This is a genomic window from Pseudomonas sp. R28(2017) (assembly GCF_002112505.1).
In the GTDB taxonomy this organism is placed as follows: Bacteria; Pseudomonadota; Gammaproteobacteria; order Pseudomonadales; family Pseudomonadaceae; genus Aquipseudomonas.
The window spans coordinates 57,672-286,360 of record NZ_NEHW01000002.1; the positions used below are offsets into that span (position 1 = coordinate 57,672).

A 228,689-nucleotide genomic window follows, 5' to 3' on the forward strand; every position below is an offset into this window, starting at 1 on the left:
CGCGCAGCTTGCCGGTGAGCTTGAAGCCGATCACTTCCGGGATCAGCATCGACACCGGTTGGCCGAGCATGGCGGCTTCTGCCTCGATGCCACCCACGCCCCAGCCGAGTACGCCGAGGCCATTGATCATGGTGGTGTGCGAGTCGGTGCCGACCAGGGTGTCAGGGAAGGCGTAGGTGCGGCCATCGGCATCGCGGGTCCATACCGTGCGCCCCAGGTATTCCAGGTTGACCTGGTGGCAGATGCCGGTGCCCGGCGGTACCACGCGGAAGTTGTCGAAGGCGCTCTGGCCCCAGCGCAGGAAGGCGTAGCGCTCGCCGTTGCGCTGCATCTCGATGTCGACGTTCTCGTTGAAGGCCTCTGGCGTGGCGTAGCGGTCGACCATCACCGAGTGGTCGATCACCAGGTCCACCGGCGACAGCGGGTTGATCCGCTGCGGGTCGCCACCGGCCTTGGCCATGGCGGCGCGCATCGCGGCCAGGTCGACCACTGCCGGCACGCCGGTGAAATCCTGCATCAGTACGCGCGCCGGGCGGTACTGGATCTCGCGATCAGAACGGCGTTCCTGTAGCCAGCCGGCGAGGGCGCGCAGGTCATCGGTGCCGACGGTCTCGCCGTCTTCCCAGCGCAGCAGGTTTTCCAGCAGCACCTTGAGCGACATGGGCAGGTGTTGCAGGTCACCCAGCTGCCGGCCGGCTTCGGCGAGGCTGTAATAGTGGTAGGTGCGGTCAGCCACCTGGAGGGTCTTGAGGGTGTTCAGGCTATCGAGCGAGGGCATTGCCAACTCCTTGTGCGGCGGGGCCCGGCATTGCGGGTTGTGGCCGGTGCCACCGCGCTGTTTCGGCCCGCACGGCACGGACCTGGCTGAATGGTCAGGTTAGCTCCGATTGGCACCCCTGACTCTTTTCTGGACCGGCGGGGCATGTCGCAGGTTCCGATCTTCCTTTATCATCGCCGCCCTGCCGGCGCCCGTGGTGCGCCAGCCGTCGTGGAGTAAGAGATGAATACCCTGTTCATGCATTGCCGGCCCGGTTTCGAGGGTGAGGTCTGCGCCGAGATCAGCGAACATGCCGCCCGGCTGGGTGTGGCCGGTTATGCCAAGGGCAAGCCTCAGAGCGCTTGTGCCGAGTTTGTCTGTGCCGAGGCCGAAGGGGCCGAACGCCTGATGGCCCAGCTGCGCTTCGCGCAACTGATCTTCCCGCGTCAGTGGGCCCGCGGCGCGTATATCGAGCTGCCGGAGACTGACCGCATCAGCGTGCTGCTGGAGCATCTGGCCGGGCAACCGGTATTTGGCAGTCTGTGGCTGGAAGTGCTGGACAGCAACGAGGGCAAGGAGCTGTCGACCTTCTGCCGCAAGTTCGAGGTGCCGCTGCGCAAGGCGCTGGAAAAGGCCGGCCGGCTGGTCGACAACCCCAGCCTGCCGCGCCTGTTGCTGACCTTCATCAGCGGCCGTCGGGTATTTGTTGGCGTGGCCGAGGCGAACAACAGCGCGCTGTGGCCGATGGGCATCCCGCGCCTGAAGTTCCCGCGTGAGGCGCCGAGCCGTTCGACCCTCAAGCTGGAGGAGGCCTGGCACCAGTTCATTCCGCGTGATCAGTGGGAGCAGCGCCTGGGCGACGACATGACGGGGGTTGACCTGGGTGCGTCGCCGGGTGGCTGGACGTATCAGCTGGTGCGCCGTGGCATGCTGGTCACCGCGATCGACAACGGGCCGATGGCCGAGAGCCTGATGGACACTGGGCTGGTGCAACACCTGATGGCCGATGGTTTCACCTGGCAGCCGAAGCAGCCGGTGGACTGGATGGTCTGCGATATCGTCGAGAAGCCGGCGCGTACCACGTCGCTGATCGAGACTTGGCTGGGTGAGGGGTTGTGCCGTGAAGCGGTGGTCAACCTGAAGTTGCCGATGAAGCAGCGTTATGCCGAGGTGCGTCGCTTGCTGGACCGCATGGAGGCGACGTTCAAGGCGCGCAAGGTCAAGGTATCGATTGCCTGCAAACAGCTGTATCACGACCGAGAGGAAGTGACTTGCCACCTGCGCCGACTGGACCTCAAGCTGCGCTGAAATCGCTTGCTCTGCTCTGCTCTGCTCTGCTTTTGCTTCTAAGCGCGCGATAGTTCAGGCGACGCAGAGTGCGACTTCAGGAGGCCGAACGCAGGCGTCTGGAGGGCCAGGGTGCGTAGCACCCCTTCGGCGCAGCCGAAGGCGCGAGATGTAGACTTGCGCAGCAAGTCGTAGGCCGCGCGGGCCCGGAGGGCGCCGGAGTGAGGGGACCCCGGAGCGCAGCGCAGGGGCCGGATGATGGGAGCCGGGGTTTTTGGTCACTTTTTGCCCAGTCAAAAAGTGACCCGCCGTAAGGGCGGAAAGGTGACTGTGCGTCGCCATCGCAAATGAATGCACTCGGAATAATCAAAACCACAGCAGTCAAGCTTTTGGCTTTTGGCTTTTGGCTTTTGGAAGTGGGCTTTCAAATCAGGTTTACATTCAGTCGCCAGTGTGGCGCTGAATCACCTTTTCGCCTTTACGGCGACCTACTTTTTGACTGGGCAAAAAGTAGGCAAAAACCCCCGCTCCCATCATCCGGCCCCTGCGCTGCGCTCCGGGGTCCCCTCACTCCGGCGCCTTCCGGGCCCGCGCGGCCTACGACTTGCTGCGCAAGTCTACATCTCGCGCCTTCGGCTACGCCGAAGGGGTGCTACGCACCCTGGCCCTCCAGACGCCTGCGTTCGGCCTCCTGAAGTCGCACTCTGCGTCGCCTGAACTACCGCGCGCTTAGAAGCAAAAGCAAAAGCAAAAGCAAAAGCAAAAGCAAAGCAAAAGCAAATCAAAAGCGCTCGGGCATGGCCCTCATGAATGGCTATTGGTCCTCGCTGCGCGATGCGCCACAATAGCGATCATTTGCGGAGCCTCCCATGACTGACTTCACCCCCGATGCCATCCTCGACGCCACCGGCCTGAACTGCCCGGAGCCGGTGATGATGCTGCACCAGCACGTGCGCAACCTGGCGGCCGGTGGCCTGCTCAAGGTCATCGCCACCGACCCCTCGACCCGCCGTGACATCCCCAAGTTCTGCAACTTCCTCGGCCACGAACTGCTGCAGCAGCAGGAAGAGGCCGGCACCTACCTGTACTGGATCCGCAAGAAAGCCGACTGAACCGCGCTGGAACCCACCTCCCATAGCGCCTACACTGCGCTCCCCAGACAGGAGAGCGCCATGCTGATAGTTGCCGACGAGAATATCCCGCTGCTCGATGCCTTCTTCCAAGGCTTCGGCGAGATCCGCCGTTATCCCGGCCGCAGCCTCGACGCCGCCAGCGTCAAAGACGCCGACGTGCTGCTGGTGCGCTCGGTCACCAAGGTCGACCGGCAACTGCTCGAAGGCAGCAAGGTGCGCTTCGTCGGCACCTGCACCATCGGCACCGACCACCTGGACCTGGACTACTTCGCCGAAGCCGGTATCCACTGGAGCAGCGCGCCGGGTTGCAATGCCCGGGGCGTGGTCGATTACGTGCTGGGCAGCCTGCTGACCCTGGCCGACCTGGACGGCGTGGCACTGGCGCAACGCACCTACGGTGTGGTCGGTGCCGGTGAAGTCGGTGGTCGCCTGGTGCGTGTGCTGCACGGCCTGGGCTGGAAGGTGCTGGTCTGCGACCCACTGCGCCAGGCCGCCGAGGGCAGCGACTACGTCAGCCTCGCGACGATCCTTGAACAGTGCGACGTGATCAGCCTGCACACCCCGCTGCAGCGCGGCGGTGAGCATCCGACCTGGCACCTGCTCGGCGCAGCCCAGTTGGCGCAGCTACGCCCCGGTGTCTGGCTGATCAACGCCAGCCGCGGGCCGGTGGTGGACAACGCGGCGCTGCGCGAGCTGCTGCTGGACCGCGAAGACGTGCACGCCGTGCTCGATGTCTGGGAAGGCGAGCCGCAGGTCGACCTGCAACTGGCCGACCTGTGCACCCTGGCCACGCCGCATATCGCCGGTTACAGCCTGGATGGCCGCCAGCGCGGCACGGCGCAGATCTATCAGGCCCTGTGCCGCTACCTGGGCGAGGCGGAAAAGGTGCAGCTGGCCGACCTGCTGCCACCGCCACCGTTGGCGCACATCGAGCTGGACGGCACTGCAGAACCTGCCTGGGCCCTGGCAGCGCTGTGCCGGGCGGTGTATGACCCACGGCGTGACGATGCCGATTTCCGCCGCAGCCTGAGTGACGATGTGGCCGAGCAGCGGGCGGCATTCGACCAGTTGCGCAAGCAGTACCCACCGCGCCGGGAGATCGAAGGTTTGGCCGTGCGCGTGCGGGGCGAGGCGCCGCAGTTGGCACAGATGGTCAGTGCCCTGGGTGGCCTGCTGGCCTGATTGCAGGCACAAATAAAAAACCCGGCATAAAGCCGGGTTTCAAAGCATTCGTGCCTCAGCCGTGGCGTACTTTCTTCACGCGGCTGTCTTCCAGCTCCTTGCAGGCCTTCTGGATCATCTGCTCGGTGATCTCGATCTCGTGGCCCTGGGCGTCGATGATCGAACCACAGGCCTTGGGCTGTGGTTTGCTCTGCGGTTTCACGGTGTCGCTGCCATGTTGCAAGCTCATTGACTGTCTCCTCATCAGGTTCCGGCTCAGGTTAAACCTGCGCCATGACTGGCCTGTTACAAAAGTTATCGGGCACCAAGGCCTGCTCAGTCCAACAGAAAGTGCGGCAAAGCTCCAGAGGCCTGTTAGAACGATGGGCTATAGGCACTGCCGGCGTGGATGAATGGTAGTCTTCAGTCTTCCTGCTTTCCTGGTTCACGTCATGCCCGATTCGGCTTCCTCTCGCCAACGCCGCGCCCTGCAGCTGGCCTGGCAGTTCATGCGTCCTTACCGTCGTCAGGCCTTGCTGGCCCTGCTGGCGCTGGTCGTTACCGCAGGCATCACCCTATCCATGGGCCAGGGTATCCGCCTGCTGGTCGATCAAGGCTTCATGACCCGCTCGGCGCACCAGTTGAACCAGACCATCGGCCTGTTCCTGGTGCTGGTGCTGGCCCTGGCGGCAGGCACCTTCAGCCGCTTCTACCTGGTGTCATGGATCGGCGAGCGCTGCGTTGCCGACATCCGCCGCGCGGTCTTCGATCACCTGGTGGGCTTGCACCCCGGCTTCTTCGAAGACAACCGCAGTTCGGAGATCCAGTCACGGCTGACTGCCGACACGACACTGCTGCAGTCGGTGATCGGCTCGTCGCTGTCGATGTTCCTGCGCAATGCGCTGATGGTGATCGGTGGCGTGGTGCTGCTGTTCATCACCAACCCCAAGCTCACCAGCATCGTGGTGGTGGCGTTGCCACTGGTGCTGGCGCCGATCCTGCTGTTTGGCCGGCGGGTGCGCAGGCTGTCACGGCAGAGCCAGGACCGGGTGGCCGATGTCGGCAGTTATGTGGCCGAGATCCTGGGGCAGATCAAGACGGTGCAGGCCTACAACCACCAGGCACGCGACCGCGAGCTGTTCGCCGGTACGGTTGAGGCCGCCTTTGCCGTGGCTCGGCAACGTATCGCCCAGCGCGCCTGGCTGATCACCCTGGTGATCGTGCTGGTGCTGGGCGCGGTCGGGGTGATGCTGTGGGTAGGCGGCATGGACGTGATCGCCGGGCGCATTTCCGCAGGGGAACTGGCAGCGTTCGTGTTCTACAGCCTGATCGTCGGCAGTGCCTTCGGCACCCTCAGTGAAGTGATTGGCGAATTGCAGCGCGCTGCCGGGGCCGCCGAGCGCATAGCTGAACTGTTGGCAGCGCAAAGCACGATCCTGGCCCCTCAGGCGCCCGTGACGCTGGCACAGCAGCGCGCGACGGGACGTATCGAACTGCAGCAACTGACCTTTGCCTACCCCTCGCGGCCATCGGTGGCCGCCATCGACCACCTCAGCCTGACCATCGAACCCGGCCAGACCGTGGCGCTGGTAGGGCCGTCGGGGGCGGGCAAGTCGACCCTGTTCGATCTGCTCTTGCGCTTCTACGATCCGCAACAGGGGCGCATCCTGCTCGATGGCCAACCGATCACCCTGCTGGATCCGGACGACCTGCGCCGCCAGTTCGCCCTGGTGGCGCAGCAACCGTCACTGTTCCGCGGCACGGTCGAGGCCAATATCCGTTACGGTCGCCCCGAGGCGAGCCTGGCCGAGGTCGAGGCGGCAGCCCGTGGCGCCCATGCCGATGAATTCATCCGGCAACTGCCACAGGGGTATCAGACGCCGCTGGGCGAGGGCGGCGTTGGCCTTTCCGGTGGCCAGAAGCAGCGCCTGGCCATCGCCCGGGCGCTGCTGGTGGATGCGCCGGTTCTGCTGCTCGACGAAGCCACCAGCGCCCTCGATGCGCAAAGCGAGCACCTGATCCAGCAGGCGCTGCCGAGCCTGATGGCCGGGCGTACCACGCTGGTCATCGCGCACCGCCTGGCCACGGTGCAGCATGCCGACCGCATCGCGGTGATCGACAAGGGGCGGGTGGTCGCGGTCGGCACGCACCGGCAGCTGATCGAGGAAAGCCCGTTGTACGCGCGCCTGGCCGAGTTGCAGTTCACCACGGGCTAGATGCCGCGCAGTTGTAACATTTCTGTAGCAATTGCCTGAGAGTATTGATTTCAACTGTTGCGTAAGTGCTCGACCTGGCTGCTATCGATCGATGGCAGCTTTTTTTTGGCCTGCGAACGAGGACAAGGATGTCTGTCGCGGCGCTGCAACGGCGCGCCGTTTCCTAATTCCTTGTTCCCGAGATCCGCGATGTTGCGTAAATCACTCAGAGTGCAAATTCTCACCCTGCTCGGTGGCAGCCTGGCGGCGATGCTGCTGATCGCCCTGGTGTGCTTCCAGTTCCTGTCCTCCAGCGTGCGCGGCTACGCCGACCTGGTCAATGGGCCGCTGCAGGCCTCGCAATTGATCGACGAAGCCAACCTGCAGTTCAAGATCCAGGTGCAGGAATGGAAGAACGTGCTGCTGCGCGGCCGCCAGCCGGCCGAGCTGGACAAGTACTGGCAGCAGTTCCAGGCCCGCGAGCAGCAGGTTCAGCAACTGCTGGGGCAACTGATCGACAGCAGCGATGCCCCGCTCAAGGCGCCGTTGCAGCAACTGCGTGACAGCCATCGGCAGTTGGGCCAGGCCTATGAGCAGGGGCGCCAGGCGTTTCTTGCCGCCGGTGGCGATCCGGTAGCCGGCGATCAGGCAGTGAAGGGCGTGGACCGGGCTGCCAGCGAGCAGATGAGCGCGCTGGTCGAGCAACTGCGCGCCGACGCCCGTGGCCGCGCCGCCGCGATCAATGCCGGTGCCGAACGCACCGTTTGGCTGGGCGTGCTGGTGATGCTCGGTTCGGCGTTGCTGGTTGGCCTGCTCAGCCTGTGGCGGGTCAACCGCAGCCTGATCGAGCCGATCCGCCAACTGATCGAGTACGTTGCGCAGCTGAGCCAGGGCCACTTCGCCGCCCGCGTCGACAGCCGTCGCGAGGACGAACTGGGCCGCCTGGCGCGTGCTGCCAATACCCTGCGCGATTTCCTTGCCGAAACCGTTGGCCGCCTCAAGGACAACGCCCAGGAACTGGAAGGCGCCAGTGGCCAGTTGCGCACCATCGCCGGTGACATGGCCCGTGGCACCCATGACCAGTTCCAGCGTACCGACCAGGTGGCCACGGCCATGCACGAGATGTCCGCCACGGCCCAGGAAGTCGCCCGCCACGCCGCCGAGGCCGCACGCGCCGCCGATGATGCGGACCACAGTGCCCAGGCGGGCGAGCAGGTGATGCAGCAGACCATCGACATCATCGGGGCGGTCAACCGCGAGATCGCTGGCACGGCTGCGGTGATCCGCGACCTGGAACATGACAGCTCACGCATCGGCAAGGTGCTGGAAGTGATTCGCGGCATCGCCGAGCAGACCAACTTGCTGGCCCTCAATGCTGCCATCGAGGCCGCGCGCGCCGGTGAGGCCGGGCGTGGCTTTGCTGTGGTCGCCGACGAGGTACGCAGCCTGGCGCAGCGTACGGCGGCGTCGATTGCCGAAATTCACCAGATCATCGACGCCGTGCAGTCGGGTGCGGTAGAGGCGGTCAAGGCCATCGAGAGCGGCCAGCAGCGCAGCGAGGAGGGCGCTGAGCAGGTGCAGCAGGCCGGGCATATGCTGCAGCGCATCACCCTGGCGGTGGAGGCGATCCGCGACATGAACCGGCAGATCGCCACGGCGGCCGAAGAGCAGACCAGCGTGGCCGAGGACATTTCGCGCAACCTGATCGAAATCACCCGGATTGCCACGGCCAACCAGCAGGCCGTGCAGCATACCGAGCAGGCGGGGCAGCGCCTACACGGGCTGTCGGGGCAGTTGGGTGAGGTCACCTCGCGGCTTACTGCCTGATGGATTGCTGGGGGTGCGAAGCGCCCCCAAAGGGGGAAACCCGCCATCTGCCAGGATAAAACCGTTCCCACTGTGGCGGAATGTCGCCATGCGACGCGCTGCCACACCCGTATTCATTGGCCCAAACCCAGTTGGCACGCTCCCTGCTCTGTGCGGCGCGCGTGTACACAACAACTGGACAACATCAATGAAGAAATTCCTGCTGACGTTCCTCTGCCTGGGCGTCATCGGCTGCTCCAAACCCGAAACGCCCGAGAACACCGTCGATGTGCTGCTGATCGGTGGCGGCATCATGAGTGCCAGCCTGGGTACCTACCTCACCGAGCTGGAGCCGAACTGGAAGGTCGGCGTCTACGAGCGCATGGACCAGGTCGCCGAAGAAAGCTCCAATGCCTGGAACAACGCCGGTACCGGCCATTCGGCGTTCTGCGAGCTGAACTACACCAGCGTAGGCAAGGACGGCAGCATCGACATCAGCAAGGCCGTCGGGGTCAACGAGCAGTTCGAGGTCTCCAAGCAGTTCTGGGCCTACCAGGTCGAGCAGGGCGTGCTCAGCAACCCGAAGTCGTTCATCACCAACGTGCCGCACATGAGTTTCGTCTGGGGTGACGAGAACGTCGCCTTCCTGCACAAGCGCGTGGCCGCCTTGCAGCACAGCTCGCTGTTCCGTGGCATGGAAATCAGCGAAGACCACGAGCAGATCCGCAAGTGGGTGCCGCTGGTGATGGAGGGGCGTGACCCGCAGCAGAAGGTGGCCGCTACCCGCATGGCCATTGGCACCGACGTGAACTTCGGCGAAATCACCCGCCAGCTGTTTGCCTCGATGACCCGCAACCCCAACGTCAAGCTGCACCTGAACCATGAAGTGCGCGATATCGTGCGCAATGCAGATGGCACCTGGAAGGTGGTGGTGGCCGACCTTGCCCACGGTGGCAAGGAGGCCAGCGTCAATGCCCGGTTCGTGTTCATCGGCGCCGGTGGCGGCGCGCTGAAGTTGCTGCAGAAGTCGGGCATCCCTGAAGCGGACGGTTATGCCGGCTTCCCAGTCGGTGGCCAATTCCTGATGACCGACAATCCGGACATCGTCGCCCGGCACAAGGCCAAGCTGTATGGCAAGGCTTCGGTGGGTGCACCGCCGATGTCGGTACCGCACCTGGACACACGGGTGATCGATGGCCAGGAGGTGTTGCTGTTCGGCCCGTTCGCGACCTTCTCCACCAAGTACCTCAAGCACGGTTCGTTGCTGGACATGTTCGCCTCGCTGACCCACCACAACATCCTGCCGATGATGAAAGCCGGGATCGATAACCTCGACCTCAGCACTTACCTGATGGGGCAGCTGATGCTCAGCTTCGACGACCGCATGCAGGCCCTGCGCGAGTATTTCCCCAACGCCAGGAACGAAGACTGGAAGCTGCTGCAGGCTGGCCAGCGCGTGCAGGTGATCAAGAAGGACCCGGTGCTCGGTGGCATCTTGCAGTTCGGTACCGAAGTGGTGGCTGCTCAGGATGGCAGCATCGCCGCATTGCTGGGGGCTTCGCCGGGCGCCTCGACGGCCGCGCCGATCATGCTGACGGTGCTGGAAAAGACCTTCAAGGACCGCATCAAGACGCCAGAGTGGCAGGCGCGCCTGAAGGCGATCGTGCCCAGCTATGGGCAGAAGCTGAACAACGACATCGAACTGACCAACCGCACCCGTGAATGGAGCAGTTCGCGGCTGCAACTGCTGCATGTGCCGGTGCAGGCGGAGCAGGTGACCGTGGTCAACTAGTTTCCGGGCGCAACAAAAAGCCCGCGCAAGGCGGGCTTTTTGCTGAGGATCTGGTCGGAGAGACAGGATTCGAACCTGCGGCCTTCTCGTCCCGAACGAGACGCGCTACCTGGCTGCGCTACACTCCGATGAACAAAATCCTACTGCATAGATTTTTCGGGTGCAAGCCCTTGTTGTTTAAAGGGCTTATGCCAAAAACAGCACCCGGATCAGAGTTCCTTGACGGTGCGGATCTGGTCCTTGTTCAAGCGCGTGCGCTTGCCGTCGAGCTGTTCGAATTCGTAGAAACCGGAGTCCTCGTCATAGGAGGGGGTATCCACTGCCTGGATTTCGCGGCCGTCGTTCAGGGTGATCACGGTCGGCGATGCGCAGCCGGCAAGGGCGCCAAGGCCCACGGCGAGCAAGAAGGCGGGAAGGGTCCGTTGAATCATCGTCTTTCTCCAGTGCGATGGTGCAAGATGACTTTATGACGCAGGGCGTCCACGCAAGTTCCGTTCACATTCCAGCATAGCGCCAAGCTCGGGATATTGACCTGTGCCTGTCTGCACGGTCGCCTGTGATATAACTGCGGCCATCCCTTTCCCTGCGACGGACACCCATGAAAGCCAAGGCAGATACCCCCTTCGTGGCGCTGAACATTGCCGTGCTCACGGTCAGCGACACCCGTACCTTCGAAACCGACACCTCCGGGCAGACCTTCGTCGACCGCCTCACCGCCGCTGGCCACACGCTGGCCGCACGCGTGCTGCTCAAGGACGACCTGTACAAGATCCGCGCCCAGGTCGCCACCTGGATCGCCGACGACAGCGTGCAGGTGGTATTGATCACCGGTGGTACCGGCTTTACCGGCCGTGACAGCACGCCGGAAGCTGTCGCCTGCCTGCTGGACAAGCAGGTCGAGGGCTTCGGCGAACTGTTCCGGCAGATTTCCGTGGCCGATATCGGCACCTCCACCGTGCAATCGCGTGCCCTGGCCGGCCTGGCCAACGGCACCTTGGTGTGCTGCCTGCCGGGTTCGACCAATGCCGTGCGCACCGGCTGGGATGGCATCCTCGCCGAACAGCTGGATGCCCGCCATCGACCGTGCAACTTCGTTGCCCACCTGAAGCAGGCAGCGGCCTGTGACAGCCGTGGCTGAGGCGCCAGCTGCCCGGCCACTGATGCCGGTGGAAGAGGCCCTGGAGCGCCTGCTGGCGCTGGCCGAGGCGGCACCGATCAGGGAAACCGAACGGGTCTCGCTGGCCGAAGCCGAAGGCCGCGTACTGGCCACCGAATTGGTGGCCACGCTGGATCTGCCTCCGTGGCCGAACAGCGCCATGGACGGTTACGCCTTGCGCCTGGCCGACCTGCAGGGTGAGCCATTGCCGGTCAGCCAGCGGATTTTCGCCGGGCATGCTCCCGAGCCCCTGCAGCCCAGGACCTGTGCGCGGATCTTCACCGGTGCGCCGATGCCGGCAGGTGCCGACTGCGTCGAGATGCAGGAAAACACCGAAGTGCTGGAAGACGGCCGGGTACGCTTTCTCGAAGTGCTGACGCCAGACCAGAACGTACGCCCGCAAGGCCAGGAAACCCGCAAGGGCGAACAGGTGATGGTCGCAGGCACGCGGCTCGGGCCCATCGAGCTGGGCCTGGCGGCGACGCTGGGGCATGGGCATTTGCAAGTGGTGCGGCGGGTGCGGGTGGCGGTGCTGTCCACCGGTGATGAGCTGGTCGAGCCCGGCCTGCCCCTGGGCCCGGGGCAGATCTACAACAGCAACCGGCGCCTGCTGGTCAGCTGGCTGCAGCGGCTGGGTTGCGAAGTGCGTGACATGGGCATTCTCCCCGATGACCTGGCGCGTACCCGCGAGTGCCTGGGCAGCCTGGGTGATGTCGACCTGATCCTGTCCACCGGTGGCGTTTCCGTGGGCGAGGCCGACTACCTGGGCGCCGCACTGCGCGAAGCGGGCGAGCTGGCCTTGTGGAAGCTGGCGATCAAGCCTGGCAAGCCGCTGACGTTCGGGCATTACCGCGGCGTACCGGTGATTGGCCTGCCCGGCAACCCGGCGTCGACCCTGGTCACCTTCGGCCTGCTGACGCGGCCCTACCTGCTGCGCCGCCAGGGTGTGGCGGATGTCACGCCGTTACGCTTCGATGTACCGGCCGGGTTCGAGTGGACCAAGGCCGGCACCCGCCGCGAGTACCTGCGCGCGCGCATCGACAATGGCCAGGTGCGCATCTACAAGAACCAGAGCTCCGGCGTGCTGCGCAGCGCTGCCTGGGCCGAGGGGTTGGTGGAGGTGCGTGAAGGCAGCACGCCGCAGCCGGGTGACAGCGTGCCGTTCATACCGCTGAGCGAACTACTCGGCTGAACGCCGGAGCCAGGCGCCACGGCCTTGCGTGGCGTCGGCCGGTGCCGACTGGGTCAGGCGCATGTGCACTGTTTCCAGTTGCTGGGCGGCCACGCTCCAGTCGTGACGATGGCGGGCGAACTGGCGGCCCGCCTCGCTCAGCTGGCACATGCGCCACGGTTGGTTGAGCAGCTGTGTGATCAGCAGCGCCAACTGGTCGCCGTCATCACTGCCCAGGTAATGTTCGCCGTTGTTGGCGGCCAGGCCTGAAAGGCCTTTGTCGGTGCTGATCACAGGTAACCCGGCGGCCATGGCCTCGAGGATCTTCACCTTGGAGCCACCGGCATAGCGCAACGGGGCGAAGAACAGCGCGCAACGGCGCTGCAGGTCGCGCAGGTCGGGGCGATAGCCGACCCATTCGATGCGTGGGTCGTTCCAGCGCAGTTTCCAGCTGATCGGCAAGGCGTGCCCGGCGATGGCCAGGCGTACCGCCGGGTTGCTCATCCATACCTGGGGCAGGATGTCTTCCAGGGCCCACTCGATGGCCTCGACATTGGCGGCATACTCGAAGTTGCCCACGAACAGCAGACGCTGGCTGTGCAAGGCCGGCTGGACGTTCTGGTAGTAATCGCAATCGACGCCATTGACCACCACGTTGACCGGGCGGCCACTGACCTGGCTGATCAGCTCGGCATCGTGCGGGCTCACGGCCACCACTTCGGTGGGCTGGCGCAGCACGCGCTGTTCCCAGCGCCGATAACGCCAACGGTCGAAGGCGTTGAGCGGGCGCAGCCACAGCGGCAGGCGGTCGTGGCAGGCGGCACCGGTCACCGATTCCAGGTTGTGTTCACTGAGCATGTAGGGCAGCTCGCGTGCCTGCAGCGCCTTTTCGAAAGGCTGGAAGCTGTAGCTGTGTTCGATCTGGATAACGTCCCAGGGCTCGTCCAGCAACTGTTCGAACTGGTGCCGCAGCCCGGGAGCGAGGCCATTGATGATGGCCCGCATCGGGTAGTCGATGATCGGCGAGGCGAGCAGGTTGAGCGGGCTGTGCAGCGGGCGCCGGGGCAGCACGATCAGGCGTTCGACCAAGGGCTCGAGGGCTTCGCGGGCGGCATCGCACAAGGGGATCTTCGACTGCACCAGCAAGGTGATCCGGTGGCCCTGCTGCGCGAGGGCGCGCAGCAGGTGGTATTGCCGGGTCTTGCTGCCACTGGTGGTGGGCCAAGGCAGGTAGGGCAGTGTCCAGAGAATGCGCATGAACCGGAAACCTCGCTGAAGGCAGCGGACAAAAAACGCGCCCGCCAGCCCTCAGCCGATGGCTGCCGCCGGGACGCGTCCGTAGATATCAGTAAAGCGCACGATGTCGTCTTCGCCCAGGTACTCGCCGCTTTGTACTTCGATCATCACCAGGTCGATGACGCCGGGGTTGGTCAGGCGGTGGGTGCGGCCGGGTTTGATGAAGGTCGACTCGTTGGTGTCGAGCAGAAACTCCTCTTCGCCGTTGGTCACGCAGGCCATGCCGCTGACGATGATCCAGTGCTCGCTACGGTGGTGATGCATCTGCAGCGACAGCGATTCGCCGGGGCGTACCATGATCCGCTTGATCTTGAAGCGCGGGCCTTCCTCGAGCACGGTGTACATGCCCCAGGGCCGCGTGACCGTACGGTGCAGGCGATAGGCTTCATGGCCCTGGTGCTTGAGCTGCTGGGCAATGACCTTGACCTCTTGGCTGCGCGCGGCGTCGGCGATCAGCAGGGCGTCGGGGGTGTCGATGACGATCAGGTTGTCCAGGCCGACGGCACCGACCAGGCGCTTGGGCGAGTCGATGTAGCAGTTGGTCACGTCGTGCAGCACGGCCTCACCGTTGCAGTGGTTGCCGTCCTCGTCGGTGTGGCGCAGGTCGCGCACCGCCTCCCAGCTGCCAATGTCGCTCCAGCCCAGTTCGCAGGGCACCACGGCGACCTTGTCGGAGCGTTCCATCAGCGCGTAGTCGATGGAGATGTCCTCGGCCAGGGCGAAGCTGTCCGGGTCCAGTTCTACCTGCAGCGCCTTGTCGCCTTCCTTGGTGGTGCTCTGCTCCAGGCAGCAGGTCATGCAGGCGAGCAGTTCCGGGGCATGTACCTGCAGTTCAGCGAGCACGGTGCCCACGCGCAGGCAGAACATGCCGGCATTCCACAGGTGGCGGCCGCCTTCCAGGTACTCGCGGGCGGTCAGGGCATCGGGCTTCTCGACGAAGCTGCTCACCTGATGTGCATGCTGGCCGATGGCCTCGCCTTGCTCGATGTAACCGAAGCCGGTTTCGGCACGGCTGGGCAGCAGGCCGAAGGTGGCCAGCCAGCCTTCGCTGGCCAGTTGCCGGGCGCACTCGACGGCGCTGGCGAAGGCTTCGGCGTCCTCGATCAGGTGGTCGGCCGGCAGCACCAGCAGCACACTGTCGTGGCCGTAATGGCTGGCACAGTGCAGCGCGGCTGCGGCGATGGCGGGCGCTGTGTTGCGACCGTTGGTTTCCAGCAGGTAGTCGAGGGCGAGGTTGTCGCGGTTGACCTGGCGGTACTCATCCTGGGTGCGGAAGAACACTTCGCGGTTGGTCACCGTCAGCACCCGCTCGACGCCGGGCAGCGCCGCTGCGCGGGCGAAGGTTTTCTGCAGCAGGCTCTGGCCATCGGGCAAGCGCATGAAGGGTTTGGGCATGGCTTCGCGAGAAACCGGCCACAGGCGGGTGCCGGCACCGCCAGCGATGATGCAGGGGATCAGAACGCTCATTTCACAGCCTCGACTCTAGGCGCTGGTTACAGCGCAGTGAAGGGGAACTTCGCGACCTGTCACGGTTTTGGCGGAAAAGTCAAAAAACCGACTTTTCACTACAGCTTCGTCCATGAAGGCCAAATATTTGTCGATCATGCGCCCGATGAGAAAAGCTTTCAATGATATTTCTGTGAATCTGGCTGTTTTTTGCTCGACCCTGCTTCAGATCAATGCACGGCGTAGCGCAGATTTACCTGCGCCGTGCAGCATTCCGCCGATCTTTGTGGTCGAGATCTGGACTGTACGGTCCCAACGGAGAAGCACCATGCCACAGCGCAAGGCAATCTTGATCCTGCATGGCAAGCAGGCCATGAACGAAGCAGTGCGCCAGGCGGTGGGCGCCCTGCGCGAGCGTGGCTGGACGCTGGATGTGCGGGTGACCTGGGAAGGCGGGGATGCCCGGCGGCTGGTGGGCGAAGCGCTGGCGGCCGGCTATGGCCATGTGATCGCGGGCGGTGGGGACGGCACCTTGCGTGATGTCGCCGAAGCCATGGGGCAGGCTCGCAGCGAAGCCAGCCTGGCGCTGCTGCCCCTGGGAACGGCCAATGACTTCGCTCGGGCCGCCGGCATTTCGCTGGAACCTGCCGAGGCCCTGGCGTTGCTGGGGCTGCCACCGCGGCCGATCGACCTGGGCCAGGTGGGCGATCAATTGTTCCTGAACATGGCCACCGGCGGTTTCGGCAGCCAGGTTACCGCCAGTACGTCCGAAGACCTGAAGAAAATGCTCGGCGCCGCAGCCTACCTGTTCACCGGGCTGTCGCGCTTCAGCGAGTTGCAGGCCGCCTCGGTCCAGCTGTCAGGGCCGGGTTTCGACTGGCAGGGCGACCTGCTGGCGCTGGGGATCGGCAATGGCCGCCAGGCCGGAGGCGGGCAGGTGTTGTGCCCGGATGCGCAAGTCGATGATGGCCTGCTCGACATCGCCATCCTGCCGGCGCCCCAGGAAATGGTCGGTGCGCTGCGTGATATGCTGGCGGGTGAGGGGTTGTTCGTGCGGGCGCGGTTGCCGTGGGTCGAGATCACCTGTTCGCAGGGGCTGGACATCAACCTCGATGGCGAGCCGCTGCAGGCCGACAGCCTGCGCTTTGCCGCAGTGCCAGCGGCGCTGAAACTGCATCTGCCGCCGAATTCGCCGCTGATCAGTCGTCCAGGCTGATGATTTTCTCGCGCACGGCGAACAGCACCAGGCCGGCGACGTCGTAGATCTGCAGGCGTTTCATGATCTGTGAGCGGTGGGTTTCCACCGTCTTGATCGACAGCCCCAGGCCGGCGGCAATTTCGCGGGTGGATTTGCCGCGCACGATCAGGCGCAGGATCTCCAGTTGCCGTGCAGTGAGGTTGTGGCGGTCGCCGCCAGGTTGCTTGCCGTGCTGCGCGCGCATCAGTGCCTGGTTGATCACGGTATGGGCGATGGCCGGGCTGAGGTACCGTTCGCCATTGCGCAGGGCGGCCAGGGCCTGTTCCAGCTCGGTCGCCGTCGCATCCTTGAGCAGGTAGCCATGGGCGCCACTTTCCAGGGCCCGCATGATCAGGTCGGGGTCGGTATGCATGGACAGGATCAGCACCCTGCAGGTGTTGCCGGTGGCGCGCAACTGGGTAAGGGCGTCGAGGCCGCTGGTCGAGCGCATGGAGATGTCCAGCAGAACGATGTCCGGTGCGAGTTGGCGAACCTGCTCGAGCAGCTGATCGCCGTCATCGGCCTCGCCGATCACCGTATAACCGGGGATATCGGATACCAGGGCACGAACCCCGGCGCGGATCAGCGAGTGGTCGTCCACCAGCAGCAATCTACAGGTCATGATGAAGCGGTAGTCCTGGCGCGTTCATGGGTACGGGGTGGCCATGGGAACAGCACGTCGATCGTCGTGCCCAGGCCGAGCTGGCTGGTGATCGCCAGGCTGCCATTGAGGGCGGTGGCGCGTTCCTGCATGCCGGCCATGCCGCGCTGGCCGGCTTCGGCGGGGTTGGCGGCAGGGAGGAAGCCCTGGCCATCGTCCTGGATCGTCAGGGCAAGCCCGGCTGCGCTGCGCTGCAGGCGGATGGTCAGGTTGCGTGCGCGGGCATGGCGCAGCATGTTGGTGACCGCCTCCTGGGTGATGCGAAACGCGGCCATGGCGACTTCCTCGGAAATACCGCCCAGGCGCTGATGGCATTCCAGGCTCCAGTGCACGTCGGTGCTTGCCAGGGTGCGTACCAGGTGCGCCCGCAGGCTGGCTTCGAGGCCAAGGCTGGCCAGCTGCCGCGGGTTGAGGATGGCGGAAACGTCGCGCACCTTGCTCAGGGTGTCTTCGAGGGTGCTGCGCAAGCCGCCACAGTGCCCCTGCAAGTCGGTCGGCACTCGGCGTTGCAGCCATTCCAGCTGCATTTTGGCGGCCGTGAGCAACTGGCCAATGTCGTCATGCAGCTCGCGGCTCAGGTGCTGGCGCTCGCTTTCCTGGACCTTGAGCATGCGCCCGGCCAGTTCCGCCGGGCGCAGGCTGATCGACTTGGCACCGTGGCTCAGGTGCCAGCAGACGCCAAGCGTGGCCACCAGTTGCAGCAACAACAGGCTGGCTGGCATGCCGTGCCCGCCCGCAAACACGACCAGGTTGGCAAGCAGGGACATCACGCACAGCAATGCCGTCGCCCAGCGCAGCAAGGTGGCGCGTGAACGGCAGCGCAGAGATATCTTCAAGCGTGGGAACATAAAATTGAGAAGCCACTGAAGTCTTGCTGATGGGGGCCGTGCACAGGTCTCGGCAGAGGCTTTGGCGTCGTGCTTGCAACAAATGGCGAGCGTGGCTTGAAGCGATACATGAAGGGCCAGCCGGCATTTCTTTGCGCGCATCTTAACACTTCGGTTCGATTTGGTCGCGGCTGGGTAATGCTTTGAAACCTCAGTATTTCCGGGCTTGGTAGCGGGTGCGCGGCGGGTTGCGAGGGTGTCAAAGTGCCATTACTGAAGTCACGTGGCGGCGACCGCAAGTTCAACTAGCAAAAGACCGCTCAAGTGCAAGGGATTGAACTAGTGCAGTACGTCACAAGTTTGGTTTTGATTGCGGCTTGAACCCTGCGCTTAGTTGCTGTTGCCAGGCAAGTTAGTGGCGCTGCGCAGGCCAGTCGGCTGAAGGCCTGGCTGACGCTGCCGGATGCGGATGCACGCAGTTGCTGCCGTTGTCGTGGCAAGGCGCACACGTTTGCGGCAATGGCTGATTCAAGGCGGCCGCCAGTTCGCTCAGCAGCGTCACCTGCTCGCAGGTATCGAGGGCGAGCCGGCCCGTGTGCCTGTCGATCAGCTCCAGTTGCCAGGCCAGCAGGGTCAGGCAGGCATTCAGCGTGGGCAGGGCTTCGTGGCCCAGGCACTGCTGCTGGCAGGCAGGAGCAAGCAGTTGTTGCAGAACACTTGCGTAGTGGGCGACTTCGCGCAGGCCCAGGGCGCTGGCGCGTCGGGCCAGGGTCTCGAGGGCGTTGTTCAGGCATCGGCAAGCGTCCGGATCATTGGCGATCAGTTCCAGATGCTGCAGGCATTCCTGGGACTGGGTCAGCAAGACCTGGGCATCCAGCAGGAAGTCCTGCAGGGTATCGATGTGAGAGACGCTGCTGTCCATCATGGTACTCCGGCGCGTTGGGCTGGAGCAGGGGATGGCCACGCCATATCGATCGCTAGCAAAAGCCTGACTCCATTCATGCAGTGAGAATGGCGTCACATTAATGGCTAAAGGATATCGCGAACATCAGGTTGCACCTGATTGCTCCTAGGGGTTTCCCTGAGGGCGCCTAAGGTGCGACAAGTTGCCCCGGAATGGATCCAAGCGGGGCGTATCGCAGTAAAGCATGATGCTATTGTGATATCAATTACCCCGCCGGGCATTTTTGCGCGGGGGTCAAGATGCGTGGGAAAGCGCCGATATAGAACGGATCATTTCATCTTTTTCGACAACCCTGGGGGTTTTCCAATGGCTGGCATTCTCGACACGGTAGACCAACGCACGCAGCTGGTGGGTGAGAACCGCCTGGAAATCCTGATGTTCCGCCTGGCCGGGCGCCAGCTGTTCGCGATCAACGTATTCAAGGTGCAGGAAGTGCTGCAGCTGCCCAAGCTGACCCTGATGCCGCAGCGCCACGCGTTCGTCTGTGGGGTGGTGAACCTGCGCGGGCAGACCCTGCCGGTGATCGACCTGTCCCAGGCGATCGGCATGCGCCCGCTGCAGCCAGGGCCGGACAGCACCATCATCGTCACCGAGTACAACCGTTCGGTGCAGGCGTTTCTGGTAGGTGGCGTCGATCGCATCGTCAACATGAACTGGGAAGCCATCATGCCGCCGCCTTCCAGTGCCGGGCGCCAGCATTACCTGACCGCCATCACCAAAGTGGACGACAAGCTGGTCGAGGTGATCGATGTGGAGAAGGTGCTCGCCGAGATCGTGCCGTACAACGCCCGGGTCTCCGGCGACAAGCTGGCCGACCCGGTGCTGGCACGCGCACGTGGCCGCGAAGTGCTGCTGGTGGATGATTCCAGCGTGGCCCTGGCGCAGCTGCGCGATACCCTGTCGCAACTCGGCGTGAAGCTGCATGTGGCCAGTGACGGCCTGAAGGCCCTGCGCCTGCTCAAGGGCTGGGCCGATGCGGGGGAGGATGTCTGCGAAAAACTGCTGATGGTGTTCACCGATGCGGAAATGCCGGAGATGGACGGCTATCGGCTGACCACCGAGATTCGCAGTGATGCGCGCCTGCGCAGGCTCTACGTGGTGCTGCACACGTCCTTGTCGGGCAGCTTCAACGAATCGATGGTGAAGAAGGTCGGTTGTGACAACTTCCTCTCCAAGTTCCAGCCGGATCGCCTGGTCGATGTGGTCAAGCAGCGCCTGCTGCTGGATACCAGCAACGCGTGATCCTGCCGTCGGCCAGGTATAAGCTTGGCTTTTGACAAGGCATGAGGCGGGCAGGGATGTTTCTCAGTGAGTTGTATCGATACCCGGTGAAGTCGGGGCAGGCGCAGTGCCTGCAGGGTTCGCCGGTAGGCCTTCTGGGGTTGCAGGGCGATCGACGCTGGATGGTGGTCGAGGAAGAGAACGGACGCTTCCTCACCCAGCGTGCCTGGCCACAGTTGGGTCAGCTGAGGGCCAGCGAGGGCGAGGCTGGCGAGTTGCTGCTGGAGCTGCCGGGGCGCCCGCCACTGCGCGTGGCGGTGCCAGGTGCCGACGATGCGCTCCGTGGCGTGACCATCTGGCGCGATACCTTGCGCGCGCCGGACGCGGGCGACGAGGTGGCTGCCTGGTTGTCGCAGTGGCTCGGCAAGGCAGTGCGCCTGGTGCATTGCCCGGAACAGCGGGCGCGATACCTGCCCAGTGGTTATGGCCTGAACAGCGACCGTGCGGCGTTCCCTGATGGTTTTCCGTTATTGCTGGTTGGGCAAGGTTCGCTGGATGAGCTGAGCCGGCGGATTGGCCGGCCCATGGAAATGCTGCGCTTTCGGCCGAACCTGGTGGTGCAGGGGGCTGAACCGTTTGCCGAGGATGGCTGGAAGCGCATTCGCATTGGCGAGCTGGAGTTTCGTCTGCTCAAACCCAGTGTGCGCTGCATCTTCACCACGCTCGACCCGGCGACCGGTGAGCGCAGTGCCGACCGCGAGCCGTTGACCACCCTGAAGACCTTCCGTGAGCGGGAGGGGGACATTCTGTTCGGGCAGAACCTGGCCGTTGATGGCGCAGGTTGGCTTGAGGTGGGGATGGAAGTCGAAGTGCTCGAATAACCTGCACCGGCCTCTTCGCGGGCACGCCCGCTCCCACAGGGATCGCACAGTATCCGAAACCTGTGCAGACCCTGTGGGAGCGGGCGAGCCCGCGAAGGGGCCGGTACAGGCTCAGCAAAGATCACATGTCATCGAAATACCGCTCATGCCAGTCCACCAGTGGCTGCGGCACATTGAGCTTCTGCCCGTAGATCACCGAGTAAGACAGCACGTTCTGCACATACTGGCGCGTCTCGTCGAACGGGATCGATTCCACCCACACGTCGAAGCTCAGGTGCTTGGCGCCTTTGAGCCACTGCCGTACGCGCCCCGGGCCGGCGTTGTAGGCCGCAGAGGCCAGTACCCGGTTGCCGTTGAACTGACCGTGCACCTGGCTCAGGTAGGCCGCGCCGACCTGAATGTTCTTTTCCGGGTTGAACATCTGCTGCGGCGAGGCCAGCGGGATGCTGAACTTGCGTGCGGTCTCCTTGGCGGTGGCCGGCATCACCTGCATCAGGCCGCTGGCACCGACGCTGGAGCGGGCATCCTCCATGAAGGCGCTTTCCTGGCGGGTGATGGCAAACACCCAGCTCGAGTGCAGCCCGCGCACCTTGGCTTCGCGCACCAGGGTGTCGCGGTAGGCCATCGGGAAACGGATATCCAGGTCGTCCCAGTATTGCGCCTGGCTGATGGTGCGAATGGCCGGGAAGTACCAGCGCATGTCGTAGGCCAGGCGTGCCTGGGCGACCATTTCGTCACGGGTGAAGTGGCGGCTCACGTGGTACCACTCGCGGCGGCCTTCGACGACCTGGCCGCGGGCGTGAAACTCCAGGGCGCGCTGAATACCCGGGGTGTTGCGCACCTTGTTGACCAGTTGCGGGCTCAGTACCAGTGGCCTGTTGTTCAGCTGGTAAGCCGTTTTTGCCCGGTCAGCCGCGAGGAAACCGTAGAAGTCACGCTCGCGCGCCACGTTCTTGTACAGCAACGGGATCTGCGGGTTGTTCGGCTGGGCCAGTTCAAGGCTGCGGGCCTGCCAGTACTTCCAGCGGTTGCTGCTGGCCAGGTCCTGTGGCAGGCGCCTGGTCAGCTCGTAGGCGTCTTCCCAGCGGCCCAGGCGCAGCAACAGGCGCAGGCGCCATTCGCTGACCGTGTTGTCGCGCAGCTCCGGGTCGTAGCGGGTCATCAGGTCAAGGGCGCGCGGGTCGTAACGGCGGGCCAGGGTCAGGCCGATCTCGCGGGCGATGGCGACCTTTTCGTCACGGGAGAAGTGCATGCGCTGGGCGTAGTCGTCGAGCATCTGCATGGCCCGATCGGGATCCTGCCGCGCCAGGCGGCGCAGGCCGAGACTGACCACGTCGGACATGGCTTCGTTGGCCGGGGTGAAGCGCGAGGGCTGGTTCAGCAGCTCGGGCTTCTGCGCCACGTCGATCAGCAAGCGGCCCTGCGGCCCGAGTGTGGTCAGGCCCTGCACCATGGTGTTGGCCAGCGGGTAGTTGCGCGCCTGGGCCGCGAGCTTGGCGCGGTTCCAGCGCTTGGCCTCGGTCAGCTGGCCTTCTGCGGCCCACATGCCGAACAGGGTGTCGCAGGCAGCGGGTTGCGACTTGCCGACGTTCCACAGTTTTTCGGCCGTGGCGAAGCCTTCGGCGCGCAGGCCGTGGCTCAACTGGTACTGGCCATTGAGGCAGTCCAGTTCGGTGAAGTTGAGCTTGGGGTCGTAGTACTTGACGAAAGTATTCCACTCGCCGCGTTCGGCCAGCCAGCGCAGCCAGCGCAGTTTCATCCAGTTGGCCTGGGGCAGGTCGCCGTGCTTGGCCAGGAAACCTTCGATTTCTTCGTTGCTGGCAGTCTTCAGGCGCGCGGTCAGTTCGTCGTACGCCAGGTAGGGCGTGAGCGGGTAGTCGCGCAGTGCCTGGGCGTAACGCAGGTAAGGGCCTTTGTCGCCCTTGGCCAGCGCACGCTTGGCCTCGTCGTAGTACTGGCGTTGCTGGGAAAGGTCGATGGCCTGCGCCGCACTGGCGGTGGCGGCGGTGAGCAGCAGGCAGGAAGCAATCTGTAACAGGCGGCTGCGCATGATACGTCCGGGCAGTTGAACCATGGGGAAGTGACGGCGAAGCCAGCACTGTTGAAATCTGATTGCCTTAGCTTAGCCGTTTGCCGGCGGCGGGTGATAGCGCTGTGCTTGTAACCGGGCGTTAACGCCGACCGGGCGTCGCCAAGCCCCTGTGCGGCAGTCAACTTAATGCCGGAAAGTGCCAAGTCAGGTAGAATGCGCGCCCGCTTTCTGGAGACGAACATGACCCTGCTCAAATTCAGCGATGTGTCCCTCGCATTCGGCGCGATGCCGCTGCTGGACAAAGTGTCCTGGCAGATCGCCCGTGGCGAGCGGGTGTGCATCATCGGCCGCAACGGTACCGGCAAGTCGAGCATGCTGCGCCTGGTCAAGGGCGAGCAGAAGGGCGACGACGGCGAGATCTGGCGCGCCCCCGGCCTGAAGATCGGTGAGTTGCCGCAGGAGCTGCCGGTCGCCGACGAGCGCACCGTGTTCGACGTGGTCGCCGCTGGCCTGGATGGCGTTGGCGAGTTGCTCGCCGAGTTCCACCACCTGAGCCAGAACATCCAGGGCGATGACGATCTGGAAAAGCTCATGCACGTTCAGCACGAGCTCGAGGCCCGTGATGGCTGGCGCCTGCAGCAGGTGGTGGAAAGCACCCTGAGCCGCCTGCAGCTGCCTGCCGACAAGACCCTGGCCGAGCTCTCCGGTGGCTGGCGCCGCCGCGTGCTGCTGGCCCAGGCGCTGGTGTCGGAGCCTGATCTGCTGCTGCTTGACGAGCCGACCAACCACCTGGACATCGGTGCCATCGCCTGGCTCGAAGAAGCCCTGCGCGGCTTCAACGGCGCCGTGCTGTTCATCACCCACGACCGTTCGTTCCTGCAGAACCTCGCCACGCGCATCCTCGAACTGGACCGCGGCGGCCTGATCGACTGGAACGGCGACTACGCCAGCTTCCTGGTGCACAAGGAGGCCGCGCTGGCCGCCGAAGAGACTGCCAATGCGCTGTTCGACAAGCGCCTGGCCCAGGAAGAAGTGTGGATCCGCCAGGGCATCAAGGCCCGCCGTACCCGTAACGAAGGCCGCGTGCGTGCCCTCAAGGCCCTGCGTGTCGAGCGCAGTGAGCGTCGCGAGCGCCAGGGCAAGGCCAACATCCAGATCGAGGCGGCGGACAAATCCGGCAAGCAGGTGATGGTGCTGGAGAACGTCAGCTTCCACCACGCCGACGGCCCGCTGCTGGTCAAGGACTTCTCCATGGTCCTGCAGCGCCAGGACCGTATCGGCCTGCTGGGTGCCAACGGTACCGGCAAGACCACCCTGCTGAAGATGATGCTCGGTGACCTGCAGCCTACGGCCGGCAAGGTCGAGCGCGGTACCAAGCTGGAAGTGGCCTACTTCGACCAGATGCGCCACCAGCTCGACCTGGAAAAGACCGTCATCGACAACCTCGCCGAAGGCCGTGACTTCATCGAGATCGATGGCCAGAACCGCCATGTGCTGAGCTATCTCGGTGACTTCCTGTTCAGCCCGCAGCGTGCGCGCACGCCGGTCAAGGCGCTGTCCGGTGGCGAGCGTGCGCGGCTGCTGCTGGCCAAGTTGTTCAGCAAGCCGGCCAACCTGCTGGTGCTCGACGAACCGACCAACGACCTGGATGTGGAAACCCTCGAGCTGCTTGAAGAGGTGCTGTGCAACTACAAGGGTACCGTGCTGATGGTCAGCCACGACCGGGCCTTCCTCGACAACGTGGTCACCAGCACGCTGGTGTTCGAAGGCGAGGGCAAGGTGCGCGAGTACGTCGGTGGCTACGAGGACTGGATCCGCCAGGGTGGTTCGGCGAAGCTGCTCGGCGTGACCGAGAGCAAGGGTGGCAAGTCCGAACTCAACAGTGCCGTGGTCGAAAAACCGGTGGAAGTGGCAGCGCCTGCACCAGCAGCGCCGGTGGCGGATGCTTCGAAGAAGAAGCTCAGCTACAAGCTGCAGCGCGAGCTGGAAATGCTGCCGGGGCAGATCGACGAGGTCGAGCAGCGCATGGCCGAGGCGCAGGAAGAAGTGAACGCTGCCGGCTTCTATCAGCGGCCGATTGCCGAGACTTCGGCGGTGCTGGCCAGGATCGAGAAGCTGCAGGGTGAGCTGGATGCGCTGGTAGAGCGGTGGGCCGAGCTGGAAGGCTAAGTCTGCTGTGCTGGCCTCTTCGCGGGTTTACCCGCGAAGAGGCCGGCGCAGGCTAAATCATTCTTTTTTCTGCAAACGCACCGCCAGCACATCGCACGGCGCGCCGTGCAGCACGTCATTGGCGGTGGAGCCCAGCAGCAACGCCAGGCCATGCCGGCCATGGCTGCCGACCACGATCAGGTCGCACTTCTGGTCCTTGGCCAGTTGGTGGATTTCCTGGCGCGGCTGGCCGTAGGTCAGGTGCGAGTCGCCGCGGTTGATGTCGGGGTACTTGTTGAACAGGCGGTCCATGCGCTCCTTGGCCTGGTCGAACTGCTGCTGTTGCAGTTGCGACAGGTCCATCGGTACATCGCCGCCGAAGGCCATGGCCATCGGCTCGACGATATGCACCAGCGAGACCTTGGCATTCGAGGGTGCCGCCAGCGCCATGGCACGTTTGATCACCGGGTCGCATTCTTCGGTAAGGTCGACGGCGACCAGAAGATGTTCGTAGGACATGAGCTGTACTCCTGACAATCGCGATAGTAGAAGTATGGTCGCTTTCCGGCAGGTCATCCGTGAATACTGAGTAACCCGCTCATTTGCAACGCTTTATGGAATCTACAGATATGACGGTATGGCTAGTGGTGTCAATCCTTGCGCTGATTCTCAGTCCGCTCTCCTGGCTGCGGCTGTCACGCAAGCAGGGGCAGCAGATGAGCCTGCGCCTGGAGGCGCGGCGCATGGGCCTGGCCATGCAGCTGGCACCGCAGCAATGGCCGCATTGGCTGGAGAAAGAGCCGCCAAGCCCGTGCCCACAGTACCATCGGGGGCGTCGTCGGGGGCATGAAGACAGCTGGTGCTACTGGCAGGTCAGCCCCGGCGTCTGGTGGAACCAGTGGAAGGAAGTGTGCGAAGAGCCACGCCTGAAGGAGGTGTTCGCGCGCTTGCCGGAGACCGTGTACAAGGTCGAGGCCGACAAGCGCATGATCGCCCTGTACTGGAGCGAGCGCGGTGATGAATCTGTATTGCAGGATATTGCCCACGCCTTCGACACCCTCGCTTGATGGCCCACAACGACAAAGCGGCAACCCGGTAGCTACCAGGTTGCCGCTTTGTCGTTTCTGCAGGGCAGAAAAGGCCAGGCAGGCCGGGAAATTCTTGAATCCAGTCGCAGTGTAGCCATTCCCAGGGCGCTTGCATGAAAAAAATGCAGCGCCGGCCGTTTCCTTGTGGTCAATCGCTGACATGAATGATCGGCAATCACTGTCATCATGTTTTGCACCCCGGCGATACAAAATGACCGGAAAGTCGCGTTTTCACCCTCTTCGGGAGCATTTGACAACGCCGATCTTTTCGGAGAATGTGTGCATACCCAAATCAAACGGGCGTATGAATTGAGCGTTTGTATGTCATCTCGCTCATACAGAATCCCGACTAGCGTGCTGACGGGTGTGCCTGGGGCAGGGGCGGCAAGGCCAGCTCTTCCACCAGCGTTCGGCGCGTACAGTTCAGCTTCCATATCGTGGAGATCAGTTGATGATTTACGAAGGTAAAGCCATCACGGTTAAGGCTCTTGAAAGCGGCATCGTCGAACTGAAGTTCGACCTCAAGGGTGAGTCCGTCAACAAGTTCAATCGCCTGACCCTGGACGAGCTGCGCCAGGCTGTCGACGCCATCAAGGCCGACGCCTCGGTGAAAGGCGTGATCGTCAGCAGTGGCAAGGACGTGTTCATCGTCGGCGCCGACATCACCGAATTCGTCGACAACTTCAAGCTGCCCGAGGCCGAACTGGTTGCCGGCAACCTGGAAGCCAACCGCATCTTCAACGCCTTCGAAGACCTCGAAGTGCCGACCGTGGCGGCCATCAACGGCATCGCCCTGGGTGGCGGCCTGGAAATGTGCCTGGCAGCCGACTACCGGGTCATGTCGACCAGCGCCAAGATCGGCCTGCCGGAAGTCAAGCTGGGCATCTACCCAGGCTTCGGTGGCACCGTGCGCCTGCCGCGCCTGATCGGCTCGGACAACGCCATCGAATGGATCGCCGCCGGCAAGGAAAACCGCGCCGAAGACGCCCTGAAAGTCGGCGCCGTCGACGCCGTGGTGGCCCCTGAGCTGCTGCAGGCCGGCGCCCTGGACCTGATCAAGCGCGCCATCAGCGGCGAGCTGGACTACAAGGCCAAGCGCCAGCCCAAGCTGGAAAAGCTCAAGCTCAACGCCATCGAGCAGATGATGGCCTTCGAGACCGCCAAGGGCTTCGTCGCCGGCCAGGCCGGCCCGAACTACCCGGCACCGGTAGAGGCCATCAAGACCATCCAGAAGGCCGCCAACTTCGGCCGCGACAAGGCCCTGGAAGTCGAGGCCGCAGGCTTTGCCAAGCTGGCCAAGACCTCGGTAGCCGAAAGCCTGATCGGCCTGTTCCTGAATGACCAGGAACTCAAGCGCAAGGCCAAGGCCCATGACGAAATCGCCCACGACGTGAAGCAGGCCGCCGTGCTCGGCGCCGGTATCATGGGCGGCGGCATCGCCTACCAGTCGGCGGTCAAGGGCACCCCGATCCTGATGAAGGACATCCGCGAGGAAGCCATCCAGCTGGGCCTGAACGAGGCTTCCAAGCTGCTCGGCAACCGCGTCGAGAAAGGCCGCCTGACCCCGGCGAAAATGGCCGAGGCGCTCAACGCCATTCGCCCGACCCTGTCGTACGGCGACTTCGCCAACGTCGACATCGTCGTCGAGGCCGTGGTCGAGAATCCGAAGGTCAAGCAGGCCGTGCTGGCTGAAGTGGAAGGCCAGGTGAACGAGGATGCGATCCTTGCTTCCAACACCTCGACCATCTCCATCAACCTGCTGGCCAAGGCGCTCAAGCGCCCGGAAAACTTCGTCGGCATGCACTTCTTCAACCCGGTGCACATGATGCCGCTGGTGGAAGTGATCCGTGGCGAGAAGTCCAGTGAAGTGGCGGTCGCCACCACCGTGGCCTACGCCAAGAAGATGGGCAAGAACCCGATCGTGGTCAACGACTGCCCGGGCTTCCTGGTCAACCGCGTGCTGTTCCCGTACTTTGGCGGTTTCGCCAAGCTGGTCAGCGCCGGTGTCGACTTCGTGCGCATCGACAAGGTCATGGAGAAGTTCGGCTGGCCGATGGGCCCGGCCTACCTGATGGACGTGGTCGGCATCGACACTGGCCACCATGGCCGCGACGTGATGGCCGAAGGCTTCCCGGACCGCATGAAGGACGAGCGCCGTTCGGCCGTCGATGCCCTGTACGAGGCTAATCGCCTGGGCCAGAAGAACGGCAAGGGCTTCTACGCCTACGAGACCGACAAGCGCGGCAAACCGAAGAAAGTCTTCGATGCCACCGTGCTGGATGTGCTCAAGCCGATCGTCTTCGAGCAGCGTGAAGTGACCGACGAAGACATCATCAACTGGATGATGGTGCCGCTGTGCCTGGAGACCGTGCGCTGCCTGGAAGACGGCATCGTCGAAACCGCCGCCGAAGCCGACATGGGCCTGGTCTACGGCATTGGTTTCCCTCCCTTCCGGGGTGGTGCGCTGCGCTACATCGACTCGATCGGTGTGGCCGAATTCGTTGCCCTGGCCGATCAGTACGCCGACCTGGGGCCGCTGTACCACCCGACCGCGAAGCTGCGTGAAATGGCCAAGAACGGCCAGCGCTTCTTCAACTGAGTGGTCAACGAGCTAGAGCGAGAGATTTGATATGAGCCTGAATCCAAGAGACGTGGTGATTGTCGACTTCGGTCGCACCCCCATGGGCCGCTCCAAGGGTGGCATGCACCGCAACACCCGCGCCGAAGACATGTCCGCGCACCTGATCAGCAAGCTGCTGGAACGCAACGGCAAGGTCGACCCGAAAGAAGTCGAAGACGTGATCTGGGGCTGCGTCAACCAGACCCTGGAGCAGGGCTGGAACATCGCCCGCATGGCGTCGCTGATGACCCAGATTCCGCACACCTCGGCCGCCCAGACCGTCAGCCGCCTGTGCGGCTCGTCGATGAGCGCGCTGCACACCGCTGCCCAGGCGATCATGACCGGCAACGGTGACGTGTTCGTGGTCGGCGGCGTCGAGCACATGGGCCACGTCAGCATGATGCATGGCGTCGACCCTAACCCGCACCTGTCCCTGCATGCTGCCAAGGCCTCCGGGATGATGGGCCTGACTGCCGAAATGCTGGGCAAGATGCATGGCATCAGCCGTGAGCAGCAGGACCTGTTCGGCCTGCGTTCGCACCAGCTCGCCCACAAGGCGACGGTCGAAGGCAAGTTCAAGGACGAGATCATCCCGATGCAGGGCTATGACGAGAATGGTTTCCTGAAGGTCTTCGATTTCGACGAGACCATTCGCCCGGAAACCACCCTCGAGGGCCTGGCGTCGCTGAAGCCGGCGTTCAACCCGAAAGGCGGCACCGTGACGGCCGGTACGTCGTCGCAGATCACCGACGGCGCTTCGTGCATGATCGTCATGTCCGGCCAGCGCGCCATGGACCTGGGTATTCAGCCACTGGCGGTGATCCGCTCGATGGCGGTGGCCGGTGTCGACCCGGCAATCATGGGCTACGGCCCGGTGCCATCGACCCAGAAAGCGCTCAAGCGCGCCGGCCTGACCATGGCCGATATCGACTTCATCGAGCTCAACGAAGCCTTCGCCGCACAGGCCCTGCCCGTGCTCAAAGACTTGAAAGTGCTCGACAAGATGGATGAGAAGGTTAACCTGCACGGCGGCGCCATCGCTTTGGGCCACCCGTTCGGTTGCTCCGGTGCACGGATTTCCGGCACCCTGCTCAACGTCATGAAGCAGAATGGCGGCACCCTGGGGGTGGCGACCATGTGCGTCGGCCTTGGCCAAGGTATCACCACTGTCTTCGAACGCGTCTGATCGCGTTGCGGGACAGCAGCCGGGGCCTTGTGCCCCGGTTTTTGTTTTTTTACAGAATTTGTTTCAAGAGGAAGGGCGACATGCAGATACAACCAGGCGTATACCGGCATTACAAAGGGCCTGAGTACCGTGTCTTCAGTGTTGCACGGCACTCCGAGAACGAAGAGTGGATGGTCTTCTACCAATGCCTGTATGGTGATTACAGCTTCTGGGTGAGGCCGCTTGCGATGTTCCAGGAGTCCGTCGAGGTTGACGGCGAGCAGGTGCCGCGCTTTGCTTTGGTCAAGGCCGAAGCAGGGCTGCCTGAGCTGTCTGGCAAGTCGCAAGCGTGATCGACCACGCTTGACCTCACTCTTTTGCCACTATATATAGCGGTGCCGCGTCCGGCACCTGACGCGTTTTTCATCTTCAGATTCAGGAATACTCCGATCCATGGGCAAATCGCTGGTCATTGTGGAATCCCCGGCCAAGGCCAAGACCATCAACAAGTACCTGGGCAACCAGTACGTGGTGAAGTCGAGTATCGGCCATATCCGAGACCTCCCCACCAGCGGTTCGGCCAGCGCAAGCAAAGAGCCGGCCGCCAAGCGTGGCAAGGCCGCTGCGGGTGAGGCTCCGGCGCTGTCGCCGAAAGAGAAGGCCCGTCGCCAGCTGGTGGCGCGCATGGGCGTCGACCCCGAGCACGGCTGGAAGGCCAAGTACGAGATCCTTCCCGGCAAGGAAAAGGTGATCGAAGAACTGCGCCGCCTGGCCAAGGATGCCGACACCATCTACCTCGCAACCGACTTGGACCGCGAAGGGGAAGCCATTGCCTGGCACCTGCGCGAAGCCATCGGGGGTGACGACACCCGCTACAAGCGCGTGGTGTTCAACGAAATCACCAAGAAGGCGATCCAGGAAGCGTTCTCGCAGCCAGGCGAGCTGGACATCGACCGGGTCAACGCCCAGCAGGCGCGGCGTTTCCTCGACCGCGTGGTTGGCTACATGGTCTCGCCGCTGCTGTGGGCCAAGATCGCCCGTGGCCTGTCTGCCGGCCGCGTGCAGTCGGTAGCGGTGAAGCTGGTGGTCGAGCGTGAGCGCGAGATCCGCGCCTTCGTGCCGGAAGAATACTGGGAAGTGCACGCCGACCTCGGCACCGCCAAGAACGCCAAGGTGCGCTTCGAAGTGGCGCGCGAGAAAGGCGAAGCCTTCAAGCCGCTGAACGAAGCCCAGGCCATGGCTGCGCTGGAGAAGCTCAAGGCGTCCAGCTACAGCGTGATCAAGCGCGAAGACCGCCCGACCAGCAGCAAGCCGTCGGCCCCGTTCATCACCTCCACCCTGCAGCAGGCGGCGAGCAACCGCCTGGGCTTCGGGGTGAAGAAGACCATGATGATGGCCCAGCGTCTGTACGAAGCGGGTTACATCACCTACATGCGTACCGACTCGACCAACCTGTCGGCCGACGCCCTGGACATGGCGCGCAGCTACATCGAGCGCGAGTTCGGCAAGCAGTACCTGCCGGAAACCCCGCTGGTGTACGGCAGCAAGGAAGGTGCCCAGGAAGCGCACGAGGCGATTCGCCCGTCCGACGTCAACATGCACCCGACCAAGCTCAGTGGCATGGAGCGGGACGCGGAGCGCCTGTACGAGCTGATCTGGCGCCAGTTCCTGGCCTGCCAGATGCCGCCGGCGCAGTACCTGTCCACCAGCGTCACCGTGGCGGCTGGCGACTTCGAGCTGCGCGCCAAGGGCCGCATCCTCAAGTTCGACGGTTACACCCGCGTGCTGCCCCAGCAAAGCAAGCCCGGCGAAGACGATGTGTTGCCGGAAATGGCCCAGGGCGAAGCGCTCAAGCTGATTCAGCTCGACCCGAGCCAGCACTTCACCAAGCCGCCGGCGCGCTTCACCGAAGCCAGCCTGGTCAAGGAAATGGAAAAGCGCGGCATTGGCCGCCCGTCGACCTATGCGGCGATCATTTCCACCATCCAGGACCGTGGTTACGTCACCCTGCACAATCGCCGCTTCTACTCCGAGAAGATGGGCGACATCGTCACCGAGCGCTTGTCGGAAAGCTTCTCCAACCTGATGGACTATGGCTTCACGGCCGGCATGGAAGAGAACCTCGACGACGTGGCCCAGGGTGAGCGCGACTGGAAAAACGTACTCGACGAGTTCTACGGCGACTTCAGCAAGAAACTGCTGACCGCAGAGTCCGCCGAAAGCGGCATGCGTGCCAACCAGCCGACCATGACCAACATTCCATGCAAGGAATGCGGCCGTCCGATGATGATCCGCACTGCTTCCACCGGTGTGTTCCTCGGTTGCTCGGGCTACAGCCTGCCGCCGAAGGAGCGTTGCAAGGCCACCGTGAACCTGGTGCCGGGCGACGAGATTGCTGCGGACGACGAGGGTGAGTCGGAGTCGCGCGTGCTGCTGGGCAAGCACCGCTGCCCGATCTGCGCCACGGCAATGGACGCATACCTGCTGGACGAGAAGCACAAGCTGCACATCTGCGGTAACAATCCGGATTGCGCCGGTTACGAGATCGAGGAGGGCAGCTACCGCATCAAGGGCTACGAAGGGCCGAGCCTGGAGTGCGACAAGTGCGGCAGCGAAATGCAGCTCAAGACGGGCCGTTTCGGCAAGTTCTTCGGTTGTACCAACCCTGCGTGCAAGAACACCCGCAAACTGCTCAAGAGCGGTGAGGCAGCGCCACCGAAGATGGACAAGGTGGAGATGCCGGAGCTCAAGTGCGAGAAGGTCGACGACACCTATGTGCTGCGTGACGGCGCTTCGGGGCTGTTCCTGGCTGCCAGCCAGTTCCCGAAAAACCGCGAAACCCGTGCGCCGTTGGTGCTGGAGATCGTGCCGCACAAGCACGAGATCGATCCGAAGTACCACTTCCTGTGCGATGCACCGCAAAAGGACCCGGAAGGGCGCCCGGCGGTGATTCGTTACAGCCGCAAGACCAAGGAGCAGTACGTGCAGTCCGAGGTCGATGGCAAGCCGACTGGCTGGAAAGCGTTCTACGACGGTGGTGCTTGGAAGGTTGAAGACAAGCGCTGATTCTTCAACGCTGTGATTGGGGCCGCTTCGCGCCCCTTCGCGGGTAAACCCGCTCCCACAGTTAGGTGCAATGCTTGAGAGCGGCGCCGTATCTGTGGGAGCGGGCGTGCCCGCGAAGGGCCGCAAAGCGGCCCCAATCATTTATGATGCAGACATCCGCCTTGCAGCCATGGGAGGTCATTCAAAATGGCCCAGGAACTCTACACCCGCACCAACCAGAAAATCTTCTTCGCTGGCCTCGCCCTCGAATCCATGGCCAAGGCTGAACAAAGTCAGGCCATGAACGCCCAGGGCCTGGTCCAGGCCGAGCGTGAATCGGCGTTGTTCCACCTGTACGGCGCGCTGCTGGGGCTGTGTCATGAAATCGGTGGCTTCTACCGTTTGCCCGTGGTGGCTTCGGTCGAACAGGCCCTTGCCGACGATGCGCTGAACACCATAGCTATTCCTGAAGTTGCGGAAATGCTCGAACTGGTTCGCCAGCGTGAGACCTGGTTGGCGCAACTGCTCAGTGCTTATGCCGATTTGTTCCGACCACCGGTCGCGAAGAAAACGCCGAAAACCGACGTCACCCAACCACTGATTCAGGCGGTCAATCTCGATGAGCCTGAGCATCCTGCGTTGTCCAGGGCGGAGTTGGAAAGCTGGCGCAACAATCTTAAAGGCTTGGTGAGACGTTTCCGTGACGCGTTGAGTGAGTGCTGATAGCTGCAACGGCTGGTACACTAACGGCCTTTCGTGGAGAACTGCCCTATATGTCTACGTCGTTTCTGGAAATTGTCGAGTTGCCTGATGGCCGTATCGAGCTGCGTCGCGCCGAGGATGAAGGCTCCCTGGTAACCCTGGATTTCTCGGAAGACGCCAAGGCGTTCCTGCAGGGCCAGCATGTCGAGGTCGCCAAGGCTATGCTCAGTGTTGGCGTGCAGATGGCAGGTCGCCTGATGGATGGCGAGCTTGAGCGCGACGAAGGGCCGCGCGTACTGCACTAAAGCGTCTGCTCACATAGCATCACAGGCAAAGCCTGAACATCAGCCGAGGCGGATGTTCAGGCTTTGTGCATTTCCGGCACTGGCAGCGCGTAGAAGCTGTTGGCGAGCAGTGGCGTTGACGCTGCCGAGCCAACTGACCACGGTGTGGCTGCGGCCCAGGCGCAGCGCTTCGCAGGCCAGTTGCAGTGCGCTCTGATTGCCGCGAGGGTGCAACAGCAGGATCCGTTCGCGGTTGAGCCCGGCATCACGCAGCCAGGCCTGGGTCAGGCTGGCGGGCGGGGCGATCAGCGTCAGCCAGCGGGCTTCTTCCTCTTCGCTCAGCTCACGCAAGACCGGGGCCAGCAGGCTCTGGCAATGTTCAGGGGCGCCACGCAGGGACAGTTCGCTGAACAGCTCTGGATGGCTGCTCTTGCGTGCCTGCTCACTGGCCTTCAGGCCTGGCAGTACCGGCTGGGCGAGGAACGCTTCGAACAGCGGAAGCTGAACCTGCTGATGTGCTTGGATGGACTGCTGCATGACGCCTCCTGGATCAGCGGCGAATGACGCCGACACTCAAACCCTCGATCACCAGTTCCTGTTCTTTCAGGTCGACTTCGATGGGGGCGAACTCGGGGTTTTCAGCGATCAGCCAGACTTTGCTGCCTTCGCGCTTGAAACGCTTGACGGTCACTTCATCGCCGATGCGGGCGACGACGATCTGGCCATTACGGGCCTCACGGCAGGTGTGTACGGCCAGCAGGTCACCGTCGAAGATGCCGACGTCCTTCATGCTCATGCCGTGTACGCGCAACAAATAGTCGGCGCGGGGGTGGAAGAAGGTCGGGTTGATGTTGCACGATTGCTCGATGTGCTGCTCGGCGAGGATCGGTGCGCCAGCGGCGACCCGGCCTATGATCGGCAAGCCGTTTTCTTCGGCCTTGGCTTCAAGGCCCGGGATACGGATGCCGCGGGAAGCGCCCGGGGTCATTTCGATTGCGCCTTTGCGGGCGAGGGCCTTGAGGTGCTCCTCGGCGGCGTTCGGCGATTTGAAGCCCAGTTCCTGAGCGATTTCCGCACGCGTCGGTGGGAAGCCGTTGTCTTCGAGGCAGCGTTTGATGAAAGCCAGGATCTCGGCTTGGCGTGGCGTCAGTTTCAACATGGCAGGCGCTCTGTCTTTTTATACAGTGACTGGAATTATATACAGTACTGGATGCGCTGCAAGCACAATGCAGCAGGAAAAACGCAGGATGACGCTTGCAGCCTGCATCCTGGCGCTTTTAAATGGCGACCGCCCAGTCACCGAGCCTTGACAGATGCAGGCCTGAAACGTATGTTTCAAACACCTGTTTGTCTCTGTCTGGCGGAGTAGTAATGGCCCAATCTGAAACCGTTGAACGCATTCTCGATGCTGCCGAGCAGCTGTTCGCGGAAAGAGGCTTTGCGGAAACCTCGTTACGGCTGATTACCAGCAAGGCCGGGGTCAACCTCGCAGCGGTCAACTACCATTTCGGCTCGAAGAAGGCTCTGATCCAGGCGGTCTTCTCGCGCTTCCTCGGGCCGTTCTGCGCCAGCCTCGAGCGCGAGCTGGAGCGGCGTCAGGCCAAGCCAGAGCAGAAGCCCAGCCTTGAAGAGCTGCTGGAAATGCTGGTGGAACAGGCGCTGGCCGTGCAGCCGCGCAGCAACAACGACCTGTCGATCTTCATGCGCCTGCTGGGCCTGGCCTTCAGCCAGAGCCAGGGCCATCTGCGGCGCTATCTCGAGGACATGTACGGCAAGGTGTTTCGGCGCTACATGCTGCTGGTCAACGAAGCCGCACCGCGCATTCCGCCGCTTGAGCTGTTCTGGCGCGTGCACTTCATGCTGGGTGCCGCGGCGTTCAGCATGTCCGGGATCAAGGCGCTGCGCGCCATTGCCGAGACCGATTTCGGCATCAACACTTCGATCGAGCAGGTCATGCGCCTGATGGTGCCGTTCCTGGCTGCCGGCATGCGCGCCGACACGGGCGTCACCGACAACGCCATGGCCAGCGCCCAGCTGCGCCCGCGCAGCAAGACCGGCAGCGCCACCGTCAAGGCCTGAAGGCTGGGCGGGGCAGGGCGCTTCGGCTAAGCTAGCGCCCATGCCTGACCTCGATTTCCTGCACATCTCCCTCGCCGACCAGCGCCTCTACGGCTTTGCCCAAGGGCAGTTGCGCGTGCGCCTTGCGGTATCCACCGCGCGCAATGGCGCAGGCGAGCGCAACGGCTCGGGTTGCACGCCGCGCGGGCTGCACCAGGTGCGTGCGCGGATCGGCGCAGGCTTGCCGGTCAATGCCGTGCTGCAAGGCCGGCGCTGGGCGGGCGAGGTCTGGTCGCCGGCACTGCATGCGCAGCATCCCGGTCGTGACTGGATCCTGACCCGCATCCTGTGGCTGAGCGGCTGCGAGCCGGGCATCAACCGCCTGGGCAGCGTTGACACCTTCCGCCGCTACATCTATCTGCACGGCACGCCTGACACGGAACCCTTGGGCGTGCCGCTGTCCCATGGCTGCATACGTTTGCGCAACACCGACCTGCTTGGCCTGTTCGAGCGAGTACCGGCACATTGCCCGGTGCGCATCGACGAGGCCGCCTGCCCCCAGTGGGCTTCACTGAATCTGCAATGAAGGATTGCCTATGACCGCCAGCCTGCAAGGCTCCCTGATGGTGGATATCGCCGGTAAATGGCTGACTGCCGAGGATCGCCAGCTCCTGCGCCAGCCGGAAGTGGCCGGCCTGATCATCTTCGCCCGCAACATCGACAGCCCGCGCCAGGTGCGTGAGCTGTGCGCCTCGATCCGCGCCATCCGCCCCGACCTGATCCTGGCGGTCGACCAGGAAGGCGGGCGGGTGCAGCGCCTGCGCCAGGGCTTCGTACGCCTGCCGGCGATGCGCGCCATCGCCGACAATGCCAATGCCGAGTACCTGGCCGAACAGTGCGGCTGGCTGATGGCAACCGAAGTGCTGGCGGTCGGCCTGGACCTGAGCTTCGCCCCGGTGCTCGACCTCGATCACCAGCGCAGTGCGGTGGTTGGCAGCCGTGCCTTCGAAGGCGACCCGCAGCGCGCCACGCAGCTGGCCGGGGCCTTTATCCGCGGCATGAATGCAGCGGGCATGGCGGCCTGTGGCAAGCACTTCCCGGGGCATGGCTGGGCCGAGGCGGATTCGCACGTGGCGATTCCTACCGACGAGCGCAGCCTCGAGCAGCTGCGCCAGGCGGACCTGGTGCCGTTTTCCCGCCTCAGCGGGCAACTGGCGGCGGTGATGCCGGCGCATGTCATCTACCCACAGGTCGACAGCCAGCCGGCCGGGTTCTCGCGGCGCTGGCTGCAGGACATCCTGCGTGGCGAGCTGGGCTTCGATGGGGTGATCTTCAGTGACGACCTGTCGATGGCCGGTGCACATGTGGTGGGTGACGCGGCCAATCGTATCGAGGCGGCGCTGAGCGCCGGTTGCGACATGGGCCTGGTGTGCAATGACCGGGCGGCGGCGGAGCTGGCGTTGACTGCCGCGCAGCGTTTGAAGGTCAAGCCGTCACCGCGCATTGCGCAGATGCGCGGGCGTGGCTTTGCCCGTACCGATTATCGCCAGCAGCCGCGTTGGCTGGAGGCCCTGGGGGCCTTGAAGGAAGCCCAGCTGGTTGATTGACCTTACTGGCCTCTTCGCGGGCGCGCCCGCTCCCACAGGGATTGCGCTACGCTCAAGGCCGGCGCCATCTCTGTGGGAGCGGGCGTGCCCGCGAAGAGGCCAGTACAGGAAAAGCCGGTCTTAGCGGGCTCGCTTGCCAGGTAGCGGGGCAAACAGCGCGTCGATCTCGTCATCGCCAAGCCGCCACTGCCCGGCCTGCCCGCCATCGAGCAGGCTCGCCGCCAGCGCGGCCTTCTCCTGCTGCAGCGCCTGGATCTTCTCTTCCACCGTCCCGCGGGTAATCAGCTTGAACACGAACACCGGCTTGTCCTGGCCAATCCGGTAGGCGCGGTCGGTCGCCTGGTTCTCGCTGGCCGGGTTCCACCACGGGTCGAAGTGGATCACGGTGTCGGCCGCAGTCAGGTTCAGCCCCACACCCCCAGCCTTCAGGCTGATCAGGAACACTTCGCTGTCACCCTGCTGGAACTGCTGCACCGGCGTGCGCCGGTCGCGGGTGTCGCCGGTGAGCAGGCTGTAGCGGATCTTGCGCTTTTCCAGCTCCTGCTCGATCAGCGCCAGCATCGAGGTGAACTGCGAGAACAGCAGCACCCGGCGCCCCTCGCTGAGCAGCTCTTCAAGCATCTCCAGCAGTGCACCGAGCTTGCCTTTGTCGGCCTGGTTGCCTTTGGTCTCGACCCCTTTGACCAGGCGCAGGTCGCAGCACACCTGGCGCAACTTGAGCAGGGCGTCGAGGATCACGATCTGGCTGCGTGCCGCGCCATTGCGGGCGATTTCGTCGCGGACCTTCTTGTCCATGGCCACCCGCACCGCTTCGTAGGTGTCGCGCTGGGCATCGCTGAGTTCGACCCAGTGCACCATTTCGGTCTTGGCCGGCAGCTCGGTGGCCACCTGTTCCTTGGTGCGGCGCAGCAGGAACGGGCGCACCCGGCTGACCAGGTGGGCCAGGCGCTCGGCATCGGCGTGGCGCTCGATCGGGGTGCGGTAATCCTGGTTGAAGCGCTTCACGTCACCCAGCCAGCCGGGCATGAGGAAGTGGAAGATCGACCACAGCTCGCCCAGGTTGTTTTCCATCGGCGTGCCGGTCAGGCACAGGCGCTGGTTGGCCTGCAGCTCGCAGACGGCGAGGGCGGCCTTGCTGGTGCTGCTTTTGATGTTCTGCGCCTCGTCCAGCACCAGCACATGCCAGGCTTGCGCGCGCAGGTGCTCCAGGTCGCGCGGTACCAGGGCGTAGGTGCTGAGCACCAGGTCGTATTCGTGCAGCTTGGCAAAATGCTTGCTGCGGCCCGGGCCGTGCAGGGCCAGCACGCGCAGGCCGGGGGCAAAGCGTTGGGCTTCGTCGAGCCAGTTGGGCACCAGGCTGGTGGGCATCACCGCCAGTGCCGGGGCGCTCAGGCGGCCGGACTGTTTTTCCAGCAGCAGGTGGGCCAGGGCCTGCAGGGTCTTGCCCAGGCCCATGTCATCGCCAAGGATGCCGCCGGTGCCCATTTCGCGCAGCGCCTGCAGCCAGTTCAGGCCTTGCTGCTGGTAAGGGCGCAGGGTGGCGTTGAGCCCGCTCGGCACTTCGACCTGCAGGTCGCGGGCATCGCGCAGGCGCCGGCCAAGGTCGCGCACATGGGCACCGCCTTCCCAGTGCAGTGGCAAGTGCGCGATCTCGTTCAGGCGTGCAGCGTCGGCGCGGTCCATGCGCAGGCTCGGGCCGACCGCGTCCTCGTGCAGGTACAGCTCGCCGAGGGTACCCATCACCGCCTTGATGCGGCCATAGGGTAGGGCGACGCGCAGCGCCGGGCTGTCCAGGCGGCCACGGTTGAGGTCGATCAGCAGGTGCTCGTCGTCGCTGCGCCGTGCCAGCTCGCTGGGGCGCAGCAGCTCGGGGTTGCTGCGCAGCAGTTGCAGCACGATCGGCAGCAGGCTGTGGCGCTGGCCCTCGACCACGATGCCCAGCTCCAGGTCGAACCATTCATGCCCGGGTGCTTCGTCGATGCTGGCGTACCAGTCGTCCACCTCCTGCAGGTTGAAGGCGAAGTCACGGTGGATATCGATGTCCCACCCAGCCTCGCGCAAGCGCGGCAGGCCGTCGCGGGCGAAGCGCAGCCAGGCCTCGTCGTCAGGCAGCTGGAGCATCTCGCCAGCGCTGTCGGGCAGGGCCTTGCTCTGGCGGGTGGCGGGCTTGAAACCGAGGTCGCGCAGCACCTTGCGCAGCGCCTGTTCGGCCTGGGGCTGGCGGCGGATGCGCTGGCTGGTGGCGTCGATCAGGCGGGTCAGTGGTTTGTCGTCGCTGCCGCTGGCGCGCAGGCCGTCGTAGTCGAACGCCAGCGCGGCGCGGTGCTGCATCTGCCGCTGCATGCGCCCGGTCTTGGGCATGTAGGCACTGAATTCGAGGCTGCCGAGGGTAAGGTGCGGCCTGGGCTGCAGGTCGTCGATGAGTTGTTCGTCCAGCGTGGTCGGCGTAGGGAGCTGGTGGTTCAAGGCGTTGAGCTTGTGGCTGAGAGGCACGACGAGGTGTTCCGGAACGTCAGGAGCGATGGTCAGTTGCAGGGCAATGTGCGGATCGAGGCTGTGTTCGAGCTTGCCCACCACGCTGCGGGTGAAATCGAAGTAATAAAGTGGCAGCAGCGCAATCACGCAGTTCAGCGGCGTTTCGCCGTGATACCAGATGCCGCGATAGTGACCATTGTCCAGGCGCACCCAGCGGAATTCGGCTGTAAGCGCAGGGCCTTCGCGCAGCAGGGGCTTGCTTTCGTCGCAGAGCATGCGGCCGGTGTCCAGCGCGCGCTGGAACAGCTCGCCGCCTTCGCGGCCTTTGAGCGGGTAGCCGCGGTCCTGGCCACCGGCCTGATTCAATGCCGAAAGCAGGCGCAGGATGCGGATGTCCTCTTCCTGGACGAAGCGCGGGGGTTCGTAAAGGAATTCGTAGAGTGACTGCACGCGGCTATAGCGCAGGCCCTGCTCTTCGCGTATGCCTTTGCGAACCCGCAGTGCACAACCGGGTTCTTCAGTCAGCCTGAGCTGGTAGCAGACCATGCGCCCGCGTTTGTCGTGGGTTTCGGCGGGCTCCTGCACGGGTTGCTCGAGGCCTTTGAGCCAGCGCTGCAGGTCGGCCGGTAGTGCGTCACCGTCACTTTTCGCCGTTGCCTGCGGCTCGCTCAAGACGAACAGCGCGGCGGCGCAATGCTTGCAGTTGTGCCCCACCGGGCAGCTGCACTGGCCGCGTACGTGGCAGCGACCCGCCAGGGCGGTGAGGGTGATCTTCTGCCGATAAGGGCTGCCCTCGCTGCCGCGACAGCTGGCTTCGATGAGCGGGCCACTGCAGTGCTCGATCTCTACTCGGTCTTCTCGGGCGTAACGCTCGCCGCGCTGCAGGACCGGGCCGGTGAACGACTGGGTCCAGTTCGGGTATTCGCGCAGCAACTGGAGAGCGTCGCGGCTCATGGCATCACTGCTCCATCATCTCCGGGTCCATCACTGGCATCTTCGGTGTGCCCGGTGCCGTGACCTTCAGCAGCAGTGCCAGGTGGCCGCCATCGAGGAAGGTCAGCAGGCCGCTTTTCATGTTGCTGTTGCTCTGCTTGAACTGCTCGCTCTGCAGTACGTTGCCGTTGCTGTCGAGCTGGTTGACCCAGAAGTTGGCGGCTACGGCGATGAAGCGACCCTCGGTGATGCTCAGGTTGCCTTCGATCGGGAAGTGGCCGAACTGCTCTGCGCCTGAACCCAGGGCGATGCGGCTCGGCTCGCTGCCAACCGGTTGCTGCCAGGCTTTGTGCAGCAGCACGGTGTAGTCGGCGGTGGCCTCCAGCCGGGTGGCCTCGTCCTGCAGCGCCAACGGGCGTTCGGCGCCTTTGTCCAGGCGTGGGGCGCCCGCGCTCCAGTCTTCCGGGGCGAACGGGCTGGTGAAGGCGGGCACGCTGTTCTGCCGCACCAGAATCATTTCCACCTGATACATGCCTTCGGCGAAGGCGGCTGGCGCGAACAGCGCGATCAGCAGGGTCAGGCAACGGATGCTACGCATGGATCTTCCTTAGGCAGGCTGTGGGGTCAGGCGCTCGAACAGCGCCTCCAGGGTATTGAAGCGTTCTTCGGGGCGTTCCATCGGGACCAGGAAACGGAACTGCGTGGCGCCTTCGAACTTGTAGCGTTTGGGCTGGCCCTGGATCAGCTTGATCAGGGTCAGCGGGTCGACCGGGGTCTCGGCCTCGAATTCGAGCTTGCCGCCATTGGGGCCGGCGTCGACTTTCTTGATGCCGAGCGTTTCCGCCTGCAGCTTGAGCAAGGTCAGGCGCATCAGGTTCTTGGTCGGCTCGGGGAGCAGGCCGAAGCGGTCGATCATCTCCACTTGCAGGTCCTTGAGGCCGTCTTCGTCGGCCGCCGAGGCGATGCGCTTGTAGAGGATCAGGCGCGCATGCACGTCGGGCAGGTAGTCCTCGGGGATCAGTGCCGGCAGGCGCAGGTTGATTTCCGGGCCGCCGCCCAGCGGTTGCTCGAGGTTTGGCTGGGTACCTTTGCGGATGGCCTTGACCGCGCGTTCGAGCATTTCCATGTACAGGGTGAAGCCCACCGCCTGGATCTGCCCGCTCTGGCCTTCGCCCAGCAGTTCGCCGGCACCGCGGATTTCCAGGTCGTTGGTGGCCAGGACGAAGCCGGCACCCAGGTCCTGGGTGTTGGCGATGGCTTCCAGGCGTTTCTCGGCGTCGGCGCTGATCTTCTGCCGCTGTGGCGTCAGCAGGTAGGCGTAGGCCTGGTGGTGGCTGCGGCCGACACGGCCACGCAGCTGGTGCAACTGGGCCAGGCCGAACTTGTCGGCGCGCTCGATGACGATGGTGTTGGCGCTCGGCACGTCGATGCCGGTCTCGATGATGGTCGAGGCGATCAGCACGTTGAAGCGCTTGTGGTAGAAGTCGCTCATCACCTGTTCCAGTTCGCGCTCGCGCATCTGCCCGTGGCCGATGCCGATACGCGCTTCCGGGACCAGCTCGGCCAGTTCGGCGGCGCACTTCTCGATGGTTTTCACGTCGTTGTGCAGGTAGTACACCTGGCCGCCGCGCAACAGCTCACGCAGCAGCGCTTCCTTGACCGTGCTCTTGTTCTGCTCCATGACGAAGGTGCGCACCGACAGGCGCCGCGCCGGCGGGGTGGCGATGATCGACAGGTCGCGCATGCCCGCCACCGCCATGTTCAGCGTGCGCGGGATCGGTGTGGCGGTCAGGGTGAGGATGTCCACCTCGCTGCGCAGGGCCTTGAGCTGCTCCTTCTGGCGCACACCGAAGCGGTGCTCCTCGTCGATGATCGCCAGGCCCAGGTCCTTGAAGCGCACGTCATCCTGCAGCAGCTTGTGGGTGCCGATGAGGATGTCGATCTTGCCTTCGGCAAGGTCGGCGGCGGCGGCGGCCACTTCCTTGGCCGACTTGAAGCGGCTCATCACCTCGACCTTCACCGGCCATTCGGCGAAGCGGTCGCGGAAGCTGTTGTAGTGCTGCTGGGCGAGCAGGGTGGTCGGCACCAGCACCGCCACCTGGCGGCCGCTGTGCACGGCGATGAAGGCTGCGCGCATGGCCACTTCGGTCTTGCCGAAACCGACGTCGCCGCACACCAGGCGGTCCATCGGCTTGGGCGCCAGCATGTCGACCCGCACCGCCTCGATGGCCGCTTGCTGGTCGGGGGTTTCCTCGAACGGGAAGCCTGCGCTGAAAGTGGCGTAGTCGGCGGCCGGGTCGGCAAACGCATAGCCCTTGCGCGCGGCGCGGCGGGCGTAGATGTCGAGCAACTCGGCCGCCACGTCGCGAACCTGCTCGGCGGCCTTGCGCTTGGCTTTCTGCCAGGCTTCGGAGCCCAGCCGGTGCAGCGGCGCCAGGGCGTCATCGCTGCCGGTGTAGCGGGCGATCAGGTGCAGGTTGGCCACCGGCACGTACAGCTTGGCGCCCTCGGCGTATTCCAGGGTGAGGAATTCGGCGGCCTGGCCGTCGATTTCCAGGGTGGCCAGGCCCAGGTAGCGGCCCACGCCATGGTCGATGTGCACCACCGGCGCGCCTTCGCGCAGCTCGGTGAGGTTCTTGATCACCGCGTCGTTGGCGGCCTCGCCACGCTTTTCGCGGCGCCGGCGTTGCATCACGCGCTGGCCGAACAGCGGGCTCTCGGCAACCAGTGCGACGGCCGGGTCATCCAGTAGCAGGCCATCGTCCAGCGGGGCGATGGTGATTGCCAGGCGCTCGCGGCCGGTAATGAAGTCGGCCCAGCCGTCGACCGTCTGCGGGCGCAGCTTGAGGCGTTCGAGCAGCTCCAGCAGCACCTCGCGGCGGCCCGCCGATTCGGCGGTGAACAGCACGCGGCCGCTGAACTGGTCGAGGAATTCGGCCAGCGCCGCCAACGGCTGGTTGGCCTTGGCTTCGATGGCCAGGTTGGGCAGGGCGCGCGCGGGGAATCGCTCGCGGCCGGCGCCGGCTTCGATGTCGTCGGCGCTGACCACCACCCGTGGCCACTGCTTGAGCTGGGCGAAGCAGTCTTCCACGGGCAGGAACAGTTCGGCCGGCGGCAGCAGCGGGCGGGTCAGGTCGCCACGGCGCTCCTCATAGCGCCCGCGCACGTCGTTCCAGAAGTGCTCGGCGGCCTGCTCGACACCCGGCAGCGAGAACACCTGGGTGTCGGCGGGCAGGTAGTCGAACAGAGTCGCGGTTTCTTCGAAGAACAGTGGCAGGTAGTACTCGATGCCGGCAGGGATGATGCCGCTGGCCAGGTCCTGAAAGATCGCGCTGCGGCGGAAGTCGACATCGAAACGTTCGCGGAAACGCGCCTTGAAGCGGGTCACCTCTTCCTTCTGCATGGGGAACTCGCGCGCCGGCAGCAGGCGGATCGAGTCGACCTTGTCGATCGAGCGCTGGGTCTCCGGGTCGAAGGTGCGCAGGGTTTCGATCTCGTCATCGAACAGGTCGATGCGATAAGGCAGCTTGCTGCCCATCGGGAACAGGTCGATCAGTGCGCCACGCACGGCGAACTCACCATGCTCGTAGACCGTGTCGACGCAGCGGTAGCCGGTAGCCTCCAGGCGCGTGCGCATCTGCTCGACGTCGATGGTCTGGCCCACGTCCAGCACCAGGCTGCTGCCGAGCAGGAAACGGGTCGGTGCCAGGCGGTGCAGTGCGGTGGTGATCGGCACTACCAGAATGCCGTGGCTCAGCTCCGGCAGCCGGTAGAGGCTGGCGATGCGCTGGGAAATGATGTCCTGGTGCGGCGAGAACAGGTCGTAGGGCAGGGTTTCCCAATCGGGGAACGGCAGCACCGGCAGGTCCGGGGCAAAGAAGCGAAGCTCCTGTTCCAGACGATCGGCGGCCTGGCTGTCGGCGGTCAGCAGCAGCGTAAAGCGGCCCGCGCTGCTGGCGGCCTCGGCGATGGCCAGGCTGAGGGCGGCACCGGGCAGGTTGCCCCAGGTTTGTTTGCCGGCCGTGGCCGACATTTGCGGTAGGCGCAGAACTGACACGGGAGATTGCACTCCAAGCGTTGCGGCAAAGAGATCGATTGTACCGGTGACGGTGCCTGCTGTCAGGCTCGACAGGCCATGAACAGCGGGCTTTGCCATCGGCGACAGGCGCTCATTGCCGGTTACGCACAGGGGCGTCATAATGTAGCCCCTTTTTTCTGTCCCTACATGTGGAAGGTTCCCGTGACTCAGAAGCCCGACCAGTGTCTTGGTGAGTGGATCGATCGTGAAGCGTTGGCTGAAGCGATGATCCCGCTTATCGGTCAGCTCTACCGCAACAACAATGTGGTGAGCTCGATTTATGGCCGTAGCCTGATCAACCGTTCGGTTATCTCGATCCTCAAAGCCCACCGCTTTGCGCGTCACCGTCAGACCGACGAGACCGAACTGTCCGTACACGAGACATTCCCCCTGCTCAAGGCCATCAGCGAGCTGAAACTGGGCGCCGCTTCGGTCGACCTGGGCAAGCTGGCCAACAAGTTCAAGCAGGAAGGCAACGGCCGCACTGCCGAGCAGTTCGTCCGTGAAGAACTGGCCGACGTGGTTGGCCAGCAGAACGCTTCGGCCCGCAAGGGTACCGACGTCGTCCTGTACGGCTTCGGCCGCATCGGCCGCCTGCTGGCGCGCATCCTGATCGAAAAGACCGGTGGTGGCGACGGCCTGCGCCTGCGTGCCATCGTCGTGCGCAAAGGCGCCGAGAACGATCTGGTCAAGCGTGCCAGCCTGCTGCGCCGTGACTCGGTGCATGGCCCGTTCGATGGCACCATCACCATCGACGAAGCCAACAACACCCTCACCGCCAACGGCAACCTGATCCAGATCATCTACGCCAAGAGCCCGAGCGAAGTCGACTACACCCAGTACGGCATCGAAAACGCGCTGATCGTCGACAACACCGGCGTATGGCGTGACGCCGACGGCCTGGGCCAGCACCTGGCCTGCCCGGGCGCTGCCCGCGTGATCCTCACCGCACCTGGCAAGGGCGCGCTGAAGAACATCGTGCACGGCATCAACCACGGCGACATCACTGCCGATGACAAGATCATCTCGGCAGCGTCCTGCACCACCAACGCCATCGTGCCGGTGCTCAAGGCCATCAACGACCAGTACGGCATCGTCAACGGCCACGTCGAAACCGTTCACTCGTTCACCAACGACCAGAACCTGATCGACAACTTCCACAAGGGCAGCCGCCGTGGCCGTGCCGCGCCGCTGAACATGGTCATCACCGAAACCGGCGCCGCCACCGCTGCCGCCAAGGCACTGCCAGTGCTCAAGGGCAAGCTGACCGGCAACGCCATTCGCGTTCCGACGCCGAACGTTTCGATGGCCATTCTCAACCTGAACCTCGAGAAGCCGACCACCCGCGACGAGATCAACGAGTACCTGCGCCAGACCGCCATGCACTCGGAACTGCACAAGCAGATCGACTACGTCAGCTCGCAGGAAGTGGTTTCGACCGACTTCGTCGGTTCGCGCCACGCCGGTGTGGTGGATGCCGAGGCGACCATCGCCAACGACAACCGCGTTGTCCTGTACGTCTGGTACGACAACGAATTCGGTTACAGCTGCCAGGTGGTTCGCGTGATGGAAGAGATGTCGGGTGTGAACCCGCCAGCGTTTCCACGCTGATCCGCTTGTAAGCGCATGAAAAAACGGGAACCTTCGGGTTCCCGTTTTTTTTGCCTGACATTTGTTGTCGTTGTGCCGGCCTTTTCGCGGGCAAGCCCGCTCCCACAGGGATACCACTGGTTTCAAGGCTTGTGATATCCCTGTGGAAGCGGGCTTGCCCGCGAAAAGGCCGGTACAGACGATCGAGATCTCGATATTGCGTGCATTACTTTCAATCCTGCTGATGCTCCTGACCGCCTGCAATCAGGGCCCGACCCTGGAGCGCCTCGGCGGCCCGACCATGGGCAGCAGCTACAGCATCCAGTACGTCCGCGAGCCTGGCGGCCCGGCACCGGCCCAGGTCCAGGCGGCGGTCGAGGCCATCCTCAACGACATCGACCAGCATTATTCGACCTATCGCGGCGATTCCACCGTCAGCCAGTTCAACCTGCTGCCCGCCAACCAGTGCATGGCCTTGCCGCCCGACATGCTCGAACTGGTCGCCCTCGGCCAGCACCTGGCCGAACTGAGCGACGGCGCTTTCGACCTCACTGTCGAACCGCTGCTCGACCTCTGGGGTTTCGGCCCGCAGGCCCGCCATGAGCAGGTGCCCGACCCGCAGGCTCTGGCCCTGGCCCGTGAGCGCGTCGGCTACCGCCACTTGCGCATCGACGGCCAGGCACTGTGCAAGGATGCCCCGGTGCAGCTGGACTTCAACAGCATCGCCGCCGGCCACGCTGTCGACCTGATCGCCGAGCGCCTGCGCGCCATGGGTGTGACCCGTTTTGTCGCCGAAGTCACCGGCGAGCTCAAGGCCGCGGGCCGCAAGCCCGACGGCAGCCCCTGGCGCATCGCCCTGGAGTTGCCGCGCGAAGACCGCCAGATCGCCCGCCAGATCATCCCGGTCAATGGCCTGGGGGTGTCGACCTCGGGTGACTATCGCCACTATTTCGAGGAGAATGGCCGGCGCTATTCGCACACCTTCGATGCCCGCCTCGGGCGCCCGGTCGACCACGACCTGGCCGCGGTTACCGTGCTTGAACGCTCGACGCTGCAGGCCGATGGTTATTCGACCCTGCTGCTGATCCTGGGGCCGGAGCGCGGCTGGGATTTTGCCGTGGCCCATGATCTGGCCGCGGTTTTGGTGACTCGGGCCGAAGGTGGCTTCGTCTCCCGAGCTACCCCCGCGTTCGAGCAGGCGGTGAAAGGCGATTGAAAGCGTTGGCAGGGATGATCGCCGCCAGGGATCGGTGAATGACATGTAGTGCAGGCAAAATTGGCCTACGACGCGACCAAGGGTTAATGTGCGCGGCGTTCACGCTTGATTAGACTGCACCCGAATTTTCTCATGACGCCCCGGCGGCATGATCGAGTCCCGCGGGTAACCGTAACCCCGGGCCAGTTCTGAAGGAGTACGCATGGCTGTCTACAACTACGACGTAGTGGTGCTGGGTTCCGGCCCGGCCGGTGAAGGCGCGGCAATGAACGCCGCCAAAGCGGGGCGCAAGGTGGCAATGGTCGACAGCCGCCGTCAGGTCGGCGGCAACTGCACCCACCTGGGCACCATCCCGTCCAAGGCGCTGCGTCACTCGGTGCGGCAGATCATGCAGTTCAACACCAACCCGATGTTCCGTGCCATCGGTGAGCCGCGCTGGTTCTCGTTCCCTGACGTGCTCAAGAGCGCCGAGAAGGTCATCGCCAAGCAGGTCGCTTCGCGTACCGGCTACTACGCCCGCAACCGCGTCGATGTGTTCTTCGGCACCGGCAGCTTCGCCGACGAGCAGACCGTCGAAGTGGTCTGCCCCAACGGTGTGGTGGAAAAGCTCAACGCCAAGCACATCATCATCGCCACCGGCTCGCGCCCGTACCGCCCGGCCGACATCGACTTCCACCACCCACGCGTCTATGACAGCGATACCATCCTCAGCCTCAGCCACACCCCGCGCAAGCTGATCGTCTACGGCGCCGGCGTGATCGGTTGCGAGTACGCCTCGATCTTCAGTGGCCTGGGCGTGCTGGTGGAACTGGTCGACAACCGCGGCCAGTTGCTGAGCTTCCTGGACTCGGAAATTTCCCAGGCGCTGAGCTACCACTTCAGCAACAACAACATCACCGTACGCCACAACGAGGAGTACGAGCGGGTCGAGGGCCTGGACAACGGGGTGATCCTGCACCTGAAGTCGGGCAAGAAGATCAAGGCCGACGCCTTGCTGTGGTGCAACGGCCGTACCGGCAACACCGACAAGCTGGGCCTGGAAAACATCGGCATCAAGGTCAACAGCCGCGGCCAGATCGAGGTCGACGAGGCCTACCGCACCACCGTGCCGAACATCTACGGCGCCGGTGACGTGATCGGCTGGCCAAGCCTGGCCAGTGCTGCCCACGACCAGGGCCGTTCGGCCGCTGGCAGCATCGTCGACAACGGCAGCTGGCGCTTCGTCAACGACGTGCCGACCGGCATCTACACCATCCCGGAGATCAGCTCGATCGGCAAGAACGAGCAAGAGCTGACCCAGGCCAAGGTGCCTTACGAAGTGGGCAAGGCGTTCTTCAAGAGCATGGCGCGTGCGCAGATCGCCGGCGAGCCGCAAGGCATGCTGAAGATCCTGTTCCACCGCGAAACCCTGGAAATCCTCGGCGTGCACTGCTTCGGCTACCAGGCTTCGGAAATCGTTCACATCGGCCAGGCGATCATGAACCAGCCGGGCGAGCAGAACAATCTGAAGTACTTCGTCAACACCACGTTCAACTACCCGACCATGGCCGAAGCCTATCGGGTAGCTGCCTACGACGGCCTGAACCGGCTTTTTTAAGCGGCTCCGGCCGGTGGCCTGAGCCGGTCGGGGAGACCGATTTCAGCCCTACCCGAGGGTGGTCTTGGCCAAACCGGGAAAGTCTGTAATCAGGCTGTCCACGCCAAAATCAGCGAGCCGGCGCATCAGTGCCGGTTCGTTGACCGTCCATACCGACACATGCAAGCCCTGGCCTTGTGCTTTGAGCAGGCGTTCAGGGGTGCACAGTGTCCAGTTCAATGCCAGCAGCTCGCAGCCATAGTTCTGCGCGACCTTCAGCGGGTCGAGCCAGGCGTACTCGGCAACCAGCCCGCGCTTCACATCCGGTACCAGCTCCTGGGCTGCACCCAGCACTTCCCGTGAACTGGAGGTGATGGTCACCTTGTCCAGCAGGCCGTACTGCTGCGCCAGTTCGCGGATCGCCAGCACGGTGGTGGCGGCGCGGGTGCGCGAGGCGCTCTTGACCTCCAGCTGCCAGTGCTCGAAAGCGCATTTCTCGAACAGCTCTTCGAGCTTCGGAATAGGGCAGGGTTGAACGTGCCCGGGGCCGCCCTTGCGCGCATCGATGCGGACCAGTTCGGCGGCCGGGTGCTCGACCACCTTGCCGCGCCGGCCGGTGGTGCGCTTGAGGGTGGGGTCGTGGATCACCATCAGCTCGTTGTCGGCCGACAGGTGCAGGTCCAGTTCGCAGCGGTTGACGCCGTGGGACAGGCACTGCTGAAAACTCTTCAGGGTATTTTCGGGGGCTTCGCCCTTGGCGCCGCGGTGGCCGTAGATCAGGGTCACGTTCGTTCCTTCAAATCAGGGGGATAGGGCTCAGGAGGCGGGGCCGTCTTGTTCCAGCTGCTGGCGCCGTTGCTGCTGTTGGCGTTGCAGGATGTGGCGGGCCAGCAGTTGCCGTTGGGCATCGGTCATGTCGGTGAATTCCGTGCCGACCTCGAAATCGCCGTCCGGGCGCGGGTCGCAGTGGGTGACCTTGCCGCGCAGCAGCAGGCCTTGGGCGCGTGGCATCAGCACCATCTTCACCTTTACCCGGGTGCCGGGGGCGATCTGCCGGGGTTGCGCGAACTCGATGCCACCTTCGGAAATGATCACGCGCTGTGGCTCGCCGATTTCACCGAGCAGGGTTTGCGCGACCACTGCGCTGAGCAGGTCGAGGCGCTTGTTCTGCGCCCGCAGGAAGGCTGCCAGGGTGCGGTCCTTCTCGCTCAGCTGGCGCAGCAGGTGCTGCGACTCGAAGTCGGACAGGTGCAGCTCGCTGAGCAGGTTGAACAGCGGCGAATCATCCTGCAACAGTTCTGCCTCAAGGGCTTCGGCCGCGCTGAGGGGGCTGATTTCCAGTGCGATCCGATCTTCGATGCGGTAGTATTCGCGGCGATCTTCTTCGTCTAATGTCGTCATGGCGAACCCATGGTTGCGGCGGTGGTCCGAGTGTAAAGCCGCCGTAGGCGCCTCGCCACAAGGACGTTCCCTTTCATCCGAACAAGCCCCGACATGTTCAGACCTCTTTTCGCATTCATCGGTACGCGTTACACCCGTGCCAAGCGCCGTAACCACTTCGTCTCGTTCATTTCCCTGACCTCGATGATCGGCCTCGCCCTGGGCGTGGTGGTGATGATCGTGGTGCTCTCGGTCATGAACGGTTTCGACCACGAGATGCGTACCCGCGTGCTGGGCATGATCCCCCATGCCACGCTGGAGAGCGGCCAGCCGATCAACGACTGGTCTGCCCTTGCCCAACAAGTAAAGCAGAATCCGCAGGTGCTGGCGGTTGCCCCGTACACGCAGATGCAGGGCCTGCTGACCCATGACGGCAAGGTGCAGAAGGTGTTGCTCAACGGCATCGACCCGGCGCGCGAGCGCGAGGTGTCGATCATCGACAACTTCATCCAGCAAGGCAGCCTCGACCAGCTGGCGCCGGGCGAGTGGGGCATCATGATCGGCGACAAGGCCGCAGCCAAGCTGGGCGTGGCCATCGGCGACAAGCTGACCTTCGTCGCCCCCGAGGTCAGCGTGACCCCGGCCGGCATGTTCCCGCGCATGAAACGTTTCACCGTGGTCGGCACCTTCCACGTCGGTGCCGGCGAGATCGACGGTTACCTGGGCCTGACCAACATCACCGACCTGTCCCGCCTGCACCGCTGGAAGCCGGACCAGGTACAGGGCCTGCGCCTGAAGTTCGACGACCTGTTCCAGGCGCCGCGCGTGGCCTGGAGCATCGCCCAGCAGCTGGGCGACCAGGAATACTACAGCCGCGACTGGACCCGTACCCACGGCAACCTGTACCAGGCGATCCGCATGGAGAAGGCCATGATCGGCCTGCTGTTGCTGCTGATCGTGGCGGTGGCGGCGTTCAACATCATTTCCACCCTGGTGATGGTGGTCAACGACAAGCGCGGTGACATCGCCATCCTCCGTACCCTGGGCGCCACGCCCGGGCAGATCATGCTGATCTTCATGGTTCAGGGCACGGTGATCGGGGTGATCGGCACGCTGATCGGCGCCGTGGTCGGGATCGTCGCCGCGTTGAACGTGAGTGCAGCGATCGCCGGCATCGAGACGCTGATCGGGCACAAGTTCCTCAATGCCGACGTGTATTTCATCGATTACCTGCCGTCGCAGATCCAGGCCCAGGACGTCTACATGGTCTGCGGTGCGGCGCTGGTCCTGAGTTTCTTCGCCACCCTGTACCCGGCCTGGCGTGCGGCCCGCACCCAGCCTGCAGAGGCGCTACGTTATGAGTGAGTCGCGCATGAGTGATAAAGTCGTTCTGAGTTGCCGCAACCTGGGCAAGTCCTACGACGAGGGCCCGGAATCGGTGCAGGTGCTGTCCGGGCTCAACCTGGAGCTGCACGCCGGTGAACGCGTGGCCATCGTCGGTAGCTCCGGCTCCGGCAAGAGTACCTTGCTCAACCTGCTCGGCGGGCTCGACCGGCCGACCCAGGGCAGCGTGTGGCTGGCCGGCGAAGAGCTCTCGGCCCTCGGCGAGCGTGCCCGCGGCCTGTTGCGCAACCGCGAACTGGGCTTCGTCTACCAGTTCCACCACCTGTTGCCAGAGTTCACCGCCATGGAGAACGTGTGCATGCCGCTGCTGATTGGCCGTACCGCCATCCCGGAAGCCCGTGAGCGCGCCGAGGCGCTGCTCAAGCGGGTCGGCCTGGGCCATCGCCTGCACCACAAGCCGGCCGAACTGTCCGGTGGCGAGCGCCAGCGTGTGGCGATCGCCCGCGCCCTGGTCAACCGTCCGGGCCTGGTGATGCTCGACGAGCCGACCGGCAACCTCGACCACCACACCGCCCAGGGCATCCAGGAACTGATGCAGGAGTTGTCCAGTGCATCGCGCACCGCCTTCCTGGTGGTGACCCACGACCTCAACCTGGCGCGTCAGATGGACCGCGTACTGAAGCTCGACGACGGCCACCTGGTGGCGATCTGACCGAGTGCACGGGGTGGCAGCGCCGCCCCGTTTTCCCGTTTAATTTGGGTGTTTCCTACATGTTCAGACCCTTGCCCATCTTCATCGGCGCGCGCTATACCCGGGCCAAGCGCCGCAACCACTTCATCTCGTTCATTTCGATGACCTCGATGATCGGCCTGTCGCTGGGCGTGCTGGCGATGATCGTGGTGCTGTCGGTGATGAACGGCTTCCAGCGCGAGATGAGCTCGCGCATTCTCGGCCTGGTGCCGCATGCCTCGATCCTGGGCGTGCAGCCGCTGGACGACTGGCACAAGGCGGCCGACGCGGCGTTGCAGAACCCGGCGGTGATGGCCGCGGCGCCGATCACCGAGATGGAAGGCATGCTCTCGTACAAGGGCGCGATGCAGCCGATCCAGGTCAGCGGCATCGACCCGGCCGAGGAGAGCAAGGTTTCCATCGTCGGCCAGCACATCGTCCAGGGCCGCCTGCAAGACCTGCAGCCGGGTGAGTACGGCGTGGTCATCGGCGAACTGACCGCGCGGCGCTTTCGCCTCAACACCGGCGACAAGCTGACCCTGATCGTGCCGGAAATCAGCAAGGAACCCGGCGGCATCACCCCGCGCATGCAACGCCTGACCGTGGTCGGCATCTTCAAGGTCGGTGCCGAACTGGATGGCTCGCAGGCTTACATGCATGTGGCCGATGCCGGCGAAATGCAGCGCTGGGCGCCAGGCCAGGTACAGGGCGTGCGCCTGAAACTGCACGACCTGTATGCCGCGCCGCAGGTGTCCAAGGCCATCGCTGCCGGGTTGGGTGATAGCTACCGTGCCGATGACTGGTCGCACACCCAGGGCAGCCTGTTCAGTGCGATGAAGATGGAAAAGACCATGATCGGCCTGTTGCTGCTGATGATCATCGCGGTGGCGGCATTCAACATCATCGCCACCCTGGTGATGGTGGTGAACGACAAGGGGCCGGACATTGCCATCCTGCGTACCCTGGGCGCCACGCCGGCGCAGATCATGGGTACGTTCATGGTTCAGGGCAGCCTGATCGGCATTGTCGGCACCTTGATCGGTGGCGTGCTCGGGGTGATCGCCGCGCTCAATGTCAGCCAGATCGTCGGCTGGCTGGAGCGGGTGAGTGGGCAACACATCTTCACCTCGGATGTTTACTTCGTCAGCAGCTTGCCGTCCGAGCTGCAGGGCGGGGATGTGCTGATGATCTGTGCGGCCGGGCTGGTGATGAGCTTCCTGGCGACCATCTATCCCGCTTACCGGGCGTCGCAGGTGCAGCCGGCGATTGGCCTGGCGGTCTGAGTCCTCCTGTCAGGGCCCTTTCGCGGGCAAGCCCGCTCCCACAGGGGCAGCACAAGCCCTGAAGGCTGTGCAATACCTGTGGGAGCAACTGTGTTGCTCAATTTCTGGAATCTGGCGCGATCCCTGTGGGAGATTCCCCAGCCCTGTGGACTGCGCTGTGGCTAGAGAACTGAGTTCGCAAGCGGTCCGCATACCCTGTGGGAGCAACTGTCTTGCTCAAGTTCTAAAAGCTGGCGCGATCCCTGTGGGAGCGGGCTTGCCCGCGAAGGGCTGCGAAGCAGCCCCCATTTCACCGAACTTCAGGCAATTCGATCACGAAACGGGTCCAGCCATCCTGGCATTGCGCCCGAATGCTCCCGCCATGGGCCTGTACGATCGACCGGGTAATCGCCAACCCCAGCCCTGCATGCTCGCTGCTGCCTTCCCGCCGTGCCGGGTCGACCCGGTAGAAGCGATCGAACACGCGCGGTAACGCCGCCGCGTCAATGGCCACCCCGGTATTGGCCACGCAAATCCGCAGCCCCGGCTCCAGCGTCACCCGTATCTGCCCGCCTGGCGGGGTGAAGCGCAGGGCATTGTCGAGCAGGTTGGACAGCGCCCGTCGCAGCATAGGCCGGTCACCCTGCACGATCGCCTCGCCCTCGCGCAGCAATTGCACTTCGTTGTCCTCGGCCAGCGGCGCGTAGTACTCCAGCAGCGCATCCACGTCTTCGTGCAGGGCCAGCGCCGTCTGCCCTGGCACCAGCAGGCCGTGGTCAGCCTTGGCGAGGAACAGCATGTCGTTGATCATCTGCGCCATCCACTGCAGCTCCTCAAGGTTGCCATGCAGAGCCTCGCGATACTCCTCCAGGCTGCGCGGACGGGTGAGGGTCACCTGGGTGTGGGTCAGCAGGTTGGACAGCGGCGTGCGCAGTTCGTGGGCGATGTCGGCAGAGAACGCCGACAGGCGCTGGAAGGCGTCGTCCAGGCGTTGCAACATGGCGTTCACGGTAGTGGCCAGTTCGGCCAGCTCCTCGGGCATCTGCGCCACCGGCAGGCGCGTGGTCAGGGAGCGTGCCGACACGCTGGCGGCCACCTGGCCCATCTGGCGCAGGGGGCGCAGGCCACTGCGTGCGGCCCAGGCACCGAGCAGGGCAGTGGCCAGCGCAGACAACCCGACGGTGAGCCAGATCAGGCGCTGCATGCCTTGCAGGAAGTGCTGGTGATGGGTGATATCGAGATACAACGTCAGCTGTGCAGGCGTCTGCTCGTCCGCGGGTACCGTGAGGCTTCGGTAATCGACGCCTTCTGCGTGCAGGGTCGTCAGCGTGGGCGTCGACGGTGTGCCTGGCAGGCCGTCACGGCTGGCGAACCAGTTGGCACCGTCGGGGCCATCGATGCGCAGCGCAAGGTCGGCCTGGTGGCTGAGCTCGTTGCGCAGGGCTGGCAAGCGACCTTGCAGCTGGCCGGGGTGCTTCACGCCAGCGAGCTGGCTGCGAAACAGAGAAAGGCGCGACTCCAGCAGTTGCTGGTCCAGTTCGACGAAATGCTGCTCGCTGGCGCGGTTGAACAGCAGCCCGGCGCCCAGCGACACGGTGGCGGTGCAGGCGGCAAACAGCAGTGCCAGGCGCGTGCCGAGGGACAGCCTGCGCATCAGTCGTGGCGCTCTTCGAGCACGTAGCCCATGCCGCGCACGGTATGGATCAGCTTGTTCGGGTGCGGGTCGTCGATCTTCAGGCGCAGGCGGCGCACGGCCACTTCGATGACGTTGGTGTCGCTGTCGAAGTTCATGTCCCACACCTGCGAGGCGATCAGCGATTTGGGCAGCACCTCGCCCTGGCGGCGCAGCAGCAGTTCGAGCAGGGCAAATTCCTTGGCCGTCAGGTCGATGCGCGTGCCGGCCCGTTCGGCGCGGCGGCGGATCAGGTCCAGGCGCAGGTCGGCGAGGGTCAGGGTGGTGTCCTGGCTCGGGCTGGCACCGCGGCGCAGCAGGCTGCGTACCCGGGCCAGCAACTCGGAGAAGGCGAACGGCTTGACCAGGTAATCGTCGGCGCCCAGTTCCAGGCCGTGCACGCGGTCTTCGACGGCGTCGCGGGCGGTCAGGAACAGCACCGGGGTGTCCAGGCCAGCAGTGCGCACGGCCTGCAGGATCTGCCAGCCGTCACGCCCTGGCAGCATCACGTCGAGAATCAGCAAGTCGTGGTCGCCGGTCAGGGCCAGGTACTGGCCGGTCTCGCCGTCGGTGGCCAGTTCGGTGGCGAAGCCGGCTTCGCTCAGGCCCTGGCTCAGGTACTGGCCGGTGCGGGCCTGGTCTTCGACGATCAGCAGTTTCATGCTCAATCCACAATCAGAGGGTTGGCCCGCTCCCACAGGGATGAGGGGGTGGCTGAAATGATACGTGACTAACTCGAGCCTCGCCCAAGCTGACAAAGTTGTAATCTTGCTGTCAGCCAAGCGCCAGCCGCACCTTTCTAGAGTGGCCTCATCCCGCCGTGATCTTCGGAGTCATCATGAAACACCTGTTCATCGCCGCCGCCCTGGCCCTGGTCAGCCTGCCCACCCTGGCCGGCGAGGCAAAAACCTTCGCATTCGGCGAGCCAGCCCCGGCTGCCAAGGCCACCCGCACCGTCGAAGTGGTGCTGAAGGACATCGCCTTCGAGCCCAAGAGCCTGCACGTGAAAGCGGGCGAGACCGTCCGCTTCGTGGTGACCAACGAAGGCAAGCTGCCCCATGAGTTCAACCTGGGTGACAAGGCCATGCATGCCGAGCACCAGAAAGAAATGATCGCCATGCAGGGCAAGATGTACAACGCCGCCATGCAGCATGAGGGCATGGACCACTCGCAGATGGGCCACGCGCCCGCCCAACCGATGGACCACGGTGCCCATGGCCACGACAGCGGCAATACCGTGCTGGTGCAGCCTGGCCAGCGCGCCGAGCTGACCTGGACCTTCCGCAAGTCGGCGCCCATCGAGTTCGCCTGCAACGTACCGGGGCATTACCAGGCCGGCATGGTCGGGGTGCTGACCATCGAGTAACCGGGCCTGCAAGGCGGGGTGCAAAACCGGTAGACTAAGGGCAATTTCGAACCTTCAGGTCAGTTTCCATGCATCCCGCCGCCGAACATTCCCCGCTGGGCAAATCCAGCGAATACATCGCCACCTACACGCCTTCGCTGTTGTTCCCGATCCCGCGCACGGCCAAGTGGGCCGAGCTGGGTGTGACCGCCCAGACCCTGCCGTGGCAGGGCGTGGACTACTGGAACTGCTTCGAGCTGTCGTGGCTGCTGCCGTCGGGCAAGCCGGTGGTGGCCATCGGTGAGTTCGCCATTCCCGCCGATTCGCCGAACATCATCGAGTCGAAGTCGTTCAAGCTCTACCTCAACTCGCTTAACCAGACCCAGTTCGCCTCGATCAGCGATTTGCAGGCGTGCCTGGTGAATGATCTGTCGGCCGCCGCTGGCAAGCCGGTGGGCGTGCAAGTGCGTACCCTGGCGGAAGTGGAGGCACAGGGCGTGGTGGCCTTGCCTGGGCAGTGCATCGATGCGCTGGATGTGGCGATCGACAACTACGAGCAGCCGCAACCTGAACTGCTGAGCTGCAACCCTGAGCTGATTGTCGAAGAAACCGTGCACAGCCACCTGCTCAAATCCAACTGCCCGGTGACAGGCCAGCCGGACTGGGGCAGCGTGGTGGTCGAGTACAAGGGCAGGGCACTGGACCATGCCAGCCTGCTGACCTACCTGATCAGCTTCCGCCAGCATGCCGACTTCCACGAACAGTGCGTGGAGCGGATCTACCTGGACTTGAAGAACCTGCTGCAGCCCGAGCACCTGACCGTGTATGCGCGGTATGTGCGCCGCGGCGGCCTGGACATCAACCCGTACCGCAGCACCGGGACGATCAGCCCGGCTAACCTGCGACTGGTTCGCCAGTAAATTCTGTGTAGTTGGGGCTGCCTTGCAGCCATCGCAAGGCAAGCGCCGCACCCTGTGGGAGTTGCGCTTGCCGGCGATGGGCCGCAAAGCGGCCCCGGCTGTTTCAGATCCCCATGCTGTGCAGCGAGTTGGCAATGCTGCGCAGGGTGGCGGTCAAATCCGGGTGGTCGGCTTCGAAACGCTCGATCGCCAGGTTCACCCCGTCGACCACGTTGTTGTCCGGCGTGGCTTCCTCGAGCTTCAACTGCGCTTCGATCTGCCTGGCCTCTTCGTGCAGGGCGGCCAGTTCTTCATCCGAAAGCGGTACGTTGCGGTCCAGTTGCTCGCGCAGGCTGTTCAAGCGCTCTTGCAATTCGCGGGCAGGCATTGGCTGTTCTCCATCAATGGCTTGGCAAGGCATGGACCTCAGCGAAGCGGCAAAGGTTCTCGCCTGCTTCCTAGCGTAATCCACTCGCTGGCGCTTTGCATGATCCGTATCAATGGGGCTGTGTCAGGGTTTTTCACCCTTGCTGCAGCGCAGGGCGATGTCGGCAAGGCAGGTGTCCAGTTCTTCGAGGTGGTCGATCACCGAATGCACGCCCAGGCTGAACAGCGCCAGCGTCGCCTTGCCGCGGGCCTGTTCCTGCTCTTGCGGGGTCATCGCCTGCCACTGCGCGGAGGTGCTGGCGCACGAGGGGTTGCAAGCCGCCAGTCCCACTGTCCAGAGGCCGGCGTTGAGGCCAGATTGCAGCAGTTTTGGCTCACCGCTGACCAGCACGCAACCTTCCAGGCACTCGCTCTGCAGGCTCATCAAGGCTTGCCAGCAGGCATTCGGCGCCGGCCAGCGCACGCCGTTGACCGTGTGGCCCGGCAGCCAGTCTGGCAGCACGCTGGCCAGGCGCCTGCCCTGCAGGCTGCCCAGGTCGTCCAGCCAGATGCACGGCACCTGCGCGTGGCGCAGGCCGGCCAGCGTTTCGAGGGCGCCGGGGGCGGGCAGGGGGCTGCCGGCGGTGGCCTGGACCAGGCAGTCGCGCAGGCCGAACAGCACAGCGGTAATGGCGGGTGCAGCGAGCATGGTAACGTCCCTGAAATAGTTCGCAGGCTATTGGACGATTGTTACCGTGCTGTGACGGGCAACAGTTGTTCACAAATTATTGAGCAAAAATGTGTAAAGCTGTTTATCAGCGTGCAAGGCTCTATACTGCCGCCGTACAGCAGCGCACCCGTTGTGCTTGCGGCCGAGAATTTCGATGGAGAAACATCTATGCGTAGGATAGGTGCCGGTGTGATCGAGCGAGTCACCCAGGCCTGTGTCTGCGCCAGCTTGCTGCTGGCGCCCGTGGCAGCCACCCAGGCCGCCACCGAGGAAGATCCCTGGGAAGCGGTCAACCGCCCGATCTTCCGTTTCAACGATACGATCGACACCTATGGCCTCAAGCCATTGGCCAAGGGCTACCAGTGGGTCACCCCGCAGTTCTTGCAGGATGGCATCCACAACATGTTCAACAACGTCGGCGATGTCACCAACCTTGCCAACGATGTGCTGCAATTCAAACCGCATGCGGCGGGTGTGGATACGGCGCGGTTGATCGTCAACACCGTATTCGGCATTGGCGGCTTCTTCGATGTCGGCACCAAGATGGGCCTGCAGCGCAACGACGAAGACTTCGGCCAGACCCTCGGCCACTGGGGCGTGCCCAGCGGCCCGTACGTCGTGATCCCGCTGCTCGGCCCGAGCACCGTGCGTGACGGCCTGGCCAAGTACCCGGACAGCTACACCGAACCCTACCGTTACATCAACGACGTGCCGGTGCGTAACTCGATTTTCGCCCTGAACGTGGTTGACACCCGCGCCAGCCTGCTGTCGGCCGAGAAGCTGATTCAGGGTGACAAATACATCTTCATCCGCAACGCCTACCTGCAGAACCGCGAGTTCAAGGTCAAAGATGGTGAAGTCGAAGACGATTTCTGATCGTTTGCAGGCATGAAAACGGCGACCTTTGGGTCGCCGTTTTTGTTACAGCTCAATGCATGGCCAGGATGCGCAGGCCGAATTTCTGCTGGCCACCGGGCTGATCGGCGATCCACACCACCTCGGTACTGGCATGCAGGCCCTTGAGTGCCGGGTGATCGGAGTCGATGCGCACCTCCAGGTGGTCGCCGACCTTGAATTGCCGCGGCGCCTGCACCTGCATGCCGCCGCTGGAAAGGTCCAGGCACACCGCGGCGATCACCTGCCCCTCGTGCAGCAGGCTGACCTCGGCGTCGATGCGCATGCGGATGAAATCGCGTTTCTCACTGTGATTGGAGGGCGTATGAGGCATGCTGCATCCTTCCCAATAGGTTGTACTGGTTGGCGTTCTTATAACTCCCGGTGATTTGCCCTGTAAAGAGCAGCGAACTCGACCGACGTATGCTTGAAACGCCTGGCGGATGGGAGTACCGTCTGCGCCTTACGAGGTATCTCCGCAGGTTGCCTGGCCCGGGTTCTTGGCCTACAACTCAAGTAGAGCGTTACCACAGAGTATTCCAGCAGTTGGATGTCAGCCTTGCAGACGCCCCTGCACCAACCCAAATCGGCGCCGTTCGCCCACATGCAGAAAATCAGTGCAACGCTGCTGATCATCGATGATGACGACGTGGTCCGTGCGAGCCTCGCCGCCTATCTGGAAGACAGTGGCTTCAGCGTCCTCCAGGCCGGCAATGGCCAGCAGGGGCTCCAGGTCTTCGAAGAACACCAGCCCGACCTCGTGATCTGCGATCTGCGCATGCCGCAGATGGGCGGCCTCGAACTGATCCGCCAGATCAGCGAGCGCGCGCCGCAGTTGCCGGTGATCGTGGTGTCGGGTGCCGGCGTGATGAGCGACGCGGTCGAGGCCTTGCGCCTGGGTGCCGCCGACTACCTGATCAAGCCGCTGGAAGACCTGGCCGTGCTCGAACACTCGGTGCGCCGGGCGCTCGACCGTTCGCGCCTGGTGCTGGAAAACCAGCGCTACCGCGACAAGCTGGAAGCGGCCAACCGTGAGCTGGAGGCCAGCCTGCACCTGTTGCAGGAGGATCAGACCGCCGGTCGCCAGGTGCAGATGAACATGCTGCCGGAAAGCCCCTGGAAGCTCGGCGAGTTCACCTTCGAGCACCAGATCATCCCGTCGTTGTACCTGTCGGGCGACTTCGCCGATTACTTCCGCGTGGATGAGCGGCGCATTGCCTTCTACCTGGCCGATGTCTCCGGGCATGGCGCGTCGTCGGCGTTCGTCACGGTGTTGCTGAAGTTCATGACCACGCGGCTGTTGTTCGAATTCAAGCGCAGCAGCAAGCTGCGCGAATTCAAGCCCTCGGAAGTGCTCAGCCACATCAACCGCGGCCTGATCAACTGCAAGCTGGGCAAGCACGTGACCATGGTCGGTGGCGTGATCGACGAAGAAACCGGCCTGCTGACCTACGCCGTGGGTGGCCACCTGCCGCTGCCGGTGCTGTATACCCCGGGCGAGGCCCGTTACCTTGAGGGCCGGGGCCTGCCGGTAGGGTTGTTCGACGAAGCGACCTACCAGGACCTGGTGATCGAGTTGCCGCCGCAGTTCAGCCTGAGCCTGATGTCCGATGGCATTCTGGACCTTTTGCCAGGGCATACGCTCAAAGATAAAGAAGCTGCCTTGCCGGATATCGTCAAGGCGGCGGGTGGTAGCCTGGATGGGCTGCGCCAACGATTCGGATTGGCTACGCTTGGGGAGATGCCGGATGATATCGCCCTATTGGTGTTGAGCAGGAACCTTCAATGAGTACCGGTAGAATCCAGTTCGCCGAGCAGAGCGGTACCTTTGTACTGAAATTCGTCGGTGAAGTGCGCTTGACCCTGTGTTCGGCACTGGATGCGACGATCGAGAAGATTTTCACCGCGCTGAACTTCTCGGCCATTGTCATCGACCTGACCGAAACCGAAAGCATTGACAGTACCACGCTGGGCCTGCTGGCCAAGCTGTCGATCCTGTCGCGGCAGAAGGTGGGCCTGTTGCCGACCGTGGTCACCACCAACCCGGATATTTCGCGCCTGCTGCAATCCATGGGCTTCGATCAGGTGTTCAACATCGTCGACCGCCCGGTACCGCGCCCTGAGTGCCTGACCGACCTGCCGTCGCAGGATCAGAACGAGGATGTGGTGCGCTCCAAGGTGCTGGAGGCGCACAAGATTCTGATGGGCCTGAACGATTCCAATCGCGAAGCCTTCCATGACCTGGTGAATGCGCTGGAGCGGACCTGACCTGCAAGCCTGTACCGGCCTCTTCGCGGCTTCAGCCGCGAAGAGGCCAGCAAAGCCTCCACAACGCACCAGCCCAGTCACTCTCGCTGCGCAAACTCGGCCCCTTCGCTGCCATCCGCACTCAGCTGAAGCACCCGTGCCGGCCGCCCCTGCTCATCGAAGAACACCTGCCCCAACCCCGCGCCGTTCCAAAGCCGCTCCCCGGCCTTGCTGCGGCTGGGCGTGCGCGGCACCACCTCCATCTGCCGACGCTTGGTAAACCAGTTCAGCGGTGAGCGTGGCGAATACAACCAGCGGTTGAGCCGGTCCAGCACATCCAGCAAGCGCCGCGGGAACTCGTTCTTTATCCCGCTGCTGGTCACCTGCCAGAGATGCGGGCTGCGCTGGCGATGGCGGATCAGCACCTCGTAGACGAACGAATAGTGCACGTCACCCGACAGGATCACGTAATGCCCCGGCGTGCGCGAATGGCGGAAGATGTTCAGGATCACCTGTGCCGCGCCACGGTGGGCCATCCAGTTCTCGGCATCCACCAGCAACGGGTAACCCAGCCAGCTGAACACCCTCTGCACGGTTTCGATCAGCTTGACGCCAAAGATCGGCGCCGGCGACACGATGATCGCCGAGGGGTGGTCCAGCAGCGCCTGCTGCAGTTCGCACAGCGCTTCCCAGTCGAGCAGGCCGGACGGCTTGGCCAGGTCGCTTTCGCTGCGCCAGCGACGCGTGCGGGTGTCCAGCACCAGCAGCGGTGGCTCGCTGGGCACGCTGTACTGCCAGCCCTGAAAGCGCAGCAGTTCACCGATCAGCTGGTCCTGCTGGCGGGGCAGCGTTTGGCACTGCCCGACCAGGCCGTTGCAGGCATCCGGGTCATTGCCCCAGGCCTGGCACAGCAGGTAGCCCAGCAGTGCATTGCCGATGATCCGCCGCGAGAACGGGTGGCCGTAGGCGGTTTCTTCCCACTGCGCGGAGAGGTTCCAGTCATCGGTGATGTCGTGGTCGTCGAAAATCATCAGGCAGGGCAGGTGGGCCATCACCCGCGCCACCTGGCCCAGGTTGGCGGCGAAGGCCTCGATCAGCGGCAGTTCCTCGCGGTAGCGCTGCTGGTGCCGAGGGCTCAGGCCTGCGGGCATGCCCAGGTCGACCAGCCGCCAGGGCTGTGGCGACCACACCAGCAGGTACATGGCCATGACTTCGGCGAAGGTCACCAGGTGGTTGTCGGCATTGCTGGAAGAGAAGATCGGCTTGCGCTTGCCGCCAAAGAAGCGCTCACGCAGGGTTTCGTTGCGTGCCTGGGCTGGCAGCAGGTCGGCGCGATGGTAGTAGCTGGCCGGGTGGCAGTAGAGCGCCTGGCTGTCGCTGACCACCGCGCCATCCAGCGCTTCGTCGAACAGACCCAGGCGCCCGATCAGCGCATGAATGGCGCGCAGCATCGGGCCGGCGACATCATCGGCGTACACCTGGTCGCCGGTCATCAACAGCATGGCGGGGCGCTGCTGCGGGTGCTGACAGGCCAGCAGCAGGCGGTCGGCGCAGAGCAGGCCATCGGCGGCCGGGTGATGGGGTTTGCGGCAGGAACCATGCAACAGCTGGTCAAGGCGGTCGCGCAGTACCAGGGTGGGGCGTTGGCTGCCGGGGTAGAGCAGGTGCGGGGCCCAGCTGGCAATGCCCTGGCCGTTGATCAGCAGGTCGTACTCGACGGCGACGTTGCACGGCAGGGGCTCGGCGAAGTGGATGTCCAGCAGGTGAATGAAGGCGTGCTGGCCGACCGCAACGATCTGGCAGTCGACCTTGGCGATGCCGTCGAAGATGAATTCGGGTTGCAGAGGCTGGCTGCCGACCAGCCAGATGGCCAGCCTTTGCGGTTCGAGGCGGCGCAACACCGGGCCGGCGAGCACGAGGGGCAGTGGGGATGAGGTCATTGTGCCTTTGAGTTCAGAACGCGTTCATAGCCCGCTGAAACAAAACGGGCGGAAAATGCTGAACATTTCCCGCCCGCCTGGCAAACCTTAGATGTATCAGGCTTTTTCAGCCATCAACTTCTCGAGCTTTTCCTGATCCCGGGCAAACTGGCGAATACCCTCGGCCAGCTTCTCGGTGCCCATGGCGTCCTCGTTCATCGCCCAGCGGAACTGGCTTTCGTTCAGCACCTGCTTGGCCTCACCGGCATTGCCCGGTTTCAGGATGCGCGGCAGCTCGCCCTGGTCGCTACCCAGCTTGTCCAGCAGGTCCGGGCTGATGGTCAGGCGATCGCAGCCGGCCAGTTGTTCGATCTGGCCGATATTGCGGAAGCTGGCGCCCATGACCACGGTGTCGTAGCCATTGGCCTTGTAGTAGTTGTAGATACGGGTGACCGACTGCACACCCGGGTCTTCGGCGCCGACGTATTCCTGGCCGGTGCTCTTCTTGTACCAGTCGTAGATGCGGCCTACGAAGGGCGAGATCAGGAACACGCCGGCATCGGCGCAGGCCTGGGCCTGGGCGAAGGAGAACAGCAGCGTCAGGTTGGTCTGGATGCCTTCCTTTTCCAGCTTCTCGGCGGCGCGGATGCCTTCCCAGGTGGAGGCCAGCTTGATCAGCACGCGGTCTTTCGACACCCCTGCAGCTTCGTACAGGTCGATCAGTTGGCGTGCCTTGTTCAGCAGCGCCGGCTCATCGAACGACAGGCGTGCATCCACCTCGGTGGAGATGCGCCCCGGGATGACCTTGAGAATGCCCGCACCCAAGGCCACGGCGAACTTGTCGCAGGCCAGGTCGACATTGCCCTTGGCATCGGCTTTCACCTGCTTGAGCAGCTCGGCATAGCCCGGCATGGCAGCGGCCTTGAGCAGCAGCGACGGGTTGGTGGTGGCATCGACCGGCTTGAGACGGGTGATGGCATCCAGGTCCCCGGTGTCGGCGACTACAGTGGTGAACTGCTTGAGTTGTTCCAGCTTGGAGGTCATGGGCGTGCTCTGTCCTGTGCATTTACTCGACATTACCCGAGCCCCGACGGGCGCTCAAGAGGCCAGTGGGGCAGGGCAGAATTGCCGAAGGTGATGATTCGAGTCGGCAGCTGGCACGAGGTTCCCTGTGAGGTGTCTTGATCAATTCCCAGAATCTAGCGCGCCCCCTCTGGGAGCAACTGTCTTGCTCAATTTCTAGAATCTGGCGCGATCCCTGTGGGAGCGGGCTTGCCCGCGAACACGGGCGAAGCCCGTGCCATGCACCATGGTGTCGGCCTCGCGGGCAATCCCGCTCCCACAGCTATTGCGTTGTCTTGAGGTTCGGCTCGGTTCCGGCTGGAATCAACTTCACCGCCCCTGCATCAACTCCGCTGCCTGATCGAACACCTTCAGCGGCTCCGCCGCCTTGTGAATATCCGCCGACAGCAACTGCCGGAACCTCCGCGCCCCCGGGAACCCTTGGCCCAGCCCCAGAATATGCCGGGTGATGTGATGCATCGCGCCCCCGCTTTCCATGTGCGCCACGATATAAGGCCGCAGTTGCTCCAGCGCCTCGCTCCGGCTCACAACAGGCGCCTGGCTGCCAAACAGCTGCTGATCCACCTCGGCCAGCAGGTAAGGGTTGTGGTACGCCTCACGCCCCAACATCACCCCATCGAAGGTCTGAAGGTGCCCCTGGCACTCGGCCAAGGTCTTGATCCCGCCATTGAGCACGATCTCCAGGTCCGGGAAGTCCGCCTTCAACTGCGCCGCCACGTCATAGCGCAGCGGTGGAACCTCGCGGTTCTCCTTCGGCGACAGCCCTTCCAGAATCGCGATCCGCGCATGCACGGTAAAGCTCCGGCACCCGGCCTCACGCACCTGGCCGACGAAGTCGCACAGCTCGGCATAGCTGTCGCGGCCGTTGATGCCGATGCGGTGCTTCACCGTCACCGGGGTGGATACCGCATCCTGCATGGCCTTCACGCAATCGCCCACCAGCGCCGGGTGGGCCATCAGGCAGGCGCCGATCATGTTGTTCTGCACCCGGTCGCTCGGGCAGCCGACGTTGAGGTTGACCTCGTCGTAGCCGGCTTCCTCGGCCAGCTTGGCGCAGGCGGCCAGGTCGGCCGGCACGCTACCGCCCAGCTGCAGGGCGAGCGGGTGCTCGGAGACGTCGTGGCGCAGGAAACGGTGGGCGTCGTTGTGCAGCAGGGCGCCGGTGGTGACCATTTCGGTGTAGAGCAGGGTGTGCTTGGAGAGCAGGCGCAGGAAGAAGCGGCAGTGGCGGTCTGTCCAATCCATCATCGGCGCAACGCTGAAGCGGCGGGACGGCTCAGGGCGCGTGGTTTCTGGCTTTGCGCCTGATTTTGCAGTGATTTCGTTCAACGTGTTCTGTACCGATTTTTTTGGGGGGTGGGGCGTTTTTACCAAGCGCTTGGTGCAATGTACCAATCGAATCAGGACGTGTACCAATTCTCTTGGCAGCTATCAAACCCCGCAAGAAGGCCGACGGAACCATCAGCTACACAGCTCAGATCCGCATCAACCGCGACAAGGTGACAGTCTACCAAGAGAGCCAGACGTTCGCCCGCAAACAGGCCTCGGTGGCCTGGACGAAGCGACGAGAACCGAGTTGGCAGAGCCTGGTGCGATTGAGCGGGCGAGCAGGGTAGGGCACACGTGGATGCTGACCTCACCCAGCAGGTGCTGGTGGACTACGCGCTGTGGCGCATGAGTCCTTAAGGTGGAGGAATTAAACCGCAGACGGCCGGCAATGACCTGGCGCACCTGGGGTCGGTGCTGTCCCTGGCCAGGGCGGCGTGGGGTATGAGATTGACGCGCAAGCAATGCCAGATGCACGCCTCGTGCTGAAGAAGTTCGGCTATAACCTGAAGAGCCGAGAGCGGGATCGGCGTCCTACGCTGGATGAGATCGATAAGGTGATGGAGCACTTCTTCGAAATGTTGCAGCGGCTTCCGAGCGTCATCCACATGCCCAAAGTAGTAGCGTTCGCGATTTTTTCGACCCGTCGAATGGACGAGATCACACGCATACGGTGGGAAGATTTGGATGAGCACCGGCAGACAGTGAAGGTGCGGGACATGAAAAACCCAGGTCAGAAGATCGGCAACGATGTCTGGTGTTACTTGCCGGATGAGGCGTGGATCATCGTGCAGAGCATGCCCCAAGTGTCGCGAGATATTCCCGTCCAACACGGATTCAATCGGCACGGCCTGGTTAAAGGCATGCAAGATGAAAGGGATAGAGGATCTTCATTTCCACGACTTGCGTCACGAAGGGGTGAGTCGGTTGTTTGAAATGGACTGGGACATACCGAGGGTCTCAAGCGTATCCGGTCACCGTGACTGGAACTCGCTGCGGCGTTATACCCATTTGCGTGGGCGATGGGATGGGTATAAAGGTTGGAAGTGGCTGGATCAGATCATTCAGGCACCGGTTAAACTCGGCGCCCGGGCTGAGTAGGCGGGTGGGTAACGATGCTACCGCTATCAGCGCCTACTCGTGGTAGGCATACGCTTTGGTGCGAAAGCTGCCGGTATTGAAGGGCTGCTACCGAACCTTTGTAGCTGTTCGAGGTGTCCACGTAACGAAGGTCGATTCACTCTATACACACCCGCACTTCAGACAAGAAAAAAGGAATTGCATGACAGACGAAACTAATAGCAATGGCAAGGTCAATGCTGCAGATGCTATCTCAATCGGTTTTATCGAAAAAGCGTGGGAGTTCAAGTGGGGAATCCAGCTCGTTTACGTAGCGCTGTACGCTGATGCGATACTGGCCTGGTTTCTCCATAGAAACTTGTTATCTGTCACTTATAATAGTGCGCAGATCTGGGGAAGCGTGGGTGCCCTGCTCATCGCTGCCGCAGGATTCTGCCTCACCGTATCCTTGATCATTCCATTCTTCTATAGACTCCTGAGAGTGATCGTCATCCAGTATTCTCCCAGCTGGCTCATCAACGCTTTCAGCGAGCATACTGCACGTCCCAACGAGGTGTCACTCCATTACCTGCACACCGAAGCGTTGCGAACACGAGATGATTTCCTGATGTCCATCTACCGAGAGAAAAATCCATCTTGGGTACGCAGGTTTAGCGACCATCAGCAAGCAGGAACATTGATGTGCGGTCTGGCGTTGTTAATGATCGCAGATGCTTGGGCAGGCTACGCTTCCGGTACTCAGACGCTGCTCCTATGGCTAGCCGATGGTCATGAGGTGCCGTTCTACCTTTGCCTTGCACCAACGGTCATCATGATGCTGATCACGACGATCTTGAAACCCTACCCACGATCCGATGTTTATCATCCGCTTTTGCGCAAGCAGCAAGATCAAGAGCGTGATGCAATGTATGGTCGGGGTGGCAAGATGCCGTATAACTGAGCGCGCTCATGTCGACCGTCAGCTACGGGTCGATAGCGATCATTCGCGTCTGACCGGTATCCACCCATAGCTGCCTATCTTGGATGGAAGCTAACGGCCAAAATTGGAAATTTTTCTGACGTTGTTCATTAATGAGTCAAATTTTTGCTTCAATTTTCTTAACAATCTCGGAAATGCTCTCGCCTACGATTGAGTTGTCTCGCCTCCAGTCTCCCCCGTTCTTCGACTTCTGGACATAAAGGCTCCCATCATCATTGCAGATCCTAAACGAAATGTTGCCCCCAAGCGTTGGCTGTCCTGCGACTACTGACCAGTCAGGAATTTCTGACTTAATATTATTGAGATGCGCATGGAAAGCGGAGGCTGACAGATACCTCTTTGCGGGATCTATATGGGTAGCCTTCCTTATTGCTCTTTTTAGATTGTCAGGCACCCAAGAGGGAAGTGAGGCGATATTTACGATTTTTCCTTTTTTGATTTTGCCTTGAATGCAGGAGTCAATATAAATTGATTTATCGGCCCTGGATTCTTGGCGATTGTGCTCGAGCTTTTCAGCCTTACTCAGCCACGCCATTTCCTCATAAGGCAAATAACCTCCCAATAACTGGTAGAGGATGATCCCGCACTGGTATATATCCCCTCCAAACCCATAGGAGTTCGCATCAATCGATTCAGGCGGCCTATAGAGCACCGCATGGCTAGATGCGGGTATTGCGTTAAGATCTTCTGGTATGTACTTGATCGACCCAAAGTCACCGATTATTGATCTTCCGTCCTCGCCGACGTAGATATTAGACGGTTTCAGATCTCTGTGTAGATAGCGCCGTTGGTGCAAATTCGTTACGCCACACAATATTTGGCTGGTGCGCTCAACGGCCTGAAGATTGCCGTGCTCGGTTTTTTCAAGCACATCATCGAGATCACCATTTGGACAGCGAGGAGTCACGAAATACGCCCATTCCCCATCGAGTAGACCAGCATTTTTTACTTGAAGAATATTAGGCGCCTCAATTGCAGCTAAGGTGCTGGGTTCTGCATGGTATTTTGCATCACCTCCCCAGTAGTAGAATTTAACTGCGACCTCGTTTTTTAGAATCCTATTTTCACCGAAAAAAAGATAGCCGTTTCCACCCTTGGTTATTTCCCTCGTAAATTTTATATCCTTACTTAAAGCGTTGAGCTGCGCTTTTATGTTTGGAGGGGCGCTGACATTGGAGATCAATATTTCGCTCATGCATTCAACTTCCGAATGTATAGCGAGGCAGACTTAAATGAGTCTTCTTGGTATTTCTTAAGGTTCGGGGGCAGTCTGAACGGAACCTTTTTTTCGGCGGCAGCAATACCTTGGCCAGTTTCAAAACTAACCTCGGCAATTCCGTTCAGTTGAATGAGTGCCTCCATCTTGAAAGAAATTGCACCTCCTGCCATTTGCCCTTTTTGCGCACGCTTCTTAATAACTGCCATGCCAATATTATGCTCTCTGGCAAAGTTTTGAAACGTTTCAAAAAACGATTTTACGTGTCGGCTCGACTCATCGTCGCCGAGTTTTATTTTGCGAGGCTCAATATCAAGATGCTCATAATCAGCGCCATTTTTTTTCAACAGCACAATAATTGCTTCAGAACCCTTAAGCTCGACACCACAAATTTTGTCCATGAAATTCCCTTTATAGAGATCAGAATTGCGTTTCGATTCTGGTACAAGCTAAGCGGTAAAAAAGCTAGCACGTGGCCATCAAGGAGTCCATGCCACTTTTTGGCCGCCTTAAGGATCCTTGAGCGGCATCAATTGCCGACAGTCGCCCCCTCTGGCCGAGGTCTGGGACAGTGCCATCGAGCAGACCAAGGCCGAAGTGCTGCAGGCCCGCGCGCTGCAAGAAGACTACTTACTCGGCACATTGCCAGTGGGAGCGCTTGCGCTGACGGCCTCTGTCGACGTCCAGGCCAAGCGCCTGATCGACCACACCCGGCCGGTCAGCCGACACATGACGCCTTTCTCACACCTGCTGATCATCCAGCCCTTGGACCCGAAGCTGCAGCCGTACTACTTCAACCTCAACACCGCCGCTTTCGACGAGCTGACGCGCAAGACGGCGTTCCGCTGGGCGGGGCAGGAGCGCTTGACGCGTTCGATTGCCCAGCAGGCTGTAGGGCAGGGCGAGGATAAGCTGACGATCAAAGGCGCCATTTTCCCGCTGCACAAGGGGGGCATCGGCCAACTGGGTGAGTTGCGCAGCATTGGTCGGCGCCTGCAGCCGCTGACCCTGACCACCGGGTACGGCGAGGTGCTGGGTACCTGGTGCTTGCTGAGTGTGGATGAGGAACAGGGGGCGCTGTTGGCCGGCGGCATCCCTCGCAAGCAGGGCTTTAACCTGGAGTTTGTCAGCTATGGCAATGACCTGCAGAACGTCTGACGGTGACCTGCTCGACACGTTGTGCCATGCCTACTACGGCTCGCTGGTTGGCACCGTGGAGGCGGTGTTGCAGGCCAACCAAGGGCTGGCCGAGGAACCTCAGCCATACCGCGCTGGAGTGCTGATCAAGTTGCCCGATCTGCCAGTGTCCGAGGTCGAGGAGGTCACGTTATGGGATTGATCCCGCGTTAGGCATCACAAACCCCGCTCCGGCGGGGTTTTTCATATCTGGAGCAACCCCATGAAACCGACATATCAGATCGTCGCAGATGGCAAGGACATCACTGCGTTGATCAACGACCGCTTGCTGTTGTTGCGCACCTCGGACAAGCCCGGCATGGACTCGGATGACTTTGAACTGCAGATCGATGACCGCGATCAGGCTGTCACGCTGCCGTCTCGCGGCGCCAAGGTTGAGATCTTCCTGGGCTACGCCGGGCAGGCCTTGGCGCGGTTGGGTAGTTATACCGTGGACGAGATCGAGGTCACCGGCCCGCCGGACACCATCACGCTGCGCGGGAAAGCCAGCGACATGCGAAGTAGCGGCAAGACCACGCGCAGCGGCAGCTGGGAGGACGTGTCCTTGGCCAAGATCGTCAGCGACGTGGCCGCTCGCAATGGCTGGGAGCCAGGGTGCACGGTGGAGACGAAGGTGCCCCGTGTCGACCAGCGCGACGAGTCCGACTTCAACTTCATCACTCGTCTGGCCAAGCAATATGACTGCACGGCGAAGGTGGCCAGCGGCAAGTTGTTGGTGCTCCCGCGCCAGGGTGGCCAGAGCGCGAGCGGCAAGGCGCTGGCCATTGTCACCATCAGCCGCTCGGATGTGAGCCGCTACTCGTTCCGCCTGGGCGACCGCAATACGCAGAAGGCTGTGAAGACGCAGCACCAGGACAAAAAGACCGGCAAGTTGGTGGTGGTCCAGCTGGACAACGACGACGCCCCGGATGGCCTGCCGGGGGTGCACACCGACCGGCACATTTATCCCGACAAGACCGCTGCCCAGCAGGCCGCCAAGGCTCGCCTTGCCGCATTCAACCGCAGCACTGCTGGGGTGCGCCTGGAAATGGTCGGTCGCACTGATTTGTTCGCCGAACGAACCATCAACGCTCAAGGCTTCAAGAATGGGCTCGACGGCGAGTACCTGGTTGACAGCGTAGAGCAGGTCTTCAGCGCCGCCGGCTGGTCGACCACTGTGGAATGCAACGGCGGCAAGAAGGGCAAGGCGAAGGCCAAAGGCAAGAAGAAGAAAGCGGACAAGCCACTACGCACGGTGGAAGTATCCCCGACCTAACCCACGATCACTGGAGAAACCTATGCCTATCAGCGAAAAACAGTTGCAGCAGATCCTTCCGAACGCCGGCCGCAAAGCCGGCGTTTTTGTTCCCGGCCTGAACGCGACCATGGGCAAATACGCCATCATCTCGCGCCTGCGCATGGCCGCGTTTCTTGCCCAGGTCGGGCATGAGTCGGGCCAGTTGCAGTACGTGCGCGAGCTCGGCAATGACAAGTACCTGTCGAAGTACGACACCGGCAGCCTGGCGCAGCGCTTGGGTAACACGGCCGAGGCAGATGGCGACGGCCAGCTGTACCGGGGCCGTGGGCTTATTCAAGTGACCGGACGCTACAACTACGAGGCCTGCAGTGAGGCCTTGTTCGGCGACAGCCGGCTGCTCAACACCCCTGAACTGCTCGAGCAGCCGGTTTATGCCGCGATGTCCGCCGGCTGGTTCTGGCAGAAGGAAGGGTTGAATGGCTTGGCGGACAAGATCGTCCACCCAGGTGACACCGTGTTCGAGAAGCTCACCAAGCGCATCAACGGTGGCCTCAACGGTTTGAAGGAGCGCCAAGAGATCTATGCCCGGGCGCTTGAGGTGCTGCAGTGAGCAGCTGGGTCACTCGCCTGATCGCCCTGGCGGCCCTGGTGCTCGCGTGTGCGGTCGGCGCCCGGGCAGCTTGGGTATGGCAGGCCAACACCTATGAGAAGCAGCTCGCTGTCCAGGCCGATGACTACGGCAAACAGCTGGCGGAGATGGATCGCGTGTACGGCCTTGAGCGCGAAGAGGCCGCCGCAGCGGCGCTCAATCAACTGGCAGAGCAGCAGGATGCACATCGCGCCCTGGAGGCTCGCCTGCAGGATCAGACCAAAACGCACTGGAAGGAAATGAACGATGCTCAACAAGCTCAGGCTCGTCTGCGTGACCGGCTTGCTACTGCTGATCTGCGGCTGTCAGTCATGGTCGATGCCGGAACCTTTGCCGCCCAGGGTTGTGACGGTGGGTTGCGAGAAGCCGCCAGCGCCGGAGGCATGGTACATGGAGCCTTACACGCCCAACTTGATTCTGCGCATGCTCAACGAATTGTCGCCATCACCGACGAAGGCGACCGGGGGCTGATCGCGCTGCAGGCCTGTCAGGCCTACGTCCGCGCAGTCACCCAGTAGTAAAGAGGCGAGCCGGGACGGATGCGTCAACATCCAGCCCGGCCCACCGAACCCGCAGACCCTTCCTGCAAGTCCAGCCGTGGCCCCTGCCTTGTGCACAAAGCGCGGCGAGCCTAGCACCTGTTTATCCATACAGTAAAGACTTGCATACTTATGACCTCTCCAATCATCCCCTGGATGGGTGGCAAACGCCGCCTGGCCGACCGCTTGATCCCTCTCTTTCCCCCTCATGAATGTTATGTCGAAGTCTTCGCTGGCGGCGCCGCGTTGTTCTTCATGCGTCCCCAGCCCGCCCCGGTGGAGGTGCTGAATGATCTCAACGGTGACCTGGTCACCCTCTACCGCGTTGTGCAGAACCACCTGGAAGAGTTCGTGCGCCAGTTCAAGTGGGCGCTCAGCTCTCGCCAGATTTTCGAGTGGCAGAAAATGACACGCCCCGAAACCCTGACCGATATTCAGCGCGCTGCCCGGTTCTTCTACCTGCAGCAGCACGCGTTCGGCGGCAAGGTCACGGGGCAGACGTTTGGTACCGCCACCACTGGGCCGGCCATAAACTTGCTGCGCATTGAGGAAAACCTGTCTGCCGCGTGGCAGCGTCTCGCTGGCACCTATGTCGAAAACCTGTCCTGGCTCGCCTGCGCCGAGCGTTATGATCGAGCGCATACCTTCTTCTACATGGACCCGCCTTACTGGCAGACCGCCGGCTACGGCGTGGACTTCCCGTTTGAGGAGTACGAACGCATGGCCGACTTCATGCGCCGGTGCAAGGGCAAGGTGATGGTCAGCATCAATGACCACCCAAACATCCGGCGCGCTTTCGCAGGCTTCAACTTCGAGTGCCTAGATATCCGCTACAGCAACATGAACCAGCGGCAGTGCAAGGCGGAGGTGACCGGCGAACTGGTGATCACGAACTGGGAACCGGCATCATTGGGTGGCTTGTTCTGAGCCCGTTGGGCTGCCTGAAATAGCCGGATGGATCGCAGCTGCGCCTCATAGGCCGGCTCGACCATCCGCGCCGCATAACTGTGACTATACAACCTCGCATCAAGCCGCCCTTGAAGAGTACAAGGACTCTTGACCTGATGATGATAGGGCGGCCGTTTTGTAACACCGCCCTAATGGAGAACTAGTTGTCAGAGACGAGCTTGCCAAAGGGGAATGTTGCAGTCTTCTCCCATTTGATCGCAAGATACTTTGCGCCTTCCACAGTAAAGTGGGTTTCGTCTTGGAACAGACGATATCCGTCGACTGACGTTACGCAATTCTCTTGCTCATCGCCGCAGAAGAATTCCGTGGGGATGACGGCGTGCACTCTCTCCCTAGTGGAAGCGACGCTTCGGACCACGTTGTTGGTAAATTCCTGTCGCTGCAGAATGGTTGCCTTGTCCAAAGACTTACACCGCTCAATTATTTGGCGCTCGTTAAGGATGTACCTTGGAACGTTGTCGCAACCGTCAAGTGACTTTCCAATGTTCGGCGACTGTGCAAACACAATCACTTGCCCGGCGCTCTTCAGCGCCGCGTCTACCGTGCTACCTAGTTTTTCCGCGAAGACCTTTCTGGAGGCTTCGATAGATTTCACTGGGTTAGCGGTGTCCACAATGTATTGCTGTGGCACTTTATATGGGCCGTATTGGCTCGGTTCTACGGCCCACGCCCATCGTGAGGAAATGATCACGTAGTCATACTTGGTCGTCTTTAGGTGGTTCTCCCAAGCATTGTTTTGTATCCGGCAACCTTCCTCGCGCGGATCGGGCGCTGCAAAGATGTGCGTCGTACCGAACAGTGGGTTGCACCCTACGTAGTACCAGAGCGTCACCTTGATATTGTGCTTTTTGCCGATGTAGTCGAACGCTCCACGAATGTGTGCGGCGTGGCTGTCACCGATAATAAGCGCGGTCTTAGCATCTTGATTTCTCGATCCGACATCCTGGGAATTTGCGTAAGTCGATATGAGCGAGTTGTGCCAGTCATCGCGGCGCAGATCGATTGCCTGGGTTACCTCCGACGACGCCTGCTTGTCAGAGGCGATACGCCATTCCCATCCGTTCTGCGAGTAAACCGCCACGCCGAAAGCCACCAGCAAGCTTGCTGGCGCCGCAAGGTATACAGCAAACCGCTTGTTGCTCACTGTAGGGCTAGCGCCACCTCGCACGCGCGGTGGTACCTCAATGTAGCGATACTGGGCCTGGGCAGTCGCCAAGGTAATTACACCCATCAAGACAATGTCCAAGGCGCTTGGCTGGGTGAAGATGTAGTAGTTGTAGAAGACGATGACAGGCCAGTGTGTCAGGTAGAGGGAGTATGAGCGCTCGCCAACCCACGTCATTGCCCGGTTTCTCAGCAGCCACCCAAGTCGCTTGGCACCGCCCGAGTAGATGACCAAGGCAGCCGCAGCACAGGGAAAAAGGGCTGTATATGAGGGGAAAGGCGTATTCTCGGTGAATGTCGCCATGCACCACGCGATCACCCCAAGCCCGGCCGCGAGTAGGATCTCATTCACTTGGTTGGGCAGGCGGTTCGCCGGCGCCCACACCAGCAATGCTCCAATCGCAAACTCATAGATCCGGAATGGCATGAGGAAGAACGGAGACGTTGGATCGAGACGGATCCAGGCCCAAGCGAAGTAGAGGCTGATGCAGCCCGAGATGAACAGCATCGCGGGAGCAACCCAGCGGCTGCGCGCTGATAGCAGAAACACCAGAGCTGCCGGCCACACCATGTAGAACTGTTCCTCAACGCTAAGCGTCCAGGTATGCAGCAGGGGCTTGGTCAGCGCAGATGAATCAAAGTACCCGCTCTCAAGCCAGAACCATATGTTGGAGGCCGAGAAGAGCGCAGCCACTGAAGAAGCGGCAGAGCTCTTGAAATGCTCACCAGAGAGAAGCAGGAACGAGACGATGAACGAAACGATGATCGTGCAGGCTGCCGCAGGAATAAGTCGTCTTACGCGTCTGATGTAGAAATTAGCGAAGCTAAATTTTTCTCTTTCTATCGCATCACGTATAAGGCCGGTGATTAAGAATCCTGATATAACAAAGAATACGTCAACGCCAACGAAGCCGCCCGGTATAAATGGCAAGCTCAGGTGGAAAAGGATAACTCCAAGAACGGCAATGGTTCGGAGTCCATCAATGTCTGGTCTGTACTTCAAGGCGCTCACATCAGTTCCCCAAGCTTTATCTTTGCCGCTTCTATTCCTGAGGCAGCTGACTCGTTAAGTAGTTGTCTGGCTGCAACTGGATCTCTATTTGGGTTGCTGTCGTCCAAGAGGATTTCTGCTAGATAGAACTTAGAGATGGGCACTTGTGCAAGTACTGGGCTTGTCAGGATTGTCGTTGCTTTCTCATGATTCTTTTGTATGAACCGCCCCATCTTATATTCGAGGGCTGCGCGGTTGGCTAGGATTAGATCATTTTTAATAATAAATCCCTGCTCCGCGATAAGAACAGCTAGTTTTTTGCTTTCTTTGTCTTTGCCGGAGTAAATGAAAGCGTTTGTCAGCTTCTGGGAAAACCCAATGTCTCTTGTTTCAATGATCGATCGGGCTAAATTTGATAGCTGGGAGTCACTGAAGCCAGCTATCTCTGCTCTCAAGAAGTCCGCAGCAAGCTCTGGTTTCTCTGGCGCGTCTTGTGCCAGTTCGTCCCATATGTTTTTTTTGTTCAATCGCCACTCACCTAAGGCGACGACCAGTGCAATCGCCAGCCCGGCAACTGCGATGACAAATAGGTTACTTCGTTTGGTCACTCTGGCCATCCCTTATGAGCCTGAATTGGGCGGTGCGAAAAAAATTGCGGGAATGTATCAGATTGCCATCATCCATGCAAGGCGCGTACACGGGCCGAAAAGGTTTATTGCGCAGATTGTGCGCCCATGGCTGGCAGCGCAAGGCTGCGTAAGGTTGGCGTAAGTGACACCATCGCGTATTGTCCGCACACAACCATTGCGGGAGGTACCAGGACAGCCTCGTTTTGCTAGCCTCCTTCAAATATTGATCTATATGTACAGTTCCAAGAGGAAAGAATGAAGCTGTTGATCTGTGGAGTTATAGCGCTGTTAGGATCGACGAGCGTCTTAGCTGAAAACGAAACTGAGGCGTCCATGATTGGCGACTCAGTTTTCATCCGCTCTTCATTTGGCACCAACCGTTACCTTGTGAGAAAGGTCGATCTAAAGGACTCGACCTTAGGCAATGAAGTGGTCAACTACGGTGGGGCTCGGATAGTTCCTACGAACGGTCAATTACCGTTCTCCCGCGGATTTCTCGTTTCGGCCGAGCGCGACGAGGCTGTTCCGCTTAAATTTAATGGTACCTATATAGGCGCTAACCATGGTGCCTTTTTCGGTGTGGCTTTGCCGGTCAGCTCAGCGGTGCACATCGGCAGTGAGTGGACGGATCAAGAGGGCGTAGCGTTTAGGGTCGTGTCTCTCGAAAAGGGCATAGCAACATTTATATCCAGTGAACAGGGGGCGTCAGGGGGCTGGAAATTCAAAACCGTAATTGATGGAGACCTGACCGAGGCTGGGGTGGGCTCAAAACTCTCTTCCAAGGGGCAGAGCAGGACCCAGATCTATCCGTCTGTGCGACGGGTTTCAATATCTGTTCGCTCCGACAAGCTTCAGTCGTTGGTGGAAGATTTCCAAGCAGTGAGCAAGGTTTCGGTCGACGAGGTTTACGACGTTCTCAGCCCAACCGAAGACAGACAAGTGATGGCGAGGGTTTCTGTAGCTTATGTCTTTCAGGGGAACGGAACGACCATTCAGACAACGGTGAGAGCGGTGCAGGATCTGCATGGGTTCTCACTGGCAGGCGCGCAGATATACCCTTTGAATGCCAGCGGTACAGATTTGCTGCAGCGGATTGAGTCTGGAGAGCAGCTTTCGTTATGGACTGCCATGGGGAAGGCGGGCGTAGCATTGCGTATACCCACCAAGGAGCACAGCGCTTCGCAACGGATCGAGATGGGGTCTTTCCAGTTCGGTCACAGTGCGGTAGTTCGGGGCGCTGCCCTTAATGGGAAGCCGCTGCCCCTCGTTGAGCGAATCGACGTGTCTGCTGTTCATAAGCAGTATCTGATGGCGGTAGAAGGGGGGGCTGGTGGGTTCAGCGGTGATTTGCGAGCCGGGGACGTCGTGACAGTGTCGGCCTACCGATCGTACTGGACTGGAAAAGAGCCCCCGGAGAGCTCTCTTTAGTGCTTTTCGTCTGCAGGTGAATTGGTTTTGGCTATTGCTTCGATGGTACAAAATTGGTACTTGAGATCTTAGCCTCTCCTGTATCCCTTAAAAGGCATGACCTTCAAGAAAAGTGGCGCCAATCCATCATGGGGCCACGCTGAAGCGGCGGGACGGCTCAGGCCTTGTGGTGCTTGGGTTCGTGGTCTGTTCTGGGGACATTGGGGTCTGGGGCATGATCGGAACAAGGAAAAAGGCCGATGGCGCGGTCAGTGACCTCGCGGATCGGCCTTCAGGAAAAGTTGCCCTAGTTTACCAAGAGTGGCTGGCGCGTGCCTGCCCACTGCCAGGATGGCGACGCAATGTCGGTTTGCCTCAGCCCCGCAGCCAGCCCGCTTTGATCGGCACCGCCATCAGGCTGCGGTAGCACCGTTCCGCCGAGTCAGTGACTGGCCGACCGATACGTCGCCAGATTGGAGAGAACCCTAAATATACGAAGAACGAAACAATCACCGATCCCACCATATCGAGCGGAAAGTGCACCCCCAGAAACATCCGCGCCCAGGCCACGCTCAAACCGGTCAACAAAATGACCACTCCCCACCCAGAAAAACCATCCAGCAGCAAGGTCAAGCCCATGCAGGCAAACACGGTTATATGATCGATAGGAAATGACGAATCCGACGCATGCAACATCCAGTTATGCCCCAGCCCGATCATGAACGGCCGTGGGTGCGGCCAAGCCGCCCAGATGACCTGATTGACGACCAGCGCAATCACCGTAATCAAGGTCGCCTTGAGTAGCAGCCTGCGTCCCCCACGGTGCCTCACAGCCAGAACCCCAGCATCAACACGGGTAGGAGAAAGATCAGACCCTTGGCAATGCCGATGGCGAGCAGGACCAGCCACTGCGGCGTATCACCGCCGCCGTTGATCAGCAGGAAGAGGGAGCGGTTGAGTGTTTCGAGTTCGCCCATGATGTGTGTCCCCGCCGTGCGTTCAGGCGCTGTTTCAACTTCAATTAAAGCCGCTTGCGTGCGTTGCACAGCGGCCGACAAGCAAAAAAGCCGATGGCGCGATCAGAGATATCGCCATCGGCTTTCAGACGTTTGTATCCGTCCGCGAGCTACTTCTGGTCGTTGGCCGCCGTCTGTTGAACCTGCTCCGCCTTATCCTGCGGCAACAGGTCGAACTCATGCAGCCCATCCTTGCGGTACGGGTCGCCGATCCAGCGAGGTGCCGCGGCAAACTGTGCGTTCACCAGGCTCTTGGCCGGTTCGTACTTGTCGTAACTCAAGCCTGCCAGGTCCGACAGCGTGTGAATCAGGTGCGAGCTGCTGTAGGAGCGGTTGGCCATCGACTGCAGGTCCCGTGGGTGCTCGGCCTGCCAGCTGGGTGAAGTCCACAGCAGGAACGGTACGGTGTACATCGGCCGGGTCGGTGCACCTTCGTTGCGGCCCAGGCGGTCGTGGTTGCCGGAGCTGTACACGTCTTCGCCATGGTCGGACAGGTACAGCAGGAAGCCGTTGGGCGTGGACGCCGAGTACTGCTTGATCAGGCTCGAAACCACGAAGTCGTTGTAGCGCACGGCGTTGTCGTAGAAGTTGTAGGTTTTCACCTGGTCATCGGTCAGCGCGGCCGGCGCACCCTTGCGGTCGGTGAAGTGCTGGTAGGCATCCGGGTACCGGTAGCGGTAGTCCATGTGCGTGCCCAGCAGGTGGACGATGATGAACTTCTTAGGCGCCGGGTCCTTCAGGGCCTTCTCGAACGGTGGCAGCACCACTTCGTCGTACTGGCTGGCGTTCTGGTTGCGCTGGTTGTTCAGGTACACCTGCTCGTCCGTCTGCTGCGAGAAGGTGGTGAGCATGGTGTTGCGCTTGGTCATGGTCTGCTGGTTGGTGATCCAGAAGGTCTTGTAGCCCGCCTGTTTCATCAGGTTCATCAGCGACGGCTGGGTGAGGAAGCGGTCGGGGTGTTCTTCGTCGCCGAACGTCAGAATCTGCTGCATCACCTCGATGGTGTAGGGGCGCGGGGTGACCACGTTCTGGAACACGGTCAGGCTCTTGTCGGCGGCGGCCAGGGCGTCCAGGTTGGGGGTGGTGTCGCGGTTGTAGCCGTACAGGTGCATGTGCTCGCGGGTGGTCGACTCACCGAGCACCAGCACCAGGGTGCGCGGGGCTTCGCCGCTGCTGTCCTGGAGGTTCTGCAGGGGGGGCAGGGCGGCGTTCTGGGCCAGCAGGTTCTGCATGTTGTTCAGCTGTTGCAGGTACTGGCGGTAGCCGACCACCAGTTGCCAGGGCACGGCAGGTTCCATGCGTTGCTGCACCTTTTCTGCCGCATCGGCGAAGTTGCGTTCCTGGGTGACCATCTGCTTGTAGAACGGCAGCACCAGGTTGGCGAGCAGCAACAGCACCGCCACCGGGACACGGCTGCGCAGGCTGAGGGTGACCGGGCGGATGCGAGTCCACAGCAGTACCGCGCCCACGGTGTATGCCACCAGGCCGAGCATCAGGCCAATGCTGAAGTACTGGCTGAAATACTCGCCCGCTTCGGCGGTGTTCGACTCGAACATCACGAAGATGACGCTTTGCGAGAACTCCTGATGGTAGATGCCGAAGTAGCTTAAACCCACTAGCGAAGCCGCCCACAACACCACGCCGATGACGGCGGCGAGGGTGCGGGTGAGGCGTGGCAGCAGCAGCACCGGGACGAGCCACAGGGTGCTGAGGAACAGGGCGTCGCGGAAACCGGCGAAACCGGTGGTGCCACTGAACAGCAGAAGGGCCTGGGTGACGCCGGAGAAGTACCAGAAGAACAGCAGGAGCCAGCCCAGGCCGGCCCAGTCCACGCGCTTGGGCGCGGATGGGGATGCGGTGTTTGCCACGTGTGCCTCGTAGAACCATGGCGGCAGCCCAAAAAGGGGGATGCCGGAAAGGCTGAGACGCTAGAGGGCGGAACGTGAAAATTGCGTTAACGAATTATCTAAAAAGTCTTAACAAATCATTACGGTGGGGTGGTTCCTACAAATCAAGAAACAGATTTTTCCTCTGGCTTGTAGGACGCGTCTGAATCAGTCTTTGGGGCATTGCGGTGGGAAACTGAGCTCCCTAGGCTGGCAGTGCCGTTGCAAATTCAACGGCCGGGTCTGCAAGCCCGTCGATGCCTCAGAAAATACATGCTCACCGTGTTCAATGGTGGCTGCGTGCGGGTGACCTTATGGTCAGCCGGGTTTTCTCGAGGCTCCGGTCTTGCAGGCCCGTATGCAGCCGCCACCCATTTCTCTGCAAGTGATGGGCAGTGGTCTTCTCTCACAACGCCTTGAGATATAAACCATGCTCAAAATAGTTCCCGACCCACCCTTTACTCCCGATGCATCCCACTACCTCGAAGACACCCTGGTCGAGGCCACCGAATACCTGCTCTGCGGCCTGGCCGTGGCTCAGCAGGCCGTCACCACGCTGCCGAAGTCACCTGCCACCGTCATGACCCTGTCGATGATTCATGAGATGGAGGCCGTGCGCACGTTGCTGGAGTCGGCGATTGCGCAGGTGCAGTTGAAGCGGCCTCGGCAGGTGCACACGCTGCATTGAGGCGCTGGCCCATTCGGCCGATGGCTCGGATAGATGTGGTGCCTGGGCCATCGCATTTGCGGGTAAACCCGCTCCCACAGGGATCGCGCAAGGTCTGAATTCTCCGCAAGGCTCAGGTCCGACAGAGTAGTTGTGGGAGCGGGTTCACCCGCGAAGAGGCCATCAGCCCCAGCAAATAAAGAGGATTGTGAATGGACAAGGAATTTTCCGAAGCAACCAGCAAGCTTGGCGTCACCGTCGGCTCGGCCACCTGCCTGGAAGGCGTGGCCAAAGGCAAACGCCTGTTCCGCGTAGAACCCGGCAACTGCTGCGACCACGCCATGGCGCAGGCCTCGGTACTGATGGACTGCTCGCGCCGCGCCTCTTTCATTGGTGTGATGGACGACGAACCCGCGCTGGTCTGGGCCTCGCATTACCTGTGCGAGATGGCCAAGGCGTTGATGGACGATGCGCACTTGGGGCTGCTCAAGAACCACTGAAGCAACGTGATAGCGGCTTCGACATATTGTGCATAACCGTGAAAGCGACGGTTACATTGCAGCGCGCCGTCGCTCGATCAAAGCGCCCATAGTTCATCCGGTATTCCGGATTCACTTCACTGCTTGGCCGAGGTGCCGTTGGTCGCTTCGGATTACCTGAGGGTGGTATCGATCCGGGTTTTGTACGATGATTTTCGTATTGGCAGGGATGAGCGATGGAAATTGGCTTCAGGAAGGCCAGGCGGGCAGTGATTGCTGCTCTTGAATCAGGCAACTATCTGCATGTTTCCCGTGGTGATATCGAAGTGAAAAACCTGCTGGCATCAGGGGCCGTTTCTGCCAGTGAGGTTGCCGACATCATCCGTTCCTGCAAGGGGGCGCACTACAGCAGCAGCCCTCACCACAGCGTCGCCGCTATCGAAGTCCATGTGATCAAGCGGCTGGGGTGGTACATCAAGTTCTAATTCATCGAGCCAGACACCTGGTTCATCAGTGTTCACCAATGAGTAACCCGATCATGAAGATCCTGTTCGAAGGGGAGGCCGGCAAGGCACTTTGTGAGCATTGCCAGGCAGTGGTGCAAACCCACTACGCCCGCCGGGACGTACCGTTCAGTGATGGCCAGGGTGTCGCCAAGGATATTCTTGTGGGCGTATGCAACCAGTGCGATACCGTAGTGGCCATTCCCCCGCAGTCAACGCCTGCCATTCGGGAGGCCCGCAAGCAACAACTGAAATCCATCGAAGCGCGTTTGCCCGCCGTTTACCTCGATGTGCTGGATGCTGCCATGCATGCGGTCAGTTGCGAGGCTGGGGCAAATCTGCGCAAGCTGTTTCTCGCCCACTACTTCCAGCTGTTGGTGCAGAGCCACCAGAGTGACCAGTTGCAGCCTGCGCATGAAGCTTTCATCCAGAGTCTGGAGCAGCATTGGCGCGAACGTGGGTTGGCGCCTTCCACTTCGACCCGGCGTCTGTCGATGAAGGTTAACCCGTATATGGCAGAAGACTTCATGGCACTGCAGCAGCAGACCCACATGAATCAGACCGAGTTACTCAAGTCGGTCATCGCGCGGATTCAAGCGGATGTACTGGAGGTGAGAGATCAAAAGGTAATCCATACCTTGCAGCATTTGGCTCGGCTAGCGGTGTAGATGTTGGCTGGCGGACAGTGTTTCAGCAGCTTGCCTTGCTGGAGGCAGGCAACTCTCCCAAACCTTTTCGTCATCTCGTTGAACTTGAAGCACTTTCTGCCCTGGCACGGTTGCTGCTCCGTTCCCTGGACTTTCTCAAGTCCTGCCAAGGAGCCCCCCATGAGCCAGCAACCGATCAAATTCGCCTACTGGGTCCCCAACGTCAGTGGTGGCCTGGTGGTCAGCACCATCGAGCAGCGCACCAGCTGGGACATCGGCTACAACCGCAAGCTGGCGCAGATCGCCGAGCGGGCCGGTTTCGACTACGCCCTCTCGCAGATCCGCTTCACGGCCGGCTACGGTGCCGACAATCAGCACGAATCGGTCACCATCAGCCATGCGCTGCTGGCAGCCACCGAGAAGCTCAAGGTCATTGCCGCCATTCTGCCGGGCCCGTGGAACCCGGCGCTGGCGGCCAAGCAGCTGGCGAGCATCGACCAGTTCACTAATGGCCGTGTCGCCATCAACGTGGTCTCGGGCTGGTTCAAGGGCGAATTCCATGCCATTGGTGAGCCGTGGCTGGACCATGACGAACGCTATCGCCGCTCCGAAGAATTCATCCGGGCGCTGAAGGGCATCTGGACCGAAGACAACTTCACCTTCAACGGCGACTTCTATCGCTTTCGCAACTACAACCTCAAGCCCAAGCCGCTGCAGCAGCCGCACCCGGAAATCTTCCAGGGCGGCAGTTCGCGGGCGGCGCGGGACATGGCGGCGCGGGTGTCGGACTGGTACTTCACCAACGGCAATACGGTTGAAGGGATCAAGGCGCAGGTCGACGACATCCGCGCCAAGGCCGCTGCCAATGGGCATTCGGTGAAGATCGGGGTCAATGCCTTCATCATCGCTCGCGATACCGAGGAACAGGCCCGGGCGGTGTTGCAGGAGATCATCGACAAGGCCAACCCCGAGGCGGTGCGGGCTTTCGGGCATGAAGTGAAACATGCAGGCTCCGCCAGCCCGGAAGGCGAGGGCAACTGGGCCAAGTCCAGCTTCGAGGACCTGGTGCAGTACAACGACGGATTCAAGACCAACCTGATCGGCACGCCACGGCAGATTGCCGAGCGCATCGTGGCATTGAAGGCGGTGGGGGTGGACCTGATTCTGTCCGGGTTCCTGCATTTCCAGGAGGAGGTGGCGTACTTCGGCGAACAGGTGTTGCCATTGGTGAGGGCGCTGGAGGCAGAGACGGCAGAGCAGCAGGCTGTCGCCTGACCTGCTTCCTACTCTGGCGGACGTCGCCGGCAAGCCGGCGATGAGGCTGGTAGTAACATCACATTTCCAGCGACAAGAATGCTCACACCGTCAGTGTTGGCCCTGGCGGTGAAACCCGTTAAGGTGTCGCCCCCAGCAAGGAACGCCGCGACCCCAGGGAGTAGTTGATGTCGCTTTTCAATCGGGCCAGCCCGCCTTTCGGCCTGCGCAACGGCAGTACCTTCACACCTGCCCGAACGCTCGAACCATTGCTCGACGGTTACTCTGAACTCAAGCTGCCCGGCCCGGAAACGGTGTGGGCCTGCGGTGAGGTCGACCTCGGCCAGTCAGTACGCCTGTTGCGTTACTACCTGGACAACGAAGATTACTGGCTGCAAGTGCTGATGCACGGCAGCCAGCCGGGCGATACCGTGCTGTTCGGCTACCACAGCGCTATCGCCGTGCGCGACGAGGCGCACCGGCAGAGCCTGGTCGGCTGCCTGTCCAAGGTCGGCCTGCCGATCTATACCCATGAGGGCTGCCTCTATTCCCGCCAATGGGGCCAGGCCCAAGGCCAGGCTGAACTGGTCCAGTTCCACGAGCAGGTGGTCAACCCGCAGGCCCGCTATGGCGTCCAGCACCTGTCGATGCTTTATGCCCGCGGCACGGGCCTGCTCGACCGTCGCGAATTCCTGCTGTTTTCCCTCGAAGAAGATGAGCACGGCGCGCTCACCTTCACCACCTCGCTGGGCGTCACCCTGTTCCCCACGGACTTCAACGTAACCTGACAAGGACTCACCATGCTCGACGCGCTTCGCCTGTCACTCAATGCATCGGCAGTGACCGGTTTCATCCTCTATATCAGTGTGGCGCTGCTGCTGTTCTGGCTGTTCCAGTTCATCTATACGCGCATTACGCCCCACCGCGAGTTTTCGCTGATCCGCGAAAACAATCCGGCGGCCGCCATCGCCCTGGGTGGCTCGCTGATCGGGTTCTCGCTGCCGGCCAGCAACATTATCGCCTACAGCGTCAGCATTCTCGATTTCGTTGCCTGGGTGGTGATCGCGGCCGTGGTGCAGTTGCTCGCCTTCGGCCTCACCAGCCTGGTGCTGCGCGACCTGTCCAGGCGTATCGTCAAAGGCGAACTGGCTGCGGCCATATACGCCGCCAGCGTGGCAATCAGCGTGGGCTTCCTCAACTCGGCCTGCATGACCCCGGCGGCCTGAAGTGCAAGGAGCCCTTATGAAGCCCCCTATTCGACGCAGCTCCGTCAAGCTGGTGCTGGCCGGCTCGCTGCCGCTAGCGCTGACCGCTTGTGGCCCGCAGGAAGAGCTGTACACGGTCACCCAGCAGAGCAATTACGACAGCGTGGCGGCCTGCGTTGCCGACCAGGTGCCGGAACCCGCCTGCAACGATGCCTTCAAGCGGGCGCTGGCGGATTACCAGCGCAATGCACCGACGTTTTTCACCCAGGCGGAGTGCGAGGCGCAGTTTACCCCGGACGGTTGCCAGATCACCGTTGGTGGCCGCTACATGCCGCGCATGAGTGGCTTCGAACTGCAGACCAGCGCTGAGGTCACGCAGTCTCAGCTCGACGCGGGTTATGCCCAGGGCGGTGGCTATGGCCATGTGGCCACCGCCGCAGTCGCCGGCATGCTGCTTGCGCAGATGGGCAACAGCGCCGGCCGTCATTACAACGCGCAACCCTTGTATGCCTACCGCGACGGTGCAGGCCAGCGCCACGGTCTGCTTGGCCAGCGCTACGGTGCCGCAGGCGGCGGTATTCAGCGGGTGAGGCAGGACGAAGAGAGCAGCAGCGCTTCGAGTGGCGGCGGGGGAGGCGGGGGTGGCGGTAGCTACGGCGGCTCGAGCCGCAACGAGTCGCGTTCGGCGAGCTCGGCCTCGGTCACGCGCGGTGGCTTCGGTGGCCAGGCCACTGCGCGCAGCGGTTGGGGCGGCAGGTCCGGCAGTTTCTTCGGGGGGTAGGCATGCGCAAGGTCGAACTGGCGGAGCGCCCCGACTGGCGCACGACAGCCCTGCGCGAGGGCTTTGCCTTTCACACCATCGACGGTGAGCGTTACTGGGACGAACGTGGCTACTACCAGTTCAGCGAGGCCCAGGTGGTGCATGACCTGCACGGCCCGACCACGGAGCTGCACGCGATGTGCCTGGATGCGGTCGGGCGCATCGTCGAAAGCGAGGCCCTGATGGCGCGCCTGGCGATCCCGCCAGCCTTCTTCGATCTGGTGCGCCGCTCTTGGCAAGAGGGGCAGGCCCACCTCTACGGGCGCTTCGACTTCAGCTACGACGGCAACGGCCCGGCAAAGTTGATCGAGGCCAACTACGACACGCCCACCTCGCTCTACGAAGCGGCGGCGTTTCAGCTGATCTGGCTGGAGGAGCAGATCCAGCGCGGCGTTCTGCCCGCCGATGCCAGTCAGTTCAATACCCTGGCCGAGGACCTGGTGCAGGCATTTGCAGCGATGCCGGGGCATGGCGAGTTCCATTTTTCGACCATCTCCGGTTCGCTGGAGGACCGCGGCACCACCGACTTCCTGCGCAAGATGGCCGAGCACGCCGGTATCCGCACCCGGCATATCGACCTGGAGGACATCGGCCTGAACAGCGAGGGGCGCTTTGTCGACCTGCAGGGGCGGGCGATTACGCGGCTGTTCAAGCTGCATGCCTGGGAGCACATCTTCCACGAGGAGTTCGGCCAGGCGATTGCAGGTTGCGACACGCAGTTCGTCGAACCCCCCTGGAAGGCGTTGATTTCCAACAAAGGCATTCTGCCGTTGCTCTGGGAGTGGCATGAAGGCCATCCGAACCTGTTGCCAGCCTTTGTCGACCACAGCCCGCAGTCAGCGGTGCCCAAGGGCTGGGTACGCAAGCCGTATTTCTCGCGGGAAGGGGCCAATGTGGATATCCGCACAGCCGAGGGGGAGCGGGTTTTCGAAGACGGGCCATACGATGATGCGCCGTACATCCTGCAGGCGTTTGCGCCACTGCCGAAGTTTGCCGACAGCTATACCCTGATCGGGTCGTGGGTGGTGGGGGGCAGGGCTTCGGGGATTGGCATCCGCGAGGATGATTCGTTGATTACCAAGGACAGTTCGCGGTTCTTGCCCCATGTGGTGATCGGCTGAAGGGGTTCTTCGCGGTTTTGGCTGCGACCAGGCCAGCAAAACCGGCACAAACCCGCAGGTCGGTTTCAGGATGCGCCTGGTCGCTCGCATGCAACCCCCCGGCGCCACAAGTGCCATGCTTGTGGGATGCCCATGAGCCCAGTGCACGCAGATGCATGGCCATCGGCAAGGAGGCTCCCGTGCCCACGCCACCGTGACGTGGCCGGTGTGCCGCAGCAGAACACGCCGGATACCTGCCCCCCACAATAAATCAGGCAGGGTCCGTGATGCCGAGGTCCGCTGTATGCCTGATGAATTGCTTTACCTGCCCGCTATCCAGAGCATCCTGACCCGCGAGAAGGATACCCCCGGCGCGCTGTTGCCGATCCTTCACGCCATCCAGGACGCCGTCGGTTTCATCCCCGAAGCTGCCGTCCCGGAAATTGCCCATGCCCTGAACCTCAGCCTCGCCGAAGTGCGCGGGGTGATCAGCTTCTATCACGACTTCCGCACCACGCCGCCGGCCCGCCACACGCTGCGCCTGTGCCGAGCCGAGTCGTGCCAGAGCCGTGGCAGCGAAGCCTTGGCCGCGCAACTGCGCGAACAGCTGGCGCTGGATGATCACGGCACCAGCGCCGACGGCGCCATCAGCCTGCGCCCGGTGTACTGCCTGGGTGCCTGCGCCTGTTCGCCAGCGCTGGAACTGGATGGCCAGGTGCATGCCCGGCTCACCCCCGAGCGCCTGCGGGCGCTGGTGAACGGTTGCCTGGAGGGCGAAACATGCTGAAGTTGTTCATCCCCTGTGACTCGGTGGCGCGCGCGGTCGGCGCCGATCAGGTAGCCAGCGCCATTGAGGCGGAAGCCGAGCGGCGCCAGCTGCCGGTCGAGATCCTGCGCACCAGCTCACGCGGCCTGTACTGGCTGGAACCGCTGGTGGAATGTGAAAGCCCGCAAGGGCGCCAAGGCTTCGGCCCGGTCAGCCCGGCAGACGTGCCGTCGCTGCTCGACGCGCTGGCCGGCGAACCCGGTGGCCATTCACTGGCGCTGGGCCCGGTCGAAGAAATCCCGTACCTGAAAACCCAGCAGCGCTTGTTGTTCGCCCGCGCCGGCATCACCCGCCCATTATCGCTGGACGACTACCGGGCCCACGGCGGTTTCAAGGGCCTGGAGAAGGCCGTGGCGCTGGACGGCGCCGCCGTGGTGGCCACCGTGCTCGATTCCGGCTTGCGCGGCCGGGGCGGCGCGGCGTTCCCGGCCGGGATCAAGTGGCGCACCGTGCGTGAGGCCAGGCCCGCGCAGAAGTACGTGGTGTGCAATGCCGACGAAGGCGACTCCGGGACCTTCGCCGACCGCATGCTGATGGAGGGCGACCCCTTCCTGCTGATCGAAGGCATGATCATCGCCGGCCTCGCCGTCGGGGCCGACCAAGGCTACATCTATGTGCGCTCGGAATACCCGGACGCCATCCGCGTGCTCAACCAGGCGCTCGCCATCGCCCGCGATGCCGGTTACCTCGGCAGTGACGTGGCCGGCAGCGGCCAGGCCTTCGAGCTGCAGGTGCGGGTGGGTGCCGGTGCCTATATCTGCGGCGAGGAAACGGCGCTGCTCGAATCCATCGAAGGCAAGCGCGGCATCGTGCGCGCCAAGCCGCCGCTGCCCGCGCTCGAAGGCCTGTTCGGCCTGCCGACGCTGGTGCACAACGTGCTCACCCTGGCCTCGGTGCCAACCATCCTGGCCGAAGGCGCGGTGTTCTATCGCGATTTCGGCATGGGCCGCTCGCTGGGCACCATGCCGTTCCAGCTGGCCGGCAACATCCGCCACGGCGGCCTGGTGGAGCGCGCTTTCGGCCTGACCCTGCGCGAGCTGGTGGAAGGCTATGGCGGCGGCACCGCCAGCGGTCGCCCGCTCAAGGCCGCGCAGGTCGGCGGGCCGCTCGGCGCCTGGGTACCGCCCAGCCACTTCGATACCCCGCTGGACTACGAGGCCTTCGCCGCCATGGGCGCGATGCTCGGCCACGGCGGCGTGGTGGTGGCCGACGATACCCTGAACATGGCCAGCATGGCGCGTTTCGCGTTGCAGTTCTGCGCCGAAGAGTCCTGCGGCAAGTGCACCCCGTGCCGGATCGGCTCGACCCGCGGCATGGAGGTGGTCGACCGGCTGATCGCGACCCGCGACTTCAGCGAGCGGCATGACCAGGCCCTGCTGCTGCGCGACCTGTGCGACACCATGCAGTACGGCTCGCTGTGCGCCATGGGCGGCATGACCGCCTACCCGGTGGCCAGCGCCCTCAAGTATTTCCCCGCCGATTTCGGGCTGACCACCACGGAGGCCGCACAGTGATCAACTATTTCGATCCCGAGACCGACTTGGGCACGCCAGCCCGCGAAAGCGACGTGCAGGTCAGCCTGAACATCGACGGCCGCAGCATCAGCGTGCCGGCCGGCACCTCGGTGATGCGCGCCGCCGCCCTGCTTGGCACCAGCATCCCCAAGCTGTGCGCCACCGACAGCCTCGAAGCCTTCGGCTCGTGTCGCATGTGCATGGTGGAAATCGACGGCATGCGTGGCTACCCGGCCTCGTGTACCACGCCAGTCAGCGAAGGCATGGTGGTGCGTACGCAAACCCCGCGCCTGGCCGACCTGCGCCGCAACGTGATGGAGCTGTACATCTCCGACCACCCGCTGGACTGCCTGACCTGCTCGGCCAACGGCAACTGCGAGCTGCAGACCGTCGCCGGCCAGGTCGGCCTGCGCGAGGTGCGCTACGGCTATGATGGCGCCAACCACCTCACCGAGAAGAAGGACACCTCCAACCCGTATTTCGACTACGAACCCAGCAAGTGCATTGTCTGCAGCCGCTGCGTGCGTGCCTGCGAAGACATCCAGGGCACCTTCGCCCTGACCATCACCGGGCGCGGTTTCGAATCGCGGGTGGCAGCGGCCGGCGGCGACAATTTCCTCGCTTCCGAATGCGTGTCGTGCGGCGCCTGCGTGCAGGCCTGCCCGACGGCGACGCTCACCGAGAAGAGCCTGGTCCAGCTTGGCCAGCCCGAGCGGGCGGTGATCACCACCTGCGCCTACTGCGGCGTGGGTTGCTCGTTCCGCGCCGAGATGAAGGGCGACCAGCTGGTGCGCATGGTCCCGGACAAGAACGGCGGCGCCAACCATGGCCACGCCTGCGTCAAGGGCCGCTTCGCATGGGGTTACGCCACCCACCCCGACCGCATCACCAAACCGATGATCCGCAAGCACCTGGACGACCCGTGGCAGGAAGTCAGCTGGGACGAGGCGGTGACCTACGCCGCCAGCGAGTTCCGGCGCATCCAGCTCAAGTACGGGCGCGATTCCATCGGCGGCATCACCTCCAGCCGCTGTACCAACGAAGAAGCCTACCTGGTGCAAAAGCTGGTGCGCACGGCGTTCGGCAACAACAACGTCGACACCTGCGCGCGGGTTTGCCATTCGCCGACCGGCTATGGCCTGAAGCAGACCCTCGGTGAGTCAGCCGGCACCCAGAGTTTCGACTCGGTGATGCAGGCCGACGTGATCCTGGTGATCGGTGCCAACCCCACCGACGCCCACCCGGTGTTCGGCTCGCAGCTCAAGCGTCGCCTGCGCCAGGGTGCGCGGCTGATCGTCATCGACCCACGGCGCATCGACCTGGTCGACTCGCCCCACGCCCGGGCCGAACTGCACCTGCAGCTGCGCCCCGGTACCAACGTGGCCATGCTCAACGCCCTGGCCCACGTGATCGTCAGCGAGGGCCTGCTGGCCCAGCGCTTCATCGACGCCCGCTGCGAAACCGAAGACTTCGCCCGCTGGCGCGACTTCGTCAGCCTGCCGGAAAACGCCCCGGAGGCCCTGGGCCCGGTCTGTGGCGTGCCCGCCGAGCAGATCCGCGCCGCCGCCCGGCTGTATGCCACCGGCGGCAACGCGGCGATCTACTACGGCCTGGGTGTCACCGAGCACAGCCAGGGCAGTACGGCGGTGATGGGCATCGCCAACCTGGCCATGGCCACCGGCAACATTGGCCGCGAAGGGGTAGGGGTGAACCCGCTGCGTGGGCAGAACAACGTGCAGGGCTCCTGCGACATGGGGTCGTTCCCCCACGAGCTGCCCGGCTACCGGCATATCTCCAACGAAGGCGTGCGCGCCGAGTTCGAGCAGGCCTGGGGCGTGACCCTGCAGCCCGACCCGGGCCTGCGCATCCCCAACATGTTCGAGGCGGCGCTGGACGGCAGCTTCAAGGCGCTGTACTGCCAGGGCGAGGACATCGCCCAGAGTGACCCCAATACCCAGCACGTCACCGCCGCCCTGCGGGCGATGGAGTGCGTGGTGGTGCAGGACATCTTCCTCAACGAGACGGCCAAGTTCGCCCACGTGTTCCTGCCGGGCAGCTCGTTCCTCGAGAAGGACGGCACCTTTACCAACGCCGAGCGGCGCATTTCGCGGGTACGCAAGGTCATGGAACCGCTGGCCGGCAAGGCCGACTGGGAAGCCACCGTGGCCCTGGCCAACGCCCTGGGCTACCCGATGAACTACCGCCACCCGGCCGAGATCATGGACGAGATCGCCCGCCTGACGCCGAGCTTCCACCGCGTCAGCTATGCCGAGATCGACCGCCACGGCAGCCTGCAATGGCCGTGCAACGACGCCGCCCCGGACGGCACCCCGACCATGCATATCGACCAGTTCGTGCGCGGCAAGGGGCGCTTCATGCTGACCGGCTATGTGCCCACCGACGAGAAGGTCAACAGCCGCTACCCGCTGCTGCTGACCACCGGGCGCATTCTCAGCCAGTACAACGTCGGCGCCCAGACCCGGCGTACCAGCAACACCGCCTGGCACGACGCCGACCGCCTGGAAATCCACCCCAGCGACGCCGAAAGCCGTGGCATCCGTGACGGCGACTGGGTGGGTATCGGCAGCCGTGCGGGGCAGACCGTGCTGCGCGCCAAGGTCAGTGCACGGGTGGCGCCGGGGGTGGTGTACACCACCTTCCACTTCCCCGAGTCTGGCGCCAACGTGATCACCACCGACAACTCCGACTGGGCCACCAACTGCCCCGAATACAAGGTCACGGCAGTGGAGGTGGTGAAGGTGTTCCACCCGTCGGAATGGCAGAAGCGCTACCAGGACTTCAGTGACGAACAGCGGCGCCTGCTCAAGGAGCGCCGCACTGCGGAAAAAGCCGAGGTGCGCCGATGAGCAGTGACAACCTGGTCAAGATGGCCAACCAGATCGCCCACTACTTCGACAGCGAGCCGAACCGGCAGCTGGCGGTGCAGGGGGTGAGGCAGCATCTGAACAGCTTCTGGACACCGGCGATGCGCCGGCAGCTGGGGGAGTGGATTGCCGCCCATGGTCAGGAAGGGCTGGATGCCAAGGTGGTGGAGGCCTTGGCCTAGCGCTCGCCTGTGCCGGCCCTTTCGCGGGCGCGCCCGCTCCTACAGGAGTACCACTGGCCTGAGTGCAGTGGAGTACCTGTGGGAGCGGGCGTGCCCGCGAAAGGGCCGGTACAGGAAAAATGAAATGTCCGTCATTTATGCAAGACGAATCCCACCGCAATGCTACGCTCGCGGAAACACTCGTCACGGATATTCCCTATGGACATGAACTGGCACCAGGCCCTGCAAGAGAGCCTGAGCTGGCTTGCAATCGCCTCGTTCATCACCCTCATCGGCTTCACCGCCGCTGCCTCCCTGGCCGTGCGCTACACGCGCTGGGGCAGCCAGTTCTGGCAGCTGGCGGGGCCTTACTTCACCTTCCGGCGCAGCTGGCGCCCGCTGCTGGTGTTCGGCCTGCTGCTGGTGCTGACGCTGTTCTCGGTGCGCCTGAACGTGCTGTTCTCGTTCTGGTACAACGGCTTCTACAGCGCCCTGCAGGCGCTTGACCAGACCGCCTTCTGGTACCTGCTGGGGGTGTTTGCGGTGCTGGCCACCATCCACGTGCTGCGTTCGCTGTTCACCTTCTATGTGACCCAGGCGTTCAGCATCCAGTGGCGGGTGTGGCTGACCGAACGCCTGACGGGCGACTGGATGAAAGGCGATGCCTACTACCGCGGCCGCTTCCTCGCCGAGCCGGTGGACAACCCCGACCAGCGTATCGAGCTGGACGTCAACGCATTCGTCACCAATTCGGTGTCATTGGCCCTGGGCGCGGTCAGCGCGCTGGTCTCGCTGGTGGCCTTTACCGGCATCCTCTGGGGCCTGTCGGCGCCGCTGACGGTGGCAGGGTACGAGATCCCCCGGGCGATGGTGTTTGCGGTGTACGTCTATGTGCTGATCGCCACCTGGATTGCCTTCCGTCTCGGCCAACCGCTGATCCGCCTGAACTTCCTCAACGAAAAGCTCACGGCGAACTTCCGTTATGCGCTGATGCGCCTGCGCGAGAACGCCGAGAACATTGCCTTCTACCAAGGCGCGCCGGTAGAGCGGGCGACCTTGCTGGGCCGCTTTGGCGCGCTGATCGTCAACGTCTGGGCGCTGGTGTTCCGGAACCTCAAGTTCAGCGGCTTCAACCTCGGCGTCAGCCAGGTGGCGGTGGTGTTCCCGTTCATCCTCCAGGCGCCGCGTTTCTTCAGCGGGGCAATCAAGCTGGGTGACGTGATGCAGACCTCCCAGGCGTTCGGCCAGGTGCAGGATTCGCTGTCGTTCTTCCGTGAGTCCTACGACACCTTCGCCCAGTACCGCGCCACCCTCGACCGTTTGACCGGCTTCCTCGATGCCAACGACCAGGCCAGCGCACTGCCACGGGTGCTGACCAAAGACCAGCCACGGGCGCTGGATATCATCGGCCTGCAGGTGCTGCGCCCGGATGGGCATGCGCTGATCGCCGACCTCGACCTGCGCCTGCACGGTGGCCAGGCGCTGCTGATCAAAGGGCCGTCGGGCAGTGGCAAGACCACCTTGCTGCGTGCCCTGGCGGGCCTGTGGCCATATGCCGAGGGCGAAGTCCGGCGGCCGCTGGGTACCCAGGCGTTGTTCCTGTCCCAACGGCCTTACCTGCCGCTGGGCGACCTGCGCACCGCCATTGCCTACCCGGCCGACAGCCAGCCGGAGGATGAAGCACGCATGCAGCAGGCCCTGCGCGAGGTCAACCTGGCGCACCTGGCCGAGCGGCTGGCGGTCAGTTGCGACTGGTCGAACATTCTGTCGGTCGGTGAGCAGCAGCGCCTGGCGTTTGCCCGGGTGCTGTTCAACCGGCCGCAGGTGGTGTTCCTCGATGAGTCCACTTCGGCGATGGATGAAGGGCTGGAGCATGCGATGTACGCGCTGTTGCGCAAAGAGATGCCTGAGACCTTGCTGGTGAGCGTGGGGCATCGCAGTACCTTGGCCGACTTCCATACCCATCGGCTGGAAGTGGATGGGCAGGGCGGCTGGTCGCTGCGCCAGCAGGAGGTATTGGCTTAACCCGTGCCGGCCTCTTCGCGGGCATGCCCGCTCCCACAGGTACCGCACAGGCCTTGAGCTCCGTGCTGTATCTGTGGGAGCGGGCGTGCCCGCGAAGAGGCCGGCACTGGCAACAAGGATTCAGGGCTGATGCTCGGCATCGAGCATCACAATCAGCTCAGCCCCTTCATTCCGCACATTCCCCACTGCCTTGCCCACCGCAAACCATTCAAACGCCTCCACCGGCAAGCACTGCTCGCGCGCCAGGCGCTCGGCTTCCTCGGCAGGTACTTCAGGGTCGATCCATGCCCGGGCATGCTCTGGACTCAGCACCAAAGGCCGGCGGTCATGGATATCGACCATCCCCGCATCGCTGGCGGCGGTGATGATGACGAAGCCATCGCCCTCGTTCGGCGCCAGCCCCGCATGCACCTCGGCCAGCGCCGCCATGAACATTGGCGCCTGGCTTTTCAGGCGGATGAAATAGGGCTGTTTGCGCTTGGGGTCCTGCGGGTCGGCCACCCATTCGTACCAGCCGTCGGCCATCACCAGGGCCCGCCCTTGCGGCCACAGGGCCTTGAAGAACTTGCCGGTGGTCACCGTCTCGACCCGCGCGTTGATCGGTGCCGGCCGTTTGCCCGTGGCCCAGAACGGCGCCCACCCCCAGTGGCAAGGGTCGATGCGCAGGCCATCGGCGGCCTGGTGCAGGATGAGCACACGGCTGCCGGGGGCGACGTTGTAGCGGCCGATCGGCAGGTTGTCGTAGCCGCTGATCACGTCCTGTTCGGCGTCCAGTTCACGCAGGTAGTCGGCCAGGCCCTGGTACTGGGCGAAGCGTCCGCACATGGCATGTACCCCCACTTGTCGAAATATCCTACGGCGAAATTGACCGGATACTCGCAACGTCGTTTACTGTATATGCATACAGTTTATTATCAAGGCCGTCGCATGACTTCCATCCTGGGTCCCATCACCGGCGGCAGTGCTGCCGTGCCGCGCTATCTGTTCCGTGTCCCGGCGGGCTTTCCGTCGCCAGCCGCCGACCACATGGAGCAGCCCATCTCGCTGGACGAGCTGCTCAACCTGCGCGCACCGCACATCTATCTGGTCAGGATAGACGGCGACAGCATGCAGGGGGCCGGTATCTTCGATGGCGACCTGGTGCTGGTCGACCGCTCGATCGAGGCGCGCCATGGCCATATCGTGATTGCCGCCGTCAACGGCGAGCCATTGTGCAAGCGCCTGCAGCATGTTGCCGGGCAAGTGCTGCTGCGCTCGGAAAACCCCCGCTATGCGCCACGCTACATCATGGAGGGGGACGACTTCATGGTCTGGGGCGTGGTCACCTTCAGTGTACGCAGCCACGACCCGGCCGCCTGAACGGGCTCAGCGCAGCAGCATCACACCCAGCAGCGTGGCACCGGCAAAGCCCGCCCCGACCAGGAAGGTCGCCTGGAACCCGGCGCCATCCCACAGCAGCCCGGCCACCACGCTGGCGACCAGCAGCGCCACCCCGGTCAGCAGGTTGAACAGGCCGAATGCCGTGCCGCGCAGGTTGGCCGGCGCGCTGTCGGCGATCAGCGCGGCGAAGATGCCCTGGGTGAAGCCCAGGTGCAGGCCCCAGGCCGCCACGCCCAGTGCCAGCCCGGCCCAGCCGGGTAGCAGGGCCAGCAGCAGGTCGGCGGCGGCCAGCAGGCCCAGCCCAAACATCAGCACGCCACGGCGGCCCACGCGGTCCGACAGCGCACCGGCGGGGTAGGCCGACAGCGAATAGGCCAGGGCCATGAGCACCAGCACTGCTGGCGCCCACAACGGCGCCAGGCCCATATCCTGGGCGCGCAGCAGCAGGAACGCCTCGCTGAAACGGGCCAGGGTGAACACCATGGCCAGGCCGATCAGCCGCCAGTAGGCCGGGCCCAGGCGCACCAGTTCATCCAGCGCCAGCGGCGAGCGCAGCGGCCGCGCAGCGGGCGACGCCTCGGGTTCGCGCACGAAGGCGACGAGAATGTACACGGCGATGAACGCCGGGATCACCGCCACCCAGAACACCGTCTGGAACTGGCTCGCCGTCAGCCACATCAGCGCGATCGCCAGCAACGGGCCGAGGAAGGCGCCGACGGTGTCCAGCGCCTGGCGCAGGCCGAATGCCGCGCCACGCAGCTCGGGCGGCGTCACATCAGCCACCAGTGCATCGCGAGGGGCGCCGCGGATGCCCTTGCCGATACGGTCGACGAAGCGCGCCGCCGTCAGCCACTCCAGCCCGGAGGCCATGGGGAACACCGGCTTGGTCAGCGCCGCCAGGCCGTAACCCAGCACCGTCAGCAGCTTGCGCTTGCCCAGGCGGTCGCTGAGCGCGCCGGAGAACACCTTGGTGATCGAGGCCGTGGCCTCGGCGATGCCCTCGATGAAGCCGACGGCGACCACCGACGTACCGAGCACGGTGACCATGTACAGCGGCAGCAGGGCGTGGATCATCTCCGAGGAAATGTCCATGAACAGCGACACGAAGCCCAGCGCCCAGACGCTGCGGGGGATCTTCGGCAAGGCCTTGGCGGTGCTGCCTTGCTCGGTCTTTTCGGCGCTGCGCATCGGGAGCCTCGGCGGGGTTGTCACAGTTCGAAACTGTAGGAGTCCGTGGGCAGGATGCAAATCGGATGAGTGGCTGCAGGCTTCGGCAGGTTGCCGTGATTAACTGTATATAAATACAGTATTGCTGGTGCTGCCCGATGAAACCCACACCTGTTTTTGCCCTGATCGACTGCAACAGTTTCTACGCCAGCTGCGAGCGGGTGTTTCGCCCCGACCTGCAGCGCACGCCCATCGTCGTGCTCAGCAACAACGATGGCTGCATCGTCGCCCGCAGCGCCGAGGCCAAGCCGCTGGTGAAGATGGGCCAGCCGTACTTCCAGGTGAAAGACCTGCTGCGCCGTCACGGCGTGGTGGCGTTTTCCTCCAACTATGCGCTGTATGGCGACATGAGCCAGCGGGTGATGACGGTGATCGAAGGCATGGTCCCGGCGCTGGAGGTGTACTCCATCGACGAAGCCTTCGCCGACATGGCCGGCATGCCCGGCGACCTGGAGCGCCTTGGCCGCGACATCCGCGCCCGGGTGTTCAAGCACACCGGCATTCCGGTCGGGGTCGGTATCGCTGGCACCAAGACCCTGGCCAAGCTGGCCAACCACGCGGCCAAGCGCTGGTCGGTGCAGAGCGGTTGGGTAGTCGATCTGCGCGACCCGCTGCGTTGCGAGCGGGTGCTGAAGCGCTGTGATGTGTCCGAGGTCTGGGGCATCGGCAAACGCCTTACCGCACACCTGCAGGAGATGGGTATCCGCACCGCCTGGGACCTGTCCCGCGCCAACCCTGGCCTGCTGCGCAAGACCTTCAGCGTGGTGGTGGAAAAGACCGCCCGCGAACTGGCCGGCACGCCTTGCCTGCAACTGGAAGAGGTCGACCCGCCACGCCAGGAAATCTGCTGCAGCCGCATGTTCGGCCAGCGCCTGACCGAGCTTGCGCCACTCAAGGAAGCGGTGGCCACCTACGTGATGCGTGCGGCGGAAAAATTGCGCAAGCAGCGCTCGCTGGCGCAGCGCATGCGGGTGAGCATCCGCACCGGCATGTTCAACCCCGATGAGCCGCGCTATGCCAATGGCGTGGTGGTGCAGTTGCCGTACCCGACCGATGACGAGCGGCTGCTCACCCGCCTGGCGCTGGAGGCGGTGGAGCGGGTGTATCGCGAGGGGTTTCGCTACAGCAAGGCCGAGGTGCTGCTGATGGAGCTGTGCCAGCGCGACGAGGTGACGGGCGACCTGTTCGCGCCGGCGCAGAGCGTGAAGGCCGAGCGGGTCATGCAGGTGATCGACGGCGTCAACGGGCGCTGGGGGAGGGGGACACTGCGCAGCGCGGCGGTGCCGGCGGCGGCGCAGTGGGTGATGCGGCGGGAGTTGATGAGTGGAGGGTATACCACGATTTACGAGCAGCTTTGGACCATACCTGCACGGTGCTAGCTATCTCAATTATGGAGTGACTCAAGGCTGGATAGGGTGATGGCAAAACACTGGCTTTGCTGTTCCTATCTAAGCCACACGGATGCTGTGCATGAAATCGACATGAGTCCAAGTGTTGGTTCCGGCGCTCAAGCCGCATGGGATGTCAATTGATGAGGCTCTTTTTGATAATCACTCGGTAGGAGGGAGCTATTCAATTTGGCGAATATTTCAGACTTCAACTCTTTAATCGCCCAGGCGCAAAAGCACAATGTTCCGGTTTACGCCTTGACTGATGAGCAGATAGAGCAGGGTGGAAATATTTTGGACAATATGAAAGTTAGTCGCGATGAGTTCGCGAAGCCTTTTGAAGGCTTGGCTGACACGGTTAGAGCTTTGGATGTATAGGTTTTGCTTTTGGACGCTAAGCGGAGTGTAGTACTTCGTCTACACCTGAAGCTTGATAAGCTCCTAATATTTTGACACAGAGGCGGTTATTGCGTACCTTTCCGCGCCGCAGTAGAGTCCTGCGGCACGGGATTGGCGTCCCGTCACAGATCCGGGCACATCCACATCCAGTGGCGGTGCTCTGCATGGCTGCACCCGTTATGGGCGGGCCGTGTGTGGGAGCCTTCGGGCTCACCGGTTCTCTGTCCGGCACGCCAACCCGCACGGCTCCGTCCACCCATATTGGCGTATGGGCTCGGAGCGTCATTACAGAGAGCTGCAGGGAGTCGCACCATGCTCAAGAAGATCGTTCCCGATCCACCATCCAACTTGGATCACTCCGTCCCCTCGTCAATGCAACCTCGCTATTTTACGCGGCAGGAGGCATGCCAATGACTCAGGGTAACCCCGTTACGGCCAGCGCTCGTAAGCCTCGCGCCCTGACTGTCGAATCCCATTTCGGCACTTGTCACGATTCCCACAAACCGATGTTTACGGTACACGCTGGAGTCGATGGAGAAGACGCAATGGTCTGTGCCGTCGCAGCGCTGAAGGCCGCCTACGAGACCAATGCGCTGGCATTGGAAAAGGCGAAAGAGCCGATGCGCAGCTTGCTGATTGCAACGGAAAACTCGCTGGAGAAGGGCCTGGCATTGGCTGAGGCTGTGCTCCAAGGCCTAGAACTGGGATAGGTGATTGTTGATAGGGCCGCAGACGCGGCCCGTTCTGGTTTTGTAGGGGGTGGTGAGGCGAGGGACGAAAGCCAATTAACGGGCCTGAAGAACCTCTCGAAACACATCCGGGCGAGAAGCCGCAATGTGCAAAAGGGATCGGGCCGCCCCGGATGGCATGCGCCGGCCTTGCTCCCATTCTTGAAGCGTACGCACCGAGACGCCCAGTAGCTCCGCAAATTTGAGCTGGGAGAGTCCAGTTCTGCTTCGAGCTTTCGCTGCTTCGGTCACTTCCACTTGATGCACAGCGCCATAGCGACCAGCCTTCACATCGCGGATGGATTCCAGCAATTCCTCACCGATGTTGCGAGTAGCATCCCGAAGCATCAGTTCTTTTTCAGTCAGGGGCATGATTAAGCTCCTTCGCAATCTTGCGCAGCACGTGCGCGGGTATGTTCTCGGTGGCGCTCTTGCAGTAGATCAGCAGAGCAACCAAAGCGCCGTTGGCGAGCTGAGCGGTGTAGATGATACGGACGGCGCCTCGCTTGCCTTTGCCATCCAGGCTCCAGCGTACCTTGCGGCATCCGCCTGAGCCGGGAATCACTGCACCTGCGTCAGGGTCATTGGCGAGATAGGACATGAATGCCCCGTGCTCTTCCTCTGTCCAATAGTCGGGCCATTGCCTGGAGAATAGTGGCGCTTCAATGAACGTTAGCATACTGCATCCCTACGTCTTTGACGTAGATATTTTGCTCTGCTTGTCTGGGATCAAGAAGCGGGAGGTTGTATCGAGGGGTTGCTGAGAGGGTGGTTTGGTTCGAGATTTCCGGGCCGCGCAGCGGCCCCGGCGATCTCAAATGCTCAACCGCACAGCCAAGGTAACCAACAACACCGGCACCGTCGGCAACACACCAACCTTGACGTAATACCCCCAGCCAATCGTCACCCCCTTGGGCTGCCAGATGACCAGGGTCAGGGTGAGCAGGAAGCGAGGCTGGGAGCACGAGTTGGGGAATTCAGTGATTGTGTGAAGCGACTTGAAACATCCGTCGGTCGTACATGAAATCGTACATTTCAACTGCCGCAAAGCGCCCCCCAGTTTCCAGCCGGCATATCAGGTCGTCACCCTGGCAAAAGCTTCCCGAAAGCGCAGCATGTCCTGTTCATCGCCGACACTCACCCGCACCCAGTTCGGCCAGCTCGGCCACACCCGGCCTACCAGCACGCCCTGTTTGGCCAGCCGTTCCACCACCGGCTGGGCCGGCCCGCGCATGTCGATCATGAAGCAATTGGTCTGCGACGCTGTGCAGCGCCAGCCGCGCTCGCCCAGCCAGGCGATGGTGTGGTCGCGCAGGCGGGCGTTCTCAGCCTTGCGCCGGGGCACCAGCTGGCGATCGTTCAGGCTCGCCAACCCCGCCAGCAAGGTCGATGCAGCGGCAACGTTGTCGCCGTCATACACCTCCAGGCGCTTGAGCAATGGCGCCTGGCCGATGGCCAGGCCAAGGCGCGCCCCGGCCATGCCGTAGAGCTTGGAAAACGTCTGCAGCACCAGCAGTTGCGGGTGCTCCTTGACCAGGCTGATGCAGCTCTGGGCATCGCTGAAGTGGATGTAGGCCTCGTCCACCAGCACCACGCTGGCGGCCGGTGCGTGCTTGAGCAGGCGCTCGATATCGCGCCGCGGGGTGAGTGTGCCGGTGGGGTTGTTGGGGTTGCACAGGTAGATCAGCCCGGGGCTACTGTCGGCCGCCAGCATGGCGTCGATGTCATGGGCATGGCGCGCGTCCAGCGCTACTGCGTGCACGGTGCTGCCATGGCCTTTGGCGGCTTCGGCGGCCGCTTCATAGGAAGGTTCGGCAAGCACCAGGCTGCGCGGACCGGTGAAGGCCATCACGGCGTGCTGCAGGGCCAGTTTCGAGCCACAGAACACCTGTACCTGCGACGACGCCAGGCCATGCTCGGCAGCGAAGGTGTCGATCAGGCGGTACTGTGCCTTGTACGGGTAGCGCCCGCATTGCTCGATGCCCTCACGCATAGCCTGGCGGGCAGCGGGGCTCGGGCCCCAGGGGCTTTCGTTGTAGTTGATGCGTACCGGGCCCTGGCCGGCGCCTGGTGCAACGGGGGCCTCGCTGGCCCAGCCCGGTTGGCCAAGCAACGGCAGGGCCAGGCTCAGGCCCACCAACGAGCGACGTGTCATATCGGTCATGAAGCGACTTCCTTGTTGTCACTGGATACAGCAAGGAACGAGAACCGGTGCAGTCAATTAATGGTGGCAAAACGCCGAATAGCCCCCAAGGCAGGCGCTAATTCAGGACATTGCGCTGGTCGAGCCAGGCTTCGAAGCGGGTGAAGGTGTCGATGGCGGCCTGTACCGTGATGGCGTGCGACGGCGCTGCGGCCGATGCCTGGCCAAGCCGTTCGAGGAAGCTTCGCCAGTAGCTGCCGGTCAGCTCGCCGTACACGTCGAGGAAGGCAGCACCGCTGTCGTGGCCGATGCCCAGGCGCTCGGCCATCGCCCGCTTGAGCACCTGGCCACCCAGCGTCGAGCCTTCCAGCACGTACATCACGCCCAGGGCGCTGGCCTCGTCGTGGATGGCCGGCAGTGCCTGGCACTGTGGCAGGGCGCCGATGTCGGCTGCGCTCAGGTTCAGCGCCAGCAGGTCGCGGGCCAAGGTCGCGGTCTTGCGGCGTTCGGGCCCCTGATAATCGCTCAGGTGATGTTCCAGGGGGGTATGAAAACCGTAATAAGCTTGCAACAGGCGACGATAGGCCGCGCTATCGAAGCCAGGGCTGAAGAAGGGCAGGCGCGCCTCCAGCGCCTTGTGGCAATCACGGGTGCCTTCGCGCAGGGCGAACAGCAAGGGGCTGGGGGGTGTGGTGGACATCGGTCTGGCTCTGCTGGCAATTCGCCTGAGTTGGAGTGGTGATGCTAACCCGGCGCTCCGCCTTGGCGTGATTTTGTTTCAGAAAAATGGTTGCAGAAAAAAGGCGGCCGGCGTGTTAAACCAGTCGGCCCGACTCTTTAGTGAAGAACGCCCTGGTGAAAGCCGTACGCCTGACCTTGCTCTGCCATGCCCTGACCCAGGCCCAGAAAAACGGCCGCCTGGCGCACCCCGAGGACGGCGTCTTGCCCTTGGCCGTGGAGCGGTGGGCGATCGCCGCCGATACGCAGCTGCTGGCTGCGCCGGAGCGGCGTGCGGCACAGACAGCGGCGTGGCTCTCGTCGCAGGTGCAGATCGAGCCCGCGTTGGCTGATTGTGACCTCGGCCATTGGCAGGGCTTGCCGCTCAAGCAGTTGCAGGCCGAGCAGCCGCAGGCAGTGGCGCAATGGCTTGAGGATCCGTTCAGCGCGCCCCCAGGCGGCGAGCCGTTCGCGCACGTGTGCGAACGCGTTGGGGCCTGGTTGATGGCCTTCGACAGGCCGGGTGAATGGCTGGCGGTGACTCACCCGTGGGTGATTCGCGCTGCGCTGGTGACGGTGCTGGAGTGCCCGCTGGCTGTCGCGCAACGGATCGATGTGCTGCCGTTGTCGCGGGTGGAGTTGAGCTTTACCGGGCAATGGCGCTTGCGTGTGGGCTGAGCAAGCGCCGGTTGCCGGTTCAGAACGCCAGCTTGTAGCCGATCAGCAGCAACATGGTGGCCAGGCAAGGGCGCAGCACGCGGTCGGAGATGCGCCCGGTGAGGTGGCTGCCCAGGTAGATGCCTGGCAGCGAGCCCAGCAGCAGGTAGCCCAGCAGCGACCAGTCCATGTTGCCCATGCCGGCGTGGCCGATACCGGCGACCAGGGTCAGGGGCACGGCGTGGGCGATTTCGGTACCGACCAGGCGGCGGGTGGCCAGGAACGGGTAGAGCAGGAACAGCGCCACGGTGCCCAGGGCACCGGCACCGATGGAGGTCAGGGTGACCATGACGCCCAGTACCACGCCGGTCAGCACGGTGAGGGTGTTCAGGCTGCGGTCGCTGAGGTGGTAGTGGTCACCGGCGTGGCGACTGGCGAAGGCTTGCAGGCGCGACTTGAACAGGATCGCCAGCGCGGTGAGGATCAGCACCACCGCCAGGCCCTGCTTGATGATCGCGTTCAACGCCGTGGTGTCGGTGTGCAGGGTGCTGAGGAACCACAGGGTCAGCGCCGCCGCCGGCACGCTGCCGAGGCTGAGCAGGCCGGTGATCTTCCAGTCGATGTTCTTGTTGCGGGCATGTACCCAGACGCCACTGCCCTTGGTGATGGCGGCATACAGCAGGTCGGTGCCCACGGCAGTCGCCGGATTGATGCCGAACCACAGCAGGATCGGAGTCATCAGCGAGCCGCCGCCGACGCCGGTCATGCCGACGATGAAACCCACAACCAGTCCGGCAATGGTGAAACCGAAAGATCCTACATCCATACGCTACTCGACTGCCCAGCTTTGCCCGTTATCGGATGGGTGCCAGCATATAGGGAGTTTTTATAGCCAAATAGACTTGTTCGTTATTAGGTTATAACCGAGGTTGGGGTTGGGAGTGCCTGGCTGGAGGTTTCTGGCGCCTGTGAAATCGAGCGCCAACACAAACCCCCAGCCCTACACCCAGGCCTCAGATACGGAAACTGCCCACCAGCTGCTTCAAGCGCCCGGCCTGCTGAGCCAGGGCATCGCAATGCTGCAGGGTCTGGTTGAGGTTCTGCACCCCTTGCTGGTTCAGCGCGTTGATCTGGGTGATGTCCAGGTTCAGGCTCTCGACCACCGCCGTCTGCTCCTCGGTCGCCGTGGCCACCGACTGGTTCATGCCGTCGATCTCGCCGATGCGCTGGGTCACGCTGGCCAGGCGTTCGCCGGCCTGGTTGGCCACCTGCACGGTCTGCTCGCTCGAGACCTGGCTGGTGTTCATGGTGTGTACCGCCTCGCGCGAGCCCACCTGCAGGCTGGTGATCATGCGGTGGATCTCTTCGGCCGATTCCTGGGTCCGGTGGGCCAGGTTGCGCACCTCGTCGGCGACCACGGCAAAGCCGCGCCCGGCCTCACCGGCGCGGGCGGCCTCGATGGCGGCGTTGAGCGCCAGCAGGTTGGTCTGCTGGGAAATGCCCTTGATCACGTCGAGGATCTTGCCGATCTCGTCGGTGCTGGCATTGAGGGTTTCGATCTGTTCGCACGACTCGCTGATGCGCTGCGACAGCGCGGTCATGGCGCTGATCGCCTGCTCGACCACTTCACGGCCACCGTGGGCCTGCTCGCTGGCGCCGCTGGCGTGTTGCGAGGCATCGGCCGCATTGCGGGCGATCTCCTGCGTGGCGGCGCCCAGCTGGTTGATCGCCGCCGCCACGCTGTTGGTGCGCATGCTTTGCTCTTCGGAGCCGATGATCGAGGCATTGGACGCGTCGACCACTTTTTCCGACAGGTCGTGGACCAGGCGGGTGGCCGAGGACACTTCGCTGATCGAAGTGTGGATGCGTTCGACGAAGCGGTTGAACGAGCTGGCCAGTTCGCCGAATTCGTCCTTGTGCTGCACGTCGAGGCGGCGGGTCAGGTCACCTTCACCTTCGGCGATATCGCGCATGGCGCGGCCCATGGTGGTCAGCGGGCGCATCAGCACCGGGATCAGCAGGCCGAGCAGCACGGCGATGGCGGCCACGGCGATGAGCATGGCGATGATCGCCGAGGTGCGGAACTGGCTGAGGGCGGCGTAGGCCTTGGCCTTGTCGATCGACAGGCCGATGTACCACTGTGCCGAGGGCAGGCCGGCGACCGGGGCGAACGAGATCAACCGTTCCTCGCCGTTGAGGGTGACGTCCTGCATCCCGGCGGTCACGCGCAGGCCGCTGCCGGGGTAGATGTCCTTGAGGTTCTTCATCAGCTGGTCTTTGTCGGGGCTGACGATCACCTGGCCGCTGCTGTCGGCGAGGAAGGCGTGGCCGATGCCACCGAAATCGACCGAGTTGATGATCTCGACCAGGGTGTCGAGGGTCAGGTCGCCGCCGACCACGCCGATCAGCTCGCCGCTGTGCTTGCTTTTCACCGGTACCGCGATGGTCACCATCAGGCCACCGACTGCGCCCTGGTAGGGGGCGGTCAGCACGGTCTGGCCGGCGCTGGCTGCGCTGCTGTACCACGGGCGCTGGCGTGGGTCGTAACCGGCCGGCATCTGAGTATCAGGGCGCTGGGTGAACACGCCATTGGCCTGGCCCAGGTAGGTGAACAGGAAATTTCGCGTGTAGGAAGGCTGCTCGATCAGCCCGCCGAGGGTGCCTCCTGCCCCTTGTTCGGCAATGTCCTGCGCCAGGTTCTCCAGCACCAGAATGCGCCCGCTCATCCAGTTCTGCACGCTGCTGGCGGTCAGCGCACCGGCCTGCTGCACGGAAGATTCGATGTTCTGGCGAAGGGTGTTGCGTTGCAGATAATCGTTATAGAGCGTGAACAGCGCAAAGGCCAGCACCACGACACCGCAGGCGCTGAGGAGGATCTTGTGGCGAAATTTCAGGTTCATGTTTCGAGACCTTGAGCCATGGAGAGGGAGGGCGCCGCACGCTTGTGGCGCGATGGCGGGGCCTGTCCTCTGGGATATCGGCTCGGCCGGTAAAAGGTTGAAACACTTACCTATTTTCTTTGGCCAGGACGACGGACGGTGGGCTAGCCGGCGGCCAACAGGTCGATCAGCAGGCGTGCGCCCTGGCGCAGCGGTTGCTGCTTGCGCCAGAAGGCATGGATCGGCAGCTGCAGTTCGTTGCGGGTGTTGCGAAATTGCAGGCGCACCAGGCGCCCGGCCTCGACCAGCGGTGCCACGCGGGCCAGTGGCAGGTCACCCCAGCCAAGGCCGGCTTCGACCATCTGCAGGGCCAGGTCGAAACTGTCGGTGGACCAGTGCGTGGCACCAATTAGCGGGCGGGGGTCGAGCAGCGGCAGATCGCGGCTGCGGACCAGGATCTGGCGCACGTTGACCAGGTCTTCGAGGTAATGGATACGCCCCTCGAGCAAGGCCAAGTGGGCCGGCGACAAGGTGGCCACCAGCGACTCCATGCCGATGTGCTGGAAGCTGCGGCGGGCATCGACCTGCAGGCCGGCGAAGGCCACGCACAGGTCGGCGCGGCCGCTGTCGAGCAGGTGCAGGGCTTCTTCCTGGGGAGCGCTGAGCAGCTGGATGTCGAGCAGCGGGTAGCGTGCGCCGAGGCTGGCAATGGCCGCCAGCAGCGGGCGATGGTCGATATCGGGGACCACGGCCAGGGTCAGGTTGCTTTCCAGGCCTTGGGAAAGCTCCAGCGCGTGCACCTGCAGCATGCCCAGCTGTTCGGCGATCAGCCGCGCATGGGGTTCGAGGGCCAGGGCCTGGGCGGTGGCGCGAACTTCGCGTGGGCCGCGTTCGAACAGGGTGTAACCCAGTTCGGCCTCAAGGTTGCCGATGGCCATGCTGACCGCCGAGGGTACGCGCTGCAAGGCACGGGCGGCGGCGGAAAACGAGCCGCGGTCGAGCACAGCGAGAAACAGCTGGATATTGTCGCTGGAAAAATTCATGGCAGCCTCCTGTCAGTCAATCTGAAAGCTGCTGACTTTTTCTGTCAAGCGGATTGAAGCATCCTTGCGCCTCATTGCATTTCGAGACATGAGGTAACCCGTGCAGGGCGTCAAACGTAAACTGGTCTATGTGACCTTCTATGAACTGATCGACCTGTGCATGTCGACGATGGGGCTGGCCTACCTGTCGGACACCCAGGCATCGCACACCGGGCCGCTGGCGGTGATGATCACCACCATCGCGATGCTCTGGAACCTGATCTACAACAGCCTGTTCGAGTATTGGGAGAGCCGACAGGCCACGCGTGGGCGCAGCGTGGCACGGCGGGTGGCACATGCCGTCGGCTTCCAGCTGACCTTGGTGGTGTACTTGATTCCGCTGATCGCCTGGTGGCTGGGCATGACCCTGGTGGAGGCGTTTCTGGTGGACCTGGCGTTCATCATTCTGATCCCGTGCTACACCTTCGCCTACAACTGGGCGTTCGACCGGATCTTTGGCTTGCCGACTTCGGCCATGGCCGCTGCCTGAGGCAACCTGCCTTGGCCTCTTCGCGGGCAAGCCCGCTCCCACAGGATTTCCACTGCATCAAGGCCTGTGCAATACCTGTGGGAGCGGGCTTGCCCGCGAAGAGGCCAGGGCAGTCTGCTACGGCAGGCGTATCAGCAAAGGTTCCTGGGATACCGGTGCTTGCCGCTGCTGGGTCTGCTGCTGCTCGGAGGGCTGTGGTGCGGTGGCAAGCAGGCTGTCCTCGACCTGCCCCGATAGGTAGTACACCCCCGCAAGCGCGCCGCTCTGGCGGTTTTCCATCAGCTCCTGCCATTCCTGGTTGAGCGCGACATTGAGGATGACCCGCAACTGCTCGACCATCTCTGGCTGGTCACGGTTATGGGTCATGATCCCGTAGCCGGTCGCAGCGATCGAAATCATCGCCCCGGCGACCTTGCCCACCGCGCTGGCCACGGCGCTGGCGATACCACGTGGCGCCAGGGTAGCACCGAGTTTTTCGCTGGCATTGGTCGCCACGGACGACAAGCCCACGTCGGTTTTCCCGGGGCCTTTGCTGGCCTGCTTGTGCAGGTGCTCACGCAACGCCAGCCAGGCCGGCTGCTGCTCCAGCGACTTGGCCCGCAGCAATTGATACAGCGTGGCATTGCGGGCGGGCGGTGGCCCCAGGTGGATCGCCGGGATGCGATTCAGGCGCTGGCTGAATTCTTCGGGCGCGGCATTGTAGCGCTGGATGATGGCCGGCAATTGCTGCCCGAGCAGTTGCACATACAGCTCGCAGGCACGATCGCGGATGCCCTCGGGGTTGATCTGTTCGGCCACCGGTTCGATCACCCGCTCGTGGTACTGCTCCTGCAGGTACAGCGCCAGGCGTTTTTCCGCAGGCTCGCGGCCCTCGCCGCTGTCGAGCTTGTACCAGGCCACCTTCATGGTCAGCCATTGCTGGGTCCAGTAGCCGGTGAACCAGGGGATGAAGTCCTGTTCGGTGCGTTGCTGCACCTGCTCCTTCCACACCCGCATCGAGCGCCGCGCATAGTCGTTGGCCGAGCCGGCGGCGCCGACCGATGCCTCGATCAGCTCCTGGTCGATACGCTGCCAGGTGGCGGGATCGAGCACCGCAGCGGGGGGCGGGGCAGGCGGGCGTTTGCCGGCGCAGCCGGCAATGGCCAGCAACAGGCACAGCAGAACCAGCAATCGTCGGCTCACTCGGCTGCCTCCCGGGGGTAGAGGCTGGGTGGTCAACCGAGTATAGGGTGATGGGCCAGTGGCTGCTGTGCAGCCCATCGCCGGCAAGCGCGGCTCCCACAGCGAGTCATTCGAGGTCGAGCTTGTCTTCCAGGCGGTCGAGATGATCATGCATCAGTGTCAGCGCCGCCCCCGCATCACCGGCTTCAACGGCATCGATGATCGCCGCGTGTTCCTCCCAGGCGCAGTGGTCGCAGCAAGGCGATTCATAGCGGGCGATGATCAACGAGGTCATCGGCACCAGGCCGTTGAGAAAGCGCGCCAGCGGTGCGTTGGCCGCGACCTGGGCGAGCTTGAGGTGAAACTCGCCCCCCAGGCGGATGGCGGCGCAGCGTTCGCCGCGTTCGTGGTGCTGGCGCTCGCGCTCGACCAACTGGCGCAGCTGGCGGATCTGCGCCGGCCGGGCGCGCTGGGCGGCCAGGCTGATCAGGGTGGTTTCGGCCAGGCGCCGGGCGCTGAGCACCTGGCGCGCCTGCTCTGGGTCGGGGGCGGCCAGGTGGGCGGTGTGGCTGGGGCGCTGCACCACCACTTGCTGGTCCGACAGGCGCCCCAGCACCCGGCGGATCACCGTGCGGCTGACGCCGAAGGCATTGCCCAGGGCCTGTTCGGGCAACAGGCTGCCCGGCGGCAGGCGCTGCTCGAGGATCGCGTCGAACAGGCGCGGGTAGATCTGCTCGGCCGACAGGCGGGTCTCGCCGGCGGCGAGCAGGGCAGGCAGGCGGGGGGCGGCGTGGGCGCAGGCGGTCATGGTCGCTCTCCTGGGGTCATTGGCCGGGCTGGTCGTCCGGGATGTTGAGTTGAATGCCCATGCGCTGGCCCTCGGCGAGGATGTGCTGGCGCATCTGGGCGCTGGCCTGGGCGCTGTTGCGTTCGCGAATGGCGCGCACCACGGCTTCGTTTTCCTTGAGCCGTGCGGCCAGGTGTTCGGGCGAGTTGCGCAGCATGCTGGCGCTCTGCTTGAGCGCGTTGCCGGTCTGCTGCACCACGCTCTGGAAGATCGGGTTGGTGGTCAGGGCGAACAGTGCCTCGTGGAAGGCGATGTAGGCCTTGACCCCGGCTTCGCTGTCCTCGGCCTCCAAGGCCTCGCGCATGTCCATCAGGGTCAGGCGCAGCTGGCCGACGTCCTGGTTGTTGGCCGATTGCGCGACCAGGCCGACGATGAACGGTTCGAGGGTGTAGCGCAGCTCCAGCACGTCGGCCAGGCTGGCCGCTGCGGCGCTTTCGCTGGCCGGGTCCTGGGGCGCCATCTCGGCATCCAGCACCAGCACCCCCTTGCCTGGCAGCGCACGCACCAGGCCCAGGGTTTCCAGCACGGTCACGGCTTCGCGCAGGCTGGGGCGGCTGATGCCCAGTTGCTCGGCCAGTTCGCGCTGGCCGGGCAGCATGTCGCCGGAGCGCCATTGGCCACGGGCCAGGGCCTGGCGCAGTTTTTCCACCACTGAGTTGACGACGGTCGATGAGCTGATCACGGTTCGCTCCTGGAAGGGCCGGCGTCAGCGCCGGCCACATGGGCTCAGAATTCCTGTTGATGGGGGTTGGCTTGCTTGCGTGGCGCAGGGGCGAAGCCGGGTTTGCCATCGAGCACGTTCTGCGCACGTTCCAGGTCGATGTCCTTTTCCCAGCGGGCAATGGCCACGGTGGCCACGCAGTTGCCGATCAGGTTGGTCAGTGCCCGGCCAATGCCCATGAACCAGTCCACCGCCAGCACCAGCACCAGGCCCACCACCGGGATCGCCGGCACGGCGGTCAGGGTTGCGGCAAGGATCACCAGCGCCGAGCCTGGGATGCCGTGAGCGCCCTTGGAAGTCACCAGCGATACCAGCAGGATGGTCAGCAGGTCGGTCATTTCCAGTGGCGTGCCGGTGGCGTTGGCGATGAACACGATGGCCAGGGTCAGGTAGATGGAGAACCCGTCGAGGTTGAACGAGTAGCCAGTGGGGATCACCAGGCCGACGGTGGAGCTGCCGATGCCCAGGTGTTCCAGCTTGCGCATGATCTGCGGCAGCACGGCGTCGGATGAGGCGGTACCGAGCACGATGGTCAGCTCTTCACGCAGGTACTTGATGAACGGCAGCAGTTTCAGGCCCGACACGCGCATCACGGTGCCCAGCACGATCAGCACGAAGCCGGCGCAGGTCAGGTAGAACAGTGCCACCAGGCCACCCAGGTGCTGCAGCGACTCCAGGCCGTACTTGCTGGTGGTGAAGGCGATGGCACCGAACACACCGATCGGCGCCAGGCGCACGATCATGCCCATGATGCGGAAGATCACGTGGCTCAGCTCGTTGATCAGCCGCGAGATGCCGGCGGCCGATTCGCCCACCAGGTTCAGTGCGCTGCCGAACAGCACCGAGAACAGCAGCACCTGGAGGATGTTGTTGTCGGCGAAGGCACCGACCACCGAGGTGGGGATCAGGTCCATGAAGAACGCCGTGGCGCCGTGGATGTGCTGGCCGCGCTCGGCCAGGCTGCTGGCGTCGGCGCTGGACAGCTGGTCGAGGTGGATGTTGGCGCCATTGCCGATGCCACTGCTGAAGGCGAACACCAGGCCGATGACCAGGGCGATGGTGGTCAGCACTTCGAAGTAGATCACCGATTTCAGGCCGATGCGCCCGACCTTCTTCAGGTCGCCGGCGCCGGAAATGCCGCTGACCACCACGCAGAACACGATCAGGCCGATGAGCATCTTGATCAGCTTGATGAAGCCGTCGCCGAGGGGTTTGAGCTGCAGGGAAAGGTCGGGGAAGCTGAGGCCGCAGGCGATGCCGAGGGCAAGGCCAAGCACGACTTGCAGGAAGATCGAACGCGAGCACCATTTGAGCATGGGAGGGATCTCAGATCGGTGTCCTTGCTTCGGTGCCGCACGGGGCGAAAGAGCGCAGGACTTAATTATTGTGGTCTTACCGGTTTGTTCAGCGCCGGATCATAAAACCGCGAAAAATCCGACATTGCAAGGGTTTTTGGCCTTACCGGTCTGACCAGTTATGGAGCATCAAGAGCGCTTGGGCTCTAGTTCGGTGCATGCCGTCGATTCGCCAGCTTGTCGCATCAAGGGCCAGCGGGTTGGCTGCACCGCACCGGCAGGTTTACTTGCAAGCGGCCTGCCAAGCGTGGGGGCGTGTTCCGGGTCATGGGGTGCAGCCCGTGCCGGGCGCGGGCTGGCTCTGCCAGGTCATTCAGCGTGGGGGGTGAACGCCTGCGGGTTGGCTTCGCTGAGGGCGTGGGTCAATTGCTGCAACAACAACTGAAACGCTTCGTCACGGCTCTTTTTCAGCAGATCGGCGGCACGCTGGTAGAGGCCGCTGTCACCGGTCAGGTCAATGCGCTGCAGTACGCCTTGCTGGCGCCAGTGGATCTCGGCCAGCTCGCGCTCCAGCAGGAGGATGTAATGTTCAGGCACCGCCGGCCCGCTGTAGGCGCCCGCCGGTGTCGCTTCGTTCAGCGTATCGAAGTACTCCGCTGCACCTTCCCATTCCAGCTCGAAAGCCTGGAACGCTTGCGGGCGCAAGCGGCGCAGCCAGCGTGGCCAGAAGGACTGTGCAGCCAGCCATGGATCCAGCTGAGGGGCTGCACCTGCGGCCCACACGGCCTGTTCCAGGCGCTGCAGCGTGGCCTCGCTCAGGCGAGCGAGGTATTCGAACTGCATCCCGTCAGGTTGCGCCGGTAGGCGAAGCCGCTGCTGCAGGCGGATGCGGGCGTACAGCGCCATTTCCAGTTCGTCGAGCAGGAATTCGGGCTCGCTCAGCCGCGCATCGGCGAGGTCGTCGAGCGCTGAAAGGGCAGGGGCGGCCGCACGCTGGGCCGGGCTGTGGGCATTGGCCAGGGCTGTGCGCCTGGCCCTGCGGGCGTTGTACAGGTCGCCGATGTGGGCGTCGAGCAACTGCTGGCGATACACACCGGCCAAGGTTTCCAGCGCAGTCTGTTCGTCACTCGCATCAGCCGCCGCCAGGGACACCGACTGCCACAGGGTGACTTCGGTTTCCACCTGCTGGAACAGCAGGCTGGCCTGGTCGACGCATTGCGCGGCAGCGTCGTTCAGCAGGTCGTTGACCTGCTGCTGGAGTTCGGCGAAACCGTTACCTGCGGCCTGCTGGCCGGCACCCGTGACCAAGGTCTGCAACACCCGACGCATGCGCAAGTCCATCGCGGCCCTGTGGTGCTGATAGTCGGCCGTGCCGGGCAGGCGCTGGTAGAGGTCGAACAGCGGCTGCCAGTTTTCGTCCATCCACAATTGCGCCAGGTGGGCGCGCAACGCGCCAGGCCAGCCGGCAGACCAGTCCTCGTCATCGGAGTCGTTGAGCAATGCTGGCAGCCCGGCCTCTTCGAGCCGTTGCAGGGCCTGTTCGGAAAAGGGATTGTCATCGAAGGCATAGGTCAGTTCGCCGTGGCCTTCCCGTACACCCCGGGCAAAGGCCGTGTCGCGCAGCGGGGGAGCCTCGCTCAGTTCGTTGAGGCTCAGGTCGATGGCCCGCAGGTTCAGTGGTTGCTGATCCATCAGCGAGGTCAACCCCGCCGGCCAGTCGAAGATCGAGGTGCGCTCCAGGTCGAGTTGTTCGAGCGCTGTCCAGCCAGTAAGGTCGGGTGCCAGTTCCAGGGGGTTGTAGCGCAGCGACAGCATGCGCAGCCGGGCAAGGCCGGCCAGCGCGCTGCGGCTTGCTTCGCTCAGGGCGATCTCGTTGCAGCCCAGTTCGAGGTGGGTCAGGCTCGGCCAGCGTTGCAGCGCCAGGAAGTGTTCCGTGCCGAAGCTCAGGGTATTGAGGTCGGCCTGGAAGAAGCTCAGCCGTGGCAGGCTGGCCAGGCGCTCGAGGGTGTTGACAGGCAGCTGTTGCAGGCTACTGGACAGGTTCAGGCGCTGGAGCTGGGCCAGTCGCGCGAGGATATCCAGATCGGCCTGCCGGGACAGGTCGAGCTGGTTGTGAGACAGGTCGAGCGATTGCACTTCGCCAAGGTCGGCCAATGCCGGTGGCAAGGCCTGCAGGGTATTTTGTTCAAGGTCCAGGTGGCGAACCCGGGGGAACGCACGCAGAAAACCATCGAGCTGGGCATCGGCGTGCTCGGCCAGCCCGCTGATGCGCAAGTCGCGCACGTGCGGCAGCGTCACGCTCAGATTCGGCAGGGCGTGGACCTGCGCCGCGTCGATTTCGAGTATGACGAAGTCAACGGCACCTGTCGGGGCTTCGGGGCTTTCCCTGCGCCACGCACGGCGTATGCGCTGGGCCAGCTGGTCGCGCGCGGTACGATGTTCGGACCGGGCGCTGCCGACCCAGGCTTGAAGCTCCTGATCCAGCTGTCGGTATTCGACGCGCAGGCGTTCCAGCATGGCGTGGAAGCCCCCTGGCAACTGGCGTGCCTCGTGCTGCATGCGCTGGCGTAACAGTTGGCGTTCTTCAAGGTTGCCACCTGGATACAGCTGGTCGAACACTTCGTCGGCAGTCAGCCAGCCTTGGCCCCGGCCACTCAGGCGGTAGCCCAGGCGCTGACTGCCCGGTAGCCGCGCAGGAGGGTTGTATAGCCGGCGCAGCGGCGCCATGCCCAGGTCCCTGGCGGTTGCTTCGCGGTCCTTGCAGGCCAGCGCGAACAGCGCATCGCGCAGGCCTGACGCATCATGGATATTCAGCTTCAGGGCGTCGCGCTCGCTGTCGGGCAGGGCACGCAGCACCGTGGCCAGCAAATCGTCGCGATTGCCCAGTATTTCGCCGTTTGCATCGCTCGGCTCGTAGCCACTGGCGCTGCGCAGCACCCGTTTGGTGGTTGCGCCCTGCGCGTTGGCCAGCTCGGTCAGGCGACCGTCTTCGACCAGCTCCAGCCTTACGTCACCCGACCAGCCTGGCAGGCGCGGCAGGTTGGCGAAAACCAGCCGGTCGCGGTCGACATTCGCCGTCCCCAAGTGCAGGTCCCGCAGTGCACGATTCAGGCGTCCCTCGCGCAGATACAGGCGCGCCTGTTCTGCCAGGCGCAGTGGCAGGCGAGCGCTTTGCCTGAGCCTGGCAAGGTCCGGCGCCGATGCTGTCGCGAGGATTTCATGGCGCGCCCGTGGGCTCAGTGAAGGGAAGTCCCTGGCCAGCACGGCATTGTCAACAGTCGCGGCCGGGGCAATGGCGCTGGCGTCGAAGGCTTCCAGGTGGTCCAGTAGCAGAGCCGGCAGTGGACGGTGATCGTGCAGCAGCCGGCGCAGCGCGCCGTCATCGTAGCCGCTGCTGCGCAGCGCCTGGGCCAACGTGCTGTCGTCCAGGCCGGCGCTGGCCTGGCCAAGGCGTCGGGCCAGCACCGGGCTGCTCCAGGCCAGCGACCGCTCGTGCTCCAGCAGCCAGGTACCCTGGCCGTTGCCCAGCAGTTTGGGGTGATGGCGCATGCCCATGGCGGATGCCAGGCGCCAGCCTCCCTCGGGTTCGGCCTGCAACGCGAAGGCCTGGTCTTCTTGCAGCCACCAGTGGCGGCCCTGCCATGCATACAGGCCGCTGGCGCTGGGGCGCGTGTCTGCAGGCCATGGGCGCGGCCGGGCAAACGGGTGCAGGCCGCCATGCCACAGGCGCTCGTGGGTGCCATGGCCAATCCGCTGCCATTGGTGCAGGGCCCCAGGGGCTTCGACAAAATGCCCGGCCGCCCCCAGCGCTGCCAGCTGCGCCAGGTTTTCGAAGACCTCGAACAGGTGGGCGATGGCGGCGTCGGTTTCGCCTTCGTTGGCGGCCTCTACACCTTCGAGAAACTCATCGACCAGTTGCGCAGCGCCCACCACCAGCATCGCTTCAGCCAGGCCCGGGACAAAGAAGCTGGCAAGGTTGAGCAGGTTCAGCCCGGCCTGCAGCCAGCCTTCAAGGCTGTTCCACAGGGCTTGCGCATCGCGCTGTGCGGTGGGTACGACGATGCTGGCGGCATCCTGGCGCTTGCGCTCGAGTGCGGTGCGGGCCCGTTCGGCAAAGCAGTCCTGGCGCCAGGGAGTTGCGCTCCAGTTCAGCCGTGCATTTTTGTCGAGGGTTGCCTGCCAGAGCTGGCGGGGGCCGGGAAATACGCGGCTGAGCCAGCTGACATGCTGGCCTTTTTCCAGCTGCGGCGTGCCGGCTTCCAACGTGTCATAGGGAAAACGGGGCAGGAGGGTTTCGCGCAGGCGCCTGGCGAAATGCAGCTGCTGATCATGACTGACATAGCGCAGGAAAAACCGTCGTTGTTCGTCGTGCCAGAGCATCTGCGTCAGTGCCTGGCCCAGCGCCGCAAGGGAGGGGTACTGGCGTAGAGCCTTGCCGGGGTGCCCGGGCAGGTAAAGCAGGCAGGTCTCTTTGCTGGCCTGTGGCTGCAGGCGAATCACCAGGGGGCCGTTCAAGCGGCAATCGAACAGCGACAGGTAACTGCATTCCAAGGGGCGAGTAGGCGCCGGGCTATCCGCCAACGCCGCCTCACCCAGGGCCTCGCCGCGCTGGTCGAGACTGCCCTGCAGCCTCGCCAGGCTAAGTTCGGCGGCAAAGGCGGCGCGGTCCTGGTCCCGGTGCAGCACGCGGGCGGTGGCGGTATCGAGCAAGGCGGCCAGGTGATCCTGGTAGCGGCGGCCGAGGTCGAGGTTGCGGACCCCTTTGACGAAGTGCTCGGCATCGAGGTTGGTTGCTGCCGGTGCATCCTTGCTCAGGTACAGCTTCACCGGGTCGTTTTCGTCGAAATTCATCAGGGCGGCTTCCAGCCATGACATGTCGCGGCGCTGGCCAGCATGCCACAGCCAGCCCTGATCGACAGCGGGCAGTTCGCGGTCGGCAAACCAGTGGGCCAGGGCGTCTTCCAATGGCCCGCGGCAAAAAGCTTCGGGGGCTTGCAGCGTTGCCAGATGCTGGCGCAGCCGATGGGTGGCACGATGACTTTCGCGCAGGCGGCTCTCCAGTTGCTTGCGTTGTGCCGGGGGGCTCGCGGTCAGCCAGGCGGGCATGCGCTGCTGTATGAATGCCAGGTGGGGCGAGGGGGCGTGGGGCATGGCCGTTCTCCAGGTATGGGGAGCGGCGAGCCTAGGTGTGAAGCCTGCGCGGCAAGGGCTATCGGGCTACTGCCCGGTCTGCGGCGCCATGCATTTGATCGACGCCAGCTCGGGGTGAGCCACCAGCTTGTCGAGGTGCAGTGCGTCGTCGTTCATCCAGCTTTCGCTCAGCACCCGATAGTGCTCCATGTCGCGGCAGCGCAGGCGCAGGCTGTAGTCGAAGTGGCCGCTGATCAGCTGGCATTCGTAGACTTCCGGGCAGGCCAGCATGGTCGCTTCGAAGGCTTTTTGCGCGGCGCGCCCGCTCTGGTTGGACAGCGCCACCAGTACCAGCAACGACAGGCCGGGGGCGAGCTTCTGCAGGTCGATGATCGCGCCGTAGCCGCGAATCACGCCACGGCGCTCAAGCTTGCGCACGCGCTCCAGGCACGGGCGCGGTGTGAGGTGGACCAGGGTCGAGAGCTTTTCGAAGGTGATGCGGCCATCGTGGCGCAGCACCTCGATGATGGCCTCATCGATGCGGTCCAGAGGTTGGGCGTTGGCGTCCTTGGTGTCCATGCGCAGCGCTTCTTTCGAGAATGGGCATGGACAGGGTAGGCGTAAACCGGGGCCGCTGCGCGGCCCCCGGGTGCATCAGGCGCAGGCGGTATCTGCCTTGCGCATCGAGCGTACGCCAACCACGCGGGGTTGCAGCAGCGCATACAGGTCTTTGGGGTCGTCCAGCTTCGGCACCAGCGCGATGTCCTGGCCAATGCCCAGCATGCGCGCGGTGTCCAGCACATAACGCAAGGCCGAGTAGTCCTCCAGGGCAAAGCCGACCGAGTCGAACAGGGTGACTTGCCTTGCATTCTCGCGGCCTCGAACAAGCCCCGCGATCACCTGCCAGAATTCGACCACCGGCGACTCTTTGGCCAGTTGCTGGATCTCGCCCTCGACACGGCTTTGCGGCTCGTATTCGACGATCACCCGCGCCTGTTCGACGATGTCACGGTGCAGTTCGGTCTTGCCCGGGCAGTCGCCACCCACGGCGTTCAGGTGCATGCCCGGTTCGATCATTTCTGGCGTGAGGATGGTTGCATAGGCCTTGTCGGCCGTCACCGTGGTGACGATATCGGCGCCACGCACCGCTTCGGCCACGGAGCTGGCGACGATCAACTTCAGGCCGGGGCGGCCGGCCAGGTTGGCCACCAGCTTGGCCGTGGCGGCCGGGTCGATGTCGTATAGGCGGATCTCGTCGATGCCCATCAGGGTATTGAAGGCGATGGCCTGGAATTCGCTCTGCGAGCCGTTGCCGATCAGCGCCATGCTGCGGCTGTCCTCGCGTGCCAGGTAGCGGGCTGCCAGTGCCGAGGTGGCGGCTGTACGGATCGCCGTGGTCAGGGTCATCTCGCTGAGCAGCAGCGGGGTACCGGTGTCGACGTCGGCCAGGGTGCCGAAGGCCATCACCGTGGGCAGGTCATGCTGAGTGTTCTTCGGGTGGCCATTGACGTACTTGAAGGCATACAGACTGGCATCGGACACCGGCATCAGCTCGATGACCCCGCCGGGCGAGTGGTTGGCCACCCGTGCGCATTTCTCGAAGGCCTGCCAGCGCAGGTAGTCCTGGCGGATGTACTCGGCCATCTCCACCAGGCAGGTGGGCAGGCCTTTGCGGTTGACCAGGCGGGCGAGGTCGTGCACATCGATGTAGCGGGTCATGACGGGTCTCCTTGCGGCGACGCTTCCAGAGTGGGCTCTGGAGATATTGTCGGGCGCGGAGCATTGCGATGCTGGCTGAAGCGGGGGCTGGCGGCAGCGGTGGCGGCTGATTTCGCCCAGGCGACAGCCGAATCGGCTGTGGTCAGGTGCTGACGCCGTGGCAGGCGGCCAGGTCTTGCAGGCAAAAAAAACGGCACCTGCCAGAGGTGCCGCTTTCAGGTCACGCCATATTACTTGTGCAGCTCTTCGGCCGCATACAGCGTGTTTTCCAGCAGGCAGGCGCGGGTCATCGGCCCGACGCCACCTGGCACCGGCGTGATCCAGCCGGCGCGCGGCAGGGCGGTCTCGTACACCACATCACCCACCAGCTTGCCATCTTCCTGGCGGTTGATGCCGACGTCGATGACGATGGCGCCTTCCTTGATCCACTCACCCTTGACCAGGCCCGGCTTGCCGGCGGCCACGACCACCAGGTCGGCACGGCCGACGTGGCCGGCCAGGTCCTTGGTGAAGCGGTGGCAGACGGTCACGGTGCAACCGCCCAGCAGCAGCTCCATGGCCATCGGGCGGCCGACGATGTTGGAGGCGCCGACGATGACCGCGTTCATGCCGTACAGGTCCTGGCCGGTGCTTTCCAGCAGGGTCATGATGCCTTTGGGCGTGCACGGGCGCAGCAGTGGAATGCGCTGGGCCAGGCGGCCGATGTTGTACGGGTGGAAGCCGTCGACGTCTTTGTCGGGGCGGATGCGCTCGAGCAGCAGCGAGGCGTCCAGGTGTGCTGGCAGCGGCAGTTGCAGCAGGATGCCATCGACGGCCGGGTCGTCGTTGAGGCGGTCGATCAGCTCGGTCAGCGCTTGCTGCGTGGTCTCGCTGGGCAGGTCGAATGCCTGGGAGATGAAGCCGACCTCTTCGCAGTCCTTGCGCTTGTGCGAGACATAGACTTGGGAGGCGGGGTCGGTGCCGACCAGGATCACCGCCAGGCCCGGCGTGCGCAGGCCTTGCTGGCGACGCTCCTCGACACGTTGAGCGATCTGCTTGCGCAGGTTGGCGGCGATCGCCTTGCCATCGATTAGGTGTGCAGTCATAGACGCGTGATTAACCATCGAGAAAGGAACAATAAAGAGGGCGCATTCTCGCACGACATCGCCCAAGGGCAAAGGCGGGTGGTCGGGCAAATGCCCTAACCCCTTAAATAATTTAAATTTTTTGGAGAAAGGTGTTGACGACCTGGAGGCTCGCCTATAAGATTCGCCGCACTTGTCGGGCACAGCCTAGCACTGGTTGGCGAAGTCGGGCAGAATGAGTGGTTTAGCAGTTACCTGTTAAGGCCTCGTTCGGTTAGGCTTTAAGCTTAAGCGCCCGTAGCTCAGCTGGATAGAGCATCCGCCTTCTAAGCGGATGGTCGCAGGTTCGAGTCCTGCCGGGTGCGCCATTTAGGCAGCTTGGGCAAGCAAGTAAGGCTGTAATGCAATATGGTGGGCGTAGCTCAGTTGGTAGAGCGCTGGATTGTGATTCCAGTTGTCGTGGGTTCGATTCCCATCGTCCACCCCATATTCGACGAAGGCGCCTTTGATTGAATGATCTGGCGCCTTTGTTTTAAGCGTTACGCGGACGTGGTGAAATTGGTAGACACACTGGATTTAGGTTCCAGCGGCGCAAGCTGTAAGAGTTCGAGTCTCTTCGTCCGCACCATGCTTCTGTAAGGCTGTACCGCAACATTGCAACACCGCAATATGGTGGGCGTAGCTCAGTTGGTAGAGCGCTGGATTGTGATTCCAGTTGTCGTGGGTTCGATTCCCATCGTCCACCCCATATTTTTCGAAGGCGCCTTGATCGTGAGATCGGGCGCCTTTGTTGTTTCTGCTGGGGTCATGGCTTGGGTCATGTGTTGGCATTGAGATCGAGCGCCGCCCGCGCGGCGCATCGCGAGCTGCGCTCGCTCCTACGTTTGTTTCGGGCCAGTAATGCCTGTGACAGGCGCGCGCGACCGCCTGGTTTGTACGACGCGATATCGAGTCAGGCGCCAAGGCGTTCGCGCGCAAATCCCCCAGGAATAATTGGCCAGAAACAAACGTAGGGGCGAGCGCAGCTCGCGATGCGCCGCGCGGGCGGCGCTCGATCTGGCAGGCGCTCAAAGGCTCAAGCCAGAAACTTCGCAGCCACAACTCAATCCCCCCTTGCAATCCTCTGGTGGCACCCCAATAAAAGCTGTTAGATTTCAGCCGGTTGAAACACCGGCCCAGTTGGCCGGCAGAGGAACAGCCTGATGATTGCAAAAGAAGCCCGCCAGGCCCTGGCGCTGCAACGCTTCGCTGAGGCCAATCCGCAACTGCTCGAGGAGGTCCGCGAGCTGGATCCGCGTGAGCAGGCCCAGCAGATCGAGTGGGCATTCGAGGATGCCGCCGATGAGCAGGGGATTCAGCCTTGGGAGCTGGCGTTGCAGTTGATCGCCGAAAGCCCCGAGCAGCTGCAGGCCATGCGCCTGGAGACCCACCGCGAAGTGGCTGAAGCACTGGGCATGGAGTGGGAGGAGTACTGCCAGTTCAACGAAATTGACCCTGAATAAGACGGCGTCGCTTTCGTACCGGCAGTTGTTTGACAAGGTATTTCGGCTGCGTGCCGCCAGCGGGCGTTGCGCTGCCTTCTATATAAAGAAGCCTGGCACTTCACGGTGCGGGCATTGCAAGTTAATCGACCGGCGTGGTTTCCCGTCGTCCCGGGTGGGGTGACTTCTGGTGCGTGACTCACTAGAATGTTTGCCCTTGATTCTGGAGTCGGGCTATCGCCGGCTAACGTCTGTGCAACGAGGAATATCCATGCAAGTTTCTGTTGAAAACACTTCCGCTCTCGAGCGCCGCATGACCATCGCCGTTCCGGCCGAGCGCGTCGAGAACGAAGTCAACAAGCGTCTGCAACAGACTGCCAAGCGCGCCAAGGTCGCGGGCTTCCGCCCAGGCAAGGTGCCGATGAGCGTGATCCGTCAGCGTTTTGAAGCCGATGCCCGTCAAGAGGCTTTCGGTGACCTGGTCCAGGCTTCCTTCTACGAAGCCATCGTCGAGCAGAAGCTGAACCCGGCTGGTGCTCCGGCCGTTGAGCCGAAGTCCTTCGAGAAGGGCAAGGACCTGGAATTCGTCGCCATCTTCGAAGTGTTCCCAGAGTTCACCGTTGCCGGCTTCGACTCGATCAATGTCGAGCGCCTGAGCGCCGAAGTGGCCGACGCCGACCTGGACAACATGCTGGAAGTCCTGCGCAAGCAGAACACCCGTTTCGAGGCCGTCGAGCGCGCTGCGCAGAACGACGACCAGGTCAACATCGACTTCGTCGGCAAGGTCGACGGTGAAGTGTTCGCTGGCGGTTCCGCCAAGGGCACCCAGCTGGTACTGGGTTCCGGCCGCATGATCCCTGGCTTCGAAGACGGCCTGGTTGGCGCCAAGGCGGGTGAAGAGCGCGTTGTCAACGTGACCTTCCCAGAGGACTACCAGAACCTGGACCTGGCAGGCAAAGCCGCCGAGTTCACCATCACCGTCAACAGCGTTTCCGCACCTGTGCTGCCAGAGCTGAACGAAGAGTTCTTCGCCCAGTTCGGCATCAAAGAGTCGACCCTGGAAGGCTTCCGCACCGAAGTTCGCAAGAACATGGAGCGTGAACTGCGCCAGGCGATCAAGACCAAGGTCAAGAACCAGGTCATGGACGGTCTGCTGGCCGCCAACCCGATCGAAGTGCCGAAGGCGCTGCTGGAAAACGAAGTCAACCGTCTGCGCGTGCAGGCTGTTCAGCAGTTCGGTGGCAACATCAAGCCTGAGCAGCTGCCGGCCGAACTGTTCGAAGAGCAAGCCAAGCGCCGTGTGGTCCTGGGCCTGATCGTCGCCGAAGTGGTCAAGCAGTTCGAACTGAAGCCGGACGAAGGCAAGGTTCGCGAAATGATCGAAGAAATGGCCTCGGCTTACCAAGAGCCTGAGCAGGTCATCTCCTGGTACTACAAGAACGACCAGCAACTGAACGAAGTCCGTTCGGTTGTGCTGGAAGAACAAGTTGTAGATACTGTTCTGCAGAAAGCGACTGTGACCGACAAGTCGGTCTCGTACGAAGATGCCGTTAAGCCAGCACAGGCTCCTGCCGCCGCTGAGTAACAGGCTTCTCTCGTAGGAAACCCCCACAAGCCAGCCTTCGAGCTGGCTTGTGCGTTATCAAGCCATGACTATTTGGGAGTGAGCGCAGGACATGTCCCGCAATTCTTATATTCAGCAGAGCTCTGACATCCAGGCCGCAGGCGGCCTGGTCCCGATGGTTATCGAGCAGTCCGCCCGTGGCGAACGTGCCTACGACATCTACTCGCGCCTGTTGAAGGAGCGAGTGATCTTCCTGGTTGGCCCGGTAGAGGATTACATGGCCAACCTGGTAGTGGCGCAGCTGCTGTTCCTTGAGGCGGAAAACCCGGACAAGGATATCCATCTGTACATCAACTCCCCGGGCGGTTCGGTGACTGCAGGCATGTCGATCTACGACACCATGCAATTCATCAAGCCGGACGTCTCGACCATCTGCATCGGCCAGGCCTGCAGCATGGGCGCGTTCCTGTTGGCCGCAGGTGCCAAAGGCAAGCGTCACTGCCTGCCGAACTCGCGCGTGATGATCCACCAGCCACTGGGCGGTTTCCAGGGGCAGGCCACCGATATCGAGATCCACGCCCAGGAAATCCTCAATATCAAGGCGCGCCTGAACGAGCTGCTGGCCTACCACACCGGCCAGGACCTCGAGACCATCAAGCGTGACACTGAGCGTGACAATTTCATGAGCGCCTCGCGCGCGGCCGAGTACGGCCTGATCGACTCGGTGTACGACAAGCGGCAACTGGCCTCCTGAACCCAGGTGCCAGAGCAGGTAGGTGCCGAAAGCGCCTACCTGCGGACTTGAAAAAGCCCGCAATTGCCTTCATCTTGTGTTGCAAGCCTACCGGATTGGATCGATCGAATGACTGACACCCGTAACGGCGAGGACAGCGGCAAATTGCTTTATTGCTCCTTCTGCGGCAAAAGCCAGCACGAAGTGCGCAAACTGATTGCCGGGCCCTCGGTATTTATCTGCGACGAGTGCGTCGACCTGTGCAACGACATCATCCGTGAGGAGGTGCAGGAAGCCCAGGCCGAGAGCAGCGCGCACAAATTGCCTTCGCCGAAAGAAATCAGCGGCATCCTGGACCAGTACGTCATCGGTCAGGAACGCGCGAAGAAGGTGCTGTCGGTGGCGGTGTACAACCACTACAAGCGCCTGAACCAGCGTGACAAGAAGGGCGACGAAGTCGAACTCGGCAAGAGCAACATCCTGCTCATCGGGCCTACCGGCTCGGGCAAGACCCTGCTCGCCGAAACCCTTGCACGGCTGTTGAACGTACCGTTCACCATTGCTGACGCCACCACCCTGACCGAAGCCGGTTACGTGGGTGAGGACGTCGAGAACATCATTCAGAAACTGCTGCAGAAGTGCGACTACGACGTGGAAAAGGCCCAGATGGGCATTGTCTACATCGACGAGATCGACAAGATCTCGCGCAAGTCGGACAACCCGTCCATCACCCGCGACGTTTCGGGTGAAGGCGTGCAGCAGGCATTGCTGAAGCTGATCGAAGGCACCGTTGCTTCGGTTCCGCCGCAGGGCGGCCGCAAGCACCCGCAACAGGAGTTCCTGCAGGTTGATACCCGCAACATCCTGTTCATCTGCGGTGGCGCCTTCTCCGGCCTGGAAAAGGTCATCCAGAACCGCTCCACCAAGGGTGGCATCGGTTTTGGCGCCGAAGTACGCAGCAAGGAAGAGGGCAAGAAGGTCGGCGAATCGCTGCGCGAAGTCGAGCCGGACGATCTGGTCAAGTTTGGCCTGATTCCCGAGTTCGTCGGCCGTCTGCCGGTGCTGGCGACCCTCGACGAGCTGGACGAGGCTGCGCTGATGCAGATCCTCACCGAGCCGAAGAATGCCCTGACCAAGCAGTACGCCAAGCTGTTCGAGATGGAGAGCGTGGACCTCGAGTTCCGCACCGACGCCCTCAAGGCCGTCGCGCGCAAGGCCCTGGAGCGCAAAACCGGCGCCCGTGGCCTGCGTTCGATCCTCGAAGGCGTGCTGCTCGACACCATGTACGAGATTCCTTCGCAGAAGGAAGTCAGCAAGGTGGTGATCGACGAGAGCGTCATCGAAGGCACCTCGCAGCCGCTGATGATCTACGAGAACAGCGAGCCGCAAGCCAAGGCCGCGCCCGACGCCTGATTTCAGGTAAATGCCGGGATATGGCAGCAAGCAAGAAAGGGGCCTACGGGCCCCTTTCTGCTTTTCCTATGCAAGCGCTTGTAATTTCCCAAGCGTGCCCCCACATTAGGTCCAAGCATCATTTCCACCGGTTTCCGGCCATAAGGCCGCTGTAGAGGCGAAATCATGAAGACCACCCTCGACTTGCCTCTTTTGCCATTGCGCGATGTCGTCGTCTATCCGCACATGGTCATCCCACTGTTCGTGGGGCGTGAGAAGTCTATCGAAGCCCTTGAGGCCGCGATGACGGGCGAGAAGCAGATCCTGCTGCTGGCCCAGAAAAACCCGGCCGATGACGATCCAGGCGAAGACGCCCTGTATCGGGTCGGTACCGTCGCCACCGTATTGCAATTGCTGAAGCTGCCCGATGGCACTGTCAAGGTGCTGGTCGAAGGCGAGCAGCGCGGTGCGGTCGAGCGCTTCACCGAAGTAGAAGGGCACATCCGTGCCGAAGTTTCCCTGATCGACGAAACCGACGCCGCCGAACGCGAGTCGGAAGTCTTCGTGCGCACGCTGCTGTCGCAATTCGAGCAGTACGTGCAACTGGGCAAGAAAGTCCCAGCAGAAGTGCTGTCGTCGCTGAACAGCATCGAAGAGCCCGGTCGCCTGGTCGATACCATGGCCGCGCACATGGCGCTGAAGATCGAGCAGAAGCAGGAAATCCTCGAGATCGTCGACCTGTCGACCCGAGTCGAGCACGTGCTGGCACTGCTGGATGCCGAAATCGACCTGCTGCAGGTCGAAAAACGCATCCGTGGCCGGGTCAAGAAGCAGATGGAGCGCAGCCAGCGCGAGTACTACCTGAATGAGCAGATGAAGGCCATTCAGAAGGAGCTCGGCGATGGTGACGAAGGCCACAACGAAGTCGAAGAGCTGAAAAAGCGCATCGAAGCCGCTGGCCTGCCGAAAGACGCCCTGGCCAAGGCCCAGGCCGAGCTGAACAAGCTCAAGCAGATGTCGCCGATGTCTGCCGAGGCTACCGTGGTGCGGTCCTACCTCGACTGGCTCGTGCAGGTGCCGTGGAAGGCCCAGAGCAAGGTGCGCCTGGACCTGGCCAAGGCCGAAGAGATTCTCGATGCCGACCACTATGGCCTGGAAGAGGTCAAGGAGCGCATTCTCGAGTACCTCGCCGTGCAGAAGCGGGTGAAGAAGATCCGTGGCCCGGTACTGTGCCTGGTTGGCCCGCCTGGCGTCGGCAAGACCTCGCTGGCCGAGTCGATCGCTGCCGCGACCAACCGCAAGTTCGTGCGCATGGCCCTGGGCGGCGTGCGTGACGAAGCCGAGATTCGGGGGCACCGTCGTACCTACATCGGTTCGATGCCTGGCCGCCTGATCCAGAAGATGACCAAGGTGGGTGTGCGCAACCCGCTGTTCCTGCTCGACGAGATCGACAAGATGGGCAGCGACATGCGTGGCGACCCGGCCTCGGCGCTGCTGGAAGTGCTCGACCCCGAGCAGAACCACAACTTCAACGACCACTACCTGGAAGTCGATTACGACCTCTCGGACGTGATGTTCCTGTGCACCTCGAACTCGATGAACATTCCGCCGGCGCTGCTCGACCGCATGGAAGTCATCCGCCTGCCAGGCTACACCGAGGACGAGAAGATCAACATCGCGGTCAAGTACCTGACGCCCAAGCAGGTCAAGGCCAACGGCTTGAAGACCGAAGAGCTGGACATCGACGTCTCGGCGATTCGCGACATCATTCGTTACTACACCCGCGAAGCCGGTGTGCGTGGCCTGGAGCGCCAGATCGCCAAGGTCTGCCGCAAGGTGGTCAAGGAACATACCGGGCAGAAACAGGTCAAGGTCAAGGTCACCAGCGAGCAGCTCGAGCACTTGCTCGGCGTGCGCAAGTTCCGCTACGGCCTGGCCGAGCAGCAGGACCAGATCGGCCAGGTCACCGGCCTTGCCTGGACCCAGGTGGGCGGCGAACTGCTGACCATCGAGTCGGTGGTGATCCCTGGCAAGGGCCAGCTGATCAAGACCGGTTCGCTGGGTGATGTCATGGTCGAATCGATCACTGCCGCGCAGACCGTGGTCCGCAGCCGCGCCCGCAGCCTGGGGATTGCCGCCGACTTCCACGAGAAGCACGACGTGCATATCCACATGCCTGAAGGCGCCACGCCGAAGGACGGCCCGAGCGCCGGTATCGGCATGTGCACCGCGCTGGTGTCTGCGCTGACGCAGATTCCGGTGCGTGCCGATGTGGCCATGACCGGTGAAATCACCCTGCGTGGCCAGGTATTGGCCATCGGCGGGTTGAAGGAAAAGCTGCTGGCTGCACACCGTGGCGGGATCAAGACGGTGATCATTCCCGAGGAGAATGTTCGCGATCTGAAGGAAATTCCGGAAAATATCAAACAGGATCTGCAGATCAAACCGGTCAAATGGATTGACGAAGTCCTGCAAATTGCGCTGCAATACGCCCCGGAGCCCTTGCCAGATGTGGCTCCGGAGATTGTCGCGAAAGAAGACAAACGCGACGGCGATGCTAAGGAAAGAATCAGCACGCATTAGTAGTTTTTGGCTGGGGGGCTTTCCTTGACAGTTTTTTCGGGGCCTTGCTATAAAGCGGCACGCTATTGTCAAGTTGCCACCTGGCGCACGTTTCATAAGCTTTCCATTACATACTTAGAAACAAACTCAATAGAGAAATAAGGGGACTTAGAGTGAACAAGTCGGAACTGATTGACGCTATCGCCGCATCTGCTGACATCCCGAAAGCTGTAGCCGGCCGCGCGCTGGACGCAGTCATTGACTCCGTTACCGGTGCCCTGAAGCAAGGTGACGATGTGGTACTGGTTGGCTTCGGTACCTTCTCGGTCAAGGAGCGCGCCGAGCGCACCGGCCGCAACCCGCAAACCGGCAAGGCGATCAAGATCGCGGCCGCCAAGGTTCCAGGCTTCAAGGCTGGCAAAGGCCTGAAAGACGCCGTCAACTAAGTCGTCTCTTTCAGCCGGACCTGGCCTGGCCGGGTCCGAGCACGCTGATGGCGGGCCGCAAACGTTCCCGCCTGACACGTTTGCTAAGAAAAGGCGCATCCTCGGATGCGCCTTTCTTTTATCAGGATTCTACCCACGCTCCGCGGTTGTCGACGCAGTGGTACAGCCGTTTCTGGGGGACGCATGCTGCAAAATATCAGGGACAATTCACAAGGTTGGATTGCCAAGACCATCATCGGCCTTATCGTCGTGTTGATGGCGTTGACCGGCTTTGAAGCCATTTTCAAGGCCGCCACCCACAGCCAGGACGCGGCTAAGGTAAACGGCGACACCATCAGCCAGAATGAGCTGAGCCAGGCCGCCGACATGCAGCGCCGCCAGCTGATGCAACAGCTGGGCAAGGATTTTGACCCAGCGGTGCTGGATGACAAGCGCCTGCGCGATGCCGCGCTCAAAGGCCTGATCGATCGCAAACTGCTGCTGCAGGGCGCCAAAGATGCCAAGTTCGCCTTCTCTGAAGCCGCGCTGGATCAGGTGATTCTGCAGACGCCGGAATTCCAGGTCGATGGCAAGTTCAGCGCTGATCGTTTCGACCAGGTCATCCGCCAGCTGGGCTATGGCCGCATGCAGTTCCGCGACATGCTCGCGGAAGAGATGCTGATCGGCCAGCTGCGTACCGGTATTGCCGGCAGCAGCTTCGTCACCGACCAGCAGGTCGACGCCTTTGCCCGCCTGGAAAACCAGACCCGCGATTTCGCTTCCATGACCTTCAAGGCCAACCCGGCTGCGGTCAAGGTCAGCGATGATGAAGTCAAGGCGCATTACGACCAGCACGCCAAGGAGTTCATGACCCCGGACCAGGTGGTCATCGACTACATCGAGCTGAAGAAGTCGGCGTTCTTCGACCAGGTCAAGGTCACCGACGAGGAGCTCAAGGCTCAATATGAGAAGGAAGTCGCCAACCTCGCCGAGCAGCGCCATGCCGCGCACATCCTCATCGAGGTCAACGACAAGGTGACCGACGCCCAGGCCAAGGCCCGAGCCGAAGAAATCGAACAGCGCCTGGCCAAGGGTGAAGACTTCGCCAAGCTGGCCAAGGAGTTCTCCCAGGATCCAGGTTCGGCCAGCAATGGCGGCGACCTCGGCTTCGCGGGCCCGGGCGTGTATGACCCGGCCTTCGAGGACGCCCTGTACAAGCTCAACGACGGCCAGGTCTCGGCCCCGGTGCGCACCGAGTTCGGTTACCACCTGATCAAGCTGCTGGGCAAGCAGGCGCCGGAAGTGCCGAGCTTCGCCAGCCTGAAGGACAAGCTGACCCGCGACCTGAAGACCCCGCTGGTCGAGCAGCGCTACGTCGATGCCAGCAAGCAGCTGCAGGATGCTGCCTACGAGGCCTCCGACCTGGCCCAGCCGGCCCAGGACCTGAACCTCAAGGTGCAGACCTCCGCCGCGTTCGGCCGCGAAGGCGGCGAGGGCATCACGGCCAACCGTGGCGTGATCCAGGCAGCGTTCTCCGAAGAGGTGATGGATGAAGGTGCCAACAGCACCGCCATCGAGCTCGACCCGGAAACCACCGTGGTGCTGCGCGTCAAGGAGCACCGCAAGCCGGAGCAACTGCCGCTGCAGGCCGTGGCCCAGAACATCAGCGAACACCTGGCCAAGGAGAAGGCGACTGCCGAACTCAAGACCAAGGCGGACAAACTGATTGCTGGCCTGCGTGACGGCTCCATCGCTGCTGCCGGCGCTCACGACGGTCAGGAGTGGAAGGCACACGAAGCGGTGACCCGTGGTCAGGACGGTATCGACCCGGCCGAGCTGCAGGCGCTGTTCCGCCTGGCCAAGCCGCAAGCCAAGGACAAGCCGGTCTACGGCAGTGTGGTCCTGGCCGATGGCAGCCTGGTCGTGCTGCAGCTCAAGGGCGTCAATGAAGGCGCTGCGGCCAGCGACGACGAGAAGCAGCAGATCCGCCGCTACCTCGCATCGCGTGCTGGCCAGCAGGACTTCGCGGCTTACCGCAAGCAGCTGGAAGGCACTGCCGACATCACCCGCTACTGAGTGATGGATGCATGATGAAACAGGCCGCTCGATGCGGCCTGTTTCATTTCTGCCACCTGTGCCGGCCTGTTCGCGGGCTTGCCCGCTCCCACAGGTACTGCGCAGTACCTGTGGGAGCGGGCAAGCCCGCGAAGAGGCCGGCACAGGCCATACCTAGCGCTTGATCCCTTCGTAATTGTCCAGCGTATCCCGCGCAATCTCCCGCCCCAGGGCAATCAGCTCCGGCGCCTTGTAGAACTCGAAGAAGCGGCACACCCGCTTGGGCACGTTGATCAGCACATCCGGCGGATACCCGGCAATCTTGTACTGCGCCAGCGACGTCTGCATCACCTCGAAACTCTGGTTGATCAGGTCGAGCAGCGAGGCTGGCCCGACGTTGTCGATGATGAACGAACCGGTTGCCGACTTCGGCGCACCTTCGCGCTCGGGCGCGGCGGCGGGTTGCTGGGCCTCGGGGTCGGCCGTGTCGGCCAGCCACGGGTTGGGAGGCGCCAGCCCTTCGGCGACGATCTCCTGTTCGATGCGGACCAGCTCTTCGGCAGGCTTGCGCCGGAACGGCAGGCGCGATCCCAGTGAGCTGAGCAGGGCGTCGAAGCGCATCTTGAAGGCTGCCGGGCGTTCGATCACCGGCAGTTGGTATTGCTTCTGGTTGGTGGCGTTGAGGTTGACCGCGATGATCAGGTCACAGTGGCTGGACACCACCGGTACGATCGGCAGGGGGTTGAGGATGCCGCCGTCGACCAGCATGCGGTTGCCCTGCATCACCGGCGTGAACAAGCTCGGAATCGCCGCCGAAGCCCGCATGGCCTGATGCAGGCAGCCTTCCTGGAACCAGATTTCCTGCTGGTTGGTCAGGTCGGCCGCGACCGCCGTGTAGGGGATGCGCAACTGCTCGATGTTCATGTCACCGACGATCTTGCGGATCTGGCCGAACACCTTGTCACCGCGGATGGCGCCCAGGCGGAAGCTGACGTCGACCAGGCGCAGCACATCCAGGTAGTCCAGGCTTTCGATCCAGTTGCGGTATTCGTCGAGTTTGCCTGCCGCGTAGATGCCGCCAATCACCGCGCCCATGGAGCAGCCGGCGATGCAGGCGATGTCGTAGCCGCGCCGCTCGATTTCCTCGATCACGCCGATATGGGCATACCCCCGCGCGCCTCCCGATCCCAACACCAGTGCCACACGTTTGCTCATGAACTTTCCCCGACTGGTACGACCATGGCCCTACAATGCACTCTTCGCTGCCTGTGCTTCAATCCACAGCGTGCTGAACTACGCTAAGCAAAGCACATCGAACCGGGCACTTTTCAGTTGCGCGGGCGTCGAACAGCCACTCTTTTGACCTTTGAGGTATTACCGATGAAAGCCTGGATCTGCCTTCCACTGATCGCCCTGGCCCTTGCCGGCTGCGCGGGCAAGACGGCCTACCGCGAGAGCTGCGCGACTCAGCTGGATGCCGCCTGGAAGGAGCTTGACCTGGCCAAGGCCGAAGGGTTCGCTGGTACCGTCAGCTATTCCAAGGCCCTGTCGCTGTTGACCGGTGCCAAGACGCAGCAGCAGTTCGAAGGCTACGAAGGGTGTACCCACAAAGCCGAAAAGGCCCGCTTCTACATTCGTGAGTCGCGCGCCGGGCGCTGACCAAGGAGCGTCACATGTCCGCCATGCTCGATCATGTGGTTGCCCAGCTGCTGGCCTTGCAGGTGCGCCTGCTGGCCTGTCGCGAGCGCCTGGCTGCCGATACCGACAGCGAGGCCCTGCACGACCTGCGCACCACCCTGCGGCGCCTGCGCAGCCTGTTGCGGCCATTGCGGGGGCTGCCGGGGGTCGAGCAACTGGAGGCGGCGGCCAAGGCATTGGGCACGTTGACCACGCCCCTGCGTGATCGTGAGGTACTGGCGGCCGAGCTGATCGGGCGCGGTCATGCCGAGGCCGGGCAGCGGCGCCTGGCAGGGCGGGACAGGACATTCGCCAGCGTTGCCGCCAGCCCGCAACTGAGCCGGGTGCTGGCGATTGTCGATGCGTTTCCGCTGTTCTTGCGAGCGGCGGATCGCGAGGGGCTGACCCGGTCGCTGGGCAAGCGCATCGACAAACGCCTGGTCAAGCAGTGGCACAAGCTGCGCAAGGCCCTGCAGGACCCCGCCCATGATCGCCATCGCTTGCGCCTGCTGATCAAGCGTGCGCGCTACGGCGACGAGGCTTATCCGCAGCTCGATCATGCCGGCAGGAAACTGCAGCGCCTGCTGAAGAAGGCCCAGGGCGATCTGGGTGATTGGCATGACCGCGTGCAGTGGTTGCTGCAGACCAGGGATCACGCCGACCTGGCACCCTGCAGGATCGACTGGGAGCAGGAACTGCACGAGGCCGAGCGCAAGTCCGATGTCACGCTGGACGCGCTGCAGGCGGCGCTCAAGCGGCATTAGCCCGGCAAATGACCGATATGCGGGCTGATCGGTCGAGGTTTGCTGGCTAGTATGGGCGGACCTTTCGCTCTATAGCCAGCAGCCAGGAGCCGGCCGATGAATTTCAATCAATTGCTCGACGCCGTGCGGGCGAACCCCGACGCGGTCAGCATTCCGCCCAGCTGGGCCCAGGGGCGTGCCGTGTTCGGTGGCCTGATGGCAGCGATGGTTCACGAAAGCATGCGCCTGAAACTCTCCGATGATCGCCCCGTGCGCTCGCTGGCCATCAGTTTCGTCGGCCCGGCGGCGGCGGATGTGCCCATTCGCTTCGAGGTCGAGGTGCTGCGCGAGGGCAAGGCGGTCAGCACGTTGCTGGGGCGGGCCATTCAGGATGGCCAGGTGGTGACGTTGGTGCAGGGCAATTTCGGCGCGGGCCGGCCATCGGTGGTCGATGTTGCGGCTGCACCTGCGGTGGAAATCAAACCACTGGAACAGGCGGCGCCGGAGTTGCCCTACATCAAGGGCGTCACCCCGGAGTTCATGCGCCATGTCGCCTTGCGCTGGGCGGTGGGAGGCCTGCCATTCAGCGGCAACCCGTCCCGCCACATGGGCGGCTGGGTACGCTTGCGCGATGTGGCCGAAGAGCAGGTCAACGAGGCGCACCTGCTGGCGCTGGTGGATGCCTGGCCTCCGAGCCTGATGCCCTTCCTCAAGCAGCCGGCGGCAGGCAGTACGCTGACCTGGACCATCGAGTTCATCCAGCCGACGGCGAAACTGTCGACGCTGGACTGGTGCCGCTACCGTGTCGAGACCGAGCATGCGCGTGATGGCTACGGGCACGCGGCGGCGGCGTTGTGGAGCGCGCAAGGGGAGTTGCTGGCCTTGAGCCGGCAGACGGTGACGGTGTTCGCCTGATCATCAGCGCCGGTGCTTGTGCCGTTCGCGCCAGGCCTTCCACCAGGCACCGCTGAGCACGAAACGCGGGAAGGTGATGAACTGCTCGGTCAGCAGCCGCTGCACGGCGTCCTTGCGGTTGGCGAACGGTTCGGGTTGCTCGGCTTCCAGGCGATGCCCGTGGCGCTGCAGTCCCAGGCCGGCGATCAGGGCAATGACGCCGACGGCGATCTGGCCCAGGTCCAGGGCAAACAGGCCCGACAGCACCAGCAGGGCACCGAGGATGAACAGCGGCACGGCGATCAGGTGCAACACCAGGTTGGTCGGGTGCCGGTGATTGTGGTGGTAGCCACGCCATTGCCAGGCGTGCAGGTTGGGCAGTCGTTTGCTCATGGGCGGTTCCTCGCGCACTTCGTCGCGCGCTTCGTTGAATCATGCCCAAAGCCTAGTGCGGCCCCGGGGGCGGGGCCAATCGAGGCTGGCTATGGCGATTATAGCTTGAGCTGGCCAATGGCCTTGCTCAGCTCGCCGGCAAGGGTCGCCAGTTGGCTGCTGGTGGTGGCCGAGCCGACGGTCTGCTGCACGGTCTCTTCGGTGACATCGCGGATGCTCACCACCGCGCGGTTCATCTCTTCGGCCACCTGGCTCTGCTGCTCGGCGGCGACGGCAATCTGCGTGTTGCTCTCGCGCATCTGCGCGACCGCGCCGGTAATCTCGGCCAGTGCCGCGCCGGCTTCCTGAGCCTGCCGGACACAGTCGTCGGCCTTGTACGAACTCTCCTGCATGAACTCCACGGCATCGCGGGTGCCGGCTTGCAGGTCGGCGACCATGCGGGTGATTTCATCGGTGGACGTCTGCACGCGCTTGGCCAGGTTGCGCACCTCGTCGGCGACCACGGCAAAGCCGCGGCCCAGGTCGCCTGCACGGGCGGCTTCGATGGCAGCGTTGAGTGCCAGCAGGTTGGTCTGCTCGGCAATGCTGTGAATGACCCCGACCACGCTGTTGATCTTCTGGCTGTCATCGGCGAGCTGGCGAATCATTTCGGCAGTTTGCTGCACGCCGCTGGAAAGCCCGGCGATCGAATCCTGCACCCGGCTGACCACTTCCTTGCCGCTGCCGGCGAGGGTATCGGCGGTTTGCGACAAGTCCCGGGTGGCGCCGGCATGCTGGGCGATATGGTGCACGGTGGCCGACATCTCGTTGATCGCCGTGGCGGCCTGGTCGGTCTCGCTCTGTTGGCCGAGCATGCCATGGCGCACTTCGTTCATGCTCGCGGCCAGGCGCGCGGCCCCGGAGTCCAGCTGTGCGGCAGTCTGGGCGACAGTGCTGACCACACGGTGGTAGGTGGCCTGCATGGCGTTGAACGCACCGGCCATCTGGCCGACTTCGTCACCGCAGGCCAGGGGGACGCGGGCCGACAGGTCGCCGGTCTTTTCCACGTGCAGCATCACGTCCTTGAGGGTATTGAGCTGGCTCAGCAGGAAGCGGATCAGCAGCTGCGAGGCAGCGAGCATCGCCAGCATCAGGATCAGCACGCAGACCGCGTAGTTGCTGAAGCGCTCGAGGAACACCTGGCGCAGGCTTGGGGCGGCAGCCAGCACGGCCAGTTGCTGGTCGCCATGGCGCAGCACCTGGGCGCCGTGCAACGGGTTGTCGCCGAGGATCGAGGCCGCTGGCAACGCGACCCAGCCTTGCCCATTGGCCAAGGCTTCGAGGTTTTCACCTGCGTAGGTCGGAGTCTGGCCCGCTTGCCAGGTAATCAGGTTGCCCTGGCGCGGCAGGGGCTGCCCGGCAGGCCAGGCGGCCAGCAGTTCGGCCTGGGCTTGCGCCTGGGCCTGCGCGGCATCGGCGCGGGCGCGTTGCTCCAGGTGCACCGCATACAGCACCAGCAGCAAGGTTGTGACGAAGGCCACCGCGTTGACGGCCCAGAACTTGTACTTCAGGGAAATATTGCTAAGCCAGGCACCCATGTGTAGGTCTTCTCTGAGTTGAGCGGAAACATTATTGGCAAGGTGCCATCATTGTGCCCGCGCACTCGAGAAGCAGTCATGACATGTGTCAAGGAAGCTGGAAGAAGGCTTTGGCCGTGGCGCTGGTGTGCTGGGCGCAGTGCTCGTGGCTCTCGTTGCGATGCAGCGCCACTTCGCGCAGCACTTCGGTCAGGAACGCCGGCTCGTTGCGGCCGTTTTTCGGCTTAGGCCGCAGGCTGCGTGGCAGCAGGTACGGCGCATCGCTCTCCAGCATCAGCCGGCCCTCGGCAATGTTGCCCACCAGCGGATGCAGGTGGGTGCCGCGCCGCTCGTCACAGATCCAGCCGGTGATGCCGATGTGCAGGTCCATGTCCAGGTAGGCGAACAAGGCATCGCGCTCACCCGTGAAGCAATGCACCACGGCGGCTGGCAGGTGGTCGCGGTAATCCTTGAGGATCGCCAGCAGGCGCTCGCTGGCATCGCGCTCGTGCAGGAACACCGGCAGGTGCAGTTCGGCCGCCATGGCCAGCTGGGCCTCCAGGGCCTTCTCCTGCAGTGGGCGAGGGGAGAAGTCGCGGTTGAAATCCAGCCCGCATTCCCCCACGGCGCGTACGCGTGCTTCAGCCAGCAGCTGGCGCAGTCGCCGCTCGCTGTTGCCGTCCCACGACTTGGCGTCGTGCGGGTGCACGCCAGCGGTGGCGAACAGGTGCTGGCCGTCGCCATCGAGCTGCTGGCACAGCTCCAGTGCCTGCTCGCTGACCTCCAGGCTGGTGCCGGTCAGGACCATCTGCACGACGCCGGCCTCGATGGCGCGCTCGACGATGGCGGCCTGCTGGTCGTGGAAACTGCTGTTGGTCAGGTTGACGCCGATATCGATCAGTTGCATGGTGCTACCTCGTGCCGCGGGGCGGCCAGCATAGCAAAAAGCGTGATATACGGAAAAAGCCAAGAACTTCAGGCGCTTGCCGTGGTCTTTTATCGTCATTTCTCACGATTGCGCGTACCACGATGGCTGCCGCCCACCGACCACGGACACAATTTCGCATGCTGCGATACTTGCTGACCCTGTTGCTGATGCTCGGGCTGACAACGGTCGGCCCGGCCTACGCACGCCTGCCGGGGCCGCAGCAGAACGTACCGGTGAACACTTCCCGTGACCTGCAGCAGATTCGCAGCAGCAAGGTGCTGCGGGTGCTGGTCAACCAGAGCCGCAACAGTTCGGGCGAGATCAAGGGCGAGCCGGTGGGGATCGAGTATTACCGCCTGCGCGGGCTCGAGCATTACCTCAATGCCCGGGCCGGGGATGGCCAACAGATCCGCCTGAAGATCATTCCGCGGGCCAAGGAGCAACTGCTGGGCGCCCTGCAGCGTGGTGAAGGTGACCTGGCCGCACCGGGTGAGCTGCTCGACCCGGCGCTGACGGGCGGGGTCAACAGCAGTGCGCCGGTAGTGGACCAGGTGCCGCTGTTGCTGGTCGGGCGCAAGGGCGAGCGCAGCTACACCCGCGCCGAGCAGCTGTCGGGGCGTACGGTGGCATTGACCAGCGCCAGTGCGGCAGGGGCGGTGATCCAGCAGCTCAACCAGCAACTGGCCCTGCGCAAGCGGCCGCCGATCAAGATCGAATGGGTCGATTCGACCCTGGCTGTGGAGGATGTGCTGGAGATGGTCCAGGCCGGCATCTACCCATTGACCATGGTGGAGCGCCCGATTGCCCAGCGCTGGGCCCGGGTCATGCCGAACCTGCGCCTGGACAGCCGCGTGCAACTGGGGCAAGCGCAGGCCATGCACTGGTATGTGCGGCGTGATGCGACGATGCTGCTGGCCACGGTCGATCGCTTTCTCCAGGGTTACCGCGCACCGGAGAACCAGGATGCGGCCTTCGAGCGCATCTACCGGCGCCAGTATCGCGTGCACAACCCGCTGGCGCGCAAGGACCGCCAACGCCTGAATGCACTGCGCCCGGTGTTGCAGAAGCATGGCGAGGCACAGCAGATCGACTGGCTGAACCTGGCCGCCCTGGCGTTCAAGGAATCGACCCTGAACCCGGCGGCGCGCGGCAGTGGTGGGGCACACGGGCTGATGCAGATCACCCCGTCGGCAGCGCAACGGGTGGGGGTCAGCGACACCGGTTCGGTCGATGGCAATGTCCAGGCCAGTGCGCGCTACCTGGCGCTGATCCGCCGCAAGTTCTTCGCCAGCCCGCAGATCAACGAGCGCGAGCGCATGGCGTTTGTGCTGGCGGCCTACAACCTTGGCCCGGAACGGGTGCAGGCCATGCGCGCCGAGGCTCGCAAGCGCGGCCTCAATGGGAACCAGTGGTTCTTCCAGACCGAACGCATCGCCATGGAGCAGGTCGGCATGGGGCCGGTCAACTTCGTCAATAGCGTCAACAAGTACTTCCTGGCGTTCAACCGCGAACGCACGGCACTGGAGCGGGTGGTCAGCCGCTAAGGGGAGGCAGGCTTCTTTCGGCTGGGGGCTTGCAGCTTGCGGCGTGTCGCTCTAGCATACCGCCTGCGCCGATTTAAACAGCTACTTGCGGGGCGCAGGACTGGCCCCTCTCCGGGTTATCCGAAATACCGCTAAAGCGCTGGTTCGGTGACGCCTCCCACCGCTGCCCAGCGGGATTCGCGAGGCGGAGAGAAACTCCATGAGTTGCCCACGTACCAGTGTCTGTTTGAGCCCATTGCCTGCCAGCCAGGCGTCCCGCACACCGCGCATCCTGCTCGGTGGCCAGCATCAGCCCACGCTCTTGCGTCATCTTGAAGGCTTGTCCCGCCGCAAGGGTCAGGCTCGCGCCTTTCTCATCCAGTTCGCCGAAGATGCCTGCCGCCTGGAGCAATTCGGCAGTGACCGCTTCGACCTGGCGGTGATTCAGGCGCCCGCCCGCGAAGACGCAGCCCAAGTCATTGGCGAGCTTACCCGCATTGCGCGCCAGGGCCTGATTACCCGACGCTGAGGAACGTGCCGTTGAGTACCAACATCATCACCACGGAAGGTCACGAGGCCCTGAAAAAGGAGCTGGACCATCTGTGGCGGGTGTATCGCCCGGAAATCACCCAGAAAGTGACCTGGGCCGCTTCGCTGGGCGATCGCAGCGAGAATGCCGACTATCAGTACAACAAGAAGCTGCTGCGCGAGATCGACCGCCGGGTACGCTATCTGCGCAAGCGCCTTGAAGACGTGAAGGTGGTCGCCTATTCGCCGCAGCAGGAAGGCAAGGTGTTCTTCGGTGCCTGGGTCGAGATCGAGAACGATGACGGCGAGACTCTGAAGTTTCGCATTGTCGGGTATGACGAGATCTATGGCCGCAACGACTACATCTCGATCGACTCGCCGATGGCCCGAGCCCTGCTCAAGAAAGAGGAGGGCGACGAAGTGGTGGTGAATACACCAACCGGCCAAGCGACCTGGTATGTGAACAACATCCATTACGGGCATTAAATCGATATTACCTGCTTCGGCCTCTTCGCGGGTTTACCCGCGAAGAGGCCGAAGCAGTCGACATCAACTTTCCCGCAGCACCGCCAGCGGGCTGGCATTCAGTGCTCGCCGCGTTCCCAATACTCCCGCCCCACCCACCAGCAGCGCCCCGGCCACTGGCAACACCAGCAACCACGGATGTGGGCTCCACTGCAGGTCGAACGCATAGCGATACAGCACCAGGGTGATCAGCTCGCACCCCAGTGCCGACAAGGCCCCACTGGCCGCCCCCAGCAAACCGAACTCGATGCGCCGGGCCCTGACCAGCAAGGGGCGCGCCGCCCCCAGTGCGCGCAGCAAGGCGCCTTGGCGAATCCGCTCGTCCAATGTCGCCTGCAGCCCGGCGAACAACACCGCAAGCCCCGCCGCCAGCACGAACAGCAACACATATTCGACCGCCAGCGTGACCTGGGCGAGGATGCTGCGCAGCTGTTCGAGCAAGGCATCCACCTGCAGGATGGTCACCGCAGGAAACGCCCGGGACAGTGCCACCACGTCCAGGTCATGGCCCGGGGCCAGGTAGAAACTGGTCAGGTAGGTGGTGGGCAGCCCCTGCAGGGTGCCCGGCTGGAAGATCATGTAGAAGTTCGGCTGGAAGCTGTCCCAGTGCACACTGCGCAGGCTGCTGACCCGTGCCTGCCGCTGCTCGCCGCCGATGTCGAAGGTCAGCAGGTCGCCCAGTTGCAGCTTGAGGCTGGCTGCCAGCTCGGCCTCGACCGACACACCGGGGGTTTCATCGCCGCTTGGCAGCGCCTGCCACCAATTGCCCGCGCTCAGCGCATTGCCCTCAGGCAGGTCGGCGGCCCAGGTCAGGCTGAGGTCGCGTTGTACCGCCCGCTCGCCGGAAGAGTCCTTGCTGACGACCTGCCGCACCGGTTGATCGTTGATCTGAATCAGCCGACCGGGTGTCACCGGGTAGAGCGGTGCCGAGCTGGCATTCACCTCGCGCAGGCGCTGGGCGAACGGTTCGCGGTCAGCGGGCAGGATATTCAGGGCAAAGTGGTTGGGTGCGTCCTTGGGCAGCTGTGCCTGCCAGGTGTCGAGCAGCTCTGCCCGCAGCAGTGCGACCAGGGCCATGGCCAGCAGGATCAGGCCGAAGGCCAGGGCTTGCCCGGCAGCCGCCATCGGGTGGCGCAGCAGCTGGCCCAGGCCCAGGCGCCAGGTCAGCGGTGCGCCGGCGAGCGCCTTGCGCAGGCTTTGCAGGCCGAGCAACAGCAGCCCGCCCAGCAGCAGCGCGGCGATCAGGCCACCGCCCAGCAGGGCGAAAGTCAGCAGCAGGTCAAGGCTCAGGCGCCACATGATCAGGCCCAGGGCGAGCAGGGCGGCGCCGTACACCAGCCAGCTGCTCGGTGGCACGGGCAGCAGATCACGGCGCAGCACCCGCAACGGTGGCACCTGGCCCAGCGCGGCGAGTGGCGGCAAGGCAAAGCCGGCCAGGGCCACCAGGCCGGTGGCGATGCCGGCCAGTGCCGGAAGCATGCCCCCGGCCGGCACCACGCTGGGCAGCAGGCCGTGCAGCAGGTGGAACAGGCCCAGTTGCGCGAGCCAGCCAAGCAGGGCACCGGCCAGGGCCGCGACCAGGCCGAGCATCGCCAGTTGCAGGCAATACAAGCCCAGCGCCTGGTGCCGCGACAGCCCCAGGCAGCGCAGCAAGGCGCTGGCGTCCAGGCGGCGCGCAGCGTAGCGGCTGGCCGAGAGCGCCACGGCCACGCCTGCCAGCAGCACTGCGACCAGGCTGGCCATGTTCAGGTAGCGCTCGGCTTTGCCCAGGGCGCCGCCGATCTGCCGGTTGCCGTCGCGGGTGTCGAGCAGGCGCTGGCTGGCAGCAAGGTTGTTTTCCACGGCCTGGCGATACTGCGCGAGGGCTTCGGCATCGCCGCGCCACAGGTCACGGTAGGAAACCCGGCTGCCGGGCTGGATGACCCCGGTGGCCGGCAGGTCAGCCAGGTTCATCATCACGCGGGGCGTCAGGCTGTAGAAGTTGTTGGCGCGATCGGGTTCGTAGGTCAGCACACGGCTCATGCGCAAGGTTTTCATGCCGACGTCGATGCTGTCGCCGACCTTCAGCCCCAAGGCTGCCAGCAGGCGAGGTTCGACCCAGGCTTCCCCGGGTGCCGGGACACCCCCTGGGGTTTCTTCGCCATAGGGCGTGGCGGCACTGCGCACCTGGCCGCGCAACGGGTAGGCACTCTCGACCGCCTTGATGCTCGATAGCTGGATGCCCGCATCGCCACCGACCACGCTGGTGAATTCCACGACCCGGGCGTGCTGCAGCCCCAATGCCTGGCCGCTGCCGAGCTGCTCGTCACGGGCCGGCGCACTGCCTTGCAGTACCAGGTCGGCGCCGAGGAACTCACTGGCACGCAACTGCATGGCGCCATTCAGGCGAGCGCCGAAATAGCCGATGGCGGTGCTCGCGGCGACCGCCACCAGCAGGGCAAAGAACAGCACGCGCACTTCGCTGGCGCGGAGGTCGCGCAGCAACTGGCGCAAGGCCAGGCCGCACAGGCGGGACAGCGGCATGTGCTTCATCAGGCCTCCACCGGCGCCACCAGGCGGCCTGCTTCCAGGCGGATCTGGCGCCGGCAGCGGCGGGCCAGGCGCTCGTCATGGGTGACCAGTACCAGGGTGGTGCCGCGTTCCTTGTTCAACTCGAACAAAAGGTCGCTGATGCGCTCGCCGGTGTGGCTGTCGAGGTTGCCGGTGGGCTCGTCGGCGAACAGCACGGCAGGTTGTGCGGCGAAGGCGCGGGCAATGGCGACCCGTTGCTGCTCGCCACCGGAAAGCTGGCGTGGGGTGTGGGCCAGGCGCTTGCCCAGGCCAACCCGCTCAAGCAGGGTGCGGGCGTGCTCGCGGGCGTCGCGCCTGCCGTCGAGCTCCAACGGCAGCATCACGTTTTCCAGGGCGTTGAGGCTGTCGAGCAACTGGAACGACTGAAAGACGAAACCGACATGCTCGGCACGCACCCTGGCGCGCTGGTCTTCGTCCAGTGGGCCGAGGTCGTGCCCGGCGAGGATGACCTGGCCGGCGCTGGGCCGGTCGAGGCCGGCGAGCAGGCCGAGCAGGGTCGACTTGCCCGAGCCCGAGGCACCGACGATGGCCAGGCTGTCGCCCCGGGCAAGGTCGAGGGAGAGGGCATGCAGGATGGTCAGGTCACCTTCCGCGCTGGGGACCACTTTGCTAAGGTGCTGAGCAACGAGAATGCTGGGGCCCATGGAGAATCCAATGCGAGTGTGGTGGTTGAGTGCCGGTCTGGCCCTGTATTGCCTGGCCCAGAGCGCGGCGGCGGGAACACTGCTGGTTGTCGGCGATAGTATCAGCGCCGGCGCTGGCCTGGATATCCGCCAGGGTTGGGTCTCTCTGTTGCAGACCCGGCTCAAGGACGAAGGTTTCGACGATCAGGTGGTCAATGCGTCGATCAGTGGTGACACCAGTGCAGGTGGCCAGGCGCGGCTGCCGGCGCTGCTTGCAGCGCACAAGCCGAGCCTGGTGGTGCTGGAGCTTGGGGGCAACGACGGGCTGCGTGGGCAGCCTCCAGAGCAATTGCAACAAAATCTTGCCTCGATGATCGAGCATGCCCGCGAGGCGGGGGCCAAGGTGGTGCTGCTGGGCATGCGCCTGCCGCCGAACTATGGCGTGCGTTACAACACCGCCTTCGCCAAGGTCTATGCACAGCTGGCAGAGCAGGAAAAGGTGGCGCTGGTACCGTTTTTCCTCGAAGGGGTGGGTGGCGTGCCGGGAATGATGCAGGCAGACGGCATCCATCCGGCGCAGGTTGCCCAGCAGCGCTTGCTGGAAAATGCCTGGCCGACGATAAAACCCTTGCTGTGACGCTTTAAACGGGGGCGGCTTTCGGCTAATGTTGCGCCCCCCGTTTCGAGAGCCCCCGATGCCGCGCCCTGCCTGGTCCTTGTTTGCCTACCAACTGATCGAGCCCGATGAACAGCTCGACCTGTTCGCTTGCCAGGAAATCCGCGTCCACCTCGTGGCCCGTCAGCTCGAACTCGGCGTGCCGGTCGACCGAACCTTGTGTGGCGGCCTGCTGCCTGCGCAGCCGCGCTGGTCCGGTGTGCCTCGCAGCATCTACCGCGACGGGCGCCTGTGCGACCTGTGCCGGGCGATTCTCGATGCCCAGCGCCGCGGCATGCGGCCGGTCTGGCCCGAGCTCTGAAGTGAACACAGCTGCGCAACTGCGCGCACCTTTCATCATCTGAAACGCTTGTAAGGCGCCAATGCCTCCCGCTTGCAGCGAGGCGGGTGTACAATCGTGCTTCTTGACCACCTTTCGAAGGATTTACCGGATGTTGCCGCGCTTTCCCGCCGTCACCCGTTGCCTGTCCCTGGCCGCCCTGCTGGTAGCGGGTCGCGCTGTTGCGCTGGAACTGCCACTGCCACCACCCGGTGAAGACGTCGTTGGCCAGGTACAGACGATCAAGGCCAAGTACGAAGACACCTTCGCCGACATCGGCACCGCCAACGACCTTGGCTACCTGGAAATGATCGCCGCCAACCCCGGCGTCGACCCGTGGCTGCCGGGCGCCGGCACCGAGATCATCCTGCCGACCCGTTACATCCTCCCACCGGGGCCGCGTGAAGGCATCGTCATTAACCTGGCCGAGTACCGCCTGTACTACTTCCCGAAAGGGCAGAACGTGGTGCACACCTTCCCGCTGGGTATCGGCCGTGAGGGCTGGGGCTCGCCGATCGCCATGACCAAGATCACCGCAAAGACGCCGAACCCGACCTGGACGCCCCCCGCCTCGATTCGTGCCGAGCACGCCGCAGACGGTGACATCCTGCCGACCGTCGTGCCTGCCGGCCCGGACAACCCGCTGGGGCCGTTCAAGTTCACCCTGGGTGTGCCGGGCTACCTGATCCACGGTTCGAACAAGAAGTTCGGTATCGGCATGCGCACCAGCCATGGTTGCTTCCGCATGCTCAACAACAACGTGCTGGAACTGTCGAAGATGGTCCCGGTAGGCACACCGGTGCGCATCATCAACGAGCCGTACAAGTTCGGCAGAAGTGGTGGCAAGGTATATCTGGAGGCGCACACGCCGCTCGACGATCACGGCAACCCTTCTGTGGTCGACAAGCATACCGCGGTCATCAATGCCTTGCTCAAGCGTGAAGACCTGGCCAACAACCTGCGCATGAACTGGGACATGGTGCGTGACGTGGTGGCGGCGGAAGACGGCATGCCAGTGGAAATTGCCGTGCCGACCAACAACCAGGGTGCCGAACCAATGGTTACCAGTATCCCGCCAGAACTGCAGTAACGTTTTTGCAACACCCGAGGCCCGCTCAGGTTAAAGCCTGCTGCGGGCTTCTTCGTTTCCGGGGGAGGGGTTGCGTACAGGCAATAAAAAAGCCGACCCACAAGTGGGTCGGCTTCTCAACAATCCGTGAGGATTATTACTTGCGGCTGGCTTTGTCCAGCATACGCAGAGCGCGCTCGTTGGCTTCGTCAGCGGTCTGCTGAGCCTTCTGAGCGGCTGCCAGAGCGTCGTCAGCCTTACGGTAGGCTTCGTCAGCACGGGCTTGAGCGCGAGCTGCTGCGTCTTCAGTCGCAGTCAGACGAGCTTCGGTTTCTTTGGATACGCTGCTGCAACCGGTAGCCAGAACTGCGGCCAGAGCCAGAGCAGAGAATTTCAGAACGTTGTTCATCGTGTTCCCCTTCAAGGACTTTCTATTAAATAGCCATCTCTCGGAAAAGAGAAACTGGCCGGCGTACATAGTACCCATTACTTGTAGTAAGTAAACTGACAGAGCGCAAGAACTGCAAAAAAAATGTTGCTCGGGGTGACGCCGACAAGATTTCCGGGGCTTTTGTGAAAAAACCGTGTAGCGGGCGCAAGCGTTTGTAGTACGGGAACTTTTTTGTTGAACTAACGGTGACTTTAACTGTCCTTCAGCGTCTTAAGCACAACAACATCCGGTTGCTGTTGCAGGACGTGCCAGGGCGTGGTCCCGGCGCGGGTTCCTGCCACTTTTTAACGCTGCCCACCTTGAGCAATCCCGCTTGCGGCGCCTACTATTTGGGAGTGCCCGCCCCGGTCGAACGATTGCTGTTGGCCCAGGGTCCAAGGGGCAAGAGGTGGCGTAGAGGTTCCTCCGCCGGATAAACCCCATCGGTTAAGGTAAGGGTCTGCCAGAAAGGCCTGCGAGGAGTAGTGATGAGTGAAGCGCTGACCATCCACCATGACCAGGCCGGTCATCAGTTCGAAACCAACGTGGACGGTCATCGTGCCTACCTGACGTACATGGACCTGGGCAAGCAGACGCTGGATATCTATCGCACCTTCGTGCCCAATGCCCTGCGTGGTCGCGGGATTGCCGCAGCGCTGACCGAGAAGGCCCTCGAGTACGCCGACCAGATGGGTTATACGGTGATCCCTTCCTGCTCGTACGTGGAACGCTACATGGAGCGCCAGCAGCGCCATTCGAGCAAGGTCTGAGCGGGCGTCTGCACGCCAGAGACGAAAACGCCGGGCAATGCCCGGCGTTTTTCATTACAGCAATGTTCAGCCGCGCTTGCGCTGTGGCAGCACGTCCTTGAGCTTGGCGTGCATGCTGCGCAGGGTCTTCTCGGTGGCCGACCAGTCGATGCAGGCATCGGTGATCGACACGCCGTACTGCAGTTCGTCGAGGTTTTTCGGGATCGACTGGCAGCCCCAGTTCAGGTGGCTTTCGACCATCAGGCCGATGATCGACTGGTTGCCTTCGAGGATCTGGTTGGCGACGTTCTCCATGACCAGTGGCTGCAGGGCCGGGTCCTTGTTGGAGTTGGCGTGGCTGCAGTCGACCATGATGTTGGCCTTGATCTTGGCCTTGGCCAGGTCCTGTTCGCACAGGGCGACACTGACCGAGTCGTAGTTCGGCTTGCCGTTGCCGCCGCGCAGGACCACGTGGCCATACGGGTTGCCCTTGGTGGTGACGATCGACACGCCGCCTTCCTGGTTGATGCCGAGGAAGCGGTGCGGCTTGGAGACCGACTGCAGGGCGTTGATGGCCACGGTCAGGCCACCGTCGGTGCCGTTCTTGAAGCCGACTGCCGAGGACAGGCCGGAGGCCATTTCGCGGTGCGTCTGCGATTCGGTGGTGCGGGCGCCGATGGCCGACCAGCTGATCAGGTCCTGCAGGTACTGCGGGGAGATCGGGTCGAGCGCTTCGGTGGCGGTCGGCAGGCCCATTTCGGCCAGGTCCAGCAGCAGCTGGCGACCGATGTGCAGGCCGTCCTGGATCTTGAACGAGTCATCCAGGTACGGGTCGTTGATCAGGCCTTTCCAGCCAACGGTGGTGCGTGGCTTTTCGAAGTAAACACGCATGACCAGGTACAGCGTATCGGACACTTCCTCGGCCAGCACCTTGAGGCGCTCGGCGTATTCGTGGGCGGCCTTGATGTCATGGATGGAGCAGGGGCCGACCACCACGAACAGGCGATGGTCCTTGCCGTCGAGGATATTGCGCACCACTTCGCGGCCGGCAGTTACGGTCTGCAGGGCCTTGGCGCTGAGGGGGATTTCCTTCTTGAGCTGATCAGGGGTGATCAAGGTCTCGTTGGAGGCAACGTTAAGGTCGTCGATCGGTAAATCAGCCATCGTGTTACTCGTCAGGTCACGGGTGCCGGCCGCCAGCAATCCCCGTGCGGCCCAGCAGCAATAATGTTCGCAGCGGGGAGCCGAACCTTAGCGCGTTACAGGGGGCGCGACAATGGGATTTGGCGCGGGTTGGCACACTTGTGTGTGCCTGGCTGGCCCGGAAGGTGTAAAAAAGCAGATCAACTTGTCCAGGAGAATTACATGGCTTCTCGCAATCCACGCATTGGCATCATCGGCAGCGGTGCTATCGGCGGCTTCTACGGCCTGATGCTGGCGCGCGCCGGTTTCGATGTGCATTTCCTGCTGCGCAGCGAATATGACGTGGTCCGCGAACAGGGCCTGAAGCTTGACCATGCCGTGCATGGCGCGTTGCAGATGCCGGTCAATGCCTACGCCTGCGCTGCCGACATGCCGCCCTGCGACTGGCTGCTGGTGGGCGCCAAGGCCACCAGCAATGCCGAGCTTGCACCGCTGATCGTCCAGGCCGCCGCTGCCGATGCCAAGGTGGTGCTGTTGCAGAACGGGCTGGGCGTGGAGGAGCAGTTGAGGGTGGCCTTGCCGGGCAACCTGCACCTGCTCGGCGGCCTGTGTTTCATCTGCGTCAATCGCCAGGCCCCGGGGGTAATTCGCCACCAGGCGCTGGGTGCGGTCAACCTTGGCTACCACAGCGGGCCGGCCGAGGATGGCGGTGCGGCGATCGTCGAAGCGGGCGCCGGGTTGTTCCGTGCGGCGGGCATCGACTCCCAGGCCATGGCCAACCTGGGCCAGGCGCGCTGGCAGAAACTGGTGTGGAACGTGCCGTACAACGGCCTGTCGGTGTTGCTGGGGGCCAGTACCACGCCATTGATGGCTGATGCCGACAGCCGCGCGCTGATCCAGGCGTTGATGGCGGAAGTGGTGCAGGGCGCCGCCGCGTGCGGGCATGAGCTGCCCGCTGGCTACGCCGAGCAGCTGTTTCGCATGACCGAGCAGATGCCTGATTACTGGCCGAGCATGTACCACGACCATGCCCAGCAACGCCCACTGGAGTTGCAGGCAATCTACGCCGAGCCGATTGCCCGCGCGCAGGCGGCCGGCTGCAACCTGCCGCAGATGCGCATGCTGCATCAGGCCCTGGCGTTCATCGACCGCGCCAACCGGGCTGGCTGAAACCTCTGCAGGCCGCAGCAGCAGTGCGCCGGACGGCAAAGCGTGGGTCCGGCGCACTGCTAAGCTGAAGCTTGCTCTGCCGCTACGGCAGTCGAGGAGGTCGAATGATCCGCTCCATGCTGTACGCCACCGACCTCGGTGTCTACGCGCCTTTTGTCATGCAGCACGCCCTGACCCTGGCTCGCGCCTTCAGCGCAGAGCTCTACGTGATTCACGCGGTGGAGCCCATGGGGCAGTTCGCCGAGTCCCTGCTGCAGAGTTACCTCGATGAGCAGACGCTGGATGAATTGCACAGCGAAGGCGTCAACACGGTAATGGCCAATATTGAGCAGCGGGTGCTGGAAAACTTTCGTGACGAATTGGGCGAGGACGCTGACCTGGCGCTGATCAAGGCTGTGCGGGTGCGTCAGGGGGATCCGGCGCAGGTCATTCTCGACCAGGCGCAGCGGCTCAGCGTCGACCTGCTGATCTTCGGTAGCCACACGGCCGGTGCCGGGGTGGATGTACCAATAGGGCGGACAGCGGTGCGCTTGCTGCAACTGTCACCGGTGCCGGTGTACATGGTGCCGCTCTCACAGCACCTTGGGCGTAGGAAATTGTGAAGCTGGCGGTAGGCTAGTTCGGAGTCGCGTGTAACAAAATAGTTCTAGTTTTATTTCGAGAACCACTAATATAGTTATATCTCGTCGCTGCCTGCTGCCGCTGACTTACCGCCGATTCGAGGGAAACCTATGAAGCTTCAACAACTGCGCTACATCTGGGAAGTGGCGCACCATGACCTCAACGTCTCCGCGACGGCGCAGAGCCTGTATACCTCGCAGCCGGGGATCAGCAAGCAGATCCGCCTGCTCGAGGACGAACTGGGTGTTGAAGTCTTTGCCCGCAGCGGCAAGCACCTGACCCGTGTGACCCCGGCCGGTGAGCGCATCATCAACACCGCTGGCGAGATCCTGCGCAAGGTCGAAAGCATCAAGCAGATCGCCCAGGAATTCTCCAACGAGAAGAAGGGTACGCTGTCCATCGCCACCACCCACACCCAGGCGCGTTATGCGTTGCCACCGGTGATCAGCAGCTTCATCAAGCAGTACCCGGAAGTGGCCCTGCACATGCATCAGGGTTCACCCATGCAGATCGCGGAAATGGCCGCCGACGGCACCGTCGATTTCGCCATCGCCACCGAGGCGCTGGAGCTGTTCGGCGACCTGATCATGATGCCGTGCTACAAATGGAACCGCTGCGTGGTAGTGCCGCAGGGGCACCCGCTGACCAAGCTGCCGAAGCTGACCCTGGAAGCGGTCGCCGAATACCCGATCGTCACCTACGTATTCGGTTTCACCGGCCGTTCGAAGCTGGACGAAGCCTTCAATCACCGTGGCTTGACGCCGAAAGTGGTGTTCACCGCCGCTGACGCCGACGTCATCAAGACATACGTACGCCTGGGCCTGGGCGTGGGCATCGTGGCCAAGATGGCGGTCGATACCAAGCTCGACAGCGACCTGGTGGCCCTGGATGCCAGCGAGCTGTTCGAAGCCAGCATCACCAAGATCGGCTTCCGCCGTGGCACCTTCCTGCGCGGCTTCATGTGCGACTTCATCGAGAAGTTCGCGCCGCACCTGACCCGTGAAGTGATGGCCAAGGCCATCCAGTGCCACAACAAGCAGGAGCTCGAAGAGCTATTCGAAGGCGTCGAGCTGCCGGTGCACTGAGTGCGCCAAGAATGAACAAACCGGCCCTTGGGCCGGTTTTTCTTTGCCTGCGAATCAGGCCTTGCTGATCAGGTTGCCGGCGTGCAGCCCGCATTCCTTCTGGGTCGACTCTTCCCACCACCAGCGGCCTTCGCGCTCGTGCTGGTTCGGCAACACCGGGCGCGTGCAAGGCTCGCAACCGATGCTGATGAAGCCGCGTTCATGCAGGCTGTTGTACGGCAGCTCGAGCATGCGGATGTAGCCCCAGACTTCCTCACTGGTCATCTGGGCCAGCGGGTTGAACTTGTACAGGGTGCGCTCGGGTGTGGAGAAGGCGCCGTCGATTTCCAGTGCGGCCACCTGGCTGCGGGTGCCCGGGCTCTGGTCGCGGCGCTGGCCGGTGGCCCAGGCGCTGACGGTGGCGAGCTTGCGCCGCAGCGGTTCGATCTTGCGGATGCCGCAGCATTCGCCATGGCCGTCCTTGTAGAAGCTGAACAGGCCCTTTTCCTTGACGAACGGGTCGAGCTTGTCGCGATCCGGGCTGAGGACCTCGATCGGCAGGTTGTAATGCTCGCGCACCTGATCGATGAAACGGTAGGTCTCCGGGTGCAGGCGGCCAGTATCGAGGCTGAACACCTTGACCTGCTTGTTCAGCTTCCAGGCCATGTCGACCAGCACCACATCCTCGGCGCCGCTGAAGGAGATCCACAGGTCATCACCGAAGTGCTCGAAAGCAAGCTTGAGGATGTCCTGCGGGGACTTGTTGGCATAGGTCGCGGCCAGGGCGGCGACGTCGAAGGGTTGGCTCATCAGGCGGTTTCCATCTTGGCTGTGGCGCTGTGCGCTCGTAATGGAGTGATGGTAACAAAAAATCGCGGGCTAGACGCCTGGCGATGAGCCTCAAAGGCTCTGCAGCGTTTCCATCAGCACCCGCACTTTGGCAATCGATTCCTCGTATTCGGCCTGCCAGTTCGAGTCGGCCACCACGGCGCCGCCGCCCCAGCAACTCACCTGGCCATCCTTGACCAGCAGGCTGCGGATGGCGATGGAGCTGTCCATCTCGCCGCGCACGTCCACGTACAGCAGCGAGCCGCAGTACAGCGCGCGGCGGGTGGGCTCCAGCTCGTCGATGATCTGCATGGCGCGGATCTTCGGCGCGCCGGTGATCGAGCCGCCAGGGAAGCTGTCACCGATCAGGTCCAGGGCGTCCTTGTCGCGGGCCAGCTGGCCGGTGACGCTGCTGACCAAGTGATGGACGTTGGGGTAGCTTTCCAGGCTGAACAGCTCCGGCACCTTCACTGAGCCGATTTCGCAGGTCCGCCCCAGGTCGTTGCGCAGCAGATCGACGATCATCAGGTTTTCCGAGCGGTCTTTGGCGCTGTGGCGCAGCTCTTCGGCATTGCGTGCGTCCTCGGTGGGGTTGGCCGAGCGCGGGCGGGTGCCCTTGATCGGGCGGGTTTCCACCTGGCCCTGGCTGACACGGATGAAGCGCTCCGGGGAGAAGCTCAGCAGTGCGCTGCCGTCAGCCAGTTGCTGGTACCCGGAAAATGGCGTCGGGCAGGCTTTGCGCAAGGCCTGGTAGGCTTGCCACGGGTCACCCTGGCAGGGGGCGCGGAAGCGCTGGGTGAGGTTGATCTGGTAGCAGTCGCCGGCCTGGATGTAGCGCTGCACCTGGTCGAAGGCGGCCTCGTACTGCTCCGGCTGCAGGTCGCCCTGCATGGGGGCGAGCAGCTGGAAATCGCCGCACGTCGACGTGTCGACAGTTTCGAACAGTGCCGTCAGGCGAGCCCGCTCTTCCAGCGCCAGGCTCGGGTGGAACACCAGTTGGCTGGTGCCACGCTGGTGGTCGGTCACCATTGCCCAGGCATACAGGCCCAGCTGCGCATCGGGTAATCCGAGATCGTCACTCGACAGTTGCGGCAACTGTTCCAGGCGGCGGCCGAAGTCGTAGCTCAAGTAACCGATCAGGCCACCGGCGAAGGGTAGTTCGATGCCGGCGGGCAGCTGAGCGTCACCCAGTTGCGCCAGGCTGGCGCGCAGGCGCTCTAGGAAAGCGCGGCCGTCCTCGCCGGGGTGGGCCTGCAGGTGTTGCACGGGCCAGGCGCTGAGCAGGTCGAAGCGGCCGCGTTCGGCACCGGGGCGGGCGCTGTCGAGCAGGATCGCGCCGGGGGCCTGGCGCAGGCGGGCGAAGTAGGCGGCGGGGTCAGGCTGGTAGGGCAGGGGGTGAAGCGTACAGGTCGGCATCAGTGTGGACGGCGATGTAAAAGCGAGGAGGGCGATTGTAGACCTGTGTAAGAAATGCGCCTAGCTTTGGCGCGACATTAAACTCCCTGTTTTCCCCGGGGCCGCTTTGCGGCCCATTCGCGGGCAAGCCCGCTCCCACAGGTATCGTACTTGCCTCAGGGTCTACGATCCCTGTGGGAGCGGGCTTGCCCGCGAATGGGCCGGGACAGGCTTACTGCGGATGCACATGCCCGAACAGGTTCTGGGTCACTCGCACCCGCTGCTCGGCATCTTCGGTGATCCCTTCCTTGGCCAGCGCTTCGATATGCGCCTCGATGGCATGGGTGCGCTGGGTCAGGCCGGTGTCGTTGGCGATCTGGATATTCAGGCCGGGGCGGGCGTTGAGTTCGAGAATCAGCGGTCCCTTGTCCTGATCCAGCACCATGTCCACGCCAATGTAGCCCAGCCCGCACAGCTCGTAGCAGCCGGCGGCGAGCTTCATGAAGCCGTCCCAGTTCGGCAGCTGCACGCCGTCCACCGCGTTGGTGGTGTCCGGGTGCTTGCTGATGATGTTGTTCAGCCAGGTGCCGCGCAGGGTCACACCGGTGGCCAGGTCCACGCCCACGCCAATGGCGCCCTGGTGCAGGTTGGCCTTGCCGCCGGACTGACGCGTCGGCAGGCGCAGCATGGCCATCACCGGGTAGCCCATCAGCACGATGATGCGGATGTCCGGCACACCCTCGTAGCTGATGCTCTTGAAGATCTGGTCCGGGGTCACCCGGTACTCGATCAGCGCACGGTCGCGGTGGCCGCCGAGCGAGTACAGGCCGGTGAGGATGCTCGACACCTGGTGCTCGATTTCCTCATGGCTGATGATCTTGCCCGACACCGTGCGGTAGCGGTCCTCGAAACGGTCGGCGATCACCAGGATGCCGTCACCGCCAGCGCCCTGCGCCGGCTTGATGACGAAGTCGTTGCGCCCGCCGATGATCTCGTGAAGCTTTTCGATCTGCTTCTCGGTCTCGATGATGCCGTACATCTCCGGCACATGGATGCCGGCCGCCAGGGCGCGCTCCTTGGTGATGATCTTGTCGTCGACGATCGGGTACAGGTGGCGCTTGTTGTACTTCAACACGTAGTCCGCGTTGCGCCGGTTGATCCCCATGATGCCCCGGGCCTCCAGGGCTTTCCACGTCTTGATCAGGCCAAACATCAGGCGTCAGCCTTCTTCAGGAATGCCTTGAAACGCACGAGCTCGGTCAGGCGGTAGCCGCGGTAGCGGCCCATCGCCAGCATGAAGCCCACCAGGATCAGCAGCACGGCCGGGAAGGTGAAGACGAAGTACACCAGCTCCGGCACCATCATCAGCAGGTGCGCCAGGGAGGCGGCGAACAGGGTGCCGATCGCCACTTTCATGGCATGGCCACCGCCGCGTTCTTCCCAGGTGATCGACAGGCGCTCGATGGTCATGGTCAGGATCACCATCGGGAACAGCGCCACCGACAGGCCGCGCTCCAGGCCCAGCTTGTGGCTGAACAGGCTGATGGCGGCGATCAAGACCACGACGAAGGTCAGCACCACCGACAGGCGCGGCAACATCTGCAGCTTCAGGTGTTCCAGGTACGAGCGTAGCGACAGGCCCAGTGCGGTGATCACGGTGAACAGCACGATACCGAAGCCCAGCTGGGTCTCGCGGAAGGCCAGGGCGATCAGTACCGGGGTGAAGGTACCCAGGGTCTGGATGCCGATCAGGTTGCGCAGGATCAGGATCACCAGCACGCCGATCGGGATCATCACCATGATCATGAAGGTCTGCTGAGTCTGCAGCGGCAGGCCGTACAGCGAGTATTCGAGGAAGTCGGCGTCGGTGTTCTCGTCGGTCAGCTTGGCCAGGCGGATGGCGTTCATCTCGCTGTTGTTCATGCTGAAGGTGACGTTGGCCTTCTTGCCGCCATCGACGGTGATCAGGTTGTCGTCACCGGTCCACCACAGCAGGCGATCGGCCGGCAGGCCCTGCTCGCCGGTGTCCGGGTTGAAGTACAGCCAGTCGTTGCCGTTGAAGCTGCGCAGCCATAGCTCCGGGGTCTGCGGTGTATCGGCAACGAGGCGGATGGTGTGGACCTTTTCCATCGGCACGTGGGCGATCGACAGCAGCAGGTCGATGACCTGGGCCTTTTTCATCGGCGAGGTGTCGCCGGCCAGCAGCAGCTTGACGTTGTCGTCGTTGAGGTTGTTGACCCGCTTGATGGTCTCGCTGACGAAGGTCTCGACGTCGGCCGAGTGCTGGCGGATCGGTGCCATCAGGGCTTCGGCGGCGATCTTCTCCGGGCCGTCGATGGCCAGGCTGTCACGGAAGGTCGGGCCCTTGATGGCGGACTTTTCGTTGCTGTAGCGCTTGGTCAGCACCAGGCGGTAGTACAGGGTCTGGTTGCCGCTGACACGGCGCGCCGACCAGGTCACCTTGCGGTTGCCATCGGCGCGGTTGACGCTCACCCCATAATTGTTGGAGATGAAGCTCTCGTTGAGGCTGACGTAGTCACGGTTCAGCGGCGGCACGAACATCTGGATCTTGACCGGGTCCTTGGAGCTGGCGACGAACTCGACCTTGGCGTCGATGTTCCACAGGTCGTCGGTTTCGTCTTCGGTCACCGGGATGCCGAGCACGAAGATCTGATAGGCCGTGACCGCCACGCCGAGCAGCACCAGCACGGTGATCAGGACTTTCAGATGGAGGGTAAGAGAGCGCATCGGGATTACTCTGCTTTGGGAGCGTCGGTGGCACAGGCAGGTTTGCCGGCCGCGTATTTAAGGCTTGGGTCGACCAGCGCGTCGAAGTGCTTGAGCGCCTCGGAGCCGATCAGCAGCGGGAACTGGAAGGCGCTGCGGTCGGTGAGGTTGACTTCGATGGTGCGCCGGGCCTGGCCCATGCAGATTTCAAGTTCGATGACCGGGCGGGCGGTATAGGCCTTGCCGGATTCCGCATCATAGTCGCCGGCGCGGCGCTTGATCTTGCTCACGCGCGCCAGGGGGCGTTCGATGGGGTGCGAATGGGCGGCGTCGATGGCCAGGTAGAAGCGCACCCAGCTTTCGCCGTTGCGCTTGAAACGCTTGATGTCACGGGCACTGAGCGACGCGGTCTTGGCCCCGGTGTCGAGCTTGGCGGCCACCTCCAGGTCAAGGTCGCCGAGCCGGGCGTATTCGTTCAGACCGTACACGGTCTTGCCCGCCGCCTGGCCAAGGGCCGGCAGCAGGGTGAGGCATAACAGCAATAATACGGGTGTAAGTCTCATAATCCTGGCGCGGTGCTGAGCTGTGCGGGGTTCGGGGAAAAGGTGACCGGCAACGACTGCACAAGCTTCCTCGTTCGTCTGTCAACAACATGAATTGATGACAAACACACTATCGATACTCCGTTGGAGGCGCGGCATTCTATCACGCCGACGTCTTGACGCCAGCGTGCCGCGATCTGACAACGCCATCACTGGGTAAGTTCGCTCTTAGACAATTGTCGACAATGTTGAATTTGTCTTTGACTGCGAGCCGCTGATTCGCTAGTTTCTGCTCAATCGATTAGCAAGGTGTCGACAATATGCTGGACCTCACCACCCCAAGCCCTGCCGAGACAGACGAAACGGAAACCTTGTCCGAGAATGTCTTCCGGCGCATCCAGGCGGCGATCGTCAAGGGCGACATCGCCCCGGGCAGCAAGATCTCCGAACCGGAGCTGGCGCGTACCTATGGCATCAGCCGCGGCCCGCTGCGCGAGGCCATCCACCGGCTGGAGGGGCAGCGCCTGCTGGTGCGCGTGCCGCATGTCGGCGCGCGGGTGGTGTCGCTCAACCACGCCGAGCTGATCGAACTGTACGAAATCCGCGAATCGCTGGAAGGCATGGCCTGCCGCCTGGCGGCCGAGCGCATGAGCCAGGCCGACATCGACGAGCTGCGCCGGGTGCTCGATACCCATGAGCGCGATGCCGCGTTCCAGGCCGGGCTTGGCTATTACCAGCAGGAAGGCGACTACGACTTCCACTACCGGATCATCCAGGGCAGCGGCAACCAGACCCTGGTCAAGATGCTCTGCGGCGAGCTGTATCAACTGGTGCGCATGTACCGCATCCAGTTTTCCGCCGCGCCCAACCGGCCGCGCCAGGCCTTTGCCGAACACCACCGCATTCTCGATGCCATCGAAGGCCGTGACGGCGAACTGGCCGAACTCCTGATGCGCCGCCACATCGGCGCGTCCAAGCGCAACATCGAGCGTCACTACCTGGACGCCAACAACAACAGCCCACGAGGTGAGAAATGACTGTGAAGAGCACCCCCGGTCAGCGTTTCCGCGACGCCGTTGCCGCCGAACACCCCCTGCAAGTGGTCGGCGCGATCAATGCCAACCATGCGCTGCTGGCCAAGCGTGCCGGTTTCAAGGCCATCTACCTGTCCGGTGGCGGCGTCGCCGCCGGCTCCCTGGGCTTGCCAGACCTGGGTATCAGTGGCCTGGATGACGTGCTGACCGATGTGCGCCGCATCACCGACGTCTGCGACGTGCCTTTGTTGGTGGATGTCGACACCGGCTTCGGCGCTTCGGCCTTCAACGTCGCCCGCACCGTGCGCTCGATGTGCAAGTTCGGAGCCGCCGCCATCCACATCGAGGACCAGGTCGGCGCCAAGCGCTGCGGCCACCGCCCGAACAAGGAAATCGTCACCCAGCAGGAGATGGTCGACCGTATCAAGGCTGCAGTGGATGCCCGCACCGATGACAGCTTCGTGATCATGGCGCGCACCGACGCCCTGGCGGTGGAAGGCCTGAACGCTGCCCTGGACCGCGCTGCCGCCTGCATCGAGGCTGGCGCCGACATGATCTTCCCGGAAGCCATCACCGAACTTTCGATGTACAAGACCTTCGCCGACCGGGTGCAGGCACCGATCCTGGCCAACATCACCGAGTTCGGCGCCACGCCGCTGTACACCACCGAAGAACTGGCCTCGGTCGACGTGTCGCTGGTGCTGTACCCGCTGTCGGCGTTCCGCGCCATGAACAAGGCGGCGGAGAACGTCTATACCGCATTGCGCCGCGACGGCACGCAGAAGAACGTGATCGACACCATGCAGACCCGCATGGAGCTCTACGATGCCATTGGTTACCACGCCTTCGAGCAGAGCCTCGACGCGTTGTTTGCCCAGAAGAAGGGCTGAAGGCTTTTGTTGGAGCGGCTGGCCTCTTCGCGGGCGCGTCCGCTCCCACAGGGGCCCCACAGGCAAACTGATTAGCCAGTTAGATTTCCATAACAAATTCAAGAAAGGAGAAACACCATGGCCGAAGCAAAAGTACTCAGTGGCGCTGGCCTGCGTGGCCAGGTGGCCGGCCAGACCGCGCTGTCGACCGTGGGCCAGGCCGGTGCCGGCCTGACCTACCGTGGCTATGACGTCCGTGACCTGGCCGCCGGTGCCGAATTCGAAGAAGTCGCCTACCTGCTGCTGTACGGCGAGCTGCCGAGCAAGGCGGAACTGGCCGACTACAAGCGCAAGCTCAAGGGCCTGCGTGACCTGCCGCAGGCATTGAAGGAAGTGCTCGAGCGCATCCCGCGCGATGCCCACCCTATGGATGTGATGCGCACCGGTTGCTCGGTGCTGGGTACCCTGGAGCCGGAGCTGACCTTCGAAGCCCAGCGCGAGAAGACCGACCGCCTGCTGGCGCTGTTCCCGGCGGTGATGTGCTACTGGTACCGCTTCACCCACGACGGTGTGCGCATCGACTGCACCAGCGACGAGGACACCCTGGGCGGCCATTTCCTGCACCTGCTGCACGGCAAGAAACCGAGCGAGCTGCACGTCAAGGTGATGAACGTGTCGCTGATCCTCTACGCCGAGCACGAGTTCAACGCTTCGACCTTCACCGCGCGGGTCTGCGCCTCGACCCTGTCCGACCTGTATTCCTGCGTCACCGCTGCCATCGGCTCGCTGCGCGGCCCGCTGCACGGGGGCGCCAACGAAGCGGCGATGGAGCTGATCGAGCGCTTCCAGAGCCCCCAGGAAGCCACTGCCGAGCTGCTGCGCATGCTCGAGCGCAAGGACAAGATCATGGGCTTTGGCCACGCGATCTACAAAGAGTCCGACCCACGCAACGAGGTGATCAAGGGCTGGTCGAAGCAGCTTGCCGACCAGGTCGGTGACACGGTCCTGTACCCGGTTTCCGAAGCCATCGACAAGACCATGTGGGAGCAGAAGCGCCTGTTCCCCAACGCCGACTTCTACCATGCCTCGGCGTACCACTTCATGGGCATCCCGACCAAGCTGTTCACCCCGATCTTCGTCTGCTCGCGCCTGACCGGCTGGGCCGCGCACGTGTTCGAACAGCGCGCCAACAACCGCATCATCCGCCCGAGCGCCGAGTATGTCGGCGTCGAGCAGCGCCAGTTCGTGCCGATCGAACAGCGCTGAAATAGATAAAGAGAGGCAACCCGTTTCCCCTGTGGGAGCGGGCTTGCCCGCGAATGCGCCCGGCGGGGCAGCCCATGTGTACCTGCTGACGCATTCGCGGGCAAGCCCGCTCCCACAGGGACGGTGGAACCTTCCGAACCCTGTGACCGAGCCCGAATGATGAACACTGCATACCGCAAGAACCTGCCAGGCACCGCCCTGGACTACTTCGATGCCCGCGCCGCCGTCGAGGCCATCAAGCCCGGTGCCTACGACAGCCTGCCTTACACCTCCCGCGTACTGGCCGAAAACCTCGTGCGCCGCTGCGACCCGGCCACCCTCGACGCGTCGCTGGGCCAGCTGATCGAGCGCAAGCGCGACCTTGACTTCCCGTGGTTCCCGGCCCGCGTGGTGTGCCATGACATCCTTGGCCAGACCGCCCTGGTCGACCTCGCCGGCTTGCGCGATGCCATCGCCGACAAAGGCGGCGACCCGGCCCAGGTCAACCCGGTGGTGCCGGTGCAGCTGATCGTCGACCACTCCCTGGCCGTGGAGTGCGGTGGTTTCGACCCGCAGGCGTTCGAGAAGAACCGCGCCATCGAAGACCGCCGTAACGAAGACCGCTTCCATTTCATCAACTGGACCAAGAAGGCGTTCAAGAACGTCGACGTGATCCAGCCTGGCAACGGCATCATGCACCAGATCAACCTGGAGAAGATGTCGCCGGTCATCCACAGCGACCGCGGCGTGGCCTACCCGGATACCTGCGTCGGCACCGACAGCCACACCCCGCATGTCGACGCGCTGGGCGTGATCGCCATTGGTGTCGGTGGCCTGGAAGCCGAGAACGTCATGCTCGGCCGTGCCTCGTGGATGCGCCTGCCGGAAATCGTCGGCGTCGAGCTGACCGGCAAGCTGGCGCCGAACATCACCGCCACCGACCTGGTGCTGGCCCTCACCGAGTTCCTGCGCAAGCAGAAGGTCGTCGGCGCCTACCTCGAGTTCCATGGCGAAGGTGCGCGCGCGCTGACCCTGGGCGACCGCGCCACCATCTCCAACATGGCCCCGGAATACGGCGCCACCGCCGCGATGTTCGCCATCGACCAGCAGACCATCGACTACCTCAAGCTGACCGGCCGTGATGACCAGCAGGTGCAGTTGGTGGAGACCTACGCCAAGGTCGCCGGCCTGTGGGCCGACAGCCTGGCCAAGGCCCAATACGAGCGTACCCTGAGCTTCGACCTGTCGAGCGTGGTGCGCAACATGGCCGGGCCGTCCAACCCGCATGCCCGCGTCGCCACCAGCGACCTGGCGGCCAAGGGCATCGCCGGCGCCTGGGAAGACGTGCCGGGGCAGATGCCCGACGGCGCGGTGATCATTGCCGCCATCACCAGCTGCACCAACACCAGCAACCCGCGTAACGTGATTGCCGCGGGCCTGCTGGCGCGCAATGCCAACAAGCTTGGCCTCAGCCGCAAGCCGTGGGTCAAGTCGTCGCTGGCACCCGGTTCCAAGGCCGTGCAGCTGTACCTGGAAGAGGCAGGGCTGGAAAAGGAACTGGAGCAACTGGGCTTCGGCATCGTCGCCTTCGCCTGCACCACCTGCAACGGCATGTCCGGTGCGCTGGACCCGGTGATCCAGCAGGAAATCATCGACCGCGACCTGTACGCCACTGCCGTGCTGTCGGGTAACCGCAACTTCGACGGGCGCATCCACCCTTACGCCAAGCAGGCGTTCCTGGCTTCGCCGCCGCTGGTGGTGGCCTACGCGATTGCCGGCACCATCCGCTTCGACATCGAAAAGGATGTGCTGGGCGTGGTCGATGGCAAGGAAATCCGCCTCAAGGACATCTGGCCAAGCGACGAGGAAATCGACGCGGTGGTGCGTGCGGCGGTCAAGCCGGAGCAGTTCCGCAAGGTCTATATCCCGATGTTCGCCATCGAGGAAGACCGTGGGCCGAAAGTCGCGCCGCTGTACGACTGGCGCCCGATGAGCACCTATATCCGCCGCCCGCCTTACTGGGAAGGTGCCCTGGCTGGCGAACGCACCCTGCGTGGCATGCGCCCGCTGGCGGTGCTGCCGGACAACATCACCACTGACCACCTGTCGCCGTCCAACGCCATCCTGCTCGACAGCGCCGCGGGCGAATACCTGGCGAAGATGGGCCTGCCGGAAGAGGACTTCAACTCCTATGCCACGCACCGCGGCGACCACCTGACCGCCCAGCGCGCCACCTTCGCCAACCCCAAGCTGTTCAACGAAATGGTGCGCAAGGATGACGGCAGCGTGAAGCAGGGCTCGCTGGCGCGCATCGAGCCGGAAGGCAAGGTGACGCGCATGTGGGAGGCCATCGAGACCTACATGGCGCGCAAGCAGCCGCTGATCATCGTCGCCGGTGGCGACTATGGCCAGGGTTCGTCCCGTGACTGGGCGGCCAAGGGGGTGCGCCTGGCCGGTGTCGAGGCGATCGTCGCCGAGGGCTTCGAGCGCATTCACCGCACCAACCTGGTGGGCATGGGCGTGTTGCCGCTGGAGTTCAAGCCGGGCACCGACCGTAAGACCCTGGGCCTGGACGGCAGCGAGACCTATGACGTGCTCGGCGAGCGCAAGCCACGGGCGACGCTGACCCTGGTGGTGACGCGACGCAATGGCGAGCGTGTCGAAGTGCCGGTGACCTGCCGCCTGGACACTGCCGAGGAAGTGTCGATCTATGAGGCGGGCGGGGTGCTGCAGCGCTTTGCCCAGGATTTCCTCGAAGCGACCGCTTGAACAGGACGTGAACATGGCACATGTAGCGCAAGTGAAAATCCCCGCCACGTACATCCGTGGCGGCACCAGCAAGGGCGTGTTCTTCCGCCTGCAGGACTTGCCGGAAACGGCCCAGGTCCCAGGCCCGGCCCGCGACGCCTTGCTGTTGCGGGTCATCGGTAGCCCCGACCCTTATGCCAAGCAGATCGACGGCATGGGCGGCGCCACTTCGAGCACCAGCAAGACGGTCATCCTGTCGAAGAGCATCAAGCCCGGGCACGATGTTGATTACCTGTTCGGCCAGGTCGCCATCGACAAGGCTTTCGTCGACTGGAGCGGCAACTGCGGCAACCTGTCTGCGGCGGTCGGCTCGTTCGCCATCAGCAATGGCCTGGTCGACCCGGCGCGCATTCCGCGCAATGGCCTCGCCACCGTGCGCATCTGGCAGGCCAACATTGGCAAGACCATCATCGCCCATGTGCCGATCACCGAAGGTGAAGTGCAGGAAACCGGTGACTTCGAGCTCGATGGCGTGACTTTCCCAGCCGCCGAAGTGCAGCTGGAGTTCCTTGATCCGGCTGCCGACGAGGACGGCGACGGCGGGGCGATGTTCCCTACCGGCAACCTGGTGGATGATTTGGAGGTGCCGGGTGTCGGTACCTTCAAGGCGACCTTGATCAATGCTGGCATCCCGACCGTGTTCGTCAATGCCGCCGACATCGGTTACACCGGCACTGAACTGCAGGACGCGATCAACGGCGACCCTCAAGCGCTGCAACGTTTCGAGACCATTCGCGCCTACGGCGCCGTGCGCATGGGCCTGATCGAGCATGTCGACCAGGCTGCCGGGCGTCAGCACACGCCAAAGGTGGCTTTCGTTGCGCCGCCGAGCACCTACACTGCGTCCAGTGGCAAGGCGGTTGCGGCCGGTGACATCGACCTGCTGGTGCGTGCACTGTCCATGGGCAAGCTGCACCACGCGATGATGGGGACCGCAGCCGTGGCCATCGGCACTGCTGCAGCCATTCCGGGCACGCTGGTCAACCTCGCCGCTGGCGGGGGCGAGCGCAGTGCCGTGCGTTTCGGTCATCCGTCCGGCACCTTGCGGGTCGGGGCCGAGGCGCGCCAGGTGGATGGCGAGTGGACGGTGACCAAGGCAATCATGAGCCGCAGTGCTCGCGTGCTGATGGAGGGCTGGGTGCGCGTACCTGGCGATAGCTTCTAACGCACCACTGGCGCTCGGCTTGGGATGAGTAGGGCCGCTTTGCGGCCCTTCGCGGGCTCGCCCGCTCCCACAGGTACTTCACAGCATTCAAAAACTGTGATGTCCCTGTGGGAGCGGGCGAGCCCGCGAAGGGCTGCAAAGCAGCCCCAACTTCACAGGAGCTGGCTATGAGCGCCAATGTGGACCTGAACGACCGCCCGGACTACGACCGGGTCCTGCAAACCCTCGCCGACTATGCCCTCGGCTACCGGGTCGAATCCCCTGAAGCCCTGGACACCGCGCGCAACTGCCTGATGGACACCCTCGGTTGTGGCCTGCTGGCCTTGCGATTCCCCGAATGCACCAAGCTCCTCGGCCCGCTGGTGGAAGGCACCGTGGTGCCCAATGGCGCGCGCGTCCCCGGTACCGCCTACCGCCTCGACCCGGTCAAGGCGGCCTGGGACATCGGCTGCACCGTGCGCTGGCTGGACTACAACGACACCTGGCTGGCCGCCGAGTGGGCACATCCTTCGGACAACCTTGGCGGCATCCTGGCGGTTGCCGATCACCTGTCACAGAAGCGTGTGGCCAGCGGCGAAGCACCGTTGCTGATGCGCGACGTGCTCGAGGCCATGGTCATGGCCCACGAGATCCAGGGCGTGCTGGCACTGGAAAACTCGTTCAATCGCGTCGGCCTCGATCACGTGATACTGGTCAAGGTGGCCTCGACCGCCGTGTGCGCCCGGCTGATGGGGGCCAATCGCGAGCAGATGCTCTCGGCCCTGTCCCATGCCTTCGTCGATGGTCAGGCACTGCGCACTTACCGCCATGCGCCCAATGCCGGTTCGCGCAAGTCCTGGGCAGCCGGCGATGCCTCCAGCCGTGGCGTGCGCCTGGCGGATATCGCGCTGCGTGGCGAAATGGGCGTGCCAGGGGTGCTGACGGCGCCGCAGTGGGGGTTCCATGACGTCTCGTTCAGCCATACCAACAAGGACCTGGCGGTAAAGCCGGCCGGCCAGTATGCGCTGCGCCTGCCGCAACCCTTGGCCAGTTATGTGATGGAGAACGTGCTGTTCAAGGTCAGCTTCCCCGCCGAGTTCCACGCCCAGACGGCCTGCGAAGCGGCGGTGACCCTGCACCCGCTGGTGCGTAACCGCCTGCATGAGATCGACCGCATCGTCATCACCACCCAGGAGTCGGCGATCCGCATCATTTCCAAGCAAGGCCCGCTGGCCAACGCCGCCGACCGCGACCACTGCCTGCAGTACATGGTGGCGGTGCCGCTGATCTTCGGCCACCTGGTGGCCGAGCATTATGAAGATGCCTTCCACGCCAATCATCCGAGCATCGATCGCCTGCGCGAGAAGATGGAGGTGGTCGAAGACCCACGCTTCAGCCGCGAGTACCTGGAGGCAGACAAGCGTTCGATTGCCAATGCCGTGCAAGTGTTCTTCAAGGATGGCAGCAGCACCGAGCAGGTGCTGGTGGAGTACCCGGTCGGCCATCGGCGGCGGCGCGAGGAGGGGATACCGTTGCTGGAGGCCAAGTTCCGGGAGAACCTGGCGACGCGCTTTGTGCGCCAGCGTTGTGAGCAGATCATCGAGCTGTGCAAGGATCAGCAAAGGCTGGAGCAGATGGCGGTGCACAGGTTTGTGGATCTATTCGTGATTTGAGGTTGCCTGTGCCGGCCTCTTCGCGGGCAAGCCCGCTCCCACAGGTCCTCCACAAATCTTGAAAACTGTGGGGCTCCTGTGGGAGCGGGCTTGCCCGCGAAGAGGCCGGCACAGGCGGAAACAAAAAGCCCCGGCATCGCTGCCGGGGCTTTCTTTTACTGCATGTAACTCAGCTTACGCCTGAACCACCGGGATCTTGGCGTTGGCAGCCGCTTCGCGGAACTCGGCGATCTGGTCGAAGCTCAGGTAGCGGTAGACGTCGGCAGCCATGCTGTCGATGTCCTTGGCGTACTGCATGTACTCTTCGACGGTCGGCAGCTTGCCGATGATCGAAGCGACCGCAGCCAGTTCGGCCGAGGCCAGGTACACGTTGGTAGCGTCGCCCAGACGGTTCGGGAAGTTACGGGTCGAAGTGGAGACCACGGTCGAACCGGTCTGCACACGTGCCTGGTTACCCATGCACAGCGAGCAGCCTGGCATTTCCATGCGCGCGCCGGCCTTGCCGTAGATGCCGTAGTAGCCTTCTTCGGTCAGCTGGTGGGCGTCCATCTTGGTTGGCGGGGCCAGCCACAGACGGGTCGGGATACCGCCCTTGACCTTGTCCAGCAGCTTGCCGGCAGCACGGAAGTGACCGATGTTGGTCATGCACGAACCGATGAACACTTCGTCGATCTTCTCGCCCTGTACCGAAGACAGCAGGCGGGCATCGTCCGGGTCGTTCGGCGCGCAGAGCACAGGCTCCTTGACGTCGGCCAGGTCGATTTCGATGATTTCGGCGTATTCGGCATCGGCGTCGGCCGACAGCAGCTCAGGCTTGGCCAGCCAGGCTTCCATGGCCTGGGCGCGGCGCTCCAGGGTGCGGGCATCGCCGTAGCCTTCGCCGATCATCCAGCGCAGCAGGGTGATGTTGGACTGCAGGTACTCGGCGATGGCCTTTTCCGGCAGCTTGATGGTGCAGCCTGCAGCGGAACGCTCGGCCGAGGCGTCGGACAGCTCGAAGGCTTGCTCGACGGTCAGGTCGTTCAGGCCTTCGATTTCCAGGATGCGGCCGGAGAAGGCGTTTTTCTTGCCTTTCTTCTCGACGGTCAGCAGGCCCTTCTGGATGGCGTAGTAAGGGATGGCATGAACCAGGTCACGCAGGGTGATGCCAGGTTGCAGCTTGCCCTTGAAGCGCACCAGGATCGACTCTGGCATGTCCAGCGGCATGACGCCGGTGGCGGCGGCAAAGGCCACCAGGCCGGAACCGGCCGGGAACGAGATGCCGATCGGGAAGCGGGTGTGCGAGTCGCCACCGGTACCCACGGTGTCAGGCATCAGCATGCGGTTCAGCCAGCTGTGGATGATGCCGTCGCCCGGGCGCAGCGACACGCCGCCACGGGTGCGGATGAAGTCTGGCAGGGTGTGGTGGGTGGTGACGTCGATCGGCTTCGGATAGGCCGCGGTGTGGCAGAACGACTGCATCACCAGGTCAGCGGAGAAGCCCAGGCACGCCAGGTCTTTCAGCTCGTCGCGGGTCATCGGGCCAGTGGTGTCCTGGGAACCGACGGTGGTCATCTTCGGCTCGCAGTAGGCACCTGGGCGCACGCCCTGGCCTTCTGGCAGGCCGCAGGCACGGCCGACCATCTTCTGGGCCAGGGTGAAGCCCTTGCCGGAGTCGGCAGGCTGCTCTGGCTTCTTGAACAGGTCGGAGGCACCCAGGCCCAGCTCGGCGCGGGCTTTTTCGGTCAGGCCACGGCCGACGATCAGCGGGATACGGCCGCCAGCGCGGACTTCGTCCAGCAGCACTTCGGTTTTCAGCGCGAACTCGGTGACCAGCTCGTCGCTGCCGTGACGGCGCACTTCACCTTTGAACGGGTAGACGTCGATGACGTCGCCCATGGCCAGGTTGGTGCAGTCGAATTCGATCGGCAGGGCGCCGGCGTCTTCCATGGTGTTGTAGAAGATCGGGGCGATCTTGGTGCCGAAGCAGAAACCACCGGCGCGCTTGTTCGGCACGTACGGGATGTCGTCGCCGAAGAACCACAGCACCGAGTTGGTGGCGGATTTACGCGAGGAACCGGTACCGACCACGTCACCGACGTAGGCAACCGGGAAGCCCTTGGCCTTGACCGCTTCGATCTGTGCCAGCGGGCCGACCGAACCAGGCTGCTGCGGCTCGATGCCGTCACGGGCCATTTTCAGCATGGCCAGGGCGTGCAGCGGGATGTCAGGGCGCGACCAGGCGTCCGGAGCAGGGGACAGGTCGTCGGTGTTGGTTTCGCCAGGCACCTTGAACACGGTCAGGGTGTACTTGTCGGCGATGGCCGGACGCGAGGTGAACCACTCGCCGGCAGCCCAGGAGTCCAGCACGGCCTTGGCGTGAACGTTGCCGGCCTTGGCCTTTTCGGCCACGTCGTGGAAGGCATCGAACATCAGCAGGGTGTGCTTGAGCTGTTCGGCCGCGACGGCGCCCAGTTCGGCGTCGTCGAGCAGCGCGACCAGCGTTTCGATGTTGTAGCCGCCCTGCATGGTGCCCAGCAGTTCAGCAGCGTGCTTGCGGTCGATCAGTGGCGACTTGGCTTCGCCCTTGGCCACGGCGGAGAGGAAAGCGGCCTTGACGTAGGCAGCTTCGTCGACCCCTGGCGGAACGCGGTTGGTGATCAGGTCTACGAGGAAGGCTTCTTCGCCGGCTGGCGGGTTTTTCAGCAGCTCGACCAGGCCTGCAGTTTGTTCGGCGTTCAGCGGCTGGGGCACGATACCCAGGGCGGCACGCTCTTCGATGTGTTTGCGGTAGGCTTCAAGCACAGTTATTACCCTCATCAGTGGTCCCTAAAGGGAGTCCGGGACGCTCATCCAGCATTCGATGCACCCATGCGCTGCCACGGCTTTGTGGGCCGCCCAGCCAGAGTCGCAAAGAATCCTTACAGAAGCTGCTTTCAAAGTTTTACGCCTGCAGAACGGGAGCTGATGAGGGCTGGCGCGGGCATGCGAGGGGTGCATGGCCCGGGCCAACGCCGTTCTACCGGATGAACTGTGCTCGTGACGCTTTGAAAACAGCTTCCAACGGACATGGTTGCCTTGAAAAGGCGGGATGATTCTACGGCAAATTGTCGCGGAAGGTAAGGCGGCGATCATGACTTTAACGAGTGACCGTGGTTAGACAAAGGGCTAACATGGGCCCGTGTTCCACCGCCAAGCCGTTGTTTTTCCATGTCCAACCAGTCCATCAAGACCCCTTGCGTCGGCCTTTGCTCCACGGTGTATGGAGACACGGTGTGCCGTGGCTGCAAGCGTTTCCACCACGAAGTGATCAACTGGAACGGGTACGACGACGAGCAGAAGCGCGCCGTCTGGCTGCGCCTGGAACAGCTGCTGGTGCAGGTGATGATGGCCAAGCTGGAAGTGTTCGACAAAGGCTTGCTGCGCCAGCAGTTGCAGCAGCGTTCGATCCGCTTCGTCGAGCAGCAGTCGGAATATTGCTGGGCGTATCAGTTGATCGCGCGCGGGGCGCGGATGATCCGCGATCTTGAGGCCTACGGCATGGTCCTGCTGCCAGAGTTTCGCGACTGGGAACTGCCGCAACTGCGCGATGCCATCGATCGCGAGTTCTTCCTGCTTTCGGAAGCCCATTACCAGCGCTATATCGCGCCGAGCTTCCTGCGCGATGCGGTGGGCGACGGGCAGGGCTGAGGCCCTGCCCGCAACGGCGAATCAGTCGCCGGTGTATTCGCAACCGCTGGTGCAGGTTTCGTGGATGCGCACTTTCGACAGCTCCGGCATCAACGGCTTGACTTGGTCCCAGATCCACTTGGCGATCACTTCGCTGGTGGGGTTTTCCAGGCCCGGGATGTCGTTCAGGTAGTTGTGGTCCAGTTGCTCGTAGATCGGCTTGAAGATCGCCTTGACCTCGGCGAAGTCACGAATCCAGCCGGTATGCGGGTCGAGCGGGCCGGTCAGGTGCAGGCCGACCTTGAACGAGTGGCCATGCAGGCGGCCACATTTGTGCCCTTCAGGGACGTGGGGCAGGCGGTGGGCCGATTCGAAAGTGAATTCCTTGAAGATTTCCACGCTGTCATAACTCTGTGTGAATCAATAATGCGCGCAGTCTACCAGCATGGCCGCTACAAGGCTTGCAGGCGTTCGTGCAACCGCCCGGTGGCGATCAGTTCCAGCAACTCGTCGCCCAAACGCTGGCTTTCGGCGATCGCCTTGTACCAGTAACGCTTGCGGCTCGGCGCATCGCCCATGAAGCGCTTGAAGTCGTTGCGGTCGGGCAGCTTGCCGTAGGGCAGGGCGGCCAGGTATTGCGGCGACGGGGTCATCAGCAGCACGTTCTGCAGGCGCGTGGCATCGCCCTTGCGCCAGGGCAGGGCCTTGTCGAACCAGCCGGGCACCACCTTGTCGGTGAAATGCGGGTACAGCACCAGGTCGTCACCGCGGTAGGGCAGGTCGAGGTGGTAGTCGAGCAGGCCGCCGTCGCGGTAGGTGCCGGCGCCAGCGCCGGGAATGTCACGCACACCTTCCATCACCATCGGGATCGAGCCCGAGGCGAGCAGGGCCTGGCGCAGGTTGGCCAGGTTCAGTGGCAGGCAGCGCGAGGGGAAGTCGGTCAGCGCATCGAGCGGCGGCACGCTGCGCGCATCATGCAGGATGACCCGTTCGAAGTGCCGGGCCAGGCGCGAGCGCCCCAGCAGGTTGCTGGCGATCACCGAGCCCAGGCCCACGCCCAGGCGGCCACGGTGGTCGTGGGCCAGCTGGCCGTGGCTCTTCACCACCAGGATGTTCAGGCGATAGTGCGGGTTGGCGAGGATCTGCCCGTCGCGGCCCTGCAGCAGGTCGTCGAGCATGCGCTGGCAGCTGCGGCTGATCTCGGCGGGGGTAACGCCCTTGGCGAAGTCCTGCTCGGTGTACAGCTCGCCCAGGCGACGGATGCCGGCAACCGGGTCGTCGAGGCAGGCACTGGCGAAGCGCCACGAGCCGATCGAGGCGCCGATCAGTGCGCGTTGCCGCGCTGCCGAGGGCAGCCATTCGCCAAACAACGCCAGGTCCAGGCCCTGGATGCCCAGCGGCTTGGGCCCGCCGGCCGCCCCTGGCAACACGCCCACATCGGCCGCCTGCAGGCCACGTTCGCGAATCTGCTGCAGTGCGCGCTGGCCAGCCTTGAAGGTGAGTGCAGGGAATTTGATGTGAATGGCGCTCATGACGGATCTCACGGGTAACAAGGCGGTCATTATAGGGGCTTGATACCGCTACAGCTGCGCTATCATGGCGCCAGCTGTTTTCAGGTTGAATTAAGGACCGCTGGTTAGTCTTAACCCCGTAGACAACTTGAACGTCGCTCAGGAGAGCCACCATGAAAACCTTGACTGCCCTGTTCACCGCCGCCGCCCTTGCCCTGGGCGCCAATGCTGCCTTCGCCAAGGACGTCCAGCCTGACGAAGTGGTCAAGCTGGTCAACGCCAAGACCATCAAGTCGCTGGACGAACTCAAGGCCGCCGCCGTGGCCAAGCACCCAGGCGCCACCGTCACCGATTCGGAGCTGGAAGACGAATACGGCCGCTACATCTACAAGGTCGAACTGCGCGACACGCAGAACGTCGAGTGGGATGTCGACCTGGATGCCAAGACCGGTGAAGTGCTGAAGGACGCGCGGGACAGCTGATGATCCACTTACCCCGGTCGGCGCGATACCTGGCGCTGTCGTTGCTGGCCGTGTGTTCCCTGGCCGTTGCCCGCGACCTGGACCAGGACGAAGCCCTGAAGCTGCGCCAGAAGGGCATCATCCTGCCGCTCGAGCAACTGCTGGCAACCGCCCTGGGGCGTTACCCCGGGGCGCGCCTGCTGGAGGCCGAGCTGGAAGAAGACGACGGCCGTTACGAATATGAAGTCGAACTGCTGACCCAGGAGGGCGTGGTGCGCGAGATCAAGCTCGATGCCAGCAGCGGTGCCCTGCTCAAAGACGAGGAAGACGACTGACATGCGCCTGCTGCTTGTCGAAGACAACGTGCCCCTGGCCGACGAACTGACCACAAGCCTGCAGCGCCAGGGCTATGCCGTGGACTGGCTGGCCGATGGCCGCGATGCGGTGTACCAGGGCCAGAGCGAACCTTACGACCTGATCATCCTCGACCTCGGCCTGCCAGGCTTGCCGGGCCTGGAGGTGTTGGCGCAGTGGCGTGCCGGCGGCCTGGTCACGCCGGTGCTGATCCTCACCGCGCGGGGTTCGTGGGCGGAACGCATCGAGGGCCTGAAAGCCGGGGCCGACGATTACCTGAGCAAGCCATTCCACCCCGAGGAACTGCAGCTGCGCATCCAGGCGCTGCTGCGCCGCGCCCGCGGCCTGGCCAACCAGCCAACCCTGGAAGCGGCGGGCCTGCACTTGGATGAAAGCCGCCAGTGCGTGAGCCGCGACGGCGTCGACATCCAGCTCACGGCGGCGGAATTTCGCCTGTTGCGCTACTTCATGCTGCACCCGCAGCAGATCCTGTCCAAGAGCCACCTGGCCGAGCACCTGTACGACGGTGAGACCGAGCGCGATTCCAACGTGCTGGAGGTGCACGTCAACCACCTGCGGCGCAAGCTGGGGCGCAGCGTCATCGAGACCCGTCGCGGGCAAGGCTACATCTATGCCGGGAGCGGCGGATGAAGTCGATCCAGGCGCGCCTGAGCCTGGGCCTGATCGCGGTGCTGGTGGTGGTCGGGGTAGTGCTCGCGCAGTTGACCCTGTGGTTGTTCGAAGCGGGTTTGCAGCGCTACCTGGAAAACGGCCTGCGCAAGGAGAGCGAGAACCTGCTGGTGGCGTTGGTGCGCGGGCCGAATGGCCTGCAGCTGGATGAGCGGCGCATTTCTGCGGCTTATCAGCGGCCGTTTTCGGGTTACTACTTCCGTATCGATTTCGACCAGGGCACCTGGCGCTCGCGCTCGCTGTGGGACCTGGACATGCCCAAGCCGGCCGAGCCGGGGTTGTCCGATAGCCACGAGCTGGGCCCGGAAGGCCAGCAACTGCTGGCCTTGCGCGCCGATTACCGGCGCCTGGGCCAGAACATCTCGATCAGCGTGGCGCAGGACTACTCGCCGGTGCGCGAGGGCTTTCGTCGGCTGCAGCAGCTTGGCCTGGGCATGGGCCTGGTGGCGTTGCTGATCGTGCTGGTGCTGCAGCGCATCACCGTCACCCGCTCGCTGCGCCCGCTGGAGCGCGCGCGCCAGCAGATCGCCCAGCTGCAGCAAGGCCAGCGCTCGCAGCTCGATGCCCAGGTGCCCAGCGAGCTGGCGCCGCTGGTGGGCCAGATCAACCACTTGCTCAGCCACACCGAAGACAGTCTGCGCCGCTCGCGCAATGCCCTGGGCAACCTTGGCCATGCACTGAAGACCCCGCTGGCGGTGCTGCTCAGCCTGGCGTCCAGCGAGCGCTTGAAAGGCCTGCCAGAGGTGCAGGCGCAACTGCGTGAACAGCTCGAGCAGATCCAGCAGCGCCTGGCCCGTGAGCTGAACCGGGCGCGCCTGGCCGGCGATGCCTTGCCCGGGGCGCAGTTCGATTGCGATGCCGAGCTGCCGGGCTTGCTCGCGACCTTGGGCATGATCCATGGCGAAGGCCTGCGGCTCGAGCGCGATGTGCCGCCGGGGCTGCTGTTGCCGTGGGACCGTGAAGACGTGCTTGAACTGCTTGGCAACCTGCTGGACAACGCCTGCAAGTGGGCCGACGGCGAAGTGCAGCTGGGGATTGCACCGACCACCGAGGGCTATCAGTTGTGGGTCGATGATGACGGCCCCGGGATTCCCGAAAGCCAGCGGTTGCAGGTGCTGGAGCGCGGCTCGCGGCTGGACGAGCAGGTCGACGGGCATGGGCTGGGGCTGGGGATCGTGCGCGATATCGTCGAGGCTTGGGGTGGGCAGCTGGCATTGCTTGAAAGCACCCTGGGCGGATTGCGGGTAAGCATCGAGTTACCGCGTAAGGCTCGGTAGTGCCGGGGCCGCTTCGCGCCCCCAACGACCAGATCAGCACTGCAAAAAAATTGCAGTACAGCCGCATTTTTTTGAATTAGCCCAATCTTCCGCCGGCCGGCACAATCCCCCTCACGAAACCCTGCGGTTTCCATCTCTCCATGGACGGAGCCCCTTGTGATATTGCATCCGCAATACGAGGCCCAGGCCACTTCGGCTGGGCTTTCTTTTTAATCAAAAAAACCACAGATCCTGATTACCTAAATGTCTGCCATGCGTTCCGAAAGTCGTCTGCAGCGGCTGTTGCCGGCGCCCCTGAACATCCCCCCCAAAGAATGGTTGCGTGCCGGTGTCGGCGCGTTGCTCGGTTTGTTGCTCGCCGGCTGGCTGACCAGCCTGGCCTATGGCCCAGGCATTGCCTTGCACCTGCTTGGCCCGTTGGCCGCCACGGCGGTGCTGGTGTTTGCCGTGCATTCCGGGCCGTTGGCGCAGCCGTGGCCAGTGCTCGGCAGCTATGCGCTGGCCGGTGCGGTCGGCCTGGGCATGCGCCAGGGCTTGGGCGCCGAATTGTGGGTGGCCGCTGCCGCCCTGGGCCTCTCGATCCTGGTGATGTGCCTGCTGCGCTGCCTGCACCCGCCGGGCGGCGGCGTGGCGGTGAGCGCGGTGCTGGCCGACCCGGGGCTGACGGCCATGGGCGACCACCTGCTGGAGCCGGTGTTGCTCAATGCGCTGATCCTGGTAGCCGTGGCGGTGATCTACAACCGCCTGACCGGAGTGCGCTACCCGAAGGGCGCGGTGCCGCGCAAGGACCTGCACCACACGCACGACCCGCTGCCCAGCGAGCGCGTGGGCATCAGTGGCGCCGACCTGGACCAGGCGCTGGAAGAGTTGGGGGAGTTTGTCGACGTTACCCGTGACGAGCTGGAACGCATCATCCTTGCCACCGAGCAGCATGCGCTGCAACGCAGCCTCGGCGGCATCACGGCCGGGGCGGTGATGTCCCGTGACGTGCAGTTCGCCTCGCCGCAGACCACCCTGGAGCAGGCCTGGAAAATGCTCGCCAGCCACCACCTGAAAACCCTGCCGGTGCTGCAGCAGGGCAAGCTGGTGGGTATGGTCAGCCTCAGCGACCTGGTCGGCCCGGCCATGCAGCGCGGCCAGTTCAGCTGGCGCGGCCTGTTCGGTCGCAAGGCGGTGCGCATGGAGCAGGTGATGAGCCGGCGAGTGGTCAGCGTCAGCAGCCAGCATCCACTGGAGCGCCTGTTGCCGCTGCTGTGCGAGCAGGGCCTGCACTGCCTGCCGGTACTCGACGGTGACCAGCTGGTGGGTGTGGTCACCCAGACCGACCTGGTCGCCGGGCTCAAGCGCCAGTTGCTCAGCGCCGCCGGCCGTGCTTCAGATAACCGGGTCCCAGCGTTGTGACCAATCGCTGGCGCCAGCTGCCACCAGCCGGCGCAGCACCGCGATGGCCTGCTGCAGGGCGTCGCTGTCGCGCTTGCGCGGGTAGACCAGGTAGGTCGGGTAGGTGAATTCCGGCGCTTGTGGCACCCGCTCGAACACGCCGCTTTCCAGGTAGGCCTGCACCACGCGGGTTCGGAAGTACCCACTACCGCCCTGGTCGAGGATGAACTGCAGGGCCAATGGCCCGAGGTTGAAGCTTAGCGCCGGGCGCGCGCAGTCGGGCAGGGCGGCATCATGCTGGCGGCGGAAGGCTTCGCCCCAGTCGATGTAGATGTACGGCTCGGGCTGCTCGACCCGGCGCACGCGGATCAGCTTTTCTTCCATCAACTGCTCCACCTGCAGCCCTGGGCCGTAGGTTGGCTGGTACACCAGTGCGGCGTCGAGCAGGCCCATCTCCACCTTGCGCAGCAACGACTCGCCATCGCTCACCTCGCTGCGGATGGCATGGCTGGGCAGCTCGCGGTACAGGGCGCCGACCCAGTCGAGCAGCATCGGGTTACCCAGGCTCACTTCCGCGCCCACGTGCAGCACCTGCTGGCAGCCTTCAGGCAGCGGCAGGTCGCGGCGTGCCGCTTCCCAGGTCTGCACCAGCTGGTTGGCGTAGCTGACGAAGGCTTCGCCGTCACTGGTCAGGCTGGCGCCGTTGCGGCTGCGCACGAACAGCTGACAGCCCAGCTGTTGCTCCAGGCGTTGCACGCGGGCGGTGATGGCCGTCTGCGACACGAACAGGCGTTCGGCGGCGGCGACCAGGCTGCCGCAACGCACGATTTCCAGAAAGGTTCGGGCCTGATCGATATCCATGGGCTGCTCTGTGGCGGTAAGGGGCGCCTATTCTAAAACCTTTGCACTGTTTTGGGGCGCATAAGCGCTCCCTGCAAATGTGCATATGCGTTGTGACTTTAGTCCCATGGCGGGCCGGGCGTGTCGGTCCATACTCAAGATTCGCCCTTCAATAACAACAAGTACCGGGTTGCCCTCGACATGACTTATCAGCACAGCTACGCCCACTCCATTGCCGACCCTGCCGCCTTCTGGGCCGAACAGGCCGATCATTTGGCCTGGTACCGCAAACCTTCCCTGACCCTGCAGGAAAACCCCGACGGCACCCACCAGTGGTTTGCCGATGGCCGCCTGAACAGTTGCTACCTGGCCCTTGATCGGCAAATCGAGCTGGGCCGTGGCGAGCAGACGGCGTTGCTCTACGACTCGCCCGTGACCGGCGTGCAGCAAGCGTTCACCTATGACCAGCTGCGCGACGAAGTAGCGCGCCTGGCCGGGCTGTTGCGCCAGTTGGGTGTGGGCAAAGGGGATGGGGTGATCATCTACATGCCGATGGTGCCCCAGGCAGCCATGGCCATGCTCGCCTGTGCGCGGATCGGTGCGGTGCATTCGGTGGTGTTCGGCGGTTTTGCCGCCAATGAGCTGGCCCTGCGGATCGACGATGCGCGGCCAACGCTGCTGCTGACGGCATCCTGCGGCCTGGAGTTCGACCGGGTGATCGAGTACAAGCCGCTGGTCGATCGTGCCCTGCAACTGGCCTGCCACCAGCCGCGTCATGTGCTGGTGCTGCAGCGGCCCCAGGCCCGCGCCGCGTTGCAGCCTGGCCGCGACCTGGACTGGCAGGAGGCGCTGGCGAGTGCCGAGCCGGTCCCCCCCGTGGCGCTGGCTGCCGCAGACCCGCTGTACATCATGTACACCTCTGGTACCACCGGCAAACCCAAGGGCATCGTCCGCGAAAACGGCGGTAACGCGGTCGCACTCTGTTATGCGATGCGGCACATCTATGGCATGCAGGCTGGCGATGTATGGTGGGGCATTTCCGATGTCGGCTGGGTCGTGGGCCATTCGCTGATCGTCTACGGGCCGCTGATGAGCGGCTGCACCACGGTGTTCTATGAGGGCAAGCCGATCCGCACGCCGGACGCCTCGGCGTACTGGCGGGTGGTCGAACAATACAAGGTCAACGCGTTGTTCTGCGCGCCGACTGCGATGCGTGCAATTCGCAAGGAAGACCCGGAGGGTGAGCTGATCCGCAAGCATGACCTGAGCTCGCTGCGCCAGCTGTTCCTGGCCGGGGAAAAGCTCGATACCAGCACCCATCAGTGGCTGGAGCGGGTCACAGGCAAACCGGTGCACGACCATTGGTGGCAGACCGAAACCGGCTGGCCGGTGACGGCGCCCTGCGTGGGCCTGGACGGCAGCGCGGCGCGGCCAGGTTCGAGCAACCGCGCGGTCCCGGGCTACCACGTGCGCGTGCTGGATGACGACGGGCACCTGCTGGGCCCTGACCAGCAAGGCGCCATTGTCATCGCCCTGCCGCTGCCGCCAGGCTGCAGCCAGACCTTGTGGGGCGACCATGAGCGCTACCTGCAGGCCTACCTGCAGACTTACCCGGGCTATTACCACACCGGTGACGGCGGCTACCTCGACGAAGAGGGCTTTGTCTACATCATGGGCCGCACCGATGACGTGATAAACGTCTCTGGGCACCGTCTGTCCACGGGCGAGATGGAAGACCTGGTCGCACGCCACCCGGCGGTGGCCGAGTGCGCGGTGATTGGTGTGCATGACGAGATCAAGGGCCAGGTGCCGTTGGCGCTGGTGGTGCTCAAGGATGGTGAGGGCATTGCCGAGGCGCAGTTGCTGGTGGATCTGGTGGGCAGTGTGCGTGAGGCGATCGGTGCGCTGGCATGCTTCAACCGGGTGCGCCTGGTGAAGCGCTTGCCCAAGACCCGCTCGGGGAAAATCCTGCGGGCGGTGCTGCGCAAGATTGCCGACGGGCAGGCTTATGTGCCGCCTTCGACCCTGGATGACCCGGCGGTGCTGGGGGAGATCGAGGCGGTGCTGGCGGACCTGCCCAGGGCTGGCTGATGGGTTGACCTGTTCCGGCCTCTTCGCGGCTAAAGCCGCTCCTATAAGGGCAGCGCTGTACCTGCAGGAGCGGCTTTAGCCGCGAAGAGGCCGATCAGGCAATAGCGTTATCAGGCCCGATCTGGTGCAACTGCCCCAACCGGCTACGGGTACGCATCAGGTCGGCCAGCGGCCCGCCGAGGCTTTCTTCCAGCGGCCGCCTGCCGATCACGGTCACTTGCCGATCCTGGTCATACAGCACATCCACCAGGTTGACGAAGCGCTGCTGCGCCGCCAGCGAGCATTCCGCCAGGTCATCCAGCCCATCGATGATCCACTCGTCGTACTGCCCGGCCAGTACCAGGTAGTCGATCACCGCCGTGGCCTTCTCGCAAAGGTCGTCAAAGGCCAGCAGTACCTGCCGGCCATCGATGGCCAGGGCGCGCAGCGGGCGTTTGTTCACCTCCAGCATCACCGGCTGCTCATCCGGCACCTTCAGCGCCTGGCGCTGCGCCGCAGTGCCCGGCCACACATAGTGCCCCTGGGTAAAGCGCTGGTGCTCGCGGTTGGCCGGCAGGCTGCGAAAATCGGTGTCGCCGCCGACTTCAAGCACATCCATCGCAGTGTTGATCAGGCGGATCACCGGCAGGAAACGTTCGTGGTACAGCGGGTTGGGCAGCAACCCTTCTGGCGCGTAGTTGGACGTCACCAGCAGGAAGATGCCGCGGGCGAACAGGGCATTGAACAGCCGGGTCAGCAGCATCGCATCGCCGATGTCATGCACATGGAATTCGTCGAAGCACAGCACCTGGCAGTCGCCCAGCAGCTCGTCGAGGGTCGCGCCCAGCGCATCGTCCAGCAGGCGGTGCTGGTGCATGCCCTGGTGCAGGCGGGCGAAAAAGTCGTGGAAGTGCAGGCGCCGCTTGGCTGCTACGGGTACTGCCTGGAAAAAGCCATCCAGCAGCCAGCTTTTGCCGCGGCCGACCGAGCCGTACAGGTAGAGGCTGCGAGGCTGCCCACCTTCCAGTTGCGCAAGCTGTGCGGCCATGCTGTCGATGACCCGGCGCTGGCCCTCACTGAGCTGATAGCCGCGGCTGCGCGCCTTGTCCTCGAACCAGCTGAGCAGCTCGCTCTGGTGGGGCGGCGCGCCGCGCAGGCGCTGGCCGAGCTGGCGCAGCGGGGAAGGGATCCAGGCAGACAAAAGCTGAGCTCCTTGGGCAAAGGCAGGGCAGCATGCAGCTTGCCCGAGGGCGGCCATTTTGACCAATAGATAAAGTGCCGGGCAATGATCGGCTGGCGAGATAGGTCGAGCGAACAGGCGTAGGCTAGGGGAAAACCAGACAGAGGAGGCGCGGGCATGCCTGCCGATTACGAGCTCGAGCGTTTCGTCGACGCACAGGACCGGGTATACGACCAGGTCATGCAGGAACTGCAGGCCGGGCGCAAGCGCAGCCACTGGATGTGGTACGTGTTCCCGCAGCTTGACGGCCTGGGCCACAGCATCATGGCCGAGCGCTATGCCTTGTCCGGCATCGACGAGGCTCGCGCCTATCTTGCTCATCCATTGCTGGGGCCAAGGCTGGAAGCCTGTGTGACCGCCCTCGTGCAGCACAGTGACAAGAGTGCCCGCGAGATCCTCGGCAGCCCCGACGACCTCAAGCTGCGCTCTTGCCTGACGCTGTTCAGCCAGGCCGCGCCAGGCAATCCACTGTTCCAGCTTGTCCTGCTGCAGTTCTACGGCGCTGAACCGGACGTGCGCACCCTGGCGCTGCTGGGGCGTTAGCTCAGGCCTTGCGCTGCAGCTGACGCTCGATCATGTACTTCACCGTCAACCTGCGCTCCTTGAGGTGGCGAAGGTCCTCGTCCTCGAAATTGCCTGCCGAAATCGATTCGGCGGCGAGCACCTGGTTGTCGATGTCCATGTACTCGTCGAGCAGGCGGTCGAGGGTCTTGTCCTGCTGGCGCCGCTGCTGAACGATTTCGCGCGGGTAGTGCAGGTCCTGGTAGAGGTCGTGGGAAACGGGCATGGGGTCCTCCTTGGTCAATGCAGTTCGCTTAACTGATTGGAAGGGAGGAATGCGATTGTGTTGAAGCGCAGCGGTGGAAAAACGACGGGTGGTCGCCCTGATGGCCCATGAAAATGGCTAGGGAACACTAACTTGCTGTTTTAAAGCATTTTTTTTCACGTAGGGGGTTCACAGACCGAAACTTTGTTGGTAAAGTGCCGCGCATTCCAAGACAACAACCCAGTTGTCACCTAGTTGGAATTGTCAGGGCAGCATCAGCTGCATCCGATACAGGGGCGTCGCCAAGCGGTAAGGCAGCAGGTTTTGATCCTGCCATGCGTTGGTTCGAATCCAGCCGCCCCTGCCATTTTCTCTCTTCAAATACCAAATTCCTTTTTCAGTGCAGATTAATGTCGGCGCTGGATTTTGCCGTTTCTGTTTCCTGCGCTGGCCTCTTCGCGGGCAAGCCCGCTCCCACAGGGTAAAGCGGCGCATGCTGAGGCTTTGTTCTCTGCGCGACAGCGCAGCCCAAAGGGCTGGGTGATCTCCCACAGGGAAATCACCGCCCTTGAGGGCAGTGCAGTACCTGTGGGAGCGGCGGTTCGGCGACCCGATTTACCCGCGAAGAGGCCAGGGCAGGTAAAGCAAATCTATCCAGCTACCCGCAGCAGTTCATTCAACACCCTGGCCAGCTCATCGGCCTGCACCGGCTTCTGCATCACCAGGCTCCCTGGCAATTCCAGCCCTTCCAGCTCCGCATACCCGGTCAGAAATACCACCGGCAAGCGCGGGTGCCGTTCGCGTGCCGCCAATGCCAGCTGCGCGCCGTTGAATTCCGGCATGGCAAAGTCGGTCAGCAGCAGGTCGATACCATCGTCCAGCAGTGCCAGCGCCTGCTCGCCGCTGTGCGCCTGGCGCACCTGGTAGCCATATTGGCGCAGTACGTCACCGAGCATGTCGCGCACCAGATGATCGTCATCCACCAGCAATACCGTGCGGTCCCGGCCACTGTCATCGATCGACAGGGGGGCGGGCGGCTGGGCAGGGTCGACGGCGACTTCCTGCTTCACCGCCGGCAGGTACACCGCCACCTGGGTGCCATGCCCTGGCTCGGTGTCGATGCGCACACCGCCACCGGACTGCTTGGCGAAGCCGAACACCTGGGCCAGGCCCAGGCCGGAGCCCTTGCCGATGTCCTTGGTGGTGAAGAACGGCTCGAACACCTTGGCCAGCACCTCTTCACTCATGCCGCAGCCGGTGTCGCGGATGCTCAGCATCACGTACTCGCCGGGCTCGGGGTCTTCCGGGCGCTGCGGGCGGGCCCTGATGCGTGTGTTGCGGGTCGACAGGGTCAGCTGGCCGCCTTCGGGCATGGCGTCGCGGGCGTTGATCGCCAGGTTGAGGATGATCATCTCGGTCTGGGTCGGGTCGGTCAGCGCCTGCCACAGGCTGTGGTCCAGGTCCAGGCGCACCAGGATGTTGCCGCCAAGGGTGCGGCGCAGCAGTTCTTCCAGGCCGGTGAGGGTACGGTTGAGGTTCAGCGGCACCGGCTCCAGGCGTTGGCGGCGGGAGAAGGCGAGCAGCTGCGAGGTCAGCTTGGCGCCGCGTTCACCGGCTTCGCGGATGTGCGTCAGGCGGCTGCGGGCCTTGTCCAGGTCTCCCTTGGCCAGGTCGCGCTCAAGGAAGCTGGCGCCGGTGAGGATGACCGTGAGCAGATTGTTGAAGTCGTGGGCGACCCCGGCGGTGAGCTGGCCGACGGCCTCCAGCCGCTGCATCTGCTGCAGCGCCGCCTCGATGCGTTCACGCTCGGTGATCTGCTCACGCAGGCGGGTATTGGCTTCGGCCAGGCCGAGGGCGGTTTCCCGCTCGCTGGTGATATCCCGCGCCACCACGTAAAGCAAGGTGTCTTCCGGCACCACCACCCACGACAACCAGCGCAACTGGCCGCTGGCGTGCTGGATGCGGCCGACGAAGCGTGCACTGGTGCGGCCGTGGGCGAGGGCGGCCAGCTCGGTGAGCAGGGCTTCCTGATCCGCCTCGGGTAGCAGATGCAGCAGCGAAGTCTGGCTCAGGCGCTCGCGGGAAAAGCCCAGGCTGGCCTCCCAGGCCGGGTTGAGGGCCACCGGGGTCAGGTCCTTGTTGAGCACCGCGAGCAAGTCCTGGGACAACTCCCAGGCACGGTCGCGCTCACGGGTACGGCGTTCGACCCGTTCGCCGAGCATCTCGTTGAGCTGCCTGAGCGCCTGGGTCGCCTGGCGCTGGGCATGGATGTCCTGCAGCACACCGGAAAACCGCGTGCACTGGCCGTCGACGAACTGGCACTGGCCGCTGCTGAGCAGCCAGCGCGGTTCCAGGCCGTTGGGCTGGGCGATGCGGAATTCGACCCGGTACAGCCCGTCGCTGTCCGGGCGCATGGCGTGCTCGACGGCCTCGCGTACCTTGGTCTGGTCTTCGGGGTAGATGCCGGCGTAGAACACCTGCATGTTCATCTCGGTCTCGACCGGCAGGCCGAACAAGGCCTTGCAGCGGTCGTCCCAGATCAGCTCGCCCTGTTGCGGGCGCAAATCCCAGGTGCCCATGCCGGCGGCATCGATGGCAATGCGCGCGCGTGCCTCGACATCGGCCAGGGCTTCCTCCGCACGGCGCCGGCGCTGGCGCTCCTGCACTTCGGTAAGGGCCCGGCGCACGGCCTTGGGCAACAGCGGCAGGTTCTTCTTCAGCACATAATCGGTGGCGCCCAGGCGGATCATTTCTACCGCATGTTCTTCGCCATAGATGCCCGAGAGAAAGATGAACGGCGTGTCGGGCGCCAGGCGCTGGGCGATGGCCAGCACGTCGGTGCCGGAAGAGCCGGGCAGCACGCAGTCGCACAGGATCAGGTCGAAACTGCCCTGGTGCAGCGCGTGCTCGAACCCGACGTGGTCGAACACCAGCTGCGACTGCACCTGCAACCCGCTGCGCTCCAGGCACATCAGGGTCAGCTCGGCGTCCATCGAGCTATCTTCGACCATCAATAATTTGAGCGGTGTCGGCAACATCTTTGCGCGGGCCTCAGTTGCTACCGCGCCGGTTCAGGCGCAGCGAGCCGGGTGGCGGCTCGTTGAGCACCGCCCAGAACACGCCCAGGTCGGAAATTGCGGCGACGAACTCCTTGAACTCCACGGGCTTGACCACGTAGGCATTGACCCCCAGTTCATAGGCGCGCAGCAGGTCAGGCTCTTCACGCGAAGAGGTCAACATCACCGTCGGGATGCTGCGCAGCTCTGCAGTGGCGCGTACTTCCTTGAGCACTTCCAGGCCGTCGACCTTGGGCAGCTTGAGATCCAGTAACAGGACCGCAGGATTGCCATCGTCGCGGTCGGCGTAAGCGTTGCGGCGCAGCAGGTAGTCGAGGGCGTCGGCGCCGTCGCGCAATACGATGACTTCATTGGCCAACTGGCTGCGTTCCAGGGCCAGGAGCGTCAACTCCAGGTCCCGGGGGTTGTCTTCGACCAGCAGGATGGGCTTGAGCATGGTGATACGGGTACCTCAGGTAGTTGTCGGGTGACGCGGCAGGGTGAAGTGGAAGCTGGCGCCCTGGTCGACCTGGCCTTCGGCCCAGACGCGCCCGTCATGGCGCTCGATGATCCGCCGCACGCTGGCCAGGCCGATCCCGGTGCCTTCGAACTCTTCCATGCGGTGCAGGCGCTGGAACACCCCGAACAGCTTGTTGGCGTAGGCCATGTCGAAGCCTACACCATTGTCGCGGATGTACACCTCGGTCTCACCCCGGTGCTGGTGGGCGCGGATCGTGATGTGGGCGGGTTCACGGCCACGGGTATATTTGATGGCATTGGCGATCAGGTTGTGCAAGGCCATGTTGATGAACGCCGGGTCGGCGATCACCTTCGGCAGCGGCGCGATGTCCCAGACGATTTCGCGGCCCTCGTAGTCGGGCGCCAGTTCCTGGCGGATGGCCTCGACCAACGCGTTGAGGTCGACATCCGACAGGCGCAGCGCCGAGCGGCCCATCTGCGAGAAATTGAGCAGGTTGTCGACCAGGCTACCGGCGAAACTTGCGGCCTCTTCGATGTGCTGGAGGAAGCGTCGGCCGCGCTCGCTCAGGCCGTGCCCTTCGATTTCGCCAAGCAGCTCGGAGTAGCCGGCGATGTGCCGCAGGGGCGCACGCAGGTCGTGGGACACACTGTAGGAAAAGGCTTCAAGTTCCTTGTTCGAGCGGCGCAGCTCGTTGGCCAGCTCTGCCAGCTCCTCGGCCTTGCGCAGCACGATACCCAGCACGGCCGTGCGCAGTTCGAACACACCCTCGATGAGCAGCGGGTCCCACGGTTTGCAGTAGCCGCTGATCTGTTCCTGCCAGCGATCAAAGCTGTGTCGAGGGTCGAGCGCACCGTGGGCGCCGATCTGCTTGTCGGGGCGCCCGGCCCAGTCGACCGTGCGCACTTGCTCGGGGCGGAACCACAGCAGGTAGTGCGAGTGGATCTGCGAGATGGCCACTGCCAGCACGCCGCCGGCATGGGCCGCCAGCTCTGGCAGCTCATCGATGTCACGGCGCAGATTGTCGCTGTGGAACACCGTCTCTTCGCCGCGTTGCTCCAGCCAGTGCACCAGGGCCGTGACCTGCGCCACAGGCGGGGTCTGGCCGATCAGGTCGCAGCGCTCGGCGGAGATGACCGCTGCACCGCTGGCCCCGGCGAACGCCAGCAGCACCTCGGGCAAATCGCGCAGGCCATCGCCGACGCTGTCGTGGTCGGCCATCGAGGAGATCATGCGCACGATGTGCTGGCGCAGGTCGAGCAGCTGGCGGGTCCTGGCGTGCGACTCGCGGCTCTCGATCTGCAGCGACAGCACGCTGGCCAGCAGTTCGCAGGCCGTGCGGGTGCGGAACTCGACCGCGCGCGGCTGGGCGTGGTGGCAGGAAATCAGGCCCCAGAGCTGGCCATCGACCACGATCGACAACGACATAGACGCCAGGGTGCCCATGTTGCGCATGTATTGCAGGTGCACCGGCGACACGCTGCGCAAGGCGACGAAACTCATGTCCAGGGGCTTGCCCGTGCGCGGATTGACGGCTGGGTGCAGGGGGGACGGCTGGTAATTGGCATCCTCGATCACGCGGATGCGGTTGACGCGGTACAGGTCGCGGGCCTGGCGCGGGATGTCGGCAGCGGGAAAGCGCAGGCCCAGGTAACGCGGGTAACCGGCATCGGCCAGCTCGGCGAGCACCTCGCCATTGCCTTCGGCGTCGAAGCGGTAGGCCTTGACCCGGCCGAAGCCGGTGATGCGCTTGACCTGGACCACGCACTGCTGCAACAGCTCTTCAAGGCTGTCGGCATTGTGCAGGCTGCTGACGAAGCCGCGCACCAGCGGGTAGTAGTCGCCCTGCTCGGCCAGGTCCGCAGGCAGGCGGAAGGGCTCGAATTCGGCGATCAGCACCTGGTCGTGGCGGTGCGTCAGCAGGCGCAGCGTGCCCGTGCAGGGCGCCCCCTGGCGCAGGCGTACGTCACCGATATGGAACGGGAAGGCTTCGTCACTGGGCAGGCGTTCGAGCTGGGCGCGCAGGTCGAAGCTTTCGCTGACCACATCGGCGAAGGTGCAGCCGATCAGCTCTGTGGCGGGTACGCCCAGCCAGCGTTCGACGTTCTCGCTGGCCTGCAGGATGCGCAGGTCGTGTTCATCCAGCACCAGCATGAAGCCGTGTGGCTGGATGCTGCCGGGTATCTGGATCGGCTCCTCGGCGCAGCGCTCCACGGCGGCGGCGAGCGCGTTGTCTGCAGTCATCAATGGAAAGGCTCCTGTGATGTTCTTCCATGCATGCCGCATGCGTCTGGTGCCGGCTGTCGGCTACCGAACACCGTAACAGAATGTCGATCGCTTTGCCGGCCCATGGCCATTGGAGGCGTGGGATGCCCAGGGGTTCGCCTGGGTTGGTAAATTTCTTGCCGGTTCGCTAGCGCTTTGTCGTTATCACAAAAGAATGGCACCCCGCCATCACGGTTCTGCCACCTGCTGCTACGCTCAACGTCACAAGAGAGGAACAAGGAACATCCAGTGACGGAACGCTTTGTGGCCGCGCTGTTTGGCCTGTTGTTGAGCGGCAGTGCCGTAGCAGCGGACTTCCTGGTCGAGGTGCGGGTGCTGGTGCAGCGTGGTTGCATGCTGGTCACCCAGCAGCGTGATGCGGGCGCCCAGGCCCTGGGTCGGATCGACCTGGGCGCGGCTGCGCGTCTGGACGGCCCGGATGCGCCGTTGAGTGGCGTATTGCTCAGCCAGCGCCCGCCACGCCTCGAATGCAACCCCGACACGCCGTATCAGGTGCGTGTCGACGGCGGCCAGCACGGTGGTGTCGGCGAACTGCGTTTTCTCGCCAGCGATGACGGCAAGGCCAGGCCGATTCCTTATCGCCTGTTCCGGGATGCTGCATGGCGTGAGCCGGTGGTTGTCGGTGAGCCGCATGCCGCACGGGTGCCGGACAGCGGCTCGGTTGACCTGCCGCTGTACGCCCGGATCGACAAGCTGGCCTGGGTGCCCCGCGCCGGGTATTACGCCGACCTGGTCAAAATCACGGTCACCTGGTAGCGAGGCCGCCATGCACAAGGACGTCACGCCATGAACCGCACATCGATCCTGCTGCTCAGCCTCGGCCCGCTGCTGTTGCCCAGTGGCGCGGTGCATGGCACCACCACCGGGTTCATCCAGGCGCGCCTGGTGATCAGCGCCGCCTGCCAGATCAACAGCGGCGACCAACCGCCCGCCACCTTGGGCAACCCTGGCCTGATGGACTTCGGCGAGCGCGGTCCGAACTGGGACACGCCACTGCGCACCCGGGTCGACGAGGCGGGCGGCGAGGGCAGCCTGCAGATCAGCTGCACGCCCGAAGTGCGTGCATTCAACGTGCGCATCAACGGTGGCCTGAATGGCGACGATGGTGTGCGCCGGCTGAGCAACGGCCGCGAGATGATCCCTTATCAACTGGCGGTCGACCCGGGCGGCAACAGCCGCTACGGCATCGGCCAGGCCCGAGCCTTCACCATCAGCAGTACTGCGCAGATTCCCATCCCCATCTACGGCGTGGTCGTGGCGCAACCGCGCGCGCTGCCGGCCGGGCTGTACCGCGACACCCTGAGAGTGACCCTGGACTGGTAAACGACGCAAGGAGATTCCGATGCGAACGACTTTCACCCGTTGCATGCTCGCCGGCCTCGGCCTGGCCATGGCAGCTCACGCCCAGGCCGCCACGGTGACCGGGACCATCACTTCGACCCTGACCCTGTCTTCGGCGTGCCAGGTCAACGGCAGCGGCGGCACCACTGGGCTGAACTTCGGTACCCTGAACTTCGGCACCCAGGAGGCCCTGTTCACCACGGCCAACGCCCAGGTGCTGGGCGGTGGCGGTGGCGCCATGAGCATCCTCTGCTCGGCCGGCACGGTACCGGCGATCCGCGTGCGCGCCGGGTCCCACGACGGCCAGTCGGCTGGCGGCACGCGTGCGCTGGCCGACGGCGCCGGCAATTTCGTGCCGTATGACTTCTACACCGATGCCGGGCACACCACGCTGCTGGCGATTGACGGCACCATCACCCTGCCGACCAGTACCGGCGTGGCGCAGACCGTCAACCTGTATGGCCAGGCGCGTGGCAAGGCTGGCCTGCCGGCCGGGACGTACACCGACACGGTGGCTGTCGAGTTGTCGTTCTGAGCCATGCGCAACGGGCTCGGCGGGTGCCTGATCGGCGCTGGCATGCTGCTGGTCGCACCCCTCGATGCGGCGACCACCAGCACCTTCCAGGTGAGCGCGCAGATTGTCGCTGGCTGCCTGGTGGTAGGGGGCGTGACCAGCTATGGCGCGCTGAACTACGGCACCCAGTCGGCGCTGTCCACCGGCATTCTCAGTACCTCGCTGGGCGGCACCACGGTGACCTTCCAGTGCACCCCGGGTGTGGCCTTGAGCATGAGCCTGGACGGTGGCCAGAACAGCGCCAGCGGTACGCGCAACCTCAAGCGCGGCGGGGGTACCCAGGTGCTTGCCTATCAGTTGTACCAGGACGCGGCCTACAGCCAGGTCCTGGGCATCGGCCAGAGCGTGACGGTGAGCTACACCGACGCCACGGCCATCAAGTTGCCGGTGTATGGCCGTACCCAGTTGCCCGGCAACCTGCCGGCCGGGACCTACACCGATGTCGTGCAAGTGACGGTGACCTGGTGAACGCACCGGCACACAGAAAAATACATTAAGGAGAGTTGCATGGGGGCATGCGCGAAGTGGGCGCACGGTTTGATCGGGCTGACACTGCTGGCGAGCGTCCCGGCCGGGGCGGCCACCTCGGTGCTGATCTGGCCGATCGACCCCGTACTGGAGGCTGACCAGAAGGCCGGCGCACTGTGGCTGGAAAACCGCGGCACGGCCCCGGCCAGCTTGCAGGTGCGGGTGTTCGCCTGGCGCCAGGGCGACTACCAGGAACAGTTCCAGGCCCAACGCGAAATCATCGGCAGCCCGCCGGTGGCCAACATTCCCCCCGGGCAGAAGCAACTGATCCGCCTGACCCGCACTGGCAGCTCGCCGGTCGGCCAGGAGCAGGCCTACCGCATCATCATCGACGAAATCCCCTCGCCATTGCCGGCAGATACCGGCAGCCAGGGCACCACGGCGGCGATCCGCCTGCAGATGCGCTATTCGGTGCCGCTGTTCGTCTATGGCGAAGGGCTGTGGGGCAAGGCCGACCCGCAAGGCAAGCGCAGTGCCGACGGCGTCGGCAAGCCGCAACTCAGCTGGCGCCCGGTGACGGTGCAGGGCAAGCCCTATGTGGAAATGCGCAATACCGGCCCGGTGCATGCGCGCCTGACCGATGTGGTGGTGCAACAGGGTGGCCAGGCCAAGCCATTGGCCGAAGGCTTGCTCGGCTATGTGTTGCCCGGTGCCAGCATGCGCTGGCCGGCACCGGTGGCGCCGAACGCTGGCAGCGTGATCAAGGGGAGGGTGAACGGCCAGGAAGCGGCCGAAGCGATCCGGCAAGGGCAATGAGCCCGCCGCTGAATGAGGGGCAAAGGCCATGGAGGACCTGGCAATGGTCGGAATCCGTGTGTGAGAGGGCTGTCGCGGGCTTCGCGCCGCTGGTGCCTGGGACTGACCTTGTGCGGCCCCTGCCTTGTGCTGGCCGACGACCTGCCGCCGCCGCCCAGCGAGTCAATGGCCATCGCCGACGCCACGCTGTACCTCGACCTGCTGGTGAACCAGATGCCCAGGGCTGAGCTGGTGCCGGTGCAGCAGCGGGCCGGGCGCTTGTTCCTGGACAGCGAAGTGCTGCGCGGTCTGGGCGTCAAGTTGCCAGGCGACCCGCGAGGTGAAGTGGCACTGGACGATGTGGCGGGCTTGCACGCCGATTACGACAGCCAGAACCAGCGCCTGCTGCTGCAAGTACCCCCGGCCTGGCTGCCGGACCAGCAGGTCGGCGACCGCGGCCTGTACCCTGCCAGCGAGGCGCGCAGCAGTTTCGGCGCCTTGTTCAACTACGACCTGTACCTGAACGACACCGATGATGGCGGCTCCTACCTGGCGGCCTGGAACGAGCTGCGCCTGTTCGACAGCTGGGGCACGTTCTCGAGCACCGGCCAGTGGCGCCAGTCGTTCAATGGTGCGCAGCGCGATGACAGCCGCCAGGGCTTCCTGCGCTACGACACCACCTGGCGGTTCACTGACGAGCAACGCCTGCTGACCTACGAGGCCGGCGACTTCGTTACCGGGGCCTTGCCTTGGACCGGCTCGGTGCGGGTCGGCGGCCTTCAGCTGTCGCGTGACTTTGGCGCACGTCCCGACCTGGTGACCTACCCCTTGCCGGCGTTTGCCGGCGAAGCGGCAGTGCCAACTTCGCTGGACCTGTTCATCAACGGCTACAAATCCAGTACCACCGAACTGCAGCCAGGCCCGTACACCCTGACCAACGTGCCATTCATCAACGGTGCCGGCGAGGCGGTGGTGGTGACCACCGACGCCCTTGGCCGGCAGGTGTCCACCACCTTGCCGTTCTACGTCACCAGCAGCCTGCTGCAAAAGGGCCTGTCGGACTTTTCGGTGGCCGCCGGCAGCCTGCGCCGCGACTATGCCGTGGAAGATTTCAGCTACGGTCCCGGTGTGGCCTCGGCCAGCCTGCGCCACGGCATCAGCGACGACTTCACCCTGGAGACCCATGCTGAGACTGCCGAATCGCTGCTGCTGGGTGGCCTGGGCGGCAACATGCGCCTGGGCACGTTCGGCGTGCTCAATGCGGCCTTGGCGCAGAGCCAGTTCGAAGGCGAGAAGGGCCACCAGGTCGCCCTCGGCTACCAGTACAACAGCCAGCGTTTCGGCTTCAACTATCAGCGCCTGCAGCGTCACGGCGAGTATGCCGACCTGACCCGGGTCGACACGCCCGACATGCAGCTGAGCCAGCGTAGCGAGCAGGTGACCCTGAGCGTCAACCTCAACCAGTACGGCAGCCTGGGCGCCGGCTATTTCGATGTACGCGCCGGCGACGGCAGCCGCACCCGGCTCATCAACCTGAGCTGGAGCAAGCCGCTGTGGGGCAACAGCAGCCTGTACCTGTCGGCCAACCGTGAGGTCGGCGACAGCAACTGGGCGGTGCAGGCACAGGTGGTGATGCCGTTCGACTTCGGCAGCACCCTGGCGGTGAGCAGCGAACGCAGCAAGGACGGCGAGAGCCTGCAACGGGTCAACTACAGCCGCGCCGTGCCGGTGGGCGGCGGCGTCGGCTACAACCTGGGCTATGCCGGCGGCGGCGACCGCGATGCCTACCAACAGGCCGACGTGACCTGGCGCCTGCAGTCGGTGCAGTTGCAGGCTGGCGTGTACGGCAGCAGCGGCGAGATGACCCGCTGGGCCGACGCCAGTGGCTCGCTGGTGTGGATGGATTCCGGCGTCTACGCCGCCAACCGCATCGACGACGCCTTCGTGGTGGTCAGCACCAGCGGCTACGCCGACGTGCCGGTGCGCTACGAAAACCAGGAAATCGGCCGCACCGACCGCAGCGGCCACTTGCTGGTGCCGTACAGCAGCGGCTACTACCGCGGCAAATATGAAATCGACCCGATGAACTTGCCGCCTGATGTGCTGGCGGCGGAGGTCGAGCAGCGCGTGGCAGTGCGCCGTGGCAGCGGCTACCTGCTGGAGTTCCCGCTCAAGCGGGTGCTGGCGGCGAGCATCGAACTGGTCGACGCCAATCAGCAGCCATTGAAGCTCGGTAGCCAGGTCACCCATCAGGAAAGCGGCAGCCAGGCCGTGGTGGGCTGGGATGGGCTGGTGTACCTGGAGAACCTCTCGCCACATAACCGCCTGCAAGTCATGGTGGAAGGAGGCGGGCAATGCCAGGTCGAATTCGATATGCCCGATGCCCAAGGGACCGTCCCGCTGATCGGCCCACTGGTGTGCCGATGAGGCGCCTGGTGTGTGGCCTTCTACTGTTGCTGCTGCCGGCAGGTTGCACCTGGGCGTTGTGCTCGTCGGTGGCAACCACGCCGGCGGCATTCGGCGCGATCAACTCGACCCTGGTGCGTACCACGGTACAGAGCGCTTCGAGCACCAATTCCGGGCTGCAATGCACCGGTTCGCTGCTGAGCCTGCTCACCTCCACCGACCACTTCTATGTGACCATTACCTCAAGCAGCACCGGACTGGTTGGCCCGACGGGCGACGTCATACCGTACACCGTGTATGGCGACGCGACGACCAACTACCCGGTTGCCCGTGGCGTTGCCTACGACTTCGCCCGCACCGGCATCCTCGATCTGCTGGGATTACTCGGCGGTACCACGCCCAAGGCAGTGCCGCTCTATTTTCGCACTCAGGTCGGCAGCAACGTCGCGGCAGGGGTCTACCAGGAAACCCTGAACGTGGCCTGGAACTGGAACTACTGCTCGGGGATCGGCATCGGTTCCATCTGCCTCGGGCGTGATATCGGCAGCGGCACGCAGACGCTACTGGTGACGATGACCGTGACCAACGACTGCCAGATCACCACGCCCAGCATCAGCTTCGGCAGTGCGCCGGTGGTGGCCGGGTTCGGCACGGTGAGCCAGAGCGTGACCTTGTCGTGCACCAAGGGCAGCGCCTACACGGTGGGCTTGAATGATGGGGAGAACGTGTCGGGCGGGCGGCGGCGGATGAAGTCTGCGGCCGGCAACTTCCTGGCCTACGAAATCTTCAAGAGTGCCGGTGCCGTGCGCTGGGGCTCGCTGACCACCGCCCGGCGCTCGAGCAGCGATGCCGATGTGAACCCCGGCAACGGCACCGGGACGGGTAGCCAGGTGTTCAACTACAACGCCAAGGTCTACACCGACCAGGCCACGCCGCCAGCGGCGAGTTACCTCGACAATGTGATCCTGGATGTGCAGTTCTGACAGTGCAATCCTGTATCGGCCCTTTCGCGGGCAAGCCCGCTCCCACAGGGATTGCACAATGTTCGAGGCTGTGGCGATCCTGTGGGAGCGGGCTTGCCCGCGAAGAGGCCGGACCTGCTCAGCGCAAGTCGTCGACCATCTTCAGCAAGGTCTCCAGCACCGCCCCGGCCAACGCCTTGGACCGCGCCCCCGACCACTCGGCCACTGGCTCCGGCGCATCGTCATGGTCCTTGAACGGCATCTCCAGGGTCAGCGACAGGCAGTCATACGCCATCCCCACCGCATTGCACGCCAGCGTGGTATTCGCCTGGCCTGGTTCGTCCCGCGTGTAGCCATGCACCGTCTGGAAGTCTTTGGTCACACTGCACAAAGTCGTGCGGAACTGTTCTTCCAGCTTCGCCAGCCGCGGCGTATACCCCGGGTTGCCTTCACAGGCTGCCGTGAACACATGGGGGATTTCCTCATCCCCATGCACATCGATGAACGCATCCACCCCGTACTGCTTCATCTGCGCCTGGGCAAAGAACACCTCCGGGCTGAGTTCGACACTGGCATCCTGCCAGGCCCGGTTCAGGTCCTTGCCCTTGAAGTTGGTGCGCAGGTGGCCAAGGAAGGCACCGTCCGGGTTCATGTTCGGAATCAGGTACAGGTCGGCCTTTTCCAGCAGTTTCTGAACCGTCGGGTCATTGCCTTGCAGCCGGTCGATCACCCCTTCCATGAACCACTCGGCCATGTGCTCGCCGGGGTGTTGCTGGGCGATCAGCCACAGCTTGCGCTTGCCCGCAGCGCCATCGCCGGCACGCAGCAGCGGAATATCCCGGCCTTGCACGCTGCGCCCGTGGGCCAGCAACTCGACGCCCGGGATTTGCTGGGCGCGTTCGATCAGCTGGTTGTGGCGCGCGCGGGGGTAGGGCTCGAAGTAGGCGAACCAGACTTGCTCCTGCTCGGCCTTGAGTTCGAACGACAGCGCCTTGCCATCGAACTGGCTCGGCACGCGGAACCAGCGCTGCTGGTCGTAGGAGGCCACGGCGTTGTAGCCGCTCCAGGCATTCTTGTAGGAAGACTCGCTGGCGTTGTCCAGGCTGAAGCGATGGACCTGACCCGGCGTGAGGCCGCTGACCTTGAAGTGGAACCACTGGAAGTGGCCGCTATTTGTGTCCGGGCGGATGGCCAGGCGCACCTGGGCCGGGTTGCTGGCATCCAGGACCTGGATGTTGCCGGAATCGAAATCGCAGTCGATTTGCAGGGGGGACAGCGTCACGGTCATGGGCGGGCTCCTTGGGATTTGTTGTGGGGGTACTGTACACCGCTTGAGAGGGAGTGTGCGGGTGAGAAGGCAAGGTCGCGTGTGTCGATCGCGATGATTAGTTGCTCTGCAACTTGAAATTTCAGGTTTGACTAGATGGAGAATAACTAGAAATGCCATGTTGCAAGGTTGTTCAGCTGCATGGTTTGAGTTGTTCGATTTTTTGAGAGTTTTGGTTTTTACAGCGAGTATTAGGCTCAAAAAGTCGGGGTGCTGGAAATTTCCTACAAAATATTATGAACTCTCCTTCAATGCTTCAGCTTGTGCATCTTGCGATAGTGGCTAATTATCGGTGCTCTGGAATAGGGCGGCACTCAATGGGGATGTTATTTCGAACATATCCTTTTTGTCGATTGAAAATGAGGGTTGGATCGATGAATAGACGAGACGTTTCGCAGTCCACTCGCTGTTATGTTTTATTGCTCCTCCTCATCAGTCTTCTGGGCGTGTTTCCGCTCGATGTGATTTTGCCCTCTGTGCCTTTGTTGGCCCGGGATTTTCGTGTCGATGCGCAGTACATTGCATATTCGATCAGCCTGTTCGCTGTCGGTGTCGCCATTTCGCAAACCATCATCGGTCCGCTTTCTGACCGAATGGGGCGAAAGCGTCTGCTGATTGCTGGTCTGGTGGTTTCCGTTGTAGGTGCGGCGGGGTGCATCCTCGCAACAAGTTACGAAGGTTTCATGGTTTCCCGTCTTCTACAGGCGGTGGGATGCGGGTGCTTCGTGCTTAGTCAGGCCCTGGTGCAGGATAGGTTCAGTGACCAGCAGCGCAATGCGATGCGTATCCTGATGACCAGCGCAAGTGGCTTGTTTATTTCTTTGTCACCGCTTGCAGGCAGCGTGCTCCAGGAGTATTTCGGTTGGGCAGGCAGCTTTCAGGTGTTTGTGGTGCTAGCCGTTGTTGTACTGGTGCTTTCCTTGAAGTTGCTGCAAGAGAAACCGACATCACGAGGCAGTGCAGAGGTATTGAGTAGTTATCAGGTTTTGCTCAGGGACCGCGCGTTTCTCATCAGCTCGCTTTTTTCTTGCTTGGCGTTCGCCTGCCATTTTTCATTTGTGGTCGTCTCCCCACTGTTGCTCATCGAGCAACTGGGCCTGACGGAGTTCGCCTTCTCCATGGTATTTCTCGGGTATGGGCTGGCGTACCTGATCGGCGGCTTCATTGCGAGCTGGCTGAATTGCCGCATCGGGATGCAGGCGCAGGTTGGTTGGGGATTCGCGCTCATCGGTTTGGCTGGGGTTGCTCTATGCCTGGTTGTGATCGTGCATGAGCTTGGAGTTTTCAGCCTTCTGTTTCCATTGGTGCTCTGTACCATCGGTACAACCGTCGTTCGGCCAGCTGCAACAACTCATGCGCTGGGCCGGCACCCAGAGCGGGCAGGTGCTGCGGCCTCGCTAAACAATACGATGTTGTTTGCATTCGGCGGGGGCGCCAGCATGCTGGTGGCATCTGTCAGGAGCAGCTTGCCAATGAGTCTGGCGCTGGGCTTTATTGCCTCCAGCCTTGCAGGCTGGTATTTGCTCGTCTATCTAAAAGGTTTGGAGCGCAAGTCGCGGGAAGCTACGTCGCCAATTGGTCTGTGACTCAGGCCCAATAGCCAAACAACAACAGCGCCGCCACACCCAAGCCAACCGCCACCGAACACCCACCCAGCGAAAGCGCCGCACGCCCTTGCCGGTACCAGCCATCCTGCCCCAGCTCCCGCGCCGGGGCGAGCAGGCTGCGCCAGCGCAGCTCGGTGTCATGAAACGCCTGCAGGTGTGCAGGTGCCGCGTCCAGCCAACGGCGAAAATCGATGCGCTCGCACGAGGTCACGTCCGGGCTCTGCAACCGCACATACCATTGCCCTGCCACACTGGCCAGCGCGTCTGCGCGGGGTTGCGCCACCTGCAGGGCCTGGTTCATGTTGCGTTCGATGCTGAGCAGCGGGAGGTCGAGGCGCTTGGCGATACTGGCAAAGTCCAGCTGATCGAGGCGGTTGAGCAGGAACACTTGCTGCACGCGCCGAGGCAGGCGCTTGAGCGCATACAGCCACTCATGCTCGGCTGCAGGCTCGCTGGCAGGCGTGGGGTGCTCAAGGGGCAGCAGCAGACGGCTCATGGACAGCTCCTTGCTCGAGGGTAGGGTGGGGGCATCGTCCTTGATGCAGAAACAGCCTAGTCAAAACGAGATTGATTCTCAAGTGCTGATTCCGCAAAGATTTGTAATGAGCGTTCACGCTCTGAAACACTTTTGCTATCATGCGCGCCATCAACGATCTTCATTAGCCTGAAGAGCAAAAAAAATGACCCGGCAAAAAGCCGGGTCAAAAACCGTGATTAGCCTGATGAGGAGATAATCTGGAGCGACCTAAGCTCCGGGTTATCCAGCAGATCTTGCGATCAGCTGAGTGCAATAATAATCGTTATCATTTGCCAGTCAAATGAATTTTCAGTTATCCGGTAAAAAAATTTTACCGGCGCGCTTCCTCAACCCGGCGAACGGGGCCTTTCGCCGGCAGCCGGCCATCACGTTTCTCCCTTCTTCTTTTGCCTATAAGCCGTTCTGCAGGGCGCGTCTGTGCTCCAGCAGGGCTCTGGCCATGTCGATCATGTGCATCAATGCGAACGTCAGCTCGCGGGTGCTGCCTTCCTGGTGGGTGGCGGTTTCGTGGGCGGTGGCGGCGGCGCAGCGCAGCAGCTCGATGGCGTGGTCCTGGGCCTGCTCGGCAGTGACGCCGGCGTGCAAGGTCCATATCTGGTTGTGCGCGCTGGGGCGCGTGGGGTTCGGATTGAGGTAGTAATCGAGCGCGCGGCGGGCTGCTTCGCTGTCGAGATCTGTTACGTCGTCTTTCGGTGGTTTCATCCTGATACCTGCGCAGGCCAATGGGAAAGGGTTCTGCCTGAGTTTAATACCTTGGGTATTTATGTGCTTTTCTAGAAATAATACTGAATGTTTATTGAGCGCCAGAAGGCAGTCCGTATCGTGCCAGCGATGAATATGGATAAATGGATTGCCCTCGTCCGTGACCGGATGGAGGAGTTGAAGCTCACCCAAGAGCAGCTTGCCGAGCGCGTCGGCGTGTCTCAAGGCAGCGTGGGGCATTGGGTGAACAAGCGGCGCCAGCCCAAGATCGAATCGATGAACCGTACGTTCGTCGAGATTGGCATGCCCCACTACAGCGTCAGTCTGCAGCTGCGGATCCAGGGTCAGGTTGGCGAGGAGCGTGGCACCTACGAGGTGCATGACGACGATGACGAACTTGACCTCATGCAGTACATCGTGTGCTTCCGCTACCCAGTGTTGGCGTGGGATGAGCTAGGGGCCGCAGAGATTTCCGAGCCGGGTGTATTCGAACAGACGGACTACCTGGCACAGGGCAAGGCGTTCTGGTTGACCGTGGAAAATGACACGATGAGCGCTGCCAGTGGCCGCAGCGTGCCACAGGGCATGCGCATACTGGTGGACCCGGGGCTTGAGGCGGAGCCGGGCCGGCTGGTGATTGCCCGGCAGCCGGGGAAGACGGCGATTCTGCGTGAGCTGGCCGAGGAAGGTGGGCAGCAGTACCTGAAGGCGCTGAACCGCAGTTATCCGACGCTGGTGTGTGAAGAGGGCTGCGAGTTTCTCGGGGTGGTCGTGCGGGTGCACGGCATTTTCTAGATTGTTGGGGGCCGCAAAGCGGCCCCTGTATGCCTCACTCAGCCAGTTCGACCAACACCGTCCCTTCGCTGACCATATCCCCTTCCTGGCAGAACAGCGCCTTTACCGTCCCGGCATGGGGCGCACGAATGCTGTGTTCCATCTTCATGGCTTCCAGCACCACCAGTGCAGTCCCGGCCTCCACCACCTGCCCAGGCTCGACCAGCACACGCACGATGCTGCCGTTCATGGGCGCCCCGAGCCCGCCCTGATGGCTATGGCTGGCCTCAGCCTCGGCAATCGGGTCGAAGGCTTCGACGGCGTGCATCTCGCCATCCCAGCGCAGGAACAACGTGCCAGCGCGGCGCACCGCCAGGTAGCGGCGACGGATGCCGTTCTCGTCATGGCCCAGCTGCTCGCCATCAAGCTGCCAGGTCGAAGCGGCACTGCGCTCCAGGGCAACCGCCTGGCGTTCGCCACCACTGACCAGATGCAGGCTGCTGCGCGCTGGCAGCCCCAGGCGCAGGCCATTGCGCTCGGCCCACGGCGAGCGGCAATCGTCGGCCCGCTGGTGCGGAGCCTGGCCTTGCAGCCAGGCCTCTGCCGCGGCTTCCCAGAAGCCCGCTGGCAACGCCTGCGGGGCCGGTAACAGCACCTCCTGATGGCGTGGGATGAAACCGGTATCCAGCTCTGCCGCCGCGAAGGCCGGGTGGGCGAGAATGCGGCGCAGGAAGGCAATGTTGGTTTTCAGCCCGCCGATGGCGAACTCATCGAGCATCGCCAGCAAGCGCAGGCGTGCCTGCTCGCGGTCCTGCCCCCAGGCAATCAGCTTGCCCAGCATCGGGTCGTAGAACGGCGATACCACATCGCCTTCGCTGACCCCGCTGTCCACCCGGCGGCCTTCGCCTGGTGCCGATTCGCGGTACAGCGTGAGCGTACCGGTGGCCGGCAGGAATTCATTGGCCGGGTCCTCGGCATACAGCCGCACCTCGATGGCGTGGCCGATCAGCGGTACCTGGGCCTGCGTGATCGGCAACGGCTCGCCGCAGGCCACGCGAATCTGCCAGGCCACCAGGTCGAGGCCGGTGATGGCTTCGGTGACCGGGTGCTCCACCTGCAGGCGGGTGTTCATCTCCATGAAGAAGAATTCGCCACGGGCATCGAGCAGAAACTCGACGGTACCGGCACCGACATAGCCAATGGCCTGGGCCGCGCGTACCGCAGCCTCTCCCATGGCCCGGCGCAGTTCGGCGGACAGGCCGGGTGCCGGCGCTTCTTCGACCACCTTCTGGTGGCGACGCTGGATCGAACAGTCACGCTCGTTGAGGTACAGGCAGTTGCCGTGCTGGTCGGCGAACACCTGGATCTCCACATGGCGTGGCTTGAGCACGTACTTTTCCACCAGCATGCGCGCATCGCCGAACGATGACTGCGCCTCACGCTGAGCCGAAGCCAGGGCGTCGGCCAGCTGGCTTTCGTCCTCGACCACCTTCATGCCCTTGCCGCCACCCCCGGCGCTGGCCTTGAGCAGCACCGGGTAGCCGATGCGTTCGGCGGCGGCGCGGAAGGTGTCCAGGTCTTGCGCTTCACCGTGGTAGCCGGGCACCAGCGGCACGCCGGCGTTCTCCATCAGCGCCTTGGCGGCCGACTTGCTGCCCATGGCATCGATGGCGCTGGCCGGTGGGCCGAGGAAGATCAGCCCGGCCTGTTCGATGGCGCGGGCAAAGCCTGCGTTTTCAGACAGGAAGCCATAGCCCGGGTGGATAGCCTGGGCGCCGCTGGCCTTGGCTGCGGCGAGAATCTTGTCGACCACCAGGTAGCTGTCGGCGGCCTTGCTGCCGCCCAGGTCGACACGGATGTCGGCTTCACGGCTGTGGCGGGCGTCACGGTCGGTGGCGCTGTGCACGGCGACCGTGGTCAGGCCCATGGCCTTGGCGGTGCGCATCACCCGGCAGGCGATTTCGCCGCGGTTGGCGACCAGCAGGGTGGTCAAAGCGGGGCGGCTCATGGGCGCGGCTCCTTCTTGTCGTCGGTTTGCCAGGCAGGGCGCCGCTTTTCCAGGAAGGCGCGCAGGCCCTCCTGGCCTTCGGCGCTGACGCGGATGCGGGCGATGGTGTTTTCGCAGTAGCGGCGCAGGGCCGGGCTGAGTTCGCCGTCGTCCACTTCGCGCAGCAGGTCCTTGGTGGCGCGCAGTGCTTGCGGGCTGTTCTGCAGCAGGTTGCTTACCCAGGCTTCGACCTGGGCATCCAGTTCACTGGCCGGGTACACCTCGGCCAGCAGGCCCAGCTCGCGGGCCCGCACGCCGCTGAAGCGCTCGGCGGTCAGGGCATAGCGGCGTGCGGCACGTTCGCCGATGGCCTTGACCACGAACGGGCTGATCACTGCCGGGGCCAGGCCGATGCGCACTTCCGACAGGCACAGCTGGGCGTCTTCGGCGCCGATGGCCATGTCACAGCAACTGATAAGCCCCAGCGCGCCGCCGAAGGCCGCGCCTTGCACCACGGCCAGGGTCGGCGCCTTCAGGCGATGCAGGGCGTACATCAGCTCGCCGAGTTCGCGGGCGTCATCGAGGTTGGTGTTGAAGTCCAGCTGCGCCGATTGCTGCATCCAGGCCAGGTCGGCGCCGGCGCTGAAGTGCCGGCCACGGCCGCGCAGCAGCAGGAAGCGCAGGCTGGCGTCCTCGGCCAACTGGTCGAGGGCCACGATCAGTTCGCGGATCATCAGCGCGTTGAAGGCATTGTTCTTGTCCTCGCGGCTCAGCCACAGGGTGGCAAAGCCGCGCGGGTCGCGGATCACTTCGAGGGTGCTGAAATCGCTCATGGGTCACATCCGGAATATGCCGAAGCGGCTCTGTTCGATCGGCGCGTTCAACGCGGCTGACAACGCCAGGCCCAGCACCTCGCGGGTCTGCGCCGGGTCGATGACACCGTCGTCCCACAGGCGGGCGCTGGAGTAGTAGGGGTGGCCCTGGTGCTCGTACTGGTCGAGGATCGGCTGCTTGAGCCTGGCCTCGTCCTCGGCACTGAAAGCCTGGCCGCTGCGTTCGCTCTGCTCGCGCTTGACCTGGGCCAGCACCCCGGCGGCCTGCTCGGCGCCCATCACACCAATGCGTGCGTTGGGCCACATCCACAGGAAGCGCGGGTCGTAGGCGCGGCCGCACATGCCGTAGTTGCCGGCACCGAAGCTGCCGCCGATGATCACCGTGAACTTCGGCACCTGGGCGCAGGCGACGGCGGTGACCAGCTTGGCGCCGTGCTTGGCGATGCCGCCTTCCTCGTACTTCTTGCCGACCATGAAGCCAGTGATGTTCTGCAGGAACAACAGCGGGATGCCGCGCTGGCAGGCCAGCTCGATGAAGTGCGCACCTTTTTGCGCAGCTTCGGCAAAGAGGATGCCGTTGTTGGCCAGGATCGCCACCGGGTAGCCGTGCAGGTGGGCGAAACCGCACACCAGGGTGGTGCCGAACAGCGCCTTGAACTCATCGAACACCGAGCCGTCGACCAGCCGTGCGATCACTTCGCGCACGTCGAAGGGCTGCTTGGCATCGGCCGGGACTACGCCATACAGTTCGTCGGCGTTGTACAGCGGTGCCACCGGTGCCTGGCGCTGCAGCTTGCCGAGCTTGTGCCAGTTGAGGTTGGCGACGCTGCGCCGGGCGATGGCCAGGGCGTGTTCGTCGTTGTCGGCGTAGTGGTCGGCGACGCCGCTGGTGCGGCAGTGCACATCGGCGCCGCCGAGGTCTTCGGCGCTGACCACTTCACCGGTGGCGGCTTTCACCAACGGTGGCCCGGCGAGGAAGATGGTCGCCTGCTGGCGCACCATGATCGCTTCGTCGGCCATGGCCGGTACATAGGCGCCACCGGCGGTGCACGAGCCCATCACCACGGCGATCTGCGGGATACCCAGCGCGCTCATGTTGGCCTGGTTGAAGAAGATCCGCCCAAAGTGCTCGCGGTCGGGGAACACTTCATCCTGACGCGGCAGGTTGGCGCCGCCGGAATCCACCAGGTAGATGCACGGCAGGCGGTTCTGCAGGGCGATGGTCTGCGCGCGCAGGTGCTTCTTCACCGTCAGCGGGTAGTAGGAGCCGCCTTTGACCGTGGCGTCGTTGGCCACGATCATGCATTCAACGCCTTCGATGCGGCCGATGCCGGCGATCACGCCGGCGGCCGGCACGTCTTCGCCGTACACCTCATGGGCGGCCAGCTGGCCGATCTCGAGGAACGGCGAGCCCGGGTCGAGCAGGCGGTCGATGCGTTCGCGCGGTAGCAGCTTGCCACGCGAGGTGTGCCGCTCCTGAGCCTTGGGCCCGCCGCCCTGGGCCACCTGGGCGAGCAGGCCGCGCAGGGCCTGGACCTGTTCGAGCATGGCCGCGCTGTTGCCGGCGAACTCCGCCGAACGCGGGTTGATCTGGGTGTGCAAGGTAGCCATGTGCGCCCGTCCCCTGTGCTCAGCGGGTTTCGTTGAACAGTTCGCGGCCGATCAGCATCCGGCGGATTTCGCTGGTGCCGGCACCGATTTCGTACAGCTTGGCGTCGCGCAGCAGGCGGCCAGCCGGGAATTCGTTGATGTAGCCATTGCCGCCGAGAATCTGGATCGCTTCCAGGGCCATTTGCGTGGCGCGCTCGGCGGTGTAGAGGATCACCCCGGCGGCGTCCTTGCGCGTGGTCTCGCCACGGTCGCAGGCCTGGGCCACGGCATACAGGTAGGCGCGGCTGGCATTGAGCTGGGTGTACATGTCGGCGATCTTGCCCTGGATCAGCTGGAACTCGCCGATGCTCTGGCCGAACTGCTTGCGGTCGTGGATGTACGGCACCACCAGGTCCATGCAGCTTTGCATGATGCCGGTCGGGCCACCGGACAGCACCACGCGCTCGTAGTCCAGGCCGCTCATCAGCACGCGCACGCCACCGTTGAGCTGGCCGAGGATGTTTTCTTCCGGTACTTCGACGCCGTCGAAGAACAGCTCGCAGGTGTTGGAACCGCGCATGCCCAGCTTGTCGAACTTGTTGCTGCGGCTGAAGCCTTTCCAGTCACGCTCGACGATGAACGCGGTGATGCCGTGCGGGCCCTTGTCCAGGTCGGTCTTGGCGTAGATCACGTAGGTGTTGGCGTCGGGGCCGTTGGTGATCCAGGTCTTGCTGCCGTTGAGCACGTAGCGGTCGCCGCGCTTCTCGGCGCGCAGCTTCATCGACACCACGTCGGAACCGGCGTTGGGCTCGCTCATGGCCAGGGCGCCGATGTGCTCGCCGCTGATCAGCTTGGGCAGGTACTTGAGCTTCTGCTCGTGGGTGCCGTTGCGGTTGATCTGGTTGACGCAGAGGTTGGAGTGGGCGCCGTAGGACAGGGCGACCGAGGCCGATGCACGGCTGATCTCTTCCATCGACACCACGTGGGCCAGGTAGCCCAGGCCGGCACCGCCATATTCCTCGGCAACGGTGATGCCCAGCAGGCCCATGTCGCCGAACTTGCGCCACATGTCGGCTGGGAACAGGTTGTCATGGTCGATCTGCGCGGCGCGCGGGGCCAGTTCGGCGGCAACGAAGGTGCGCACCTGGTCGCGGAGCATGTCGATGGTTTCGCCCAGGGCGAAGTTCAGGGTGGGGTAATGCATGCTGGGGCACCTTGTTGTTCTTGAAATTGGATAACACCGTAGCTCAAGTGTGAGTCGCCGAACCCTGTGGGAGCGGGCTTGCCCGCGAAAGCGTCAGCAGGATCACCGTCATTGCCTAAATGATCGCATTCGCGGGCAAGCCCGCTCCCACAGGGTTCGGCGTCAAGCTTGGGCCGGTGTTGTTCATCACCTTTACGTTAACGTAAACCTGCCTTTGGTCGCTGTCAATCCGATCATCACCTTTACGTAAACGTAAATCTGCGCCAGAGTATTCCCAGCTCGCTTCAGCCGTGCCCAGAACAACCACAAGAAGGGACACCCATGAGTCAACCAAGCTACACCCGTGGCCGCCAGGACCAACCGCTGTTGACCCTGACCATCGGCCAGGCCTTCGACGCCACCGTGGCCCGCTGCGCCGACGGCGAAGCGCTGGTGGTGCGCCACCAGGGCCTGCGCTACAGCTGGCGGCAGCTGGCCGAACAGGTCGACACCCATGCCCGCGCCCTGATGGCGCTGGGCGTGAACACCGGCGACCGGGTCGGCATCTGGTCGCCGAACTGCGCCCAGTGGTGCATCCTGCAGCTGGCCAGCGCCAAGGTCGGTGCGATCCTGGTCAACATCAACCCGGCCTATCGCGTGGGCGAGCTGGAGTACGTGCTACGCCAGTCCGGCTGCCGCTGGCTGGTGTGCGCCGATGCGTTCAAGACCTCCGATTACCATGCCATGGTTCAGGAACTGGTACCGGCGTTGGCGACCGCCAACCTTGGCGAGCTGGCCAGTGAACGCCTGCCCGAACTGCGTGGGGTCATCAGCCTGGCGGCCAACCCGCCCAGTGGCTTCCTGCCCTGGCAGGCACTGGCCGAGCGGGCAGGGCAGACCCCGGTGGAAACCTACGTGGCCCGCCAGCACAGCCTGCAGTTCGACCAGCCGGTGAACATCCAGTACACCTCGGGCACCACCGGCGCGCCCAAGGGCGCCACGCTCAGCCATTACAACATCCTCAACAACGGCTTCATGGTCGGCGCAAGCCTGGGGCTGACTGAGCGCGACCGCATGGTGATCCCGGTGCCGCTGTACCACTGCTTCGGCATGGTCATGGCCAACCTCGGCTGCATCACCCACGGCAGCACCATGGTCTACCCCAACGATGCCTTCGACGCCGAGTTGACCCTGCGCGCCGTGGCCGAGGAGCGCGCCAGCATCCTCTATGGCGTACCGACCATGTTCATTGCCATGCTCGACCACCCGTCGCGCACGCAGCTGGACCTGTCGACCCTGCGCAGCGGCATCATGGCTGGGGCCACCTGCCCGATTGAGGTGATGCGCCGGGTGATCGACCAGATGCACATGGCTGAAGTGCAGATTGCCTATGGCATGACCGAAACCAGCCCGGTATCCCTGCAGACCGGCCCGGATGACGAACTGGAACTGCGCGTGACCACCGTCGGCCGCACCCAGCCGCAGCTGGAGACCAAGCTGGTGGACGCCGACGGCTGCATCGTCGCCCGCGGCGAGATCGGCGAACTGTGCACCCGTGGCTACAGCGTGATGCTCGGTTACTGGGACAACCCCCAGGCCACGGCGGATGCCATCGACCCGGCCGGCTGGATGCACTCGGGCGACCTGGCGGTGATGGACGAGCGGGGGCATGTGCGCATCGTCGGGCGCAACAAGGACATGATCATTCGCGGCGGCGAGAACATCTATCCGCGTGAGCTGGAGGAGTTTTTCTACACCCATCCGGCGGTGGCGGATGCGCAGGTGGTGGGGATCCCGTGCAGCCGTTATGGCGAGGAGATCGTGGCCTGGATCAAGCTGCATCCGGGGCACAGTGCCACGGTTGAAGAACTTCAGAGTTGGTGCAAGGCGCGCATTGCCCACTTCAAGGTGCCGCGGCATTTCCGTTTCGTCGAAGAGTTTCCGATGACGGTGACGGGCAAGGTGCAGAAGTTTCGGATGAGAGAGATCAGTGTGGCAGAGATGACTTCTGAAACTGTCGGTTGATGTGCGGGCTCATCCGGCCTCTTCGCGGGCACGCCCGCTCCCACAGATACTGCGCCGAACTTGAATACGGCGCGGTATCTGTGGGAGCGGGCGTGCCCGCGAAGAGGCCGGAAGGGTCAGCGCAGATCCATGGCGTTGCAAAGCCCGGCGACAAGCTCGGCAACGGTCTGGAAATCACGGCGCAAGTGCACACCGTAACGTGCCTCCAACCCCATCAGCGCAAACTCGCACTTGTCTTTGTCCAGGTGGGCCAGCCAGGTCCCCAGCCACGGGTCGACCACCCCCGCATCCTGCAAGCAGTCGATCACTTGCCGCTCGAAATCCCTACGCCGCCAAAGGGTCACGATATTCACGATAAAGGGGGCTCCAAGGCAGGAAACGTGAGCCCTTATCATCAGCACGACCCGCTGGCCGCGCTACTGGCAAAAATGTCAGGCGCCGTCGTCTACCCTTAAGCCTTCACCGGTGGTTCATCACTCGGCGGATCGCCCACCGTCGGCGGCATGGTCGGTTTGATCGGCAACTCGTCCGGGTCCTGTTCCGGCACGGGCGGCGGCAGGCTTGGGTCGTCGATGTTGGGGTCGGGTGTTTCCGGTGGAATGGGAATGTTCATGGCCTGACCTCGCTGGGGTGAATTGAAGAGGTGCTGCAGGCTCTGACCGCCGGCAGCTGCCGTTCGCTCAATTTTTTTGAACCCCATGCCCGCGCCCGGCTCTGAACCCTTACCGCCACCAGCCTGAGGGAGCAAGGTCCGATGTCACGAAACGAGCCCTTCGAAAGCGTGCCCATGGCCAACGATCACCCGGACCAGGCCATCAGCCTGTCCCAGGCGCTGCTGGCGCCGCGCATCGTGATAGAAGACACCCAACCCGTGCTCGACGCCGGCACGTTCGCCGCCAAGGCCGTTAGCGGCCAACAGGTTGCGGTCAGCAGCAAGGTCTACAGCGATGGCCACGATCGCCTGGCGGTGATGCTCAACTGGCGCCAGGCCCACAGCCGCCGCTGGCACTGCGTGCCGATGCAGTCGCCGGGCAACGACCTGTGGCAGGCCGAGTTCACCCCCACCGAAATCGGCCTGCACCTGTTCAGCATCGAGGCCTGGATCGACCCGTTCGCCACCTTCTGCCACGACCTGGAGAAGAAGTACCACGCCGGGGTCGAGGTCAAGCTGGAGCTGGAAGAGGGGCGGCTGATGCTCGGCCAGGGCATCGACCTCAGCGAAGGCGTGCTGCGCGAGGAGATCGCAGCCTTGCAACAGCGCCTGGTTGCGCTCAAGGCCGATGACCAGGTGGCGTTGCTGCTGCACCCTGACACCGCGCGGCTGATGGCCGAAGCCGAGCACCGCAGCTACCTGACCCGCAGCCGTGAGTTCCCCCTCGATGTCGACCGGCCGGCCGCGCTGTTCGCCAGCTGGTACGAGCTGTTCCCACGTTCGATCACCGACAGCCCTGAGCGCCACGGCACCTTCAACGACGTGCACGAGCGCCTGCCGATGATCCGCGACATGGGCTTCGACGTGCTGTACTTCCCGCCGATCCACCCGATCGGCACCCAGCACCGCAAGGGCCGCAACAATGCCTTGCGCGCCGAGCCCGGCGACCCCGGCAGCCCTTATGCGATCGGCAGCCCCGAGGGTGGCCACGAGGCCATCCACCCGCAACTGGGCACGCGCGAGGACTTCCGCCGCCTGGTCGCCGCCGCCGCCGAGCACGGCCTTGAGATCGCCCTGGACTTCGCCATCCAGTGCTCCCAGGACCACCCCTGGCTCAAGGAGCACCCTGGCTGGTTCAGCTGGCGCCCCGACGGCACCATCCGTTACGCCGAGAACCCGCCGAAAAAGTACCAGGACATCGTCAACGTCGACTTCTACGCTGCCGACGCGGTGCCGAGCCTGTGGCTGGCCCTGCGTGATGTGGTGGTCGGCTGGGTCGAGGAAGGCGTGAAGACCTTCCGCGTCGACAACCCGCACACCAAGCCGCTGCCGTTCTGGCAATGGCTGATCGCCAATGTGCGCAGCCAGCACCCCGAGGTGATCTTCCTCGCCGAGGCCTTCACCCGGCCGGCGATGATGGCGCGCCTGGGCAAGGTGGGGTATGCGCAGAGCTATACCTACTTCACCTGGCGCAACACCAAGCAGGAGCTGCGCGAGTACTTCGAGGAACTCAACCAGCCGCCGTGGCGCGACTGCTACCGGCCGAACTTCTTCGTCAACACGCCGGACATCAACCCCTATTTCCTGCACACCTCTGGCCGCGCCGGGTTCCTCATCCGCGCCGCGCTGGCGACCATGGGCTCGGGTTTGTGGGGCATGTATTCAGGCTTCGAACTGTGCGAAGGCACGCCGCTGCCGGGCAAGGAGGAGTACCTGGATTCGGAGAAGTACGAGATCCGCCCGCGCGACTTCAACCAGCCCGGCAACATCGTCGCCGAGATTGCCCAGCTCAACCGTATCCGCCGGCAGAACCGGGCGTTGCAGACGCACCTGGGCGTGGCATTCTTCAACTGCTGGAACGACAACATCCTGTACTTCGCCAAACGCACGCCCGAGCGCGACAACTACATCCTGGTAGCGATCAGCCTCGACCCGCATAACGCCCAGGAGGCCAGTTTCGAGTTGCCGTTGTGGGAGCTGGGGCTGGACGACAACGCCGACACCCAAGGCGAGGACCTGATGAACGGCCACCGCTGGACCTGGCATGGCAAGACCCAATGGATGCGTATCGAGCCCTGGCACCAGCCGTTCGGCATCTGGCGCATCGAAAAGGCCCGTTAGCACGGCACGCCACATTCCCTGTGGGAGCGGGCCTGTGGGAGCGGGCTTGCCCGCGAACACCGGCAAAGCCGGTGCCATCCACTGCAGTGCCTGCTTCGCGGGCAAGCCCGCTCCCACAAGGATCTCGCCGAATCCAGGACAGTAAGGAGTCACCCATGGCCAAGCGTTCCCGCCCGGCAGCCTTCATCGATGACCCGCTGTGGTACAAGGACGCCGTGATCTACCAGCTGCACATCAAGTCGTTCTTCGATGCCAACAACGACGGCATCGGTGATTTCGCCGGCCTGATCAGCAAGCTCGACTACATCGCCGAGCTGGGCGTCAACACCTTGTGGCTGCTGCCGTTCTACCCCTCGCCACGGCGCGACGACGGCTACGACATCGCCGAATACAAGGCCGTGCACCCGGACTACGGCAGCATGGCCGATGCCCGCCGCTTCATCGCCGCGGCGCACAAGCGCGGCCTGCGGGTGATCACCGAGCTGGTCATCAACCACACCTCCGACCAGCACCCGTGGTTCCAGCGCGCCCGCCATGCCAAGCGCGGCAGCAAGGCGCGGGATTTCTACGTGTGGTCGGACGACGACCAGAAATACGACGGCACGCGAATCATCTTCCTCGACACCGAGAAGTCCAACTGGACCTGGGACCCGATCGCCGGCCAGTACTTCTGGCACCGTTTCTATTCGCACCAGCCAGACCTCAACTTCGACAATCCACAGGTGCTCAAGGCCGTCATCAAAGTGATGCGCTTCTGGCTCGACCTGGGTGTCGATGGCCTGCGCCTGGATGCCATCCCCTACCTGATCGAGCGCGATGGCACCAACAACGAAAACCTGCCCGAGACCCACAGGGTGCTCAAGGCGATCCGCGCCGAGATCGATGCCAATTACCCCGACCGCATGCTGCTGGCCGAGGCCAACCAGTGGCCCGAGGACACACGCCCATACTTTGGCGAAGGTGACGGCGACGAATGCCACATGGCCTTCCACTTCCCGCTGATGCCGCGCATGTACATGGCCCTGGCCATGGAAGACCGCTTCCCGATCACCGACATCCTGCGCCAGACCCCGGAAATCCCGGCCAACTGCCAGTGGGCGATCTTCTTGCGCAACCACGATGAGCTGACCCTGGAGATGGTCACCGACCGCGAGCGCGACTACCTGTGGAACTACTACGCCGAAGACCGTCGCGCGCGCATCAACCTTGGCATCCGCCGGCGCCTGGCACCGCTGCTGCAGCGCGACCGCCGGCGCATCGAGCTGCTGACCAGCCTGCTGCTGTCGATGCCCGGCACGCCCACCCTGTACTACGGCGACGAACTGGGCATGGGCGACAACATCTACCTCGGCGACCGCGACGGCGTGCGTACGCCGATGCAATGGTCGCCGGACCGCAACGGCGGTTTCTCCAGGGCCGACCCGCAGCGCCTGGTGCTGCCACCGATCATGGACCCACTGTACGGCTACCAGACCGTCAACGTCGAAGCCCAGTCCCACGACCCGCACTCGCTGCTGAACTGGAACCGCCGCCTGCTGGCGGTACGCAAGCAGCAGAAGGCCTTTGGCCGTGGCAGCCTGCGCACGCTCACGCCAAGCAACCGGCGCATCCTGGCCTACCTGCGCGAGTACACCGACGCCGATGGCAACACCGAGGTGATTCTCTGCGTCGCCAACGTTTCCCGTGCCGCCCAGGCCGCCGAGCTCGAACTGTCGCAATACGCTGACAAAGTGCCGGTGGAGATGCTCGGTGGCAGCGCCTTCCCGCCGATCGGCCAATTGCCGTTTCTGCTGACCTTGCCACCTTATGCCTTCTACTGGTTCCTGCTGGCCGCTCACGACCGCATGCCCAGCTGGCACATCCAAGCCACCGAGGGGTTGCCGGAATTGACCACGTTAGTGTTGCGCAAACGCATGGAAGAACTGCTCGAGTCCCCCTCCAGCGACATCCTGAACGGCACCATCCTGCCGCAATACCTGCCCAAGCGCCGCTGGTTCGCCGGCAAGGAAGGCCCGATCGACCAGGTACGCCTGCGCTACGGCGTGCGCTTCGGCACCGCGACCACCCCGGTGCTGCTCAGCGAAATCGAAGTGCTCAGCGATGGCGTGGCCAATCAGTACCAGCTGCCCTTCGGCCTGCTGCCGGAGGAGCAGATCAACACGGCGCTGCCGCAGCAGCTGGCGCTGTCGCGAGTACGCCGTGGCCGCCAGGTGGGTCTGATCACCGACGCCTTCGTCCTCGAACCGTTCATCCGTGCCGTGCTGCGTGCCTGCCAGGACGGCATGCAGCTGCCGTGCGGCAATGGCCAGGGCGAGCTGCGCTTCGAATGCACCGCACAGCTGGCCGGGCTTGAACTGAGCGAGGAAAGTGAAGTGCGCTACCTCAGTGCCGAGCAGTCCAACAGCTCGGTGGTGATTGGCGACCGCGTGGTGCTCAAGCTGATTCGCCGGGTCAATCCGGGCATTCACCCGGAGCTGGAGATGAGCGCCTACCTCACCGCCGGCGGCTTCGCCAACATCTCGCCGCTGCTGGCCTGGGTCAGCCGCGTCGACGAGCAGGGCGCACCGCACCTGTTGATGATCGCCCAAGGCTACCTGAGCAACCAGGGCGATGCCTGGGCCTGGACCCAGAACACCCTTGAGCGGGCCATCCGCGACGAGATGGAACCGACCAGCGTCGATGCCGAAGCGCACACCGACGCGCTGGCCGAGCTCAACGGTTTCGCCGCCTTGCTCGGCCAGCGCCTGGGCGAGATGCACCTGCTGCTGGCGGCGCCGAGCAACGATCACGCCTTCCAGCCACGCCCCAGCGACGCCGACGACAGCCGCCGCTGGAGCGCGCAGATCAGCAACGAACTGAACCACGCCCTCGACCTGCTGGCGCAGCACCGCGAGCACCTCGACACGGACAGCCAGGCCCTGGTCGACGACCTGCAACAGCAGCGCGACGGCCTTGCCCAGCACATCGCCAAGCTCGCCGAACAGGCCCAGGGCGGCCTGCTGATGCGCGTGCACGGCGACCTGCACCTGGGCCAGGTGCTGGTGGTGCAGGGTGATGCCTACCTGATTGATTTCGAGGGTGAACCGGCCCGCCCACTTGAGGAGCGTCGGGCCAAACACAGCCCGTACAAGGATGTCAGCGGCGTGTTGCGATCCTTCGACTATGCTGCTGCGATGATCCTGCGCAGCGCGTCTGCCGTGGACCTTTCCGACCCGGCGCGGCAAGCCCGGCAACGGGTGGCCCGGCAGTACCTGCACCAGTCGCGGCATGCCTTCGTCGAAGCCTATGGCCTGGCCACCGCCGCCATGCCTCACGCCTGGCAACAGGCCGAAGGGGAGCGCGCCGCACTGGAGTTGTTCTGCCTGGAAAAAGCCGCCTACGAAATCACATATGAAGCCGAAAACCGTCCGAGTTGGCTGGCCGTGCCCTTGCATGGCCTGCATGGACTGATCAGTACCTGGGGAGAGTCATAGATGAATGCAACCACGCGTGAAAACGGCGGCCTTCGGCAACGGGACCTGGATGCCCTGGCCCGCGCCGAGCACGCCGATCCTTTTGCAGTACTGGGCCCTCACGCAGACGGGCAGGGCGGCTTGCTGGTCCGTGCGTTCCTGCCTAATGCGCTGAGCGTGCGGGTGCTGGCGCGCCATGATGGGCGTGTCCTCGCCGAAATGGTGCAGGGCAGCCTGCCCGGCCTGTTCAGCGCGCACCTCGATGAGGCACACCCGTACTGGCTGCAGATCGGCTGGGCCGGTGGCGAGCAGGTGACCGAAGACCCCTACAGCTTCGGCCCGCAACTGGGCGACATGGACCTCTACCTGTTCGCCGAGGGCAATCACCGTGATCTGTCCGGGCGCTTCGGCGCCCAGCCGATTCAGGTCGATGGCGTCGATGGCGTGTGCTTCTCGGTGTGGGCGCCCAATGCCCGACGGGTCTCGGTGGTGGGTGACTTCAACAACTGGGACGGCCGCCGCCACCCCATGCGCCTGCGCCACAGCGCCGGGGTCTGGGAGCTGTTCGTGCCGCGCCTGGGCGTCGGCGAAACCTACAAGTTCGAAGTGCTCGGCAAAGACGGCATACTGCCGCTGAAGGCTGACCCGCTGGCCCGTGCCACCGAGCTGCCGCCGAGTACGGCGTCGAAGGTGGCCGGTGAACTGAGCCACGACTGGCATGACCACGACTGGATGGAACACCGCGCCCAGCGCCATGCCTACAGCGCACCGCTGTCGATCTACGAATTGCACCCCGGCTCCTGGCAATGCGAGCTCGACGAGCTGGGCGAAGTGTCGCGCTACTACAACTGGCGCGAGCTGGCCGAGCGCCTGGTGCCTTACGTGCAGCAACTGGGCTTCACCCACATCGAACTGTTGCCGATCATGGAGCACCCGTTCGGCGGCTCCTGGGGTTATCAGCCACTGTCGTTGTTCGCCCCGACTTCACGCTATGGCAGCGCCGAGGACTTCGCGTTCTTCGTCGATGCCTGTCACCAGGGCGGCATCGGCGTGATCCTCGACTGGGTGCCGGCACATTTCCCCACCGACGAGCATGGCCTGGCGCGCTTCGACGGCACCGCGCTGTATGAGTACGACAACCCGCTGGAAGGCTTCCACCAGGACTGGAACACACTGATCTACAACCTCGGCCGCAACGAGGTGCGCGGTTTCATGCTGGCCTCGGCGCTGCACTGGCTCAAGCACTTCCATGTCGACGGCCTGCGCGTCGATGCGGTTGCCTCGATGCTGTACCGCGACTACTCGCGCAAGGCCGGCGAGTGGGTGCCCAACCGCCACGGTGGGCGCGAAAACCTCGAGGCCATCGACTTCATCCGCCACCTCAACGGCATCGCCGCCCACGAGGCGCCGGGTGCGCTGATCATCGCCGAGGAGTCCACCGCCTGGCCAGGTGTCAGCCAGCCGATCCAGCAGGGCGGCCTGGGCTTTGCCTACAAGTGGAACATGGGCTGGATGCACGACACCTTGCATTACATCCAGAACGACCCGGTGCACCGCACCTATCACCACAACGAGATGAGCTTCGGCCTGATCTACGCCTATTCCGAGCATTTCATCCTGCCGATCTCCCACGATGAAGTGGTGCACGGCAAGCATTCGTTGATCGACAAGATGCCCGGCGACCGCTGGCAGAAGTTCGCCAACCTGCGCGCCTACCTGACCTTCATGTGGACCCACCCGGGCAAGAAGCTGCTGTTCATGGGCTGTGAGTTCGGCCAGTGGCGCGAGTGGAACCACGACCACCAGCTGGACTGGTACCTGCTGCAATACCCCGAGCACCAGGGCGTGCAGCGCCTGGTCGGTGACCTCAACCGGCTGTACCGCGAGCTGCCGGCGTTGCACGAACAGGACTGCCAGCCTCAGGGCTTCCAGTGGCTGATCGGCGATGATGCGCACAACAGCGTGTATGCCTGGTTGCGCTGGAGCAGCCAGGGCGAGCCGCTGCTGGTGGTGGCCAACTTTACCCCGGTGCCGCGCGAAGGTTACCGGATTGGCGTGCCGTTTGGCGAGCGTTGGCAGGAGTTGCTCAACAGCGATGCCGAACTGTATGCCGGGTCGAATGTCGGCAACCTGGGGGCGGTGGAGAGCGATGAGGTGGCCAGCCATGGGCAGCCACTGTCACTGGCGCTGAACCTGCCGCCGCTTGGGGTATTGGTGATGAAGCCGGCCTGATGCATCGCCTGTACTGGCCTCTTCGCGGGCAAGCCCGCTCCCACAGGTACCGCACCAACCTTCAGGCGAGTGCTATCTTTGTGGGAGCGGGCTTGCCCGCGAAGAGGCCGTGCCTGGCTACCACCGCATCCGCACCCCAAGGCTGCCAATCAACCCATTGATGTCGTTGCCATCCACGTCGCTGCTGTAATCGGCACTGACAAACAACGCAACCGAAGGTGTCACCCGTGCCACCAGCCCCAAGCCCAACTCCACCGTGGTCGAGTAGCGCGAGCTGGAGATCTTGTCGACCTGGTCCAGCTTCACTTCGCTGGTGTCGTTGAAGTCATACCAGACGTTGGTCCGCACATAGGGCTCGATCGGCATGCCTTTGACCTCGTAGCGCCCGGACAACTTGGCACCGACCCGGCCGCTCCAGCTGGGCTGGCTGTCGAAGGCCTGCAAGGTCTCTTCCTGCACCTGGTTGCCCGGGAAGAACCGCTGGTTGATCAACTGCGCCTGGGGCTCGATCACCCAGCCACCCCCCAACCCGATCGGGTAACCGCCTTCCACCGAAAAGGTCATCGCATGGCCGCTGTCATCCAGCCGCTGGCCACTGTCGCCACGGCCCATCACCTCGATACGCGAGCCCATGGCCACGGCATCCAGGTGCCAGCCTTGCTCATGGGTCATGCTCCAGTACACCCCCAGGCTCTCGCCACTGAGGTTGACCGCATTGCGCTGCTTGTCCCCCAGCAACGGCCGCACACCATTGAAGCTGCTCTGCAGGTTGTTGTGCCCCACGAAGATCCCCGCACGATGCACATTGCCATCGGCGGTTTCACGCACGAACAGGTCCGGGCCGATCATCAGTTGCTGGCTGGGCGCTTCCAGCTGCTCTGGCGTGCGTGCGCCAGGCTGCGGCGTGGCGCCAGGGAAGAACTGCGCCCACTGGCCGCCCACCAGGTCGGGCGCTGCCAGGCTGTGCCGTTCGCCCATCTTCTCGCTGAAGGCACTCAGCGTGCCCAGGTTCAGGCCGCTGGCGCTGACCGGGTCGAGCGACAACGTCGGCACCGTCGCCTGCTGCAGGTAGCTGGGGGAGATCGGATCTTCCTGCAGTTCGAACGCGAAAGTTTCCACCGGGGTTGCCAGAAGCATCGACGTGGAAACCGCGTAGAAAAAATGATCGAAGCGCAAGGGATTCGAGGTTCTTTTCATGGCGGATCTCCTCTGTTTTTTTGTTGTAAAGCCCAAGGACCTGGCCTGTTGTCACGAGCTGTACGACAAAAACAGAGAGCGACCCAAACCAGCACGCCAGCTTTCGCGAGCGCGCACAAAGGCGCGAGCTAGAGGCCCGGCGCGAGTTTTTACGTCTAGTGATACTGTTCAGCTAAGGAGAGACCGGCGCTTGCGTCAAGAAAGCGTGAAAGGTCTGTGCAAACTCCGTGGCTGGCATTAACCCTATGATTAACCTTGTTAATTTGCCCGGTATAGCGGCGATCGCTATTTCTGTGGCACTGGCTATGCCGAATCATTGTTACAACCGGACTTCCACCGCGAGTGGCAGATGGTCGGAAAGGTGCGTCCAAGGTTTGTGCCCCAGAATCTGTGGCGCATGGCTATCGGCGTTGCGCAGGTAGATGCGGTCCAGGCGCAGCAGTGGCAGGCGCGCCGGGTAGGTCCGGGCGAGCAGGCCATGATGGCGCTCGAAGGCTTCGTGCAGGTCGCGCTGCAGGCGCAGGGTGCGGTTGCCACGCTGCTGCCAGTCATTGAAGTCGCCGGCGATGATCACCGGGGCATCGGCGGGCAGTGCGTCGAGCAGCTGGCGCAGCAGTTGCAGTTGCTTCTGCCGGTGGCTCTCCAGCAGCGACAGGTGCACGCAGATGGCATGCACCTTGTGCTGGCCGGGAACGTCGAGCACGCAGTGCAACAGGCCGCGGCGCTCGGGGCCGGTGATCGAAACGTCGAGGTTGCGGTGCTCGATGATCGGGTACTTGGACAGCAGCGCATTGCCGTGGTGGCCGTCGGGGTAGACCGCGTTGCGGCCATAGGCAAAGTCGCTCCACATGCTGTCGGCGAGGAACTCGTACTGCGAGGTCTGCGGCCAGCCGGGGTAGCGCGCGGCATGGCGATCGTGGCTGCCGAGCACTTCCTGGAGGAAGACGATATCGGCCTGGGTGCTGCGCACCGCCTCGCGCAGCTCAGGCAGGATGAAGCGCCGGTTGAAGGCGGTGAAGCCCTTGTGTGTGTTCACGGTCAGCACCCGCAGCCGCTTCACGGGCGGGGCCTGGCGGGTGCTGGCGAAACCTGCGCTGCCGGCTTCGAGGTTCACGGTCGCTCCTCAATGCAACAGATACAGATGGGACAGGGCGCGCCTGGCCCGGTTCACTCTTCCTCGCGCTGCAACACCATCAACAGCAACGACCGCCCTTTGACTTCGAAGCTGCTGTCGAACTGCAGATGCTGCGGCTTGCGCATCTCCGGCCGGTCGGTGTCGACCAGGCAGCTCCAGTAGTCGCCTTCCGGCACGGTCGGCAGCAGGAACGGCACCATATCATGGTGTGCGTTGAAGATCAGCAGCATCGTCGCCTCCGAGCCCGGCCGGGCGATGCCGCTGACCTGGGCGCGGCCATCGATCAGCATGCCCAGGCAGCGCCCGTGCGGGTCTTCCCACTGCTCCACGCTCATCTCGTTGCCATCGGGCGCCAGCCAGGTGACGTCCTTGACCCCGATCGCCTCATTGTAATCGCCCACCAGGAAACGCGAGCGGCGCAGCACCGGGTAGGCCAGGCGCAGGCGGGTCAGGCGCTTGACGAAAGCCAGCAGTGCCTCGCCGTCCTCGTCCAGGTCCCAGTTGACCCAGCCGATCTCGCTGTCCTGGCAGTAGGCGTTGTTGTTGCCGTGCTGGGTGCGGCTGAATTCGTCGCCGGCGACGATCATCGGCGTGCCTTGGGCCAGCAGCAAGGTGGCGAAGTAGTTGCGCATCTGGCGCATGCGCAGGGCGTTGACCTGTGGGTCGTCGGTGGGGCCTTCCACGCCGCAGTTCCACGACAGGTTGTTGTCAGTGCCGTCCTGGTTGTTCTCGTCGTTGTCTTCGTTGTGCTTGCTGTTGTACGACACCAGATCGCGCAGGGTGAAACCGTCGTGGGCGGTGATGAAGTTGACCGACGAATACGGCCGGCGCCCGCGGTTGTTGAACATGTCGCCGGAGGCGGTCATGCGTGCGGCAAAATCGGCCAGCTGGCCTTCGTCGCCTTTCCAGAAGGCCCGGGCGGTATCGCGGAAGCGGTCGTTCCATTCGGCCCAGCCTGGCGCGAAGTTGCCCACCTGATAGCCGCCAGGGCCACAGTCCCAAGGCTCGGCGATCAGTTTCACCTGGCTGAGCATCGGGTCCTGACGGCAGGCGACGAGGAAGCCGTGGCGCTCGCTGTAACCATCGTGGTAGCGGCCGAGGATGGTCGCCAGGTCGAAGCGGAAGCCGTCGACATGCATCTCGCCCGCCCAGTAGCGCAGCGAGTCGGTGACCAGCTGCAGCACGCACGGGTGGCTGAGGTCGAGGGTGTTGCCGGTGCCGGAATCGTTGATGTAGTAGCGCTTGTCGTCAGGCATCAGCCGGTAGTATGAGGCGTTGTCGATGCCGCGCATGGACAGCGTCGGGCCACGCTCGTTGCCTTCGGCAGTGTGGTTGTAGACCACATCGAGGATCACCTCCAGGCCCGCGTCGTGCAGGTGCGCGACCATTTCCTTGAACTCGGCGATCTTGCCGCTGGCCAGGTAGCGCGGGTGCGGTGCGAAGAAGGCGATGCTGTTGTAGCCCCAGTAGTTGTTCAGGCCCTTGTCCAGCAGGTGCTGGTCGTTGACGAAGGCGTGGATCGGCAGCAGCTCGATGCTCGACACGCCCAGGTCCTTGATGTGCTTGAGCAGCTCGTCGTTGGCAAGGCCGGCGAAGGTGCCACGCAGTTCTTCCGGCACCGCCGGATGGAGCATGCTGATGCCGCGGGCGTGGGCTTCGTAGATGATCGTGCGCTCCCAGGGAATCTGCACGCGTTGGTCGCGGCCCCAGGTGAAGGCCGGGTCGATGACCTTGCATTTGGGCACGAAAGGGGCACTGTCGCGCTCGTCGAACGACAGGTCGCCGTCGGGGTGGCCGATGGTGTAGCCGAACAGTGCTTCGGACCATTTCAGGCTGCCGACCAGTTGCTTGGCATAGGGGTCGATGAGCAATTTGTTGGGGTTGAAGCGGTGACCGTTTTCCGGCTCGTAAGGGCCGTACACACGGTAGCCATAGACCAGCCCGGGGTGCGCGTCGGGCAGGTAGCCGTGGTAGATCTCGTCGGTGTACTCGGGCAGTTCGATACGCTCGATTTCCTGCTCGCCGGTGGAGTCGAACAGGCACAGCTCGACCTTGGTGGCATTGGCCGAAAACAGGGCGAAGTTGACCCCCAGGCCGTCCCAGGTGGCGCCCAGGGGGAAGGGCATGCCCTCGCGAATGCGCGATGGGGCGACGGAGCGGGTTTTCTTGGGCGTGCGCGGGCTCATGGCTATCCTCGAGTGGCCGTGGTGTAGGGGTAATCGCGGGGGACCTGCACCGGCCCCTCGCGGGCTAGCCCGCTCCCACAGGGACTGCACTTGGGTTGAGGTCGGTGCAATCCCTGTGGGAGCGGGCATGCCCGCGAAGGGGCCGGTGAAGGCTTACCCAGCAGTCGGCTTTTTTGCTGCCCGAGGTTTCTTGGCAGCAGCCGGTTTGCCCGCAGGCAGGGCCGCGACCTTAGGCTCTGCAGGTGCCTTAGGCTCAGCCGCTGCCTTGGGCTTGGCCGGTGCCCGCTTGCGCGGTTCGGCCTTGGGCGCCAGCGCCTCGGCTTCGGCGAGCTTGCGCGCCATGTCCCAATGCCGCTCCTCTTGCCCCTCTGGCTTACCTTCCGACTCCCAGATTTGGTAGGCGAACTCGCGTACTCGTTTTTCTTCGACACTCATCACGACGCTCCTGAATGCTATGCATGTTCAATCAACAGGTTGACCGGAAAATCCGCCAAGGCAGCGCTTAACATCAGCTCCTTTGTAGGGCTGACAGCGGCGCTGGAGAAAAGTCCAGTCCAAGTGGCAGGCGACAAGGCAAACGGCAGAATCACCCGGGTGTCTTCCCAGTTCTGTGCCGGGATCAACGGTGTAGCGGCGGCTCCGAGCAGGCCGCTGGCCAGGCGCGGGGCGACGACGATGGCGCGTTCGCCGTCACCCAGGCGGGCGAAGGCGATGACCTGGTCGGCATGCCGGCCCTGCACCTGCAGCGGCAGGTAGGCCCCCTGGCCGAACAGCTCGGCGTGGGCCTGGCGGCAGTCCAGCACGCGGGCGATCAGGGCCTGCTTGACGCGGCCATCGCGCCAGTGCGCCAGCAGCTCGGCGGGCGCGGTGGCATCGTCCAGGGTACGACGCCGGCAAGCGTAGTCCACCGGGCGGCGGTTGTCCGGGTCGACCAGGCTGAAATCCCAGTACTCGTTGCCCTGGTACAGGTCGGGTACGCCGGGCACGGTCATGCGCAACAGGCTCTGGACGAGGCTGTTGAGGGCGCCGGGGCAGGCGATCAGCTGCGCGGCATCGGCCAGCGACTGGCGCAGCTGCTGGTTTTCCCGGTCCAGCAGCAAGCCGTCGACATAGGCCGCGCAGGCTGCTTCATAGGCCTCGTTCGGCGCGCTCCAGCTGCTGCGCAGCTTGGCCTCACGCAGGGCCTTCTGCTGCCATTGGCGGATGCGTTCGGCGTACTGGCGCAGCGCGTTGTCGTCGTGCAGATCGAGGGTGAGCGGCCAGCTGCCCAGCAGCGTCTGCAACAGCAGCAGCTCATCCCCAGGGCTGGGCGCCACGCCATCCTCCAACGGTTCACGCAGCGGTGCGGCCAGCTCGCGCCAGTGCTCCACGCGGCTGGCGAACCAGGGCCCGCGCTCACTCAACACGGCCAGGCGTGCGCGGCTGTCTTCGCCACGCTTGTGGTCGTGGGTGGCGGTGGCCAGCAGGTTGCCCGGGAAGTCGCGCAGGCGGCGCTGGGCCTCGTTGTGGAAATGTTCGGGGGCGGCGCTGAACCGCTCGGCCTCGAAGCCGACGTCGTTGCGCGACAGCAGCCGCGCCGAGCGGTAGAACGCGGTGTCCTCCACGGCCTTGGCGGCGCTGGGTGCGGTCAGTTGCTGGAAGCGCACGCAGGCATGGCGCAGGTGCTTGCGTGGTCGCCCCGGGGGCATCTGACGCCAGGGCTGGCCACCGAGCCAGTGCGCGAGCTGGTCGAGCAATGGCCAGTCCGCTTCGCCCAGGTCCTGGCGGGCATGGGCCAGGGCCTGCTGAAAGAACCGCTCATCTTCGGCCGGGCGCCCGCAGGCGTTGAAGTAGGTGCGATACACCGGGTAATGCGCGACCAGTGCCTGCAACGCGCGGCGGATCGCGCCCAGGGTCAGGTCGCGGGTCATCAGGTCGTCGCGGGCGACCTGCAACAGCGCCTGGGCCACCGACTCGCAGTCGCCGGCCAGGCTGGCGTTGAGCACCAGGTGGCGCGCCAGGCGCACTTCCTCGGGGAACTCGGGGCGTTCGCTGACCGTCGCCCACAGCTCGGTCAGCGGCGTTTCGCCGGCCGGGTCGTGCTGCAGCAGCGAGACCTGGTTCATGAACTCGTAGCCGGTGGTGCCGTCGGTGAGCCAGTCGCGGTGCAGGTGTTCGCCGGCACCGAGGATCTTTTCCACATAGATCGGGAAATGCTCCAGCGCGGCCTGCAACGGGCGCCTGGCGAGCAGGCTGTCGACCCGGCGACGCAGCTTGCGGCAGTAGCCGCGCGGGTCGGCCAGGCCGTCGATATGGTCGATGCGCAGGCCGTCCACCAGGCCACGCTCGATCAGTTCGAACAGCTTGGCGTGGGTCGCCTCGAACACCACGGCACGCTCCACCCGCAGGCCGCCGAGTTCATTGATGTCGAAGAAGCGCCGCCAGTTGATGTCATCGGCCGCCGTGCGCCAGCTGGCCAGGCGGTAGGTCTGGCGTTCGAGCAGCAGGTGCAGGCGCTTGAAGCCTTCTTCGCTGCGGCTGTCGAAGGCGATCAGGGCCGACTCCAGGTCTGCGCCTTCACGCACCAGGCGCGCCAGCTCGGCGTGCAGGGGCAGGGCGGCAGCCAGTGGCTCAGAGGCGTCGCGCAAGGCAGTGAAATGCTCCGCCAGGGCCTTCAGCGCGGGCTCGGGGCTCTGCGCGAGGATCCAGCCGTAGTCCAGCGGGCAGATCGGGAAGCGGTGCTGGTAATGGGCGATCTGCAGCACGCCCGACTGCTTGTCGAATTGCAGCGGTATCTCGCCGTTCTTCAGCGCCGCGCCATAGTCGCTGCCCAGGAACGGCAACAGCAATTGCCCGGCCAGCAGCGGGTCGCTGGAGTGCCACTGGATATCGAAGAACTCCGCGTAAGGGCTGCGCCGGCCCCAGGCCAGCAGGCTCTGCCACCAGGGGTTGTCAGCGCCGCCCACGGCCATGTGGTTGGACACGGTGTCGAGGATCAGCCCCATGCCATGCTGACGCAGCGCGGCCACCAGCCGCTGCAGCGCCGCCTCGCCGCCGAGCTCGGGGTTGACGCAGGTCGGGTCGACCACATCGTAACCATGGCGCGAGCCGGCGCGGGCCTTGAGGATCGGTGAGGCATACAGGTGGCTGATGCCCAGCTGGGCGAAATACGGCACCAGCGGCACGGCGTCATCGAGACTGAAGTCGCTGTGAAATTGCAGGCGCAGGGTCGCAGTCAACGGCTTCATCGGTCACGCTCCCAGGCTTGTTCGCGGGCCTGGGCCAAAAGCTCCAGGCGCCGCGCGGCGTCTTCGTCGTCGAGCAGTTCGCGCACCGGCGCGGCGAAGCGCCGGCGCCAGTTGGGGTGGCTGCTGGTGGTGCCGGGCAGGTTGGGCTGTTCGTCGCTGCCGAGCAGGTCTTCCAGCGGGATCAGCACCAGCGGGGCGCGGGTGTGGCCGACATAGCGGATGGCGGCATCGATCAGTGCGTCGTTGTCCGCTTGTGGGCCGTAGTTGGCTTCCAGGGTGCGGCGCAGGCCTTCGCGCTCCTTCTGCCGGTCGTGGCGCCAGTGCAGTTCGGTGGCGGCGTCGATCAGTTGCAGGCGCTGGCTCCAGTCGATGTCGCGGCTCTGCAGCCAGCCGGCCAGCGGCGCCAGGTCGTGGGTGCCGGTGGTGGCCAGGGCGTCGTCCGGCCAGTCGAGGATCGGCTTGAAATGGCCGGGCTGGGTCTGCTCGAACGGCAGCACGCGCATGCCCAGCACGGCCTTGGCTGCCAACTGTTCGCGCAGGCCTTCGGGCACGGTGCCGAGGTCTTCGCCGAGGATGATCGCCTGGTGGCGCACCGACTCCAGGGCCAGCAGGCGCAGCAGGTCTTGCAGCGGGTAGTTGAGGTAGGCGCCTTGGTCGGGCTTGCAGCCACGGGGGATCAGCCACAGCCGGCGCAGGCCCATCACATGGTCGATGCGCAGGCCGCCGGCATGGGCCAGGTTGGCCCGCAGCATTTCGATGAAGGCACGGTAGCCGTTGCGCTTGAGGCCCTCGGGGGAGAAGGCGCAGATACCCCAGTCCTGGCCCGAGCGGTTGAGGATGTCGGGCGGTGCGCCGACCTTGAGGTTGGCCAGCAGCTCGTCCTGCCGGCTCCAGGCCTGGCTGCCGGCGCCGTCGGCGCCCACCGCCAGGTCGGCGATCAGGCCGACCGCCATGCCGTTGCTGCGCGCGGCATGCTGGGCACGTTGCAGGCTGCGTTCGGTCAGCCACTGGCAGAACGCGTGGAACTCGACCTTGGCCGGGTAGGCGTTGGCGAAGGCTTCGACTTCCGGGTGGTACGGGTCGTGCCAGGTGCTGGGCCAATTGCGCCAGTCGGCGCCCAGGCCATGTTCGACGGCCTGGGCCTGCAGCACTTCGAAGCGGCAGTGATGTTCGAGGGCCTGGCCGCGGGCCTCGCGGAAACTGTCGAAGTCCTTGCGCAGCGGGTGGTCGGCCTGGCTGAAGTCCTGGTACAGCGCTTCGAGCAGGCGCAGGCGAGCGTCGGCGGCGCGGGGCCAGTCCACCAGCGGGCGCTGCTCCAGGTCTTCGAGCGTCTGCTCCAGGCCACACGCCTCGACCGCCATGCGCACGGCGCGCTCGCCCAGCAGCGCGGCGGGGCTGGCATAGAGGGTGTTGAGCAGCAGGCGGCTGGACGGTGAGTAAGGGCTGTAGTGTTGCTGGTCGATGGCCGAGAGGGCGTGAATCGGGCTGATCGCCAAGGCATCGGCGCCGCGTTCGGCAGCGCTGCGTGCCAGTTGCTCCAGTGCCAGGCAGTCGCCATAACCGCCATCACCGGGGCGGCGCAGGCTGTAAAGCTGCACGGCCAGGCCCCAGCAGCGCGGCGGTGGCTCGGCGACGGCGTCGGCCAGGCTGTGGCAGCGCGGTGGTGCCACGGCGAGGGTGAAGCTGCGGTCGTTGATCTGCAGCAGGTGATAGCCGACTGGCAGGCCGCCGGGCAGGTTGCCTTGGGCATCGAGGGTCAGGTATTGCAGGCGGTTGCTTTCCAGGGTGCAGCGCACGGCGCTGCCAGGCGGGAAGTAGCGCTGCAGGGGCAGCGGTTGGTCAAGGTCGGCGGTGAGCAGCGGGGGCAGGTGGTCGGCGTCTTCGGCCGCTTCCACGGCGTGCAGGCTGGCCTGGATGGCAGCTTCGTCGCTGGCGGGGTGGCCCAGGCCGTCGAGGACCTTGCGCAGCACCTCGTCGCTGACCTGCTGTGGCCGATTGTTGGCGTCGATCCAGTCGCGGGCCAGCCCGACACGGGCGGCCAGTCGATGCAAGGCGGTTTCGCTCATGGGCTCTCCTGGTCGGGTGGAAGCAGGCTGACCACACAGCTGTGGGCGGATAGCGCGGTGTCGGGGTGAGTGGTGTCGCTGCTGTCGAACAGGCGCCGTTCGACGGCGGGCAGTTCGACCGCCTGGGGCGTGGCGGCCAGGTTCAGGTCGATGCGCAGGGTGCTGCCGTCACCCAGGCGCCAGCGTGCGGTCAGGGCCTGATCGCCCAGCACCTCGGCGCCCAGTGCGCGGCTGCCGGGCAGGTGCGGGATGATGTGGCGCTGGCGCAGGTCGAGCAGCTGCTGATAAAGGCCGTGCCAGCCGGCGATGACCTCTTTGTTCTGCGGCCGCGATGCCGCGAAGGTCTGCTCGGCATTGGGGTCGGGAATGTGTTCGCGTTGCTCGGGGTCGGCGAACGCCTTGAAGTGGGCGAACTCGCCCCGGCGGCCTTCGCGCACGGCATCGGCCAGTTCGTCGTGGAAGTCGGTGAAGAACAGGAACGGCCGGCAGCTGCCATCGTCATCGCCCATGAACAGCAGCGGGATCATCGGTGCCAGCAGCAACAGGCCGGTGGCCGCGCGCAAGGCCGCTGGCGGGCACAGGCGGGTCAGGCGCTCGCCCAGGGCGCGGTTGCCGATCTGGTCATGGTTCTGCAGGAACAACACGAACGAACTGGGTGCGAGGTGCCCGCTGGGTTCACCGCGTGGCGTGCCGTGGCGGTTGGCCTGGCCCTGGAACACGAACCCTTCGGACAGGCAGCGGGCCAGCTTGTCGATGGGTTTTTCCTGGTAGTCGGCGTAGTAGCCTTCGGTTTCCCCGGTCAGCAGCACGTGCAAGGCATTGTGGCCATCGTCGTTCCACTGGGCATCGAAGCCCTGTTCGAGCAGCGAGGCCTGGTTGTGCTCGTTTTCCAGCACCAGCCATACATGCCGGCCCGGCTCGACGGCGGCGCGCACCCGCTGCGCCAGCTCGACCAGGAAGTCGGGCTGGTCGATGGCGTGCACCGCATCCAGGCGCAGGCCGTCACAGCGGTAGTCGCACAGCCACATCAGGGCGTTCTGGATGAAGTACTCGCGCACCTCTGGGCGGCGAAAATCGATGGCCGCGCCCCAGGGGGTCTGGCGGTCTTCGCGGAAGAACGGGCTGGCGTACTGGTGCAGGTAGTTGCCGTCGGGGCCGAAGTGGTTGTAGACCACATCGACCATCACCATCAGCCCCTGGCCATGGGCATGGTCCACCAGCGCGCACAGCTGTTCGGGGCTGCCGTAGCTGTGTTGCGGCGCATAGGGCAGCACGCCGTCGTAACCCCAGTTGCGTTCACCGGGGAACTGGCCCAGCGGCATCAGCTCAATGACACTGATGCCCAGCTTGGCCAGCTTCGGCAGCTGCCGGGCGACGCCCGTGTAGCCTTCGAGCACGCCGACGTGCAGCTCCTGAATCACCGCTTCGTGCCAGGGCCGGCCTTGCCAGGGGTGCTGCCAGTCGAAGTTACCGACATCCACCACCTGGCTCGGCCCGTGCACGCCTTCGGGCTGGTAGCGCGATGCCGGGTCGGCCACTTGCAGTGTGCCGTCGATGCGGTAGTGATAGCGGTCGCCGGCCTGGCACGGGGCAACCCCCGTGTACCAGCCGTCTTCCTCGGGCAGCAGCTCGATCGCGGGCTGCTGCTCCAGTTCCAAGCTCACGCTGCGCGCATCGGGCGCCCAAAGGGCGAAGCGCGCCGACGTGGCGTCCAACAGGTGTGCGCCATGCCTGTGCATCTTCAGACCCCGCTCAGTAGTGGCTCAGGTGCGCTTGCTTGACCAGGTCCTCGTAGAGGCGCGCATAGGGTTCCACTGCCTGGCACCAGTTGAACGGCTGGGTCATCGACAGGCAGCGCATGGCGTTGAGCAGGTCCTTCTTGCCGTAGGTATAGAAGGCGCGGCTCAGCGCTTCGCGGTAACTGTCCACAGTCGATTCATCGAACAGGAACCCGGTGACGCCGTTCTCGATGGTGTCGGCCAGGCCGCCGGTGTTGCGTGCCACCGGCAGCGAGCCGAAGCGCTGCGCGTACATCTGGCTCAGGCCGCAAGGCTCGTAGCGCGACGGCATCAACAGGAAGTCGCTGCCGGCGAACATGCGCCGGGCGTCGGTTTCGTTGAAGCCGATGCGCACGCCGATGCGGCCCGGGTGACGCAGGGCCAGCTCGCGCATGGCCTGCTCCTCTTCCGGCTCACCGCGGCCAATGATCGCGATCTGCCCGCCTTGCTCGACGATGTAGTCGGCAACGCCCAGGGTCAGGTCCAGGCCTTTCTGGTAGACCAGCCGCGAGACCACGGCGAACAGCGGCCCCTCGGACGCTTCCAGGCCAAACAGCTGGCGCACGGCGTCGGCATTGCGCGCCTTGCCGTCCCAGTCGTTGATGCTGAAGTTGTGTTCAAGGTGCTTGTCGGTAGCCGAGTCCCAGCTCTCGTCGATGCCGTTGGGGATGCCACCGAGCAGGCCCTGCTGGGCCTTGCTGGCGAGGAAGCCATCCAGGCCGCAGCCGAATTCAGGGGTGGTGATTTCCTGGGCGTAGGTGGCGCTGACCGTAGTGATGTGGCTGGAGTAGGCCAGGCCGGCCTTGAGGAACGACAGCTTGCCGTAGAACTCCATGCCTTCCTGTTGCATGGCATGGTCGGGGATCGCCAGCTCCGGGCTGCAACCGCGGCTGTAGACGCCCTGATACGCCAGGTTGTGGATGGTGAACAGGGTCGGTGTGTTCAGCCCGCGCCAATGCATGTAGGCAGGCGCCAGGCCAGCGGGCCAGTCGTGGGCGTGCACCACTTCGGGCTTCCAGTGGATCATGCCTTCGCCCGCGGCGATCTCGGCCGCGGCCAGGCCCAGCCGGGCGAAACGAATGTGGTTGTCCGGCCAGTCGCGACCGTTGTTGGCACCATAGGGAGTGCCGTCGCGCTGGTACAGCTCCGGGCAGATCAGTACATAGATGACCAGGCCGTCGGCCAGGTCCATGCGGCCGATCTTGCACGGTGGCAGGGCGGCATGGCCACCGAGCTCGCCGACGATATGAATGGGGTTGTCGCTTTCCATCACCTGGCGGTAGCCGGGGATCAGCACCCGCACATCGTGCAAGTGCGCCAGGGCGCGGGGCAGTGCCGCAGACACGTCGCCCAGGCCGCCGGTCTTGACCAGGTCGGCGATTTCCGAGGTGACGAACAGGATCTTGCGCTTGTTCGGGTTGTGCTGGCGCTGGGCGCCGGGTGCCGTGCCTGTCTTGGCGAAATCCGGGGTGAGCGGCTCGCGGTTGTCCGGGTTGAATGAATCTACGTGAGGCTCGACAGCGGCACTGATCATACTTCTCTCCGTCCCTATGTGTTGGCCGGGTGCTGGCACCCGTTGCGGTATCTCGTGCTGGTTCTCTCTGGTTCTGTAGTTGCGTAAAGCTATCCATGCCCCGAAGTCGTGCGCACAGGCACAACGCGATCGGCATTCCGGCCGAAGGCGATTGGACTGGTTGGGGTAGGCGGGCCGTGCGAAGGAAGTCCTTTTGCGTTTGGCCTACTTAGTTGCTGACCCGCCACCATTTCCAAAAGTTCGACTTTTTTACGTCGCTCTTCCTCTGAGCAAATGGCGGGCCGAAACCTGAGTGTAGGAGAGCCGGCGATAAAAAGGTGACCCACTGGTCACTTTCGTTATGACCCGAGATAGACGCAAACGTTGGCGTATGTGACCGGATGTGAACGGGGGTGTTCGAGGGTGGGGCAAGGCGAATGCATGGGTGCGCCATCAGGTGGCTGGCCAGCGTGTTGCGCACCGTTATGGGGCAGTATTTCAGCAGTGTGGGAGCGCGAGGCTCCCACCCGGGGAGGGGATGAATCAGAGGCTGACGGCTTTACCGTCGCTACGGGCTTGTTCCAGCATCAGGTGCAACTGAGCGACCTGCTGGCGCAGCTGGTCACGTTCGTCCTTCAACTTGCGCAGCTCATCACGGCGTACGGAGACATAGAGGGTCTGGGTTGGAGTAGCAGGCATCAAGGTACCCATGAGCACACCTCGCGGTTTTGGCTGGTGACAGTTAAAGCGTAGACGCTTCACGCGGCGCGCATTCTGAATTCTTTTGCCGCCCATGGGAACTTTTTTGTTTAACGTTGTCTGGCCGTTCGTCGCTGAACCCTCGGGCTCGGTGCTGGACTAATCTGAAAAGTTGAACTGTGTTTGTCATCCATTTCGAAAGGGGAGCATCGGCTCATGCAATTGGGAATCGTCGGGCTGGGCCGCATGGGCGGCAATATCGCAAGGCGGCTGATGCGCGCCGGCCACCGCACGGTGGTCCATGATCGCAACCGTGACGCCGTCGTCGGGCTGGAAGGCGAGGGCGCCCAAGGTGCCCATGACCTCGGCGCGCTGGTGCAAAAGCTCAAGGCACCGCGCGCGGTGTGGGTGATGCTGCCGGCCGGCGAGCCTACCGAGCAGACCATCGCCCAGCTGGCCGCGCTGCTGGAGCCGGGTGATGCGATCATCGACGGCGGCAATACCTTCTACAAGGACGACATGCGCCGCGCCGGCGAACTGGCCAAGCGCGGCTTGCATTACCTGGATGTCGGCACCTCCGGGGGCGTCTGGGGCCTGGACCGTGGCTATTGCATGATGATCGGCGGCGAGAAGGACGTGTTCGAGCGCCTCGAGCCCTTGTTCAAGGCCCTGGCGCCGGGCGTCGGTGACATTCAGCGCACCCACGGCCGCAGCGGTGAGCATCAGCGCGCCGAGTACGGCTATATCCACGCTGGCCCACCCGGCGCCGGGCACTATGTGAAGATGGTGCACAACGGCATCGAGTACGGCCTGATGCAGGCCTATGCCGAAGGCTTCGACCTGCTGCGCAGCAAGGGCGGCAACGAGCTGCCGGAAGACCAGCGCTTCGACCTGAACGTGGCCGAGATCGCCGAAGTCTGGCGCCGTGGCAGCGTGGTCACCTCCTGGCTGCTCGACCTCACCGCCGATGCGTTGGTGGCCGACCCGCAGCTGGCGCAGTTCAGTGGTTCGGTGTCCGACAGTGGTGAAGGCCGCTGGACCATCGACGCGGCCGTCGAACAGGCGGTGCCGGTGCCGGTGCTGTCCAGCGCGCTGTTCGCCCGCTTCCGCTCGCGCCAGCAGCAGGGCACCTATGGCGACAAGATCCTCTCGGCCATGCGCCTGGGCTTCGGTGGCCACGTCGAGAAAAAAGACTGATGACCAAACAGACCATTCCTGCTGCTCCGCCCTGCACGCTGTTCCTGTTTGGCGCCAACGGTGACCTGGTCAAGCGCCTGTTGATGCCGGCGCTTTACAACCTCAGCCGTGACGGTTTGCTGGACCGCAACCTGCGTATCGTCGGCGTCGACCACAATGCGGCCACGGCCGATGAATTCGCCGAGCGCCTGCATGCCTTCATGCAGGAACGCGACAAGGGTGGCGAGGGCGCTGCCAGATGCCTGGACGAAAAACTGTGGGCGCGCCTGGCCAAGCGCCTGGATTATCAGACCGGCGACTTCCTCGACCCCGCGACCTATGCGGCGTTGGCCAAGCGCATCGAGAAAACCAGCCACGGCAACGCCATCTTCTACCTGGCCACGTCGCCGCGCTTCTTCCCCGAGGTGGCTCAGCGCCTGGGCGAGGCCGGCCTCCTTGACGAGTCTGCCGGCGGCTTCCGGCGTGTGGTGGTGGAAAAACCCTTCGGCACCGACCTGGCCAGTGCCGAGGCGCTCAACGCCTGCCTGCTGAAGGTGATGGGCGAGCGGCAGATCTACCGCATCGACCATTACCTGGGCAAGGAAACGGTGCAGAACATTCTGGTCAGCCGCTTCTCCAATGGCCTGTTCGAGTCGTTCTGGAACAACCATTACATCGACCATGTGCAGATCACCGCCGCCGAGACGGTCGGCGTGGAGACCCGTGGTGCGTTCTACGACAACACCGGCGCGCTGCGCGACATGGTCCCCAACCACCTGTTCCAGCTGCTGGCGATGGTCGCCATGGAACCCCCGGCGGCGTTCGGCGCCGATGCCGTGCGTGGCGAGAAGGCCAAGGTGATCGGGGCCATTCGCCCCTGGTCGGCGAAGATGGCCCTGAAACACTCGGTGCGTGGCCAGTACGTGGCGGGCAAGCAGGGCCGCAAGCGGCTGCCGGGCTATCGCCAGGAAAACAATGTCGCCCCCGACAGCCAGACCGAGACCTACGTGGCGCTCAAGGTGATGATCGACAACTGGCGCTGGGCCGGGGTGCCGTTCTACCTGCGCACCGGCAAGCGCATGAGCGTGCGCGACACCGAGATCGCCATCTGTTTCAAGCCGGCGCCCTACGCGCAGTTTCGCGAGTCGGAGCTGGAGCGGCCCAAGCCCAACTACCTGAAGATCCAGATCCAGCCCAACGAAGGCATGTGGTTCGACCTGCAGGCCAAGCGGCCTGGGCCGGAGCTGGTGATGGAGAACGTCGAGCTGGGCTTTGCCTACAAGGACTTCTTCAAGATGACCCCGGCCACCGGCTATGAAACGCTGATCTACGACTGCCTGACCGGCGACCAGACCTTGTTCCAGCGGGCCGACAACATCGAGAACGGCTGGCGCGCGGTGCAGCCGTTTCTCGATGCCTGGGCCGAAGGGGGCGAGGTGCATCAGTACCCGGCGGGCGAGGATGGCCCCGAAGCGGGCAATGAATTGCTGACGCGTGACAAGCGCGAGTGGCACAAGCTGGGATGAAAGA

The 228,689-nt window shown here is 63.7% G+C and carries 199 protein-coding genes, 6 tRNA genes and 3 pseudogenes (1 of these 208 only partly in view); 117 read left to right on the forward strand and 91 right to left on the reverse strand.

Annotated elements, in window-relative coordinates:
• Positions 1–778 carry the start of an aconitate hydratase AcnA gene (gene acnA / locus CAF78_RS03035; RefSeq protein ID WP_085674866.1) on the reverse strand. It extends 1,964 nt beyond the left edge of the window, so 778 of the gene's 2,742 nt are visible here — the first part of the coding sequence; its start codon is at positions 776–778; its stop codon lies off the left edge, out of view.
• A 222-nt stretch (positions 779–1,000) separates the two neighbouring features.
• On the opposite strand from acnA, the gene rlmM reads away from it, so the two are divergent.
• The 3 genes from rlmM (at position 1,001) to pdxB (ending at position 4,359) form a co-directional block, all read left to right on the forward strand.
• A complete protein-coding gene (gene rlmM / locus CAF78_RS03040) occupies positions 1,001–2,065 on the forward strand; it encodes a 23S rRNA (cytidine(2498)-2'-O)-methyltransferase RlmM (protein WP_085674865.1) in 1,065 nt (354 codons plus the stop codon).
• A gap of 848 nt (positions 2,066–2,913) precedes the next feature.
• Complete coding sequence (tusA, locus tag CAF78_RS03045) at positions 2,914–3,156, forward strand: sulfurtransferase TusA (RefSeq protein ID WP_027919534.1); 243 nt, start codon at positions 2,914–2,916, stop codon at positions 3,154–3,156.
• A gap of 60 nt (positions 3,157–3,216) precedes the next feature.
• A complete protein-coding gene (gene pdxB / locus CAF78_RS03050) occupies positions 3,217–4,359 on the forward strand; it encodes a 4-phosphoerythronate dehydrogenase PdxB (protein ID WP_085674863.1) in 1,143 nt (380 codons plus the stop codon).
• Between the two features lie 55 nt (positions 4,360–4,414).
• Here the strand turns inward: pdxB and CAF78_RS28525 are convergent, their stop codons facing one another.
• A complete protein-coding gene (locus CAF78_RS28525; protein WP_177408493.1) occupies positions 4,415–4,588 on the reverse strand; it encodes a PA1571 family protein in 174 nt (57 codons plus the stop codon).
• Positions 4,589–4,790: 202 nt separating this feature from the next.
• Between CAF78_RS28525 and CAF78_RS03055 the strand changes: the two genes are divergently transcribed.
• The 4 genes and pseudogenes from CAF78_RS03055 (at position 4,791) to mqo (ending at position 10,131) form a co-directional block, all read left to right on the forward strand.
• Positions 4,791–6,554, forward strand: a complete 1,764-nt coding sequence (locus CAF78_RS03055; protein ID WP_085674861.1) for an ABC transporter transmembrane domain-containing protein — start codon at positions 4,791–4,793, stop codon at positions 6,552–6,554.
• Between the two features lie 762 nt (positions 6,555–7,316).
• Positions 7,317–7,427: pseudogene (locus CAF78_RS28945) on the forward strand (hypothetical protein); the annotation flags it as partial.
• Positions 7,428–7,655: 228 nt separating this feature from the next.
• Positions 7,656–8,360: a methyl-accepting chemotaxis protein gene (locus tag CAF78_RS28950; RefSeq protein ID WP_371915520.1), complete on the forward strand. Its 705-nt coding sequence runs from the start codon at positions 7,656–7,658 to the stop codon at positions 8,358–8,360.
• 187 nt (positions 8,361–8,547) lie between these two features.
• A complete protein-coding gene (gene mqo, locus CAF78_RS03065; protein ID WP_085674857.1) occupies positions 8,548–10,131 on the forward strand; it encodes a malate dehydrogenase (quinone) in 1,584 nt (527 codons plus the stop codon).
• Between the two features lie 51 nt (positions 10,132–10,182).
• Here the strand turns inward: mqo and CAF78_RS03070 are convergent.
• Positions 10,183–10,259 (reverse strand) — tRNA-Pro (locus CAF78_RS03070).
• An 81-nt stretch (positions 10,260–10,340) separates the two neighbouring features.
• Positions 10,341–10,562, reverse strand: a complete 222-nt coding sequence (locus CAF78_RS03075; RefSeq protein ID WP_085674855.1) for a YgdI/YgdR family lipoprotein — start codon at positions 10,560–10,562, stop codon at positions 10,341–10,343.
• A gap of 167 nt (positions 10,563–10,729) precedes the next feature.
• Between CAF78_RS03075 and moaB the strand changes: the two genes are divergently transcribed.
• The gene (gene moaB, locus CAF78_RS03080) at positions 10,730–11,269 is read left to right on the forward strand and encodes a molybdenum cofactor biosynthesis protein B (protein WP_085674853.1); all 540 of its coding nucleotides are present in this window, start codon (positions 10,730–10,732) and stop codon (positions 11,267–11,269) included.
• A complete protein-coding gene (glp, locus tag CAF78_RS03085) occupies positions 11,253–12,479 on the forward strand; it encodes a gephyrin-like molybdotransferase Glp (RefSeq protein WP_085674851.1) in 1,227 nt (408 codons plus the stop codon). The genes moaB and glp overlap by 17 nt, the downstream gene beginning before the upstream one ends.
• Here glp and CAF78_RS03090 read toward each other — a convergent pair.
• Positions 12,468–13,715 (reverse strand): glycosyltransferase family 4 protein, encoded by a 1,248-nt coding sequence (locus tag CAF78_RS03090; protein ID WP_085674849.1) that lies wholly within the window; start codon positions 13,713–13,715, stop codon positions 12,468–12,470. The two genes, glp and CAF78_RS03090, sit on opposite strands and share 12 nt — an antisense overlap.
• Positions 13,716–13,766: 51 nt before the next feature.
• Complete coding sequence (locus CAF78_RS03095; protein ID WP_085674846.1) at positions 13,767–15,221, reverse strand: mannose-1-phosphate guanylyltransferase/mannose-6-phosphate isomerase; 1,455 nt, start codon at positions 15,219–15,221, stop codon at positions 13,767–13,769.
• 307 nt (positions 15,222–15,528) lie between these two features.
• Here CAF78_RS03095 and yegS point away from each other — a divergent pair, with 307 nt between their 5' ends.
• Positions 15,529–16,416, forward strand: coding sequence for a lipid kinase YegS (gene yegS, locus CAF78_RS03100; RefSeq protein WP_085674844.1), 888 nt, complete (start codon positions 15,529–15,531; stop codon positions 16,414–16,416).
• Here yegS and CAF78_RS03105 read toward each other — a convergent pair.
• The 3 genes from CAF78_RS03105 to CAF78_RS03115 form a co-directional block, all read right to left on the reverse strand.
• Positions 16,400–17,059, reverse strand: coding sequence for a response regulator transcription factor (locus CAF78_RS03105; RefSeq protein WP_085674842.1), 660 nt, complete (start codon positions 17,057–17,059; stop codon positions 16,400–16,402). The two genes, yegS and CAF78_RS03105, sit on opposite strands and share 17 nt — an antisense overlap.
• Positions 17,056–17,946 carry a sensor histidine kinase gene (locus CAF78_RS03110; protein ID WP_085674840.1) on the reverse strand — a complete coding sequence of 297 codons (891 nt, stop codon included), beginning with the start codon at positions 17,944–17,946 and terminating at the stop codon, positions 17,056–17,058. Before CAF78_RS03110 ends, CAF78_RS03105 begins: the two co-directional genes overlap by 4 nt.
• A 391-nt stretch (positions 17,947–18,337) precedes the next feature.
• Positions 18,338–18,847 (reverse strand): histidine kinase, encoded by a 510-nt coding sequence (locus tag CAF78_RS03115; RefSeq protein ID WP_085674838.1) that lies wholly within the window; start codon positions 18,845–18,847, stop codon positions 18,338–18,340.
• Between the two features lie 348 nt (positions 18,848–19,195).
• On the opposite strand from CAF78_RS03115, the gene CAF78_RS03120 reads away from it, so the two are divergent.
• Both CAF78_RS03120 and CAF78_RS03125 read left to right on the forward strand, forming a co-directional pair.
• On the forward strand, positions 19,196–20,131 hold the full coding sequence (locus tag CAF78_RS03120) for a chemotaxis protein CheV (protein WP_085674836.1): 936 nt from the start codon (positions 19,196–19,198) through the stop codon (positions 20,129–20,131).
• A gap of 56 nt (positions 20,132–20,187) precedes the next feature.
• Complete coding sequence (locus CAF78_RS03125) at positions 20,188–20,991, forward strand: MOSC domain-containing protein (protein ID WP_085674834.1); 804 nt, start codon at positions 20,188–20,190, stop codon at positions 20,989–20,991.
• A 121-nt stretch (positions 20,992–21,112) separates the two neighbouring features.
• On the opposite strand, the gene CAF78_RS03130 is transcribed toward CAF78_RS03125, so the two are convergent.
• A complete protein-coding gene (locus tag CAF78_RS03130; protein ID WP_085674832.1) occupies positions 21,113–23,041 on the reverse strand; it encodes a transglycosylase SLT domain-containing protein in 1,929 nt (642 codons plus the stop codon).
• A gap of 222 nt (positions 23,042–23,263) precedes the next feature.
• On the opposite strand from CAF78_RS03130, the gene CAF78_RS03135 reads away from it, so the two are divergent.
• Entirely contained in the window at positions 23,264–25,192 is a 1,929-nt protein-coding gene (locus tag CAF78_RS03135) for an ATP-binding cassette domain-containing protein (RefSeq protein WP_085674830.1), read from the forward strand.
• Positions 25,193–25,249: 57 nt separating this feature from the next.
• Here CAF78_RS03135 and CAF78_RS03140 read toward each other — a convergent pair whose 3' ends face one another.
• Positions 25,250–25,690: a universal stress protein gene (locus CAF78_RS03140; RefSeq protein WP_085674827.1), complete on the reverse strand. Its 441-nt coding sequence runs from the start codon at positions 25,688–25,690 to the stop codon at positions 25,250–25,252.
• A 110-nt stretch (positions 25,691–25,800) separates the two neighbouring features.
• Here CAF78_RS03140 and CAF78_RS03145 point away from each other — a divergent pair, with 110 nt between their 5' ends.
• The 7 genes from CAF78_RS03145 to CAF78_RS03175 all read left to right on the forward strand — a co-directional run bounded on the left by CAF78_RS03145 (position 25,801) and on the right by CAF78_RS03175 (position 34,096).
• Positions 25,801–26,238, forward strand: a complete 438-nt coding sequence (locus CAF78_RS03145; RefSeq protein ID WP_085674825.1) for a hypothetical protein — start codon at positions 25,801–25,803, stop codon at positions 26,236–26,238.
• Positions 26,239–26,710: 472 nt separating this feature from the next.
• On the forward strand, positions 26,711–28,858 hold the full coding sequence (gene fadB / locus CAF78_RS03150) for a fatty acid oxidation complex subunit alpha FadB (RefSeq protein ID WP_085674823.1): 2,148 nt from the start codon (positions 26,711–26,713) through the stop codon (positions 28,856–28,858).
• Positions 28,859–28,889: 31 nt separating this feature from the next.
• Entirely contained in the window at positions 28,890–30,065 is a 1,176-nt protein-coding gene (gene fadA / locus CAF78_RS03155) for an acetyl-CoA C-acyltransferase FadA (protein WP_054883485.1), read from the forward strand.
• A gap of 80 nt (positions 30,066–30,145) precedes the next feature.
• A complete protein-coding gene (locus CAF78_RS03160) occupies positions 30,146–30,397 on the forward strand; it encodes a DUF1653 domain-containing protein (RefSeq protein WP_085674821.1) in 252 nt (83 codons plus the stop codon).
• Positions 30,398–30,497: 100 nt separating this feature from the next.
• The gene (gene topA / locus CAF78_RS03165) at positions 30,498–33,110 is read left to right on the forward strand and encodes a type I DNA topoisomerase (protein ID WP_085674819.1); all 2,613 of its coding nucleotides are present in this window, start codon (positions 30,498–30,500) and stop codon (positions 33,108–33,110) included.
• 186 nt (positions 33,111–33,296) lie between these two features.
• A complete protein-coding gene (locus tag CAF78_RS03170; protein WP_085674818.1) occupies positions 33,297–33,812 on the forward strand; it encodes a DUF6586 family protein in 516 nt (171 codons plus the stop codon).
• 50 nt (positions 33,813–33,862) lie between these two features.
• Positions 33,863–34,096: a hypothetical protein gene (locus CAF78_RS03175; RefSeq protein ID WP_004376430.1), complete on the forward strand. Its 234-nt coding sequence runs from the start codon at positions 33,863–33,865 to the stop codon at positions 34,094–34,096.
• A 39-nt stretch (positions 34,097–34,135) separates the two neighbouring features.
• Here the strand turns inward: CAF78_RS03175 and sulA are convergent, their stop codons facing one another.
• Together sulA and lexA are read right to left on the reverse strand one after the other, a co-directional pair.
• The gene (gene sulA, locus CAF78_RS03180; protein WP_085674816.1) at positions 34,136–34,612 is read right to left on the reverse strand and encodes an SOS-induced cell division inhibitor SulA; all 477 of its coding nucleotides are present in this window, start codon (positions 34,610–34,612) and stop codon (positions 34,136–34,138) included.
• A gap of 13 nt (positions 34,613–34,625) precedes the next feature.
• Positions 34,626–35,234 carry a transcriptional repressor LexA gene (lexA, locus tag CAF78_RS03185; RefSeq protein WP_085674815.1) on the reverse strand — a complete coding sequence of 203 codons (609 nt, stop codon included), beginning with the start codon at positions 35,232–35,234 and terminating at the stop codon, positions 34,626–34,628.
• Positions 35,235–35,446: 212 nt separating this feature from the next.
• Here lexA and CAF78_RS03190 point away from each other — a divergent pair, with 212 nt between their 5' ends.
• From CAF78_RS03190 to nagZ, 3 genes are read left to right on the forward strand one after another with little or no spacing between them, the layout of a single operon-like run.
• Complete coding sequence (locus CAF78_RS03190; protein WP_085674813.1) at positions 35,447–36,154, forward strand: TetR/AcrR family transcriptional regulator; 708 nt, start codon at positions 35,447–35,449, stop codon at positions 36,152–36,154.
• Between the two features lie 40 nt (positions 36,155–36,194).
• Entirely contained in the window at positions 36,195–36,719 is a 525-nt protein-coding gene (locus tag CAF78_RS03195; RefSeq protein WP_085674811.1) for a L,D-transpeptidase, read from the forward strand.
• Positions 36,720–36,741: 22 nt separating this feature from the next.
• Positions 36,742–37,740 carry a beta-N-acetylhexosaminidase gene (gene nagZ / locus CAF78_RS03200; protein WP_177408498.1) on the forward strand — a complete coding sequence of 333 codons (999 nt, stop codon included), beginning with the start codon at positions 36,742–36,744 and terminating at the stop codon, positions 37,738–37,740.
• Between the two features lie 120 nt (positions 37,741–37,860).
• Here nagZ and CAF78_RS03205 read toward each other — a convergent pair whose 3' ends face one another.
• Genes CAF78_RS03205 through mfd form a run of 3 tightly spaced genes read right to left on the reverse strand, consistent with a single transcriptional unit; the run spans position 37,861 to position 45,205 of the window.
• Positions 37,861–41,169 (reverse strand): DEAD/DEAH box helicase, encoded by a 3,309-nt coding sequence (locus tag CAF78_RS03205; protein WP_085674808.1) that lies wholly within the window; start codon positions 41,167–41,169, stop codon positions 37,861–37,863.
• 4 nt (positions 41,170–41,173) lie between these two features.
• Positions 41,174–41,746 carry a CsiV family protein gene (locus CAF78_RS03210; RefSeq protein WP_085674806.1) on the reverse strand — a complete coding sequence of 191 codons (573 nt, stop codon included), beginning with the start codon at positions 41,744–41,746 and terminating at the stop codon, positions 41,174–41,176.
• A 9-nt stretch (positions 41,747–41,755) separates the two neighbouring features.
• Positions 41,756–45,205, reverse strand: coding sequence for a transcription-repair coupling factor (mfd, locus tag CAF78_RS03215; RefSeq protein ID WP_085674805.1), 3,450 nt, complete (start codon positions 45,203–45,205; stop codon positions 41,756–41,758).
• A gap of 168 nt (positions 45,206–45,373) precedes the next feature.
• Between mfd and CAF78_RS03220 the strand changes: the two genes are divergently transcribed.
• The 3 genes from CAF78_RS03220 to sthA all read left to right on the forward strand — a co-directional run bounded on the left by CAF78_RS03220 (position 45,374) and on the right by sthA (position 49,629).
• The gene (locus tag CAF78_RS03220) at positions 45,374–46,837 is read left to right on the forward strand and encodes a glyceraldehyde-3-phosphate dehydrogenase (protein WP_085674803.1); all 1,464 of its coding nucleotides are present in this window, start codon (positions 45,374–45,376) and stop codon (positions 46,835–46,837) included.
• Positions 46,838–47,060: 223 nt separating this feature from the next.
• Entirely contained in the window at positions 47,061–48,032 is a 972-nt protein-coding gene (locus tag CAF78_RS03225) for an FAD:protein FMN transferase (protein WP_143515005.1), read from the forward strand.
• A gap of 202 nt (positions 48,033–48,234) precedes the next feature.
• Complete coding sequence (sthA, locus tag CAF78_RS03230; RefSeq protein ID WP_079227162.1) at positions 48,235–49,629, forward strand: Si-specific NAD(P)(+) transhydrogenase; 1,395 nt, start codon at positions 48,235–48,237, stop codon at positions 49,627–49,629.
• A 48-nt stretch (positions 49,630–49,677) separates the two neighbouring features.
• On the opposite strand, the gene CAF78_RS03235 is transcribed toward sthA, so the two are convergent.
• Positions 49,678–50,394 carry a glycerophosphodiester phosphodiesterase gene (locus CAF78_RS03235; protein ID WP_085674799.1) on the reverse strand — a complete coding sequence of 239 codons (717 nt, stop codon included), beginning with the start codon at positions 50,392–50,394 and terminating at the stop codon, positions 49,678–49,680.
• 30 nt (positions 50,395–50,424) lie between these two features.
• On the reverse strand, positions 50,425–51,009 hold the full coding sequence (locus CAF78_RS03240) for a PilZ domain-containing protein (RefSeq protein WP_085674797.1): 585 nt from the start codon (positions 51,007–51,009) through the stop codon (positions 50,425–50,427).
• A gap of 93 nt (positions 51,010–51,102) precedes the next feature.
• Here CAF78_RS03240 and CAF78_RS03245 point away from each other — a divergent pair, with 93 nt between their 5' ends.
• From CAF78_RS03245 to CAF78_RS03255, 3 genes are read left to right on the forward strand one after another with little or no spacing between them, the layout of a single operon-like run.
• Positions 51,103–52,353 carry a lipoprotein-releasing ABC transporter permease subunit gene (locus CAF78_RS03245; RefSeq protein ID WP_085674795.1) on the forward strand — a complete coding sequence of 417 codons (1,251 nt, stop codon included), beginning with the start codon at positions 51,103–51,105 and terminating at the stop codon, positions 52,351–52,353.
• A gap of 7 nt (positions 52,354–52,360) precedes the next feature.
• Positions 52,361–53,044 carry a lipoprotein-releasing ABC transporter ATP-binding protein LolD gene (lolD, locus tag CAF78_RS03250; RefSeq protein ID WP_177408494.1) on the forward strand — a complete coding sequence of 228 codons (684 nt, stop codon included), beginning with the start codon at positions 52,361–52,363 and terminating at the stop codon, positions 53,042–53,044.
• Positions 53,045–53,103: 59 nt separating this feature from the next.
• Positions 53,104–54,345 carry a lipoprotein-releasing ABC transporter permease subunit gene (locus CAF78_RS03255; RefSeq protein ID WP_085674791.1) on the forward strand — a complete coding sequence of 414 codons (1,242 nt, stop codon included), beginning with the start codon at positions 53,104–53,106 and terminating at the stop codon, positions 54,343–54,345.
• A 289-nt stretch (positions 54,346–54,634) separates the two neighbouring features.
• Here the strand turns inward: CAF78_RS03255 and CAF78_RS03260 are convergent, their stop codons facing one another.
• Both CAF78_RS03260 and cinR read right to left on the reverse strand, forming a co-directional pair.
• Entirely contained in the window at positions 54,635–55,978 is a 1,344-nt protein-coding gene (locus tag CAF78_RS03260; protein WP_177408495.1) for a heavy metal sensor histidine kinase, read from the reverse strand.
• On the reverse strand, positions 55,978–56,658 hold the full coding sequence (gene cinR, locus CAF78_RS03265; protein WP_085674789.1) for a two-component system response regulator CinR: 681 nt from the start codon (positions 56,656–56,658) through the stop codon (positions 55,978–55,980). Before cinR ends, CAF78_RS03260 begins: the two co-directional genes overlap by 1 nt.
• 176 nt (positions 56,659–56,834) lie before the next feature.
• Here cinR and CAF78_RS03270 point away from each other — a divergent pair, with 176 nt between their 5' ends.
• Together CAF78_RS03270 and queF are read left to right on the forward strand one after the other, a co-directional pair.
• The gene (locus tag CAF78_RS03270) at positions 56,835–57,362 is read left to right on the forward strand and encodes a plastocyanin/azurin family copper-binding protein (RefSeq protein WP_085674788.1); all 528 of its coding nucleotides are present in this window, start codon (positions 56,835–56,837) and stop codon (positions 57,360–57,362) included.
• A 68-nt stretch (positions 57,363–57,430) separates the two neighbouring features.
• Positions 57,431–58,261 (forward strand): NADPH-dependent 7-cyano-7-deazaguanine reductase QueF, encoded by an 831-nt coding sequence (gene queF, locus CAF78_RS03275; protein WP_085674786.1) that lies wholly within the window; start codon positions 57,431–57,433, stop codon positions 58,259–58,261.
• A gap of 103 nt (positions 58,262–58,364) precedes the next feature.
• Here queF and CAF78_RS03280 read toward each other — a convergent pair whose 3' ends face one another.
• Positions 58,365–58,628 carry a DUF4404 family protein gene (locus CAF78_RS03280; RefSeq protein ID WP_027919578.1) on the reverse strand — a complete coding sequence of 88 codons (264 nt, stop codon included), beginning with the start codon at positions 58,626–58,628 and terminating at the stop codon, positions 58,365–58,367.
• A gap of 123 nt (positions 58,629–58,751) precedes the next feature.
• Positions 58,752–59,315: a phosphonoacetaldehyde phosphonohydrolase-related protein gene (locus tag CAF78_RS03285; protein WP_085674784.1), complete on the reverse strand. Its 564-nt coding sequence runs from the start codon at positions 59,313–59,315 to the stop codon at positions 58,752–58,754.
• Between the two features lie 189 nt (positions 59,316–59,504).
• On the opposite strand from CAF78_RS03285, the gene CAF78_RS03290 reads away from it, so the two are divergent.
• Positions 59,505–60,212 carry a VacJ family lipoprotein gene (locus tag CAF78_RS03290; RefSeq protein WP_085674782.1) on the forward strand — a complete coding sequence of 236 codons (708 nt, stop codon included), beginning with the start codon at positions 59,505–59,507 and terminating at the stop codon, positions 60,210–60,212.
• Positions 60,213–60,264: 52 nt separating this feature from the next.
• Here the strand turns inward: CAF78_RS03290 and CAF78_RS03295 are convergent, their stop codons facing one another.
• A complete protein-coding gene (locus CAF78_RS03295) occupies positions 60,265–60,564 on the reverse strand; it encodes a PilZ domain-containing protein (RefSeq protein WP_085674781.1) in 300 nt (99 codons plus the stop codon).
• Between the two features lie 270 nt (positions 60,565–60,834).
• Here CAF78_RS03295 and rssB point away from each other — a divergent pair, with 270 nt between their 5' ends.
• Complete coding sequence (rssB, locus tag CAF78_RS03300) at positions 60,835–62,019, forward strand: two-component system response regulator RssB (RefSeq protein WP_085674932.1); 1,185 nt, start codon at positions 60,835–60,837, stop codon at positions 62,017–62,019.
• Complete coding sequence (gene rssC, locus CAF78_RS03305) at positions 62,016–62,498, forward strand: anti-sigma factor antagonist RssC (protein WP_085674779.1); 483 nt, start codon at positions 62,016–62,018, stop codon at positions 62,496–62,498. Before rssB ends, rssC begins: the two co-directional genes overlap by 4 nt.
• 77 nt (positions 62,499–62,575) lie before the next feature.
• On the opposite strand, the gene CAF78_RS03310 is transcribed toward rssC, so the two are convergent.
• From CAF78_RS03310 to dusA, 3 genes are all read right to left on the reverse strand, one after another.
• Entirely contained in the window at positions 62,576–64,417 is a 1,842-nt protein-coding gene (locus CAF78_RS03310; protein ID WP_085674777.1) for an alkaline phosphatase D family protein, read from the reverse strand.
• A 96-nt stretch (positions 64,418–64,513) separates the two neighbouring features.
• Positions 64,514–65,440: a transaldolase gene (gene tal / locus CAF78_RS03315; RefSeq protein ID WP_085674775.1), complete on the reverse strand. Its 927-nt coding sequence runs from the start codon at positions 65,438–65,440 to the stop codon at positions 64,514–64,516.
• Between the two features lie 348 nt (positions 65,441–65,788).
• Positions 65,789–66,799: a tRNA dihydrouridine(20/20a) synthase DusA gene (gene dusA / locus CAF78_RS03320; RefSeq protein ID WP_085674931.1), complete on the reverse strand. Its 1,011-nt coding sequence runs from the start codon at positions 66,797–66,799 to the stop codon at positions 65,789–65,791.
• Positions 66,800–66,900: 101 nt separating this feature from the next.
• On the opposite strand from dusA, the pseudogene CAF78_RS03325 reads away from it, so the two are divergent.
• Together CAF78_RS03325 and CAF78_RS03330 are read left to right on the forward strand one after the other, a co-directional pair.
• Positions 66,901–67,906 (forward strand): annotated as a pseudogene (locus CAF78_RS03325) (site-specific integrase).
• A gap of 181 nt (positions 67,907–68,087) precedes the next feature.
• Positions 68,088–68,825: a hypothetical protein gene (locus CAF78_RS03330; protein ID WP_085674772.1), complete on the forward strand. Its 738-nt coding sequence runs from the start codon at positions 68,088–68,090 to the stop codon at positions 68,823–68,825.
• A gap of 136 nt (positions 68,826–68,961) precedes the next feature.
• On the opposite strand, the gene CAF78_RS03335 is transcribed toward CAF78_RS03330, so the two are convergent.
• Positions 68,962–70,059: a protein kinase gene (locus CAF78_RS03335; RefSeq protein ID WP_085674770.1), complete on the reverse strand. Its 1,098-nt coding sequence runs from the start codon at positions 70,057–70,059 to the stop codon at positions 68,962–68,964.
• Positions 70,056–70,481, reverse strand: coding sequence for a DUF3010 family protein (locus CAF78_RS03340; protein WP_085674768.1), 426 nt, complete (start codon positions 70,479–70,481; stop codon positions 70,056–70,058). The genes CAF78_RS03335 and CAF78_RS03340 overlap by 4 nt, the downstream gene beginning before the upstream one ends.
• Positions 70,482–70,599: 118 nt before the next feature.
• Between CAF78_RS03340 and CAF78_RS03345 the strand changes: the two genes are divergently transcribed.
• The 6 genes from CAF78_RS03345 (at position 70,600) to CAF78_RS03370 (ending at position 74,629) form a co-directional block, all read left to right on the forward strand.
• Complete coding sequence (locus CAF78_RS03345) at positions 70,600–71,238, forward strand: terminase gpA endonuclease subunit (protein ID WP_143515008.1); 639 nt, start codon at positions 70,600–70,602, stop codon at positions 71,236–71,238.
• Positions 71,213–71,419, forward strand: a complete 207-nt coding sequence (locus CAF78_RS03350; RefSeq protein ID WP_085674766.1) for a tail protein X — start codon at positions 71,213–71,215, stop codon at positions 71,417–71,419. The genes CAF78_RS03345 and CAF78_RS03350 overlap by 26 nt, the downstream gene beginning before the upstream one ends.
• 60 nt (positions 71,420–71,479) lie before the next feature.
• Positions 71,480–72,532, forward strand: a complete 1,053-nt coding sequence (locus tag CAF78_RS03355) for a phage late control D family protein (RefSeq protein ID WP_085674764.1) — start codon at positions 71,480–71,482, stop codon at positions 72,530–72,532.
• 22 nt (positions 72,533–72,554) lie between these two features.
• Complete coding sequence (locus CAF78_RS03360; protein WP_085674762.1) at positions 72,555–73,124, forward strand: glycoside hydrolase family 19 protein; 570 nt, start codon at positions 72,555–72,557, stop codon at positions 73,122–73,124.
• Positions 73,121–73,681, forward strand: a complete 561-nt coding sequence (locus CAF78_RS03365; protein ID WP_085674760.1) for a lysis system i-spanin subunit Rz — start codon at positions 73,121–73,123, stop codon at positions 73,679–73,681. Before CAF78_RS03360 ends, CAF78_RS03365 begins: the two co-directional genes overlap by 4 nt.
• 153 nt (positions 73,682–73,834) lie before the next feature.
• Positions 73,835–74,629: a DNA adenine methylase gene (locus CAF78_RS03370; RefSeq protein WP_085674758.1), complete on the forward strand. Its 795-nt coding sequence runs from the start codon at positions 73,835–73,837 to the stop codon at positions 74,627–74,629.
• Between the two features lie 181 nt (positions 74,630–74,810).
• Here CAF78_RS03370 and CAF78_RS03375 read toward each other — a convergent pair whose 3' ends face one another.
• Positions 74,811–76,847 carry an acyltransferase family protein gene (locus CAF78_RS03375; protein WP_085674756.1) on the reverse strand — a complete coding sequence of 679 codons (2,037 nt, stop codon included), beginning with the start codon at positions 76,845–76,847 and terminating at the stop codon, positions 74,811–74,813.
• The gene (locus tag CAF78_RS03380; RefSeq protein ID WP_143515009.1) at positions 76,844–77,434 is read right to left on the reverse strand and encodes a hypothetical protein; all 591 of its coding nucleotides are present in this window, start codon (positions 77,432–77,434) and stop codon (positions 76,844–76,846) included. Before CAF78_RS03380 ends, CAF78_RS03375 begins: the two co-directional genes overlap by 4 nt.
• Before the next feature lie 276 nt (positions 77,435–77,710).
• On the opposite strand from CAF78_RS03380, the gene CAF78_RS03385 reads away from it, so the two are divergent.
• Positions 77,711–78,883 (forward strand): hypothetical protein, encoded by a 1,173-nt coding sequence (locus tag CAF78_RS03385; RefSeq protein WP_085674752.1) that lies wholly within the window; start codon positions 77,711–77,713, stop codon positions 78,881–78,883.
• A gap of 354 nt (positions 78,884–79,237) precedes the next feature.
• Here CAF78_RS03385 and CAF78_RS03390 read toward each other — a convergent pair whose 3' ends face one another.
• From CAF78_RS03390 to CAF78_RS03395, 3 genes are all read right to left on the reverse strand, one after another.
• Complete coding sequence (locus CAF78_RS03390) at positions 79,238–79,651, reverse strand: phosphatase PAP2 family protein (RefSeq protein WP_218189736.1); 414 nt, start codon at positions 79,649–79,651, stop codon at positions 79,238–79,240.
• Between the two features lie 38 nt (positions 79,652–79,689).
• A complete protein-coding gene (locus CAF78_RS28635; RefSeq protein WP_218189737.1) occupies positions 79,690–79,839 on the reverse strand; it encodes a hypothetical protein in 150 nt (49 codons plus the stop codon).
• Positions 79,840–79,988: 149 nt separating this feature from the next.
• Positions 79,989–81,746: a phosphoethanolamine transferase CptA gene (locus CAF78_RS03395; RefSeq protein WP_085674750.1), complete on the reverse strand. Its 1,758-nt coding sequence runs from the start codon at positions 81,744–81,746 to the stop codon at positions 79,989–79,991.
• A 448-nt stretch (positions 81,747–82,194) separates the two neighbouring features.
• On the opposite strand from CAF78_RS03395, the gene CAF78_RS03400 reads away from it, so the two are divergent.
• The 14 genes from CAF78_RS03400 (at position 82,195) to CAF78_RS03465 (ending at position 95,850) form a co-directional block, all read left to right on the forward strand.
• On the forward strand, positions 82,195–82,452 hold the full coding sequence (locus CAF78_RS03400; protein ID WP_060508026.1) for a hypothetical protein: 258 nt from the start codon (positions 82,195–82,197) through the stop codon (positions 82,450–82,452).
• Positions 82,453–82,643: 191 nt separating this feature from the next.
• Positions 82,644–82,931: a DUF3077 domain-containing protein gene (locus tag CAF78_RS03405; protein ID WP_085674748.1), complete on the forward strand. Its 288-nt coding sequence runs from the start codon at positions 82,644–82,646 to the stop codon at positions 82,929–82,931.
• A gap of 215 nt (positions 82,932–83,146) precedes the next feature.
• A complete protein-coding gene (locus CAF78_RS03410) occupies positions 83,147–83,395 on the forward strand; it encodes a hypothetical protein (RefSeq protein ID WP_085674747.1) in 249 nt (82 codons plus the stop codon).
• Between the two features lie 53 nt (positions 83,396–83,448).
• Positions 83,449–84,081, forward strand: a complete 633-nt coding sequence (locus CAF78_RS03415; protein WP_085674745.1) for a hypothetical protein — start codon at positions 83,449–83,451, stop codon at positions 84,079–84,081.
• Positions 84,082–84,240: 159 nt separating this feature from the next.
• Positions 84,241–85,335 carry a dimethylsulfone monooxygenase SfnG gene (gene sfnG / locus CAF78_RS03420; RefSeq protein ID WP_085674743.1) on the forward strand — a complete coding sequence of 365 codons (1,095 nt, stop codon included), beginning with the start codon at positions 84,241–84,243 and terminating at the stop codon, positions 85,333–85,335.
• A gap of 167 nt (positions 85,336–85,502) precedes the next feature.
• A complete protein-coding gene (locus CAF78_RS03425; RefSeq protein ID WP_085674741.1) occupies positions 85,503–86,102 on the forward strand; it encodes a DUF2491 family protein in 600 nt (199 codons plus the stop codon).
• 12 nt (positions 86,103–86,114) lie between these two features.
• Positions 86,115–86,540: a DUF350 domain-containing protein gene (locus CAF78_RS03430; RefSeq protein WP_027919591.1), complete on the forward strand. Its 426-nt coding sequence runs from the start codon at positions 86,115–86,117 to the stop codon at positions 86,538–86,540.
• Positions 86,541–86,556: 16 nt separating this feature from the next.
• Complete coding sequence (locus CAF78_RS03435; RefSeq protein WP_085674739.1) at positions 86,557–87,300, forward strand: DUF1190 domain-containing protein; 744 nt, start codon at positions 86,557–86,559, stop codon at positions 87,298–87,300.
• A gap of 2 nt (positions 87,301–87,302) precedes the next feature.
• A complete protein-coding gene (locus CAF78_RS03440) occupies positions 87,303–88,460 on the forward strand; it encodes a glutathionylspermidine synthase family protein (protein WP_085674737.1) in 1,158 nt (385 codons plus the stop codon).
• Positions 88,461–88,743: 283 nt separating this feature from the next.
• Positions 88,744–89,226, forward strand: a complete 483-nt coding sequence (locus CAF78_RS03445; protein WP_085674736.1) for a formate dehydrogenase subunit gamma — start codon at positions 88,744–88,746, stop codon at positions 89,224–89,226.
• Complete coding sequence (locus CAF78_RS03450; protein WP_085674734.1) at positions 89,220–90,779, forward strand: NADH-quinone oxidoreductase subunit NuoF; 1,560 nt, start codon at positions 89,220–89,222, stop codon at positions 90,777–90,779. The genes CAF78_RS03445 and CAF78_RS03450 overlap by 7 nt, the downstream gene beginning before the upstream one ends.
• Positions 90,776–93,646, forward strand: coding sequence for a formate dehydrogenase subunit alpha (fdhF, locus tag CAF78_RS03455; RefSeq protein ID WP_085674733.1), 2,871 nt, complete (start codon positions 90,776–90,778; stop codon positions 93,644–93,646). Before CAF78_RS03450 ends, fdhF begins: the two co-directional genes overlap by 4 nt.
• Positions 93,643–93,846, forward strand: a complete 204-nt coding sequence (locus CAF78_RS03460; protein WP_085674731.1) for a formate dehydrogenase subunit delta — start codon at positions 93,643–93,645, stop codon at positions 93,844–93,846. Before fdhF ends, CAF78_RS03460 begins: the two co-directional genes overlap by 4 nt.
• A gap of 198 nt (positions 93,847–94,044) precedes the next feature.
• A complete protein-coding gene (locus CAF78_RS03465; RefSeq protein ID WP_085674729.1) occupies positions 94,045–95,850 on the forward strand; it encodes an ABC transporter ATP-binding protein/permease in 1,806 nt (601 codons plus the stop codon).
• 120 nt (positions 95,851–95,970) lie between these two features.
• Here CAF78_RS03465 and CAF78_RS03470 read toward each other — a convergent pair whose 3' ends face one another.
• A complete protein-coding gene (locus CAF78_RS03470; RefSeq protein ID WP_085674728.1) occupies positions 95,971–96,675 on the reverse strand; it encodes an SOS response-associated peptidase family protein in 705 nt (234 codons plus the stop codon).
• A 102-nt stretch (positions 96,676–96,777) separates the two neighbouring features.
• Here CAF78_RS03470 and CAF78_RS03475 point away from each other — a divergent pair, with 102 nt between their 5' ends.
• Positions 96,778–97,209, forward strand: coding sequence for a LexA family transcriptional regulator (locus CAF78_RS03475; protein WP_085674726.1), 432 nt, complete (start codon positions 96,778–96,780; stop codon positions 97,207–97,209).
• 6 nt (positions 97,210–97,215) lie between these two features.
• On the opposite strand, the gene CAF78_RS03480 is transcribed toward CAF78_RS03475, so the two are convergent.
• Positions 97,216–98,418: an MFS transporter gene (locus tag CAF78_RS03480; RefSeq protein ID WP_085674724.1), complete on the reverse strand. Its 1,203-nt coding sequence runs from the start codon at positions 98,416–98,418 to the stop codon at positions 97,216–97,218.
• Between the two features lie 137 nt (positions 98,419–98,555).
• Here CAF78_RS03480 and CAF78_RS03485 point away from each other — a divergent pair, with 137 nt between their 5' ends.
• The 3 genes from CAF78_RS03485 (at position 98,556) to CAF78_RS03495 (ending at position 100,954) form a co-directional block, all read left to right on the forward strand.
• Entirely contained in the window at positions 98,556–99,836 is a 1,281-nt protein-coding gene (locus CAF78_RS03485; protein WP_085674722.1) for a Y-family DNA polymerase, read from the forward strand.
• Between the two features lie 198 nt (positions 99,837–100,034).
• Positions 100,035–100,223: a hypothetical protein gene (locus CAF78_RS03490; RefSeq protein WP_085674720.1), complete on the forward strand. Its 189-nt coding sequence runs from the start codon at positions 100,035–100,037 to the stop codon at positions 100,221–100,223.
• A 431-nt stretch (positions 100,224–100,654) separates the two neighbouring features.
• Positions 100,655–100,954 (forward strand): hypothetical protein, encoded by a 300-nt coding sequence (locus CAF78_RS03495; RefSeq protein ID WP_085674718.1) that lies wholly within the window; start codon positions 100,655–100,657, stop codon positions 100,952–100,954.
• Positions 100,955–101,029: 75 nt separating this feature from the next.
• Here CAF78_RS03495 and CAF78_RS03500 read toward each other — a convergent pair whose 3' ends face one another.
• The 4 genes from CAF78_RS03500 to CAF78_RS03520 all read right to left on the reverse strand — a co-directional run bounded on the left by CAF78_RS03500 (position 101,030) and on the right by CAF78_RS03520 (position 103,815).
• Positions 101,030–101,344: a DNA-binding transcriptional regulator gene (locus CAF78_RS03500; protein WP_085674716.1), complete on the reverse strand. Its 315-nt coding sequence runs from the start codon at positions 101,342–101,344 to the stop codon at positions 101,030–101,032.
• Positions 101,331–101,573, reverse strand: coding sequence for a hypothetical protein (locus tag CAF78_RS03505; RefSeq protein WP_256573840.1), 243 nt, complete (start codon positions 101,571–101,573; stop codon positions 101,331–101,333). Before CAF78_RS03505 ends, CAF78_RS03500 begins: the two co-directional genes overlap by 14 nt.
• A gap of 474 nt (positions 101,574–102,047) precedes the next feature.
• On the reverse strand, positions 102,048–103,136 hold the full coding sequence (locus CAF78_RS03515; RefSeq protein WP_085674711.1) for a pyridoxal phosphate-dependent aminotransferase: 1,089 nt from the start codon (positions 103,134–103,136) through the stop codon (positions 102,048–102,050).
• 97 nt (positions 103,137–103,233) lie between these two features.
• Complete coding sequence (locus CAF78_RS03520; protein ID WP_085674709.1) at positions 103,234–103,815, reverse strand: biliverdin-producing heme oxygenase; 582 nt, start codon at positions 103,813–103,815, stop codon at positions 103,234–103,236.
• A 155-nt stretch (positions 103,816–103,970) separates the two neighbouring features.
• Between CAF78_RS03520 and CAF78_RS03525 the strand changes: the two genes are divergently transcribed.
• A complete protein-coding gene (locus tag CAF78_RS03525) occupies positions 103,971–104,510 on the forward strand; it encodes a histidine phosphatase family protein (protein ID WP_085674929.1) in 540 nt (179 codons plus the stop codon).
• Between the two features lie 19 nt (positions 104,511–104,529).
• On the opposite strand, the gene CAF78_RS03530 is transcribed toward CAF78_RS03525, so the two are convergent.
• From CAF78_RS03530 to CAF78_RS03540, 4 genes and pseudogenes are all read right to left on the reverse strand, one after another.
• A complete protein-coding gene (locus tag CAF78_RS03530; RefSeq protein ID WP_085674707.1) occupies positions 104,530–105,315 on the reverse strand; it encodes a sulfite exporter TauE/SafE family protein in 786 nt (261 codons plus the stop codon).
• Positions 105,316–105,502: 187 nt separating this feature from the next.
• A complete protein-coding gene (locus tag CAF78_RS28955; RefSeq protein ID WP_371856883.1) occupies positions 105,503–106,243 on the reverse strand; it encodes a methyl-accepting chemotaxis protein in 741 nt (246 codons plus the stop codon).
• A 117-nt stretch (positions 106,244–106,360) separates the two neighbouring features.
• Positions 106,361–107,389 (reverse strand): annotated as a pseudogene (gene mcpA / locus CAF78_RS28960) (methyl-accepting chemotaxis protein McpA); the annotation flags it as partial.
• A gap of 143 nt (positions 107,390–107,532) precedes the next feature.
• Positions 107,533–108,411 carry a LysR family transcriptional regulator gene (locus CAF78_RS03540; protein WP_085674703.1) on the reverse strand — a complete coding sequence of 293 codons (879 nt, stop codon included), beginning with the start codon at positions 108,409–108,411 and terminating at the stop codon, positions 107,533–107,535.
• A 100-nt stretch (positions 108,412–108,511) separates the two neighbouring features.
• On the opposite strand from CAF78_RS03540, the gene CAF78_RS03545 reads away from it, so the two are divergent.
• Positions 108,512–108,940, forward strand: a complete 429-nt coding sequence (locus CAF78_RS03545) for a PACE efflux transporter (protein ID WP_085674701.1) — start codon at positions 108,512–108,514, stop codon at positions 108,938–108,940.
• A gap of 117 nt (positions 108,941–109,057) precedes the next feature.
• Here the strand turns inward: CAF78_RS03545 and CAF78_RS03550 are convergent, their stop codons facing one another.
• The 8 genes from CAF78_RS03550 to folD form a co-directional block, all read right to left on the reverse strand.
• Positions 109,058–110,122 (reverse strand): hypothetical protein, encoded by a 1,065-nt coding sequence (locus CAF78_RS03550; RefSeq protein WP_085674699.1) that lies wholly within the window; start codon positions 110,120–110,122, stop codon positions 109,058–109,060.
• Positions 110,123–110,228: 106 nt separating this feature from the next.
• Complete coding sequence (locus CAF78_RS03555) at positions 110,229–110,909, reverse strand: GntR family transcriptional regulator (protein WP_085674697.1); 681 nt, start codon at positions 110,907–110,909, stop codon at positions 110,229–110,231.
• A gap of 16 nt (positions 110,910–110,925) precedes the next feature.
• On the reverse strand, positions 110,926–111,630 hold the full coding sequence (locus CAF78_RS03560; protein ID WP_085674694.1) for a FadR/GntR family transcriptional regulator: 705 nt from the start codon (positions 111,628–111,630) through the stop codon (positions 110,926–110,928).
• A gap of 44 nt (positions 111,631–111,674) precedes the next feature.
• Positions 111,675–112,985 carry a C4-dicarboxylate transporter DctA gene (locus CAF78_RS03565; protein WP_085674692.1) on the reverse strand — a complete coding sequence of 437 codons (1,311 nt, stop codon included), beginning with the start codon at positions 112,983–112,985 and terminating at the stop codon, positions 111,675–111,677.
• A gap of 348 nt (positions 112,986–113,333) precedes the next feature.
• On the reverse strand, positions 113,334–118,115 hold the full coding sequence (locus CAF78_RS03570; RefSeq protein ID WP_085674691.1) for a dermonecrotic toxin domain-containing protein: 4,782 nt from the start codon (positions 118,113–118,115) through the stop codon (positions 113,334–113,336).
• Positions 118,116–118,181: 66 nt separating this feature from the next.
• Positions 118,182–118,673 carry an Lrp/AsnC family transcriptional regulator gene (locus tag CAF78_RS03575; protein ID WP_085674689.1) on the reverse strand — a complete coding sequence of 164 codons (492 nt, stop codon included), beginning with the start codon at positions 118,671–118,673 and terminating at the stop codon, positions 118,182–118,184.
• Between the two features lie 75 nt (positions 118,674–118,748).
• The gene (locus CAF78_RS03580) at positions 118,749–119,813 is read right to left on the reverse strand and encodes an ornithine cyclodeaminase (protein ID WP_085674687.1); all 1,065 of its coding nucleotides are present in this window, start codon (positions 119,811–119,813) and stop codon (positions 118,749–118,751) included.
• A 230-nt stretch (positions 119,814–120,043) separates the two neighbouring features.
• Complete coding sequence (gene folD, locus CAF78_RS03585; RefSeq protein ID WP_054883547.1) at positions 120,044–120,898, reverse strand: bifunctional methylenetetrahydrofolate dehydrogenase/methenyltetrahydrofolate cyclohydrolase FolD; 855 nt, start codon at positions 120,896–120,898, stop codon at positions 120,044–120,046.
• A 270-nt stretch (positions 120,899–121,168) separates the two neighbouring features.
• On the opposite strand from folD, the gene CAF78_RS03590 reads away from it, so the two are divergent.
• The 11 genes from CAF78_RS03590 to CAF78_RS03640 all read left to right on the forward strand — a co-directional run bounded on the left by CAF78_RS03590 (position 121,169) and on the right by CAF78_RS03640 (position 131,110).
• Positions 121,169–121,245: transfer RNA gene (locus CAF78_RS03590), tRNA-Arg, on the forward strand.
• Between the two features lie 43 nt (positions 121,246–121,288).
• Positions 121,289–121,364: transfer RNA gene (locus tag CAF78_RS03595), tRNA-His, on the forward strand.
• Positions 121,365–121,420: 56 nt separating this feature from the next.
• Positions 121,421–121,505: transfer RNA gene (locus tag CAF78_RS03600), tRNA-Leu, on the forward strand.
• A 44-nt stretch (positions 121,506–121,549) separates the two neighbouring features.
• Positions 121,550–121,625 (forward strand) — tRNA-His (locus CAF78_RS03605).
• A gap of 454 nt (positions 121,626–122,079) precedes the next feature.
• Complete coding sequence (locus tag CAF78_RS03610) at positions 122,080–122,379, forward strand: DUF6388 family protein (RefSeq protein ID WP_085674685.1); 300 nt, start codon at positions 122,080–122,082, stop codon at positions 122,377–122,379.
• A 250-nt stretch (positions 122,380–122,629) separates the two neighbouring features.
• Positions 122,630–123,943, forward strand: a complete 1,314-nt coding sequence (gene tig / locus CAF78_RS03615) for a trigger factor (protein WP_085674683.1) — start codon at positions 122,630–122,632, stop codon at positions 123,941–123,943.
• Positions 123,944–124,034: 91 nt separating this feature from the next.
• The gene (clpP, locus tag CAF78_RS03620) at positions 124,035–124,676 is read left to right on the forward strand and encodes an ATP-dependent Clp endopeptidase proteolytic subunit ClpP (protein ID WP_003259400.1); all 642 of its coding nucleotides are present in this window, start codon (positions 124,035–124,037) and stop codon (positions 124,674–124,676) included.
• Between the two features lie 108 nt (positions 124,677–124,784).
• On the forward strand, positions 124,785–126,068 hold the full coding sequence (gene clpX / locus CAF78_RS03625; RefSeq protein ID WP_085674682.1) for an ATP-dependent Clp protease ATP-binding subunit ClpX: 1,284 nt from the start codon (positions 124,785–124,787) through the stop codon (positions 126,066–126,068).
• A 165-nt stretch (positions 126,069–126,233) separates the two neighbouring features.
• A complete protein-coding gene (gene lon / locus CAF78_RS03630) occupies positions 126,234–128,630 on the forward strand; it encodes an endopeptidase La (RefSeq protein WP_085674680.1) in 2,397 nt (798 codons plus the stop codon).
• Positions 128,631–128,782: 152 nt separating this feature from the next.
• Entirely contained in the window at positions 128,783–129,055 is a 273-nt protein-coding gene (gene hupB, locus CAF78_RS03635) for a nucleoid-associated protein HU-beta (RefSeq protein WP_085674679.1), read from the forward strand.
• 183 nt (positions 129,056–129,238) lie between these two features.
• Positions 129,239–131,110 carry a SurA N-terminal domain-containing protein gene (locus tag CAF78_RS03640; RefSeq protein ID WP_085674677.1) on the forward strand — a complete coding sequence of 624 codons (1,872 nt, stop codon included), beginning with the start codon at positions 129,239–129,241 and terminating at the stop codon, positions 131,108–131,110.
• A gap of 153 nt (positions 131,111–131,263) precedes the next feature.
• Here CAF78_RS03640 and CAF78_RS03645 read toward each other — a convergent pair whose 3' ends face one another.
• Positions 131,264–132,304, reverse strand: coding sequence for a patatin-like phospholipase family protein (locus tag CAF78_RS03645; RefSeq protein WP_085674674.1), 1,041 nt, complete (start codon positions 132,302–132,304; stop codon positions 131,264–131,266).
• A gap of 165 nt (positions 132,305–132,469) precedes the next feature.
• On the opposite strand from CAF78_RS03645, the gene CAF78_RS03650 reads away from it, so the two are divergent.
• The 3 genes from CAF78_RS03650 to CAF78_RS03660 all read left to right on the forward strand — a co-directional run bounded on the left by CAF78_RS03650 (position 132,470) and on the right by CAF78_RS03660 (position 134,424).
• Positions 132,470–132,748, forward strand: a complete 279-nt coding sequence (locus CAF78_RS03650; protein ID WP_085674672.1) for a hypothetical protein — start codon at positions 132,470–132,472, stop codon at positions 132,746–132,748.
• A 14-nt stretch (positions 132,749–132,762) separates the two neighbouring features.
• Entirely contained in the window at positions 132,763–133,530 is a 768-nt protein-coding gene (locus CAF78_RS03655) for a CHAD domain-containing protein (protein ID WP_085674671.1), read from the forward strand.
• A 96-nt stretch (positions 133,531–133,626) separates the two neighbouring features.
• Positions 133,627–134,424 (forward strand): acyl-CoA thioesterase II, encoded by a 798-nt coding sequence (locus CAF78_RS03660; protein WP_085674670.1) that lies wholly within the window; start codon positions 133,627–133,629, stop codon positions 134,422–134,424.
• A gap of 3 nt (positions 134,425–134,427) precedes the next feature.
• Here the strand turns inward: CAF78_RS03660 and CAF78_RS03665 are convergent, their stop codons facing one another.
• The 3 genes from CAF78_RS03665 to CAF78_RS03675 all read right to left on the reverse strand — a co-directional run bounded on the left by CAF78_RS03665 (position 134,428) and on the right by CAF78_RS03675 (position 137,259).
• Positions 134,428–134,796: an Mpo1-like protein gene (locus tag CAF78_RS03665; protein WP_085674668.1), complete on the reverse strand. Its 369-nt coding sequence runs from the start codon at positions 134,794–134,796 to the stop codon at positions 134,428–134,430.
• A 98-nt stretch (positions 134,797–134,894) separates the two neighbouring features.
• On the reverse strand, positions 134,895–136,373 hold the full coding sequence (locus tag CAF78_RS03670) for a methyl-accepting chemotaxis protein (protein ID WP_085674666.1): 1,479 nt from the start codon (positions 136,371–136,373) through the stop codon (positions 134,895–134,897).
• A gap of 88 nt (positions 136,374–136,461) precedes the next feature.
• Positions 136,462–137,259: a TatD family hydrolase gene (locus tag CAF78_RS03675; protein WP_085674665.1), complete on the reverse strand. Its 798-nt coding sequence runs from the start codon at positions 137,257–137,259 to the stop codon at positions 136,462–136,464.
• Between the two features lie 158 nt (positions 137,260–137,417).
• Between CAF78_RS03675 and CAF78_RS03680 the strand changes: the two genes are divergently transcribed.
• From CAF78_RS03680 to greB, 3 genes are all read left to right on the forward strand, one after another.
• Positions 137,418–138,824 carry a transglycosylase SLT domain-containing protein gene (locus CAF78_RS03680; RefSeq protein ID WP_085674663.1) on the forward strand — a complete coding sequence of 469 codons (1,407 nt, stop codon included), beginning with the start codon at positions 137,418–137,420 and terminating at the stop codon, positions 138,822–138,824.
• A 199-nt stretch (positions 138,825–139,023) separates the two neighbouring features.
• On the forward strand, positions 139,024–139,332 hold the full coding sequence (locus CAF78_RS03685) for a hypothetical protein (RefSeq protein WP_085674662.1): 309 nt from the start codon (positions 139,024–139,026) through the stop codon (positions 139,330–139,332).
• A gap of 11 nt (positions 139,333–139,343) precedes the next feature.
• Positions 139,344–139,817, forward strand: a complete 474-nt coding sequence (gene greB / locus CAF78_RS03690) for a transcription elongation factor GreB (RefSeq protein ID WP_085674660.1) — start codon at positions 139,344–139,346, stop codon at positions 139,815–139,817.
• Between the two features lie 63 nt (positions 139,818–139,880).
• Here greB and CAF78_RS03695 read toward each other — a convergent pair whose 3' ends face one another.
• Positions 139,881–142,388, reverse strand: a complete 2,508-nt coding sequence (locus CAF78_RS03695; protein WP_085674658.1) for an ABC transporter permease — start codon at positions 142,386–142,388, stop codon at positions 139,881–139,883.
• A complete protein-coding gene (locus CAF78_RS03700; protein ID WP_085674655.1) occupies positions 142,388–143,071 on the reverse strand; it encodes an ABC transporter ATP-binding protein in 684 nt (227 codons plus the stop codon). The genes CAF78_RS03695 and CAF78_RS03700 overlap by 1 nt, the downstream gene beginning before the upstream one ends.
• Positions 143,072–143,081: 10 nt before the next feature.
• On the opposite strand from CAF78_RS03700, the gene CAF78_RS03705 reads away from it, so the two are divergent.
• The 3 genes from CAF78_RS03705 (at position 143,082) to CAF78_RS03715 (ending at position 145,135) form a co-directional block, all read left to right on the forward strand.
• Complete coding sequence (locus CAF78_RS03705) at positions 143,082–143,687, forward strand: arylesterase (protein WP_085674654.1); 606 nt, start codon at positions 143,082–143,084, stop codon at positions 143,685–143,687.
• Positions 143,688–143,745: 58 nt separating this feature from the next.
• Positions 143,746–144,027 carry a hypothetical protein gene (locus tag CAF78_RS03710; RefSeq protein ID WP_027919636.1) on the forward strand — a complete coding sequence of 94 codons (282 nt, stop codon included), beginning with the start codon at positions 143,746–143,748 and terminating at the stop codon, positions 144,025–144,027.
• Positions 144,028–144,157: 130 nt separating this feature from the next.
• The gene (locus CAF78_RS03715) at positions 144,158–145,135 is read left to right on the forward strand and encodes a L,D-transpeptidase family protein (RefSeq protein ID WP_085674652.1); all 978 of its coding nucleotides are present in this window, start codon (positions 144,158–144,160) and stop codon (positions 145,133–145,135) included.
• A gap of 136 nt (positions 145,136–145,271) precedes the next feature.
• On the opposite strand, the gene oprI is transcribed toward CAF78_RS03715, so the two are convergent.
• Positions 145,272–145,523, reverse strand: coding sequence for an outer membrane lipoprotei OprI (oprI, locus tag CAF78_RS03720; protein WP_003259780.1), 252 nt, complete (start codon positions 145,521–145,523; stop codon positions 145,272–145,274).
• 509 nt (positions 145,524–146,032) lie between these two features.
• Here oprI and CAF78_RS03725 point away from each other — a divergent pair.
• Positions 146,033–146,314 carry a GNAT family N-acetyltransferase gene (locus CAF78_RS03725; RefSeq protein ID WP_023379662.1) on the forward strand — a complete coding sequence of 94 codons (282 nt, stop codon included), beginning with the start codon at positions 146,033–146,035 and terminating at the stop codon, positions 146,312–146,314.
• A 66-nt stretch (positions 146,315–146,380) separates the two neighbouring features.
• On the opposite strand, the gene CAF78_RS03730 is transcribed toward CAF78_RS03725, so the two are convergent.
• Complete coding sequence (locus CAF78_RS03730; protein WP_085674649.1) at positions 146,381–147,457, reverse strand: 3-deoxy-7-phosphoheptulonate synthase; 1,077 nt, start codon at positions 147,455–147,457, stop codon at positions 146,381–146,383.
• Between the two features lie 201 nt (positions 147,458–147,658).
• Here CAF78_RS03730 and CAF78_RS03735 point away from each other — a divergent pair, with 201 nt between their 5' ends.
• From CAF78_RS03735 to cysB, 3 genes are all read left to right on the forward strand, one after another.
• Positions 147,659–148,606 carry a putative 2-dehydropantoate 2-reductase gene (locus CAF78_RS03735; protein WP_085674646.1) on the forward strand — a complete coding sequence of 316 codons (948 nt, stop codon included), beginning with the start codon at positions 147,659–147,661 and terminating at the stop codon, positions 148,604–148,606.
• A 104-nt stretch (positions 148,607–148,710) separates the two neighbouring features.
• Positions 148,711–149,208, forward strand: coding sequence for a universal stress protein (locus CAF78_RS03740; RefSeq protein WP_085674643.1), 498 nt, complete (start codon positions 148,711–148,713; stop codon positions 149,206–149,208).
• Between the two features lie 129 nt (positions 149,209–149,337).
• Positions 149,338–150,312, forward strand: coding sequence for an HTH-type transcriptional regulator CysB (gene cysB / locus CAF78_RS03745; protein ID WP_027593928.1), 975 nt, complete (start codon positions 149,338–149,340; stop codon positions 150,310–150,312).
• A gap of 54 nt (positions 150,313–150,366) precedes the next feature.
• On the opposite strand, the gene CAF78_RS03750 is transcribed toward cysB, so the two are convergent.
• From CAF78_RS03750 to CAF78_RS03770, 5 genes are all read right to left on the reverse strand, one after another.
• Positions 150,367–151,101, reverse strand: coding sequence for a phosphoadenylyl-sulfate reductase (locus tag CAF78_RS03750; RefSeq protein ID WP_085674641.1), 735 nt, complete (start codon positions 151,099–151,101; stop codon positions 150,367–150,369).
• A gap of 90 nt (positions 151,102–151,191) precedes the next feature.
• A complete protein-coding gene (pabB, locus tag CAF78_RS03755; protein ID WP_085674638.1) occupies positions 151,192–152,535 on the reverse strand; it encodes an aminodeoxychorismate synthase component I in 1,344 nt (447 codons plus the stop codon).
• A gap of 211 nt (positions 152,536–152,746) precedes the next feature.
• Positions 152,747–153,727 (reverse strand): alpha-L-glutamate ligase-like protein, encoded by a 981-nt coding sequence (locus CAF78_RS03760; protein WP_085674635.1) that lies wholly within the window; start codon positions 153,725–153,727, stop codon positions 152,747–152,749.
• Positions 153,727–155,262: an inactive transglutaminase family protein gene (locus tag CAF78_RS03765; protein WP_027919646.1), complete on the reverse strand. Its 1,536-nt coding sequence runs from the start codon at positions 155,260–155,262 to the stop codon at positions 153,727–153,729. Before CAF78_RS03765 ends, CAF78_RS03760 begins: the two co-directional genes overlap by 1 nt.
• Before the next feature lie 5 nt (positions 155,263–155,267).
• Entirely contained in the window at positions 155,268–155,804 is a 537-nt protein-coding gene (locus tag CAF78_RS03770; RefSeq protein WP_027919647.1) for an ATP-dependent zinc protease, read from the reverse strand.
• A 299-nt stretch (positions 155,805–156,103) separates the two neighbouring features.
• Between CAF78_RS03770 and CAF78_RS03775 the strand changes: the two genes are divergently transcribed.
• From CAF78_RS03775 to prpD, 6 genes are all read left to right on the forward strand, one after another.
• Complete coding sequence (locus CAF78_RS03775) at positions 156,104–156,820, forward strand: GntR family transcriptional regulator (protein ID WP_085674633.1); 717 nt, start codon at positions 156,104–156,106, stop codon at positions 156,818–156,820.
• Positions 156,817–157,707, forward strand: a complete 891-nt coding sequence (gene prpB, locus CAF78_RS03780; protein WP_027919649.1) for a methylisocitrate lyase — start codon at positions 156,817–156,819, stop codon at positions 157,705–157,707. Before CAF78_RS03775 ends, prpB begins: the two co-directional genes overlap by 4 nt.
• A gap of 117 nt (positions 157,708–157,824) precedes the next feature.
• Positions 157,825–158,952 carry a 2-methylcitrate synthase gene (prpC, locus tag CAF78_RS03785; RefSeq protein ID WP_085674630.1) on the forward strand — a complete coding sequence of 376 codons (1,128 nt, stop codon included), beginning with the start codon at positions 157,825–157,827 and terminating at the stop codon, positions 158,950–158,952.
• 159 nt (positions 158,953–159,111) lie between these two features.
• Complete coding sequence (gene acnD / locus CAF78_RS03790) at positions 159,112–161,700, forward strand: Fe/S-dependent 2-methylisocitrate dehydratase AcnD (protein ID WP_085674928.1); 2,589 nt, start codon at positions 159,112–159,114, stop codon at positions 161,698–161,700.
• Between the two features lie 13 nt (positions 161,701–161,713).
• A complete protein-coding gene (gene prpF / locus CAF78_RS03795) occupies positions 161,714–162,904 on the forward strand; it encodes a 2-methylaconitate cis-trans isomerase PrpF (protein ID WP_085674626.1) in 1,191 nt (396 codons plus the stop codon).
• A gap of 167 nt (positions 162,905–163,071) precedes the next feature.
• A complete protein-coding gene (prpD, locus tag CAF78_RS03800) occupies positions 163,072–164,556 on the forward strand; it encodes a 2-methylcitrate dehydratase (RefSeq protein ID WP_085674624.1) in 1,485 nt (494 codons plus the stop codon).
• Between the two features lie 174 nt (positions 164,557–164,730).
• Here prpD and acnB read toward each other — a convergent pair whose 3' ends face one another.
• Complete coding sequence (acnB, locus tag CAF78_RS03805) at positions 164,731–167,340, reverse strand: bifunctional aconitate hydratase 2/2-methylisocitrate dehydratase (protein WP_085674621.1); 2,610 nt, start codon at positions 167,338–167,340, stop codon at positions 164,731–164,733.
• Positions 167,341–167,745: 405 nt separating this feature from the next.
• Between acnB and CAF78_RS03810 the strand changes: the two genes are divergently transcribed.
• Positions 167,746–168,225, forward strand: coding sequence for a DUF1289 domain-containing protein (locus tag CAF78_RS03810; protein WP_085674618.1), 480 nt, complete (start codon positions 167,746–167,748; stop codon positions 168,223–168,225).
• Between the two features lie 21 nt (positions 168,226–168,246).
• On the opposite strand, the gene queD is transcribed toward CAF78_RS03810, so the two are convergent.
• Both queD and CAF78_RS03820 read right to left on the reverse strand, forming a co-directional pair.
• Positions 168,247–168,603, reverse strand: a complete 357-nt coding sequence (gene queD, locus CAF78_RS03815; RefSeq protein WP_012271598.1) for a 6-carboxytetrahydropterin synthase QueD — start codon at positions 168,601–168,603, stop codon at positions 168,247–168,249.
• A 53-nt stretch (positions 168,604–168,656) separates the two neighbouring features.
• Complete coding sequence (locus CAF78_RS03820; protein ID WP_085674615.1) at positions 168,657–169,736, reverse strand: patatin-like phospholipase family protein; 1,080 nt, start codon at positions 169,734–169,736, stop codon at positions 168,657–168,659.
• A gap of 152 nt (positions 169,737–169,888) precedes the next feature.
• Between CAF78_RS03820 and CAF78_RS03825 the strand changes: the two genes are divergently transcribed.
• The 5 genes from CAF78_RS03825 (at position 169,889) to CAF78_RS03845 (ending at position 173,898) form a co-directional block, all read left to right on the forward strand.
• Positions 169,889–170,197, forward strand: coding sequence for a PepSY domain-containing protein (locus tag CAF78_RS03825; protein ID WP_085674612.1), 309 nt, complete (start codon positions 169,889–169,891; stop codon positions 170,195–170,197).
• Positions 170,197–170,511 carry a PepSY domain-containing protein gene (locus CAF78_RS03830; RefSeq protein WP_085674609.1) on the forward strand — a complete coding sequence of 105 codons (315 nt, stop codon included), beginning with the start codon at positions 170,197–170,199 and terminating at the stop codon, positions 170,509–170,511. The genes CAF78_RS03825 and CAF78_RS03830 overlap by 1 nt, the downstream gene beginning before the upstream one ends.
• A 1-nt stretch (position 170,512) precedes the next feature.
• The gene (locus tag CAF78_RS03835; RefSeq protein ID WP_085674605.1) at positions 170,513–171,181 is read left to right on the forward strand and encodes a response regulator transcription factor; all 669 of its coding nucleotides are present in this window, start codon (positions 170,513–170,515) and stop codon (positions 171,179–171,181) included.
• Complete coding sequence (locus CAF78_RS03840) at positions 171,178–172,497, forward strand: sensor histidine kinase (protein WP_085674602.1); 1,320 nt, start codon at positions 171,178–171,180, stop codon at positions 172,495–172,497. The genes CAF78_RS03835 and CAF78_RS03840 overlap by 4 nt, the downstream gene beginning before the upstream one ends.
• 243 nt (positions 172,498–172,740) lie before the next feature.
• Positions 172,741–173,898 (forward strand): HPP family protein, encoded by a 1,158-nt coding sequence (locus tag CAF78_RS03845; RefSeq protein WP_085674599.1) that lies wholly within the window; start codon positions 172,741–172,743, stop codon positions 173,896–173,898.
• On the opposite strand, the gene CAF78_RS03850 is transcribed toward CAF78_RS03845, so the two are convergent.
• Positions 173,872–174,738, reverse strand: coding sequence for a LysR family transcriptional regulator (locus CAF78_RS03850; RefSeq protein ID WP_085674595.1), 867 nt, complete (start codon positions 174,736–174,738; stop codon positions 173,872–173,874). The genes CAF78_RS03845 and CAF78_RS03850 overlap by 27 nt on opposite strands.
• 180 nt (positions 174,739–174,918) lie before the next feature.
• On the opposite strand from CAF78_RS03850, the gene CAF78_RS03855 reads away from it, so the two are divergent.
• Positions 174,919–176,808, forward strand: a complete 1,890-nt coding sequence (locus CAF78_RS03855; RefSeq protein WP_085674927.1) for a propionyl-CoA synthetase — start codon at positions 174,919–174,921, stop codon at positions 176,806–176,808.
• A 94-nt stretch (positions 176,809–176,902) separates the two neighbouring features.
• Here CAF78_RS03855 and zapE read toward each other — a convergent pair whose 3' ends face one another.
• Positions 176,903–177,988 carry a cell division protein ZapE gene (gene zapE, locus CAF78_RS03860; protein WP_085674592.1) on the reverse strand — a complete coding sequence of 362 codons (1,086 nt, stop codon included), beginning with the start codon at positions 177,986–177,988 and terminating at the stop codon, positions 176,903–176,905.
• A 156-nt stretch (positions 177,989–178,144) separates the two neighbouring features.
• On the opposite strand from zapE, the gene CAF78_RS03865 reads away from it, so the two are divergent.
• On the forward strand, positions 178,145–178,570 hold the full coding sequence (locus CAF78_RS03865; RefSeq protein WP_085674589.1) for a DUF1810 domain-containing protein: 426 nt from the start codon (positions 178,145–178,147) through the stop codon (positions 178,568–178,570).
• 1 nt (position 178,571) lies between these two features.
• Here the strand turns inward: CAF78_RS03865 and CAF78_RS03870 are convergent, their stop codons facing one another.
• Positions 178,572–178,814, reverse strand: coding sequence for a hypothetical protein (locus CAF78_RS03870; RefSeq protein ID WP_085674586.1), 243 nt, complete (start codon positions 178,812–178,814; stop codon positions 178,572–178,574).
• A gap of 271 nt (positions 178,815–179,085) precedes the next feature.
• Between CAF78_RS03870 and CAF78_RS03875 the strand changes: the two genes are divergently transcribed.
• Positions 179,086–179,160: transfer RNA gene (locus CAF78_RS03875), tRNA-Gln, on the forward strand.
• Positions 179,161–179,443: 283 nt separating this feature from the next.
• Here CAF78_RS03875 and CAF78_RS03880 read toward each other — a convergent pair.
• Genes CAF78_RS03880 through CAF78_RS03890 form a run of 3 tightly spaced genes read right to left on the reverse strand, consistent with a single transcriptional unit; the run spans position 179,444 to position 184,571 of the window.
• Positions 179,444–181,831, reverse strand: a complete 2,388-nt coding sequence (locus tag CAF78_RS03880) for a response regulator (RefSeq protein WP_085674582.1) — start codon at positions 181,829–181,831, stop codon at positions 179,444–179,446.
• Between the two features lie 13 nt (positions 181,832–181,844).
• Complete coding sequence (locus CAF78_RS03885) at positions 181,845–182,306, reverse strand: response regulator (protein WP_085674579.1); 462 nt, start codon at positions 182,304–182,306, stop codon at positions 181,845–181,847.
• A gap of 15 nt (positions 182,307–182,321) precedes the next feature.
• Entirely contained in the window at positions 182,322–184,571 is a 2,250-nt protein-coding gene (locus tag CAF78_RS03890) for an ATP-binding protein (RefSeq protein WP_085674576.1), read from the reverse strand.
• A 270-nt stretch (positions 184,572–184,841) separates the two neighbouring features.
• Here CAF78_RS03890 and CAF78_RS03895 point away from each other — a divergent pair, with 270 nt between their 5' ends.
• The 7 genes from CAF78_RS03895 to CAF78_RS03925 all read left to right on the forward strand — a co-directional run bounded on the left by CAF78_RS03895 (position 184,842) and on the right by CAF78_RS03925 (position 191,180).
• Positions 184,842–185,369, forward strand: a complete 528-nt coding sequence (locus tag CAF78_RS03895) for a spore coat U domain-containing protein (RefSeq protein ID WP_085674573.1) — start codon at positions 184,842–184,844, stop codon at positions 185,367–185,369.
• Positions 185,370–185,399: 30 nt separating this feature from the next.
• On the forward strand, positions 185,400–185,936 hold the full coding sequence (locus CAF78_RS03900; protein WP_085674570.1) for a spore coat U domain-containing protein: 537 nt from the start codon (positions 185,400–185,402) through the stop codon (positions 185,934–185,936).
• A gap of 19 nt (positions 185,937–185,955) precedes the next feature.
• The gene (locus CAF78_RS03905) at positions 185,956–186,489 is read left to right on the forward strand and encodes a spore coat protein U domain-containing protein (protein WP_085674567.1); all 534 of its coding nucleotides are present in this window, start codon (positions 185,956–185,958) and stop codon (positions 186,487–186,489) included.
• Positions 186,490–186,492: 3 nt separating this feature from the next.
• Positions 186,493–186,996: a spore coat U domain-containing protein gene (locus CAF78_RS03910; RefSeq protein WP_085674564.1), complete on the forward strand. Its 504-nt coding sequence runs from the start codon at positions 186,493–186,495 to the stop codon at positions 186,994–186,996.
• Between the two features lie 39 nt (positions 186,997–187,035).
• The gene (locus CAF78_RS03915) at positions 187,036–187,812 is read left to right on the forward strand and encodes a molecular chaperone (protein ID WP_085674561.1); all 777 of its coding nucleotides are present in this window, start codon (positions 187,036–187,038) and stop codon (positions 187,810–187,812) included.
• 165 nt (positions 187,813–187,977) lie between these two features.
• A complete protein-coding gene (locus CAF78_RS03920) occupies positions 187,978–190,218 on the forward strand; it encodes a fimbria/pilus outer membrane usher protein (protein ID WP_256573844.1) in 2,241 nt (746 codons plus the stop codon).
• Positions 190,215–191,180 carry a spore coat U domain-containing protein gene (locus tag CAF78_RS03925; RefSeq protein WP_085674556.1) on the forward strand — a complete coding sequence of 322 codons (966 nt, stop codon included), beginning with the start codon at positions 190,215–190,217 and terminating at the stop codon, positions 191,178–191,180. Before CAF78_RS03920 ends, CAF78_RS03925 begins: the two co-directional genes overlap by 4 nt.
• A 118-nt stretch (positions 191,181–191,298) precedes the next feature.
• Here CAF78_RS03925 and CAF78_RS03930 read toward each other — a convergent pair whose 3' ends face one another.
• Positions 191,299–192,447, reverse strand: a complete 1,149-nt coding sequence (locus tag CAF78_RS03930) for a M14-type cytosolic carboxypeptidase (protein ID WP_085674553.1) — start codon at positions 192,445–192,447, stop codon at positions 191,299–191,301.
• Between the two features lie 413 nt (positions 192,448–192,860).
• Between CAF78_RS03930 and CAF78_RS03935 the strand changes: the two genes are divergently transcribed.
• Entirely contained in the window at positions 192,861–194,072 is a 1,212-nt protein-coding gene (locus CAF78_RS03935; RefSeq protein ID WP_085674550.1) for a Bcr/CflA family efflux MFS transporter, read from the forward strand.
• A gap of 1 nt (position 194,073) precedes the next feature.
• Here CAF78_RS03935 and CAF78_RS03940 read toward each other — a convergent pair whose 3' ends face one another.
• Both CAF78_RS03940 and CAF78_RS03945 read right to left on the reverse strand, forming a co-directional pair.
• Positions 194,074–194,589: a DUF4880 domain-containing protein gene (locus CAF78_RS03940; RefSeq protein WP_085674547.1), complete on the reverse strand. Its 516-nt coding sequence runs from the start codon at positions 194,587–194,589 to the stop codon at positions 194,074–194,076.
• Between the two features lie 432 nt (positions 194,590–195,021).
• Positions 195,022–195,333, reverse strand: coding sequence for a DUF6124 family protein (locus CAF78_RS03945; protein ID WP_085674544.1), 312 nt, complete (start codon positions 195,331–195,333; stop codon positions 195,022–195,024).
• Positions 195,334–195,420: 87 nt separating this feature from the next.
• On the opposite strand from CAF78_RS03945, the gene CAF78_RS03950 reads away from it, so the two are divergent.
• On the forward strand, positions 195,421–196,128 hold the full coding sequence (locus CAF78_RS03950) for a LexA family transcriptional regulator (RefSeq protein ID WP_085674542.1): 708 nt from the start codon (positions 195,421–195,423) through the stop codon (positions 196,126–196,128).
• A gap of 34 nt (positions 196,129–196,162) precedes the next feature.
• Here the strand turns inward: CAF78_RS03950 and CAF78_RS03955 are convergent, their stop codons facing one another.
• The 4 genes from CAF78_RS03955 to CAF78_RS03970 are packed head-to-tail and all read right to left on the reverse strand — an operon-like array spanning position 196,163 to position 201,721.
• On the reverse strand, positions 196,163–198,115 hold the full coding sequence (locus CAF78_RS03955) for an acetyl/propionyl/methylcrotonyl-CoA carboxylase subunit alpha (RefSeq protein WP_085674540.1): 1,953 nt from the start codon (positions 198,113–198,115) through the stop codon (positions 196,163–196,165).
• The gene (locus tag CAF78_RS03960) at positions 198,112–198,927 is read right to left on the reverse strand and encodes a gamma-carboxygeranoyl-CoA hydratase (RefSeq protein ID WP_085674538.1); all 816 of its coding nucleotides are present in this window, start codon (positions 198,925–198,927) and stop codon (positions 198,112–198,114) included. The genes CAF78_RS03955 and CAF78_RS03960 overlap by 4 nt, the downstream gene beginning before the upstream one ends.
• A 3-nt stretch (positions 198,928–198,930) precedes the next feature.
• Positions 198,931–200,538 carry a carboxyl transferase domain-containing protein gene (locus CAF78_RS03965; RefSeq protein WP_085674536.1) on the reverse strand — a complete coding sequence of 536 codons (1,608 nt, stop codon included), beginning with the start codon at positions 200,536–200,538 and terminating at the stop codon, positions 198,931–198,933.
• 19 nt (positions 200,539–200,557) lie between these two features.
• Positions 200,558–201,721: an isovaleryl-CoA dehydrogenase gene (locus CAF78_RS03970; protein WP_085674521.1), complete on the reverse strand. Its 1,164-nt coding sequence runs from the start codon at positions 201,719–201,721 to the stop codon at positions 200,558–200,560.
• A gap of 321 nt (positions 201,722–202,042) precedes the next feature.
• Between CAF78_RS03970 and CAF78_RS03975 the strand changes: the two genes are divergently transcribed.
• Positions 202,043–203,725 carry an AMP-binding protein gene (locus CAF78_RS03975; protein ID WP_085674502.1) on the forward strand — a complete coding sequence of 561 codons (1,683 nt, stop codon included), beginning with the start codon at positions 202,043–202,045 and terminating at the stop codon, positions 203,723–203,725.
• Between the two features lie 116 nt (positions 203,726–203,841).
• On the opposite strand, the gene CAF78_RS03980 is transcribed toward CAF78_RS03975, so the two are convergent.
• Positions 203,842–204,078: a hypothetical protein gene (locus CAF78_RS03980; protein ID WP_085674926.1), complete on the reverse strand. Its 237-nt coding sequence runs from the start codon at positions 204,076–204,078 to the stop codon at positions 203,842–203,844.
• A gap of 98 nt (positions 204,079–204,176) precedes the next feature.
• Entirely contained in the window at positions 204,177–204,338 is a 162-nt protein-coding gene (locus CAF78_RS28530; RefSeq protein ID WP_177408496.1) for a hypothetical protein, read from the reverse strand.
• Positions 204,339–204,479: 141 nt separating this feature from the next.
• On the opposite strand from CAF78_RS28530, the gene CAF78_RS03985 reads away from it, so the two are divergent.
• From CAF78_RS03985 to glgB, 3 genes are all read left to right on the forward strand, one after another.
• Positions 204,480–206,498 carry an alpha-1,4-glucan--maltose-1-phosphate maltosyltransferase gene (locus CAF78_RS03985; protein ID WP_085674499.1) on the forward strand — a complete coding sequence of 673 codons (2,019 nt, stop codon included), beginning with the start codon at positions 204,480–204,482 and terminating at the stop codon, positions 206,496–206,498.
• Positions 206,499–206,653: 155 nt separating this feature from the next.
• Positions 206,654–209,971 (forward strand): maltose alpha-D-glucosyltransferase, encoded by a 3,318-nt coding sequence (treS, locus tag CAF78_RS03990; RefSeq protein ID WP_085674497.1) that lies wholly within the window; start codon positions 206,654–206,656, stop codon positions 209,969–209,971.
• Positions 209,972–212,182 (forward strand): 1,4-alpha-glucan branching protein GlgB, encoded by a 2,211-nt coding sequence (gene glgB, locus CAF78_RS03995; protein ID WP_085674495.1) that lies wholly within the window; start codon positions 209,972–209,974, stop codon positions 212,180–212,182.
• A gap of 117 nt (positions 212,183–212,299) precedes the next feature.
• On the opposite strand, the gene CAF78_RS04000 is transcribed toward glgB, so the two are convergent.
• The 9 genes from CAF78_RS04000 to CAF78_RS28535 all read right to left on the reverse strand — a co-directional run bounded on the left by CAF78_RS04000 (position 212,300) and on the right by CAF78_RS28535 (position 225,995).
• Complete coding sequence (locus CAF78_RS04000; RefSeq protein WP_085674492.1) at positions 212,300–213,379, reverse strand: autotransporter outer membrane beta-barrel domain-containing protein; 1,080 nt, start codon at positions 213,377–213,379, stop codon at positions 212,300–212,302.
• Between the two features lie 319 nt (positions 213,380–213,698).
• Positions 213,699–214,493, reverse strand: coding sequence for an endonuclease/exonuclease/phosphatase family protein (locus CAF78_RS04005; RefSeq protein WP_085674490.1), 795 nt, complete (start codon positions 214,491–214,493; stop codon positions 213,699–213,701).
• A 53-nt stretch (positions 214,494–214,546) separates the two neighbouring features.
• Positions 214,547–216,700 carry a glycogen debranching protein GlgX gene (glgX, locus tag CAF78_RS04010; protein ID WP_085674487.1) on the reverse strand — a complete coding sequence of 718 codons (2,154 nt, stop codon included), beginning with the start codon at positions 216,698–216,700 and terminating at the stop codon, positions 214,547–214,549.
• 153 nt (positions 216,701–216,853) lie between these two features.
• A complete protein-coding gene (locus tag CAF78_RS04015; RefSeq protein ID WP_085674485.1) occupies positions 216,854–217,138 on the reverse strand; it encodes a DUF2934 domain-containing protein in 285 nt (94 codons plus the stop codon).
• 14 nt (positions 217,139–217,152) lie between these two features.
• Complete coding sequence (locus CAF78_RS04020) at positions 217,153–219,927, reverse strand: malto-oligosyltrehalose synthase (protein ID WP_085674482.1); 2,775 nt, start codon at positions 219,925–219,927, stop codon at positions 217,153–217,155.
• Positions 219,924–221,993, reverse strand: coding sequence for a 4-alpha-glucanotransferase (gene malQ, locus CAF78_RS04025; protein WP_085674479.1), 2,070 nt, complete (start codon positions 221,991–221,993; stop codon positions 219,924–219,926). Before malQ ends, CAF78_RS04020 begins: the two co-directional genes overlap by 4 nt.
• Positions 221,990–223,732, reverse strand: coding sequence for a malto-oligosyltrehalose trehalohydrolase (treZ, locus tag CAF78_RS04030; RefSeq protein ID WP_085674476.1), 1,743 nt, complete (start codon positions 223,730–223,732; stop codon positions 221,990–221,992). Before treZ ends, malQ begins: the two co-directional genes overlap by 4 nt.
• A gap of 13 nt (positions 223,733–223,745) precedes the next feature.
• Complete coding sequence (gene glgA / locus CAF78_RS04035; RefSeq protein WP_085674474.1) at positions 223,746–225,305, reverse strand: glycogen synthase GlgA; 1,560 nt, start codon at positions 225,303–225,305, stop codon at positions 223,746–223,748.
• Positions 225,306–225,827: 522 nt separating this feature from the next.
• Complete coding sequence (locus CAF78_RS28535; RefSeq protein WP_256573839.1) at positions 225,828–225,995, reverse strand: DUF6026 family protein; 168 nt, start codon at positions 225,993–225,995, stop codon at positions 225,828–225,830.
• Between the two features lie 204 nt (positions 225,996–226,199).
• Between CAF78_RS28535 and gnd the strand changes: the two genes are divergently transcribed.
• Both gnd and zwf read left to right on the forward strand, forming a co-directional pair.
• On the forward strand, positions 226,200–227,180 hold the full coding sequence (gene gnd, locus CAF78_RS04040; RefSeq protein ID WP_085674471.1) for a phosphogluconate dehydrogenase (NAD(+)-dependent, decarboxylating): 981 nt from the start codon (positions 226,200–226,202) through the stop codon (positions 227,178–227,180).
• The gene (zwf, locus tag CAF78_RS04045) at positions 227,180–228,685 is read left to right on the forward strand and encodes a glucose-6-phosphate dehydrogenase (RefSeq protein ID WP_085674468.1); all 1,506 of its coding nucleotides are present in this window, start codon (positions 227,180–227,182) and stop codon (positions 228,683–228,685) included. Before gnd ends, zwf begins: the two co-directional genes overlap by 1 nt.
• The last annotated feature ends 4 nt before the right edge of the window (positions 228,686–228,689 follow it).

Coding starts and splice junctions, on each gene's coding strand:
- rlmM (WP_085674865.1), top strand. CDS start 1,001: ATGAATACCCTGTTCATGCATTGCCGGCCCGGTTTCGAGGGTGAGGTC.
- tusA (WP_027919534.1), top strand. CDS start 2,914: ATGACTGACTTCACCCCCGATGCCATCCTCGACGCCACCGGCCTGAAC.
- pdxB (WP_085674863.1), top strand. CDS start 3,217: ATGCTGATAGTTGCCGACGAGAATATCCCGCTGCTCGATGCCTTCTTC.
- CAF78_RS28525 (WP_177408493.1), bottom strand. CDS start 4,588: ATGAGCTTGCAACATGGCAGCGACACCGTGAAACCGCAGAGCAAACCA.
- CAF78_RS03055 (WP_085674861.1), top strand. CDS start 4,791: ATGCCCGATTCGGCTTCCTCTCGCCAACGCCGCGCCCTGCAGCTGGCC.
- CAF78_RS28950 (WP_371915520.1), top strand. CDS start 7,656: ATGTCCGCCACGGCCCAGGAAGTCGCCCGCCACGCCGCCGAGGCCGCA.
- mqo (WP_085674857.1), top strand. CDS start 8,548: ATGAAGAAATTCCTGCTGACGTTCCTCTGCCTGGGCGTCATCGGCTGC.
- CAF78_RS03075 (WP_085674855.1), bottom strand. CDS start 10,562: ATGATTCAACGGACCCTTCCCGCCTTCTTGCTCGCCGTGGGCCTTGGC.
- moaB (WP_085674853.1), top strand. CDS start 10,730: ATGAAAGCCAAGGCAGATACCCCCTTCGTGGCGCTGAACATTGCCGTG.
- CAF78_RS03090 (WP_085674849.1), bottom strand. CDS start 13,715: ATGCGCATTCTCTGGACACTGCCCTACCTGCCTTGGCCCACCACCAGT.
- CAF78_RS03095 (WP_085674846.1), bottom strand. CDS start 15,221: ATGAGCGTTCTGATCCCCTGCATCATCGCTGGCGGTGCCGGCACCCGC.
- yegS (WP_085674844.1), top strand. CDS start 15,529: ATGCCACAGCGCAAGGCAATCTTGATCCTGCATGGCAAGCAGGCCATG.
- CAF78_RS03105 (WP_085674842.1), bottom strand. CDS start 17,059: ATGACCTGTAGATTGCTGCTGGTGGACGACCACTCGCTGATCCGCGCC.
- CAF78_RS03110 (WP_085674840.1), bottom strand. CDS start 17,946: ATGTTCCCACGCTTGAAGATATCTCTGCGCTGCCGTTCACGCGCCACC.
- CAF78_RS03115 (WP_085674838.1), bottom strand. CDS start 18,847: ATGGACAGCAGCGTCTCTCACATCGATACCCTGCAGGACTTCCTGCTG.
- CAF78_RS03120 (WP_085674836.1), top strand. CDS start 19,196: ATGGCTGGCATTCTCGACACGGTAGACCAACGCACGCAGCTGGTGGGT.
- CAF78_RS03125 (WP_085674834.1), top strand. CDS start 20,188: ATGTTTCTCAGTGAGTTGTATCGATACCCGGTGAAGTCGGGGCAGGCG.
- CAF78_RS03130 (WP_085674832.1), bottom strand. CDS start 23,041: ATGCGCAGCCGCCTGTTACAGATTGCTTCCTGCCTGCTGCTCACCGCC.
- CAF78_RS03135 (WP_085674830.1), top strand. CDS start 23,264: ATGACCCTGCTCAAATTCAGCGATGTGTCCCTCGCATTCGGCGCGATG.
- CAF78_RS03140 (WP_085674827.1), bottom strand. CDS start 25,690: ATGTCCTACGAACATCTTCTGGTCGCCGTCGACCTTACCGAAGAATGC.
- CAF78_RS03145 (WP_085674825.1), top strand. CDS start 25,801: ATGACGGTATGGCTAGTGGTGTCAATCCTTGCGCTGATTCTCAGTCCG.
- fadB (WP_085674823.1), top strand. CDS start 26,711: ATGATTTACGAAGGTAAAGCCATCACGGTTAAGGCTCTTGAAAGCGGC.
- fadA (WP_054883485.1), top strand. CDS start 28,890: ATGAGCCTGAATCCAAGAGACGTGGTGATTGTCGACTTCGGTCGCACC.
- CAF78_RS03160 (WP_085674821.1), top strand. CDS start 30,146: ATGCAGATACAACCAGGCGTATACCGGCATTACAAAGGGCCTGAGTAC.
- topA (WP_085674819.1), top strand. CDS start 30,498: ATGGGCAAATCGCTGGTCATTGTGGAATCCCCGGCCAAGGCCAAGACC.
- CAF78_RS03170 (WP_085674818.1), top strand. CDS start 33,297: ATGGCCCAGGAACTCTACACCCGCACCAACCAGAAAATCTTCTTCGCT.
- CAF78_RS03175 (WP_004376430.1), top strand. CDS start 33,863: ATGTCTACGTCGTTTCTGGAAATTGTCGAGTTGCCTGATGGCCGTATC.
- sulA (WP_085674816.1), bottom strand. CDS start 34,612: ATGCAGCAGTCCATCCAAGCACATCAGCAGGTTCAGCTTCCGCTGTTC.
- lexA (WP_085674815.1), bottom strand. CDS start 35,234: ATGTTGAAACTGACGCCACGCCAAGCCGAGATCCTGGCTTTCATCAAA.
- CAF78_RS03190 (WP_085674813.1), top strand. CDS start 35,447: ATGGCCCAATCTGAAACCGTTGAACGCATTCTCGATGCTGCCGAGCAG.
- CAF78_RS03195 (WP_085674811.1), top strand. CDS start 36,195: ATGCCTGACCTCGATTTCCTGCACATCTCCCTCGCCGACCAGCGCCTC.
- CAF78_RS03205 (WP_085674808.1), bottom strand. CDS start 41,169: ATGAGCCGCGACGCTCTCCAGTTGCTGCGCGAATACCCGAACTGGACC.
- CAF78_RS03210 (WP_085674806.1), bottom strand. CDS start 41,746: ATGCGTAGCATCCGTTGCCTGACCCTGCTGATCGCGCTGTTCGCGCCA.
- CAF78_RS03220 (WP_085674803.1), top strand. CDS start 45,374: ATGTGGAAGGTTCCCGTGACTCAGAAGCCCGACCAGTGTCTTGGTGAG.
- CAF78_RS03225 (WP_143515005.1), top strand. CDS start 47,061: ATGCTCCTGACCGCCTGCAATCAGGGCCCGACCCTGGAGCGCCTCGGC.
- sthA (WP_079227162.1), top strand. CDS start 48,235: ATGGCTGTCTACAACTACGACGTAGTGGTGCTGGGTTCCGGCCCGGCC.
- CAF78_RS03240 (WP_085674797.1), bottom strand. CDS start 51,009: ATGACGACATTAGACGAAGAAGATCGCCGCGAATACTACCGCATCGAA.
- CAF78_RS03245 (WP_085674795.1), top strand. CDS start 51,103: ATGTTCAGACCTCTTTTCGCATTCATCGGTACGCGTTACACCCGTGCC.
- lolD (WP_177408494.1), top strand. CDS start 52,361: ATGAGTGATAAAGTCGTTCTGAGTTGCCGCAACCTGGGCAAGTCCTAC.
- CAF78_RS03255 (WP_085674791.1), top strand. CDS start 53,104: ATGTTCAGACCCTTGCCCATCTTCATCGGCGCGCGCTATACCCGGGCC.
- CAF78_RS03260 (WP_177408495.1), bottom strand. CDS start 55,978: ATGCGCAGGCTGTCCCTCGGCACGCGCCTGGCACTGCTGTTTGCCGCC.
- cinR (WP_085674789.1), bottom strand. CDS start 56,658: ATGAAACTGCTGATCGTCGAAGACCAGGCCCGCACCGGCCAGTACCTG.
- CAF78_RS03270 (WP_085674788.1), top strand. CDS start 56,835: ATGAAACACCTGTTCATCGCCGCCGCCCTGGCCCTGGTCAGCCTGCCC.
- queF (WP_085674786.1), top strand. CDS start 57,431: ATGCATCCCGCCGCCGAACATTCCCCGCTGGGCAAATCCAGCGAATAC.
- CAF78_RS03280 (WP_027919578.1), bottom strand. CDS start 58,628: ATGCCTGCCCGCGAATTGCAAGAGCGCTTGAACAGCCTGCGCGAGCAA.
- CAF78_RS03285 (WP_085674784.1), bottom strand. CDS start 59,315: ATGCTCGCTGCACCCGCCATTACCGCTGTGCTGTTCGGCCTGCGCGAC.
- CAF78_RS03290 (WP_085674782.1), top strand. CDS start 59,505: ATGCGTAGGATAGGTGCCGGTGTGATCGAGCGAGTCACCCAGGCCTGT.
- CAF78_RS03295 (WP_085674781.1), bottom strand. CDS start 60,564: ATGCCTCATACGCCCTCCAATCACAGTGAGAAACGCGATTTCATCCGC.
- rssB (WP_085674932.1), top strand. CDS start 60,835: ATGCAGAAAATCAGTGCAACGCTGCTGATCATCGATGATGACGACGTG.
- rssC (WP_085674779.1), top strand. CDS start 62,016: ATGAGTACCGGTAGAATCCAGTTCGCCGAGCAGAGCGGTACCTTTGTA.
- CAF78_RS03310 (WP_085674777.1), bottom strand. CDS start 64,417: ATGACCTCATCCCCACTGCCCCTCGTGCTCGCCGGCCCGGTGTTGCGC.
- tal (WP_085674775.1), bottom strand. CDS start 65,440: ATGACCTCCAAGCTGGAACAACTCAAGCAGTTCACCACTGTAGTCGCC.
- CAF78_RS03330 (WP_085674772.1), top strand. CDS start 68,088: ATGACAGACGAAACTAATAGCAATGGCAAGGTCAATGCTGCAGATGCT.
- CAF78_RS03335 (WP_085674770.1), bottom strand. CDS start 70,059: ATGAGCGAAATATTGATCTCCAATGTCAGCGCCCCTCCAAACATAAAA.
- CAF78_RS03340 (WP_085674768.1), bottom strand. CDS start 70,481: ATGGACAAAATTTGTGGTGTCGAGCTTAAGGGTTCTGAAGCAATTATT.
- CAF78_RS03350 (WP_085674766.1), top strand. CDS start 71,213: ATGGCAATGACCTGCAGAACGTCTGACGGTGACCTGCTCGACACGTTG.
- CAF78_RS03355 (WP_085674764.1), top strand. CDS start 71,480: ATGAAACCGACATATCAGATCGTCGCAGATGGCAAGGACATCACTGCG.
- CAF78_RS03360 (WP_085674762.1), top strand. CDS start 72,555: ATGCCTATCAGCGAAAAACAGTTGCAGCAGATCCTTCCGAACGCCGGC.
- CAF78_RS03370 (WP_085674758.1), top strand. CDS start 73,835: ATGACCTCTCCAATCATCCCCTGGATGGGTGGCAAACGCCGCCTGGCC.
- CAF78_RS03385 (WP_085674752.1), top strand. CDS start 77,711: ATGAAGCTGTTGATCTGTGGAGTTATAGCGCTGTTAGGATCGACGAGC.
- CAF78_RS28635 (WP_218189737.1), bottom strand. CDS start 79,839: ATGGGCGAACTCGAAACACTCAACCGCTCCCTCTTCCTGCTGATCAAC.
- CAF78_RS03400 (WP_060508026.1), top strand. CDS start 82,195: ATGCTCAAAATAGTTCCCGACCCACCCTTTACTCCCGATGCATCCCAC.
- CAF78_RS03405 (WP_085674748.1), top strand. CDS start 82,644: ATGGACAAGGAATTTTCCGAAGCAACCAGCAAGCTTGGCGTCACCGTC.
- CAF78_RS03410 (WP_085674747.1), top strand. CDS start 83,147: ATGGAAATTGGCTTCAGGAAGGCCAGGCGGGCAGTGATTGCTGCTCTT.
- CAF78_RS03415 (WP_085674745.1), top strand. CDS start 83,449: ATGAAGATCCTGTTCGAAGGGGAGGCCGGCAAGGCACTTTGTGAGCAT.
- sfnG (WP_085674743.1), top strand. CDS start 84,241: ATGAGCCAGCAACCGATCAAATTCGCCTACTGGGTCCCCAACGTCAGT.
- CAF78_RS03425 (WP_085674741.1), top strand. CDS start 85,503: ATGTCGCTTTTCAATCGGGCCAGCCCGCCTTTCGGCCTGCGCAACGGC.
- CAF78_RS03430 (WP_027919591.1), top strand. CDS start 86,115: ATGCTCGACGCGCTTCGCCTGTCACTCAATGCATCGGCAGTGACCGGT.
- CAF78_RS03435 (WP_085674739.1), top strand. CDS start 86,557: ATGAAGCCCCCTATTCGACGCAGCTCCGTCAAGCTGGTGCTGGCCGGC.
- CAF78_RS03440 (WP_085674737.1), top strand. CDS start 87,303: ATGCGCAAGGTCGAACTGGCGGAGCGCCCCGACTGGCGCACGACAGCC.
- CAF78_RS03445 (WP_085674736.1), top strand. CDS start 88,744: ATGCCTGATGAATTGCTTTACCTGCCCGCTATCCAGAGCATCCTGACC.
- CAF78_RS03450 (WP_085674734.1), top strand. CDS start 89,220: ATGCTGAAGTTGTTCATCCCCTGTGACTCGGTGGCGCGCGCGGTCGGC.
- CAF78_RS03460 (WP_085674731.1), top strand. CDS start 93,643: ATGAGCAGTGACAACCTGGTCAAGATGGCCAACCAGATCGCCCACTAC.
- CAF78_RS03465 (WP_085674729.1), top strand. CDS start 94,045: ATGGACATGAACTGGCACCAGGCCCTGCAAGAGAGCCTGAGCTGGCTT.
- CAF78_RS03470 (WP_085674728.1), bottom strand. CDS start 96,675: ATGTGCGGACGCTTCGCCCAGTACCAGGGCCTGGCCGACTACCTGCGT.
- CAF78_RS03475 (WP_085674726.1), top strand. CDS start 96,778: ATGACTTCCATCCTGGGTCCCATCACCGGCGGCAGTGCTGCCGTGCCG.
- CAF78_RS03480 (WP_085674724.1), bottom strand. CDS start 98,418: ATGCGCAGCGCCGAAAAGACCGAGCAAGGCAGCACCGCCAAGGCCTTG.
- CAF78_RS03485 (WP_085674722.1), top strand. CDS start 98,556: ATGAAACCCACACCTGTTTTTGCCCTGATCGACTGCAACAGTTTCTAC.
- CAF78_RS03495 (WP_085674718.1), top strand. CDS start 100,655: ATGACTCAGGGTAACCCCGTTACGGCCAGCGCTCGTAAGCCTCGCGCC.
- CAF78_RS03500 (WP_085674716.1), bottom strand. CDS start 101,344: ATGCCCCTGACTGAAAAAGAACTGATGCTTCGGGATGCTACTCGCAAC.
- CAF78_RS03505 (WP_256573840.1), bottom strand. CDS start 101,573: ATGTCCTATCTCGCCAATGACCCTGACGCAGGTGCAGTGATTCCCGGC.
- CAF78_RS03515 (WP_085674711.1), bottom strand. CDS start 103,136: ATGACCGATATGACACGTCGCTCGTTGGTGGGCCTGAGCCTGGCCCTG.
- CAF78_RS03520 (WP_085674709.1), bottom strand. CDS start 103,815: ATGTCCACCACACCCCCCAGCCCCTTGCTGTTCGCCCTGCGCGAAGGC.
- CAF78_RS03530 (WP_085674707.1), bottom strand. CDS start 105,315: ATGGATGTAGGATCTTTCGGTTTCACCATTGCCGGACTGGTTGTGGGT.
- CAF78_RS28955 (WP_371856883.1), bottom strand. CDS start 106,243: ATGCGCACCAACAGCGTGGCGGCGGCGATCAACCAGCTGGGCGCCGCC.
- CAF78_RS03540 (WP_085674703.1), bottom strand. CDS start 108,411: ATGAATTTTTCCAGCGACAATATCCAGCTGTTTCTCGCTGTGCTCGAC.
- CAF78_RS03555 (WP_085674697.1), bottom strand. CDS start 110,909: ATGACCGCCTGCGCCCACGCCGCCCCCCGCCTGCCTGCCCTGCTCGCC.
- CAF78_RS03565 (WP_085674692.1), bottom strand. CDS start 112,985: ATGCTCAAATGGTGCTCGCGTTCGATCTTCCTGCAAGTCGTGCTTGGC.
- CAF78_RS03570 (WP_085674691.1), bottom strand. CDS start 118,115: ATGCCCCACGCCCCCTCGCCCCACCTGGCATTCATACAGCAGCGCATG.
- CAF78_RS03575 (WP_085674689.1), bottom strand. CDS start 118,673: ATGGACACCAAGGACGCCAACGCCCAACCTCTGGACCGCATCGATGAG.
- CAF78_RS03580 (WP_085674687.1), bottom strand. CDS start 119,813: ATGACCCGCTACATCGATGTGCACGACCTCGCCCGCCTGGTCAACCGC.
- folD (WP_054883547.1), bottom strand. CDS start 120,898: ATGACTGCACACCTAATCGATGGCAAGGCGATCGCCGCCAACCTGCGC.
- CAF78_RS03610 (WP_085674685.1), top strand. CDS start 122,080: ATGATTGCAAAAGAAGCCCGCCAGGCCCTGGCGCTGCAACGCTTCGCT.
- tig (WP_085674683.1), top strand. CDS start 122,630: ATGCAAGTTTCTGTTGAAAACACTTCCGCTCTCGAGCGCCGCATGACC.
- clpP (WP_003259400.1), top strand. CDS start 124,035: ATGTCCCGCAATTCTTATATTCAGCAGAGCTCTGACATCCAGGCCGCA.
- clpX (WP_085674682.1), top strand. CDS start 124,785: ATGACTGACACCCGTAACGGCGAGGACAGCGGCAAATTGCTTTATTGC.
- lon (WP_085674680.1), top strand. CDS start 126,234: ATGAAGACCACCCTCGACTTGCCTCTTTTGCCATTGCGCGATGTCGTC.
- CAF78_RS03640 (WP_085674677.1), top strand. CDS start 129,239: ATGCTGCAAAATATCAGGGACAATTCACAAGGTTGGATTGCCAAGACC.
- CAF78_RS03645 (WP_085674674.1), bottom strand. CDS start 132,304: ATGAGCAAACGTGTGGCACTGGTGTTGGGATCGGGAGGCGCGCGGGGG.
- CAF78_RS03650 (WP_085674672.1), top strand. CDS start 132,470: ATGAAAGCCTGGATCTGCCTTCCACTGATCGCCCTGGCCCTTGCCGGC.
- CAF78_RS03655 (WP_085674671.1), top strand. CDS start 132,763: ATGTCCGCCATGCTCGATCATGTGGTTGCCCAGCTGCTGGCCTTGCAG.
- CAF78_RS03660 (WP_085674670.1), top strand. CDS start 133,627: ATGAATTTCAATCAATTGCTCGACGCCGTGCGGGCGAACCCCGACGCG.
- CAF78_RS03665 (WP_085674668.1), bottom strand. CDS start 134,796: ATGAGCAAACGACTGCCCAACCTGCACGCCTGGCAATGGCGTGGCTAC.
- CAF78_RS03670 (WP_085674666.1), bottom strand. CDS start 136,373: ATGGGTGCCTGGCTTAGCAATATTTCCCTGAAGTACAAGTTCTGGGCC.
- CAF78_RS03675 (WP_085674665.1), bottom strand. CDS start 137,259: ATGCAACTGATCGATATCGGCGTCAACCTGACCAACAGCAGTTTCCAC.
- CAF78_RS03680 (WP_085674663.1), top strand. CDS start 137,418: ATGCTGCGATACTTGCTGACCCTGTTGCTGATGCTCGGGCTGACAACG.
- CAF78_RS03685 (WP_085674662.1), top strand. CDS start 139,024: ATGAGTTGCCCACGTACCAGTGTCTGTTTGAGCCCATTGCCTGCCAGC.
- CAF78_RS03695 (WP_085674658.1), bottom strand. CDS start 142,388: ATGAAGCACATGCCGCTGTCCCGCCTGTGCGGCCTGGCCTTGCGCCAG.
- CAF78_RS03700 (WP_085674655.1), bottom strand. CDS start 143,071: ATGGGCCCCAGCATTCTCGTTGCTCAGCACCTTAGCAAAGTGGTCCCC.
- CAF78_RS03705 (WP_085674654.1), top strand. CDS start 143,082: ATGCGAGTGTGGTGGTTGAGTGCCGGTCTGGCCCTGTATTGCCTGGCC.
- CAF78_RS03710 (WP_027919636.1), top strand. CDS start 143,746: ATGCCGCGCCCTGCCTGGTCCTTGTTTGCCTACCAACTGATCGAGCCC.
- CAF78_RS03715 (WP_085674652.1), top strand. CDS start 144,158: ATGTTGCCGCGCTTTCCCGCCGTCACCCGTTGCCTGTCCCTGGCCGCC.
- oprI (WP_003259780.1), bottom strand. CDS start 145,523: ATGAACAACGTTCTGAAATTCTCTGCTCTGGCTCTGGCCGCAGTTCTG.
- CAF78_RS03725 (WP_023379662.1), top strand. CDS start 146,033: ATGAGTGAAGCGCTGACCATCCACCATGACCAGGCCGGTCATCAGTTC.
- CAF78_RS03730 (WP_085674649.1), bottom strand. CDS start 147,457: ATGGCTGATTTACCGATCGACGACCTTAACGTTGCCTCCAACGAGACC.
- CAF78_RS03735 (WP_085674646.1), top strand. CDS start 147,659: ATGGCTTCTCGCAATCCACGCATTGGCATCATCGGCAGCGGTGCTATC.
- CAF78_RS03740 (WP_085674643.1), top strand. CDS start 148,711: ATGATCCGCTCCATGCTGTACGCCACCGACCTCGGTGTCTACGCGCCT.
- cysB (WP_027593928.1), top strand. CDS start 149,338: ATGAAGCTTCAACAACTGCGCTACATCTGGGAAGTGGCGCACCATGAC.
- CAF78_RS03750 (WP_085674641.1), bottom strand. CDS start 151,101: ATGAGCCAACCCTTCGACGTCGCCGCCCTGGCCGCGACCTATGCCAAC.
- pabB (WP_085674638.1), bottom strand. CDS start 152,535: ATGCCGACCTGTACGCTTCACCCCCTGCCCTACCAGCCTGACCCCGCC.
- CAF78_RS03760 (WP_085674635.1), bottom strand. CDS start 153,727: ATGTTTGGCCTGATCAAGACGTGGAAAGCCCTGGAGGCCCGGGGCATC.
- CAF78_RS03765 (WP_027919646.1), bottom strand. CDS start 155,262: ATGCGCTCTCTTACCCTCCATCTGAAAGTCCTGATCACCGTGCTGGTG.
- CAF78_RS03770 (WP_027919647.1), bottom strand. CDS start 155,804: ATGAGACTTACACCCGTATTATTGCTGTTATGCCTCACCCTGCTGCCG.
- CAF78_RS03775 (WP_085674633.1), top strand. CDS start 156,104: ATGCTGGACCTCACCACCCCAAGCCCTGCCGAGACAGACGAAACGGAA.
- prpB (WP_027919649.1), top strand. CDS start 156,817: ATGACTGTGAAGAGCACCCCCGGTCAGCGTTTCCGCGACGCCGTTGCC.
- prpC (WP_085674630.1), top strand. CDS start 157,825: ATGGCCGAAGCAAAAGTACTCAGTGGCGCTGGCCTGCGTGGCCAGGTG.
- acnD (WP_085674928.1), top strand. CDS start 159,112: ATGAACACTGCATACCGCAAGAACCTGCCAGGCACCGCCCTGGACTAC.
- prpF (WP_085674626.1), top strand. CDS start 161,714: ATGGCACATGTAGCGCAAGTGAAAATCCCCGCCACGTACATCCGTGGC.
- prpD (WP_085674624.1), top strand. CDS start 163,072: ATGAGCGCCAATGTGGACCTGAACGACCGCCCGGACTACGACCGGGTC.
- CAF78_RS03810 (WP_085674618.1), top strand. CDS start 167,746: ATGTCCAACCAGTCCATCAAGACCCCTTGCGTCGGCCTTTGCTCCACG.
- CAF78_RS03820 (WP_085674615.1), bottom strand. CDS start 169,736: ATGAGCGCCATTCACATCAAATTCCCTGCACTCACCTTCAAGGCTGGC.
- CAF78_RS03825 (WP_085674612.1), top strand. CDS start 169,889: ATGAAAACCTTGACTGCCCTGTTCACCGCCGCCGCCCTTGCCCTGGGC.
- CAF78_RS03830 (WP_085674609.1), top strand. CDS start 170,197: ATGATCCACTTACCCCGGTCGGCGCGATACCTGGCGCTGTCGTTGCTG.
- CAF78_RS03835 (WP_085674605.1), top strand. CDS start 170,513: ATGCGCCTGCTGCTTGTCGAAGACAACGTGCCCCTGGCCGACGAACTG.
- CAF78_RS03840 (WP_085674602.1), top strand. CDS start 171,178: ATGAAGTCGATCCAGGCGCGCCTGAGCCTGGGCCTGATCGCGGTGCTG.
- CAF78_RS03845 (WP_085674599.1), top strand. CDS start 172,741: ATGTCTGCCATGCGTTCCGAAAGTCGTCTGCAGCGGCTGTTGCCGGCG.
- CAF78_RS03850 (WP_085674595.1), bottom strand. CDS start 174,738: ATGGATATCGATCAGGCCCGAACCTTTCTGGAAATCGTGCGTTGCGGC.
- CAF78_RS03855 (WP_085674927.1), top strand. CDS start 174,919: ATGACTTATCAGCACAGCTACGCCCACTCCATTGCCGACCCTGCCGCC.
- CAF78_RS03865 (WP_085674589.1), top strand. CDS start 178,145: ATGCCTGCCGATTACGAGCTCGAGCGTTTCGTCGACGCACAGGACCGG.
- CAF78_RS03870 (WP_085674586.1), bottom strand. CDS start 178,814: ATGCCCGTTTCCCACGACCTCTACCAGGACCTGCACTACCCGCGCGAA.
- CAF78_RS03880 (WP_085674582.1), bottom strand. CDS start 181,831: ATGTTGCCGACACCGCTCAAATTATTGATGGTCGAAGATAGCTCGATG.
- CAF78_RS03885 (WP_085674579.1), bottom strand. CDS start 182,306: ATGCTCAAGCCCATCCTGCTGGTCGAAGACAACCCCCGGGACCTGGAG.
- CAF78_RS03890 (WP_085674576.1), bottom strand. CDS start 184,571: ATGACTGCAGACAACGCGCTCGCCGCCGCCGTGGAGCGCTGCGCCGAG.
- CAF78_RS03900 (WP_085674570.1), top strand. CDS start 185,400: ATGAACCGCACATCGATCCTGCTGCTCAGCCTCGGCCCGCTGCTGTTG.
- CAF78_RS03905 (WP_085674567.1), top strand. CDS start 185,956: ATGCGAACGACTTTCACCCGTTGCATGCTCGCCGGCCTCGGCCTGGCC.
- CAF78_RS03910 (WP_085674564.1), top strand. CDS start 186,493: ATGCGCAACGGGCTCGGCGGGTGCCTGATCGGCGCTGGCATGCTGCTG.
- CAF78_RS03915 (WP_085674561.1), top strand. CDS start 187,036: ATGGGGGCATGCGCGAAGTGGGCGCACGGTTTGATCGGGCTGACACTG.
- CAF78_RS03920 (WP_256573844.1), top strand. CDS start 187,978: ATGGCCATCGCCGACGCCACGCTGTACCTCGACCTGCTGGTGAACCAG.
- CAF78_RS03925 (WP_085674556.1), top strand. CDS start 190,215: ATGAGGCGCCTGGTGTGTGGCCTTCTACTGTTGCTGCTGCCGGCAGGT.
- CAF78_RS03930 (WP_085674553.1), bottom strand. CDS start 192,447: ATGACCGTGACGCTGTCCCCCCTGCAAATCGACTGCGATTTCGATTCC.
- CAF78_RS03935 (WP_085674550.1), top strand. CDS start 192,861: ATGAATAGACGAGACGTTTCGCAGTCCACTCGCTGTTATGTTTTATTG.
- CAF78_RS03940 (WP_085674547.1), bottom strand. CDS start 194,589: ATGAGCCGTCTGCTGCTGCCCCTTGAGCACCCCACGCCTGCCAGCGAG.
- CAF78_RS03945 (WP_085674544.1), bottom strand. CDS start 195,333: ATGAAACCACCGAAAGACGACGTAACAGATCTCGACAGCGAAGCAGCC.
- CAF78_RS03950 (WP_085674542.1), top strand. CDS start 195,421: ATGTTTATTGAGCGCCAGAAGGCAGTCCGTATCGTGCCAGCGATGAAT.
- CAF78_RS03955 (WP_085674540.1), bottom strand. CDS start 198,115: ATGAGCCGCCCCGCTTTGACCACCCTGCTGGTCGCCAACCGCGGCGAA.
- CAF78_RS03960 (WP_085674538.1), bottom strand. CDS start 198,927: ATGAGCGATTTCAGCACCCTCGAAGTGATCCGCGACCCGCGCGGCTTT.
- CAF78_RS03965 (WP_085674536.1), bottom strand. CDS start 200,538: ATGGCTACCTTGCACACCCAGATCAACCCGCGTTCGGCGGAGTTCGCC.
- CAF78_RS03970 (WP_085674521.1), bottom strand. CDS start 201,721: ATGCATTACCCCACCCTGAACTTCGCCCTGGGCGAAACCATCGACATG.
- CAF78_RS03975 (WP_085674502.1), top strand. CDS start 202,043: ATGAGTCAACCAAGCTACACCCGTGGCCGCCAGGACCAACCGCTGTTG.
- CAF78_RS28530 (WP_177408496.1), bottom strand. CDS start 204,338: ATGAACATTCCCATTCCACCGGAAACACCCGACCCCAACATCGACGAC.
- CAF78_RS03985 (WP_085674499.1), top strand. CDS start 204,480: ATGTCACGAAACGAGCCCTTCGAAAGCGTGCCCATGGCCAACGATCAC.
- treS (WP_085674497.1), top strand. CDS start 206,654: ATGGCCAAGCGTTCCCGCCCGGCAGCCTTCATCGATGACCCGCTGTGG.
- glgB (WP_085674495.1), top strand. CDS start 209,972: ATGAATGCAACCACGCGTGAAAACGGCGGCCTTCGGCAACGGGACCTG.
- CAF78_RS04000 (WP_085674492.1), bottom strand. CDS start 213,379: ATGAAAAGAACCTCGAATCCCTTGCGCTTCGATCATTTTTTCTACGCG.
- glgX (WP_085674487.1), bottom strand. CDS start 216,700: ATGAGCCCGCGCACGCCCAAGAAAACCCGCTCCGTCGCCCCATCGCGC.
- CAF78_RS04020 (WP_085674482.1), bottom strand. CDS start 219,927: ATGAAGCCGTTGACTGCGACCCTGCGCCTGCAATTTCACAGCGACTTC.
- malQ (WP_085674479.1), bottom strand. CDS start 221,993: ATGAGCGAAACCGCCTTGCATCGACTGGCCGCCCGTGTCGGGCTGGCC.
- treZ (WP_085674476.1), bottom strand. CDS start 223,732: ATGCACAGGCATGGCGCACACCTGTTGGACGCCACGTCGGCGCGCTTC.
- glgA (WP_085674474.1), bottom strand. CDS start 225,305: ATGATCAGTGCCGCTGTCGAGCCTCACGTAGATTCATTCAACCCGGAC.
- CAF78_RS28535 (WP_256573839.1), bottom strand. CDS start 225,995: ATGGGTACCTTGATGCCTGCTACTCCAACCCAGACCCTCTATGTCTCC.
- gnd (WP_085674471.1), top strand. CDS start 226,200: ATGCAATTGGGAATCGTCGGGCTGGGCCGCATGGGCGGCAATATCGCA.
- zwf (WP_085674468.1), top strand. CDS start 227,180: ATGACCAAACAGACCATTCCTGCTGCTCCGCCCTGCACGCTGTTCCTG.